The following is a 218,806-nucleotide window of genomic DNA, read 5'->3' on the forward strand; positions in this document are numbered from 1 at the left end:
CGGACGCCGTCGTCCAGGAGCCTGGTACGCACCGTCACCGGTACTGGCCCGGCTGGTAGTGGCCCGGGGTCATCCGGCAGGTCACGCCGAACCGGTTCCAGGCGTTGATCACCGTGATCGCGGCGATCAGCTGGGCCAGCTCCGGCTCCTCGAAGTGCTCGGCGGCCTTCTCGTAGACCGCGTCGGGCACGAAACCGTCGGTCAGGACCGTCACCGCCTCGGTCAGTTCGAGCGCCGCCAGCTCCTTCTCCGTGTAGAAGTGCCGCGACTCCTCCCACGCGTTGAGCTGGACGATCCGTTCCACGCTCTCGCCGGCCGCGAGGGCGTCCTTGGTGTGCATGTCGATGCAGAGAGCGCAGTGGTTGATCTGGGAGGCGCGGATCTTCACCAGTTCGTGGACGGCCGGGTCCAGCCCCCGCCTGGCGGCGGTGTCGAGCCGGATCATCGCCTTGTAGACCTCGGGCGCGTGCTGGGACCAGTTCAGGCGGACGGGCGGTTCGGGGGCGTATCCCGCGGTGTTCGGGTCGTCGGTGTGCGTGGTCATGCCTCGACCCTAGGAAGGAGGCAGCCCAGGGGTATGGTCCATTTCCATGGCGGAATCATGGGCCACTCTGGGCGTCGACCTGCATCTGGAACCCACCGGACCGGGCCTGCGCCGCGGTCTCACCGACGCCCTGCGCGAGGCCGTCCGCACCGGCCGCCTGGCCGCCGGCACCCGGCTGCCCTCCTCCCGCACGCTCGCCGCCGACCTCGGCATCGCCCGCAACACCGTCGCCGACGCCTACGCCGACCTCGTCGCCGAGGGCTGGCTCACCGCGCGCCAGGGCTCGGGCACCCGCGTCGCGGAGCGCGTCGTCGCCCCGTCGGCCGACGCCCCGCCCCGGCGCCCCCGAGAGCGCGCCCGCCCCGCCTACGACCTGCGTCCGGGCACCCCCGACCTGGCCTCCTTCCCGCGCACCGAGTGGCTCAAGGCCGCCCGCCGCGCCGTCACCGCCGCTCCCAACGACGCGTTCGGCTACGGCGACCCCCGCGGCCGGCCCGAGCTGCGCACCGCGCTGGCCGGCTACCTCGCCCGGGCCCGCGGCGTGCGCGCCGGCCCCGGGCACCTGCTGATCTGCGCAGGCGTCGCGCACGGCCTGGTGCTGCTGGCCGCCGTACTGCGGGCACGCGGCGTGCACACCGTGGCCGTCGAGTCGTACGGCCTCCACGTGCACCGCGACCTGCTGGAGGCCGCCGGTCTGCGCACCGTCCCACTGCCCGTCGACGACCGGGGCGCGGACCCGGAGGCGCTCGCGGACGCGGGCGCCGTCCTGCTCACCCCCGCCCACCAGTTCCCGACGGGCGTGCCGCTGCATCCCGACCGCAGGGCGGCCGTCGTGGACTGGGCGCGGCGCACCGGCGGGCTGGTCCTGGAGGACGACTACGACGGCGAGTTCCGCTACGACCGCCAGCCCGTCGGCGCCCTCCAGGGCCTGGCCCCCGACCGCGTCGTCTACCTCGGCACCGCCAGCAAGTCCCTCGCCCCCGGCCTGCGGCTGGCCTGGGCGGTGCTCCCGCCGGGCCTCGCCGACGAGATCGCGACGGCGCGCGGCATCGACACCTGCGGGGTGCTGGAGCAGCTCACGCTGGCCGAGTTCCTCACCTCCGGCGCCTACGACCGCCACGTCCGCTCCGCCCGCCTGCGTTACCGGCGCCGCCGGGACGCCCTGGTCGCCGCGCTCGCCGACCGCGTCCCCGAGGTGCGGATCGCCGGCATCGCGGCCGGCCTGCACGTGGTCCTCGGGCTGCCGCCCGGCACCGAGCGGCAGGTGGTCCGGTCGGCGGCCTGGCAGGGCCTGGGCCTGCACGGCCTGTCCCTCTTCCGCCACCCGCGGGCCGCGACCGGGCCGTTGGACGCGGTGGTCGTCGGCTACGGCACCCCGCCCGACCACGCCTGGGCGGGGGCCCTGGACGCGCTGTGCCGGGCGCTGCCGTAAAGTCCACCCGCGACGGGGCCCGTCACTCGACCGGCCCAACTGCCGTACACGCGCACGGACAACGGGGAGACAAGGAAATGGCGGAGACCCGGCGACGGCTGCGGTCGAGCACCGTGGTGCTCGGTGGCATGGGAGTGCTCGCGGCGGCCCTGAGCGCGTGCGGCTCGGACCCCGACCGCCGCTGCGTGGACCGCGACAGCTACGACTACGTGAACGGCTACAAGGTCGTCGCCGACAAGAACTGCAAGTCGGGCTCGTCCGGCGGTTCGTACGGCAAGGGCGGCAAGGGCGGCAAGAAGAGGTCCGGCTCTTCGAGGGTGTCCGACGCCGACTGGTACTACGACGCCGACGTCAGCAACGGCCGGGCCGACTACGGCACCTTCAGCCGTGACGAGGCCGTCGACCGCGGCGGCTTCGGCTGCTCCGGCTCCGGCAGCGGCGGCGGCTGAGGCCGGCCGTGGACCGCCGCACGACCGAGCCCCGCCCCGGCTGGCAGCAGACCGTGGAGGAGCAGGGCTGCATCTACCCCCTGACCCGCTACCCCGACGACTCCCTGCGCCCCTACTGGGACGAGAGCGCCTACTACGTCTTCTCCCTGCCCGAGGTCGAGGCGCTGGAGGAGGCCGTCGAGGAACTGCACCGCATGTGCCTGGCGGCGGCCGGGCACATCGTCACCGCCGGCCGCTTCGCCGAGCTCGGCATCACCGACCCGCGGGTGGTCCGGGCGGTCACCGAGGCCTGGCACCGCCGCGCCGAACTCCCCTCCGTCTACGCCCGCTTCGACCTGCGCTACGACGGCACGGGACCCGCCAAGCTCCTGGAGTACAACGCGGACACCCCGACCTCCCTCGTCGAGGCCGCGTCCCCGCAGTGGTTCTGGATGGAGGAGAGCTTCCCCGGCGCCGACCAGTGGAACAGCCTCCACGAGCGTCTCGTCGACGCCTGGAGGAAGCAGGCCGCCCTCCTCCCGCCCGGCAGCCCGCTGTACTTCGCGAACTCCGAGGCCGACGAGCTGGGCGAGGACCTGATGACGGTCGCCTACCTCAAGGAGACCGCCGAACAGGCCGGCCTGGAGACCGAGTGGATCTCCATGGAGGAGATCGGCTGGGACCGCCTCTCCGGCCGCTTCGTCGACGGCAGGCTCCGCTTCATCCGCAGCATCTTCAAGCTCTACCCCTGGGAGTGGCTGACCACCGACCGCTTCGCCGGCCACGTCCTGGACACCCTCGACAACGGCGGCGGCACCGGCACCACCCTGTGGATCGAGCCCGCCTGGAAGATGCTGCTCAGCAACAAGGCCCTGCTGGCGATCCTCTGGGAGCTGTACCCCGGCCATCCGAACCTGCTGCCGGCCTACCTGGACGGCCCGCGCGACATGGCCCGTACCACCGGCTACGTCGCCAAGCCCCTGCTGGGCCGCGAGGGTGCCGGCGTCACGGTCCACCGCCCCGGCACGGACGCGCCCCCGCGCACCGAACCGTGCTGCTACCAGGAGCTGGCCCCGCTGCCGGACTTCGACGGCAACCGCGTCGTCCTGGGCGCGTGGGTGGTCGAGAACGAGTCGGCGGGACTGGGCATCAGGGAGTCGAGCGGCCTGGTGACGGACGAGTACGCGAGATTCCTGCCCCACGTGATCCTCTAGAGACGACCACACGGACGCTCCCGCATCGCGGACACCGACGGCACCGGCGAAGCGCACCCGGTAGGCTGAATCCGGGCCGTGACTGGCGCGCTGGGATGGGACCAACCATCGGGGAGCGGCCCGAGCAACGAGAGCCGTGCGCCTGGGCCGTCCGTACCGTGAACGCTGACCGTCAACGTCCGGAGGCCCCCGTGCCCGCAGAAATCTCCCCCGAGTCCACCGCCTACCGAGCCGCCCTCGACGTCATCCGCGCCGTCGAGCCGCGTGTCGCCGACGCCATCGGCCAGGAGGTCGCCGACCAGCGCGAGATGCTCAAGCTGATCGCCTCCGAGAACTACGCCTCGCCGGCCACGCTCCTGACCATGGGCAACTGGTTCAGCGACAAGTACGCCGAGGGCACCATCGGCCGCCGCTTCTACGCCGGCTGCCGCAACGTGGACACCGTCGAGTCGCTGGCCGCCGAGCACGCGCGCGAACTCTTCGGCGCCCGTCACGCCTACGTCCAGCCGCACTCCGGCATCGACGCCAACCTGGTCGCCTTCTGGGCCGTCCTCGGCGCCCGCGTCGAGGTGCCGTTCCTGGAGAAGGCCGGCGCCCGCCAGGTCAACGACCTCACCGACGCCGACTGGGCCGAGCTGCGCCAGGCCTTCGGCAACCAGCGGATGCTCGGCATGTCCCTGGACGCCGGCGGCCACCTCACCCACGGCTTCCGCCCGAACATCAGCGGCAAGATGTTCGACCAGCGCTCCTACGGCACCGACCCGGCCACCGGCCTGATCGACTACGAGGCCCTGCGCGCCTCCGCCCGCGAGTTCAAGCCACTGATCATCGTCGCGGGCTACTCCGCGTACCCGCGCCTGGTGAACTTCCGGATCATGCGTGAGATCGCCGACGAGGTCGGCGCGACCCTGATGGTCGACATGGCGCACTTCGCGGGCCTCGTCGCCGGCAAGGTGCTCACCGGCGACTTCGATCCCGTCCCGCACGCCCAGATCGTGACGACCACCACCCACAAGTCGCTGCGCGGCCCGCGCGGCGGCATGGTCCTGTGCGACGACTCCCTCAAGGACCAGGTCGACCGCGGCTGCCCGATGGTCCTCGGCGGCCCGCTCCCGCACGTCATGGCCGCCAAGGCCGTCGCCCTCGCCGAGGCCCGGCAGCCCGCCTTCCAGGACTACGCCCAGCGCATCGTCGACAACGCCCGCGCCCTCGCCGAGGGCCTGACGCGGCGCGGCGCCACCCTGGTGACCGGCGGCACGGACAACCACCTGAACCTGATCGACGTGGCGTCCTCCTACGGCCTCACCGGCCGCCAGGCCGAGGCCGCCCTCCTCGACTCCGGCATCGTCACCAACCGCAACGCCATCCCGGCCGACCCGAACGGCGCCTGGTACACCTCCGGCATCCGCATCGGCACCCCGGCGCTCACCACGCGCGGCCTGGGCACGGCGGAGATGGACGAGGTGGCGGGCCTCATCGACCGCGTCCTGACCACCACCGAGCCGGGCACCACCAAGTCGGGCGCCCCCTCGAAGGCCGCCCACGTCCTCGACGCCAAGATCGCGGACGAGGTCTCCCGCCGCGCGACGGACCTGGTGGCGGGCTTCCCGCTGTACCCGGAGATCGACCTCGGCTGACAGCTGCCGACCAGGGGAACGACCCTGCGGTGGAACCTGAGACAATGATGCGCATGGCCTCTGACCGACCCCGCGTGCTCTCCGGAATCCAGCCCACCGCAGGCTCGTTCCACCTCGGCAACTACCTGGGCGCCGTCCGCCAGTGGGTGGCCCTGCAGGAGACCCACGACGCGTTCTACATGGTCGTCGACCTGCACGCGATCACGGTTCCGCAGGACCCGAAGGAGCTGCGCGCCAACACCCGGCTCGCCACCGCCCAGCTGCTGGCCGCCGGGCTGGACCCGGACCGCTGCACGCTCTTCGTCCAGAGCCACGTCCCCGAGCACGCCCAGCTGGCCTGGGTCATGAACTGCCTCACCGGCTTCGGCGAGGCCTCCCGCATGACCCAGTTCAAGGACAAGTCCGCGAAGCAGGGCGCCGACCGCGCCTCCGTCGGCCTGTTCACCTACCCGGTACTCCAGGTCGCGGACATCCTGCTCTACCAGGCCGACGAGGTCCCCGTCGGCGAGGACCAGCGCCAGCACATCGAGCTGACCCGCGACCTGGCCGAGCGCTTCAACGGCCGCTTCGGCGAGGCCTTCACCGTCCCCTCCGCGTACATCCTCAAGGAGACGGGCAAGATCTACGACCTCCAGGACCCGTCGATCAAGATGAGCAAGTCGGCGTCCACGCCGAAGGGCCTCATCAACCTCCTGGACGAGCCCAAGGCCACCGCCAAGAAGGTCAAGAGCGCCGTCACCGACACGGACACCGTGATCCGCTTCGACCCGGAGAACAAGCCGGGCGTCAGCAACCTCCTCTCCATCTACTCCACCCTCACGGGGGCGGGTGTCGCCGAGCTGGAGGAGAAGTACGCCGGCAAGGGCTACGGGGCGCTCAAGACGGACCTCGCCGAGGTCATGGTCGAGTTCGTGACCCCCTTCCGGGAGCGCACCCAGCAGTACCTGGACGACCCCGAGACGCTGGACTCGATCCTGGCCAAGGGAGCGGAGAAGGCCCGTGCCGTCGCCGCGGAGACCCTCGCCCGGACGTACGACCTGGTGGGCTTCCTGCCCGCCAAGCACTGACCCGCCGCACCGCCCCGACCACCGGCCCAGCACCCGTCGCGCGCCCCGGCACGCCGCCGTAGCGCTGCACATCACTCCGGTTGCGCCTGCCCCGGGCACGGTCGTGGCCGTACAGTCGATACCGGGTGTCCGACAGAACGACACGTAACGACAGGAGACGACGTGGGGACCGTAACGATCGGCGTGTCGATCGCGGTCCCGGAGCCTCACGGCAGCAAGCTCCAGCAGCTGCGCGCGGGCTTCGGCGACGCCGCTGCTCACGGCATCCCCACGCACGTCACCCTGCTGCCGCCGACCGAGGTCGACGGCGCCGCGCTGCCCGCGATCGAGGCACACCTGGCGGAGGTGGCGGCGCGCGGCCGGCCCTTCCCGATGCGGCTGTCCGGCACCGGGACCTTCCGCCCGCTGTCGCCCGTGGTCTTCGTCCAGGTGGTCGAGGGCGCCGCGGCCTGCTCCTGGCTGCAAAAGCGCGTCCGCGACGCCTCCGGGCCGGTCCCCCGCGAACTGCAGTTCCCGTACCATCCGCACGTCACCGTGGCGCACGGCATCGAGGAAGCGGCGATGGACCGCGCCTTCGACGAGCTGTCCGACTACGAGGCCCAGTGGCCCTGCACCGGCTTCGCGCTCTACGAGCAGGGTGCCGACGGGGTGTGGCGCCAGCTGCGCGAGTTCCCCTTCGGCAGCGCCACGGTGCCCCCGCAGGCGGGACGCGTGGAGAGCGGTTCCCTGCCGACGCGGTAGCAGCCCGCACGTCGGGCGCCCGTCAGGCGGTCCGGCTCACACCGGCAGCCGTCGGAACACCCCGCGCGGCAGATGCCGCAGCGCGGACATCAGCACGCGCAGCGCGCCCGGCACCCACACCGTCTCCGAACGCCGCCGCAGCCCCAGCTCGATGGCCGTGGCGACCGCCTCCGGCGTCGTGGCGAGCGGCGCCTCCTCCATCCCGGCGGTCATCCGCGACCGCACGAACCCGGGCCGTACGACCATGACGTGCACGCCCGTGCCGTGCAGCGCGTCGCCGAGGCCCTGCGCGAAGGCGTCCAGGCCGGCCTTGCTGGAGCCGTAGATGAAGTTGGCGCGACGGGCCCGCTCCCCGGCCACGGAGGAGAGCACCACCAGGGAGCCGTGGCCCTGTGCCTGGAGCGCGCGGGCGCTGACCAGCCCGGCCGAGACCGCGCCGGTGTAGTTGGTCTGCGCGACCCGCACGGCGTTGAGCGGCTCGCGCTCGTCGTGCGCCTGGTCGCCCAGGACGCCGAAGGCCAGCAGCACCAGGTCGATGTCGCCCTCGGCGAAGACCTTGCCGAGCACCGCCTCGTGGGACTCGGGGTCGAGCGCGTCGAAGGTGACGGTGCGCACCTCGGCGCCGAGGCCGCGCAACTGCCCGGCCGCCTCGTCCAGGGCGGGGGAGGGGCGGCCGGCCAGCCACACGGTGCGGGTGCGGCGGGCGACCAGACGGCGCGCGGTGGCGAGCGCGATCTCGGACGTACCGCCGAGGACGAGAAGGGACTGGGGGAGGCCGAAGGCGTCCTTCACGACAGCTCCTGGGGTTCGTAGAGGGGTGCGCCCGGGTGTTCCTAGAGGCCGAGGCGCCGGGACAGGTCCGAGACGAACACCCCGCGCGGGTCCAGCTCCGCACGCAGCGCGCGGAAGTCGTCCAGGCGCGGGTACATCGCGGCGAGCAGCTCGGGCCGCAGCCTGGAGTCCTTGGCGAGGTAGACCCGGCCACCTGCCTTCGCGACCTCCTCGTCGAGGTCGTCGAGGAAGACGCCGAGGCCCGGCAGCCCCGCCGGGATGTCCAGGGCGAGGGTCCAGCCGGGCACGGGGAAGGAGAGCCAGCCCGGGTCCGCGTCGCCGAACCGCTTGAGGACGGCCAGGAACGACGGGCAGCGGTGGGCGCAGATGCGCCGCACGATCCGGCGCAGGGCCTCCTCCTGGCCGTGGCCGACGACGAACTGGTACTGCACGAAGCCACCGCGGCCGTAGATCCGGTTCCAGTGCGGGACGCCGTCCAGCGGGTGGAAGAAGGTGGAGATCCGCTGGAGCCGCCCCCGGCTCTCCCGGGGGGCCTTGCGGTACCAGAGTTCGTTGAACAGGCCCACCGTCGTCCGGCTCAGCAGCCCGTCCGGCACGAGGTCGGGGGCGGCCGGGAGGCGGGAGGTGCGGAAGGCCAGCGGTTCCCGACGCGCCCTCGAGCCCCGCGGCAGCGCGTCCAGCGGGGCGTGGTCGCCGCGGGTGAGCACCGCGCGGCCGGTCGCCGCGCCGCGCGCCAGGAGGTCGATCCAGGCGACCGAGTAGCGGTAGCGGTGGTCGGTGGCCGCCAGGCGGGCCATCAGGTCGTCCAGGTCGGTGGCGCGCTCGGTGTCGACCGACATCAGCGCGGTCTCGACCGGCTGGAGCCGCACGGTCGCGGTGAGGATCACACCCGTCAGGCCCATGCCGCCCGCGGTCGCGTCGAACAGCGGCGTGCCCCGGTCCACGGTGCGGACCCGGCCGTCGGCGGTGAGCAGCTCGAACGACAGCACGTGCCGCGCGAAGGACCCCGACACGTGGTGGTTCTTGCCGTGGATGTCCGCGCCGATCGCCCCGCCGACCGTCACGTAGCGGGTGCCGGGCGTCACCGGCACGAACCAGCCGAGCGGCAGCAGCACCTCCATCAGCCGGTGCAGGGAGACCCCCGCGTCGCAGAGCACGGTGCCGCCGTCGGCGTCGATGGCGTGGACGCGGTCCAGTGCCGTCATGTCGAGCACGGCGCCCCCCGCGTTCTGCGCGGCGTCCCCGTACGCCCGCCCCAGGCCCCTCGGGATGCCACCGCGGGCCCCGCAGTCCCGGACGGCGACGGCGGCCTCCTGGTACGTCCGCGGGCGGATCAGCCGGGCGGCGGTGGGCGCGGTGCGGCCCCAGCCGGTGACGGGGCCCCAGTCGGCGTCGGCGTCGGCGTCGGGGCCGCGGTCGGCGTCGGGAACGGTGTCGGCAGACATGGCGGTGACCGTATCGCCCCCAAGTGAACGATTAGTTCCGAAACAGCCTTCCCATCCCCGAAACGGGTGATTAATGGTATGTCGCTCGATATTGCCGGACTTCCCGCGCAGTCGGCGTGAACAGTGAGTCCACATGGACGACCTCGACGACATGGACCACCGGATCGTCACGGTGCTCAGCGCCCGCGGCACGGACCCGCGCGTGGCCGGTGCCGCGCGTGCCCTGTCCTGGGCCGGGGAGCACGGAGCGCTGTGGCTCGCGGCGGGCCTCGCCGGAGCCGCCGTGGACGGCACCCGGCGCGCGGCCTGGCTGCGCGGCACCGCGCTCACCGCGGGCGCCCACCTCGTCAGCATGGGCGTGAAGCGGGTCGTGCGCCGTCCCCGTCCGGCACACGTCGTGCCCCTGGTGCGCACCGCCGGCCGGCACTCGTTCCCCAGCTCCCACGCCACCTCGGCGGCGGCGGCCGCCGTGGCCTTCGGCGCGCTCGGCGTCCACGCCGCCTGGCCGCTCGCCGCCGCGGTGTGCGTCTCCCGGCTGGTCGTCGGCGTCCACTACCCCTCCGACATCGCGGCGGGCGCCGCCCTGGGCGCGCTCACGGCCCGGCTCGGCGCCGACTGGATGCGCGGAGGCACCCGTGACTGACACCGCCGTCCTGCGGCAACGCGCCCCCGAACAGCAGCAGGAACCCGCGCCGCCCCGCCGGGCGGGCATCCCGGCGGGCCTGCTGCGGACCGCACGACCCCGCCAGTGGATCAAGAACGTCCTGGTCGTCGCCGCTCCGGCCGCCGCCGGTGAACTGCTCTCCTGGCACACCCTGAGCCGGCTCGCCCTGGTCTTCGTCCTGTTCACCGCCTGCGCCGCCGCCGTCTACCTCGTCAACGACGCCCGCGACGCCGAGGCCGACCGCGCCCACCCGGTCAAGCGGCACCGCCCGGTCGCCGCCGGACAGGTCCCGGTGCCGGTCGCCTACGCCGTCGGGGGCGCCCTGGGCGTCCTCGCGCCCGTCGTCGCGGCCTGGCTGTGCCCGCCGGCCGTCGCGGCCCTGCTGACCGCCTACCTCGCCATGCAACTGGCGTACTGCATCAGCCTCAAGCACGTCCTGGTCGTCGACCTCGCCGTCGTCACCACCGGGTTCCTGATGCGGGCGATGGTCGGCGGACTCGCGCTCGGCATCCCCCTGTCCCGCTGGTTCCTCATCACGACCGGCTTCGGCGCCCTGTTCATGGTCTCCGCCAAGCGCTACTCCGAAGCCGTCCAGATGGCCGGAAAGGCGGGCGCCACGCGCGCGTTGCTCACCGAGTACACCACCGGCTACCTGCGCTTCGTCTGGCAGCTCGCGGCCGGCGTCGCCGTCCTCGGCTACTGCCTGTGGGCCATGGAGGAGGGCGGCGTCCCGCACACCAGCGTGCTGCCCTGGCGCCAGCTCTCCATGGTCGCCTTCATCCTCGCCGTCCTGCGCTACGCCGTCTTCGCCGACCGGGGCACCGCCGGCGAACCCGAGGACGTCGTCCTGCGCGACCGGGCGCTCGCGCTGATCGGCTTGGTGTGGGTGGCGATGTACGGCCTGGCGGTGGCCAATTGGTAGGCGGTCACCCGGCGGGGGCCCGGCGCGAACTGCTGGGCTTCGCCGCCGCCGGCCTCCTCGCCTACGCCGTCGACCTCGGCCTCTTCGTCTGGCTGCGCGGCCCGGCCGGCCTCGACCCGCTCACCGCCAAGGCCCTGTCCTTCGTCGCCGGCTGCTCGGTCGCCTACGCGGGCAACGCGCTCGGCACCTACCGGCACGCCCGCCCGCCGGGCCTGCGCCCGTACGCCGTGTTCTTCGCGGTGAACGCCGCCGGGGCCGCCGTACAACTGCTGTGCCTGGCCGTCAGCCACTACGGCCTCGGCCTCACTTCACAGCGTGCCGACACGGTCTCCGGCGCGGGAATCGGCATGGTCCTGGCCACCATCCTGCGTTTCTGGGGCACTAGAACACTGGTCTTCCGCACCGGGGCCGGAACCGGTGACACGACGGGATCATGGACCCGGACGAGCGGGGGCAGAGTCGGATCATGGACTGGCTGAAGAAGCTCCCCGTGGTCGGGCCGTGGCTGGCGCGGCTGATGACCACACACGCGTGGCGCTCGTTCGAGCGGCTGGACCGGGTGAAGTGGACGCGGCTGGCCGCCGCCATGACCTTCACCAGCTTCGTCGCGCTGTTCCCGCTGCTCAGCCTGGCCGCCGCCATCGCCGCCGCCACGCTCAGCAAGGACCAGCAGGACAAGCTCCAGGACAAGATCGCCGAGCAGATCCCCGGCATCTCCGACCAGCTCAACATCCAGAGTCTGATCGACAACGCGGGCACCGTCGGCCTCATCGCCGGTGCCCTGCTGCTCTTCACCGGCATCGGCTGGGTCGACGCCACCCGGGGCTGCCTGCGCGCCGTCTGGGAGCTGCCCGACGAGGAGGAGAACCCCGTCCTGCACCGGGCCAAGGACGCGGGCGTCCTCGTCGGTCTCGGCGGCGCCCTGCTGGTCACCGTCGCCATCTCCACCGTCGCCTCGGCACTGGTCGGCTGGATCATCCGCCAGCTGGGCATCGCCGAGGGCGGCTTCGGCGGGGCGCTGCTCTACGTCGCCGCGTTCGCCGTCGCCGTACTCGCCGACTTCCTCCTGCTGCTGTACGTGCTGACCCTGCTCCCCGGCGTCCAGCCCGCGCGCCGTCGCCTGGTGGTGGCGGCGCTGATCGGCGCGATCGGCTTCGAACTGCTGAAACTGCTGCTGAGCGGCTACATGCAGGGCGTCGCGGCGAAGAGCATGTACGGCGCCTTCGGCGTCCCCGTCGCCCTGCTGCTGTGGATCAACTTCACCTCGAAGCTGGTGCTGTTCTGCGCCTCCTGGACGGCGACGGGAAGCAAGGCGCAGGAGGTGGAGGGGCCGGAAGCCGAGGGACGGGCAGCCGAGGGGCCGGACGGGAAGGCACGGGACGGGAAGGCACGGGACGGGAAGGCACGGGACGGGAAGGCACGGGACGGGAAGGAGCAGGGCGTCAGGGGCGCGTCCGGCGACGGACCAGGTCCGGCAGCGGCCACTTCCGGTTGATCAGGAACGCACCCCCCGCGAGCAGGACCAGCACTCCGGCGGTGATGCCGGCCGCGACGCCGACGCCGCTGGATCCGTCCGCCGCCGGAGCTCCCGCCACCGGCTGCGTGCCGGCGGCGCCCTTCCCGGTGCCGCCCGCCTCCCCGGAGGGCTGAGCGCCCGGCTCGGGGCTCGCCTCCGCGGCCCCCTTGGGCGGCACCAGCTCGCCCACCGGCCGCACCTTGCCGGCCGCCTTGAAGCCCCAGTCGAACAGGCGGGCGGTCTCCTTGTAGACCTCGTTGTGCTCGTCCTTCGCCGGGTTCATGATCGTGACGAGCAGCACCTTGCCGCCGCGTTCGGCCACGCCGGTGAAGGTGGCGCCCGCGTTGGTGGTGCTGCCGTTCTTCACGCCCGCGATGCCCGGGTACACGTCCACGTCCGAGTCGCCGGTCAGCAGCCGGTTGGTGTTCTGGATCTCGAACGGCTTCCGGGACGTCTTGCCCTTCTTGTCCTTCTTCGTCTCGCCCGGGAACTTCGCGCCGACCGTCGAGGCGTACTCCCGGAAGTCCTTCTTCTGCAGCCCCGAGCGGGCGAACAGCGTCAGGTCGTACGCCGAGGAGACCTGCTTCGGCGCGTCGTAGCCGTCGGGGCTGACCACGTGCGTGTCGAGGGCCTGGAGCTCCTCGGCGTGCTCGTTCATCTCCGCCACGGTGTTCTCGACGCCGCCGTTCATCGCGGACAGCACGTGCACGGCGTCGTTGCCGGAGCGCAGGAAGACACCGAGCCACAGGTCGTGGACGGTGTAGGTCTCCTCCTCCTTGATGCCGACCATGCTGGATCCGGCGCCGATGCCCGCGAGGTCGGAGGGCGCGACCTTGTGCTTGGTCGTCTTCGGCCACTTCGGCAGCAGCGTGTCGGCGAACAGCATCTTCAGCGTGCTCGCCGGGGCCAGCCGCCAGTGCGCGTTGTGCGCGGCGAGCACGTCGCCGGACTCGGCGTCGGCCACGATCCACGAACGGGCGGTGAGGTCCTTCGGCAGCACGGGCGCCCCGCCCGCCAGGTCCACCTGCGTCCCGGGCTTCCCGAGCCGCGCGCCGCCCACGGCCGACATCGACGCCGGGGGAGTGGCCGACGGGCTCGCCGACGGACTGGCCGACGGACTGGGGGCGGCGAGCGCGGCGGGCGAGAGGACGAGGAGCGCGGTCAGGGCGGCTGAGGTGACCGTCAGGGATCGCCGGACGGCCTTCTTGGGTGCGGGCACGAGCGAGAACGTACCTCCCGCGACCGGCGCCGTCCCAGCCCCCTCCCCACCCCGCGCACGGATCCGGACAGCGTGCGGCGATACTGAAACCATGAAGCTCAGCCGCCCCGTCTCCTGGTTCCTGCTCGCTTTCGGGGTGTGGAGCTGGATCATCTGGATCACTTTCGTCAAAAATCTGATCAAGGACAGCAGCGGGCTCGCGTTCGAGGACGGCGATCCCACGGCGTACTTCTGGGTGCACCTGTTGCTCGCCGTCGTCTCCTTCGTATTGGGGACGGCCGTCGGGGTCATCGGGTTGCGTGGACTGCGCGCACTGCGCCGAAGGTCATAGGCGTTCCGCGCCGAAGGTCACAGGCGTCGGGGACGCCGCAACCGAGGGGATACGACGGCATGGTGGTCGTCTTCGCGCTTGTCGCGCTGGCGGTGGTGAGCGTCCTCGTGGCGTCCAACTGGTACGTGTGGCGGCGCCTGTTCCGCGACACGACCCGGGGCTCCGGCCCCGTACGCCGCATCGGCGCGGTGGTGGTCGCCGGGGGCTGGGTGCTGGCCGTCGGCGCTCTGGTCGCCGAGCGCGCGGGCGCCCCCTTCTGGCTCCAGCAGGTGCTGGCCTGGCCGGGCTTCCTGTGGCTGGCCCTGTCGATCTACCTGCTGCTGGCGTTGCTGGCCGGTGAGGTCGTACGGCCGCTGCTGCTGTGGTGGCTGGGGCGGCGGGCGGCCGCGCGGCGGACGGAGCCGGAGCCGCTGAGACCCTCGGCCACGGACCCACAGCGCATACCGGCCGGAACGGCCCCGCCCAAGACGGCTCGGACGGCCGAGACGGCTCGGACGGCCGAGACGGCTCGGACGGCCGAGACCCTGACCCCTGAGACCTCGGAGACCCCTGAGGTCGCCGAACACCCCGAACACCCCGAGCACCCCGAGCACCCCGAGCACTCCGAGGCCTCTGGGGCATCTGGGGCATCTGGAACCCCCGAGCCCTCCAGGGCACCCGAGCCCGCCAAGGCCCCCAAGGCCCCCGACCCCGCCGAGGCCGCCAAGGCCCCCGAAGCCCCCGAGACGCCGGCCTCCGGCGCCACGGCCGGCGGTCCGCCCGGCGGTCCTGTCGCGCTCCCCTCCCGCCGCCTCTTCGTCTCCCGCGTCGTCGCGGGTGCCGCCGCGGCGGCGGCCGTCGGGACGGTCGGCTACGGCACGTACGGCGTGCTGAACGGCCCGTCGGTGAAGCGGGTCACCGTGCCGCTGGCCAAGCTCCCGCGCGCGGCACACGGTTTCCGCATCGCCGTGGTCAGCGACATCCACCTCGGCCCGGTGCTCGGACGGGGCTTCGCCCAGAAGGTCGTCGACACCATCAACTCCACGCAGCCCGACCTCATCGCCGTCGTCGGCGACCTGGTGGACGGCAGCGTGAAGGACCTCGGTCCGGCGGCGGCCCCGCTGGCCCAGCTGCGGGCCAGGCACGGCGCGTACTTCGTCACCGGCAACCACGAGTACTTTTCCGGCGCCGAGCAGTGGGTCGCCGAGGTGCGGCGGCTCGGCCTGCTCCCGCTGGAGAACGCCCGCACCGAACTGCCCCACTTCGACCTCGCCGGGGTCAACGACATCTCGGGCGAGGACGACGGCCAGGGCCCCGACTACGCCAAGGCCCTCGGCGACCGGGACCGGGCACGCGCGTGCGTGCTGCTCGCCCACCAGCCGGTGCAGATCCACGACGCCGTCGACCACGGCGTCGACCTCCAGCTCTCCGGCCACACCCACGGCGGCCAGCTCTGGCCGGGCAACCTCATCGCGGGTGCCGCCAACCCGACGCTGGCGGGCCTCGAACGCTACGGCGACACCCAGCTCTACGTCAGCCGCGGCGCGGGCGCCTGGGGACCGCCCACGCGTGTGGGGGCGGAGTCGGACGTCACGGTGATCCAGCTGGCGTCCCGTCAGGCCTGACCGGCGACCTTCCCCTCCGCGCCCGGCTTCTTGGCGGGGTCCGGGAGCGCCTTCGTCATCCCGGGCAGGAAGTCCGTGAACAGCTCGTGCACCTCGCGCACCAGCGGGCGCAGCACCCGGAAGCGGGCCAGCGCGACGCCCCGCGCGGTGAGCCGGGCGCCGCGTTCGGCGAGGCGGTAGCTGCGCTCGCGTCCCTCCGTGCGGTCGAAGATCCAGTACAGGACGAGGCCCATCTGGGAGAGCCACATCAACTCGGGCAGGATGTCCCGCAGTTCCGCCGGCACCTTGGTCTTCGTGCCGGCCAGCACCGAGCGGTGGACGCTGATGGCCTCCACGCGCGCGTGCTCCGACTCCGGGGAGAAGGGGCTGAGCGGACTGTCCGGGTCGGCGGCGTTCTTGAAGAACTGCACCGCGAACTCGTGGTACGGCGTCGCGATGTCCAGCCAGACCTTCAGCACGCCCGCCAGCCGCGCCTCCAGGTCGGTCTCCCGAGCCAGGACCTCCCGGACCGCCGCCTGGTGCTCGGCGGCGATCCGGTCGTAGAAGCCCTGGATCAGGTGCTCCTTGCCGGCGAAGTAGTAGTAGGCGTTGCCGACGGAGACCCCGGCCTCCTGGGCGATGGCCCGCATGGTCGTCCGGTCGTAACCGCGTTCCTGGAACAGCCGCATGGCCGTCTCCAGGATCAGCGCGCGGGTCTGCTCGGACTTGCTGAGGTGGGCTCCGTCATCGGGGCCGTCGTTCTTCGCAGGCACAGGACGAGAGCCTAACGACTGGCGCAGACGTCGTCGTCACAGCCGTGTCCGGGTCCGGTGTACATCCATCCGAGTCCCGGCTCGTAGACCCAGCCGTCGGCCCGGCGGTACCCCTTGCCGCCCCACCGCCGCTGCCCGCCCCGCCACTTGGCGGCGGCCAGGACGGCCCCCCGGGCCAGCCACGCCCCGGTGGGCGTGCCGAGCCGGTGGGCGAGCGCGCGGTGCTCGCGCAGCGCCCACAGGACCACGATCCAGGCGGCGGCGCCCCGGTACACCTGCCCGGCGTCCCCCACGACGGTGACCTCGTCGAGGGTGACGGAGTGGTCGAGGCCGGGAAAACGCCGGCGCGCCTCCGCCGACCCGGCCGGGACCGGTTCCAGCGGCACCAGCCGCGGCTGCCGCAGCAGCCAGTCCCGTACGTGGGTGCACAGGGCGCACTCGGCGTCGTAGAGGACGGTGAGCCGGCGCACCGGGGCGCCGGCCTCCGCGGGAGCGGACGTCATCGGCTCAGGCCCCGGCCGTCGGTGCCACCCAGCCCTGCGGCTGGACCGGCGGCACCTGCTCGCGCTCCATCATCCCGCGCCGCCGGATCTTGTTGAGCACGTACACGTTGCCCAGGTGCATCACCCCGAGTACCAGCAGCACCACACCCAGCTTGGTCGACAGGGCCTCGAAGATCCCGCGCGTGTCGGCGATGGTCTCGTCGTCGCTCAGGTAGAGGGCGACGAAGCCGAGGTTGACCAGGTAGAAACCGACCACCAGGAGGTGGTTGACGGCGTCGGCGAGCTTCTCGTTGCCGTGCAGCACGTCGGCGAGGAAGACCCGGCCGTTGCGGCTGAGTGTGCGGGCCACCCAGATGGTCAGGCCGATGCTGACCAGCAGGTAGATGACGTAGGCGATGACGGTGCGGTCCATGCCCCACCCCTTCTTGAACGCGTTCAAAACGCTGACGGGAGAGACTGTAGACCTGCTTTTGAACGTGTTCAACTCAATGGGGGAGTGGTCCGCGTCACCTCGCCGCGGACCACTACGGGCGGCGGCCGAGCTCCGGACGCTTGGTGTAGTCCGTGAGTCCGACGACGTTCCCCCACGGGTCGGCGAACTCGACGGTCCAGCCGGTGGCGACGGGGAAGGGCTCGTCCAGCGGCGCCACCCCCGCGTCGCGCAGCGCACGGGCCGCCGTGCGGGCGTCCGCCACCTCCAACCACACCCGCGCGGAGGGCCACGGCGGAGGCCGCCGCCCGAACTCCTCCTCCATCCGCAGCAGGATGCCCGGCGTCTCGCCTCCGGCCTTCAGCAGTGCGATCCCCGCCTCGTCGAGCCGGAAGGCGACCGGAAAGCCGGCCCGCTCGTAGAAGTCGACGGCCTCGCCGAGATTCCCGACGGGCAGCAGCACGTTGTCGAACCCGAGCAGTTCGTACGACTCATGATCTGACATGACGTCACATTAGGTGTCCGCGGCGCGAAGCGGGCGGAACCGGCGGGCGGGGCGATGGGGGGTCACTCTCCCGGACGGACGGCCCTCTTCGGGCTCCGACTTCTCTTTGCGCGCCGAGTCCTACAGTATGACCGGCAGTTTCCCGTACCGACCAGGAGTGACACCACCGTGAGCGAGCAGCCGCAGCAGCCGTCCCAGCCGCCCGGTTACGGCTACCCGAACCAGGGTCCCGGCGCGGCCGGCCAGGCCGGCCCCTACGGCTACCCGCAGGGTGGCCACCAGCAGCCCGGCTACCAGCAGCCCCCCGGCGGCTACCAGGCGCCCGGGTACCAGCAGCCCCCCGGCTACTACGCCGGCGACCCCAACGCGCCCTACGGCTACGACCCCTACGGGCGCCCGTACTCCGACAAGTCGAAGATCGTCACCGGCGTACTCCAGCTGTTCCTCGGCAGCTTCGGCATCGGCCGCTTCTACGTGGGCAACGTGGGCATCGGCATAGCCCAGCTGCTCACCTGCGGCGGGCTCGGCTTCTGGGCGCTGATCGACGGCATCATCTACCTCGTCAGCAACGACCGCACGGACGAACAGGGGCGGATCCTGCGTGGCTGACGCGGCCCGTCGCGCGCCGTCCGGAGGGCGGCGCCCGTCGTGGCACCCTGCTGCGGCGCCCCTCGCGGTGCTCGTCGCGGGCGTCGCGGGCGCCGGGTACCTGTGGTCCACCGACCCGCACGAGCCCGGCCACCTCCTGCCCCAGTGCCCGTTCAGGTACGTCACCGGACTGCTCTGCCCGGCGTGCGGCGGCACGCGCATGGCGTACGACCTGATGCACGGTCACTTCGCCGCCGCCTGGCTGGACAACCGTGCCCTGCTGCTCGCCGCGCCGTTCGCCCTGGCGCTGTGGGGCCGCTGGACGGTGGCGGGGCTGCGCGGCCGCTTCTACCGGCCCCGGATCGCCCCGTGGGTCCAGGCCCTGATCCTGCTGACGGCGGTGGCCTGGACGGTGGTTCGCAACCTCGTCTGAGACGCCCCGGCGCCCGTGGTGAGCCGTGGTGCCGATCAAATGATCACGGAATGGGAACGTTCGGCCGAATACACTCCCACAGGTCCCACCAGTCTCTCTATGCTCCCTACGCACAGGGGGGACGGCCACGCCGATGCGTCGTGGGCCGCCGTGCACGGTCAGTGTGCGATCAGCGGTGTTCCTTCCTGGGCCCCCGGGCAATCCGTCCCGGCCCGTCCCACATCTCCCCAGGAGCACCACCGTGACCGTCCCCCCGAACTCCGCCGCCGCTCCCTACGGTTTCGACCCGCAGGGCCGCCCGTACTCCGACAAGTCGAAGATCGTCGCCGGTGTCCTCCAGCTCTTCCTGGGCACCCTGGGCATCGGCCGCTTCTACGTCGGTTCCGTCGGCGTCGGCGTCGCCCAGCTGCTCACCTGCGGTGGCCTGGGCTTCTGGGCGCTGATCGACGGCATCATGTTCCTGGTCAGCAACGACCGCACCGACAAGGAGGGCCGCGTGCTGCGCGGCTGACGCCGCCTCACGGCCTCGTCGCAAGGCAGTACGGCCGAGGGCCCCGATCGATGTGATCGGGGCCCTCGGCCGTACGCTCGGCGCGCGTGGGTCAGTAGCGGCGCGTGATCAGCGCCCGCTTCACCTCGGCGATCGCCTTGGTGACCTCGATACCGCGCGGGCAGGCGTCCGTGCAGTTGAAGGTCGTGCGGCAGCGCCAGACGCCGTCGCGGTCGTTGAGGATCTCCAGCCGCTGCTCGCCGGCCTCGTCACGCGAGTCGAAGATGAAGCGGTGGGCGTTGACGATGGCCGCCGGGCCGAAGTACTGCCCGTCGTTCCAGAACACCGGGCAGGAGGACGTGCAGGCGGCGCACAGGATGCACTTCGTCGTGTCGTCGAAGCGCTCGCGGTCCTCGGCGGTCTGGAAGCGCTCGCGCGTCGGCTCGTTGGTGTCCTTCGTGATCAGGAAGGGCATCACGTCCCGGTACGCCTGGAAGAACGGCTCCATGTCGACGACCAGGTCCTTGAGGACCGTCAGGCCCTTGATGGCCTCGACCGTGATCGGCTTCTCGGGGCTGATGTCCTTGATCAGCGTCTTGCAGGCAAGGCGGTTCTTGCCGTTGATCCGCATGGCGTCCGACCCGCAGATGCCGTGCGCGCAGGAACGGCGGAAGGTCAGGCTTCCGTCGAGGTCCCACTTGATCTTGTGCAGCGCGTCGAGGACGCGCTCCTTCGGGTCGATCTCCAGCTGGAAGTCTTCCCAGGTCGCCTCGGCCGAGACCTCCGGGTTGAACCGGCGGATCCGGAAGGTGACGGTGATGTACGGGGAGTCGGCGAAGCCGGGCTCGGGGGCCGAGTCGCTCTTCTCCATGACAGGGGTAGCCATCAGTACTTACGCTCCATCGGCTGGTAGCGGGTCTGGACGACCGGCTTGTAGTCGAGCCGGATGGACTCGGTGCCGTCGTCGCCCACCTCGCGGTACGCCATGGTGTGGCGCATGAAGTTGACGTCGTCGCGGTTGGGGAAGTCCTCGCGGTAGTGACCGCCCCGCGACTCCTTGCGGGCGAGCGCGGACACCGCCATGACCTCGGCCAGGTCGAGCAGGTTGCCCAGCTCGACGGCCTCCAGCAGGTCGGTGTTGAACCGCTTGCCCTTGTCCTGGATCGCCACGTTCTTGTAGCGGGCGCGCAGCTCGGCGAGCTTCTCGACGGCCGTCTTGATCGTCTGCTCGGTGCGGAACACCATGACGTTGGCGTCCATGGTCTCCTGCAGCTCGCGGCGGAGCGTCGCCACCCGCTCGGTGCCGGTGGAGGAGCGCAGCCGCTCGATCTGCTCGAGGACCAGGGACTCGGGGTTCTCCGGCAGCTCCACGAAGTCCGCCTTCTGCGCGTACTCCGCCGCCGCGATGCCGGCCCGCTTGCCGAAGACGTTGATGTCCAGCAGCGAGTTGGTGCCCAGGCGGTTGGCGCCGTGCACGGACACACAGGCCACCTCGCCGGCCGCGTACAGGCCCGGCACGACGGTGGTGTTGTCCATGAGGACCTCACCCTCGACGTTGGTCGGGATGCCGCCCATCGCGTAGTGGGCCGTGGGCTGGATCGGGATCGGGTCCGTGTAGGGCTCGATGCCGAGGTAGGTCCGCGCGAACTCCGTGATGTCGGGCAGCTTGGCGTCCAGCTGCTCGGGCGGGAGGTGGGTGAGGTCCAGGTAGACGTGGTCGCCCTCGGGACCGCAGCCGCGGCCCTCGCGGATCTCCGTGTAGATGGAGCGGGAGACGACGTCGCGGGAGGCGAGGTCCTTCATGACCGGCGCGTACTTCTCCATGAAGCGCTCGCCGTCCTTGTTGCGGAGGATGCCGCCCTCACCGCGGGCGCCCTCCGTCAGCAGGATGCCCATGCGCCAGATGCCGGTCGGGTGGAACTGGAAGAACTCCATGTCCTCCAGCGGCAGCCCGCGCCGGTACACGGCCGCCTGGCCGTCACCGGTCAGCGTGTGCGCGTTGGACGTCACCTTGAAGAACTTGCCGGTGCCGCCGGACGCGTAGATCACGGACTTCGCCTGGAAGACGTGGATCTCGCCGGTCGCCAGCTCGTAGGCGACCACACCGGCCGACTTCTTGACGCCGTCGACCTCGGTGATCAGCTGGTCCAGGACGTAGAACTCGTTGAAGAACTCCACGCCCTCCTTGACGCAGTTCTGGTACAGCGTCTGGAGGATCATGTGACCGGTGCGGTCGGCCGCGTAGCAGGAGCGGCGGACCGGGGCCTCGCCGTGGTTGCGGCTGTGCCCGCCGAAGCGGCGCTGGTCGATCGTGCCGTTCGGCGTCCGGTTGAACGGCAGGCCCATCTTCTCCAGGTCGAGGACCGAGTCGATGGCCTCCTTCGCCAGGATCTCGGCGGCGTCCTGGTCGACCAGGTAGTCACCGCCCTTGACCGTGTCGAAGGTGTGCCACTCCCAGTTGTCCTCCTCCACGTTGGCCAGCGCGGCGGCCATGCCGCCCTGCGCGGCGCCCGTGTGGGAGCGGGTGGGGTAGAGCTTCGTCAGGACGGCGGTGCGGCTGCGCTTGGTCGACTCGATGGCCGCGCGCATGCCGGCGCCACCGGCGCCGACGATGACGGTGTCGTACTTGTGTACCTTCATGATTTTCGCAGCCCCGTGCCTAGCGGATGTTCGGGTCGAAGGTGAAGATCACCAGCGTGCCCAGCAGGATGGTGAACACCGTGGCGGTGTAGAGCAGGCCCTTGAGCCACAGCCGGGTGTTCGGACGCTCCGCGTAGTCGTTGATGACCGTGCGCAGGCCGTTCGCGCCGTGCAGCATCGCGAGCCACAGCATCAGCAGGTCCCAGACCTGCCAGAACGGCGAGGCCCAGCGGCCGGCCACGAAGGCGAAGCCGATCTTCGAGACGCCGCCGTCCAGCACCAGCTGGATGAGCAGGTGTCCGATGACCAGGACGACCAGCACCACGCCGGACAGACGCATGAAGAGCCAGGCGGCCATCTCGAAGTTGCCGCGCGTGGACTTCGGGGACTTCTTGGTCCGCTTGCGGGGCGGCTCGATCAGCGGCGCCGGGTTGTCCACGGTGTAGACGGAGGCGCCGGCGCCCTCGACGGGGCCGATTCCGGAGGCGGTGGTTTCAGTGGTCGACATGTGCGTCAGCTCCCGAACAGTTCACGAGCGGCGTGGCCGAGGACGGGGTAGATCGCCCCGAGCATCAGCACGACCCACAGGGCGACGACGGTCCAGAGCATCTGCTTCTGGTAGCGGGCGCCCTTGACCCAGAAGTCGACGGCGATGACACGCAGGCCGTTGAGCGCGTGGAAGAGGATGGCGGCGACGAGGCCGTACTCCAGCAGCGCGACGATCGGCGTCTTGTACGTGGCCACGACGGTGTCGTAGGCCTCGGGGGACACACGGACGAGCGCGGTGTCCAGCACGTGAACGAACAGGAAGAAGAAAATGAGGACGCCGGTGACTCGGTGAGCCACCCAGGACCACATTCCTTCCCGGCCGCGGTACAGCGTTCCAGCCGGCACGGAAGTTTCCTCCGGGAGCGGTGATTGGGGCCGCGCCGGCTTTCCTTGTCGGTCGGGCCCGGCCGGGTACGGTCCACCGGCCCCCAGCATCGTAGCGACGGTTGTCCGCGGCGCTTACGGGGGGCCTGCTTGTGTGATCAAAGTTGCACTCAAAGGAGCAGTGGGCTGCCTGCGGGGCGACTCAGGGGGTGCGGGTTTGTCTTGATTGCCGGGTGCGGGCCGTCCGTGGCGGGTCGAGCGGCTCCCCGTTCCCCCGGAGGGCGTCGGTCAGTCTGCCTCTCGCGAGGCGCCGGAGTTCGTCCGCCGCTACCTGGCGTTCCTCGTCGGGATCGTTTGTCAATCGTGACCGGATGCCTGCCAGTGCCCGGTCCAGGGCCTCGCCGGTGCTCAGACCGTTCAGGCAGATGACGAACGTGTGTCCGAAGCGGCGTTCGTAGGCCGCGGTCGCCGCGCTCAGGGCGGTGTGCGCCGCCGCGTACGTGTCCTCCGGGAGGGGAGGCAGCGTCTCCGCCGACAGGGCCTCCGTCAGGTCGTCCGGGGAGAGGTCGTACGCCGCCTCGTCCGCGGCGGCCAGGAGGGACGGCAAGTCCGGGAAGGGGCGGTGGGAGGCGAGGCGCTCGGCCCAGTGACGGCTGTACAGGCAGGTCAGGAGGGTGTGAGTGGCCTCGTCGGTGGGTGCGGCGTTGAAGCGCTCCAGCGAAGAGGGCGTTACCGGTGTGGCGCGGGTTTGCACCGGTACCGGTATGGCCACTCGGCCGGGGAGGTGTGGGAGGCGATGCGCAGGCAGCGTGGGTCCTCGTGGGCGTCACGTGTGTGTCGGCAGGGGATTGTGCAAAAGGTGTGGCGTCACGTTATCGAGTGACGGCATCGCGTGTCCGTCCAGTGCCCGAATTTCACCCGAACGGGAGAGTTTCAGAACATGTGGTGGACGCATGGTGGAGCTCACGGCCGTAGGTTGGCGCTGTGAGCCAGCACGGACGCCGGACGCCGGCGAACCAGGTGAGGCAGCGGGCGGTGATCGCCGGTGCGGTGGTCGCCTCGCTCGGTGTGGGAGTCGGCCTGTGGGCCACGGACGGCGAGGGCGACGGCGGGCCCGCGGGCGCCCGGTCCTCCCCGGAGGCGGCCGCGCCCACCCCCAGCCGCTCCTACGCGCTGTCGGAGGAGCCGCGCACCATACCCGCCGTACGCGACCACACCCCGGCCCGCGGCCCCGGCTGGCAGCCCGAGAAGGGACACCGCGTCGTCGTCGCCGACGCCCGGCTCGCCGACGAGGGGCGCCTGATAGCCGGCGAACTGGGGCTGACGTACGCGGGGGAGAAGGACGACGAACGCGCCGGGGACGTGCGGCTGGACGTCCGGGCGGACGGGGGCGCGGACTCCGAGTCGTACACCATGACCGTGCGCGACGGCCGCGTCACCGTCACCGGACCGGCCGAGGCCGGCGTCTACTACGGCACCCGCACCCTGAAGCAGGCGGTGGACGGCGGCGGCACCGCGCCGGAGGGCGAGGTGAAGGACGAGCCGGCCAAGCCGCGGCGCGGGTTCATGCTCGACATCGCGCGCAAGCACTACGACGCCGACTGGATCAAGGACCGGATACGCGAGCTGGGCGACCTGAAGTTCAACGAGCTGGGCCTGCACTTCTCCGACGACCAGGCCTTCCGCATCGAGTCCGACTCGCACCCGGAGGTCGTCTCCGACGATTACCTGACCAAGGCCGAGGTCAAGGAGATCACCGACCTCGCCGCCTCCCGGCACATCACCGTCGTTCCCGAGATCGACTCGCCCGGCCACCTCGGCGCCGTGCTCGCCGCCCACCCCGACCTCCAGCTGCGCAACGCCCAGGGCACGCCCACGCGCGGCGCGATCGACATCTCCAAGCCGGAGGCCGCCGAGATCGTCGACGACCTGCTGAACGAGTACGCCGGCCTCTTCCCCGGCTCCCAGTTCCACCTGGGCGCCGACGAGTACCAGGCGCTCGTGGTGCCCGACCCCGAGGCGTCCTACCCGGGCCTGGCCGCCGCCGCCCGCGAGGCCTACGGCTCCGGCGGCACCGTCGCCGACCTCACCACCGGCTGGCTCAACGGCCGCGCCGAGACCGTCATGGCGCACGACCGCACGCCGCGCGCCTGGAACGACGGCTTCTTCAGGGACACGTCCGTCGAGCCTCTGAAGGACATCAAGGTCGCCTACTGGACGGGCAAGGAGATCGGCGCCCGCCAGCCCGCGGAGTACCTGAGCGAGGGGCGCGAGGTCCTCAACTACAACGACGAGTTCCTCTACTACGTGCTCGGCGAGCCGCAGACCTTCGTCTACCCGACCGGCGAGCGCATCTACGAGCAGTGGACCCCGCGCGTCCTGCGCGGCACCACGGCGGTCGACGCGAAGTACGACGAACAGATACTCGGCGGCAGCTTCGCGGTCTGGGGCGACATCCCGAACGCCCAGACACAGGCGCAGGTCGCCGACGGCATCCGGCTGCCGCTGGCCGCGACGGTCCAGAAGCTGTGGGACCCGGACAGGCCCGAGCTGTCCTGGGCCGACTTCAGGTCGCTGGCGAACCGGCTCGACTGACCCCGCACGCCCCGGCCCCGCGTGGATTGTCCGATACGGCTGCGAACTCCCGTACGGCTGTGGTGGTCTTTTGGCGAGCCGAACCGACACGCCGGGGGGAGCCGGGACATGGGCTACTGGGGGTATTTCGTCGTGGGCCGCGCCGAGCGGCCGCTCGCGGAGCTGGACGCGCTGCCCGGCGCCACGGACATGACCCTGCGCCTGTCCGCGCCGGACGGCTGGCAGGTGTGGGAGTTCCCGGGCGGCGACGGAGACGTCGGGAACATGAACGACCTGGCCGGGCAGACCGGCGCGCCCGCGCTGTTCGGGTACGTCATGGACAGCGACTGCGTGGTCGTGGAGGCGGCGGCGCCCGAGAGCGGGGCGTGGACGACCTGCCTGGCGCGGTCCGCGATGGCCGGGTACCTCGGCGCGGAGAAGGAGGGGCTCACCCTGGAGGACTACTTCCTGGAACCCCGCGACGCCGCCGAGCGCGCCGTCGCCTGGGCCGCCGAGGCGGGACGCACGGCGGACGCCGGAGAGCTGGCGGAGGTGCTGTCGGCCGACCCCGGTGCCGACCCCGGTGCCGCTCCTGGTGCCGCTCCTGGTGCGGGTCCCGGTCCCGGCGCCGGTGCCGAGGCCGGTCCCCATGCCGGTTACGTGGCTGTCCCCGAGGCCGGCCCGGTGGCCGAAAACCTCTTCTTCCGGTTCCTCGACCGGCTGGGCGTGGTGCCGCTGTGACACTCCCAGGCCGTCGCACGCAGTAAGGGGAAGTGCGGGCTCCGTGGTGGTGAGCGGGCCGAAGCGGTAGAAACAGGGAGGCACCGGATGAGCCTGGTGGAACTGATCGCGCGGGCCGACACACGCGGACTCGCCGGGAGCGGACTGGCTTGTTTGGATCGCTGCGTTCCCCTGCTGGACGGTGACGACGAGGTCCTCAGACCCTTGTGGGCGACCCTCACCGACGACATCGGCGACGGGCCCGGCTGGGCGCGGGGGCTGGCGCGGGTGCGCGACCGGCTCGCCGGTCCCGGCACCGAGGGCGAGGACGAGGCCGTGCTCCTGGCCCGCCGGATGCTGGCCGCGGCGCCGGCCGAGTGCTCCGGCGCCGCGATACGGACGTGGGCCGACGCCTGCTCCGTCGCCTCGCTCCGCGTCCACCGGCTCCTCGACCCCGCGGCGGGCGCCGCCACCGAGGCGGACGTCCACCGGGAAGGCGGTGCGCAGGGCGGTACGGACGGACTGTCGCCGCTCGTCGCCGCCGAACTGCGCCGCCAGGTCACCGTCCTGGAGGTACTCGCCGGCCACGGTCCGGCCGGGCTGCGCCGGGCCCTGGAGGTCTCCACGGAGGGGCGCCGGGTGCTGCGCGCGGTGGTGTCCCGCCGGGCACGGGGACGGGGCTGAGTGCGGCACGCGACTGTGACCGTCGTGCGGACGGTGCGTGACCGCGGTGCGGCGGACGTGGTGGAGGTGGGGCGGTACCGCGCCGGTTGCGGAACGGACGGCGTATCCGTGTGACGAATCTCCGTCCGGCGGCGCTCTAGCCCATGTGACGACTGTGACCAGCGGAGTGACGACCCAGCAGGAGAACCGGCCGTCGGCCGCCACCAAGCCGGTGCGGTGGGCGGCGGACGCGGTGGCCACGATGCGCGAGGGGGCCCGGCTGCGCCTGGACTACTCGGCGCAGAGTCTGTGGCGCGTCGATCGCGTGATCGACGGCATCCGGCGGGAGGGGGCGCCCTACGCCGCGGTGGAGACCGCGCTGCGCGGACTCGGCGCCTACGCAGGCGAGGTGATCGTGCGTCAGGCCGGCGGCGAGTGGTGGGCCGCCGGCGGCGACCACTGGGTCCGCACGCCCGACGGCCGCCTGTGGGACCCGATGGACGAGGCGCGCCGCTGCTTCGCAGGCGACGGGTCGCTCCGGCTGCTGTGCCGGGACGCGGCGGCGGCCCGGTGACGGACGCGCCGGGAGCCGTGCGGAAACGGCCCACGGCCCGGGGACGGCACAGCAGCGGCGCACCGTCCCGGAGGCGGCAGGGAAACGGAGCACCGGCACCGCCCCGGAGACTGTAGGGAAACGATTCACCCCGCCGCGGACCTGTGACAGCCGGGGCGCCCCGTCCGCTGGATCAGCGGGGGAGCCGGGCCGCGGGCGCCGGACTCCCGTCGCCGAGGCGGAGGGTGGGTGGTCCGGGTGGAGCAGCACGGCGAGGTGGGCGGCGGCAGGCCGCGCGCCTGCGAGATGCGGGCGTACGCGACGGCGTTCGTCGCTCGTGTCGCGGCCGGCCACCGGCTGCCGCTGGACTACTCCCCGGCCAGCCTGCGGCTCGTCGACTTCCTGGTCGACGGGTTGCGCAAGGGCGGTGCCGATCACGAGCGGGCGCGCGGAACGCTGCTCGGTCTGGGGGCGTACGTCGGCGAGGTGCTCGTGCGCCGGGCCGGTGCGACCTGGGTGGACTTCGACGCGGACCAGCGGACGTACTTCGGGCAGCCGGTCGGTGTGCGGATGCCGGACGGGCGGGTCTGGAACCCGCTCGGCCGGGTCCACAACCGCCTGGTGGCCGGCGGCGGCCCCGAGGAGTCGCTGCACACCTTCTACCTGACGCTGCACGGGCGGGCCCGGCGCGTGCGGCCCGCCGTGCGCTGAGGGCCGTCCGGGCCGCGCCCTGTGACACTTCCGTGCGCGCCGACGCTGATGACCGTGGGGGCGGGCTCAGCCGAGCGCGCGGAGAACTCGGTACGGACGAGGACGGTTCTTGGGCCAGCGAGGGGAACCCCGCCGCGTACAGGCGTACGACGGGGAACTGGGCGCGGCCGTCGCGCGGGCCCAGCAAGGTGACGAGGCCGCCTTCGCGGTCGCCTACCGGCTGGTGCAGCCCGGCCTGCTGGGCTACCTGCGCGGGCTCGTCGGCGACGAGGCCGAGGACGTCGCGTCGGACGCGTGGCTGGAGATAGCCCGCGACCTGCGACGCTTCCGGGGCGACGGGGCCGGCTTCCGGGGCTGGACGGCGACGATCGCCCGGCACCGGGCCCTGGACCACCTGCGCCGCCAGAAGGTGCGGCCCCGCCCGGCGGCGCTGGAACAGGACGTCCTGGACCTGCCGGGCCCGCACTCCACGCACGACCAGGCACTGGAGACGCTGTCCACCGAGGCGGCCCTGGCCCTGGTCTCGGGACTGCCGCGGGACCAGGCCGAGGCCGTGCTGCTGCGCGTCGTCGTCGGCCTCGACGGTCCGGCCGCCGCGCGCGTCCTCGGCAAGCGGCCGGGCGCGGTGCGCACGTCGACGTACCGGGGACTGAAGCGGCTGGCACGGCAGCTGGGCGTCGACGGTGTGACGGATGACGCGCCCAGGACGCTGGGGGAGTCGACATGAGGGGCACCGACGGCGGCGGCCCGGCGGACCGAACGGGAACGGAAGCGGACATGGGGGCACGGCACGGCGAAGGCGACGACGGCGACCGCGTCGGTTCCCGGCCCGCCCGCCCGGACACCCCCGGCGTGGCAGGGCTGCTCGCCGCCGCCCTGCGCGGGGAGCGCGTCGACGCCGAGGGCGAGCGGCGGGCCGTGGCGGCGTTCCGGGCCGCCCTGGACGCGGAGCCGGGCCGGGCCGCGCGCACCCGCCGGCGGGACGACTGGCGCCCCCGTGAGCGGCGGCGCGCGGGGCGCACGCTGAAGACCGCGCTCTCGGTGCTGCTGGCGAGTCTCACCCTGGGGGGCGTCGCCTACGCGGCGATCGGCGGGGCCGGTTCCGCCACGGACACCGGCCGGCCGCAACCGACGCCTCCGTCCGCCGCGGACGGCACCGCGGTCCGTCCGGTCCCCACCCCGCGCCCCGCCGGCCCGTCCCCGGGCACGTCCCCGGGCACGCCCCCCGGCACGTCCGCCCGGCCCGGCCGTCCGGCCACGGCCCGGGACACCGAGGAGTACTGCCGCGCCTACGAACGGGTGCAGGGCCGCGGCAAGGCGCTGGACGCCACGGCCTGGCAGCGGCTGGTCGCGGCGGCGGGCGGCGAGGAGCGCGTCGCGGCCCACTGCGCCGAGCGGCGCTCCCGGCCGAGCGCGGCGACCGACGGGACCAAGCCGGGCGGCGCGGGCGGCCCGGCCCGGCCGGAACGGCCGAACGCCGACGCGGACGGTGGCGGCGGCGGGAACGGCGAGGGCGGGCCCGCCGAACGGGCGGAACCGGCGGACCGGGCTCCCGGCAAGGACAAGTAGCCTCGCACCAGGGGCGATCGTGGTGGCCGAGGCAACGGCCGGGGCCGCCACCCCCCACAGGAGAGGCCCCGGCCGTCGCGCGGCACGGGCCGCGCGGCGGCCCGTACTCCTTACAGCGCCCGGACTGCGTTTTCTGTCACACCTCACCGCGTCACGGCTTAGTTGCATCTTGTACGGCAATGGGAGGGGGACATGGACGAGCGGCGGTTTCAAGACGTAACGTGCCATTCGCGCCGACCAGCGGGGGCCTCGCTCCCGCGACCGGGTTGCGGTAGGCCACCGCGACCATCAATTGAGACACCACGACGGTGAGGACCATGTCCGCGAGAGCGGCGCCGGTTTAGGCGCAGAAAGGCTTCTCGGTGCTGGGGGACGACGCGGAGCTGACCACCGCGGTGCGTGCGGCACAGGACGGGGACGAGACGGCGTTCCGGACTGTGTACCGTGCCGTGCATCCGCGACTGCTGGGTTACGTGCGGACGCTGGTCGGCGATCCGGACGCCGAGGACGTGGCGTCCGAGGCCTGGCTGCAGATCGCCCGCGACCTGGAACGGTTCGACGGCGACGCCGACCGGTTCCGCGGCTGGGCCGCCCGCATCGCCCGCAACCGCGCGCTGGACCACATCCGCATGCGCGGCCGCAGGCCCGCGATCGGCGGCGACGAGACGGAGCTGACCGGCAAGCCCGCCGAGTCCGACACCGCGGGCGAGGCCATGGAGGCCCTGGCCACCGACAGCACCCTCTCCCTGATCGCCCGGCTGCCCCAGGACCAGGCCGAGGCCGTGGTCCTGCGCGTGGTGGTGGGCCTGGACGCCAAGAGCGCCGCCGAGACGCTGGGCAAGCGGCCCGGTGCCGTCCGCACGGCGGCGCACCGCGGCCTGAAGCGCCTGGCCGAACTCCTCGGCGGCGATCCGGAATCGGGCGGCGGGCTCGATGCCCTCCCGCCCCAGCGAGAACCGCACCGCCGTGCGGTGACGTCCGCGAGTGTGACGCATACGCGTACGCGGACGCAGAAGGACATGTGATGGCCGACGAGCAGGACAGGTGGCTGGACCGCGAAACGGCGGAGCTCTTGCTGCGCGGAGAGCCACTGGAGGCTGTCGACCCCGCGGCCCGCGACCGCGCCGAACGCCTCGCCGGGGCCCTGGACGCCCTCTCCGCCCCGCCCGTGCCGACCAGCGGGGAACTCCCCGGCGAGGCCGCCGCGCTGGCCGCCTTCCGCAAGGTGCGCGCCGAGCGGGCCGACGCGCCGGAGGGGACGTCGGCCACCCCTGGGAACGGCACCGCGGTGCGGCCCTCCGACGCCGGACTGGTCCGCATCGGCCCGCGCGGCGACGGCGTCCGGAGCCGCCGCCGGCGCCGTCCCCTGCGCCTCGGGCTGGCCGCCGCGCTGACCGTCGGCATGATCGGCGGGGTGGCGGTGGCGGCCGGAACCGGAGTCCTCCCGACGCCCTTCGACGGCAGCCGGCCGGATCCCGCCGCCAGCGTCTCGGCCGCCGCGTCCCCCGGCCGGCCGTTGGTCTCGCCCTCGCCGCTGGACGGCGTGCGGGGCGGGGCGGCGTCCGGCGGTACCGCCTCGGGAGCCCCGGACGCCCGGGGCGGCGCGCGGGACGACGCGGACGGCGGCACGGCCGAGGACAGCGGCACCGGCGCCGACGACCGGGCGGCCGACGGGTCCGGCGGCGGGCGGTCGGGCCTCGTCGCGTCCTGCCGCGACGTACGCGCCGGCAAGGGCCTCGACGGCGCCCGCCGACGCGCGCTGAAGGAGGCGGCCGGGGGCTCGTCGCGGGTCGGGAAGTACTGCCGGAACCTCCTCGCCGGGTCCGACGGCACCGCCCAGGGCCGCAACGGTGCCAGGGAGGGCGGCGGGGACTCCGGCGAGTCCGGAGAGGGCACCCGGGAGCGGGAGACGCGGAAGGACTCCGGAGGCTCCGGTGCCAAGGACGGCAAGGACGGCAAAGGCGGCGAGGACGGCAAAGGCGGCAAGGACGGCAAAGGCGGCGAGGGCGGAAAGAAGGGCGGCGGGGACGAGGACGGCAACGGTGGCAAGGACGAGGACGACGACGGCCACCACATAGCCCCGCCCGCCGGGCAGCACCACGGCCCGCACGCCTCCACGGCCTTCACACCCGTGCCGCAGCGCCCGGCCTACCCGCCGCGCACGTCGGCCACCGCCGGTGACACCCGCCTTGACCTGCACGTTCCCGAACGGACAGGGCTTTCCTCACCCGGGGTGTGACACTTTCGGCCGCCCTGGCGCAGTAATGAGTGAGCCGACTGGTCATCGGCTTTCGCACGGAGCCGGGGTTCCCCCCGTACCTACGGCTCGTGCACCTCGGCGCGGGCGGGACACGTTCCCCCGGTCCCGCCCGCGCCCCATTCACCGCCCCGCTCCGGGGCTCACCGCCTCACCGGTACACGACGACCTTGTCGCCGTTCCTCACCTGCGCGTACAGATCCGCGATCGCCGCCTCGTCCCGTACATTCACGCAGCCGTGCGAGGCACCCGCGTAGCCGTCGGCGGCGAAGTCGTACGAGTAGTGCACCGCCTGGCCGCCGCTGAAGAACATCGCGTACGGCATGGCCGAGTCGTAGAGCGTCGAGACGTGGTGGCGGGACTTCCAGTAGACCTGGAACACGCCCTCCCGCGTCGGCGTGTACTGCGAGCCGAACCGCACCGGCATCGTCGACACGGTCCGTCCGTCGACCATCCAGCGCAGCGTCCGGCTCGACTTGCTGACGCACAGCACCCGGCCGGTCAGGCAGCGCGGGTCGGGTGCGGCGGCCGGCTGCCCGCCCATCAGGTACAGGTCCCACTTGCCCGGTTCCCGCGTCATCCCCAGCAGCCGCTGCCAGGTGACGGTGTCGGTCCGGCCCGTCCTGGGCAGGCCGCGCTTGCCCTGGAAGCCGCTCACCGCGCGCTCGGTCAGGTCGTCGTACGTCCCCGTCGGCCCGTCGACGAGCCACTCGACCTGGCGCAGCCGGGCCTGGAGTTCACGGACGTCCCGGCCGGTGTCGCCCCGCCGCCACAGCACCCGGGGTTCGGCGCGGGCGGGCGGCGCGCCCGACGCCCCGTCGCCGGCCGGCGTGTTCCCCGGCTTCTCCGGCGGGGCACCGGTGACGTCTATGCGCACCGGAGCACGCCCCGCGCCGTCGGCGCTCGTGCCCTGCACGGTGCAGCCGCCCGCCGTCAGCACGGCTCCCAGGGCGACGGCGACCGCCCTTCCCATACTCCCCATACCCGTCATACGCATCACGGCCCCCCGCCGTCTCACCGCCCCGCACGGACGTCCCCTGAGATGTTCCCCGCGGATGACGCGCCGTGAACGGCACGGCATCGTTGTGACCGGGACCGCACCGAGGCTGTGAGCAAGGTCCCAGCGTGCGCCCCTCCACCGGGTGGCGCGTACGCCGATACAGTCCGTCGAAGGGTCGGTCTGTACTGGCGAGTATCTGACGGGTAGTTCGAGCACCTCGAACATGTGCTCAGCGGGAGGCATCACACCATGGCGCGCGAGTCTGAGTCCGGACTGCCCATCGAACCGGTCTACGGACCCGACACCCAGGCGGGCTGGGACCCTGCCGAGAAGCTCGGTGAGCCCGGGAAGTACCCCTTCACGCGGGGCGTGTACCCGTCGATGTACACGGGCCGGCCGTGGACGATGCGCCAGTACGCCGGTTTCGGCACGGCGACGGAGTCCAACGCCCGCTACAAGCAGCTGATCGCCAACGGCACGATGGGCCTGTCGGTCGCCTTCGACCTGCCCACCCAGATGGGCCACGACTCCGACGCCCCGATCGCGAGCGGCGAGGTCGGCAAGGTCGGCGTGGCGATCGACTCGATCGACGACATGCGGGTGCTGTTCGGCGGGATCCCGCTCGGCAAGGTCTCGACGTCGATGACCATCAACGCCCCCGCCTCCCTGCTGCTCCTGCTCTACCAACTCGTCGCCGAGGAGCAGGGCGTCGGCGCCGACCAGCTCACCGGCACGATCCAGAACGACGTGCTGAAGGAGTACATCGCGCGCGGGACGTACATCTTCCCGCCCAAGCCCTCCCTGCGCCTGATCGCGGACATCTTCAAGTACTGCAAGGCCGAGATCCCGAAGTGGAACACCATCTCGATCTCCGGCTACCACATGGCCGAGGCCGGCGCCTCGCCCGCGCAGGAGATCGCCTTCACCCTCGCGGACGGCATCGAGTACGTGCGCACGGCGGTCGCGGCCGGCATGGACGTCGACGACTTCGCCCCGCGCCTCTCCTTCTTCTTCGTGGCCCGTACGACGATCCTGGAGGAGGTCGCCAAGTTCCGCGCGGCCCGCCGGATCTGGGCGCGGGTGATGAAGGAGGAGTTCGGCGCGGAGAATCCCAAGTCGCTGATGCTGCGCTTCCACACCCAGACCGCCGGGGTGCAGCTCACCGCCCAGCAGCCCGAGGTCAACCTCGTCCGCGTCGCCGTGCAGGGTCTCGGCGCCGTCCTCGGCGGCACGCAGTCCCTGCACACCAACTCCTTCGACGAGGCCATCGCGCTGCCGACGGACAAGTCCGCGCGCCTGGCCCTGCGCACCCAGCAGGTCCTCGCCTACGAGACGGACGTGACCGCGACCGTCGACCCCTTCGCCGGCTCCTACGTCGTCGAGAAGATGACCGACGACGTCGAGGCGGCGGCCCTGGAGCTGATGCGGAAGGTCGAGGACCTCGGCGGCGCGGTCAACGCCATCGAGCACGGCTTCCAGAAGAACGAGATCGAGCGCAGCGCCTACCGCATCGCCCAGGAGACCGACGCCGGCGAGCGGGTCGTCGTCGGTGTCAACCGCTTCCAGCTCGACGAGGAGGAGCCCTACGAGCCGCTCCGCGTCGACCCGGCCATCGAGGCCCAGCAGGCCGAGCGCCTCGCCAGGCTCCGCGCGGAGCGCGACCAGCAGGCGGTGGACACCGCCCTCGCCGCTCTCAAGAAGGCCGCCGAGGGCGAGGACAACGTCCTCTACCCGATGAAGGACGCCCTGCGCGCGCGGGCGACGGTGGGCGAGGTGTGCAACGCGCTGCGGGAGGTCTGGGGGACGTACGTGCCCTCGGACGCCTTCTGAGCCGGCCGGCCACCTCGTACGGGTGACCAGGGCGGATGCCGTCCGTCCCCGGTCGCTCTCGCGGAGAGTGGGCCCCGCGAGGAGGACGTCACGGCCGTAGTGCGGCAGGAGCCGGCCCTACCGCCTCGACTGAGCCGCGCCGCCCGCCTTCGCCCGCTGAGCCGCCCGGTACCGGCGCACCGCACGGGTGACGACCGGCGGCAGGAGGTCCAGGGCGAGACGGCGGGTGCGGTCCCGCGGCGTCGGCTGCCGTGCCGTGCGCGCCGCCCGGTCCGCCGGACCCGCCTGCCGCGGTCGCCCCGGCACCGGCCCGGCGTCCGGGCGCGGCTCCGCCACCGGCGCCGGGTACCGCGAGGACGGCAGAGCGGGCGGCCGTGTCCGCTTGCCCTTGGCGCGGGTCCGGACCAGCCGGTGCCCGGCGGCCTGTTCCACGGTCACGGCGATGTCGTCGCGCCCGCGCAGCGCGGCGAGCAGCTCCTCCTGGACGGGCCCGGGGTCGCCCCAGGTGCCGTACAGCTTCTGGCTGCTCAGGCAGACGGGCCGCAGCCCCCGGTTGAGCACCGCCTCCCAGGCGGCGACGGCCACGCCCGGGGTGTGCTCGCTGCGGAAGTCGTCGAGGACGACGATGCCGTCGGGCAGCAGCAGGTCCCGGGCCGCGCCGATGTCGCCCTGGACGTGCTCGTACAGGTGCGAGGCGTCGATGTGGGCGAAGCGGCAGGTGCCGGGCGCGACCTCGTCGGTGACCGCGGAGCTGGGGGCCTGGACGATCGTCGGCAGGGTGTCGTGAAAGGAGAGGTAGTTCCGCTCGAAGGCCTGCCGGGTGAGTGAGGAGTACGACTTCGCCGCCTCCGCCCGGTTGGCCGCGTCCGGCGGTTCGGTCTCGAACAGGTCGCAGACGGTGAGCGTCTCGCCGTCCCGCAGGTGGTGCCCCAGCAGGATCGCGCTCTTGCCCAGGTAGGCGCCCAGTTCGAGCAGGTCGCCGCGGGTGCCCCGCCGCTCCTGCCGCTCCAGGAACCAGGAGAACAGCACCTGGTCGAGCGGCCAGAACCAGCCGGGGACGTCGTTCAGCTCACCGGGGTACTTGTGCGTCTCTTGCGCAGTGGCCATGAGGGGAGGATGCCTCCTCGACGGGCGAAAAGGAGCCACCGCGCGCGATGCAATGGACGGAATATCGCACGAATCGCTCAACGTGCCCAGTCCGGCACCTTCCGCGACCGCCGCGCGGGTGACCGTCCCGCCTGTCGGCGCGGCGCCGCGCCGGCGCCCGCCCGGCTGTGCTCAGGACGCCCGCAGATACGCCGAGTGGGCCGCCTTCCCCAGGAAGGTGAGGCGCGTGGGCTCCCTCAGGTGGTCGTCGAGGGCTTCCTCGACGCCCGGCCAGTTGGCGTCGCCGTAGTCGTCCAGGACCACGATCGCGCCGGGCGCGGCGATCTCCTCGGCCCACTGGAGGTCCTGGCGGACGCCCTTCGCCGAGTGGTCGCCGTCGACGACGATCACTCCGTAGGAGCGGTCCGAGACGGCCGCCCGGGTCTCCGGGTCCTCGGAGAAGCCCCGCTGGACACGGGCCGCCGTGCCCGCCGGACCGGCCAGGGCGAGGTTGGTGCGCACGGCGTCCTCGTCGACCGGGGTGCCCGTCGGGTCGGGACGCGGGCTGGTGCCCGGCTGGAGCTGCACGCCGGCGAAGGGATCGACGATGGTCAGGCTCGGGTGGCGGCCGTCGCGCTCCATCATCCGGATCAGCCCGGTCGAGAACATGCCGTACAGCGTGCCTATCTCCAGGATCTCGTCGTTCGGCGGGTCGAGCAGCGGGATGGTGCCGAGCTTGCCGCAGATGTTCATGGTGCCGCCCGCGATCCGGCCCACGCCCAGGGACTCCAGCGCCACGAGCAGGCGGTAGGCGGTGGCGACGTTGCGCACCGCCGCGTCGAGGTCGCCGGACAGGGCGCCCACCTCGGCGTGCAGGCGCTCGAGCGGGCCGTCGGCCACCACGCGGGAGAGGCCGCGCCCGGTGGAGCCGAGGAGCAGCTCGTGGGTCAGCCGGTGCGCGGTGGCCTCCCGGACGGCCGAGCGGACCTGCCGGTCGACCTGCCGGTCGATGCGCTGGTCGACACGCCGGTCGATGCGCTGGTCGATGAGGTCGGCGACGGGACGCAGCAGACGCCGGGAGAGCGGGCTGCGGAGCAGGGAACGGCTGTCCATGGATCAACGACCTCAATCCGTCACGGAGGTGAACGTGTGGGTACGCGGGAACGCCTGCGGGGTGGGTGGGGCCAGACTAGGGAGGCCCCCGGCCGGAAGCGGAGCGCTCGGACGGACCACGAGGCGAACTTCTGCGGAACACCGGACGGCCGGACGGTGGCGGCCCGCGGTGTTCACCGGAAGGTCACGCGTATGTGGCCGATGTTCATCCGGGAGCGGTTCCCGCCGCTCGTGGCGCTCTCATAGCCTGCACCGATGTGCGCCGCGCGGCGCCGCGGCTGCGGGTGCGCGCGGTGCGGGCATTCGATCCCCCGGCCCGGCCGGACACCGCCGGGCCCGCGCGTATTACCCCGGGAGTGACCACCCATCGCCGCCGAGCCCGTGACCGCCGCCGTTTCCGAGCGCCCCCCTGCCCCTGCCCCCGCCACCGCCGGGAGACCGGCCACGCGTCCCCGGGGGGAGTACCGGTACGACATCGACCTCGTCCGGGTCCTGGCCTCGGTCGGGGTCATCGTCTGCCACGCCGCGGGCGAACTCATGAAGGCCGTGGACCGCTCCCCGTCGGGGGGCGGCGGGCCCGGCTACTGGACCGCGCTCGCCGGGGACGCGCTGAGCCGGTGCGCCGTGCCGCTGTTCTTCGCGATCGCCGGCTGGGTCGTGCTCAGCGGGGCGCCGCCCCGCAGCGGCGGGCAGATCCGCAAGCGGCTGACCCGCATCCTCGTGCCGATGGCCCTGTGGACCGCCGCCTACCTGGTGTGGGACTGGGCGCGAGGCGCCAACACCGACCCCACGCGGCAACTCGCGTGGGACGCGGTGTTCGGCTCGGTGCGGCCCGCCTTCCACCTCTGGTACCTGTACGCCTACGTTCCGGTGATCCTGCTGCTGTCGGTGGCCGTCCTGGTCCGGGCCGGCAAGCGGCCCTGGGGCGCGGGCGCCGCCCTCCTCGGCCTCGCGCTCGCCCCGACCCTCCTGGGAGATCTCGGGCGGCTCCTCGACGTCCGCTTCCCGCCCTTCGCCTGGCAGTTCGGCGTCTACCAGATCGTGTACGCGGTCGCCGGTGCCGTCCTGCTGTCGCTGCCGGGCTCCGCGGTCACCGGCCGGCGGCGGCGTCTGCTGTGGCTCGCGGGCGGGCTGTGCGCGTGGGGGGCGGTGGCCGTCTACGAACACCGGGTGCACTTCCCGAGCCCGTACGCGTCGGTCGTGGTGGCACTGCTGGCCGGGACCCTGCTGACGGCCCTCGCCCGGATCAGGGTGCCCGAGCGGTTCCGGCCGCTGCTGGGCAGACTGGCCGGGGCCTCCTTCGGCGCCTACCTGGTCCACCTGATGTTCCTGGAGGTCATCGCACCGCACCTGGTGTCGGCGGACGCTGACTGGCCGGCCGCGGTGGGCGGGCTCGTGGGGCTGACGGGGGCCACGGTCGTACTGTCCTTCGCCGCCGCCCTGCTGTGGACGCGGCTGCGGCTGGGCCGCTGGCTGGGCTGAGCCGGGCGGCGCGCGAACGCCGGAGCCCCCGCCGTCCGGCGGGGGCTCCGGCGTTCCGGTCCGGTCCCGTCACTTCTTCCCGGCGCCGCGCCGCACCGCCCTGCGCACCACGCGCCGGGCCCGCCGCACCTGGAACTTCGCGCGCAGTTGCGGGCGGCTGCCGGGCAGGCCGAGCTCGGTCAGCCGCAGCTCGGGGAAGTAGTAGCCGGGGCTGGTGGCCAGGTTGGCCCGCAGCCAGGTCTCCGTCGGCTCGCGCAGCTCCGCGTACGTCTTGGGCTGCATGCAGAAACCGATCGCCCGGACCAGCGGGGAGAGGGTCTGCGGGGCGGCGCCGACGAGCGCCGGGGGCTGCCCGCGCTCCAGGTCGGGCACCAGGTGGTCGACGACGGCCAGGGGCACGCGGTTGCTGTTCGGGTACGGCTTGAGCCGCTCCATCACCAACGCCGTCCCCACCCGGGCGACGGGCACGTCGTAGTAGGCGGAGGCGGTCACCATCGCCGTGGAGAAGCAGCCGACGACGAGTTCCGGCGCGCAGCGGTCGTACAGCGTCTCGGCGAGCAGGGGCGCGTCCAGCACGGTGAGCCGTACGCCCTCGTCCGCCGCCGCCTTGCTCAGTGCGGCCGTGTACCCGGCGGGGGCGGTCGGGTGGGGCTTGAAGACCACGGAGCGGTGCCCGGCGCGCGCGGCGCCGGTGAGCATGCGGACGTGGAGGTCCTCTTCCTCCTGCGCCGTCAGGATGTTGATCGCCGCCAGGTACTGGCCGAGCAGGACGGCCGTCGGCTTCTCCCGCGCCACGGGTGCCAGCCGGGGGTCGTCCGCCGCGTCGTGGGAGATCTCGTCGAGCACCGCGCGGAACGCCGCGTCCGGGACGACCTCGGGTGCGACGCCGTACTCGGACAGCAGCATCGGCTTCAGACCCGGGATCAGGTCGAGGTGGAGCAGCCGCTGGATGCGGCGGGCGAGGGTCAGCGGGAGCTTCTCGCGGGTCGGGCCGTAGCTCATCAGGCCGTCGGCGTACACGTGCAGGGCGCTCTCGGAGAAGATCGCGGCCAGCGCGCGGGCGGGGTTGACCTGGATCGACTCGACGGCGAGCTCGATCGGGTCCCGCTCACCGATGCCCCAGGCGAGACGGAACGCCTTCTGCCACAGCGACACGTCGTTCCCGCGCGGGCCCCACGCGCTGGGGTGGTGCGGGCGGATCGCCTCGTTCCAGCCGACCACGGAGTCGAACCGGCCGGATATTCGCTCGTAGCCGTGCATCTCGTCGAGGCGCAGCGCGGTCTCGGGTATCGCGGCGTTGTTGGAGACCAGCAGGACGCGCCGGGCGGCGTCGCGCGGCCCGAACAGGCCCGCGTCCAGCGCCGCGGCGAGGGTGGCCGCTCCGTACAGGGTGGAGACCTGGAAGATCTGGGTCTTGTGGGGCATGGATCAGGCAGCCTTCCGCCCGTCGCGCAGGCGGCTGAGCAACCTGCTCCGAGTGCTGTCGATGGTCCTGAGGGTCTCGTCCAGCACGTGCTGGGGCATCCGGTGGAGCGCGTCCCTCGCCTCGCGCCGCAGCCGCTGCGCCGCCGAGGCCTCGTACTCGTTCACCTTGCCGACGTGGAAGGCGATCATGGCGCAGTACGTCCGTACGGCCTTGGGGAGGAAGCGCTCGGCCTCCCGGTCCTTCAGCAGGTCCTGGAGGAGCATGTCGTAGGCCGGGATGAAGTCCAGCTGGCGGGAGTCCTTGATCTGAGTGAGCGAGGTGGCGACGCCCCGCCGGTAGAACACCCCGTGCAGACCGACGGACGCGTACGACTCGGCCTTCAGGTGCAGGCGCCAGATCCACAGCCGGTCCTCGGCGGTGCGCAGTTCGGTCGCGAAGCGCATCCCGCCGTCGTCGAAGAGGTGCCTGCGGTAGATCCCCGCCCAGACGAAGGGGTAGTCGACCATCGTCTCCATGTGGGGCGGCGCTATGCCGTCGCGCGGGTCCATCACGGTGTTGCGCACCGGGGCCGGGGGCCGCCGGATCACCCGCTCGGTGCCGGTGGCCTGGACATGGTCGGTACGGGCGAAGTCGCAGCCCAACTCCTCCACGACGGACACCAGTTCGGCGAGGTAGCCCGGCCCGTACCAGTCGTCCCCGTCGAGGAAGGTGACGAACTCGCCCCGGGCCGCGTCGATACCGCTGTTGCGCGCCTGCGCGATGCCCATGTTCGTCTCGTGCCGGATCACCCTGGTGTCGGAACGCCCCGCCGCCCAGCGGTCGACCGCCCACGAGGTGGCATCCGTGGAGCAGTCGTCGACGAGCAGGAACTCGAAGCCGGGGCCCGCGTTGTTGGCGAGACTTCTCAGAGTGCTCTCTGCGAAGGCTTCCACATTGTGCATGGGAACGACGACGGACAGTTTCGGCACACGGGCCTCACACGCTCGAAGGTCGGGGATTGGAACAGGCTAACCACGCTCCCGGATTCGGCGGTGTCGAAGAAGGCGCGGAGAAGCGAACTCCATTCGCAGGGAAGATGAATTCTCGGTGTCTCAGGCCGGAGTGAAGATGTTCCGCAGTTCCTCGATGTTCACGCGAGTGGTCTTCCACAGGAATTCCTGCGCGGCGTGTACGTCCGCCACCGCCGTCGCGTGGTCGTCGAGGACCGCCGCCGCCCGTTCCGCGAGCCGGGGGCCCAGCTCCCGGTCGTGCACGGACAGCCCCCACTCCCGGCGTCCGATGTCGGACAGGAAGTACGCGAGCTTCGGGTGGGAGACGAGGCTGAGGATCGGCGTCCCGCAGCCGAAGGGGATCATCCCGGCGTGCCCGCGCATCCCGATCACCAGCCGCGAGTGGCGGTACAGGTCGCGGATCGCGTCGTTCGACAGGCCGTAGAGCTGCTCGACGGGCAGGGCGAGGCCGTGCTCCCGGCGCAGGTCGTGCACGAACTTCTCGTCGGCCGGCATGTGGGCCGCGTACCGCACGTCCGCCCGGTCGCGCAGGGTCCGCAGCGCGCCGGCCATCTGGGCGAGGAAGTGGCCGTAGTCGTGCCCGAAGCGCAGGCCCGAGCGGTCGTACGCGCAGTTGACCAGGACGGTGTCGGACCGCTCCGGCGCGGCGGACAGGCGGGGGTCGAGGTGCCGGGCCACCGTGGTCGGGCAGGGCTGGTAGCGCACCCGGTCGCGCAGCTCCGCGGGGAGCAGCTCGCGGACCCGGTCGATCGATCCGTGGTTGCGCAGCCCGAAGAACGCCGACCGTTCGACCAGGACCCGCAGGCTCTCGGCGAACCGGCTCCGGCGGTAGAGCTGCCCGTCGAACACGTTGTAGCCGACCGCGAACACCGCCAGCGGCGCGGTGAGGCGGGCCAGCAGGTCGTCCGGGACGTTCCACTGCCAGTGGCTGTTGCCGTTGGGGGAGGTGTCCGGGAGGAAGAGCCCGCCACCGCCCACGACCACCCCGCGCCGGGCGTTCAGCCGCTCCAGCGCCTCCTCGTCGACCAGCCGGTGCACGGGCTGCCGGTACCAGCGGTGCGGGCCGGTGTCGGTGTCGAAACACATGCGCACGGCCTCGGGCAGGACCTTGTCCCCGGCGTTCTCGTTCCCCTCGGCGAACAGTGCGACGTGCGCGAGCTGTCCGGCGGCCGGAGCGGCCGGCTCCGGTTCGCCGGGGCCGGCCGCACGGGTTCGGACGTACCAGGCGTGGCAGCCGGCGTCGGTGGGGTCGGCGTCCAGGCCGTCGCGGGCGTAGGCGTGCGCGTCCTCCTCCCGCCCGCACAGCCAGGCCAGGCGGGCGAGCTGCGCGAAGGCACGCGGGGCGACGTCGGGGGAGGCCGCCGCGAGCAGCAGGTGCCCCTCGGCCTCGTCGTAGCGCGAGAGCGCCATCAGGCACAGGCCGAGCGTCTCGTGGCAGCGCGGCGCGTCCAGCCGGTCCGCGACGGCCGGGGCGAGGACCTCGACGGCCTCGTCGTAACGCCCCTGCCCGCGCAGCACGTCGGCGACCGTACGGGCGAGGTCGAGGGAGGGGCGGGCCGCCAGCAGGGGCGGCGCGCAGTGCGCCAGCAGGTCGGGGTGTCTTTGGCCGGGCAGTGCGCAGTAGGCGGCCCGGAACTCCTCGTCGCTCATCTCGAAACGGCGCCGCGCCTCGGCGGCGGGGCCGTACCCGGGCGCGTCGAACGGGCCGGTGAACCGCAGGACGGCGACGTCCGCGGGCACCGGCGTGTCGTCGTGCAGGCGGCGGGCGAGGAAGTCGTACCGCGCGTCGAGCGGGGCCAGGACGCCGTCGAGAGCCGGGCCGAGGTCATCGTCGGTGAGGCCGCGAAGCCGCGCCGCCAGGCCGTCGTCCACGTCGGCACGCTGGATGACGAGGAGCCCCTTTGGCAGCACGGCGCGCCGCTCCCCGGCCTCCCCGGCGCACAGCAGCTGGCGTACGGCGCCCACCCCGTGGCGCATCCTCAGCAGCTCGCCGATGTCGCCCAGGACGACCATGGCGGGATCGAGGGCCACGACGGTGTCGTACCCGTCCAGCCGGAAGACGTCCGTACGGTCCCCGGCCCGGCGCGTGACCAGGCGCGGGTGCAGCCGGCGCAGCGCGTCGAACGAGTCGTCGGCCAGACCGGGGTGCAGGACCACGAAGTCCTCGCACACGCCCGGGTTGGTCAGCGCCAGACTGCGCAACAGGACGGGGAGGCCGGGCAGGCCGCCCTCGTCGGTGTGGACGGCGAAGGCGATCCGGCGTCTGCCGGTGACGGTGCTCCGGTCGTCCGCGGAGGAGGCGGAGGAGTGGGTCATCGCAGGGCGATCCTCATCTTGCTGTCGTCGACGTGCGTCGCGCGGTCCATGACCCACTCGGCCTCCCTCGGCCGCAGCCGGCCGGGCAGGGTGAAGCCGATGAGGTCCAGGCGTGGACTCGCGTCCAGGAAGTCCAGGAGCCTGAGCACGGTGAAGGCCGTGGTCGTCGCCGGGCCCCAGCCGTCCTCGCCCAGCAGCGCCGGGTCGCCCAGGGGCCGGCGCAGGGAGGCGTCGCCGACGTGCTCCTGGGCTCCGGGTACGAGCCGCTGCCGGGTGGCGCGGCGCCATCCGGCGGCCGGGTCGCCGAACACCAGCCGGACACCGGCCGGCCGGGTCCAGGCGGGCTCCTCCCACGGGGCGTCGCCCCGCAGCGAGACGGCGTGCAGGTCGGTGCGCTCGCCGGTGCCCCCGGCGCGGATGCGGAACGCGTCGCAGCGCACCACGAGGTCGTAGGCGTCGATCTCGGCGCCCAGCGCGCTGCCGGCCACGTCCCCGGCGTTCGCGACCAGGCACACCGTCCGCCCCGCGACCAGGCCCCGCAGGCCGCCGACGCCGATCGGAGTGCTGCCGCCGAGCAACGGGTCGGGCATCCCGGCCCGTTCGGAGAGCCGGCGGTGGGTGCCGTACAGCTCCAGCAGGCGCCGCACATCGGGGTCGCCCAGGCCGTGCTCGGCCACCCGGGCCCGCACGTACGCGGCCAATCGCGGCGAGACGGCGGCGGTGGTGGTCGCGGGGACCGTGGCGTTCGCGGTGACGGCGCCGGGCGTGGTGGTCGCGCCGGGTGCGGTGGTCGTGGTGGTCGTGGTGCTCGCGGTGGTCGTGTGGGGCTCTCCGAGCAGGTCGCGCAGTGCGGAGCCGGCCTCGGGGAAGAGCGCGACGGCCGCGTCGAGACAGGCCCGCCGGCGCCGCAGGGTGTCCATCCTGCGCGCGATCTCGGGCGCCGGGTTGCCGTCCGGCAGCAGCGTTGTGTACCGCTCGTAGCACTCCAGCGCCTCGACGTCCCGGCCGAGGCCGTCCAGGGCCAGGCCGCGCAGCCGCCACGCCCCCTTGGACCGCCGCCGGATGCGGGCCGACGTCTCGGCGACGCCGAGCGCGAGGCCGAGCCCGTCGTCCCCGCCGGTCTCCAGGGCGCGCTCGCCGACCTGGAGCAGGGCCTCGAAGTGGTCGGCCGACGGGTCGTCGAGGGAGGCCGCGAAGGCACCGATGGCCTGGGTGAGCCGGGCCCGAGGAGGAGTGGCCCCGGCGCCCGACGCCGCGAGGTACTCGCCGCACAGGCGCATGCCCCGGGCGTACAGCGCCGGCCTGGCGGCCTCTTCCCGCCGTGCCTTGAACAATCCCGCCAGGGACTTCGTCATGCGTTCCACCGTTCTGCGATCGGAGGCCGAATGTGCCGCAGCACGACGGGCCGCGGGTGGCTTTCCGGCGCACGGCGGGTGAACACTGCCCCTCCGGCGGGCGGACGGCCGCTCCCCGCTCTCGGGGAGCGGCCGTTCCTCACCGCCCCATCGAGCGCCGGACGGCCCGCGCCCGCCGTACCACCCTGCGTGCCGTGGAGTTGTGCGGCAGGAAGCCCAGCCGTGCCGGGATGCCGCCCGGCAGACCCAGCGAGGTGAGCCGCCGCTTCTTGAAGTACCGCCAGGTGCGCGCGTCCAGGTGCGCGCGCAGATACCGCTCGGCCTCCGGCCGCAGTTCCGGCAGCACCTTCGGCTGCATCGCGAACCCCACGGTCCGCACCAGCGCGGCGAGCGCGTCGGTGTCCATGCCCCGCCGTCCCTCGGCGACGGCGGCGGCGTCGGACAGGTCCGGGAGGAGCGCGTCCACGATGGTGGCCGGGACGCGGTTGCTGTTCTCGTACGGCGTCAGCCGGTCCAGCAGGGTCTCGGTGCCGACGCGGGCGACCGGCAGGCCGTACAGCGCGGACGCGGTGAGCAGGGCGGTGGAGAAGCAGCCGACGACCAGCGCCGGACGCGTCCGCTGGAACAGCACCTCGGCGAGGACCGGTGTCTCCACCACGGTGAGGTCGACGCCGAGCTTTCCGGCCTCCTGCTCCAGGGTGCGGGTGAAGCGGGCCGGGGCCGTGGGGTGCGGTTTGAACACCACGCGGGTGTGCCCGAGCCCGGCGGCGCCCGTCAGCATCCGCACGTGCAGGTCCTCCTCCTCCTCGGCGGAGAGGATGCCCAGCGCCGACAGGTACTGGCCGAGCAGCACCGCGGGCTCCTCGACGTCCGGCAGTCCGGTACCGGTGCCGGCCAGCTCGGCCAGCACCTTGGTGAACGCCGGAGCCGGCACGATCTCGGGCTCGACGCCGAACTCCGTCAGCAGCAGCGGCGCGAGCCCCGGCACCAGGTCGAGGTGGAGCAGCCGCTCCACGCGCGTGCCGACCAGCGGGGCGAGCTTCGTACGGGTGGGCCCGTAGCTCATCAGGCCGTCCGCGTAGACGGTCAGCGGCGCGTCGGTGAAGATCTGCGCCACGCCGAGTGCCGGGTGCACCTGGATCGACTCCACGGCCAGTGCCACGTCGTCGTCGCCGAGCCCCCAGGCCAGCCGCAGATGCCGCTCCCACAGGGGTACGTCCTCCAGCCGCGGCGACCAGCCGCCGGGATGGAAGGGGAAGATCGCCTCGTTCCACGACACGACGTCGTCGAACCGCCCCCGCACCTGCTCGAAGCCGGGCATCGCGTCCACGGACGGGGTCGTCTCGGGCGTCGCCGCGTTGTTGGCGACCAGCAGGATCCGCCGGTCGGCCGCGTCGAAGCAGCCGGTGTCCAGGGCCGCGGCGAGCGTGGCCGTGCCGTACAGCGTCGACGCCAGGAAGATCTGAGTGGTCACGCCGCCGTCCCCTCTTCGGCCCCGCCCGCGGCCGCACGGCGGCGAAGGCGGCGCAGCCGCGTGGCGCGCTCGGCGTCCATCGAGCCGAGCACCTCGTCGAGCGCGTCCTGCGGCATCCGCCGCAGCGCCGCCGCGCTCCTCGCTTTCAGTATCCGGGCCACGGCGGGCTCGAATCCCTCGATGGAACCGAGATGGTGGGAGATGATCGCGCAGTACGTGCGCACCGCCTTCGGCACCAGCCGCGCGGCGTCCGCGTCCCCGGCCGCCCCCGCGAGCACCTCGTCGAACGCGCGGATGAAGTCGAGCCGGCGGACGTCACCGATCTGGGTGAGGGAGGACGCCACCCCGCGCCGGTAGAAGACACCGAGCAGCCCGGTCACCGCGAAGGACTCCGCCTCCCGGTGCAGCTTCCAGATCCACGGCCGGTCCTCGGCCGTGCGCAGCCCGTCGGTGAAGTGCAGCAGGCCGCGCTCGGCCAGCCGGCGGTGGTAGACGCCCGCCCACGCGTAGGGGTAGTCGACGGAGGTGGTGCGGTGGGCGGGCAGGATCGCGTCGCGCGGGCGCAGCGCCACGTTGCGGCGGCCGTGCGGGACACGGTGCAGGGTGCGGTTCCGCCCCGTGCACTGCACGTGGTCGGTGCGCACGAAGTCGACGCCCAGCCGCTCGATCGCGTCCACCAGCCGGCCGTAGTGGCCGGGCGCCAGCCAGTCGTCGCCGTCCAGGAAGGCGAGGTACTCGCCGCGCGCCCGGTCGATGCCGGTGTTGCGGGCGGTCGCCAGGCCACCGTTGCGTTCGTGTATGACCAGCACCGCCCCCGGCAGCTCGCGCTCGGCGCGGGCCAGGAGGTCCGCGGTCCCGTCGGTCGAGCAGTCGTCGACGAGAATGAACTCGAAGTCGTCCCGCGCGTTGGCGCTGAGACTCCGCAGGGTGTCTGGTGTGTACTGCCGCACGTTGTAGAACGGCACGATGACGGAGAGCTTGGGCACGTGAGCGACGTTATGCGGTGGCCCGGCATTCGGCTTTACCTGCGCCTTGATACCGGGTGAACGCGGCGTGGCGAAGCGGTGAAGCGCACCTTTTTCCGTACGCCGGGCGACCCGATTCCCCATACGGCGATGTGCTGTTCACCGTTTGTTGCATTCCGGTTGGGCGGTTCCTAGAAATGGCTTCCTAGCGTCTACGACGTGCCAGCAAGTGCAACGAAGGCCCTGCGAGTCGCCGTCCTGGCGGATTCCGACACCCGGTGGAAATGGGGAGCGCTCACCGCGACCCGCGTCTGTCCCGGGGCCCCCGAGAACACGGACATCCACCTCGACGGCTACCTCCTGCGCGGCCGAGCCACCCCGACCCCCCGCCAGTTGCGGGAAGTCGGCGTTACCGCGGACTCGCTCCGCGAGGTGACCGCCGCCGAGTTCCTGCGTGCCATGGGCGACGCCACCGGCGAGGAGTCCTACGACGTCCTCGTCCTCGCCCTGGTCGGCGGCGGCGTCCAGGCGATGCTGCACGGCCTGGGACGGGTCTGGGCGGACCGCGCCGACCGGCCCGTGGTCGTCACCGGCTACGTCGGCGTCGTCTACGAGAAGCTCGCCGACGGCCTGCTGCTGCGCCACGGCGCCGACCTCGTCCTCGCCAACTCCCGCCAGGACGCGGACCGTTTCCGGGACGTGTACGAGGGGGTCGGCGCCGACGCCTCGGCGGTGACCGAGGTCGCCCTGCCCTTCCTGGGCGGAGCCGCCTACCCCGGCGAGCCGGACGGCGGCAGCGGGGAGGACCGCCCCTACACGGTCGTCTTCGCGGCCCAGCCCTCCGTACCGGACAGCCGCAAGGACCGTACGTACCTCCTCGAACGGCTGATCCGGCACGCCCGCCGGCATCCCGAGCGCGAGGTGCTGCTCAAGCTGCGCTCCAAGCCGGGCGAGCACACCACGCACATCGAGGAGCTGCCCTACCAGAAGCTGGTGCAGCGGGCCGACCCGCCGCCCAACTTCCGCCTGGTCTACGGCCACATGGGCGACGTCCTCGACCGCACCGACCTGCTGGTCACCATCAGCTCCACGGCGGCCCTCGAATCCCTGCACCGCCGCATCCCCACCGTCGTACTGACCGATCTGGGCGTGCGCGAGGCGCTCGGCAACCACCACTTCGTGGGCTCCGGATGCCTCGCCTCCTGGGACCAGCTCGACGAGGGGCACCGCCCGGTGCCCGACCCCTTGTGGGTCGCCCGGCAGGGCGTCGCGGCGGACGGCGGGTACGGCACCGCCTTCGACGAGGCCCGGGGGCGCATCGCGCACCTGCTGGACCGGCCCGGCGGCCTGCCCCCGCTCGCCCCCTACTACACACCGGTCACCGCCCCCGGTTACCTCCCCGGCATCCTCGCCCGCCACCACCTCGGCCCCGACGGCACACCGCTGCCCGGTGCGCCGGCCGCCGACAAGGCACCCGGCCCGGTCCGGCAGGTGGTGCGCCGGGCGGCCCGCGGCGCCTACCGGCACGGCGTCCAGCGGGTCGCCCCGGTGATCCGCCGGATGGGGGAGCTGTGACCGGCCGCCCGACACCCCGGACCCCCGCGGTCGCGCAGACACCTGCGACACCTGCGACACCTGCGCAAGGAGCAGATCACATGTCCAACCCGGAAGCGGGCCAGGGCGCTTCGGTGCGCCGGGTGCTCGCGGTGATTCCCGCGCGCGGCGGCTCCAAGGGAGTGCCCGCGAAGAACCTCGCCCCCGTCGGCGGCGTCCCCCTGGTGGCCCGCGCGGTGCGTGAGTGCCGGGCCACCCGGCTGGTGACGGACGTCGTGGTCTCCACCGACGACCAGACCATCGCCACCGCGGCCCGCGAGGCCGGCGCCGAGGTGGTGCTGCGGCCCGACGCCATCGCCGGGGACACGGCCACCTCCGAGGCCGCCGTACTGCACGCGATGGACGCCCACGAGGCCCTGCACGGCGCGGCCGTCGACGTGGTGCTGCTCGTGCAGTGCACCAGCCCTTTCCTCGTCCGCGAGGACATCGACGGGGTGGCCGGCGCGGTCGCCGAGGACGGCGCGGACACGGCGGTGACCGTGGCCCCGTTCCACGGCTTCGTGTGGCGGGACGGCGCGGACGAGCCGGACCGCCGGGAGGGCGGCCACGGCGTCAACCACGACAAGTCGCACCGCCCCCGCCGCCAGGACCGCCCGCAGGACTTCCTGGAGACCGGCGCCGCCTACGCCATGGCCGCGCCCGGCTTCCGCGAGCACCGGCACCGCTTCTTCGGCCGCACCGAACTGGTCCGCACCGACCCGGCCCGCGTCCTGGAGATCGACGACCCGCACGACCTGGCCCGCGCCCGCGCCCTGGCGCCACTGCTCGACGCCGCGCGCCCCGGGTGGCCGGCCGCCGAGCCTCCCACCCGCCTCCCCGAAGCCGCCGACATCGACGCGGTCGTCCTCGACTTCGACGGCACCCAGACCGACGACCGGGTGCTGATCGACTCCGACGGGCGGGAGTTCGTCTCCGTCCACCGCGGCGACGGACTCGGCATCGCCGCCCTGCGCCGCAGCGGTCTGACGATGCTGATCCTGTCCACGGAAGTGAACCCGGTCGTCGCCGCCCGCGCCCGGAAACTCAAGCTCCCGGTGCTGCACGGGATCGACCGCAAGGACCTCGCACTCAAGCAGTGGTGCGAGGAGCAGGGCATCGCGCCCGAGCGCGTGCTCTACGTCGGCAACGACGTCAACGACCTCCCGTGCTTCGCCCTCGTCGGCTGGCCCGTGGCGGTCGCGAGCGCCCATGACGCCGTGCGCGGCGCGGCCCGTGCGGTCACCACCGTCCCCGGCGGCGAGGGCGCCATCCGGGAGATCGCGAGCTGGCTCCTCGGTCCCTCACTCGACGCCCTCGGCGCCCCCGAACTCCTCCACACTCCCCGGCTCTTCGACACCCCCGACTCCCTCGAATCCCCCACGATCACCCAGAACAAGTAAGGACCCCCTGCCATGAGCACCAACTCCCGCATCCGCGCCTTCGGTTCCCGCGAGGCCGGCCCCGGCCGCCCCGTCTACATCACCGGCGAGATCGGCATCAACCACAACGGCGACCTCGAGAACGCCTTCAAGCTGATCGACGCCGCCGCCGACGCCGGCTGCGACGCGGTCAAGTTCCAGAAGCGCACCCCCGAGATCTGCACCCCGCGCGACCAGTGGGACATCGAGCGCGACACCCCCTGGGGCCGGATGACGTACATCGACTACCGCCACCGCGTGGAGTTCGGCGAGGACGAGTACCGCCAGATCGACGAGTACTGCAAGACCAAGAACATCGACTGGTTCGCCTCCCCGTGGGACACCGAGGCCGTCGCCTTCCTGGAGAAGTTCGACGTCCCCGCCCACAAGGTCGCCTCCGCCTCGCTGACCGACGACGAGCTGCTGCGCGCCCTGCGCGCGACGGGCCGCACGGTCATCCTCTCCACTGGCATGTCGACCCCGAAGCAGATCCGCCACGCGGTCGAGGTCCTCGGCTCGGACAACATCCTGATGTGCCACGCCACGTCGACGTACCCGGCGCAGGCCGAGGAGCTCAACCTCCGCGTCATCAACACCCTCCAGCAGGAGTTCCCGAACGTCCCGATCGGCTACTCCGGTCACGAGACGGGCCTGCAGACGACGCTGGCCGCCGTCGCCCTCGGCGCCACCTTCGTCGAGCGCCACATCACCCTCGACCGCGCCATGTGGGGCTCCGACCAGGCCGCCTCCGTCGAGCCGCAGGGCCTGACCCGCCTCGTCCGCGACATCCGCACCATCGAGGCCTCCCTCGGCGACGGCGTCAAGAAGGTCTACGACTCCGAGCTCGGCCCGATGAAGAAGCTGCGCCGCGTCAACGGCGTCGTCGCCGAGGCGGAGATCGCCGCCGCCGCGGGCGAGCCGGTCACGGTCTGACAGCCGGCCCGACACCTCCACCACACCCCCACCACGGGACGGTCCCACACCGATGAGCCCCCGCGCCGGGAACGCCGGCCCCCGCACTCTCGCCTTCGTCGAGAGCCCGGTACAACTGCTGAACGTGCTGGAGTGGGCGCACACGTGCGCACCCGGCGCGGAGCTCACCCTCGTGGTCCTCTCGCCCGTCGACCCGATGACCCGCGGTCAGCTGCGCCGCATGGCGGAACTGGCCCGCAAGGAGGGCCACGAGATCCGCTGGGAGGAGGCGCGCGGCGGCGCCACGGCCCCCTTCCGCACGGTGGGCGGACTGACGACCGCCCTGCGCCACGCGGAACGGATCGTCATGGGCGACCCCTTCTCCCGCTACGTACAGCTGCTCCTCACCATCACCCGGGCCCACGACCTGGTCGTCGTCGACGACGGCACGGCCACGATGGAGTTCGTCACCCAGCTGGCCCACGGCGAACGCCTGGTGCGCTGGCACCGCAAGGGCAGCCGCCCGGGGCCCCGCGACCTGCTCTTCGCCCCCGTCTCCAGGACCGCCCGGCACCGGCTGACGCCGACCCCGGACCGCCAGGTCTCGGTCTTCTCCTCCATGCCCATCGAGGACACCCCGGACGGCGTCACCGTCACCGCGAACGAGTTCGCCTGGACCCGGTCCCGCTTCGGCCCGCCCCGCATCACCAGGGGCGCCGACATGGTCGGTACGTCGCTGGTGGAGACCGGCGTCGTCGACGGCGACCGCTACGTGGACGCGGTACGCGGCCTGGCGAAGACCCACGGCGCGGCCCGCTACTTCGCCCACCGGCGGGAGAGCGCCGAGAAGCTCCACCGGCTGGCCGTCGAGACGGGCCTGGAGATCGTCCGGCCGGACCTCCCCCTGGAGCTGATCGCCCGGCGGGGGCCGATCGGCCGCACCGTCCTCAGCTTCCCGTCCACGGTCGTCCACACCCTCCCCCTGGCCCTGGCCGGCACCGAGGTCCGCGTCGCCGTCTGCGACATCGACCCCGCCTGGCTCACCCGGCAGGCGTCCCCCCGGGCCCGGGGCTTCCTCTCCGGGGTCACGGGCTCGGCGCGGGACGTGCACCGGCTGTCGGCGGTGGCGAGTGCCGGGTAGGTGGTCCCGGGCACATCACGCGGACGGCTCCGGCGTGGTCCGGTCGTACCGTGGTATGCGTGAAGGGAGCAAGGAAACAGGAAAGACGGAGCCGGGTGCCGAGGCCAAAAACGGGTGAGTGTACCCACCCCCGTTGAGAGCCATGCGCCGCGCGGCCAACTTTTCTTCCCCTAACGGGCTGAACTTTTGTTGATCGTGGGACAGTTGACCGCCCCGGCGTCCTACCCTTCAGAGGGTGAAGCAACTGATGTCCCGAGAGACCGAGGCCGATCCGTCAGGGGAAGCACTGCTTCCCGGTGCCTTGCCGGAGGCGCTCCGCGCGGAACTCGTAGCCTTCCGCCGCGACCTGCACATGCACCCCGAGCTGGGCAACCAGGAGTTCCGCACCACCGCCGCCATCAAGGAACGGCTCGAGCGGGCCGGCCTCAAGCCGCGGGTGCTCCCCGTCGGGACCGGGCTCGTCTGCGACATCGGCACCGGCACCGACTCGGGGGCGTGGTCCGGCGGGCCGCGCATGCTCGCTCTGCGGGCCGACATCGACGCCCTGCCCATCCCGGACACCAAGAGCGAGTGCCCGTACCGCTCGCGCGTGCCGGACCGCGCCCACGCCTGCGGCCACGACGTGCACACCACCGTCGTCCTCGGCACCGGACTGGTCCTCGCCGCCCTGCACGAGCAGGGCCTGCTGCCCCGGCCCGTACGGCTGGTCTTCCAGCCGGCGGAGGAGGTGCTGCCCGGCGGCGCCGCCGACGCCATCGAGGGCGGCGCGCTCGACGGGGTCCGCCGGATCCTCGCCGTGCACTGCGATCCCCGGGTGGACGCCGGACGGATCGGACTGCGGGTCGGACCCATCACCTCCGCCTGCGACCGGCTGGAGATCGCCCTGAACGGGCCCGGGGGCCACACCGCCCGCCCGCATCTGACCACCGATCTGGTCAGCGCCGCCGCCCGTGTGGTCACCGACGTGCCCTCGCTCGTCGCCCGGCGGGTGGACAGCCGCAGCGGACTCGCCCTCACGTGGGGGCGGATCGAGTCCGGCCACGCCCCGAACGTCATCCCGCAGCACGCCGAACTCGCCGGGACCGTGCGCTGCCTCGACCTCGACGCCTGGCGGCAGGCGCCCGACCTCGTGGTCGGCGCCATCGACGAGATCGCCAACCTGTACCGCGCCAAGTCCGAGATCACCTACGTCCGCGGAGTGCCCCCGGTCGTCAACGAGGTGACCAGCACCGAACTGCTCCAGGCCGCCATGGTCGCCCGGTGCGGCACGGAATCCGTCGAGACCACCGAGCAGAGCCTCGGCGGCGAGGACTTCTCCTGGTACCTGGAACACGTGCCCGGCGCCATGGCCCGCCTCGGCGTCCGCCCGCCCGGCGAGCGCACGGTCCGGGACCTGCACCAGGGCGACTTCGACGTGGACGAGCACGCCATCACCGTCGGCGTGGAGATGTTCACCGCGGCCGCGCTGATCGACGCCGTGTAGCGGAGACCGTACAGCCCCCCGCTGCGGTTGCGGCCGCGGCGGGTCGGGGGCAGCCTGATGCACAAGCGCACCAGGTCGCGCGGCATGCCCCGGGCACCCCATTCGCTCCCGTTCGGTCCGGTGGTTCACAAGGCCGTAACCAGCCGGCGGCACGAATGGGTAACGGCCCCGGGGAACCCCGTTCCCAGGAGTTTCTACGCGCGTTAATGTGCGCCGAACCGAGCGCCCGCTGCGGGGCTTTGGAGAATGGGGAACTTCAGATGCGTCGGATATCGAGACTGACCCGCGCCGCGGTGGGGGTCGCGTCGCTCGCACTCGCCGCCACGGCCTGCGGCGGAACCAGCGGCGAGAGCGGCGACGGCGACGGCAAGGACGACAAGGGCCTCGCCATCGCGTACGACATCGGCGGCAAGGGCGACCAGTCCTTCAACGACGCCGCGTACGCGGGCCTCGAGCGGGCCCGGAAGGAGTTCGGCTACAAGACCGCCGACATCGAGCCCACCGAGGGCGAGACCAACGCCGACAAGGAGCAGCGCCTCGCCTCGCTGGCCCGGCAGGGCTACAACCCGGTCATCGGCGTCGGCTTCGCCTACGGCCCGGCGATGAAGGCCGTCGCCTCGAAGTACCCGGACACCACCTTCGGCATCGTGGACTCCGTGGTCGAGGGCAAGAACGTCGCGTCCCTCGTCTTCGCCGAGAACGAGGCCTCCTACCTCGCGGGTGTCGCGGCGGCCAAGGCCACCAAGACCAACACGGTCGGGTTCGTGGGCGGCGTGGACATCCCGCTGATCCACAAGTTCGAGGCCGGCTACGAGCAGGGCGTCAAGGACACCGACCCCAAGGTCGAGGTGATCTCGCAGTACCTGACGCAGACGGCCGAGGAGGGCGGTTTCTCCAGCCCGGACAAGGGCCGCGCCGCCGCCGAGGGCCAGATCGAGAAGAAGGCCGACGTCGTCTACCAGGCGGCCGGCCTGTCCGGCCAGGGCGTGATCGAGGCCGCCGCGAAGGCGAAGGTCTGGGCGATCGGCGTCGACTCCGACCAGTACAAGCAGGAAGCGCTCGCGGCGTACAAGGACCACATCCTGACCTCCGCCCTCAAGGACATCGACGGCGCGGTGTTCGCCCTGGCCGAGTCGGTCGAGGACGGCAAGCCGCTGACCGGCACCCACACCTTCGACCTCGAGTCCGAGGGCGTGGGCCTGTCCGACAGCAACCCGAAGTACGCCGAGGTCCCGGGTCTGACGGACGCGGTGGCCAAGGCCAAGGAGGGCATCCTCTCCGGCGCCATCAAGGTCAGGACGGAGTAGCCCCGGCGGCACCGCACAGAACCGGATGAAGCGGGCGGGCGCCCGGAGGCGCCCGCCCGCTTCGGCGTGCCCGCGACCGGCCGCCCCGGCGTCACCCTCCGTTTGCGTCCGGCAAGCCTCGGGCACCCGCGCGCCGCGCCTTGCTCACGGGCGGATAACAAGGTGGACAGAAGGGGTTTTCAGGCAGGTCTACGCGCGTTAATCTGCGGCGAAAGCCAGCGCCGTACCTGAATCCGTCCCCGGCGCTTGTACGACAGGAGCACCAGACATGCGCCGGATTTCCCGGATCACGGTCGCAGGCGCAGCGACCGCCTCCCTGGCCCTCGCTCTGACCGCCTGCGGCGGCACCTCGACCTCCTCGGGGTCGTCGGAGTCCAAGGGCGACAAGGGTCTCGCCATCGCCTACGACGTCGGCGGCGAGGGCGACCAGTCCTTCAACGACGCCGCCCACGCGGGCCTGCTGAAGGCGGAGAAGGAGTTCGGCTACAAGACCGCCGCCATCGAGCCCACCGACGGCGAGACCAACGCCGACAAGGAGCAGCGCCTGGTCTCCCTGGCCAAGCAGGGCTACAACCCGGTCGTCGGCGTCGGCTACGCGTACGCCGCCGCGCTGAAGAGCGCCGCCGAGAAGTACCCGGACACCACCTTCGGCATCGTGGACGACGCCACGATCGAGGCCGACAACGTGGCCGACCTGGTCTTCAACGAGGAGCAGGCCTCCTACCTCGCCGGTGTCGCCGCCGCCAAGAGCACCAAGACCAACACGGTCGGCTTCGTGGGCGGCGTGGACATCCCGCTGATCCACAAGTTCCAGGCCGGCTACGAGCAGGGCGTCAAGGACACCGACCCCAAGGTCGAGGTGATCTCGCAGTACCTGACGCAGACGGCCGAGGAGGGCGGCTTCTCCAGCCCCGACAAGGGCGAGACCGCCGCCGAGGGCCAGATCGAGAAGAAGGCCGACGTCGTGTTCGCGGCGGCCGGTCTGTCCGGCCAGGGCGTGATCGAGGCCGCCGCCGCCAACAAGGTGTGGGCCATCGGCGTCGACTCCGACCAGTACAAGCAGGACGCCCTCGCGAAGTACAAGGACTCGATCCTCACCTCGGCCACCAAGGACGTCGCCAAGGCGGTCTACAACCTCGCGAAGTCGGTCGAGGACGGCAAGCCCGAGACCGGTATCGTTCGGGGCGATCTGAAGTCCGGCGAGGTCGGCCTTTCGGACTCCAACCCGAAGTTCGCGGACGACGCCGAGCTCCAGGCAGCCATCAAGACGGCCAAGGAGAAGATCATCAGCGGCGAGATCAAGGTCAAGAGCAGCTGAGCAGCACCAGCAACACCTCGAACAGCGTGTAACCGCGCCGGTTGCGCCGCTCGGCGGGGTACGGGGAGGAGCCTCGGGGCCCCTCCCCGTACCCCGTCGTGTCGATGTGCCGCCGCCGCTTTTAGATGCCGTAGGGGCGCTACGCGCGTAGACGGCCCCCGTCCCCAGGAGAGTGCGCCATCAACGCGTCCAGCAGCCCTCCGGCCGGAGCGGCGGTCAACGAATCGGTGACCGCCGTCGAACTCGCCGGGATCACCAAGCGATTCCCGGGTGTCGTGGCCAACCACGACATCCACCTCACCGTCCACAAGGGCACCGTCCACGCCCTCGTCGGCGAGAACGGCGCCGGCAAGTCGACCCTGATGAAGATCCTCTACGGCATGCAGAAGCCGGACGAGGGCACCATCGCGGTCGACGGCGAGCAGGTGAGCTTCTCCTCGCCCGCCGACGCCATCGTCCGCGGCATCGGCATGGTCCACCAGCACTTCATGCTCGCCGACAACCTCACGGTCCTCGAGAACGTGGTCCTCGGCAGCGAGAAGCTGTACGGCATCGGCGGCAAGGCTCGCGGGAAGATCAAGGAACTCTCCGAGCGGTACGGCCTCGGCGTGCGCCCCGACGTCCTCGTCGAAGAGCTCGGCGTCGCCGCCCGCCAGCGCGTGGAGATCCTGAAGGTCCTCTACCGCGGCGCCCGCACGCTGATCCTGGACGAGCCGACCGCCGTCCTGGTGCCGCAGGAGGTGGACGCACTCTTCGACAACCTGCGCGAACTGAAGGCCGAAGGCCTGTCGGTCATCTTCATCTCGCACAAGCTGGGCGAGGTCCTCTCCGTCGCCGACGAGATCACCGTCATCCGCCGCGGCACGACGGTCGGCACCGCCGTGCCCGCCGAGACGACCCCGCGCCAGCTCGCCGAGCTGATGGTCGGCAGCGAGCTGCCCACCCCTGAGACCGCCGAGTCCACCGTCACCGACCGCCCCGTCCTCGCCGTCGACACGCTGCGCCTGGCGGCCCCCGGCGGCAAGGCCCTGCTGGACGACATCTCCTTCACCATCCACGCCGGCGAGGTGCTGGGCATCGCCGGCGTCGAGGGCAACGGCCAGACCGAGCTGGTCGACGCCCTCATCGGCCTGCGCCACGCCGACTCCGGCACCATCCGCTTCCTCGACGAGGACATCACCGCGCTGCCCACCCGCAAGCGCCGCGAGCAGGGCGTCGGCTACATCCCCGAGGACCGCCACCGCCACGGCCTGCTCCTGGAAGCCCCCCTCTGGGAGAACCGCATCCTCGGCCACGTCACCGAGAAGCCCAACAGCAAGGGCGTCTGGCTGGACCCCAAGGGCTCCCAGGAGGACACCCGCCGCATCGTCGAGACGTACGACGTCCGCACCCCCGGCATCGACGTCACCGCCGCCTCCCTCTCCGGCGGCAACCAGCAGAAGCTGATCGTCGGCCGGGAGATGAGCCACAAGCCGCGCTTCCTGATCGCCGCCCACCCCACGCGCGGTGTGGACGTCGGCGCGCAGGCCGCCATCTGGGACCACATCCGCGAGGCGCGCCGCGAGGGACTCGCCGTCCTGCTGATCTCCGCCGACCTGGACGAGCTGATCGGCCTGTCCGACACCCTGAGGGTGATCTACGACGGCAGGCTGGTCGCGGACGCCGACCCGGCCACCATCACCCCCGAGGAGCTGGGCTCGGCGATGACCGGCGCCGCGACCGGCCACCTGGAACACGACGAGACCGACGAGACCCCCGAGGTCCGTGAGTCTCCCAAGTCTCAGTCCCCCGAGGCTCCGGAAGACGAGGCCCGCTGATGAAGAAGTTCGACAAGGAGCGCGTGCTCCTCGCGGTGGCCGGTCCGGTCATCGCGCTCGCCGTGGCCTTCGTGCTGAGCGCGATCGTCCTGATCGCCTCGGGCAAGAACCCGGTCGAACCGTTCGCCCTGATGTTCGAGCAGGCCGGATTCTCCGACATCCAGGTCCTGATCATCAACCAGGCGTCGATGTACTACATCGCGGCCCTCGCGGTGGCCGTCGGCTTCCGGATGAACCTGTTCAACATCGGCGTCGACGGCCAGTACCAGCTCGCCGCCATGATGGCCGCGATCGTCGGCGCCCACGCCAACCTCCCGGCCGCCCTCCAGATCCCGCTGCTCCTGCTGACCGCCGTCCTCACCGGCGCCTTCTGGTCCGGCATCGCCGGTGTCCTCAAGGTGACCCGAGGCGTCAGCGAGGTCGTCGCGACGATCATGCTCAACGCCATCGCCACCTCCGTCATCGGCTACCTGTGGCTGCCGGACGTCTTCGGCGTCAAGATCGGCAACAACAACACCACCGGCGAGATGCACGAGTCCGGCTGGGTCCCCGGCATCGACATGGGCGCGGCCGGCGAGATCTACGGCCTGGTCATCCTCGCCCTGCTGCTCGGCATCGGCTACTGGGTCGTCCTCAACCGCACCCGCTTCGGCTTCGACCTGCGCGCCTCCGGTGCCTCCGAGTCCGCCGCCGCGGCCAGCGGCGTCAACCCCAAGCGCATGGTGCTCACCGCGATGCTCCTCTCCGGCGGCCTCGCCGGTCTCGCGGGCCTGCCCATCCTGCTCGGCGACACCCACACCTACAGCCTCAACTTCCCCACCGGCATCGGCTTCCTCGGTATCGGTATCGCCCTGCTCGGCCGCAACAGCCCGGTCGGCATCGCCTTCGCCGCCCTGCTGTGGGCCTGGCTCGACAAGGCCTCGCCCGAACTGGACTTCCACGGCTACGACAAGGAGATCGCGGTCATCATGCAGGGCCTGATCGTCCTCTCCGTCGTCGTCTCCTACGAGGCCGTCCGCGAGTGGGGCCTGCGCCGCCAGCAGCGCCGCGTCGGCGCGGAGCTGGCCGCCGGTCACGTCCTCGGCGCCACCGACAACACCAAGAAGGAGGTGGCTGGCCGATGACCACCGCAACCGACCTCAACCAGCCCACGCTGGAGCACGGGGCGCCGGCCGGCCGCCGGATCTCGCTGCCCGTCCTGCTGCTGATCATCGCCGGTGCCCTGGCACTGACCTCCATCGTCCGCCTCATCACCGGCGCCAACGGCATCACCAACGTCAGCCAGATGTCCACCGCGCTCCAGCTCGCCGTGCCGATCGGCCTCGCCGGTCTCGGCGGCCTGTGGGCCGAACGCGCGGGCGTCATCAACATCGGCCTCGAGGGCATGCTGATCCTCGGCACCTGGTTCGGCGCCTGGGCCGGCTTCCAGTGGGGCCCGTGGACCGGCGTCCTGATGGGCATCGTCGGCGGCGCGCTCGGCGGCCTGCTGCACGCGATCGTCACGATCACCTTCAACGTCAACCACATCGTCTCCGGCGTGGCCATCAACATCCTCGCCCTCGGCGCCACCCGCTACCTCGCCCCGCTCGCCTTCGAGGGCCACCAGGGCGGCTCCGCCAAGCAGTCCCCGCCGGTCGACTCGCTGGGCCACTTCTCGGTGCCAGGGCTCTCCGACGCCCTGGAGAGCCTCAACGACCGGCACTGGTTCTTCGTCTCGGACATCGCGGGCCTGCTCGGCGGCCTGGTCACCGACGTCTCCTGGCTCACCCTGATCGCGGTCGCCCTGATCCCCGCCAGCTGGTACATCCTGTGGCGCACCCCGTTCGGCCTCCGCCTGCGCTCCTGCGGCGAGAACCCGGTCGCGGCCGAGTCCCTCGGCGTCAACGTCTACAAGTACAAGTACCTCGCCGTCATCATCTCCGGCGGCCTGGCCGGCCTCGGCGGCGTCTTCCTCTCCATCGTGGCCAACCCCTTCTACCTGGAGGGCCAGACCAGCGGCCGCGGCTACATCGGCCTCGCCGCGATGATCTTCGGCAACTGGATGCCGGGCGGCCTCGCCATCGGCGCCGGCCTCTTCGGCTACACCGACAGCCTCAACCTGCGCGGCGGCTCCGCCAACGTGCACGCCCTGCTGCTGCTCGGCGCGCTGCTGCTGGTCGCCGGGGCCATCTGGCTGGTGATCCGCAAGAAGTACGTCAAGGCCGCGATCACCGTGGTGATCGGCGCCCTGGTCTTCGCCTGGTACGCCACCACCGACGACGTCCCCAACCAGGTCGTCTCCGCCACGCCGTACGTCGTCACCCTCGTGGTCCTCGCGCTGTCCGCGCAGCGCCTGCGGATGCCGAAGGCGAACGGCATGCAGTACCGGAAGGGACAGGGCAAATGACCGACGCCGACTGGGGCACGCTGCGTACGGCTGCCCGCGAGGCGATGGACCGGGCCTACGCCCCCTACTCCGGGTACGCCGTCGGCGCCGCCGCCCTGGTCGACGACGGCCGCACCGTCACCGGCTGCAACGTCGAGAACGCCAGCTACGGCATCGGCCTGTGCGCCGAGTGCGGGCTCGTCTCCCAGCTCCAGCTGACCGGCGGCGGCCGGCTGACGCACTTCGTCTGCGTCGACGGCCGCGGGGCGGTCCTCGTCCCGTGCGGCCGCTGCCGGCAGCTGCTGTACGAGTTCGGCGGCCCGGAGCTGCTGCTGGAGACCCCGGAGGGCGTCCTGCCCCTGTCCGAGATGCTCCCGCAGGCCTTCGGCCCCGGGCACCTCACCCAGTAACTCCCGCAATCCCGTCATCCCGTTAGGAAGAGCCAGCCATGGCCATGGACGTCATCTCCGTCATCCGCACCAAGCGGGACCGCGGCGAACTCAGTGCCGAGCAGATCGACTGGGTCATCGACGCCTACACGCGCGGCGAGGTGGCCGACGAGCAGATGTCCTCGCTCGCGATGGCCATCCTGCTCAACGGCATGAACCGCGGCGAGATCGCCCGCTGGACGGCCGCGATGATCGCCTCCGGCGAGCGCATGGACTTCTCGTCCCTGTCCCGCCCGACCGCCGACAAGCACTCCACGGGCGGCGTCGGCGACAAGATCACCCTGCCGCTGGCGCCCCTGGTGGCGGCCTGCGGCGCGGCGGTCCCTCAGCTCTCCGGCCGGGGCCTCGGCCACACCGGCGGCACTCTGGACAAGCTCGAGTCCATCTCCGGCTGGCGTGCCCTCCTCTCCAACGAGGAGATGCTGAACGTCCTGGACACCACCGGCGCGGTGATCTGCGCGGCCGGTGACGGCCTCGCACCCGCCGACAAGAAGCTCTACGCCCTCCGGGACGTCACCGGCACGGTCGAGGCGATTCCGCTCATCGCCTCCTCCATCATGTCCAAGAAGATCGCCGAGGGCACCGGCTCCCTGGTCCTGGACGTGAAGGTGGGCAGCGGCGCCTTCATGAAGACCATCGAGGACGCCCGTGAGCTGGCCTCCACGATGGTCGGCCTCGGCACCGACCACGGCGTGAGGACGGTCGCGCTCCTCACGGACATGGCGACGCCCCTCGGCCGCACCGCGGGCAACGCCCTGGAGGTCCGCGAGTCGGTCGAGGTGCTGGCCGGCGGCGGCCCGTCCGACGTCGTCGAGCTGACCCTCGCCCTGGCCCGCGAGATGCTCGACGCGGCGGGCCTGCCGGACGCCGACCCGGCGAAGGCCCTGGCCGACGGCTCCGCGATGGACGTCTGGCGGCGCATGATCGCGGCCCAGGGCGGCGACCCGGACGCGGCCCTGCCCACGTCGAAGGAGCAGCACGTGATCAAGGCGGGCGCCTCGGGCGTCCTGACCCGCCTCGACGCCTACGACATCGGCGTCGCCGCCTGGCGCCTGGGCGCGGGCCGCGCCCGCAAGGAGGACCCGGTGCAGGCGGGTGCGGGCGTCGAGCTGCACGCCAAGCCCGGCGACACGGTCATCGAGGGCCAGCCCCTCCTGACCCTCCACACGGACACCCCGGACCGCTTCGAGTACGCCCTCGCGGCGGTGGAGGGTTCCTACGACGTCGCCCCGGCGGGCACCGACTTCATGGCGTCGCCGGTGGTGCTGGAACGTATCGCCTGATCAGGCGGTTCCTCGATCGGGTGAACGGGACCGGTAGACCTCTGCCGGTCCCGTTCGGCATGCTGGGTTCGGTGACGCACCGATAGGAGAACCGCCATGAGGGCACTCACCGTGAGCCAGGAGCCCGACCAGAACTGGGACGACCTCGTCCGGTTCTGGGAGGAGATGGAATGGCCCGAGGGCAGCAAGGTGGAGATCATCGAGGGGATCATCACCGTGTCACCAGCTCCGGGACTGCCTCACAACGCCATCGCCGAACGAATTCAGCGCCGCCTGTATTCGGTGATTCCTGGTGAATGGGGGGTCTATCAGACGCTCGCGCTCGCGGTGCCGTCCCGCCTGGGGATGCTGATCCCGGACATCGTTGTGGCACAGTTGCCCGATCACACCGAGTCCGACACCCACATCCCCGCCGCCCTCGCGGAACTCGTCGTCGAGGTGACCTCGAAGTCCAACGCCCGCCACGACCGCGTCAGCAAGCCGGCCGCCTACGCCGCAGCCGGTATCCCGCTGTACCTCCTCGTCGACCGCTGGGCCCCCGGCGGGCCTACCGCGACGCTCTACGGTGAACCGAAGGGTGACGTCTACCGGGTGCTGGGCGCCGCCAAGTTCGGCGATCCCCTCGCACTCCCCGCCCCCTTCGACCTGACCATCGACACCGGCGAGTTCCCCGAGGTTTGACTCACCCCAACACCGCCGCCACCCCCACCAGCACCGGCACCGAAACCAGCGTCGATACGAGAATCGCGTCCCGCGCCAGCCGCTCGCCCACCCCGTAGGTCGACGCGTACGTGTACAGGTTCTGTGCCGCGGGCAGCGCCGACGTCACCACCACGTCGAGGAGTTGCGCGCCGCGCAGTCCGAACACCCCGGACGCCAGCGCCCAGGCCACCGCGGGCTGGCCGATCGCCTTCAACGCCACCGCGAGCAGCACCGGCTGCCGCTCCGCACCCCGCAGGGGCATCGTGGAGCCGCACAGGCCGATGCCGAAGGCCAGCAGGACCGCCGGGACCGACATGTTGCCGATCAGGCTCACCGGGTCCATGACCGCGTCCGGCACCCGTACACCACTCGCGGCGACCGCGACCCCGGCCAGCGAGCCCAGCGCTATCGGATTGCGCACCGGCGTCAGCAGCCGCCGCCACAGCGGGCCCTTCCCGCCGCCGCCCGACAGGTCCAGGATCGTCACCGCCACCGGTGTCACCAGCACCAGCTGGAACAGCAGCACCGGCGCCACCAGCGAGGCGTCGCCCAGGACGTACACGGCGATCGGGATGCCGAGGTTGCCGGAGTTGACGTAGCCGGAGCAGAGCGCGCCGATCGTGGTCCGGCCCGTGCCCCAGCGCCGTACGACTCCCACCGCCACGAAGACCCCGGCCACCGCCACCGTCGACAGCGCCGTGACCAGGAGCCGGCTGGAGAAGACCACCGACAGGTCGGCTGTCGCGAGCGTCGTGAACAGCAGGGCGGGCGAGGCCACGTGGAAGGCGAGCTTGGTCAGGACCTCGCGTCCCTGGGGCCCGAGGTGGCCCCGCAGACCCAGCACGTACCCGACGGCGATGACGACCGCGATGACCGCGAAGCCGGTCAGCACCCCCTGCACGGCACCTCCCCGCCGAGCGGACGGGCCTGGAACGGCATGGGGCGGGGAGTCGATACGTGGGGCATGCAGCAAACCATCCGGGGCCGGGCGAGCGCACGTCAATGTGATCTCTGCCGACGGGCACCGATGACTTCCCGGCACACGCGGGGTCTACCGCACGTGGACGCCGTGACACCCGCCGTACTCGTGCTGCCGGGGCCTGTCTCCCGAGGGGAGACACCCCGGCTCTGCGACGAGGTGCGCGCGCTGATGGAAAGCACCCGGGCCGGGGTGGTCGTCTGCGACGTGGGCGGGCTGGGACCGCCGGGGCTCGCCGTCGTCGACCTGCTGGCCCGCCTGGAGCTCACCGCCCGGCGGGCCGGGGGCCGGATCCGGCTGCGCGACCCCGACCCGGCCCTGCACGCCCTACTGGACCTCGTCGGTCTCCGCTTCGAGACGGAGCGGCAGGTCGAACAGCGGGAACCACCGCTTGGTGTCCAGGAAGCAGTGGAACCCGGTGATGCGGCCGTCTGAGATCTCCAGCACCTGGACCGCCCAGGGTGCGAAGCCGCCCGCCTCCTCGTCCGGCTTGTAGTGCGCGAAGGCCGGCAGCCCGTTGGCCTCGACCGGCACCAGCCGCGAGTTCGCGCACGCGGCGCCGAGGGTCGTCATGAAGCCGGTGATGTCCGCCGAACCGGACAGCCACAGGTCGAACGGCGGCATCGTCATGACGGCGTCCTCGTGCAGCAGCGCCGTCAGCGCCGTCATGTCGTAGCCCTCGAAGGCCGCGACGTAGCGGTCCAGGAGCTTTTGCTGCTCCTCGTCCAGGGGGTCGGACACCGCCGCGCCGTCCCCCTGGTCCGCCCGCTCGGCGAGGGTGGCCCGGGCGCGCTGGAGGGCGCTGTTGACGGAGGCGACCGAGGTGCCGAGCAGCTCGGCGACCTCGCTCGCCTTCCACGCCAGCACCTCGCGCAGGATCAGCACCGCCCGCTGCTTGGGCGGCAACTGCTGCAGCGCGGCCATGAAAGCGAGCCGCACCGACTCCTTGGCGACCGCGGCCTCGGCCGGGTCGGCGGTCGAGGGCAGTACTCGGGCGTCGGGCATCGGCTCCAGCCAGGTGTGGTCCGGGCGGGGGGACAGGGCGGCCTGGGCCAGCGGGGTCGAGTCCGTCAGGTCCATCGGGCGGGCCCGCTTGTTGCCTGCCGTCAGCATGTCCAGGCAGACGTTGGTCGCGATCCGGTAGAGCCAGGAACGGAGGCTGGAGCGGCCCTCGAACTTGTCGTAGCTCCGCCAGGCGCGGACCAGGGTGTCCTGGACCGCGTCCTCGGCCTCGAAGGAGGAGCCGAGCATCCGGTAGCAGTACCCCGTCAGCTCGGTCCGGTGCTTCTCCAGCGCGGAGTCCAGCTCCGTCGTCACGGTGCCGTTGGTCATCGTCCACCCACCCCTGTGGCGTCCCGTCGTGCGCGTCTTCGCGCCTCGCACTTCGGAAGCTACCGCAGGGGACTGACAATGGCCTGTGCAGTCAAGAAAGGCGCAGGTCAGCGAGTGAGGCCGAAGACCCGCACCGGCGTGTTCGCGGCCTGCCGGCGCGCCGCCAGGGACCCGAGCACCGTGATGGCCACGACGCCCGCCACCGCCAGCAGCCCGACACCGACCGTCCCGGCCCAGCCGCCGGAGTGGAAGGCCAGCGCGCCGACCGTGCTGCCCGCGCTGGAGCCGACGTAGTAGGCGGACTGGTACAGCGCCGAGGCCTGGGCCCGGCCGTGCGTGGCCGTCTTGCCGACCGCCGAGGACGCCACCGCGTGCCCGGCGAAGAAGCCCGCCGTGATCAGCACCAGGCCCAGCAGGACCAGCGGGAGGGACGGGGCCAGGGACAGCAGCAGCCCCGCCGCCGTCGTACCACCGCCCAGGTACAGCGCCCCGCGGCGGCCGAGGCGGCCCACCAGACGGCCCGCCGTCGACGCCGAGACCGTGCCCACCAGGTAGACCAGGAAGATCGAGCCGATCAGGCCCTGGGGCAGCGAGAACGGCGCCTCGGCCAGGCGGTAGCCGATCACCGTGTAGACACCGCCGAACACCGTCATGAACAGCGCGCCGATCGCGTACAGGCGGCGCAGCAGCGGGTTGGCGAGATGGTCGCGGACCGTGCGGACCAGGACGCGCGGGCGCAACGAGCCCGGCGTGAAGTGCTTCGGCGCCGGCAGCAGCAGCCGGAAGGCCACCGCGCACGCCACCGCCAGGACCCCGATCACGCCGACGGCGATCCGCCAGCCCCACTCCTGGGCCACCCAGCCGGTGATGACCCGGCCGCTCATGCCGCCCACGCTGTTGCCCGCGACGAACAGGCCGATCGCGGTGACCAGCGCCCGCGGGGTGACCTCCTCCGCGAGGTACGCCGTCGCCGAGGCCGGCAGCCCGGCCAGTGCCGCGCCCTGCACCGCGCGCAGCGCGACGAGCGCCGGGAGCGAGGGGGCGAAGGGGACCAGCAGTCCGACGGTCACCGCGACCGCCAGCGAAGCCGTCATGACCGTACGCCGTCCGAAGCGCTCCGACAGCGCGCTCATCGGCAGCACGAACACCGCGAGGCCACCGGTCGCCGCGGCCACCGTCCAGCTCGCGTCGCTCGCCGTCACGCCCATGTCACCGGAGATCAGCGGGAGCAGGGCCTGGGTGGAGTACAGGAGCGCGAAGGTCGCGACGCCCGCGAGGAACAGGGCGAGGCTCATCCGGCGGTAGCCGGGGCCGCCCGGGGTCATCCGGGAGTCGGCGACGGGGGCGGCGGGCGGAGCGGAGGCGGAGACGGATGCAGCGGCGCCCACGGTGGTGGACGCCCCGGTATCGGCGGGAGTCATGCTGCGAAGGTACGGAGACCGTCACTCATCCGTCCAATGCATGGAATGGCCATAATCGTTCCCATGGTGCATCAGCAGAGCTCACAGGCCCGCCTGTCACCCTCCGGTGACACAGAAGACATCGTCGCGCTGCTCGCGCCCCGCCTCGCGCACTTCGCCGGCGTCGCCCGTACCGAGCACGTCACCCGGGCCGCCCAGGAGATGAACGTTCCTCAGTCGACCCTCTCCCGCGCGCTGGTCCGCCTGGAAGAGGACCTGGGCGTCGACCTGTTCGTGCGCCGCGGACGTACGCTCGCGCTGACCGTCGCCGGACGCACCTTCCTCGGCTCCGTCGAACGCGCCCTCGCGGAGGTCGAGCGCGCCGCCGACGAGGTCAGGGCGGACGCCGACCCGGCCACCGGCAAGGTCGCCTTCGGCTTCCTGCACACCATGGGCGCCGAGACCGTCCCCGGCCTGCTGCACGCCTTCCGCGCCGACCACCCCCGCGTCCGCTTCAGCCTCGTCCAGAACTACGGCGAGGCCATGCTGGAGCGCCTGCGCGCCGGCGAGCTCGACCTCTGCCTGACCTCCCCGGTCCCGGACGCCCCCGATCTGGTCGCGCGCCGCCTCGACGAACAGAAGCTGCGCCTGGTGGTGCCGGCCGACCACTCCCTGGCCGGCCGCAGGCGCATCCGCCTCGCCGAGGCCGCCGACGAGACCTTCGTGACCCTGGAGCCCGGCTACGGCCTGCGCCGCATCACCGACGCCCTGTGCAAGGAGGCCGGCTTCCGGCCCAGGGTGGCCTTCGAGGGGGAGGAGGCGGAGACGCTGCGCGGCCTGGTCGCGGCGGGCCTCGGTGTCGCCCTGCTGCCGCCGCCCGCCGTGCCCCGCCCCGGCGTGGTGGAACTGACGGTCACGGCCCCTCGCGCGGCCCGCGAGATCGGCGTGGCCTGGCTGGCGGGACGTACGGACACGCCACCGGTGGCGGCGTTCAAGAAGTTCCTGCTGTCGAGGAGGGGCCACCTGCTCCCCTCCTGACCCCGGCCGGTCCCGGACGCGGCACCCCTAGCGCCGCAACGACTTCCCGAACCCCACCGCCAGCGGCATCCGCAGCCCCAGCGGCGGGGGAGCGGCCAGCGCGTCCTCCACCGGCCGCGAGAACGCCTGCCCGAACAGCGCGCCCATCACGAAGTCCTCGGCGAGCGCGGCGACTTCCTCGCGGTAGTGCCGCAAACCGTGGCCGTCGGAGTGCACTTCGAACCGGCACACCGCACGGTTCGCCTTCTTCGCCCGGGAGGCCAGCCGGAACGACAGCTCGGGGTCGCTGCGCTCGTCGTTCGTGCCGTGCACGATCAGCACCTGGCGCCCGGCGAGCTGCTTCACCGGTTCGGGCGGTGCGGCCATGTCCTCGTCGGGCAGCCAAGGGGCGACCGCCAGCACCGAGTTGACGGCCTCGTGCCCCGCGGCGCGCAGTGCGGCCCGCCCGCCCATGCCGATGCCGACGAGGCAGACGGGAACGTCGCCGTAGCGCCGGACGGCCTCGTCGGCGGCCCAGTCGGCGTCCCGGGCGAGGTGGGCCTCGGCGCCGTTCCAGCCGCGGTAGCGGTAGTGCACGACGTGCGTGGCCAGGCCCTCGTCCCGTCCCGCGCGCGCGAGCCCGCGCCCCAACGCGCGCACGGACGCGGCCGCCAGCAACGGAGCGGGCTTGCGGCTGGACACCTCGTCGCCGCCGGGGAGCAGCAGCACCACCCCGCTCACCGCCGTCCCCTCCGGACCGAGCGTTCGCCCCAGCCGGGCCTGGCGGACCGGCGTCGCTTGCTGTGCCATGACAGAACATTCTCAGAAGACCGGGTGTACGCCACCCGTCATCGCAGTCACCGTTACATATCGACGAGTCCGTACACCGCGCCCCCGCACCCGGTCCGCATTTCCGCGTCCGTGCGTTCACCCGGTGCTCTACGCGCGTAGGAGTTAGAGTGCGGAAATGACGAGCCAGAGCACCGCGAAGACCACCGCGAAGACTCCGACGCCGGACCGGATCCGCCGGGCGCCGAAGGTTCTGCTGCACGATCATCTCGACGGCGGGCTGCGCCCCGGCACGGTCGTCGAACTCGCCCGTGCGGCCGGCTACTCACAACTCCCCGAGACCGATGCCGACCGGCTCGGCGCCTGGTTCCGGCAGGCCGCCGACTCCGGGTCGCTGGAGCGGTACCTGGAGACCTTCTCGCACACCGTCGGTGTCATGCAGACCCGCGACGCCCTGGTCCGGGTCGCCGCCGAGTGCGCCGAGGACCTCGCCGAGGACGGCGTCGTCTACGCCGAGGTGCGGTACGCCCCCGAGCAGCACCTGGAGGGCGGGCTCAGCCTCGAAGAGGTCGTCGAGGCCGTCAACGAGGGCTTCCGGGAGGGCGAGCGGCGCGCGAGGGACAGCGGCCACCGCATCCGCGTCGGTGCCCTGCTCACCGCCATGCGGCACGCCGCCCGCGCCCTGGAGATCGCCGAGCTCGCCAACCGCTACCGGGACCTGGGCGTCGTCGGCTTCGACATCGCCGGCGCCGAGGCCGGGTACCCGCCCACCCGGCACCTCGACGCCTTCGAGTACCTCAAGCGGGAGAACAACCACTTCACGATCCACGCCGGCGAGGCCTTCGGGCTGCCGTCCATCTGGCAGGCCCTGCAGTGGTGCGGCGCCGACCGGCTCGGGCACGGCGTGCGCATCATCGACGACATCCAGGTCCACGAGGACGGTACGGTCAAGCTCGGGCGGCTCGCCTCCTACGTCCGGGACAAGCGCATCCCGCTGGAGCTGTGCCCCAGCTCCAACCTGCAGACCGGGGCGGCGGACTCGTATGCCGAGCACCCCATCGGGCTGCTGCGCCGGCTGCACTTCCGGGCCACCGTCAACACGGACAACCGGCTGATGTCCCACACCGGCATGAGCCGGGAATTCGAGCATCTTGTCGACGCGTTCGGTTACACGCTCGACGACATGCAGTGGTTCTCCGTCAATGCGATGAAATCAGCGTTCATTCCTTTCGATGAACGACTGGCCATGATCAATGACGTGATCAAGCCCGGATACGCGGAGCTGAAGTCCGAATGGCTGTTCCAGCAGACGGCTTCCACCAGCGCTTTCCCTCAGGCTGAGAGCTGAGCGCGAGCAGACGGTAATACGGAAACGCGGGCGGGCTTTCACAATCCGTCCGCATTTCGATGTTTGCCGGGAGGGGTGCCGCGTGTTTACGTTCAAGGACCGCTCACATCCCCGTCATCCCATTTCGAGGACGCATTTCATGAAGCAGTCTGCTGCCAAGACCCTCGGCGTCGCCGCCCTCGGTGCCGCCTTCGCCGCCGCCGGCGCGGGCGCGGCCACCGCGGCCCCGGAGCTCCCGGACACCGCCCAGACGGTGGACTCGGTCGCCCGGACGCTCCCCGCGGAGACCGTCTCCCAGGTGGTGCCCGGCGCGGGCAACGTGCTGGAGCAGGGCCGCCACGTCTCCGGCGTGGGTCTGACCGCCGCGCAGCCGGTCGTCGAGCAGGTACTCGAACAGCAGCTCTCCGAGGGCCCGACCAAGCCGGTCGCCGGCCTGCTCGGCGGTCTGCCGGCCAAGGGTCTGCCCACCCAGGGCCTGCCGGTCAACGGCCTCCCGATCGGCGGCTGAGCCCGCCTCTCCCCACGCGCCGACGGGGCGCACCCGGTGTTCCGGGTGCGCCCCGTCGGTGTACCAGAGGGGAGGTACGTCCATCGGGCTGTCCTTCACCAGGCCGTACGGGCGGCCTTCTCCTCGGAGGGCAGCAGGATCCACAGGGCCAGGTAGAGCAGGAACTGCGGGCCGGGCAGCAGGCAGGAGACCACGAAGATCACCCGCATCGTGCTGGTGGAGGTGCCGAAGCGCCGGGCCAGCGCGGCGCACACTCCGCCGATCATGCGGCCGTTGGTGGGGCGGGCGAGGCGGGACATCGCGGCTCCTTCGTGAGCGTGTGGTGGGGACTGCCGGTCGGCTTCCCCTTCATCTGCCCTCTACGCTACGGAGACGAACGGAACAAAGCGTCGCTCTACGGGGCGATACCGACCCTGGGAATCGTCGGGGTCCGACCCTGAGCGGGCTCCTCCCGGGGGATGCCCTGCCGTCGCCCCCGCTCGGACCTGCGGCGGAGCCGGGCCCGGCCCGCGGGGACGAGGGCGAGGTGCACGAGGGCCACGCCCGCCGTGTTCAGCAGCAGCGAGTCGATGTCCACGACCTGACCGGGCACCCCGGTCTGCAGCAGTTCGATCCCCAGGGACAGCAGGGCCGCCGCCGCCATGGTGCGCAGCAGGGAGGCCGGCGGCGAGACGGTCAGCCGGCCGCCCGCCATGGGCAGCAGGACGCCCAGCGGCGCCAGCAGCGCGAGCGACCCGCCGATGGCCCGGGCCGCCGCGGGCCAGCCGAGTGCCAGGTCGGCGCGGATCCCGTCCAGCGGACGCAGGTTGGGAGGCAGCACCCAGGGGACGTCGAGTGGCCGCAGCGCGTACCAGGCGACGAACGCGAGATGTGCGACCAGGAGGACACTTCCTGTCACACGGATGCGGAGCGCGGCGCTGCCGCCGAGGAACCCATGACGCTGCACGCCTCTCTAGACGCGGACGCCGTCGCGCTCGGTTCCGGCCTCTCCCTCGCAGGGGTGAGGCTTGCGCCACACGGCCCCCGGAAGCCGCCTCCGCCCCGTCCCAGGCCGCCCACTCGCGGGCGGTCAGCCGTCCGTGACCTCGCTGGACGGCGGTTCGTTGCTGCCCGGCCGGGCGCGGACCTCGTCCGTGCAGACGTAGCGGCGTGCGGACCGGTCGCCGGGGCCCGCCAGTACGACGGAGCCGTCGCCCTCGGCGGCGGCCGAGTCGGAGAAGGTGCAGACGACCTGGGCGAGGGCGTACGACGTGAGGTCGTCGGGGGCGGTGTCCAGGCGCAGCGTGTCCTTCGGGTCGCCGGGGCGCGGGCCGGTCACGGCGATCCCGCGGCGTACGTCCGAGGTGTACCCGGCCTCCTTCTCCGCGGCCGACGGAGGCGCCGCGAGCTCGTTCAGCAGTCCCTGGGCCACCAGGACCCGTCGCCCGGAGTCCGCGCCGTCCGGCGCCGGTACCGTCCGGTCCACGGCCACCAGCGAAGAGCCGCACAGCAGGAACACCCGTACCGGCACCCCGGGCGCGGTCTGTGCCGACACGTCCGGCTCGGCGAGCGAACAGCGCACCCGCGAGGGCGCGGGGCCGTAGTCCGTGGGCACCTCCGTGGCCCGGATGCCGCACCCGGCGAGCAGTACGGCCAGCACGGCCAGCCCGGGGAGTGCCGTCAGGCGGCGTACGGTCATCAGACCTGTCCCTTCGCGTCCTTGCCCTTGCTCTCGCCCCCGGTGCCCCCGGTGCCCCCGGTGCCCCCGGTGCCCCCGGTGTCTCCCGAGTCGTCCTCGGCGTCGTCCTCGTCCGCCGGCGGGTCCTGCGGCAGCCGCAGTGTGAACACCGCTCCCCCGTCGGGGGAGTTGGACGCGGTGATCCCACCGCCGTGGATGTGCGCGTTCTCCAGGGCGATGGACAGGCCGAGCCCGCTGCCCTCGGAGCGCGGCCGGGAGGCGCTCGCCTTGTAGAAGCGGTCGAAGACGTGCGGCAGGACCTCCTCGGGAATGCCGGGCCCGTGGTCCCGTACCCGGATGAGGACCTCGTCGTCCGCCCGCGCCACCGACACCCGCACCGGCGACCCGCCGTGCTTGAGCGCGTTGCCGATCAGGTTGGCCAGGATCACGTCCAGGCGGCGCGGGTCGAGCCGGGCGTGGATGCCGCGCTCGGCGTCCAGGTCGACGGCGTCCAGCCAGGCGCGGGCGTCGACGCAGGCGGTGATCTGGTCGGCGACGTCGACGTCGTCCAGGACCAGCCGGGCGGTGCCCGCGTCGAAGCGGGTGACCTCCATCAGGTTCTCCACGAGGTCGTTCAGCCGCCGCGTCTCGCTGACCACCAGCCGCACGGCCGGCTCGATCATCGGGTCGAAGCCGCCGCCCTCGAACTCCAGCTCCTCCTCCAGTACCTCGGTGACCGCGGTGATCGCCGTCAGCGGGGTACGCAGCTCATGGCTCATGTCCGCCACGAAGCGCCGGGAGGCCTGCTCCCGGCCGGCCATGTCCGCGACCCGTTTCTCCAGCGCCTCGGCGGCGCTGTTGAAGGTCCGGGACAGGTCGGCCAGTTCGTCGGTGCCGGACACCCGCAGCCGGGTGTCCAGCTTCCCCTCACCGAGGCGCCGCGCCGCGACCCCGAGCCGGTGCACCGGCTTCAGCACGGTCGTCGCCAGCGCCTGCGCGAGCAGCGCGGAGCCGAGCAGGGCGAGTGCGGTGGCGATCCCGAGCGACCAGGCGAGCGAGTTGAGGTCCTTGGCCTCCGGTTCCAGCGACTTGAGCATGTAGCCGGTCGGCCCGCCGCCGATCACCTTCGTGCCGGCCACCAGGTAGGGGGTGTCGTCGTCGGTGATCCGCTGCCAGTACAGGTGGTACGGGTGCTTGTTGGCCGGGGTGACCTTCTGCTCCTTGTCCACCGCCGTGCGCAGCGACTCGGGCACGTCGGAGAGCACGAAGCCCCCCAGGCCGCCGGAACTGCCGTACACGGTCGAGCCGGCGGCGTTCTCGGCGACCAGCAGCACGCTGAACCGCTGGCTGCTGTTGGCCATCTGCCCGGCGGTGTGCTGCAACTCGTCCTGGGTGGGGTGTTCGGGCAGCGCGCCCGCCCGGTTCTGCATCTCCTGCTCGAAGTCGCGCAGCACGGCGTCCTGGGTGCGGGTGAGCACCGCCTCCCGGTTCAGCCAGTAGGCGATGCCGGACGCGGACACGGCGGCGGTGAGCGCGACGAGACCGAAGACGAGGACCAGCCGCAGGCGCAGGCTGGTGAAGCGCAGCCAGGACCAGACTCCCTTGCGAGCCGCGGCCCAGCCGCGTGAACCCCCCTGGTGTTCCCGTCTCACTGAGGCGGATCCAGCCGGTAGCCGACACCCCGCACGGTACGGATCAGGGTCGGGGACGACGGCACGTCCTCGACCTTGGCGCGCAGCCGCTGCACGCAGGCGTCCACCAGCCGGGAGTCACCGAGGTAGTCGTGCTCCCACACCAGCCGCAGCAACTGCTGCCGGGACAGCGCCTGTCCCGGCCGCCGGCTCAGTTCGAGCAGCAGCCGCAGCTCGGTCGGCGTCAGCTGGAGATCCTCGCCGTTCTTCGTCACGGTCATCGCCGACCGGTCGATGACCAGGCTGCCGAAGCTCGCCGAGTCGGTGGACTCCCGCTCCCCGCGCCGCAGCACGGCCCGGATACGGGCGTCCAGTACCCGGCCCTGGACGGGTTTGACGACGTAGTCGTCGGCGCCCGACTCGAGACCGACGACCACGTCGATGTCGTCGTTGCGCGCGGTCAGCAGGATGATCGGCAGCTGGTCGGTGCGCCGGATGCGACGGCACACCTCGAAACCGTCGATGCCGGGCAGCATCACGTCCAGCACGATCAGGTCCGGCCGCTGCTCGCGCAGCAGCTTCAGACCGTCCTCACCGCTGGCAGCGGTGGCCACCCGGTGGCCCTGGCGGGTCAGGGAGAGCTCCAGGGCCGTACGGATGGCGTCGTCGTCCTCGATCAGCAACAGGGAAGGCACGCGCTCATTCTGGCCCATGGAGGGGGTGCGGTTCGACCTGCGGGTCCGGATGGGGCCCCGCCACGCCGCCGGACCCTGTGAAGGAACGGTGGCGCAGCGGTGACGGACCCCTGTGACAGCTCTGTGACAGTCGGCGGACACGGCCATGAAGTCGCCGCGGCAGGCTTCTCGTCACAGGCAACACGGCAAGTCGCAGTACCGGCGAGTGCACAGCAAGCCGCAACACAGCAAGCCGCAACACAGCAAGCCGAACACCGGAAGTCCACGACGGGGGGGCGCGAGATGAACACGCTGAAGGGCACCAGCACCAGCGCAGTGGTCACGCGTCTGCACGACGTGCACACGCACCGGGGTTCCGAGAAGTCCGGTGCCGTGAGCGGGCGGGGGTGCGCTCGCGGCACCGGGCGTCAGCACGCCGCCTACATGGCGGTGGTCGACACGCGTCAGGGGGAGACGCGCGGGGGGCCGGCGCAGGGGGGAACGGCGTACGGGGAGGGCCCGGGGGAGCGCGCTTCACTGTCGGAGGCGGAGTTCACCGCCTACGTCCAGGAGCGCCGCGCCTCCCTGTACGCCACCGCCTACCACCTCACCGGCGACCGCTTCGAGGCCGAGGACCTGCTGCAGAGCGCGCTGTTCTCGACGTACCGGGCGTGGGACCGGATCAGTGACAAGGCGGCGGTCGGCGGATACCTCCGCCGCACCATGACCAACCTGCACATCAGCGCCTGGCGGCGCCGCAAGCTCAACGAGTACCCGACCGAGGAGCTGCCGGAGACGGTCGGCGACACGGACGCGATGCGCGGCACCGAGCTGCGCACGGTCCTGTGGCAGGCACTGGCCCGGCTGCCCGAGCTCCAGCGCACCATGCTGGTCCTGCGCTACTACGAGGGCCGCACGGACCCGGAGATCGCGGACATCCTCGACATCAGTGTCGGCACGGTGAAGTCCAGCATCTGGCGGTCGCTCCGCCGGCTGCGCGAGGACGAGGTCCTCAGCTTCGGCCGTGACCGGGAGGACGCCTTCGGCGAGTTGGTCGCCTGAAGGACGGCGGGCCGGGGGGCCCGCGAAAAAAAGTACGAGCCGGGGTGTATCAGGGGGAGGGTACCGGGCTCTTACTCACGGGGAAGCACCACGGGGGATACGGGGGACACGGGGGAACAGCCCCGGGGGGACACGGGGAAACGGGGGAAGCACGGGGGAGCGGAAGGGGAGCGGGACTGGAGGGCCGGGGGGTCCGTCCAGTCCCGCTTCTCCGTGTGCGGGCACGTGTTACACGGCCGTACGCGCCGTGCCGCACCGCCCCGCCGCCGCGGCGGCCAGGCGGCCCATCGCCTCGTCCCGGTCGCAGGCGTGGGCGCCCAGGGCCGTCTGCCGGGCGATGACCGACCGCTCCTGCCGCATCAGCCGCCAGCCGCGGCGCAGCAGGAACGGCACGGACTTGCGGCCCTCCCGCAGGTCCCGCAGGAAGCGGCGGCGGAACGTCGTCGCAGGACCCCGGCTCAGGCACAGCGCGTCGGCCAGGATGCCCAGCTCCCGGCAGCGTCCCACGAGTTCGGCGGCGAAGATGCCCTCCGCGAGGAACAGCGGGGTCCGCCCGATGTCGATCGTCTCCTCGCCGGTGCGGGCGCTGAGCGCGAGGTCGTAGACGGGCACGCGTGTACGGCCGGTGCGGCACAGCTCCGTGATGGCGGCCACGGCCGCGTCCGCGTCCCACGACCCGGGGTGGTCCCAGTCGATGTCGGAGCTCTGCGGCACCAGCGGCAGGGTCGGGTCGGTGCCCTCCTTGTAGAAGTCGTCGAGGCGCAGCACCGGAAGGCCGGAGCGGGCGGCGAGGAGGGACTTGCCGGAGCCGGAGGGGCCGCAGAGCAGCGCGACTCGGGTCGGTATGGGCGGGTGGGAGCTCACGGGACACCAGTCTGAGGCATCGCACGGCCGCCGTACGACCCCGCGGGTCGACTTTGAAGCACGCGCCACATCTCAACTACGCTTCGCGTCGACCCGATTACTCTCCGCGGTACGGTCGGCACACGCCGAACGTACTCCGAAGCAAGAGGTGGCTCACCGATGGCCCGACACGCGAACCCCCGCACCCCGACCGCCCAGCGCGCCCTGGTCGTCCTCGCGACCGCGGGGGTGGCCCTGGGCGCAGGCGCGGTCTCGGCCTCCGCGGAGGGCGGCGAGACGATCGCCGGCCTGGCGCAGACCCGCCCCACCTCGCTTGGCAACATCGATCCGCAGGCGGGCCTCCAGGCGGTGACCGGCATGGTCGGCTACGTGACCGGCCCGCTCGCGGACCTCAAGCCCAACCCGCTGGCCGGTACCGGCGTCGACCCGCTGGACAACGGTGTCGGCACGAAGGTCGCCGACTTCCAGCCGCTCAGCTCGACGGCGCTGACCGGCCCGGTCGCGCAGGCGCGGTCCCTCGGCGGCGTACCGGTGGTGGGGCAGGCGACGGAGCTGCTGCGCTGACGCCCCCCCGCCCGCGGGCACACGAGCGAAGAGCCGCGCCTTCCCCGGACGGTGGGAAGACGCGGCTCGCTCGTGGGCGCGGTGCCCCGGTGTCTCAGTACGACGAGCCGGACGCGCCCAGCGCGCCCGTCGGGTGCCAGACGGTCTTGGTCTCCAGGAACGCCGTCAGGCGGCCGGTGCCCGGCGTCGCCGACCAGTCCGCGTCGTCCACAGGCTGTGGACGAAGGACGCGCTTCAGGTTGTCCGCCGCGGCGACCTCCAGCTCCTTCGCCAGCGTCTCGTCCGCGCCCGCGAGGTCGATCGCGTTGACGTCCTGGTGCGAGGCGAGAGGGGTCGCGATCTCGGCCGTACGGCCGGACAGGATGTTGACCACGCCGCCGGGGAGGTCGGAGGTGGCCAGCACCTCGCCCAGGGAGAGGGCCGGGAGCGGCGACCTCTCGCTCGCGATCACGACCGCCGTGTTGCCGGTCGCGATGACCGGGGCGACGACCGAGACCAGGCCCAGGAACGACGACTCGTGGGGGGCGAGGACGGCCACCACACCCGTCGGCTCCGGGGAGGACAGGTTGAAGAAGGGCCCCGCGACCGGGTTGCCGCCGCCCACCACCTGGGCGATCTTGTCGGTCCAGCCCGCGTACCAGACCCAGCGGTCGATCGCCGCGTTCACCTGGAGGCCCGCCTTGGACTTCGACAGGCCCTCGGCGTCGGCGACCTCCGAGACGTACTGGTCACGGCGGCCCTCCAGCATCTCGGCGACGCGGTAGAGGATCTGGCCGCGGTTGTACGCCGTCGCGCCGGACCAGCCGCCGAAGGCCTTGCGCGCGGCGACCACCGCGTCACGGGCGTCCTTGCGGGAGGAGAGCGGGGCGTTCGCCAGCCACTTGCCCTTTGCGTCGGTCACCTCGTACACCCGGCCGCTCTCGGAACGCGGGAACTTCCCGCCGACGTACAGCTTGTAGGTCTTGAAGACGCTGAGACGGTTCTGATCAGACATCGAGGTACGCCTCCAGGCCGTGGCGGCCGCCCTCGCGGCCGAAGCCCGACTCCTTGTAGCCGCCGAACGGCGAGGTCGGATCGAACTTGTTGAACGTGTTGGACCAGACCACACCCGCACGGAGCTTGTTCGCGACCGCCAGGATGCGCGAGCCCTTCTCCGTCCAGATGCCCGCCGAGAGCCCGTACGGGGTGTTGTTGGCCTTGGCGACCGCCTCGTCGGGCGTACGGAAGGTCAGCACCGACAGAACCGGGCCGAAGATCTCGTCGCGGGCCACGGTGTGTGCCTGGGTGACGTTCGTGAAGAGCGTCGGGGCGAACCAGTAGCCGTTCTCCGGAAGGTCGCAGGCCGGGGACCAGCGCTCGGCGCCCTCCGCCTCGCCCTGGTCGGCCAGCGCGGTGATCCGGGCCAGCTGCTCGGCGGAGTTGATGGCGCCGATGTCGGTGTTCTTGTCCATCGGGTCGCCCAGGCGGAGGGTGGAGAGCCTGCGCTTGAGGGAGTCCAGCAGCTCGTCGTGGATCGACTCCTGGACCAGCAGGCGGGAGCCCGCGCAGCAGACCTGGCCCTGGTTGAAGAAGATGCCGTTGACGATGCCCTCGACGGCCTGGTCGATGGGGGCGTCGTCGAAGACGATGTTGGCGCCCTTGCCGCCGAGTTCGAGCGTCAGCTTCTTGCGGGTGCCCGCCACCGTGCGGGCGATCTGCTTTCCGACGGCCGTGGAGCCGGTGAAGGCGACCTTGTTCACGTCGGGGTGGGCGACCAGCGCGGCGCCCGCGCGGCCGTCACCGGTGATGATGTTGACGACGCCCTTGGGCAGGCCCGCCTGGCGGCAGATGTCCGCGAAGAACAGGGCGGAGAGGGGGGTCGTCTCGGCGGGCTTGAGGACGACCGTGTTGCCGGTCGCGAGCGCCGGAGCGATCTTCCACGCCAGCATCAGGAGCGGGAAGTTCCATGGGATGACCTGGCCGGCCACGCCCAGCGGGCGCGGGTTCGCGCCGTAGCCGGCGTGGTCGAGCTTGTCGGCCCAGCCCGCGTAGTAGAAGAAGTGCGCGGCGACCAGCGGGAGGTCGGCGTCCCTCGTCTCCCTGATCGGCTTGCCGTTGTCGAGGGTTTCGAGGACGGCGAGCTCGCGGCTGCGCTCCTGGATGATGCGGGCGATGCGGAAGAGGTACTTCGCGCGCTCCGGGCCGGGGAGCGCCGACCACTTCTCGAACGCCTTGCGGGCGGCCTTCACCGCGCGGTCGACGTCCGCCTCACCGGCCTCGGCGACCTCGGAGAGGACCTCCTCGGTGGACGGGGAGACCGTCTTGAGGACCTTGCCGTCGGCCGCCTCGGTGAACTCGCCGTCGATGAACAGGCCGTAGGACGCGGCGATGTCGACGACGGCGCGGGACTCGGGCGCCGGTGCGTACTCGAATGCAGATGCCATGGTGATCAGTCCACCGTCACGTAGTCGGGGCCGCTGTAACGGCCCGTGGCCAGCTTCTGGCGCTGCATCAGCAGATCGTTCAGAAGCGAGGAGGCGCCGAAGCGGAACCAGTGGTTGTCCAGCCAGTCCCCGCCCGCGGTCTCGTTGACCAGGACGAGGAACTTGATCGCGTCCTTGGCGGTACGGATGCCGCCGGCCGGCTTCACACCGACCTGGACGCCGGTCTGCGCGCGGAAGTCGCGGACCGCCTCCAGCATGAGGAGGGTGTTGGACGGCGTCGCGTTGACCGCGACCTTGCCGGTGGAGGTCTTGATGAAGTCGGCCCCGGCCAGCATGCCGAGCCAGCTCGCACGGCGGATGTTGTCGTACGTCGACAGCTCGCCGGTCTCGAAGATGACCTTCAGGCGGGCGGACGTCCCGCAGGCCTCCTTCACGGCGACGATCTCGTCGTGGACCTTCATGTAGTCGCCCGCGAGGAACGCCCCGCGGTCGATGACCATGTCGACCTCGTCCGCGCCCGCCGTCACGGCCTCGCGCACGTCGGCCAGCTTGACCGCGAGCGAGGCGCGGCCCGCCGGGAACGCGGTGGCGACCGAGGCGACCTTGACGCCCGAGCCGGCGACGGCCTCCTTGGCGGCGGGCACCATGTCGGGGTAGACGCAGACGGCCGCGGCGGACGGGGCCGTGCGGTCGGTCGGGTCGGGGCGGACCGCCTTCGCGCCGAGCGCCCGGACCTTGCCCGGGGTGTCCGCGCCTTCCAGCGTCGTCAGGTCGACCATCGAGATGGCCAGGTCGAGGGCGTACGCCTTCGCGGTGGTCTTGATGGAACGGGTGCCGAGCGAGGCGGCGCGCGCCTCCAGGCCGACCGTGTCGACGCCGGGCAGCCCGTGGAGGAAGCGGCGCAGCGTGCTGTCGGACGCGGTGACGTCGGCGAGTCCGTGTGCGGGAACAGCGGATGCAGTGGTGGGCATGGTCACCAGGCGAGCATATCTACGCGCGTAGCGGCTGTACAGCCCCGTGTGCTCGTTCCGCGGACCGGCACCGCCCATGAGCGCTCCCCGGGCCGTCGGGCACAATCGGCACCATGACGACCCCGGAGCCCCAGTCACCATCACCGCAGCCGTCGCCACCCGTGTCCAAGGACCGCGTCTACCGCTCGCCCGCGGGCCTCGCCGGCGGCGTGCTGCTGCTCGCGCTCGCCCTGTGGCTCGGCATCGACGCCCTGGCCGCGGGAGAGGGCCGCACTCCCTGGATGGCGCTCGCGGCGCTCCTGTTCCTCGTGCCGCTGATCGCCGCCTACACCGTGCGGCCCGCCGTCTTCGCGGGCGAGGACCGGCTGCGGGTGCGCAATCCCTTCCGTGTGGTCGTGCTGCCCTGGGGGCAGGTCGCCTCGTTCCGGTCCGGTTACTCCAACGAGGTCTTCACGGAGTCCGGCGACAAGTACCAGCTGTGGGCCGTTCCCGTCTCGCTGCGCGGCCGCAAGAAGGCCGTCCGGCAGGAGGCGCGGCGGACCTCCGGGGGCGGCCGGGGGCGCGGTGGCGTGCTCGGTGGCCTGGGCGGCGGTAAGCGGCGCGACGCCGGTGGTTCCGGGGCCGAGGCGGACGGGCCGGTGCGGGCGGAGTTCGACAAGATCATGGACGAACTGCGCGATCTGCTGGAGGCGCGGAAGCAGGCCGACGGCTCGCAGGGCGAGGTGACGGTGCGCTGGGCCTACGAGGTCCTCGCGCCGGCGGTGGCCGGGGCGGTGCTGCTCGCGGTGCTGCTGGGGACGGGCTGACGGCGCGGGTGGTGCCCGGCGGACGGCTCGGGCGGTGCACGGGGACGGTTCGGGTGTGCGCCGTTCCCGGGGGGCGGCTCGGCGTGTGCGGTGCCGGAGTGTGTCCGGCCTGCGGGCGCCGTGGGTTGTCCGGCGGCCGGCGGCGGGTCAGGGCGCGGCCGACCAGACCAGCAGCATGTACGCGCCGCAGTACGTCGAACCCAGCACCGCCGCCGTCAGCACCAGTGCGCGGTGGCGCCGGGAGGCGCGGGACAGGTGCAGGGCCAGCGGCAGGAGCAGGGGGAAGGCCGGGAGCAGGAAGCGGGCCCGGGAGAAGTACACGCCGCCACTGCCCAGCACGATCGCCAGCATGGCGCCCGTGAAGACCAGCAGTACGGCGGGCTGTCGGTCCCACGCCGACAGGCCGAAGAGGACCACCGACGCGATCAGCGTGAGTGTCACCATCACCAGGAACAGCTGCGGTGTCGGGTCGCGCCACAGCAGCCACCGGATCTGGTGCAGCGTGCGCAGGCCGCCGTCCAGCTCGTTGTACCAGAGCCGCTGCACGGCGAAGTAGCCGTCCCAGCGGCCCAGGCGCAGGCCCACCCAGCCGAGGTACGCACACCAGCCGAGCGGCGCGAGGGCCGCGGCCGCGAGGAGGCGCGGGACGGGGGCGCGGTGGCGGGCGAGATGCAGCAGCGCCGTCACGGTGACCGCCGCCGCCACCGCGATGCCGGTCGGGCGGGTCAGGCCCGCCAGCGAGGCGAAGCCCGCCGCGCACAGCCAGCGCCCCGTGAGCACCGCGTACAGCGACCACGCCGCGCACGCCGTGAACAGCGACTCCGTGTAGCCCATCCACTGGACCGCGCCGACCGGGAACGCCGCCCACAGCGTGGCGAGCAGCACGCCGACGCGGCGGCCGTGCAGATGGTCGCCCACCGCGAAGACGCCCCACGCCGCGATGAGCGAGGCGGCGACCGCGAGGCCGAGGCCCGTGGACGCGCGCGTGCCCGGGGTGAGTACCGCCACCGCCTTCACCAGGACCGGGTAGAGCGGGAAGAAGGCCAGGTTGTTGGCGTTGTGGGCGGTGCCGAGCTCGTCGGCGTAGCCGTGGTCGGCGATGGCGAGGTACCAGTCGGAGTCCCACTGCGCGGCGAGGTTCACCCAGAGGTCCTGGTGCCGTCGGGGGGCCCAGACGGCGAGTACCAGCAGACCTGTGAGGCGTACGGCGAGATAGGCGCCGAGGGCGGGGGCGGCGCGGCGCGCGGCGCGCAGGACGCGCTGGGCGTGGGCGCGGGCGGTGCCTCGCGGGGGCGGGGTGGTGGTCGCGGGGGGCTGGGGGCGCCGGGTGCCGGGGATGTGGCCGCTGGTGGTGGTCTTGGGGGCGGTCGAGGACACGGCGGCGGCTCCCTGGTGGCTCGGCGGTGCGTGTGCCGGTGCTGCGTGCCGGCGGTGCGCGGGCCGGCGGCGCGTTTTCCCGGTCCACCGTTGCCCGAGGGGCGGTCCTGGCAGGGGAGGGCGGGTCAATGGGCAGGGGGAAATCACCCGATGGGGTGCCCCCGGGTGGGGGCACCCCATCGGGTTCGCCGGGTTCGGGTGATCAGCCTCGCCTGGTCAGATGCCCGCCGCGGTCGACAGGTCCCGCTTGAGCGCCGTCAGCAGGTCCGTCGCCTTCGCGCGGGCCTCGGGGAGGCCGGCGTGCGCCGCGACCGGGACGACCACCTCCAGGTAGCACTTCAGCTTCGGCTCCGTACCGCTCGGACGGACGACCACCCGGGCGCCGTCGAGGGTGTAGCGCAGGCCGTCCGTGGGCGGCAGCGTGTCCGTGCCCCGGGTGAGGTCCTCGGCCTTCGTGACCGGCAGGCCCGCGAGGCGGCCGGGGGGCTGTTCGCGCAGGCGGTGCATCGCGGCGGCGATGAGGGAGAGGTCCTCGACGCGGACCGAGAGCTGGTCGGTGGCGTGCAGGCCGTGCTCCACCGCGAGGTCGTCGAGGAGGTCGAGCAGGGTACGGCCGGACTCCTTGAGGGCGGAGGCGAGCTCCGTGATCAGGAGGGCCGCGGTGATGCCGTCCTTGTCGCGTACGCCCTCGGGGTCGACGCAGTAGCCGAGGGCCTCCTCGTAGCCGTAGCGCAGGCCCTCGACGCGGGCGATCCACTTGAAGCCGGTGAGGGTCTCCTCGTACGGGAGGTTCGCCTTCTCGGCGATGCGGCCGAGGAGGGAGGAGGAGACGATCGACTCGGCGAACGTGCCGCGCGCGCCGCGGGCGACCAGGTGGGCGGCGAGGAGGGCGCCGACCTCGTCGCCGCGGAGCATGCGCCAGTCGGTGCCGTCGTGGACCGCCACCGCGCAGCGGTCGGCGTCCGGGTCGTTGGCGATGACCAGGTCGGGGCCGGTTTCGCGGGCCTTCGCGAAGGCGAGGTCCATCGCGCCGGGCTCTTCCGGGTTGGGGAAGGCGACGGTGGGGAAGTCCGGGTCGGGGTCGGCCTGCTCGGTGACGAGGGCGGGCTCCGGGAAGCCGGCGCGGGCGAAGGCCGCGAGGAGGGTGTCCTTGCCGACGCCGTGCATCGCCGTGTAGACGGTGCGGGCGGTGCGGGGGGAATCGGCGGAGAGGACCGCGTCCGTGCGGGCGAGGTAGGCGTCGAGGACGGAGCCGTCGAGGGTCTGCCAGCCGGCTTCGGGGCGGGGGACGTCGTCCAGGGAGCGTACGGCGTCGATCTCGGCGGCGATCTCGGCGTCGGCGGGGGGCACGATCTGGGAGCCGTCCCCGAGGTAGACCTTGTAGCCGTTGTCGCGCGGCGGGTTGTGGCTGGCGGTGACCTCCACGCCGGCGACGGCGCCGAGGTGCCGTATGGCGAAGGCGAGGACGGGGGTGGGCAGGGGGCGGGGGAGGACGGCCGCCCTGAGACCGGCGCCGGTCATCACGGCGGCGGTGTCCCGGGCGAAGTCCTGTGACTTGTGACGGGCGTCGTAGCCGATGACGACGAGGCCGGCCGCGCCGTCCCCGTGGGGAGTCCCCTGCTTCTTCAGGTACGCGGCGAGGCCTGCGGCGGCCCGGGTGACGACGGAGCGGTTCATGCGCATGGGGCCGGCGCCGAGTTCGCCCCGCAGGCCGGCGGTGCCGAACTGGAGGGTGCCGGAGAAGCGTGCGGTGAGCTCGGCGTGATCCTCGGCGTCGATGAGCTTGGCGAGTTCCGCGCGGGTGTCCGCGTCGGGGTCCTCGGCCAGCCATGCCCTGGCCCGTGCGAGGAGGTCGTCGTGCACGTCGGTCAGCCTCTCGTGTGTGGTCGTCGTTCGGGGTACGCGGCGCGGGTGCCTGCGGCGGTGGCCTGTGCGGGGTGCGGGGTGCTGCGGTGGCCTGTGCGGGATGCGGGGTGCGGGTGCTGCGGTGGCCTGTGCGGGTCGGGTGCGTGCGGGGGGTGGGGGCGGGCAGCGCGTTCGGTTGTCCTGCGGTCGGGGCGGCGCCGGGGGTCCCGCCGCGGAACGGCGCGGAACCGGTCGGCCACGGAAGTGCCGGCGCCGACGCGCCGCCGCTGCGGGCGGACACCCCCGGACACGTGCCCTGCCCGCCGTACGCGGCTCTCCAAGCCCGGTCGCGGGCCGTCCGCCCCCGCTGCGGGCGGTCGTGCCTCCCTCAGTGCCCGAACGGCCTGGGAGGCGCCCCGCCACGGCATGCCGGTGCCGGCCGCGTGCCGGCACACCGCACGCGCAGGGTCACAACCGTCCCAGCACCTGCGTCAGCAGCGAACCCATCCGGGCGGCCGAGTCGCGGCCCGCCTGGAGGACCTCCTCGTGGTTGAGGGGCTCGCCCGTCATGCCCGCCGCGAGGTTGGTCACCAGGGAGATGCCCAGGACCTCCGCGCCGGCCTCGCGGGCGGCGATGGCCTCCAGGACCGTCGACATGCCCACCAGGTCGGCCCCGATGACGCGGGCCATGCGGATCTCGGCCGGCGTCTCGTAGTGCGGGCCGGGGAACTGGGCGTAGACGCCCTCCTCCAGCGTGGGGTCGACCTCCTTGCACAGCGCGCGCAGGCGGGGGGAGTAGAGGTCGGTGAGGTCGACGAAGTTGGCGCCGACGACGGGGGAGGTGGCGGTGAGGTTGATGTGGTCGCTGATCAGGACCGGCTGGCCGGGGCGCATGCCCTCGCGCAGGCCGCCGCAGCCGTTGGTCAGGATGATCGTCTTGGCGCCGGCGGCGACCGCGGTGCGGACGCCGTGGGAGACGGCGGCCACGCCGTGGCCCTCGTAGTAGTGGGTGCGGCCCAGGAAGACCAGCGCGCGCTTGTCGCCGACGGAGTACGAGCGGATCTTGCCGCCGTGCCCCTCCACCGCGGGCTTGGGGAAGCCCGGCAGGTCGGTGACCTGGAGATCGGCCTCGGGGGCGCCCAGCGCGTCCACGGCCGGTGCCCAGCCGGAGCCCATCACCAGGGCGACGTCGTGGGTCTCGGCGCCGGTGAGTTCGCGCAGGCGGGCCGCGGCGGCGTCGGCGGCGGCCCTCGGGTCTACTGGGGTGGCGCCCTGGATGTCGTCCGGAAGAAGAGATGCGTTCACGCCGAAGAGGGTAGCCGGTTTACGGCTACGCGCGTAGATGACAGAGCTCACGGGATTGGGATTGTTGTTTTGTTGTTTCCGACGAGGGCACCGTGGCTCAGCAGGGGCGCTTGCGGAGTTCCATGACGTAGTCGTGGGGGGCGCCCGCCGATTCGGCCGCGTCCGCCACCTCGCCCAGGTAGCGCGCGGAGGGCAGGCCGCCCTCGTAGGCGTTCAGGACGTACGTCCAGGCGTTCTCCTCACCCTCCAGGGTGTGGACGCGGACGCGGGTGCGGCGGTATATGTCCAGGCCCACGCCCTCCCAGCGGTCGAGGGAGTCCTCGTCCATCGGGGCGATGTCGTACAGGGCCACGAAAACCTGGCTGATCGGGTCCTCGACGAGGGTCGCGAGCGCGCCCTCCCAGCCCATGTGCTCGCCCCCGAAGGTCAGCCGCCACCCGTTCAGCCAGCCGGTGGCGCGCAGCGGCGAATGCGGGGCGCGGCGGGTCATCAACCGCGCGTCGAGGTTGCCGGCATAAGCGGCGTAGAGCGACATGGGGAGAGGGTACGGCAGGCTCCTGAGCGCCGCTCTTGTAACAGACGTGCCCCCGGGCGGCCCCACATTGAGGGGTGCGGGACAATGGAGTACGTGACTCGGATCGTGATCATTGGTGGCGGACCCGGCGGATACGAAGCGGCGCTGGTGGCCGCTCAACTCGGCGCGGAGGTGACCGTCGTCGACTGCGACGGCCTGGGCGGGGCGTCGGTGCTGACCGACTGCGTGCCGTCCAAGACTCTGATCGCCACGGCCGAGGTGATGACCACCTTCGATTCGTCCTACGAAGAGCTGGGGATCATCGTCGCCGACGACACCCCGCCCATGGAACAGGCCGCCCGGGTGGTAGGCGTGGATCTGGGGAAGGTCAACCGGCGGGTGAAGCGGCTCGCGCTGGCCCAGTCGCACGACATCACCGCCTCCGTGACGCGCGCCGGCGCGCGGGTCGTGCGTGGGCGTGCGCGGCTGGAGGGCATGCAGGCGCTCGACGGGTCGCGGAAGGTCGTGGTGCGCGCCGCCGACGGGAGCGAGGAGACGCTCACCGCGGACGCGGTGCTGATCGCGACCGGCGGACATCCGCGTGAGCTGCCCGACGCCCGGCCCGACGGCGAGCGGATCCTGAACTGGACCCAGGTGTACGACCTCGACGAGCTGCCCGAGGAGCTCATCGTGGTGGGGTCGGGTGTGACCGGCGCCGAGTTCGCAGGCGCCTACCAGGCGCTGGGGTCGCGGGTCACGCTCGTGTCGTCGCGGGACCGGGTGCTGCCCGGTGAGGACCCGGACGCCGCCGCCGTGCTGGAGGACGTCTTCCGGCGGCGCGGTATGAACGTCATGTCGCGGTCGCGGGCCCAGTCCGCCAAGCGCGTCGGGGACCGGGTGGAGGTGACGCTCGCCGACGGGCGGGTCATCACCGGGTCGCACTGCCTGGTGGCCGTGGGCGCCATCCCCAACACCGAGGGCATGGGGCTGGAGGAGGCCGGGGTCAAGCTCAAGGACTCCGGGCACATCCGGACCGACCGGGTGTCGCGGACCTCCGCCCCCGGTGTGTACGCCGCCGGTGACGTGACCGGCGTCTTCGCCCTCGCCTCGGTCGCCGCCATGCAGGGGCGCATCGCCATGTACCACTTCCTCGGCGACGCGGTCACCCCGCTGAACCTGAAGACCGTCTCGTCCAACGTCTTCACGGACCCCGAGATCGCCACGGTCGGGTACTCGCAGGCCGACGTCGACGCCGGCAAGATCGACGCCCGCGTGGTGAAGCTGCCGCTGCTGCGCAACCCGCGCGCCAAGATGCAGGGCATCCGGGACGGATTCGTCAAGATCTTCTGCCGGCCGGGCACCGAGATCGTCGTGGGCGGTGTCGTGGTGGCGCCGCGCGCCTCGGAACTCATCCACCCCATCTCGATCGCGGTCGACAACAACCTGACGGTCGAACAGATCGCGAACGCCTTCACCGTGTACCCCTCCCTTTCGGGGTCGATCGCGGAGGTGGCACGGCAGTTGCACACGCGGAAGGCCGGCGGAGAGGGCTAGGGCCCGTCCGGCGGACCGGGGGGCGGGAAGGCGACGGCGCCCCGTCGGGGCGGGCACGGCCCCCGCGTCCGCTGCATGATCCGGCGGCCAGGCCCTTGGGGCAGTCGTTCGGATCAGGCCGGCTCCGGGATACGGTGCCTCGCGACGGAGCCGGGCGGGGCCTGGTGCGCCGGACGCGGCTGGAACCGACTCCCCGCCGGTTACGGGGAGTTGCGGAGCTTGCGGGCGGCATAGGCGGCCGGAGTAGGCGCGTATACCACTTCGGGCCCTGCCATGCGAACAACTTCTGTTATTCGGCGCATACTGCTGAAAGCAGACGGTCGTTGGGGTTACTGTCAGTTTCGTGTTCGCTGCAGAACGTCGCCAATTGATCCTCGAAATGGTGCGAGCGAACGGGGCCGTGTCGCTCCGTGAGCTCGCCCGCGTCGTCCAGACCTCCGAAGTGACCGTACGGCGGGACGTGCGCGCACTGGAGGCAGAAGGACTCCTCGACCGCCGGCACGGCGGTGCGGTATTGCCGGGCGGGTTCACGCGAGAGTCCGGCTTTCCGCAGAAGTCCCATCTCGCGACCGCCGAGAAGACGGCCATCGCCGACCTCGCCGCGGGCTTCGTCGAAGAGGGCGAGGCCATCGTGGTGGGGGCGGGGACCACCACGCAGGAGCTGGCACGCCGGCTCGCGCGGGTGCCCGGGCTGACCGTCGTCACCAACTCGCTGCTGGTGGCCCAGGCCCTCGCCCATGCCAACCGGGTCGAGGTCGTGATGACCGGTGGCACGCTCCGGGGGTCCAACTACGCCCTCGTCGGGTCGGGCGCCGAGCAGTCCCTGCAAGGGCTGCGGGTGTCCAAGGCCTTCCTGTCCGGGAGCGGGCTGACCGCCGAGCGGGGCCTGTCCACGTCCAACATGCTGTCGGCGTCCGTCGACCGCGCGCTGGTGCAGGCCGCCGCCGAGGTCGTCGTCCTCGCCGACCACTCCAAGCTGGGCACGGACACCATGTTCCAGACCGTGCCCACGGACGTCATCACCCGCCTGGTCACCGACGAGCCGCCCGGCCACGACGACCGTGCCGGCACCGAACTCCAGGCTCTGGCCGACCAGGGCGTGCAGATCGCCGTGACCGGGGTGTCGGGGGGTGCGACGACGACCGGTTCCGGGGGGTCCGGGGCCTCGGGGGCCTCGGGCACCTCCGGAAGTGATGCCGTCCCGTCGCGTCAGCAGCGTCGGGACGTGCCGCTTCCGGGGCCACGCCGTCAGGTCCCGGGCGCGGCGGCCGGGCTGCGGTCGGCCACGGCCCTGGGCGAGCCGAACGCCGGGACGGAACGGGCACGCGTCGCGGATCTGCGCCGGCGCTGACCCACCGCACGGTCCGTCGCGGCCCCGGCACCAACGGCGGGGCGCCCGGCGGACCGCTGTGGTCCACCGGGCGCCCCGGACGCCGCGTACGGCCGCTCAGTCCTTGATCTCGCAGATCGGGGCGCCGGAGGTGACGGAGGCGCCGATCTCGGCGCCCAGGCCCTTGACGGTGCCGGACTTGTGGGCGTTGAGGGGCTGCTCCATCTTCATGGCCTCCAGGACGACGATCAGGTCGCCTTCCTGGACCTCCTGGCCTTCCTCGACGGCGATCTTGACGATGGTGCCCTGCATGGGCGAGGCGAGGGTGTCGCCGGAGGCGGCGGGGCCGGACTTCCTGGCCGCGCGGCGCTTGGGCTTGGCACCGGCCGCCAGACCGGTCCGGGCCAGGGACATGCCGAGCGAGACGGGCAGGGAGACCTCCAGGCGCTTGCCGCCGACCTCGACGACGACCGTCTCCCGGCCGGCCTCGTCGTCCGCCTCGGTGTCGGCGGGCGCGGTGAAGGGCTTGATCTCGTTGACGAACTCGGTCTCGATCCAGCGGGTGTGGACCGTGAACGGGTCGGTGGAACCGGTCAGCTCCGGGCCGAAGGCCGGGTCGGTGACGACCGCGCGGTGGAAGGGGATGGCGGTGGCCATGCCCTCGACGGTGAACTCCTCCAGGGCGCGGGCGGCGCGCTGGAGGGCCTCCTTGCGGGTGCGGCCGGTCACGATCAGCTTGGCCAGCAGGGAGTCCCAGGCCGGGCCGATCACGCTGCCGGACTCCACGCCGGCGTCCAGGCGCACGCCGGGGCCGGTGGGCGGGGCGAAGGCGGTGACGGTGCCGGGGGCGGGCAGGAAGCCGCGGCCGGGGTCCTCGCCGTTGATGCGGAACTCGAAGGAGTGGCCGCGCAGGGGCGGGTCGTCGTAGCCGAGTTCCTCGCCGTCGGCGATGCGGAACATCTCCCGGACCAGGTCGACGCCGGCGACCTCCTCGGTGACCGGGTGCTCGACCTGGAGGCGGGTGTTGACCTCCAGGAAGGAGATCGTGCCGTCCACGCCGACGAGGAACTCCACCGTGCCGGCGCCAACGTAGCCGGCCTCCTTCAGGATCGCCTTCGAGGCCGCGTACAGCTCATCGACCTGGGCCTGGGACAGGAACGGGGCGGGGGCCTCCTCGACCAGCTTCTGGTGGCGGCGCTGCAGGGAGCAGTCGCGGGTGGAGACGACGACCACGTTGCCGTGGGTGTCGGCCAGGCACTGGGTCTCCACGTGGCGGGGCTTGTCGAGGTAGCGCTCGACGAAGCACTCGCCGCGGCCGAACGCCGCCACGGCCTCACGGACCGCGGAGTCGTACAGCTCGGGGACCTCTTCCAGGGTGCGGGCGACCTTCAGGCCGCGTCCGCCGCCGCCGAAGGCGGCCTTGATCGCGATCGGCAGGCCGTGCTCCTTCGCGAAGGCCACGACCTCCTCCGCGCCCGAGACCGGGTCGGGGGTGCCGGCGACCAGCGGGGCACCGGCCCGCTGGGCGATGTGCCTCGCCGCGACCTTGTCACCCAGGTCGCGGATGGCCTGCGGGGGCGGCCCGATCCAGATCAGACCCGCGTCCAGGACCGCCTGCGCGAACTCGGCGTTCTCGGAGAGAAATCCGTAGCCGGGATGGATGGCGTCCGCGCCCGACTCACGCGCGGCCTTCAGGACCTTCTCGATGTCCAGATAGCTGGTGCCGGGGGTGTCACCACCCAGGGCGAACGCCTCATCAGCGGCGCGGACATGCAGAGCGTCCCGGTCCGGGTCCGCGTAGACGGCCACGCTCGCGATCCCGGCGTCCCGGCAGGCCCGGGCCACGCGGACAGCGATTTCGCCACGATTGGCGATGAGCACCTTGCGCACGATTGAGGCTCCCTCCTTGAAACAAGCCGATTTTAGGGACTGCCGACACGGCACTTCGACCCGTCCCCAATGGTGAGCTTGCCCACACGGAGCGTGATTCGAGGCTCGCTCGACCCGCGAAATCCCTTGTCGTACAGCGTTACGCAGGACTCCTCGGGGAAACCCTAGCCCCCCGATGTGGGCAAGGTCTCTGTAAGAGGGTGCTGCGGGCCACTCTGTTTCTTTGTGGAGTCCCTACGAATGGCCCAATGATTCTTTGCTCGCCGCAGACCCCTTGTCGTGAGGTTTACCCGTTAGTAGCGTTCCGGATGTCTCGGACGTACTTGGGGTAACAGCTGTCGTGCGGCAGCGGTCGAAAGTGGGTGGGGACCGGTGACAGTGCGCAGGCCGGTGGCGTGGACCGTGACGGTCGTGCTCCTCGCGGAGGCGGTCGGCGTCGCGGCGCTGAACTGGTTCCTGGGGATCGTCGTCGACCGGCAGGACATGTCCCTGGCCGGTCTCGACCCGGACATGATGTCCGTGTCCTCGAAGATCGGCGGCGTCGTCTTCGGGCTCTACTTCGCGGTGTGCGGACTGGTCGCCCTGCTCGTGGCGCTGCGCGACCGGGCGCCCGTCGGCCTCGGCCGGATCCTGCTGATCAGCGCGGCCGTGGTGCACGGGGTGCTCGGCGCCTTCACCTGGGGACTGGTGGGCCCCGGCACCTTCCTCTTCATGATCGTCGTTCTCGGTCTCATCGTGCTGCTGCTGATGACCTACGACAACCGCGAGGAGCCCGCGGCCGGGCCGGCCGGACTCCCCGCGGGCGGCAAGGACGACGACGGCTCCCCGGTCAGCCCTCCGCCGGCGCCCACAACTCCGTGATGCCGACCCCGAGCTCGGCGAGCAGCCGGCGCACGAGGGGCAGGCTGATGCCGATCACGTTCCCGTGGTCGCCCTCGATGCCGTCGATGAACGGCGCCGAACGGCCGTCCAGGGTGAACGCCCCGGCTACGTAGAGGGGCTCGCCGGAGGCCACGTAGGCCGCGATCTCCTCGTCGGTCGGCTCCCCGAAGCGGACGACGGTGGAGGCGGTGGCCGAGACGTGGCGGCCGGAGGCGGTGTCCCAGACGCAGTGGCCGGTCTGCAACGTGCCCGCCCGGCCGCGCATCGCCTTCCAGCGCGCGGTGGCCTCCTCGGCGTCCGCCGGCTTGCCGAGGGCCTGGCCGTCCAGGTCGAGCACCGAGTCGCAGCCGATCACCAGGGCGCCGTGCACCTCGGGCTTCGCGGCCACCACGGAGGCCTTGGCCTCGGCGAGGGCGAGGGCCAGCTCGGCGGGGGTGGGTGCGGTGACGGCGTCCTCGTCGACGCCGCTCACGAGCACCTCGGGGGCGAGCCCGGCCTGGCGGAGCAGGCCCAGCCGGGCCGGGGACTGGGAGGCGAGGACGAGTCGCCTGCGGCGCTGAGCAGTCATGGGGCCAGGTTAGCCACCCGGGCGGGGACGGCTCACCCCAGGCCGATCACGATCATCGCAAGAACCATGGCCAGGGCCAGGAAAACGCTGAGCCGCCGCAGCATGCCCTGCATGTCGCGCAGTTCCTCGGGCGGCTCGTTCTCGGGGTCGGACCACAGCATGGCACCAGGGTGCGGCTTGGCCGGGGGCGGCGCTTGAGTACGGATACCTAGATTGGCGCACGGGAACGCGGTGCCGTGCGCCCACGCGGCGGAGCCGCACCTCGGCCCGCACCTCGGCCCGCGCCTCGCACGGCACGGCCCGCGCCCCCGGGGTCCGGCCGGGTTCGGCCTCAGCCGGGCCAGTAGGTGCGGCCCCATGAGGCCGGGCCCGGGTGGGGCAGGTGCGCGGCTGCGATTCGGGACGGGTCGGACCACGCGTCCCTGGTGCCCGGCGCGCCGGACGGCTCCGCCTCCGCCGCCGCGGCGCGGGCCCTGACCACCGCCAGGGCGGCGGCCAGCTCCTCCGGGGTGGGGTTGCCCCTTACGACCTTGATCACGCCGGGCTCCTTAGAGGGGGATGTTGCCGTGCTTCTTCGGAGGGAGGGATTCCCGCTTGGTGCGCAGCTGACGCAGGCCGCGGACGATGTGGCGGCGGGTGTCGGAAGGCATGATCACCGCATCGACGTAGCCGCGTTCGGCCGCCGTGTAGGGGTTGAGGAGGGCGTCCTCGTACTCCTGCATCAGCCGGGCGCGGGCGGCCTCGGGGTCCTCGGCGTCGGCGATGGCCCGCCGGTGCAGGATGTTGACCGCGCCCTGGGCGCCCATGACGGCGATCTGGGCGGTGGGCCAGGCCAGGTTGAGGTCGGCGCCCAGGTGCTTGGAGCCCATGACGTCGTAGGCGCCGCCGAAGGCCTTGCGGGTGATGACCGTGATGAGGGGGACGGTGGCCTCGGCGTAGGCGAAGATCAGCTTGGCGCCGCGGCGGATGATGCCGTCGTGCTCCTGGTCGACGCCGGGCAGGAAGCCGGGAACGTCCACGAAGGTCAGGACCGGGACGTTGAAGGCGTCGCAGGTGCGGACGAAGCGGGCCGCCTTCTCGGAGGCGGTGATGTCCAGGCAGCCGGCGAACTGCATCGGCTGGTTGGCCACGATGCCGACCGGGCGGCCCTCGACGCGGCCGAAGCCGGTGAGGATGTTCGGCGCGAACAGCGGCTGGGTCTCGAAGAACTCGGCGTCGTCGAGGACGTGCTCGATGACGGTGTGCATGTCGTACGGCTGGTTCGCCGAGTCCGGGACGATGGTGTCCAGCTCGGCGTCCTCGTCCGTGACCGCGAGGTCGGCCTCCTCGGGGAAGGCGGGCGGGTCGGAGAGGTTGTTGGACGGCAGGTACGACAGCAGCTGCTTGACGTACTCGACGGCGTCCTTCTCGTCGCCGGCCATGTGGTGGGCCACGCCCGAGGTGGAGTTGTGGGTGCGGGCGCCGCCCAGTTCCTCGAAGCCGACGTCCTCGCCGGTGACCGTCTTGATGACGTCGGGGCCGGTGATGAACATGTGCGAGGTCTGGTCGACCATCACCGTGAAGTCGGTGATCGCGGGCGAGTAGACCGCGCCGCCCGCGCACGGTCCGACGACCAGGCTGATCTGCGGGATGACGCCGGAGGCATGGGTGTTGCGGCGGAAGATCTCCCCGTACGCCCCGAGCGAGGCCACGCCCTCCTGGATGCGGGCGCCGCCGGAGTCGTTGATGCCGATGACCGGGCAGCCGGTCTTCAGCGCGAAGTCCATGACCTTGACGATCTTCTGGCCGTAGACCTCGCCGAGTGCGCCGCCGAAGACGGTGAAGTCCTGGGAGAAGACGGCGACCGGGCGGCCGTCGACGGTGCCGTAGCCGGTGACGACGCCGTCGCCGTAGGGGCGGTTGGCGTCGAGGCCGAAGTTGGTGGAGCGGTGCCGGGCGAACTCGTCCAGCTCGACGAAGGAGCCCTCGTCGAGGAGGAGGTCGATGCGTTCACGGGCCGTCAGCTTGCCCTTGGCGTGCTGCTTCTCGACGGCGCGTTCCGAACCGGCGTGCGTCGCTTCCTCGATACGGCGCCTCAGGTCCGCGAGCTTGCCCGCGGTCGTGTGGATGTCGGGCTGCTGCTCTTCCGGCTCGGACATCGGGATGCGGCTCCCTGCCTGCTCAAAAGGGTGGGGACGGTTACTCATCCGTAGAGTAGTAGGGGGCCTTCCGATCGGCAGTGCGGTGTTTCCCACACCTAGGGTGGGTTGCATGACGCCCCGAGATGCCTCTGACTCCCCCCGCGGCCGCTGGTCCGACCTGGACCGGCCGCCCCTCAACACCACGGCCCTGCGCCGGGGGCTGGTGCGGGAGGGAGGGCTGTGGCGGCAGGTGGAGGTGGTGCAGCGCACCGGTTCCACCAACTCCGACCTCGTGGCCCTTGCTGCCGAGGGGAAGCAGGCGGAAGGGGTCGTCCTCGTCGCCGAGGAGCAGACCGCCGCGCGGGGCCGTCTGGACCGGCAGTGGACGGCACCGGCCCGCTCCGGGCTCTTCTTCTCCGTACTGCTGCGGCCCGCCGAGGTGCCCGTGTCCCGCTGGGGCTGGCTGCCGCTGCTCACCGGTGTCGCCGTGGCCACCGGACTGTCCCGGGTGGCAGGTGTCGACACGGCCCTGAAGTGGCCCAACGACCTGCTGGTGACCGTCGGCGACGAGGAGCGCAAGGCCGGCGGCATCCTGGCCGAGCGTGCCGGGGACGACGGGGTCGTCATCGGCGTCGGCATCAACGTCAGTCTCCGGGCGGACGAGCTGCCGGTGGCGCGCGCCGGGTCGCTCGCGCTGGCCGGAGCCGTGAACACCGACCGGGACCCCCTGCTGCGGGGAGTACTGCGGTCGCTGGAGGACTGGTACGGGCGGTGGCGGAGGGCCGGGGGTGATCCCGCGGTCAGCGGGCTGCAGGAGACGTACGCGGCGGGGTGCGCGACGCTCGGGCGGATGGTGCGGGCGGAGCTCCCGGGGGAGCGGTCGATCGTGGGGGAGGCGGTGGCCGTGGACGGGGACGGGAGGCTGGTGCTGGCCACCGAGGCGGGTGTGCAGGAGCCGGTGGGGGCGGGGGACATCGTGCACCTGAGACTGGCGTGAGTGCGTGAGTGCGTGAGTGCGTGCGTGGGTGCGTGGGTGCGTGGGTGCGTCGGCCTGTCCGGGGCCGCCGGACCAGTCCGTGGGGTGGTCGCGCACGTGTTCGTCCGGTGGTTGCCAGCCCAGTCCGTCGGGTGATCGCGCACCCGTCCGTCCAGCGGTTGCGGACGAGGCCGTTCAGGGTGGAAACCGGGCGTCTGGGCGAGGAGCCCCGGCGAGGCCCGTACCGACGCCGGGACGCCGCCGCCGGCTCCGGCTGACGGAGTGAGCTGGGGCACACCTGACGTAAAGTTGGGGCCGGTCGAACCTGACCGCAGCAGATCGGAAGGGCAGCAGGCGTGACCGTCGACGACACGGGCTCCGGCGCGGACGGGGACGGCCGGGTGGACCCCGAGCCCGACCCGGACTCCGCCGACTCCGGCGAGGACCCGCTCGCGCTGCGCCTCGAAGGGCTCATTCTGGGCGCCGAGCGCCGCTACACCCCCTTCCAGGCCGCCCGCAGCGCGGGCGTCTCCATGGAGCTGGCCTCCCGCTTCTGGCGGGCCATGGGCTTCGCCGACATCGGCCAGGCCAAGGCGCTCACCGAGGCGGACGTCCTCGCCCTGCGGCGCCTGGCCGGCCTGGTGGAGGCGGGGCTGCTCAGCGAGGCCATGGCCGTGCAGGTGGCGCGGTCCACGGGGCAGACCACCGCCCGGTTGGCCGAGTGGCAGATCGACTCCTTCCTGGAGGGGCTGACCGAGCCCCCGGAGCCCGGGATGACGCGCACCGAGGTGACGTACCCCATCGTCGAGCTGCTCCTGCCCGAGCTTCAGGAGTTCCTCGTCTACGTCTGGCGGCGCCAGCTCGCCGCCTCGGCCGGCCGGGTCGTGCAGGCCGGCGACGACGAGGAGATGGTGGACCGGCGCCTCGCCGTCGGCTTCGCGGACCTGGTCGGCTTCACCCGGCTGACCCGCCGGATGGAGGAGGAGGAACTCGGCGAGCTGGTCGAGGCCTTCGAGACCACCGCCGCCGACCTGGTGGCCGCGCGCGGCGGACGGCTGATCAAGACCCTCGGCGACGAGGTGCTGTACGCCGCCGACGACGCCGGTACGGCCGCCGAGATCGCGCTGCGCCTGATCGAGACGATGGCGAACGACGAGACGATGCCGGAGCTGCGCGTCGGCATCGCCTTCGGCACGGTGACCACCCGGATGGGCGATGTCTTCGGCACGACCGTCAACCTGGCCTCGCGGCTCACCTCGATAGCCCCCAAGGACGCCGTCCTCGTCGACACCGCCTTCGCGGAGGAACTGATCCGTACACGCGACGCCCCGGCCTCGGAGGCGGCGGCCGCCGAGGAGGCCGCCGCGGCGGAGAAGGAGGGCGAGGCGCCGCCGGCGTACCCCTTCGCGCTCCAGCCGATGTGGCAGCGGCCGGTGCGCGGTCTCGGCGTGGTGGAGCCGTGGCTCCTCTCGCGACGGGGTGGCGGCGGCGAGTCGTAGGGCCCGGTGCACCGGGCGGGCGCCGCGCGCCGGCCGCCGGCACCGGCGGGCCGCACCGGGCGGGCGCCAGGCACCGGCGCCCGCCGGGGCCACGGGGCGTCAGCCGTCGTCGTCGAGCAGGCCCACGCAGACTCCGACGATCGGCAGGCACAGACCCGGGCGGTCCGGCTCCGGGCTCGGGGCCGGCGGCGTGCCGCGGTGTGGTGGCGGCGTCGTCGGTGTGGGGCGTGGTGCGGGGGTGTCCGAGGGTGGTGGCTGCGGATTCCGCGGAGACCGCGCCGGCTGTGGAGTGTGCGGGGGCGGTGCGTCCTCGGCGCTCGTGTCCCCGGTGCCCGGGACGGTCGCCGAGGAGGGGAGCGCGGCCGAGGGGCCGTTCGCGGACCGGCCCGGAATGAGGTCCGGTGCCGGGGCCGGGGATCCGTTCAGACCGCCCATGGCCGAGGTGGCCGACGGGCTCACGTCCGGCGAACCGGCGACGTCCGGTGCGGCGGGTGCGGCGGGTGCCGTCGCCCGGTCCGTCCCGGCGCCCCGACCGCCGCCCGTCTCCACGCGTGGCCCGGCCTCCGCGCCGTATCCGTCCACGCCGCCACCGGGCCCGGGCAGCAGGCGTACGAGGCTCATGGTGCCGGCCGCCAGGGCGAGGCCGCCGACGGCGAGGAGTGCCTTGCGGGGGCGTGGCCTGCGGTGTCTGCCGCGGCGGCCCCCCGTGTGCCGCGGCTGCGTCGGTGTACCGGTCGTACCGGTCCTCGTCATGATCCCTCCCCGGTGCGCACGCGCCCCCGCTGCGCCGTGGCGGAGCGAGGCTACGGGCTGCCGCCGACCGGAGTACGGCGGTCCGCCGCATGTCACTCGAACGGGTAAGCGGAGCGGGGCGGACAGGGGTGCGTCCGGCCTTTCCCCGACTGGGTCCGCCTGCGATGATCGGCCCGTCGGATTGTTAACCCGCGTTAACCGGAGGGTGTCATGAGCGAGGAGCGGTTCGGAGAGTTCGTCCTGGTGCGGCGGCACGGGGACGGGCATGTCGCGGAGCTCGCGCTCGACCGGCCGAAGGCAATGAACGCCGTCTCGACCGCGATGGCCCGTTCCGTCGGGGCGGCGTGCGCGGCGCTGGGCGAGGACCGGGGCGTACGGGTGGTCGTGCTGACCTCGACCCACGAGCGCGCGTTCTGCGTCGGGGCCGACCTGAAGGAGCGCAACTCCTTCTCCGACGCCGATCTGCTGCGGCAGCGGCCGGCGACCCGGGCGGCGTACACCGGGGTGCTCGAACTGCCGGTGCCGGCGATCGCGGCCGTGCACGGGTTCGCGCTGGGGGGCGGCTTCGAGCTGGCGCTGTCGTGCGACGTGATCGTGGCCGACTCCACGGCGGTGGTGGGCCTGCCCGAGGTGTCGGTCGGGGTGATCCCGGGCGGCGGCGGTACGCAGTTGCTGCCGCGCCGGGTGGGGGCGGCGCGCGCCGCCGAGCTGGTGTTCACGGGGCGGCGGGTGGAGGCCGCGGAGGCGCGCGAGCTGGGGCTCGTGGACCGGCTCGTGGACGCGGGGCGGGACCGGGAGGAGGCGCTGGACCTCGCCTCCCGCATGGCCGCGAACTCACCGGTGGGGCTGCGGGCGGCCAAGCGGGCGCTGCGCCTCGGGCACGGGCTCGACCTGCGGGCCGGACTCGAGGTCGAGGACGCGGCGTGGCGGGCGGTGGCGTTCTCGGGGGACCGGGCGGAAGGGGTGGCGGCGTTCAACGAGAAGCGGGCGCCGCGGTGGCCGGGGGAGTAGCCCCGCTCCGTCTCCCCCGGCGGCCGGTGTCCGCATCGCAGGTAGGCGCCCCCGTTCGCCCCGCTTGAGTCCCGTTTCGCCCTGAATCTCCCTAGCCTGGAGTGATGGGTGACGACAGGCGGCTCGCGGCCGTGGTGGCACTGGCGCAGGGCATGGCCGCCGCGCACAGCTCGCGTGAGGCGTGGCGGGCGGCGGCCGTCGGAGCGTGCCTGGCGCTGGGCGGCAGCTTCGCCGCGCTGTCGGTGTGGGAGCGCGAGCTGGGCCGGCTCCGGGTCCTGGTGAACGTCGGCCGGCGGGCCGAGGGTGAGGAGGAGTTCCCGGAGGGCGAGTCCTATCCGGTGCACCAGTTCGCGGAGATCACCGAGTTCCTGCACGAGCGCTGGGCCGGCGGCGGTGAGCCCGACGCCTGGGTCGAGACGGCCGAGGGTCCCGCCGCCGGGCGTCCCGGGTACGTCCATCAGCGCGTCGCCGCCCTGCGCCGCCGGGGGCGCGGCTGCTGTGTGGTCGCGCCGATCGTGCTGCACGGCCGCGCCTGGGGCGAGCTGTACGTGGCCCGTCCGGTGGGGGAGAGGGTCTTCGCGCGGCCCGATGCCGACTTCGCCACCGTGCTGGCCTCGGTCGTCGCCGCCGGGATCGCGCAGACCGAGCGGCTGGAGGAGGTCCGGCGTCTCGCCTTCACCGACGCGCTCACCGGGCTGGCCAACCGCCGCGCCGTCGACTCCGCCCTGGACGAGGCCGTCGAACGGCACCGCAGGGAGGATGTCGTCGTCAGTCTCGTCGTATGCGATCTGAACGGCCTCAAGCGGGTGAACGACACGCACGGGCACGCCGTCGGCGACCGGCTGCTGGAGCGGTTCGGGTCGGTGCTGTCGCTGTGCGGGGCGATGCTGCCGGGGGCGCTCGCGGCGCGGCTCGGCGGGGACGAGTTCTGCCTGCTCGCGGTCGGGCCGTCCGCCGACGCGGTGGTCAAGGCCGCCGAGGAGCTGTGCCGCAGAGCCGCCGAGCTGGAGCTCGGTGACGGTGTGGCCTGCGGGGTCGCGTCCACGGAGGACCCGGTCGGACCGGTGCGCTCGGCCCGTCGGCTGTTCCGGCTCGCCGACGCCGCCCAGTACCGCGCCAAGGCCGAACGATCGGCCGGGCCGGTCGTCGCCGGCCGCGAGGGGCCCGACGACCCCGTCGTACGGCTGGCGGACGAGCCGTCCCGGGCGGAGGGCGGGGAGCGCAGGCGGTTCCGGGGGCGGCACTCGCCGCAGGACCGACGCCGGTAAGGGGTGCTACCGGCACGCATCCGTGACGCATCCCCTCGTGACATCATCGAATTCAGTGCGTACGCTCCTGAATATGGATATGCACACTGTGGTGAGCGGAGAAGGCGCGAAGCGCGGCCCTGAAAGGGTGGTGGTGGGTGCCGGGCGGGCGTCCGGGGTCACCGCGTCCGACGTCCTCGCCGTGGCGCGGGCCGGCGCCCGGATCGAGCTCTCCGACGACGCGGTCGCCGCCCTGGCCGCGGCCCGCGGCATCGTGGACGCGCTGGCCGCCAAGCCGGACCCCGTGTACGGCGTGAGCACCGGTTTCGGCGCCCTGGCGACCCGGCACATCAGCCCCGACCTGCGGGCCCAGTTGCAGCGCAACATCGTCCGCTCGCACGCCGCCGGCATGGGGCCGCGCGTCGAGCGCGAGGTGGTCCGGGCGCTGATGTTCCTGCGGCTGAAGACCGTCTGCTCCGGCCACACCGGCGTCCGCCCCGAGGTCGCGCAGACCATGGCCGACGTGCTCAACGCCGGGATCACCCCCGTCGTGCACGAGTACGGCTCCCTCGGCTGCTCCGGCGACCTCGCCCCGCTCTCGCACTGTGCGCTCACCCTCATGGGCGAGGGTGACGCCGAGGGCCCGGACGGCACCGTGCGGCCGGCCGCCGAACTGCTCGCCGAGCACGGGATCGCCCCCGTCGAACTGCGTGAGAAGGAGGGGCTCGCCCTCCTCAACGGCACCGACGGCATGCTCGGCATGCTGATCATGGCCCTCGCCGACCTCGACACCCTCTACAAGTCCGCCGACATCACCGCCGCGCTGACCATGGAGGCCCTGCTCGGCACCGACAAGGTGCTCGCCCCCGAGCTGCACGCCATCCGTCCGCACCCCGGGCAGGCCGCCAGCGCCGCCAACATGGCCGCCGTGCTCAAGGGCTCCGGCCTGACCGGGCACCACCAGGACGACGCCCCCCGCGTCCAGGACGCCTACTCGGTGCGCTGCGCCCCGCAGGTCGCCGGTGCCGGACGCGACACCATGGCGCACGCGGGCCTGGTCGCCGAGCGCGAGCTGGCGGCGGCCGTGGACAACCCCGTGGTCCTCCCCGACGGACGCGTGGAGTCCAACGGCAACTTCCACGGCGCCCCGGTCGCCTACGTGCTCGACTTCCTCGCCGTCGCCGTCGCGGACCTCGGCTCCATCGCCGAGCGGCGCACCGACCGGCTGCTGGACAAGAACCGCAGCCACGGCCTGCCGCCGTTCCTCGCCGACGACGCCGGTGTCGACTCCGGTCTGATGATCGCCCAGTACACGCAGGCCGCCCTGGTCAGCGAGTTGAAGCGGCTCGCCGTACCGGCCTCGGCGGACTCGATCCCGTCCTCCGCGATGCAGGAGGACCACGTGTCGATGGGGTGGTCGGCGGCGCGCAAGCTGCGCACGGCCGTCGACAACCTCACCCGCGTGATCGCCATCGAGCTGTACACCGCCACGCGCGCGATCCAGCTCCGGGAGGGCCTCACCCCCGCACCGGCCTCGCAGGCCGTCATCGACGCCGTACGGGCGGCCGGTGTGGAGGGTCCGGGGCCGGACCGCTTCCTGGCGCCCGATCTCGCCGCGGCGGACGGGTTCGTGCGCGCCGGGCACCTGGTCGCGGCCGCGGAGACGGTCACCGGGCCGCTGCGCTGACCGAGCCGGGGAAGCCGGAGGGGCCCTGTCGGGATGACGGGGCCCCTCGGCGTCGACACCCTTGGCAGAAGGGTCAAGAAATCCAAAAGAACGTCAAGCGCCGTCAAAGTCCGAGGCGTTCGCGGCGTACCGAATAGCCGACGAAGCCGGCGCCGAGACCGAGGCAGAGGGCGCCGCCGACGACGTACGGCGTGCTGTCGAAGCTGCCGGTGTCGGCCAGGCGGGCCGTGCCCCCGCCGACGGCCTCCGTGCCCGTGGACGCGGCTCTCGCCTGCTCGGTGACCTGCGGAGACGGGCTCGCGGAGGCGGACTTGAGTACCGGTGTGTCGGGCGTCGCGTTCGCGGACGGCACGAACCACAGGGCGCACAGCAGGCCGCCCGCGGCGGCGGCGGTCAGCAACGGACGACGAGCGGATGACACGGAATATCGATCCCCTTGTGGTGCTGGCGAATTGGCCGTGTGGGCAGATGTTAGTGAAAGCCGCGGGTCACAGGAAAGTCACGGGAGCGGTCGGCCTTACGCTCCGGGCATGAGTACTCCAGAGACATCACGTTTTGTACGGATTCGCGTCGAGCTCGTTCTCGAGGTCGACGACGAGGAGGCCGTCACCGGGGCCGCGCTGCAGTCGCTCGCCGACGACGCCGACCTGCCCGATCCGGAAAGGGCCCGGGCCGAGCGCGCTGTGACGGAGGACACCGCGGAGGCCCTGGCTCATCTCGTGGACCCGTTCGACCTGGTCAGTGCGGTACCCGGAGTCGAGCTCCAGCAGGCCTCCTGGAGCAGCGAGCAGATCGACTACGACCCCGATTCGCCCGAGTGGGACCTGGGCGAGGAAGATGGCGACGAGAGCGACCCGGAAGACGAAGAAATGACGGTCGGCTGACGCGGTGTGGGGAAATAGGTGACCCCGGGCGGCAACCACCGTCCGGGGTTTCGTCGTCTCAAGGGGCGCACTGACCGATCCCCGCACCGCCCCCGCCCGCGCGGCAAACGTGGTATGCCCCACACCCGCGAGCGATGTGGAACGGGACGAACCGGTCGTAGCGTTGAAAGTTATTGACGGGGAATCTCGGGGTTTCCGGACTCGGCAACGATGGAGAAGCGTGTGATGACGGACGGTAAGCGGCGCAAGGGTCTGGCGGCCGCGTCCGCACTGCTCGGCGGTGTGCTGGTGCTCTCGGCATGTTCCAGTGGCGACGCCGGCACCTCCGGGGGCGGGGACGGCAAGACCTCGCAGGCCGAGGCCGACAAGGCGGCGGCCAAGAAGGCGTCCGAAGCCCAGATCAAGATCACGCCGAAGGACAACTCGGACAACGCCTCCATCAACAACTCCGCCGGCGTCACCGTGAGCAAGGGGACGCTCACCGAGGTGAAGATGACCGCCTCCGACGGCACCGAGGTCAGCGGCGAGATATCCGCGGACAAGACCAGCTGGAAGCCCAGCGGGCAGCTGGAGCGGGCCACCACCTACAAGCTGACGGCGACCGCGACGGACTCCGAGGGCCGCGCCGCCCACGAGAACGCGTCGTTCACCACGGTCTCCCCGAAGAACAGCTTCATCGGCACCTTCACCCCGGACGACGGCAAGACCGTCGGTGTCGGCATGCCGGTGTCGATCAACTTCGACAAGGAGATCACCGACAAGGCCGCCGTCCAGAAGGGCATCACGGTCAACACCACCAGTGGCCAGGAGGTCGCCTGCCACTGGTTCAGCACCCAGCGCATGGACTGCCGCCCCGAGAACTACTGGCAGGAGGGCTCCACCGTCACCCTCAAGCTGGCGCTCGACGGGGTCGAGGGCGCCGAGGGCGTCTACGGCGTCCAGCAGAAGTCGGTCACCTTCAAGATCGGCCGCAACCAGGTCTCGTACGTCGACGCGAAGACCAAGCAGATGAAGGTCACGCAGGACGGCAAGACCGTCAAGACGATCCCGATCTCCGCCGGCTCCCCCGACAACAAGACCTACGAAGGTCGGATGGTGATCTCCGAGAAGTTCAAGGAGACCCGGATGAACGGCGCGACGGTCGGCTTCACCGACGACGACGGCGAGGGCGAGTACGACATCAAGGACGTGCCCCACGCCATGCGGCTGAGCACCTCCGGCACCTTCATCCACGGCAATTACTGGGGCAAGGGAATCTTCGGCAAGGCCAACACCAGCCACGGCTGCGTGGGCCTGGCTGACGCCCAGGGCGCCGACGACCCGAACACTCCGGGCGCCTGGTTCTACGACAACTCCATCGTCGGTGACGTGGTCGTCGTCCAGAACACCGGCGACAAGACCATCGCCCCGGACAACGGCCTCAACGGCTGGAACATGGACTGGGCCCAGTGGAAGGCCGGTTCGGCCCTCTGACCCGGGCGGTTCGGCGATCCGACGCCGAACACCTCGCGGCCGACCGCGACTTTGCACCATCCGGCGCCCGTCGCCCCGCACAGGGGTGGCGGGCGTCCGGCGTTCAACCCCACCCGCGTGTAACGGAGTTCGCGCGCCCACGTAACGCCGGACGGCGATCTTGTAACAGTTGGCAGGCGGTTTGCCGACCGTCCCGGCCGCCGCCCTTTGCGTGCTTGAGCGGCTGATCTCCCCTCGTCATACTCCGAGTTCCGGGGGGAGCACGCGTGTGCGAGACCACCCCCGGCCGGGTGGACGGGGATCCGCCCGGTACTTCCGCAAGGGGGAACGTTGCGCAGACAAGTGAAAAGGGCCGGCGCGGCCACGGTCGCCACGGCGGCGGCCCTGGTCCTCGCGGTGGGCATGACCAGCCCGGCCGCGGCGGACGGGGCACGGGCGGCAGGCGGGGACCGTACGGCGGCCCCGGCCCGCGCCGAAGCCGCACAGCGGGCCGGTGCCACCCGGACCGGCGCCGCACCGGCCGCCTCCGGCACCACCAGGCACCGCGTCACGCTGATCACGGGCGACCGGGTCGCCGTCGACGCCGAGGGCCGCGTCGTCGGCCTGGAGCGGGCCGAGGGCCGCGAGCACATACCCGTCCAGATCCGCAGAGCCGGCGGGCACACCCTGGTCGTCCCCGCCGACGCCGCACGCCTGGTCGCCACCGGCAGACTGGACCAGCGCCTCTTCGACATCACCGAGCTGAACAAGGCGACGACCCGCAAGGCCCAGCGGCACGGCCTGAAGGTCATCGTCGGCTACCGGGGCAGCGCGAAGGCCACCAAGGCCGACGTCCGCGAGGCGGGCACCCTCCGCCGCTCCCTCACCTCCCTGAACGCCGACGCCGTACAGACCCCGCACGAGAACGCGCCCGAGCTGTGGGACGCGGTGACCAACGGCGAGAAGACGGCCTCCGGCGTCGCGCACGTCTGGCTCGACGGCGTCCGCACGGCCAGCCTCGACAAGTCCGTGCCGCAGATCGGCACCCCCAAGGCATGGGCCGCCGGCTACGACGGCAAGGGCGTCAGGATCGCCGTACTGGACACCGGCGTCGACACCACCCACCCCGACCTGAAGAACCAGGTCGTCGCGTCCAAGAACTTCTCCGTCTCACCCGACGCCACCGACAAGTACGGCCACGGCACCCACGTCGCCTCCATCGCCGCCGGCACCGGCGCGAAGGCGGGCGCCACGTACAAGGGCGTGGCCCCCGGCGCCAAGCTGCTCAACGGCAAGGTGCTCAGCGACGAAGGCTTCGGCGACGACTCCGGCATCCTCGCCGGCATGGAGTGGGCGGTCGCGCAGGGCGCCGACATCGTCAACCTGAGCCTCGGCGGCGGCGACACCCCGGAGATCGACCCGCTGGAGGCCGAGGTCAACAGGCTCTCCGAGCAGAAGGGCGTCCTCTTCGCCATCGCCGCCGGCAACGACGGCGAATTCGGCGACCGCACCGTGGGCTCCCCGGGCAGCGCCGCCGCGGCCCTCACCGTGGGCGCGGTCGACGACAAGGACGCGCTCGCCTCCTTCTCCAGCACCGGCCCCGGCCTCGACGGCGCCGTCAAGCCCGACGTGACCGCACCCGGCGTCGACATCACCGCCGCCTCCGCCAAGGGCAGCATCATCGCCCGCGAGGAGGGCGAGAAGCCCGCCGGATACGTCACCATCTCCGGTACGTCGATGGCGACCCCGCACGTCGCGGGCGCCGCGGCCCTCCTCAAGCAGCAGCACCCCGACTGGACGTACGCCGAGCTGAAGGGCGCGCTGACGGGGTCGGCGAAGGGCGGCAAGTACACGCCCTTCCAGCAGGGTTCGGGCCGGATCCAGGTCGACAGGGCGATCGGGCAGACCGTGCTCGCCGACCCGGTGTCGGTCACCTTCGGTACCCAGCAGTGGCCGCACGCCGACGACAAGCCGGTCACCAGGCGGGTGACCTACCGCAACCTCGGCACCAAGGACGTCACGCTGAAGCTGACGTCGACCGCCACCGGCCCGGGGGGCAAGCCGGCCCCCGCAGGCTTCTTCGAGCTGGGTGCCACCTCGGTCACCGTCCCGGCGGGCGGCAAGGCCTCCGTCGCCCTCACCGCGGACACCAGGCTCGGCGGCACGGCCGACGGCGCCTACTCGGCGTACGTCACGGCGGCCGGCGGCGGGCAGACCGTCCGCACGGCCGCCACCGTGCAGCGCGAGGTGGAGTCGTACGACGTCACGCTGAAGGCCGTCGGCCGCGACGGCAGGCCCACCGCGAACTACGAGACCGACCTGACCGGTGTCTCCGGCCTCGCCAAGGACACGTGGTTCACGCCGTACGAGGCCGACGGGAGCGTCACCGTCCGCGTGCCGAGAGGCGGCTACATCCTCAACTCCTCGATCCTCGTCAGCGACGACCCGGAGACGTGGAAGGGCGCCGACTGGATCGCCCAGCCGAAGCTGGACGTCACGAAGAAGACCACCGTCACCCTGGACGCGCGCACCGCGAAGCCGGTGGCCGTCACCGTGCCGGACAAGGCCGCGAAATCCGAGTTCGCCTCGGCGGACTTCACCGTGGAGGCCGGCGGCGACAGCTACAGCTACGGCTGGTGGCTGGACTCCTACCAGGGCCTGCGCACCAAGCACCTCGGCCCGCGGATCACCGACGGTTCGCTCAGCCAGCAGTGGGACGGCCACTGGACCAAGGGCGCCAGGGAGCAGTACGACACCGTCACCGGCGGCAGGACCGAGCAGCTCGCCACCGGCTACACCCGGCACTACAAGGCCGCCGAGCTGGCCACCCTCAAGGTCGGCCTCGGCGCCTCCGCGAGCGGCAAGAAGGGCGCCGTCTCCGCGACCGGCCGGCTGCCCGGCGGCGTCGGCGGCTCCTCGATCGGCATCGAGCAGCCCATGCCCGGCACCCGCACCCTGCACCTGTCCACCGGGAACGGCGTGAAGTGGGAGCTCGGCTTCGAGCAGTACGGCGGCCGGGACGCCGACGGCTTCCCCGTCGTGGAGGCCGGCTACGCGCTCGCCGCCCCCCAGCGCTACCGGGCGGGCAAGAGCTACGCGGCGACCTTCAACACCGCCGTCTTCGGCCCGCGTCTCACCGGCGACTTCGGCCTCCACCGTGACGGCAACACCATCACGGGCATGCTCCCGCTCTTCGCCGACGGCAAGGGCCACGCCGGCTCCTCGGCCTTCACCTCGGTCGCCACCACGCTCTACCGGGGCGGCACCAAGATCGGCTCCCACAAGGACCCGCTGTTCGGCGAGGGCGAGTTCAAGGTCCCCTCCGGTGACGCCCGGTACCGGCTGACGACGTCGGTCAAGCGGTCCGCCAAGGTCGCCGCGGCCTCCAGCCGCATCGACGCGAGCTGGACGTTCCGCTCCAAGAAGACGGCCGACCGCACCAAGCTGCCCGCGTCCACCGCCCGCTTCGCCGCGGCCACGGGCCTGGACAGCAAGGTCACGGCAGGCAGGACGGTCACCGTCCCGGTCACGGTCGAGGGCGCCGCCGCGGGCCGCAACCTCGGGTCCCTGACGGTGCACGTGTCGTACGACCACGGCAGGACCTGGAAGAAGGTCACCGTCAAGAAGGGCAAGATCAGCGTCAAGAACCCGGCGAAGGGGAAGTCCGTCTCCTTCCGCGCCAAGATCGTCGACAAGAAGAAGAACGAGTCGGTGATCACGGTCTACGACGCGTACCACGGCAAGTAGACCGTCCCATGTGAACGGCCTGCCCGGAGCCCGGTGGCGCCGGGCAGGCCGCCATGTCGGACCCGCGCGCGGCACGGTGCCGCGTGTCTCGCCGACCTCGTTTCGAACAGCCCGTTGAAACGGCGGTGACGACGGTCACGGCGGTGACGACCACGGCGGCGGTGACGACCACCGCGGCGGGGCCACCACGGCCGCTGACGGCTCGCGGCCCGTCACCCCGGCAGCGTGGCCGCCGCGTCCGTGCCCCAGCTCGCCAGCAGCCGCAGTGCTTCCGCCGAGGGTGAGCCCGGCTCGGCGTGGTACGTGATGAACGCCTGCTCGTCGTCGTCAATCAGGCGGAACGTCTCGAAGGACAGGGTCATCTCACCGACCAGCGGGTGCCGCATCCGCTTGACGCCGTAGGACTTCTCCTTGACGTCGTGCGTGGCCCACAGACGCCGGAACTCCTCGCTCTTCACGGACAACTCGCCGACCAGGGCGGACAGCCGCGGGTCGTCCGGGTGCCGGCCCGCGTCCATGCGCAGGAAACTGACCATGTCGTGCGCCTTCTGGTCCCAGTCCACGAACAGATCGCGGTAGTCCGGGTTCAGGAAGACCAGCCGCGCCCAGTTCCGCTCCTGGGCGGGCAGCTTGCCCCAGTCGCCGAAGAGGGCCGCGGCCATCCGGTTCCAGGCGAGGATCTCCGACCGCCGGCCGGTCACGTACGCCGGGACCGTGTCGATCGACTCCAGCAGTTGGAGCAGGGCCACCCGCACCGGACGCTGCTGGGTCCGGCTCGCCGACGCCCGCCTGCGCTGCTGCTTCGGCTTCGCCAGGTGCGTCAGGTGGTCCTGCTCCGCGTCGGTCAGCCGCAGCGCCCGGGCGATCGCGTCCAGGACCTCCGCCGACACGTTCTGCCCGTTGCCCTGCTCAAGACGCGTGTAGTACGCCACCGACACTCCGGCCAGCTGCGCCAGCTCCTCGCGCCGCAGCCCCGGCACCCTGCGCTGCCGCCCGAACGACTCCAGGCCCACGTCCTCCGGCTTGAGCCGGGCCCGCCGGGTGCGCAGGAACTCGCTCAGTTCGGCCCGCCGGTCAAGCTGTCCATCCATGCTTCCAGTATCGCCGGACGTATTCCCGGTCGTACGCACACGAGCCTGTCCCCGTCGGTGGTACGCACGCTGGACGTACGCAAAGCCGTGGTCTGGGTGGATCCACAGGTCGCAGGCAGGGTGGAAGCATCACCCAGTCACGCCAAGAGAATCCCGGAGAACCCGGCATGACCACTGTCGCCGCATACGCCGCACCCGCCGCCAAGGCTCCGCTGGAGCGGACCACCATCGAGCGGCGCGAGGTGCGCGAGCACGACGTCCTGATCGACATCAAGTTCGCCGGCATCTGCCACTCCGACATCCACCAGGTCCGTGAGGGCTGGGGCGAGGCCATCTTCCCGATGGTCCCCGGCCACGAGATCGCGGGCATCGTCGAGGCCGTCGGCCCCGGCGTCACCAAGTTCGCCGTCGGCGACCGGGTGGGCGTCGGCTGCATGGTCGACTCCTGCCGCGAGTGCGACAACTGCAAGGCCGGCCGGGAGCAGTACTGCACGGGCGGCAACGTGATGACCTACAACGGCATCGGCAAGGACGGCGAGCCGACCTACGGCGGCTACTCCGAGAAGGTCGTCGTCGACGAGAACTTCGTCCTCGGCATCCCCGAGGGCATCGCGCTGGACGAGGCCGCGCCGCTGCTGTGCGCCGGCATCACCACGTACTCCCCGCTCCGGCGCTGGAACGCCGGCCCCGGCAAGAAGGTCGCCGTCGTCGGCATGGGCGGCCTCGGCCACATGGCCGTCAAGCTCGCGCACGCCCTGGGCGCCGAGGTGACGGTGCTGTCGCAGTCCCTGCGCAAGAAGGACGACGGCCTGAGGCTGGGCGCCGACCACTACTACGCGACCAGTGACCCGGCCACCTTCGAGGAACTGGCCGGCACCTTCGACCTGATCGTCTCGACGGTCTCCGCCCCGCTCGACCTCGGCGCCTACCTGGGGCTGCTGAAGACGGAGGGCGCCCTGGCCAACGTCGGTGCCCCGGAGGAGCCGGTCTCCCTCAACCTGTTCGCGCTGCTCGGCGGCGGCAAGACCCTCGCCGGGTCGATGATCGGCGGTATCCGGGAGACCCAGGAGATGCTGGACTTCTGCGCCGAGCACGGCATCGGCGCCGAGATCGAGCTGATCGCCGCGTCCGAGGTCAACGAGGCGTACGAGCGGGTCCTCGCGAGCGACGTGCGGTACCGCTTCGTGATCGACACCGCGACGATCTGACGGGCCGGAACCATCCTCGGGGGTTCCCTCGGGGATTCCCTCGGGGATTCCCTCGGGGATTTTCCCCGTCCCTGTCACACGGCCGCGCCGCCCCGGGTCATACCGCCGTAGACACACACGGCGGACGCCCGGACGGGGCAGGAACCAGACATCTGTCGACCTGTCCGTCCGGGCGCCAGGACCCTCGGGAGCAGCCATGACGTACCCCTCGTCCCCCACCACCCCCCTCCTGGTCACCGGCGGCACGGGCACCCTCGGCGGCCACGTCGTGCCGCTGCTGCGGGCGGCCGGCCACGAGGTACGGGTCCTCACCCGCCGCCCCCGCCCCGCCGAGGACGGCGTCACCTACGTCACCGGCGACCTCCTCACCGGCGAGGGCGTCGACGCCGCCGTCGCCGGCGTGCACACCGTCCTGCACCTGGCGGGCGGCCCCAAGGGCGACGACAAGGCGACCCGCACCCTCGTGCGTGCCGCGACCGGCGCGGACGTACGGCACCTCGTGTACATCTCGGTCGTGGGCGCGGACAGCGTGCCGCTGGCCTGGCTGCGGACGAAGCTGGAGTCGGAGCGGGCGATCGCCGACTCGGGCATCGGGTGGACGGTGCTGCGGGCGGCCCAGTTCCACGAGCTGACCCTGACGATGATCGAGAAGATGGCCAAGCTGCCGGTCCTTCCCGTCCCGGGCGGCCTGCGCCTCCAGCCGGTCGACTCCCGTGAGGTCGCCGCCCGCCTCGCCGAACTGACCCTCGCGGCACCGTCCGGCCGGGTTTCCGACATGACCGGACCCGAGGTCCACGACCTGGCCGCCCTGGCCCGCCCGTACCTCGCCCTGCACGGGAAGCGCCGCCGTCCGTTCCTGCCGGTCCGCATCCCGGGCAAGGCGGGCCGCGCCTACCGCGCGGGGGCGAACCTCACGCTGGAGGGGGCGCGAGTGGGCCGCCGGACGTGGGAGGAGTTCCTGACGGAGCGCGCTGGACGCGGGGCGGCGACGGTCGCCGCGCGCCGCTCGTGACCCGGCGGCCGGCGGCCCGATGCCCCGGCCGTCAGCGGCGCCGCAGCGACGCGTCCAGCAGCGCGGGCGGGGTGTCGAACTTCTCGTGCGCGGCCAGATCGGTGCCGGGAGCCACGACGGCGTCGACGGCGTCGAGGACGTCGGCGGAGAGCACGGTGTCGGCGGCGGCGAGCTGCGCGTGCAGGTGGTCCAGGGTGCGTGGGCCGATGAGCGCGCTGGTCACGGCGGGGTGCGCGGTCACGAATCCGAGCGCGAGCTGGATCATGGTCAGGCCGGCCTCGTCGGCGACCCGGGCCAGCCGTTCGACGGCGTCGAGCCGGGCCCGGTTGGCGGGCAGGGAGGTGTCGAAGCGCTCCGGCATGAACGCCGAGCGATGGGTGGAGATCTCCCGGCCCGCGCGGACCGCCCCCGTCAGCCAGCCCGAGGCCAGCGGGCTCCAGACCAGCACGCCGAGCCCGTACTCCTCGGCCACGGGCAGCACGTGGCTCTCAATCCCGCGCTGCAGGATCGAGTAGCTGGGCTGCTCGGTGACGTACCGGCTCAGGCGGTGCTCGCGGGCGGCCCACTGGGCCTGGACGATGCGGTAGGCGGGGAAGGTCGAGGAGCCGAAGTGGCGGATCTTCCCCGCGCGCTGGAGGTCGGTCAGGGCCGACAGTGTCTCCTCGTCGCTGGTGGCCGGGTCCCACCGGTGGATCTGGTAGAGGTCGACGTGGTCGACGCCGAGGCGCCGCAGGCTGTTGTCCAGCTCGGTGACCAGCCAGCGGCGCGAGGAGCCCCGGTGGTTGCGCTCCTCGCCCATGGGCATGCCCGCCTTCGTGGCCAGCACGATGTCGTCGCGGCGGCCGGCGATGGCCTTGCCGACCATCTCCTCCGACTCGCCGGCGCTGTACATGTCGGCGGTGTCGATGAGGTTGACCCCGCCCTCCAGGGCGGCGTCGACGATGGCGGTGGCCTCGTCCTGGGTGGTGCGCCCGATGCGGCCGAAGTTCATGGCGCCGAGCGCGAGGGAGCTGACCTGCACGCCGGTGCGGCCCAAGGTGCGGTACTGCATGATCGTGTTCCTCCGTCGAGGGAAGGGAGCGCGGTGCGCGCGGGCGCACGGCGTGGCACGACGGCTCCGGCCTCTGGCATCATGGAGAACCGGAACGCCGTCCCGCTTGACGATACGGAACAGTGTCCCGTTTAGCAACGCCGGTAGGTGGAGGGAACGACGCGATGGTGGACGCCGACGAGGCCGCGGGGCACACCAGCCGCCCCAGACGGGCGGACGCCCGGCGCAACAAGGAGACCCTTCTGGACGCGGCCGCCGCGGTCTTCGTGAGGTCCGGGGTGGAGGCGGCGGTCCGCGACATCGCGGCCGAGGCGGGCGTCGGAACGGCCACGATCTACCGCCACTTCCCGACGCGGGCGGATCTCATCATCGGCGTCTACCGGCACCAGGTGGAGGCCTGCGCCGAGGCCGGCCCGGCCCTGCTGGCGAGCGGCCCGACCCCGTACGCCGCACTCGGGCGCTGGATCGACCTCTTCGTGGACTTCCTGGTCACCAAGCACGGCCTCGCCGCCGTACTGCAGTCCGACAACGCCGGCTTCGAGACGCTGCACGCGTACTTCCTCGACCGCCTCGTGCCCGTGTGCACCCGGCTCCTCGACGCCGCGACCGCCTCCGGCGAGATCCGGTCCGACCTCTCCGCCCTGGAACTCATGCGCGGCGTCGGCAACCTCTGCATCGGCGCGGAGAACGACCCACGCTACGACGCGCGCCGACTGGTGGGGGTGCTGGTGGCGGGGTTGCGCCGGACGGACTGACCGGCGCCCGGCTTCAGGACTCGCCGCCGCGTCGGCCGGTGTCCGTCTCCCGCGTCCACAGTGAGAGGTCGCTGCTCGTGGCCACGGCGATCGTGCGGCCGGAGGGGGAGAAGCCGGCGGTGCGGAACGTGGAGTAGTGCGAGTGGAAGATGTGCCACCACCGCTCTCCGTGCGGTCCGGTGCGAAAGCCGCCGCCTCGGGACAGCAGGACGCGCTCGTGCGGCCAGGCCGGGGTTGCCACGTCCAGGCACCAGCCGTCCTCGGTGGTGGTGTGCAGTCCGCCGCCGAAGAGCCCCGCGATGCGTACGCGGCTCCCGGCGACCGGCCCCAGGCCGGGACACGACAGGTCGGCGACGGCGTCGGGCGTGCTGTCCTCGGGATCGGGGTCGCGGTCCCTGGCGATCTTCTCGCCGGTGACGGCGTCGAAGAGTCCGTGCCCGTCGTGCGAGACGACCATCACCAGATCGCGGCCCGTACCGGGATGCGACGCGAACCCGATCCCGAGCAGACCGCCCACGGGAACGCCGTACCGGTACTCGAAGACGGGCCGCCAGGGCTCGGGCGCGGCCACCACGGGCGCCGCGAGAAGCCGGTCCCGCAGCGACCGCTGGTAGGCCGTGAGTTCCGGCTCCCGCACCGCCTGCCCGACCGGCGTCACGTCCTTCGTCCACTTCGTCACGGGTCCATGATCCATGCCTGGGCGGACGGGCCTGCCTCCGGTCTCCGATGCCCTGTCGCGTCCGGGCGGCGCCGCTCCGCTCTGCCGCCTGTCGAGCGGCGCGGAATCGCTCGGAGCCCTCGCGCGTTGAGGGAAGTGGACGTGGGATGTCGGTGTGCGAGCCGAGTAGCCCGAGTGACCAGACTGACGGAAATTGGAGGGCCTCGATGGCTGCGCAGACGCAGAGGGCCGTGCTTGCGGGCGGATGCTTCTGGGGGATGGAGGAGCTGATCCGCCGGCTCCCGGGCGTGACGGCGACCCGGGTCGGATACACCGGGGGTGACGTGCCGAACGCGACGTACCGCAACCACGGCACGCACGCGGAGGCCATCGAGATCCTCTTCGACCCCGAGAAGACCGACTTCCGCGCGCTCCTGGAGTTCTTCTTCCAGATCCACGACCCGAGCACCAAGAACCGCCAGGGCAACGACATCGGCATGAGCTACCGCTCGGCGATCTACTACGTGGACGACGAGCAGAAGCGGATCGCCGAGGACACGATCGCGGACGTGGACGCCTCCGGGCTGTGGCCGGGCAAGGTCGTCACCGAGGTGGAGCCGGTCGGCCCCTTCTGGGAGGCCGAGCCGGAGCACCAGGACTACCTGCAGCGGTACCCGGACGGTTACACCTGCCACTTCCCGCGTCCGGGCTGGCGGCTGCCCGCCCGGTCCGAGGGCTGAACGCGAGACGGCCCGGCGGGGATCGCGCCGGGCCGTCTCGCGCAGGGGCGTCAGTGCGGGAGCGTCGCCGGGCTGCCGCCGTTCGCCTCGTAGCCCGCGACCGCCAGCGCGCGGTAGACCGCGAACTCCGCCGCCGGGTCGGTGGACAGGGTCCAGGGCAGGGCGCCGACGTGGCCGTCGATGACTATCAGCTGGTTCATCGCCTCGGCCCAGCGCTCGCCGCGGACCAGGAAGAAGACCAGCAGATGGCGGACGTGCGCCTGCATCGGGTCGCCCGGGCGGGCCGAGTGGACCGCGTGCAGGGCGCCGTGGACCGCCTTGGTGACGACCTCGCTCTGGTAGAAGCCGCTGACCAGGTTGACCTCGGGGAGATGCTCGAAGACGGCGAAGAGCGGCATGGCCGCGAGCAGGGAGCCCTGCGGAGCGCGGGCCGCCGCCGCCTCGGCGAAGGAGTACGCCAGTTCACGGGAACCGTGCCACTTCTCGCACCAGTAGTGCAGGGCGGCCAGATGCGCGCCCATGTGGTTCGGGGCGCGGTCCAGGATCTTCAGCCAGAGCTGCTCGAAGTCCTCGCGCGGATAGGCGAGACCTCGGGCGACCGAGAGTTCGATGATGTACGGGATCGGGTCACCGGGGGCGAGCAGTGCCGCCTCGCCGCACGCCGACTTCGCCTCCTCCATGATGATCCGGAACTCGTCCGTGCCCGGTGTCGCCGTCCGCCACGCCTGCTGCACCAGGAACTCGGCGTGCACGGCCGCGCCGCCCGCGTCCTTGGGGGCCTCGGCCCGCCACACCCGCAGCCACTGTCCGCCCGGCGCCTCCCCGGCGCCGCCGGGCCGCTGCCGCAGCTCCAGCGAAGCGGCACCCGCGAAGGCCTGCACGCGCTGCCAGCGCCGCTCGCCCGCCGCCTCCGTGCCGGCGAGGAGCTGCTGGGCCCCCCGGTAGTCCTGCGTGCGCTGCACCAGGTCCAGGACGTCCAGCAGGTCCTGGTCGGGGCCGGGCATGCGGATGTCCAGCTCCTCCTCGCGGGCGAAGCCGTAGTTCGCGGGGTCCGCCGCGTCCGGGTGGCCGGCGGGTACCAGGCCGACCGCGCTCCGTCGGCGCCGCAGAACGGGGAGCAGCACGAAGCCGAGCATGACCAGCGCTATCAGGACCCAGAGAATCTCCATGTCTCAAGCGAACCAGACCGCGCCGACAATTGGCCAACCTGTCCCGCGCCCCTGTGGACAACGCACGCAGCCGTCCGCGCGGCTACCCTCGGTGCCCATGAGCGACAGGCACATCAGTCAGCACTTCGAGACGCTCGCGATTCACGCGGGCAACACCGCCGATCCCCAGACGGGCGCGGTGGTCCCGCCGATCTACCAGGTGTCGACGTACAAGCAGGACGGCGTCGGCGGGTTGCGCGGCGGATACGAGTACAGCCGCAGCGCGAACCCGACCCGTACGGCCCTGGAGGAGAACCTGGCCGCTCTGGAGGGCGGCCGTCGCGGCCTCGCGTTCGCGTCCGGACTGGCGGCCGAGGACTGTCTGTTGCGTACGCTGCTGCGTCCCGGCGACCACGTGGTGATCCCGAACGACGCCTACGGCGGTACGTTCCGGCTCTTCGCCAAGGTCGCCACCCGGTGGGGCGTGGAGTGGTCCGTGGCGGACACGAGCGACGCGGCCGCCGTGCGGGCCGAGCTCACCCCGAAGACCAAGGCCGTGTGGGTGGAGACGCCCTCCAACCCGCTGCTCGGCATCACCGACATCGCCGCCGTGGCCCAGGTCGCCCGGGACGCCGGTGCCCGGCTCGTCGTCGACAACACCTTCGCCACGCCGTATCTCCAGCAGCCGCTGGCGCTCGGTGCGGACGTCGTCGTGCACTCCCTGACCAAGTACATGGGCGGCCACTCCGACGTCGTCGGCGGTGCGCTGATCGTGGGCGACCAGGAGCTGGGGGAGGAGCTGGCGTTCCACCAGAACGCGATGGGCGCGGTCGCCGGGCCCTTCGACTCGTGGCTGGTACTGCGCGGCACCAAGACCCTCGCCGTGCGCATGGACCGGCACAGCGAGAACGCCACCAGGGTCGCCGAGATGCTCTCCCGTCACGCGCGCGTGACGAGCGTGCTGTACCCGGGTCTGCCGGGGCACCCCGGGCACGAGGTCGCCGCCAAGCAGATGAAGGCGTTCGGCGGCATGGTGTCCTTCCGCGTCGAGGGCGGCGAGGAGGCGGCGGTCGAGGTCTGCAACCGCGCGAAGGTGTTCACGCTCGGTGAGTCCCTGGGCGGCGTCGAGTCGCTGATCGAGCACCCGGGCCGCATGACGCACGCCTCCGCGGCGGGCTCGGCCCTGGAGGTGCCCGCCGACCTGGTGCGCCTGTCGGTCGGTATCGAGAACGTCGACGACCTGCTCGCGGACCTTCAGCAGGCGCTGGGCTAGTACGGCCCGTTCACCAGCCCTCCCAGCCCGTCACGGGTGGGGTCGTCTCCGACGGCGGCGCCACCCAGGGCTGGACGGTCAGCGCCCACACCGTGAACGCCACGGCAGCGGTGCACAGCACCAGCCACAGCAGCCGGCGGGCGGCGGTTCTGCGCCGCAGCATGCGGCCGCCGCGGCGCACGGCGTCCGCGTACAGCTCGGGCGGCACCCGGGGCGACGACTGCTCCATGATCCGCCGTGCGGCGGCCTCTCGCTGGGAGCGGTTCACCGGCACCTCCCGGTGCGCCACGCGCGCGTGCCGGACGACGGCGCGCCGGCCGCCGTCCCCGTGCCCGCCGTGTCGGCCGTGTCCGACGTGCCCGACGTGCCCGCCGTGTCCGCCGTGTCCGACGTGCTCGCCGTGCCCGTCATGACGTCGCCGCCTTCGCCGCCTTCGCCGCCTTCGCCTCCGCGACCGGTCGTTCCCGTTCGGAGGGCGGGTTCAGCAGGGTGGCCGTCGCACGGGCGCAGATCGTCCGCACCCGTTCCACGGGCAGTCCCAGCAGGGCGGCCGTCTGTTCCTCGGCGACGCCCTCGTAGAGCCTGAGCACCAGGATCAGGCGTTCCTGCGGAGTGAGCCCGCCCAGGGGGCCTCCGGCGCGCCGCCGGGTCCGGCCGAGGCCGCCGCGGTACCGGTGCCAAGCCTCGCGGGCGAAGCGGGTGGCCAGGTACTGGCGGGCCCGGTCGTACGGGTCCTCCCCATGCAGCCGGTCCCAGTACGCGTACGTGTGGGCGAGCGACAGGGTGAGCAGACGCCGCGCGCGCGGGTTGTCACCCGGCGGCTCGGCCGTGAGCAGGGTGGCGCCATGCAGCAGCCGCCCTGCCGCGCCCGCGACGAACGCCTGGAACTCCCGGGCCCGGCGGGCACTGTGGGATGCCTGCCGTTCTCGCACCGCGCCTCCCGACCAGAGGGCGACGACTCCTGAGTCTCGTGCGACGACCCCCGCGTCTCATATCAGGCCAGGGGCGACCCGCCGGTCAAGAGTCCGGTGCGGAACCGCTCCGGAAAGCCCGCGTAAGCCGGTTCAGGAGGCCGACGGCGACTCGGGGTCCCCGACGCCCGAAGGGGCCATACGGGCGGACAGGGCGCCGTTGAAGCGCGCGAGGAGTGCGCAGAACGCCTCGCGCTCCTCCGGCGCCCAGTCGTGGGTCAGCTCGGCCATGAGCTGACGCCGGGAGGAGCGGACCTCCTCCAGCCGCGACACGCCGCGCGGGGACAGCTGGAGCACCACCGCGCGGCCGTCCTCGGGGTGCGAGGTCCGCTTGACGAGCCCGGTGTCGACGAGCGGGGCCACCTGCCGGGTGACCGTGGAGGAGTCGATTCCCATGCTCGCGGCGAGCGCCTTCACGCCCATCGGGCCCTCTTTGTCGAGGCGGTTGAGCAGCAGGTAGGCGGCGCGGTCCATGGAGTTGCGCACCTGCCCGACGCCGCCGAGCCGGGTCTGTTCGGCACGGCGGGCGAAGAGCGCCACCTCGTGCTGGAGCGTCTCGAGAAGACCGGTGTCACCGGCGGTCGTCATGTCCATCGACATTTCAGGTGTTGTGGGCATGGCCGGGGGCTCACTTCGTGGAGGGCTTCTAATTGGGGGACAGGGTACGCGGCCGGGCGGCAAGCCGTACCGGCGCTCGGCAAAGCGGGTCTCGGAGGTTGGTCACAACGGCCCCGGGCCGCCGTGTACTGCGATGCTGGAGTCATGAGCTACAGCACGGCCGCCCTCGCCGCACCCGTCACCCTCGACGACGTGCGCGGGGCCCAGAAGATGCTCTCGGGCGTGTCGCGGGTGACGGCGATGGAGGGCAGCAGGCACCTGTCCCAGCTGGTCGGCGCGCCGGTGCATCTCAAGTGCGAGAACCTCCAGCGGACGGGTTCGTTCAAGCTGCGCGGCGCGTACGTCCGGATCGCCGGGCTGCTGCCCGAGCAACGGGCCGCCGGCGTGGTCGCGGCGAGTGCGGGCAACCACGCGCAGGGCGTGGCGCTGGCGTCGTCGCTGCTCGGCGTGCGTGCCACGGTGTTCATGCCGAAGGGCGCCCCGCTGCCGAAGATCAGCGCGACCCGGGACTACGGCGCCGAGGTGCGGCTGCACGGCCAGGTGGTCGACGAGACGCTGGCCGCCGCGCAGGAGTACGCGGAACGGACCGGCGCGGTCTTCATCCACCCCTTCGACCATCCCGACGTCATCGCGGGCCAGGGCACGGTCGGTCTCGAGATCCTGGAGCAGTGCCCCGAGGTGCGGACCATCGTGGTCGGCATCGGCGGGGGAGGGCTGGTGGCCGGGATCGCGGTCGCGGTGAAGGCGCTGCGGCCGGACGTGCGGATCGTGGGCGTGCAGGCGGAGGGCGCGGCGGCCTATCCGCCGTCCCTGGCCGCGGGGCGTCCGGTGGCCGTCGAGCATCCGGTGACGATGGCCGACGGCATCAAGGTGGGGCGGCCCGGCGACGTGCCGTTCGGCATCGTCGGCGAGCTGGTGGACGAGGTCCGCACGGTCTCCGAGGACGAGTTGTCCACCGCCCTGCTGCTGTGCCTGGAGCGGGCCAAGCTGGTCGTGGAGCCGGCCGGGGCGAGTCCGGTGGCGGCGCTGCTGAGCGAGCCGGGTGCCTTCCAGGGGCCGGTGGTGGCGGTGCTGTCCGGCGGAAACGTGGACCCGGTGCTGATGCAGGGGGTGCTGCGGCACGGCATGGCCGCGCAGGGCCGCTACCTGGCGGTCCGGCTGCGTCTGACGGACCGGCCCGGCGCCCTCGCCACGCTTCTCGGGGTGTTGTCAGTGGTCGACGCTAACGTCCTCGATGTGAGCCACGTACGGACCGATCCCCGGCTCGGGCTCACGGAGGCGGAGGTCGAGCTGCACCTGGAGACGAAGGGCCCGGAGCACTGTGCCGAGGTCGGCCGCGCGCTGCGTGAGGCGGGTTACCCCGTCATCGGCTGACCCGTCACCGGCTTGGTCACTCGTCCGAGCAACTGCATTGTGAGACGCGATACATCGCGTTATGGTGTGTCATAAATCGCTCGCCGCGCGGAGCGAAACGTACAAACCTAGCTTCCGAAGAATCCCCGACGACGTGGAGACTCATATGCCAGGCGCCATCTATGCCGAAGGCCTGGTGAAAACCTTCGGTGACGTAAGGGCTCTGGACGGCGTCGACCTCGACGTTCCCGAGGGCACGGTCCTGGGCCTGCTCGGTCCGAACGGCGCGGGTAAGACGACCGCCGTCCGCTGCCTCACCACCCTGCTGCGCCCGGACAGCGGCAAGGCGGTCGTCGCGGGCATCGACGTGCTCAAACAGCCCAACGAGGTGCGGCGTTCCATCGGCCTCTCCGGCCAGTTCGCCGCGGTCGACGAATACCTGACCGGCCGGGAGAACCTCCAGATGGTCGGCCAGCTCTACCAGATGAGGTCCAAGGCCGCGAAGGCCCGGGCCGGCGAGCTGCTCGAACAGTTCCACCTCGCGGACGCCGCCGACCGCCCCACGAAGACCTACTCGGGTGGCATGCGCCGCCGGCTCGACCTGGCGGCCGCCCTGGTCGTCTCCCCGCCCGTCATGTTCATGGACGAACCGACGACCGGCCTCGACCCGCGCAACCGGCAGGAGCTGTGGGAGGTCATCAAACAGCTGGTCGCCAGCGGTACGACCCTGCTGCTGACCACGCAGTACCTGGAGGAGGCCGACCACCTGGCGCACGACATCGCGGTCGTCGACCACGGCCGTGTCATCGCCCGCGGCACCTCCGACCAGCTCAAGGCCCGCACCGGCGGAGAGCGCGTCGAGGTCGTGGTCCACGAGCGCGAGCACATGGCGACGGCCGCCGAGGTGCTCGGCGGGTTCGGCAAGGGGGCGACCAGCGTGGAGGAACACACGCGCAAGCTCACCGTTCCCGTCACCGGTGGCGCCAAGCTGCTGGCCGAGGTGATCCGGGAGCTCGACACCCGCGGCATCGAGATCGACGACATCGGCCTGCGCCGCCCCACCCTCGACGACGTCTTCCTCTCCCTCACCGGCCACGTGGCCGAGGGGGACGGCCCGGCGGCCGATGCCGGCCGCGAGGACAAGGACTTGGACAAGAACAAGGACAAGAAGGAGGCAGTCAAGTGAGCGCCGCCACCGACGCCGCTCGAGTCACGGCGCCCGCCAACCCCGTAGGCCAGTCCGTACGGGACTCGCTGGTCATCGCCCGCCGGAACCTCATTCGCATGAGCAGGATCCCCGAGATGCTGTTGTTCGGGGTGATCCAGCCGGTTATGTTCGTCATCCTGTTCACGTACGTCTTCGGCGGCTCGTTGAAGGTCGGGAACACCACGGACCCGGACGTCTACAAGAACTTCCTGATGGCTGGCATCTTCGCGCAGACGGTCACGTTCGCCACGGCCGGGTCAGCCGCCGGTATCGCGGACGACATGCAGAAGGGGCTGGTCGACCGGTTCCGGTCCCTCCCGATGGCGCGCGGTGCCGTCCTGACGGGGCGTACGGTGGCCGACCTCGTCCAGACGTCCATCACCCTGCTTGTCCTGGCGATCGTGGCCCTGATCGTGGGCTGGCGCACAGGTACGGCCGAGTCCACGAACCTGGGCCAGATTCTGGGCGGCTTCGGGCTCCTCCTGCTCCTCGGTTACTCCTTCACGTGGATCGGTGCCCTGATCGGGCTGTCGGTCCGGACCCCCGAGGCCGCAACTTCCGGCGGGATCATCTGGCTGTTCCCGGTGACGTTCGTGTCGAACGCCTTCGTCGACTCCAGCCAGATGACGCCCTGGCTTCAGCATGTGGCCGACTGGAACCCGTTCAGCGCGACCGTGCAGGCGTGCCGTGAGCTGTTCGGCAACCCGGGCGTCGTGCAGTCCGACGCCTGGCCCATGCAGCACCCCGTCTGGGCCTCGGTGATCTGGTCCGTCCTGATCATCGCTGTCTTCCGGACGCTGGCGGTGCGCAAGTACCGGTCGGCGGACGGCTGAAGGCCGATACGCGAACTGAAGGTCCGGAGTGCACCCCGCGCTCCGGACCTTCGCTTTTTGATCGTAAAGTTTATCGCGTTGTTCGAACCTGCGTTCGCCCAGGTTGGAGGGGGCGCCGGTCGGTAGGTGTTCGATCACGTGCAGCTATAAGTGGAATCTGTGATTCCGGTCCAGGCGCCCGATGCGTTCATATGACACCGAGAGAGCTGCGACCACCTGCTACACCTCGGGGACCGCCATGCCTGCACACCGTCGGCACCGCGTTAAGGGGCGAGTCCGGACCAGCGCAGGAGCCGCAACGATGGCTCTGGCTACGAGCTGGCTGACCTTCGTCGGGATCAGGCGCGCCAGAAGACCAAGAGGGCTTGATCTTCGTTCATGCCGTTTGACCGCAGCCCACACCCACACCGATGAGCAAGCAGCCCACGGAGCGAGGTCGTCACCGATAGCGCGTCGGCTCTCAGCGACGGCAGACAAGAAGGCCACCAAGGCAGGTGATCTCGTACGCCCCGTGCTGGGCGATGTGGTCGGCCACCAACGTGCGGGCGCGGTCGATAGTCGCGTCGAAGGGCACGTCGTGCTGGTCCGCCCAGGCACGGTACGAAGCCATGTGGGCAACCACAGGCCCGGGGTCGTGGACAGTGATGGTTCCCGGCAGTTCGACGACCTCCACACGGTTGAACTCCTCGCGGAGGAAGGCGGGCGCCTTCTCAAGGGAGAAGCGAGCGCTGAGCGAGATGCGAGCCGGGCCCCGGTCGATGCCGAGGACGTCGCCGGCGGCCCGCTGCCAGAGGTCGTCGAGTTCGGCCTTGTCGCGGTCGCTGTTGGTGGAGGCGATCATCAGCCCGTCACCGGCCACGATCCTGGCCAGTTCCCTGACCGACTGGGGGATGTCGGGCACGTGGTAGAGCATGTGGAGCGCAAGGGCGGCGTCGACGCTGCCCGCCGCGAGCGGAAGCCTCGTTGCATCCGCCACGGCGACGGGGCCGGGGACGTCGGCGAGGATGCCGGGGGCGATGTCGAGGCCGAGCAAGAACAGGTCCCCACGGTCCTGTCGGAGCCGCTGGATGAACTTGCCGTTGCCGCAACCGATGTCGACGACGCGCCCGCGTACGTCGCCCAACTGCTCGACGACGAGACCCGGCAGGTCGTACTGGGGCGTCTGCCACTGGTAGAGCGACTGCCGGGCGGCCAGGTCCCGGTCTCCGTTGTAGGCACTGCCCGCCAGGCGGGCCCGGTCGGTCACAGCGGCGTCGTGGGCGGCGGACAAGTCGGTCACGTCGGCAACTCCGGAGGATGGGCGGCAGGCAGGGACGCACGGACGACCGTGTGCTGGAGCCGGTCACGCAGGTGCACCGCCTGCGTGGCTCCACCGTACTGTGGCCCTCCCAGCTCCCGCCCGAGAACGGTGAGCCGGCGCACGATACTGGCCGACATGCGTTCCGGTGAGGACTGGAGAACGAAGCCGAGCATCTTTTCCGTGCCGTCCAGGTCGCCCAGGAGCAGATGCCCGCTGGCAAGGTCGAGGTGCGCGGCGAACAGGTCACCAACCGACTGATCATCTCCGTCCGCGCTGCGATAGAGGCGGATCGCCGTCTCCGCGCTGACGATCGCCCGCTGGACGTGCTCCTGCCCGCCTACGGCCAGGAGGGTCGTTCCGGCGTACGCGAACTGCTTGGCCGCAGGAAAGTCGAAGACTCCCAGTGCCTCGTCCCGACCCGAGATCGCCTCACGAGATCGTTCGGCATCCGATAGGGCGGCGAGCGCTCCTGCCGAGTCGCCGACTATCGCCAGCGCCCGCGCCTCCAGGCTCGCCAGCCGTGCCCCAATGCTGCCGCCCTCCCTGTGCTGACGACCGACCTGGGCGAGCTGGGCGGCCCGCTCGTACTGCCCGGTCCAATACGCGATCAGTGACTCCACGGCCCGTACCCAGGCCAGCATCCCCTCAAGTCCGGCCGCCTCGGCACAGGCCCGTGCGGTACGGGCGTGGGTGGCAGCTGAGTCGTAGTCGCCAAGGTCCAGGCAGACGTGAGCGGACAGGCCGCAGAGACGAGAGGCTGAGAGATAGAGGTCGGTAGTCTGCCGGGGGCGTTGCCGTCCGCGCAGCAGGTCGAACACCCCGTCCCGTAGCCGCTTGATCTCGACGTACTGCTCCATCAGCGGGTGGCTGACGTAGATCCGCGCGAGCCGGCCGACATCTGCCTCCAACTGCTCGACGACGAGCTCGTCGACATTGCGCAACGCGATGAACCGAGCGAACTCCGCCGACCGCGCTGCATCCTCCGACAGCGGAGCCCCACAGGCGCGAGAAGCCCCTGGCGACAGCGCAGGCAGCGCGATCTCGACCTCGTCAGCGGCGGCCCCGTCCCTCCTGCCCTTGCTCCTGCCCTTGCTGACTGCCACAGCCCGGTCGAGCTCGGCGACATCGACGTTGAAGACCCGCGCCAGGTGCTTCCGGGCGTACGGAACCGGAATCCGTGCCTCGCGCTCGTACCGTCCGATCTCCTTGCCGGTTTTCGCGGAGCGCCCCTCCATGGCGTTGTACTCGTCGGCGACCCTCTGCTGGCTCCAGCCGCGCGCGGTGCGCAGCCGGACGAGCAAGGCGCCGATCCCGGTGTCGCCCATGCCGTCCCCCAGGAACACGTGACCTCTGGCCCCCATAGTGGCCCCCACTTTGGCCGCCGTGCTGGCTCCCGACCCAAATGAGTTAAGCCGCTTTGCTGTTGACCATGGCAAGCAGACTCACCAACGAGGCAACCGACGCCACACCGGATCTCCTTCCGGCCACGGGCCGGCACCGCACCATGCTCTTCACCCGCCGCAGGACCACACCGCGTACCGCTCGCAACTTCGTCGTCGCCACGCTGACCGAATGGGGCGAGACCAGTCGCCTCGACGACATGCGGCTGTGCGCCTCGGAGCTCGCCACGAATGCCGTGCTTCATGGAGCACCCGTGGGACGCCTCGTCCTCGTGCGTGTCGGCTCCCTCGATGACCAACTGCGCATCGAGGTCCACGACGCCGGCGACGACACCCCGATCCGGCGCGACCCCGGGGAGTCCGCCCCCGACGGCCGTGGCCTGCTGCTCGTCTCGGCTACGGCGGACAGCTGGGGCGTAAAGGAGCGGACAGGTCCCGGAAAGTGCGTCTGGGCCGCATTCGACCGCAACACCGGACCCCAGGGGAACACCTCATGACCACGCACCCTGTCTCGCCGAACACCGTCCTCGCCAACGCCCTCCACCGCGCCGAGGACGTACTGACTCCGCGCATCCTGGCCGCCCCGCCCGAGCGCATCGTGTTGGTCGTCGGCACCCAGATCAACGGCGCCCCGCACGTCGGCACCTCGCTCGTGCAGTCCCTGGCCTTCGCTATGGCCGCCCGCCTGCGCGACCGCTTCGGCCTCCCGACCGAGGTGCTCTTCAGCGCCCTCGACAACGCCCCGTACGAGCTGGCCACCGACCCGATCAGCGGACACCGCTACCAACGCGCCTACGCCCAGGCACTCAGCGAGCAGGCCCTGCTCGACATCGTCACCGCTCTCTACCAACCCCTCTTCACCACCCTGTCCCGAAGCCTGGGCATCCCGCACCACATCGAGACGTACACCCAGCAACAGGCCGGCGAGCACTACCGCCGCACCTGGCTCCGACTCCTTACCCGCATCGGCGCCGCCCGATGGTGGCTCGCCCCCTCCACCGGCACCCCGCACCTCCGTGTCCCCTGCCCGCACCCCGACTGCGGCTGGGCGGAGAAGCACGCCGAACGCACCCAGGGCCGCCTCACCGGTCCCGAGTCGGCGGTGGTCTCCGCCATCTGCCTCCACCACGGCCCGTACGAGGCCGCGATCACGCCCACCGCCGGCGCGTACCTGGACCTGGCCACCCTCTACCGCAACCTGGTCAAGGAACTCGCCCTGACCAGCCCCCAGGGCACGCTGCACGTCATGGTCAAGGGCGGCGACTGGGTCTTCGGCTCCCACCTCGTCGACGGGGCCCTCCAAGCCGTGGGCCTCACCCGCACCCAACTCCCGGCCCGCCTGTTCTGCCCCCAGGTCGTCACCGACACCGGCGCCAAGCTGTCAAAGTCCCTTATACGAGAAGGCCGCGCCCCCTTGCCGGAGGGCGCCGCCCCCTGGATGCTCGACACCCGGCAGTGGCCCGGCACCATCACCGAGTACGCCGACCAACTACTCGCCATGGCCGAGAACCTGCTCTCCGACCCCCGCCACTTCTTCCGCTCGTACTCGGCTGCCGAGATCGGCCGCCGGATCACCGCACCATCCCCCAGGAGCGTTCCCTCTCGATGACCGACCGCACCGCCCGCGTCCGCGAGCTCAACCTCTACCGCCAGTACTTCGAGCTCGTCGCCGCGGGCACCAAGACCATCGAGGTGCGGGTCAAGTACCCGCACCTCGCGGATCTCGCCGCCGACGACACCATCCGCTTCCGCATCAAGAACACCGACGAGACCTGCGACGTCCGGGTCCTCCGCGTCACCGAGTACCCCGACTTTGAAGCCCTCCTCGACGGCGAAGGCCCGTCCAACGTCAACCCGACCGTCACTCGCGACCAGCAGCTGGCCAACATCCGCACCATCTACGGACCCGAGAAGGAAGCCCTCGGAGCCCTCGCCATCGAGATGAAGCGCATGGCCTGACCGATTCCCGCTCTTACAAGATCGGACACTCGGAGCCATCCTCGACCGGAACGGCAAGGCCCATCGAGGCCGCCCCGACGGCATCACTCAGGAGGGGGCGCGGTGACCAGTTCAGTTCCCTGGACAGATCGTCTGTCCACCGGTACAGAAGCGACTCAGGACGACGTGGTGCGCTGGTACCAGAGCACGCGCGAGGGCAAGGCACACGTGCCCACGATGATCTGGGGCACGCTCCATACCGAGGCGTACGCCACCGTAATCCTCGGCCAGGTCGTCGACTTCCTCGGCATCCCGAACGACGTGCCGGCGGGCGTCGCCAAGCGCATGCAACGGCAGCAGGTGTTGTACGACGACAAGCACCATTACGACGTCGTCCTCGGGGAGCAGGCGCTCTACACGAACATCGGTGGGCCCGAGGTCATGCGAGAACAGATCGAGCGCCTCCTGCGAGAGCTCGGCCTGGCCTCGCTCACCCTCGGAATCCTTCCCTCCACCGCACGGGTGGACCTGTTTCCCGTCCACGCGTTCAACATCTACGGCGATGGCGACCGAGCCCACGTCGAACTCGTCTCCTCCTCCGTGGACATCACGGAACAGAGCGAACTCGACCTCTACAACAAAGCCTTCACGGCGCTGAGCCGTGCGACATCGTACGGCGATGCCGCCGAGGAACTTCTGAAGAAGGCCCACTCCTTCTGGACGAACACCCCGCTCCGGCAGTAGGCCCCTCGTCGAGGAGATCGTCAAGAAGCGTCGCACCCTCACTACGGAGATGCGCGAGGTCGGCGCTCACCTGCGCGTATTCGCGTAACTACACTCTGCCAATGCGCTTCTGACGGGCCATCGTCGGAAGTGCATCGGCTTATGTCTGGCCGCTCATCGTTGCGCCTCGTAGCTTCATGGTCATGGACGGCCACGACGTAAGAAGTGGGCCGGGCATCGGCGACCTGGCCAAGGACACCGCAACGGACGAAGTCGGTGTCCTCGTGGACACGGTCGGCGGCAAGCTCCTCCTGCGGTCGGCGAGTGGCGGACGGGAGTGGGAAGCCAACCCGGACGATGTCGAATTCCCCACGGCTCTGGAGGAGATGCGGGCGCGTAACACCGCCGTGTACTCGAGTCCGACCTGCTGGACTGGCGCAAGGACTACTCCGCCCTGTCCTACAGGGTGGTCGACCTGCCCGACCAGGTGAGCAAGGCGCTCCTCGCCTACCTGGATCACTACGGACTGGTCTCCGGGAGCTTCGACTTCGCCGTTGATTCCCACAGGGGTTACTGGTGGCTGGAGCTGAACCCGAACGGCCAGTGGGGATGGCTCGAAGACAGGACCGGGCTGGAGATGTCCGCCGCCTTTGCTGATCTGCTGACACGAGGAGATGCCACATGACCGACATGAAGACCGAGCGACAGGCTCTCGCCAAGCGGCTGGTCGAGGGCGGTGTCGTCATCACGCCACAGTGGCGCGCGGCGGTGGAGGCCGTGCCGCGCGAGATGTTCTTGCACCCCGGCGTGTTCCTCCAAGAGGGAGTGCGGTGGCGTCCGGTCACCGCGATGGGCACCGAGCCGGAGGAGTGGGCGAAGATCGCTTACAGCGACCAGTCGCTGACCACGCAGCTCGACGGCCACCTCACCGCCGACGAGGTGAGCGAGCCGGTGAAGGGTGCGCCCACGTCATCGTCGACCACCCCGCTCACCGTGCTCAGCATGATCGAAAGCCTGGAGATCGAGGACGGGCACCGGGTCCTGGAGATCGGCACCGGGACCGGCTACTCGTCAGCCCTGATGTGTCACCGGCTCGGGGAAGACAACGTGGTGACGGTCGAAGTCGACCCCCAGGTGGCCGGGCGCGCAGACCTTGCGCTGGAAGCGGTCGGCTTCTCGACGTGGACCGTCACGGGTGACGGCCTGCTCGGACACCCCCGAAGGGCTCCGTACGACCGCGTGATCGCCACCTGCGCCGTCCGCCGCATCCCGTACACCTGGGTCCGCCAGACCAAGCCGGGCGGGATCATCCTGAGCACCGTGGGTTCATGGGGCTACGGGACCGGACTCGCCAAGGTCGTCGTGGACGAGGACGGCGAGGCCCGAGGCAGCATCACCGGAGAGTCCTCGTTCATGCAGGCTCGGGCGCAGGCTGTGAAGTCCGTTACCGGTGACCTCTCCGCTCGCACGGCCTACGCGGACAGCGAGCGGGAAACCAAGGTGCCCCCGACGATCCTCGACGAGTGGATGCCGGCCTTCCTCGCCCAGCTCGCAGCACCCGGCGCGCAGTACGTCCGTGCAGCCACGAGCGGCGGCAACCCACTGCTGTACGTGTTCGACCCCGACCGGGAGTCGTTCGCCGAGTTCGCCACAGCCGGGGACGACGGCTGGACGGTGCGCCAGGGAGGCCCCGTCCCGCTGTGGGACGACATCGAAGAGACCCTGACCACCTGGGAGGCCGCGGGGCGCCCTGACATCACCGCCGTGCAACTCCACGTCAGCCAGGAATCACACCTGTACTGGATCGAGGGGTATCCCGCGCTGCGCTGGGAACACCGTCTCGACTGAAGTGCGTGCGCTTCGGTTTTCACCGCACAGGGCAGGCGCCGGTCGCACAGTCCTCGTCCGTCGAGTCCTCGATCGAGGTCAGCTCGTAGGCGGCGAACTGCTCGGCGGTGATCCGCTCGTACGGAGCCTGTGCGCGGGTGCCGTCCGGCATCAGGGTGGTGCCCTTCAGGTCCGGCAGCCAGGACGCCCGCACTCCGATGTGGCCCACGCCCCCACGCGCCGCTCGGGGTGTGTCGAACGCCGTCGTGGGCTCCAGCCAGACGACCCCCTGGCTTCAGCGTGTGGCCGACTGGAACCCGTTCAGCGCGACCGTGCAGGCCTGCCGTGAGCTGTTCGGCAACCCGGGCGTCGTGCAGTCCGACGCCTGGCCCATGCAGCACTCCGTCTGGGCCTCGGTGATCTGGTCCGTACTGATCATCGCGGCCTTCCGGACGCCGGCGGTGCGCAGGTACCGCTCGGCAGCCACCTGACGGCGACGAGACGACGAGCCCCCCGGCGTCACCGGGACGCGGGGGGCTCGTCGACAGGAGACGGCCGGGTGCGGCACCGGCCGGGGGCCCGGTCAGCCGTTGTAGGGCTCGGCCTTGAGGATCTTCACGGACGCCGGCTTGCCGTTGGGCAGCTCGTACTGCGCGTCCTCGCCGACCTTGTGGCCCATGACACCCGAGCCCAGCGGGGACTGCGGCGAGTAGGTCTCGATGTCCGAGCTCGCGTACTCCCGCGAGGCGAGCAGGAAGGTCAGCGTGTCGTCCTCGTCACCGTCGAAGGCGATCGTGACGACCATGCCGGGCGCCACCGCGCCGTCCGCGGCCGGAGCCTCACCGACCTTGGCGCTCTCGAGCAACTGGGTCAGCTGGCGCACGCGGAGCTCCTGCTTGCCCTGCTCCTCCTTCGCCGCGTGGTACCCGCCGTTCTCACGCAGGTCCCCCTCCTCACGGGCCGCGGCGATCTTGGCAGAGATCTCGGTGCGCGCAGGACCAGTAAGGTATTCAAGCTCCTCCTTGAGCTTGTTGTACGCCTCCTGGGTCAGCCAGGTGACGTTCTCGCTGGTCTGGGTCACGGGTGCTCCTCGTTGGTACTGGGAATACAAATCAACGCCCTACCCAGAAGGATGTTCCTTCACGGAAGGGCGAAACCACGAGCCTAACAATTCAGTGGCCAAAGGGGGAGGACATAAGCCACCAGATTCATGTCACCGCAGGTCAGCGCACACGTATTCGCGCCGCCCGGGCTTCGCGGATCAGTCCGCGTGGCAGCCGAGCAGCTCGGCCGTCGTACCGGCGGCCTTGGTCCGCAGGGTGACGACCCTGTCGATGCGCGACTCGTCCCCGTCGAAGCGGAAGTCGGCACGCCCCACCTCGTCGCCGTCCTCCGCCTGGGAGCGCACCGTGCAGTAGCCGGCGACACCGGCGTCCTTGCGGACCTCCAGGTGCACCTGCACCGAGTCCTCGGCGAGCTCGAACCCGATCAGCTCGCCGCTGATCTTGTTCTGTCCGACGTAGTGGTAGCCGAACCAGCCGATCACGGCGAGCAGGACGGCACCGAGCACGGCGCCGACGACCTTGAGCGTGCGGTCGGCCCGTTCGTCCGAGGAGCGGCCGTACCGGCTCTCGGGCGTCTGCGTGCTCGCCGTACTCATGATCGTCCTCTCGGCAGGAGCCGGTCTGGCCGGGCTCCGGAATTATTCCGCTCCCGATTCGGTCACTATAGAAGCCGCCCGCCCGTCACCCGACCGCCGCCCCTCACGGACGTCCACACGGGGCGGCACCCATTGGAATGCGCCTGCGCACACAGGGCGCCGACTGACCGAGGAATGAGTCTTGACTGACCAGCTGCGACTGATGGCCGTCCACGCCCACCCCGACGACGAGTCGAGCAAGGGCGCGGCCACCATGGCGAAGTACGTTTCCGAGGGGGTGGACGTGCTGGTGGTGACCTGCACGGGCGGGGAGCGCGGCTCCATCCTCAACCCCAAGCTCCAGGGAGACGCGTACATCGAGGAGCACATCCACGAGGTACGCAAGAAGGAGATGGACGAGGCCCGGGAGATCCTGGGGGTCAAGCAGGAGTGGCTCGGCTTCGTCGACTCCGGCCTGCCCGAGGGCGACCCGCTGCCGCCGCTGCCGGAGGGCTGCTTCGCCCTCGAGGACGTCGACAAGGCGGCCGGCGAGCTGGTGCGCAGGATCCGCTCCTTCCGTCCCCAGGTGATCACCACCTACGACGAGAACGGCGGCTACCCGCATCCCGACCACATCATGACCCACAAGATCACGATGGTGGCCTTCGAGGGCGCGGCCGACACCGAGAAGTACCCGGAGGCCGAGTACGGGGCGGCCTACCAGCCGCTGAAGGTGTACTACAACCAGGGCTTCAACCGCCCCCGCACCGAGGCGCTGCACAACGCGCTGCTGGAGCGCGGCCTCGAGTCGCCGTACGGGGACTGGCTCAAGCGCTGGTCGGAGTTCGAGCGCAAGGAGCGCACGCTCACCACCCACGTGCCCTGCGCCGACTACTTCGAGATCCGCGACAAGGCGCTGATCGCGCACGCCACGCAGATCGACCCGGACGGGGGCTGGTTCCGGGTGCCGATGGAGCTCCAGCAGGAGGTCTGGCCCACGGAGGAGTACGAGCTCGCGAAGTCCCTCGTGGACACCTCCCTCCCCGAGGACGACCTCTTCGCGGGCATCCGGGACAATGCCTGACATGAGTGCAAGCGCAAGCATGGCAATGACGCACCTCGTCACTCTCGCCGAGCTGGACGAGGACAAGGTCACGCCCGGTGTCCTCGGGTTCATCGTCTTCGCGGTGATGGCCCTGGCGGTGTGGGGGCTGATGCGGTCCATGAGCCGGCACATGGGCAAGGTCGACTTCAAGGAGGCGCCGGAACCGGAAGCCTCCGGCGGGGAGCCGGTGAAGCCGCAGCAGGGTTAGGGACTGCCCGGCGGATCATGCCGTGGACGCGGGGGCCGGCCCGCCCGTCCGCGGCGTTGTCGCCGGTTGCCGACGGGCCGCGTCGACACCCTCCTCCGCCCGTGCGGCCGGACGTCCAGCCCGCGCAGGCCGACCCGGCCGCCGTACCCGTCGAGCCCGCTCCATCCGCCTGGCCCGTCGAGCCCGTCGAGCCCGCTCCATCCGCCTGGCCCGCCGTACCCGTCGAGCCCGCTCCATCCGCCTGGCCCGTCGAGCCCGTCGAGCCCGGTCCGCCCGCCCGGGCCGCCCTGGGGTACCTCCCGGCCCGTTCCGGCACTGGGGGTGGCTTGGGTGGCTGTGACGGCCGCCCCGCAGCTAAGCGGCCGTCACAGCCACCCCCATCACCTCCCGGGCCTGGCGGTTGGGGACCATGCCCAGGTGCCAGGCCTGCCAGCCGGATTCCAGTTGGACGCCGCGCTCCAGGAGCAGCTGGTACGCGTCGATGTAGTCGCCCAGCTTCGCGTCCCGTGCCGGATGGCCGGCCCGGGACAGCTGGGCCAGTTCCTCCTGGGCCACCGCCGTGCCGACCTCCATGCCCCCCGGAGCGGCGTACGGCAGGAGGGTGCAGCGCAGGAAGCGGGCCCAGTCCTCGCCCCTGCGGTCGCCGTAGGCCGCGAACAGCGCCGCCGCCTCGTCGCACAGCGCGAGGGCCTGCGGGGTACGTGCGTTGCCCGCGTCCACCACCGCCAGCTCCAGGCAGGTCCACGCCTCCCCGTGGCCGACGCCGATGCGCTGGAAGTCGGCGCGGGCGTCGACCAGGAGCTGGCGGGCGAAGCCGGAGTTGCGCAGCGAGCCGGTCTGGGCGGCGCGCTGGTCGCGGGTCACGCGGGCCGAGTGGTGCCGGGCACAGGCCAGGCCGTACACGTCCCGCATCCGGGAGAACATCGTGCGGGAGCGTTCCAGCTCGCGGACCGACTGGTCCAGGTCGCCGGTCTCCTCCAGTGCCTGGCCGATGTAGTAGACCGTCCAGGCCTCGCCGCGCGCGTCCTCGTTCTCGCGGTGCCGGGCCGCGGCCCGCCGCAGCTCCTCGACCGCCTCGGAGGCGTCGCCGTCCACCAGGCGCGCCCGCGCCAGCTGGGTCAGCGCCCAGGCCTCGCCGCGCGCGTCCTGGGTGCGGCCGTACAGCTCCAGGGCCGCGCGCAGGTCCGCCTCCGCGCGCGGTACGTCGCCCATGCGCAGACGCAGCTGGCCGAGCTGGAAGTGGGCCCAGGCCTGGCCGTGCACCGACTCACCGGCGCGGTGCAGTACCAGTGACTCGGTGAGCAGGTCCAGGGCCTCCGTCAGCCGGGCGCGGTCCCGCTGCACCGCCGCCAGCGCGTGCAGCGTCCACGCGCGGTCCGTGTCCAGCTCGGGCGAGGCCTGGAGATCCAGCGCCTCCCGCAGCTTCGCCGCCGCCTCGGTCAGGTTGCCCTGGTGGTGCAGCGTGATGCCCAGTGAGCACAGGGCACGCGCCGCCCCCGCGTCGTGATGGGCCTCCATGTACAGGTCGACCACGGAGGTGAGCGTCGTGCGGGCCTTGTCCAGCTCACCGAGCTGCCGGGCCGCGATGCCGGTACGCCACTGCACCGAACGGACCAGCAGCCCCTGGTCCACGGACTGTGCCAGCTCGCTGATCTCGCCCAGCCGGTACAGGTCGCCGCGCAGCAGGCAGTAGTCGCACAGCGCGCCCAGCAGGTTCAGCACCGCGCCCTGGTCGACGCCCTCCGCGTGTCGGAGCGCCGCCGTGATGAAGCTCGACTCGTCGTCCAGCCAGCGCAGCGCCTCGTCCAGGGACGTGAAGCCGTGCTGCCCGAAGCGGTCCGAGCGGGTCGACATGTTGCCGTCGACCAGGCGCAGCACCGAATCGGCCAGCTCGGCGTAGTTGGCGATCAGCCGTTCCTGCGCCGCCGCGCGCTCGGCCGGCTCCTCCTCGTCGGCGAGCCGGGCCCGGGCGAAGGCGCGCACCACGTCGTGCAGCCGGTAGCGGCTGCCGCGGACGTGATCGAGCAGCCCCGCCCGCGACAGTGCCGCCAGCTGCCGCGTCGCCTCGGTCTCGTCCGTGGCCAGCAGCGCGGCGGCGGCAGCGGCCCCCAGTGAGGTGCGGCCCGCCAGCGCCAGCCGGCGCAGCAGCCGCCGGGCCGGCTCCGGCTGGTCGGTGTAGCGCAGCCACAGGGCCCGCTCGACCGGCTCCACCGGCCCGTACGCGCCCAGGTCGGTCGCCAGGGCGCGCGGCGAGCGCGGGCCCAGCGACGACCCCGCGACCCGCAGCGCCAGCGGAAGCCCGCCGCACAGCTGCCGGATCCCGTCGGTGGACTCGGCGTCGTAGGGCCCGGACGCGTCCTGCGCGGCGGCGCCCAGCAGCTCCTCCGCGCCCGCCGCGTCCAGCGCCTCGACGGGGAGGTGGTACACCCGCGCGGGCAGGTCGGGCGGCAGCTCCAGCGCCTTCCGCGCGGTGACCAGCACCAGACTGTCCGACCGCTCCGGCACCAGCGTGCGCACCTGCCCGGCGTCCGAGGCGTCGTCCAGGACGACGGCGACCGGGACGCCCGTCAGGTGCTGGTGGTACAGCTCGCTGAGCCGCTTGACCTGCTGGTCCGCCGAGGACCGCTCGCGGAACAGCAGTTGCTCGCGGGGCGCCCCGAGCCGGTTCAGCAGATGCAGCAGGGCGTCCCGCGTGCTCAGCGGCGACTCGCCGCCCGGCGCGGAACCGTCCTCGCGCGGATCGGCACCGTCCCCGCGCAGGTCGACGACGCACGCCCCGCGGAAGTAGTCCCGCAGCTCATGGGCGGCCCGCACCGCGAGCGTCGTACGGCCGCTGCCGGGCGCTCCGTGCAGCACGACCACCGTCGGCTTCGTCTCCGTGCTCGCGCGGGCCGCCTGCACCCACTGCCGCAGCCGCGCCATCTCCTGCCGCCGGCCCGCGAAGGTGCCCTCCGGCTCGGGGAGCTGCGCGAACGACTGCTCCAGCGCGCTGCGTCCCCGGGCCGCGGCGCTCTTGTCGGCACCCCGCAGCTTCGGTCCGGTCTTCTTCGGCCCGGTGGAGGCGGCGAGCATCCGCTGCTGGTCCAGGAACGGGCGGATGCCGCGTACCTCCAGCGCCGTCAGCCACTGCAGCCGCAGCTGCTCGGGCCCGCCGGGCTGGCCGGCGGCGCCGGCGCGGTGGTGGGCGGCCGGTACGTGGGACCCGACCACCTTCACCACGGTCGCCGCGGCGCCGACGACCCCGACGGCCACTCCCGCGCCCACCGCCGTGCCCGTACCGGTGCCGAGCGCCATGTCCGCCACCACCGCGGCGACCGCCGCCACGGCGGCCACCAGCAGGGGAGTGCCGGCGCCCTCCCGGGCGTAGCGCTGCCGGAAGGTGAGCTGGCCGGCCGCCGCCTCGTCGAGGGCGCGGGTGTAGGCCTCGTACTCCTCGGCGGCCGTGTCCGCCATCGCGTCCAGCGCCCCGCGCGCCCGGGACAGCAGCACGGTCCCGTCCGTGCGCCCGCCCGAGCGCCGCACCTCCTCCTCCACGGCCCGCCTCAGTAGCCGCTCGGCCTCCGGCCGATGACTGTCCCGCATGTCGCGCCCCCTCCGGCGGCACCGGTGCCACCCGGGTTTCCCCAGACCTCGCCGGGGTCCTCCCGGCCCATCCCCGGGTCCTTCCCCGGTTGCGCCTCGGTCAAGTGTCCTGCGATGGGGAGAGCCTGGGGAGAGGGCCGGTGCTCATCGGCCGGGACGGACGGCCGGTCCACCTCTTGACCCCGGTGGCCGCAGCCACTAATTTGCGATGGAAGCAGACTCATGATTATCGAGAACCCAACGACTGGGGAAAGGAGGCGACCGGCGGATGTACACGAACTCTGATCTGGGTCGCCTCGCCCGCCGTACGGTCTGGGTTTCGGGTCGGGTCGCGCACGGCTGCTGAGTACGCCGTTCTGCCGTGCCCGTGAGCAGGGCACATTCCGGGTTTCCCCCTTCACCACTTCACGGCATGCCGCTGTCGCGTGCCGATTTGCGCTCGCTTCTCTTATGCGGCGCGTCTGGACATAGAAAGCTGCCTGAAATTGGCGAACATGATGAATCGACCTGTCCCGAGTCGAAATGAAGGTCTGTCATGGTAGCGGCACGGATCACGGTCAACGGGAAAGAGACACCGATCGCACCGGCCGCTCCGCACACCACGGTGCTGGACTTCCTGCGCGAGCGTGGCCTCACCGGAACCAAGGAGGGCTGCGCCGAGGGTGAGTGTGGCGCCTGTTCGGTCCTGGTGGCCCGCCCGGGGGTGAACAAGCCCACCGACTGGGTGCCGGTCAACGCCTGCCTGGTCCCGGTCGCGGCGCTCGACGGCCAGGAGGTGGTCACCTCCGAGGGGCTCGCCACCGTCGGCGAACCCGGTACGCCGCCCACCCTGCACCCGGTGCAGGAGGAGATGGCGGTCCGCGGCGGCTCCCAGTGCGGTTACTGCACGCCGGGGTTCGTCTGCAGCATGGCCGCCGAGTACTACCGGCCCGACCGCTGCGCGCACGCGGAGCCGGGCCCGGACGCGGCCGGCGGCACCGACGCGTCCGGCGGCACCGACGCGACCGACGCGACCGACGCCGAGCACGGTCCGAACGGGTTCGACCTGCACGCGTTGAGTGGAAACCTGTGCCGCTGCACCGGTTACCGCCCGATTCGCGATGCCGCGTTCGCCGTCGGCGCGCCCACCGACGAGGACCCGCTGGCGCGGCGTCGCGAACAGTCCCCGCCCGCACCGGTCGCCACCGAATACCACCGGGACGACAGCGAGTTCCTGCGGAGGAGCACCCTGGCCGAAACACTGCGGTTGCTGCGCGAGCGGCCCGACGCGGTGGTGGTCGCGGGAAGCACGGACTGGGGCGTCGAGGTGAATATCCGTTCCCGTCGGGCGGATTGTGTGGTCGCCATCGACCGGCTGCCCGAACTGCGGGAACTGCGGGTCGAATCCGACCACGTCGAGATCGGGGCGGCGCTGACGCTCACCGAGATCGAACGCCGCCTCGACGGAACGGTTCCGCTGCTGGCGGAGCTGTTCCCGCAGTTCGCGTCCCGGCTCATCCGCAACGGCGCCACCCTGGGCGGCAACCTGGGAACCGGCTCGCCCATCGGTGACAGTCCGCCGGTGCTGCTCGCGCTGGAGGCGTCGGTGGTGCTCGCCGACGCCGACGGTGAGCGCGCGGTCCCGCTCGCGGACTACTTCACCGGCTACCGGCAGAGCGTGCGCCGTCCCGGCGAGCTGATCCGCGCGGTGCGCGTCCCGCTGCCGCTGTCGCCGGTCGCGGCCTTCCACAAGATCGCCAAGCGGCGCTTCGACGACATCTCCAGCGTGGCGGTCGCCTTCGCGCTGGACATCGAGGCAGGGACCGTCCGCAAGGCGCGCATCGGTCTGGGCGGCGTGGCCGCCACCCCGGTCCGCGCGCTCGCCACCGAGGCGGCCCTGGAGGGCAGGCCGTGGGCGGCGGAGACCGTCGAGGCCGCGGCCGAGGTGCTGCGGGGCGAGGGCACGCCGATGAGCGATCACCGCGCCAGCGCCGACTACCGCTCCGCGATGCTCGGCCAGAGCCTGCTGAAGCTGTACGCACAGACCACCGAGGCGGTGCCGTCATGAGCCAGTTGTCCGAGCGTCCCGAAAAGCCCGTCGTCGGCGTGTCGATGCCGCACGAGAGTGCCGTCCAGCACGTCACCGGCACCGCGCTGTACACCGACGACCTGGTCCAGCGCACCAAGGACGTGCTGCACGCGTACCCGGTCCAGGTCATGAAGGCCCGCGGCCGGGTCACGGCGCTGCGTACCGGGCCCGCGCTCGCCGTACCGGGCGTGGTGCGTGTGCTGACCGGGGCCGACGTGCCCGGCGTCAACGACGCCGGCATGAAGCACGACGAGCCGCTCTTCCCCGACGAGGTCATGTTCCACGGCCACGCGGTCGCCTGGGTGCTCGGCGAGACCCTGGAGGCGGCCCGGCTCGGTGCGGCGGCCGTGGAGGTGGACCTGGAGGAGCTGCCTTCCCTGATCACGCTTCAGGACGCCATCGCGGCGGACAGCTACCACGGTGCCCGGCCCGTCATGGTGCACGGCGACGTCGACGCCGGCTTCGCCGACTCCGCGCACGTGCTCACCGGCGAGTTCCAGTTCTCCGGTCAGGAACACTTCTACCTGGAGACGCACGCGGCGCTGGCCCAGGTCGACGAGAACGGGCAGGTGTTCGTCCAGAGCAGCACCCAGCACCCGTCGGAGACCCAGGAAATCGTCTCCCACGTGCTCGGTGTGCCCTCCCACGAGGTGACCGTGCAGTGCCTGCGGATGGGCGGCGGCTTCGGCGGCAAGGAGATGCAGCCGCACGGGTTCGCGGCCGTCGCCGCGCTCGGCGCCAAGCTGACCGGCCGGCCGGTCCGGTTCCGGCTCAACCGGACCCAGGACCTGACCATGTCCGGCAAGCGGCACGGGTTCCACGCCACCTGGAAGATCGGCTTCGACACCGAGGGCCGTATCCAGGCCCTGGACGCCACGCTGACCGCGGACGGCGGCTGGAGCCTGGACCTGTCCGAGCCGGTGCTGGCCCGGGCGCTGTGCCACATCGACAACACCTACTGGATCCCCAACGCGCGCGTCGCCGGCCGCATCGCCAAGACCAACACGGTCTCCAACACCGCCTTCCGCGGCTTCGGCGGACCGCAGGGCATGCTGGTGATCGAGGACATCCTGGGCCGCTGCGCACCGCGGCTCGGCCTGGCCCCCAGGGAGCTGCGGGAACGCAACTTCTACCGGCCGGGCCAGGGCCAGACGACGCCGTACGGGCAGCCGGTCACGCAGCCCGAGCGGATCTCCGCCGTCTGGCGGCAGGTCCTGGACAACGGCGGCGTCGCCGACCGCGAGCGCGAGATCGCCGCCTTCAACGCCGCGCACCCGCACACCAAGCGGGCCCTCGCGGTCACCGGCGTCAAGTTCGGCATCTCGTTCAACCTCACCGCCTTCAACCAGGGCGGCGCGCTGGTGCTGATCTACAAGGACGGCTCCGTCCTGATCAACCACGGCGGCACCGAGATGGGCCAGGGCCTGCACACCAAGATGCTGCAGGTGGCCGCGACCACGCTGGGCATCCCGCTGCACAAGGTGCGCCTCGCCCCGACGCGGACCGACAAGGTGCCCAACACCTCCGCCACCGCGGCCAGTTCCGGAGCGGACCTCAACGGCGGGGCGGTGAAGAACGCCTGTGAGCAGCTGCGTGAGCGGCTGTTGCAGGTGGCCGCGAGCCAGTTGGGGTCGAACGCCTCGGACGTGCGCATCGTCGAGGGCGTCGCGCGCACCCTGGGCAGCGACAAGGAGCTGGCCTGGGACGACCTCGTGCGCACCGCGTACTTCCAGCGGGTCCAGCTGTCGGCGGCCGGCTACTACCGGACCGAGGGTCTGCACTGGGACGCGAAGACCTTCCAGGGCTCGCCGTTCAAGTACTTCGCCATCGGCGCCGCCGCCGCCGAGGTCGAGGTGGACGGCTTCACCGGCGCGTACCGCCTCCGGCGGGTGGACATCGTGCACGACGTCGGCGACAGCCTCTCGCCGATGATCGACATCGGTCAGGTCGAGGGCGGCTTCGTGCAGGGCGCGGGCTGGCTGACGCTCGAGGACCTGCGCTGGGACACCGGTGACGGGCCGAACCGCGGCCGGCTGCTGACCCAGGCCGCGAGCACCTACAAGCTGCCGAGCTTCTCGGAGATGCCCGAGGAGTTCAACGTCACGCTGCTGGAGAACGCCACCGAAGAGGGCGCGGTGTACGGGTCCAAGGCGGTCGGTGAACCCCCGCTGATGCTGGCGTTCTCGGTGCGGGAGGCGCTGCGGCAGGCCGCCGCCGCCTTCGGGCCCGGCGGGGTCGGCGTCGAGTTGGCCTCGCCGGCGACACCGGAGGCGGTGTACTGGGCGGTCCAGTCGGCTCGCCGGGCCGCTGCCTCGCGCGACGGCCGGGCCCGCGACGGGGCCGCCACCGCCGGTCGCGCCGGGAACGGGCGCGTCGACGGCGCGGTCCGTACCGACGCGGAAGCGCTGAGCGGTGCCTGACATGGCATGGGTCGCCGCGGTCGCGCGGTTGCGGGCACGCCGGGAGTCCGGGGTGCTGGTGACCGTCGCGGCCGTGCGCGGCCACGCCCCGCGCGACGCCGGTGCGAAACTCGTCGTGGGGCGGGCCGAGACGTGGGGTTCCGTCGGCGGCGGCAATGTCGAGGCCGTCGCGATCGACCGGGCCCGGGAGATGATCGCCGCGGCCGATCCGGAACCCGAGCTGATCGACTTCGCGCTCAACGACAAGGTGACCAACCGGCACGGCGTGCAGTGCTGCGGCGGCACGGTCTCGGTGCTGCTGGAGCCACTGCCGGTGGTGCGAGCGGTGGCGATCTTCGGTGTCGGGCACGTCGGGCTGGAGCTGGCGCGCATCCTGGCACGTCAGGACCTCGACCTCCACCTGGTCGACAACCGCTCCGACATGCTCACCGAGGAGCGGCTCGACGTGCTGGCGGACGCGGTGGCGCAGGTGCACGTGCATCACACGCCGCTGCTGCCCGAGGAGGTGCTGGCCCGGCTGCCGCGCGGCACCCACGTCCTGATCATGACGCATGATCACGCCGAGGACGCCGCTCTGTGCGACGCCGCCCTGCGCACCACCGGTCTGGGGTCCGTCGGGCTGATCGGATCGGCCGCCAAGTGGGCGCGGTTCCGCAAACGCCTCGCCACCGAGGGCGGCCACGACGAGGCCGCCATCGACCGGATCAAGACCCCGATCGGGCTGGCCGACATCACCGGCAAGGAACCCGCGACGATCGCCGTGAGCGTCGCGGCCGATCTGCTGCGCACCTTCGAAACCGAGGGCGAAACCGCGAGCGATACCGAGGGCGAAACCGCGAGCGATACCGAGGGCGAAGCCGCGAGCGAAACCGAGCACGACGCCGACAGGCCCGCGCCTTCGCCTTCCTCGCGCCGTCCGGCCGACGAACACGGGTCCGGCCCGTCTTTGTAGGAGTCTACGAAGCGCCGTTCCCAGCCCGCCCGCTGTTCGTGCCTTCGGCCTCTGGCCGGTTGTGATCGGCAGGATGTGTACTCCCCGTACAGGCTGAAATTCCGCGGACGCCCCGAACCGCGCCTAGGGGCGCCCGCGGGCCCACCCACACGCCACTAGGGGACACCCATGACCACCTACACCGTCGAGACCGGCATCCGCGAGTTCGAGCGCGCCTGGATGGACCAGGCCATCGAGCTCGCCACCACCAGCGTCGCGAACGGCGGCGGCCCCTTCGGCGCCCTCGTCGCCAAGGACGGCGAGATCGTCGCGCTCGCCAACAACCGGGTCACCTCCAGCCTCGACCCCACCGCGCACGCCGAGGTCAGCGCCATCCGCGCCGCCTGCCAGAAGCTCGGCACCTTCAGCCTGGAAGGCTGCACCCTCGTCACGTCCTGCGAGCCCTGCCCGATGTGCCTGTCCTCCTCCCTGTGGGCACGCGTCGACCGGCTCATCTTCTCCGCCGACCGCCACGACGCCGCCGTGGCCGGCTTCGACGACCGCAAGTTCTACGACCTGTTCGAGAAGCGGCCCCAGGAGATGTGGCCCATGTCCGTCGAGCACCTGGACCTGCCCCACCGCACCCAGCCGTTCGACGCGTGGCTCGCCAAGACCGACCGCGTCGACTACTGAGGAAGCGCCTGCCGAAGGATTCCCTTCACGGTGCCGGCTGCCCCGTCCGCGCGTCCCTTCCCCGTGGCGTATCGGCGGGGCGGCGGTGCGTGCGCGAGGATGGAGGTATGCCGAACCGACTTGCGCAGGCGACGTCCCCCTACCTCCTCCAGCACGCGGAGAACCCGGTCGACTGGTGGCCGTGGGAGGACGGCGCCTTCCAGGAAGCCAGGCGGCGTGACGTCCCCGTCCTGCTGAGCGTCGGCTACAGCGCGTGCCACTGGTGCCACGTGATGGCCCACGAGTCGTTCGAGGACGGGCCCACGGCCGAATTCCTCAACTCGCACTTCGTGAACGTCAAGGTCGACCGCGAGGAGCGCCCCGACGTAGACGCCGTCTACATGGAGGCCGTGCAGGCGGCGACCGGGCAGGGCGGCTGGCCCATGACCGTGTTCCTCACGCCGGACGCCGAGCCCTTCTACTTCGGCACCTACTACCCGCCGGAGCCCCGGCACGGCATGCCGTCCTTCCGGCAGGTGCTCCAGGGCGTCCACCAGGCCTGGGCCGAGCGGCGGGACGAGGTCACCGAGGTGGCGGGGAAGATCGTGCGGGACCTCGCCGGGCGGGAGATCTCCTACGGCGACGCGCAGCCGCCCGGGGAGGCGGAGCTGGGGCAGGCGCTCCTCGGGCTGACCCGGGAGTACGACCCGCAGCGCGGCGGGTTCGGCGGGGCGCCGAAGTTCCCGCCGTCCATGGTGGTCGAGTTCCTGCTGCGCCACCACGCCCGCACCGGCGCCGACGGCGCGCTGGAGATGGCGCGCGACACCTGCGAGCGGATGGCACGCGGCGGGATCTACGACCAGCTGGGCGGCGGCTTCGCCCGGTACTCCGTCGACCGCGAGTGGGTCGTGCCCCACTTCGAGAAGATGCTCTACGACAACGCCCTGCTGTGCCGCGTCTACGCCCACCTGTGGCGCGCCACCGGCTCGGACCTCGCCCGCCGCGTCGCCCTGGAGACCGCCGACTTCATGGTGCGTGAACTGCGCACCGCCGAGGGCGGCTTCGCCTCCGCGCTGGACGCGGACAGCGACGACGGTACGGGCCGGCACGTCGAGGGCGCGTACTACGTGTGGACGCCCGCGCAGCTCACCGAGGTCCTCGGGGCCGACGACGCCGCACTCGCCGCGCTGTACTTCGGGGTGACCGAGGAGGGCACCTTCGAGCACGGGTCCTCGGTGCTGCAACTGCCGCAGCAGGAGGGCGTGTTCGACGCCGAGCGGATCGCCTCCGTCCGGGAGCGGCTGCTCGCCGCGCGGGACGGGCGCCCCGCCCCGGCCCGGGACGACAAGGTGGTCGCCGCCTGGAACGGCCTCGCGATCGCCGCGCTCGCCGAGACGGGCGCCTACTTCGAGCGCCCCGACCTGGTGGAGGCCGCCGTCGCCGCCGCCGACCTGCTCGTACGGCTGCACCTCGACGAGCACGCCCGGCTCTCCCGCACCAGCAAGGACGGCCGGGCGGGCGCCCACGCCGGGGTGCTGGAGGACTACGCCGACGCGGCGGAGGGCCTCCTCGCGCTGGCGTCGGTCACCGGGGAGGGCGTCTGGCTGGACTTCGCCGGACTGCTCCTCGACCACGTCCTCACCCGCTTCACCGGCGAATCCGGCTCGCTCTACGACACCGCGGCCGACGCCGAGCAACTGATCCGCCGCCCCCAGGACCCCACCGACAACGCCACCCCGTCCGGCTGGACCGCCGCCGCGGGTGCCCTGCTGTCCTACGCCGCCCACACCGGCTCCGAGCCGCACCGCACCGCCGCCGAGCACGCCCTCGGCGTCGTGAAGGCGCTCGGCCCGCGCGTCCCGCGCTTCGTCGGCTGGGGGCTGGCCGCCGCCGAGGCGCTGCTCGACGGTCCGCGTGAAGTCGCCGTCGTCGGCCCGGCGTTGGGCGACGGCGCCACGAAGGGCCTGCACCGCACGGCGCTTCTGGGGACGGCGCCCGGTGCGGTCGTCGCCTTCGGTGCCGAGGGGAGCGACGAGTTCCCGCTGCTCGCCGGCCGGCCGCTGGTGGACGGGGCCCCGGCCGCGTACGTCTGCCGGAACTTCACCTGCGACGCGCCGACGACCGAACCGGAGCGGCTCCGTACCGCGCTGGGTGCCGCCCCGAACAGCTAAAACGACATAAACGGAAGCATCCGGAACGCGACCGGCGGGCGAATTGTTCAGGCCCGGTCCGCATTGTGAGGAAACACGCTCTTCACCCAAACACCTTATGGGTTTCACAGGTTACCCCTAGTCTCTTCACCGTGACGCGGCGGAGCGGACGCCCGATTCGGGTGCTCCGCCGCGCAGGGGGAGTTCAAAGATCTGGGGGGATCTTTCTTGCTTACGTCCGTCTTCATCGCTGCCGTTTCACTGGCACTCTTCTGGATGGCGGCGTTCACGCTCTGGTGGCAGATGCACGCCTGGCGTACGCCGGAGGTACTCGCCTCCACCCGGTTCAGCCGCCCCGACGGCGACGAGCACGTGTCGTTCTCGCTGCTCCTGCCCGCGCGGCACGAGCAGGCCGTGCTCGACCACACCATCCAGCGACTGCTCACCTCGTCCCACACCGACTTCGAGATCATCGTGATCGTCGGACACGACGATCCGGAGACCACCGCCGTCGCCGAGAAGGCCGCCGACCGCGACCCCCGGGTGCGGGTCGTCGTCGACACCCACGAGAAGAAGAACAAACCGAAGGCCATGAACACGGCGCTGCCGCACTGCCGCGGCGACGTCGTCGGGGTCTTCGACGCCGAGGACCAGGTCCATCCCGAACTGCTCGCCCACGTCGACCACGCCTTCCGCACCACCGGCGCCGACGTGGTGCAGGGCGGGGTCCAGCTGATCAACTTCCACTCCAGCTGGTACAGCCTGCGCAACTGCCTGGAGTACTTCTTCTGGTTCCGCTCCCGCCTGCACCTGCACGCCCAGAAGGGGTTCATCCCGCTCGGCGGCAACACCGTCTTCGTGCGTACGGACGTGCTGCGGGCGGCCGACGGCTGGGACCCCGACTGCCTGGCCGAGGACTGCGACCTGGGCGTCCGGCTCTCCAGCTCCGGCAAGAAGGTCGTCGTCGCCTACGACTCCGACATGGTCACCCGGGAGGAGACCCCGGGCACGCTGGTGTCCCTGCTCAAGCAGCGCACCCGCTGGAACCAGGGCTTCCTCCAGGTGTACCGGAAGAAGGACTGGAAACAACTGCCCAGCTTCACTCAGCGGCTGCTGGCCCGCTACACGCTGATGACGCCGTTCCTCCAGGCCTTCACCGGCGTGGTCATCCCGCTCAACGTGGCCATCGCGCTCTTCCTGGACGTGCCCGTCGGGATCGCCTTCGTCACCTTCCTGCCGGCCGTCACCGCCCTGGTCACCTTCGTCTTCGAGGTCGTCGGCCTGCACGACTTCGGCAAGCAGTACGGCCTGCGGGTCCGCTTCACGCAATACCTGAAGCTGATCGTCGGCGGCCCCTTCTACCAGGTCCTCCTCGCCGGGGCCGCGGTCCGCGCCGTATGGCGTGAGCAGCGCGGCCGCAACGACTGGGAGCTGACCAGCCATGTCGGCGCGCACCTCGCGCCCGTGGACCGAGAGGACGTTCCCGCGTGACCTCCACCCTCCCCGCGGCGACCGGCACCAAGGTCCCCGCGCAGCGGCGGCCTGCCCACGACACCGGCCCGGCCCCCGGACCGAAGGCGCCGCCGGGGCGCCTGCGCTCCTCGCGCCCCGACCTGCTGCTGTGCGGCACGCTCCTCGTGGCGATCATGCTCGTGCAGGGCTGGAACATCTCCGACTACCCCACCCTCAGCGACGACGAGGGCACCTACCTCGCCCAGGCCTGGGCCGTCCAGCAGGGCGAGGGCCTGGCCCACTACACCTACTGGTACGACCACCCGCCGCTCGGCTGGATCCAGATAGCCGTGCTGACCTGGATCCCCGCGCTGCTCAGCCCCGAGTCGATGACCGTCGGCGCCATGCGCGGCGTGATGCTGATCGTCAGCGCCGTCTCCGCCGTCCTCGTCTACGTCATCGCCCGCCGGCTCTCCCTGCCGCGCTGGGCGGCCGGGCTCGCCATGGCCCTCTTCGGGCTCTCCCCGCTGTCGGTGGTCCTCCAGCGGGAGATCTTCCTCGACAATCTCGCGGTGATGTGGACGCTGCTGGCGTTCGCGCTCGCCGCCTCCCCGAGCCGCCACCTGTGGCACCACTTCGGCGCGGGCATCGCGGCCGCCACGGCCGTGCTCACCAAGGAGACGATGCTCGTCGTCCTGCCCGCCCTGCTGGTCACCATGTGGCGCCACAGCCACCAGGACACCCGCAAGTTCGCGGTGACCGGCGCCGTGACGGCCTGCGCGCTCATCGGGTTCTCGTATCCGCTCTTCGCCCTGCTCAAGGGCGAGCTGCTGCCGGGCGGCGGACACGTGTCCCTGTGGGAGGGCATCGAGTACCAGCTCACCCGCCCCGGCTCCGGCTTCGTCCTCGACGAGGGCTCCGGTTCCTGGGGCGTCCTCCAGTCCTGGCTGTACTACGACCGCGTCCTGCCGCTCGGCGGCCTCGCCGGGGCGCTGCTCCTGCTGGCCACCTGGCGCTGGTCGGTCACCGCGCGGGCGCTCGCCGGACCGGCCCTGACGGTCGCGATCCTGGCCGGCCTCGCCCTGCGCCCCACCGGCTACCTGCCCGCGATGTACGTCATCCAGGCACTGCCCTTCCTCGCCCTGGTGCTGGCCGGCGGCACGGCGAGCGTCGCCCACGCCGTGCTGCGCAGATGGCGCACCGAGGCCGAGAAACGGGGCGTGACCATCGGCCGGTACGCGCTCGCCGGCGTCCTGGTGCTCGCCGCCGGCGCCTACGTCGTGCCCCGCTGGTACGACGGCGGCCGCACCGCTGTCACCGCCGACGCCAACGCCCCCTACGAGGCCGCCGCCGACTGGCTGGCCAGTGAGGTGGACGACCCCGCCGGCACCCGGGTCCTCGTCGACGACGCGCTCTGGCTGGACCTCGTGCACGCCGGATACGAACCCGGGCTCGGAGTCATCTGGTTCTACAAGGCGGACCTCGACCCGGCGGTGACGAAGACGATGCCGGGCGGCTGGCGCGACATCGACTACGTGGTCGCCTCCCCGACGGTGCGGCGGGACGCGGTCGACCTGCCCAACGTCAGGGCCGCCATGAACCATTCGGCCCCGGTCGCCGTCTTCGGCACCGGTGCGGACCGCATCGAGATCCGCCGTATCCAGCCCTCCGGAGCCGCCCGATGAGCCACGAGTCCACCGTCCCCGGCGAGCTGGGACGTCCGGCCCTGGGCGCCTCGGAGGTGCCCGAGCCGGGCGCCGTCACCATCGTCGTACCGACCTTCAACGAGTCCGGGAACGTACGGCGGCTGCTGCGCCTGATCACCGAGTCCGTGCCCGCCCGGCTGCCCTGCGAGGTCGTCTTCGTGGACGACTCCACGGACGACACCCCGGACGTGATCCGCGAGGCGGCGCTCGACTGCCCCTTCCCGGTCACCGTCCGGCACCGCGAGGAGCCGGCCGGCGGGCTCGGCGGCGCGGTCGTCGAGGGCATGAAGGCGGCCGGCTCGGACTGGATCGTCGTCATGGACGGCGACTGCCAGCACCCGCCCTCCCTGGTGCCGGAACTGGTGGCCACCGGCGAGCGGGCGAACGCCGGGCTCGTCGTCGCCTCCCGCTACATCAAGGGCGGCAGCCGCGCCGGGCTGGCGGGCAGCTACCGGATCGCCGTCTCGCGCGCGGCGACCTGGCTGACCAAGGCGCTCTTCCCGCGCCGGCTGCACGGCATCAGCGACCCGATGAGCGGCTTCTTCGCCATCCGCCGCAGCGAGGTCACCGCCGAGGTCCTCAAACCCCTCGGCTACAAGATCCTCCTCGAACTGGCCGTCCGCAGCCGCCCCCAGGCGGTCACCGAGGTGCCGTTCGTCTTCGAGGAGCGGTTCGCCGGCGAGTCCAAGTCCACGGCGCGGGAGGGGCTGCGCTTCCTGCGCCACCTCGCCGGACTGCGCACCACCTCGCCGCTGGCCCGCATGGTCGCCTTCGGGCTGATCGGGCTGAGCGGCTTCGTGCCGAACCTGGCCGCCCTGTGGGCGCTCACCGAGGCCGGCCTGCACTACCTGCCCGCCGAGATCGTCGCCAACCAGTTCGGCGTGGCCTGGAACTTCCTGCTCCTGGAGCGGCTGCTGTTCCGCGACCGCCGCCGGCACCGGCACTGGGCCGACCGGACCCTGCGGTTCACCCTGATCGCCAACGCCGACCTGGTGCTGCGCATCCCGCTCATCGCCCTGCTGGTCGGGCAGTTCGGGCTGACCGTGCTGCCCGCGACCGCCCTGGCCCTCGTCATCACCTTCGTCCTGCGCTTCGCCGGGACGGAGGCGCTCGTGTACCTCCCGCGCCGACGCCGTACGGCCCGCACAGCAAGGAGTGAGGCATGAGAAGCAGCCCCCGAAGGAGAACCTCCGCCCTCCTGGCGGTGTCCGCCCTCACCGGCGGCCTCCTCCTCACCGCGCCCCAGCCCGCCTCGGCCGCCAACCTGATCAGCAACCCCGGCTTCGAGACCGCCGGCACCGGCGACATGCCGTACTGCTGGTCGAAGTCCGGCTGGGGCGACAACGACTTCACCTTCGAGACGGTCGCCGACGCCCACTCCGGCACCAAGGCCATGAAGGTCGAGCTGACCCGCCGGGCCGACGGCGACCGCAAGGCGCTGATCACCGAGTCCACCGAGTGCGCGCCGGTGGTGACCGCGGGCAAGCAGTACGACCTGTCCCTCTGGTACAAGACCACGACGCCGGACGCCTCCCTCACCCTCTTCCGGCACGACCCCACCGCGGGCTGGCAGTACTGGACCGACCTCAAGACGCTCGACATGGCCGCCGACTGGACACAGGCGAGCGTCCGCACCCCCGAGGTCCCGGCCGGCACCGACCGCATCAGCTGGGGCGTCTCCGTCTACGGCACCGGCTCGGCGACCACCGACGACTACACGATGGAGCAGGTCGCCGAACCGGTGCCGGACCCGGAGTGCACGGGCACCGCCGAGGAGTGCGCGAACGGCCGCTGGGACGTGCTGCCCACCCGGAACCCGGTCCGCTCCATGCACTCCGTCGTCCTCCACAACGGCAAGGTGCTGCTGATCGCGGGCTCCGGCAACGACCCGGAGATGTTCGAGGCGGGCACCTTCACGTCGGCGGTCTACGACCCGGGGACGGGCGAGTACAAGACGATCCCGACGCCCAAGGACATGTTCTGCGCCGGGCACGTGCAGCTCAAGGACGGCCGCGTCCTCGTCATGAGCGGCAACGCCGGCTACCCGTCGGCGGACGGCACGATCGGCTACCAGGGCTACAAGGACTCGTACGTCTTCGACCCGGAGACCGAGACCTACCTCAAGACCAACGACATGAACGACGGACACTGGTACCCGTCGGCGACGATCCTCGGCAACGGCGACGTCATCTCCTTCGGCGGCCTGCGCGAGGACTCCACCGGGTCGGTGACGGCCGACCTGTGGTCCGACGAGCAGCAGAAGTGGCTGCCGACCTGGCAGGTCAACCAGACCTGGTCGTACTGGGGCCTGTACCCGTCGATGATCCTGATGCAGGACGGGCGGCTCTTCTACTCGGGCAGCCACGTCTTCGGCGACAACATCCCCGGCACCGGCTCGGCGGTCTACGACTACGACGCCAACACCATCACCCAGGTGCCGGGCCTCCAGGACAAGGACGAACGCGACCAGTCCGCCAGCGTGCTGCTGCCCCCGGCGCAGGACCAGAAGGTGCTGACCATCGGCGGCGGCAACATCGACTCCAACCCGGACGCCAACCGCCTGACCGACATCATCGACCTCAAGCAGCCCGACCCGGCGTACGTCGCGGGCCCTCCGCTCCCGCAGGGCACGGTCGATCTCGGTGACGGCCCGGTCCCGCAGACCGGTGACCAGGGCAAGATGTACGTCTCCACCGTGCTGCTGCCCGACGGCACCGTGCTGGAGACCGGCGGCGCCCTGCACAACCGGGCCGACCCGGTGTTCGAGACGTCGATCTTCGACCCGGAGACGGAGACCTTCGACCCGGTGGCCGTGGACCCGGAGGCCCGCGGCTACCACTCCTCGGCGTTCCTGCTGCCCGACGGCCGGGTGATGACGACCGGCGACAATCCGGGCAACGGCTCCTGGAACCACGACGTGTCCGTCTACACCCCGCCCTACCTGCTCAAGGGCGAGCGTCCGGCGATCACCTCGGTCATCGACACCGAGTGGAACTACGGCGACACCCAGCGGATCACCGTCGACCGGCCCGTCGCCAAGGCGGAGCTGATCCGCCCCGCCGCGGTCACCCACTCCTCCGACCCGAACCAGCGGTTCGTCGACCTGCCCCTGTCCGTCGACGGGAACAACGTCGACCTCAATGTCACCAGCAACCCCAACCTGGCCCCGCCCGGCTGGTACATGCTCTTCGCGGTCGACGCGAACGGCGTGCCGTCGGTGGCGAAGTGGGTGCACCTGGACGGCCCGCGGGCGCTCAGCACCAAGGACGCCTCCGCGCACGTCCACTCCTTCGCCGACACCCCGTCCGGCGAGACCGCGGGGCCCGGCAGGAAGCGCGCGTCGCATCCGGTCGGCCCCGCCGTCTCCGGCTGCGACCGGCACTACGGCTCCGCCAACGTCTGTGTGCCGACCGCCTTCCCGGCCGACGTGAAGAAGACGACGGCCGCCCGCTGCGACTGGCTGCAGCGCAACGACTACGGACGCCTGCCGGTCAACGGCCGGGACGACCCGCTGCGCCTCGACCCGGACGGGGACGGCACCGCCTGCGGGAAGGGGGACGTCAGGCGCCGCTGAGGACCAGCGCGCCCGGCGTGAGCTGAGCGCCCCGCCGCGGGGCCACGGCCCCGCATCCGGCGGACGTCCACCGGATGCGGGGCCACGCCCGCGCCGGCCGCCCCGGGTGATCGGCCCGCGTACTCGACCGCCGTACTCAACCGCCCTGTGTACTCCGGCGCACCGCAGCCTCCACGATGGCCTCCAACTGCTCGTGGTGCGCGCCTTTCCAGTACGCGCGCCCGCACGAGCGGCACTTCGCGAACACGTCGTACGACCGCTCGGTACCGCCCTTGAGCTGGTCCGCCACCTCCTCCTTGGTGGCCTCCCCGAGCAGTCCGTTGCAGGCGGTGCACCGCGTCCACGGGCGCAGCGCGGGCCGGAACCGGTCCAGGACCTCCTGGAGCTGGTCGCCGGGGCGGGTGCTGTAGACGTAGGCGCCGGCCCACAGCTCGCGGCGGCGCAGCAGGCCGCGGTCGCGGCTGAGCATGACCCGCTTCTCGGCCGCCGACAGGGCGGCGAGCGCCGGGTCGCCGAGGTCTGTCGACTCGTACGCCGTGTCGACACCCAGCAGCCGCAGCCGGCGGGCGAGGGTGCCGAGGTGCACGTCGAGCAGGAAGCGCAGGGGGGCACCCGGGACCTTCTGGGGGTGCTCCACGGGCCGTACGCTCACCGACTCGCCGCCCGTGGGGACGTGTCCGGGCGGCACCTCGCGGCCGTCCACGAGGAGCGTGCCGACCTCGGTCAGCGGGACGCCGAGGGACTCGACGACATGGCCGAGGGTGGAGACGCCGTCGGTGGCCGTGCGGGCGGCGCCGGTGGCGCGGGCCCGGGGGACGAACAGGTGCAGTTCCGGGGCGAACTCGACGCGGATCTCGGGACCGTTCACCCGGTCAGGATGCCACGGTGGACAGGTGCGGCCCCGGCTTTTCCCGGGGCCGCCGGACCGTGCTCCACGATGGCGGCCACCCCGGCGCGGTCGGGGATCCGCCCGAGCGCCGGCCGCGTGCCGGCCATCCGCCGTCGGCACTGCGCCCGGTCCCGAACGGCTAGTACGCGACCAGCGAGATCCCCACGTAGTGGGCGATGAAGGCGGCCAGCGTGAAGGAGTGGAAGACCTCGTGGAAGCCGAACCAGCGCGGTGACGGGTTGGGCCGCTTGAGGCCGTAGATCACGCCGCCCGCGCTGTAGAGCAGCCCGCCCGCGATCACCAGGACGAGGACGGCGATGCCGCCGGCCCGCATGAACTCGGGGAGATAGAAGACGGCCGCCCAGCCCATGGCGAGGTAGCAGGGGGTGTACAGCCAGCGCGGGGCGCCGACCCAGAAGACGCGGAAGAGGATGCCCGCCGCCGCGGCGCCCCAGATGCCCCAGAGCAGCCACTGGCCCTCGGCCTCCGGCAGCAGCAGCATCGTGAGCGGGGTGTAGGTGCCCGCGATGATCAGGAAGATGTTGGCGTGGTCGAGGCGGCGCAGTACGCCGTCCATCCGCGGGCTCCAGTCGCCCCGGTGGTAGAGCGCGCTCACGCCGAACAGCAGACAGGCCGTGAGGACGTAGATCCCGCAGGCGACGCGTGCTTCGGACGACTCGGCGAGGGCGGTGAGGACCAGGCCCGCCACGAGGACGGCCGGAAACATTCCGAGGTGGAGCCAGCCGCGCAGCTTGGGCTTGACCGGATGCGGCAGGGAGAGCGCCACAGGGCCGCGGCCGGCGGCCGGCGTCTCCCTGGGCGCGTCGGAGGCGGACGCAGTCATGGGCACATCGTACCTACGGGACCGTAAGTTACGCATCAGTACGGACGTTCGCGGTCGGTGAGTGGTCATCGTCTCATGGGGGTACCCGGCGACGCACCCCCCGAAAATCCCCGATGTGTGCACGTGGCGATCCTCACGCCGCTCAGGTGTGACGCCCTCTGGACAGATGGGCGCTCGCGTCGGATGATCAAATGAGTGCGGTCGACACCGGATGAGCGCCCAAGAGGTCAACGTCACGCATCCGGGTCGCAGCCCCCACGGGGCCTCCAAACAAAAAACCCCTCATTTAGGAGCAATCGTGGCGCGCGACATCGCTGCTCCCCCCGTCCCCACCAACCACCAGGAGCTGATCTCGTGGGTGAGCGAGATCGCCGAACTGACCCAGCCGGACGAAGTGGTCTGGTGTGACGGATCCGAGGCCGAGTACGAGCGACTGTGCGAGGAGCTCGTGGCGAAGGGCACCTTCCGCAAACTCGACCCGATCAAGCGCCCCAACTCCTACTACGCGGCCTCCGACCCCTCCGACGTCGCGCGCGTCGAGGACCGGACCTTCATCTGCTCCGCCAAGGAGGAGGACGCCGGCCCGACCAACCACTGGAAGGACCCCGCCGAGATGCGGGAGATCTTCCGGGGCACCGGCGGCGAGGGCGGCCTGTTCCGCGGTTCGATGCGCGGCCGGACCATGTACGTCGTGCCCTTCTGCATGGGTCCGCTCGGCTCGCCGCTGTCCGCGCTCGGCGTGGAGATCACCGACTCCGCGTACGTCGCCGTCTCCATGCGCACCATGACCCGCATGGGACAGCCGGTCCTGGACGAGCTCGGCGACGACGGCTTCTTCGTCAAGGCCGTGCACACCCTCGGCGCCCCGCTGGAGCAGGGCCAGGACGACGTCCCGTGGCCGTGCAACAGCACCAAGTACATCTCGCACTTCCCCGAGGACCGCGAGATCTGGTCCTACGGCTCCGGCTACGGCGGCAACGCCCTGCTCGGCAAGAAGTGCTACGCCCTGCGCATCGCCTCCGTCATGGCCCGCGACGAGGGCTGGCTCGCCGAGCACATGCTGGTGCTGAAGCTGACCCCGCCCACCGGGGAGCCCAGGTACGTCGCCGCCGCCTTCCCGTCGGCCTGCGGCAAGACCAACCTCGCCATGCTGGAGCCCACCATCTCCGGCTGGACCGTGGAGACCATCGGCGACGACATCGCCTGGATGCGCTTCGGCGAGGACGGCCGCCTGTACGCCATCAACCCCGAGGCCGGCTTCTTCGGCGTCGCGCCCGGCACCGGTGAGCACACCAACGCCAACGCGATGAAGACCCTGTGGGGCAACTCCGTCTTCACCAACGTCGCCCTCACCGACGACAACGACGTGTGGTGGGAGGGCATGACTGAGGAGACGCCCGCCCACCTCACGGACTGGAAGGGCAACGACTGGACGCCCGAGTCGGGCACCCCGGCCGCGCACCCCAACGCCCGCTTCACCACACCCGCCGCGCAGTGCCCGATCATCGCGCCGGAGTGGGAGGACCCCAAGGGGGTGCCGATCTCGGCGATCCTCTTCGGCGGGCGCCGGGCCACCGCCGTGCCGCTGGTCACCGAGTCCTTCGACTGGAACCACGGCGTCTTCCTCGGCGCCAACGTGGCCTCCGAGAAGACCGCCGCCGCCGAGGGCAAGGTCGGCGAGCTGCGCCGTGACCCGTTTGCCATGCTGCCGTTCTGCGGCTACAACATGGGCGACTACATGGGGCACTGGGTCGACGTGGCCAAGGACAAGGACCAGTCCAAGCTGCCGAAGATCTACTACGTCAACTGGTTCCGCAAGGACGACGAGGGCAAGTTCGTCTGGCCGGGCTTCGGCGAGAACGGCCGCGTCCTGAAGTGGATCGTGGAGCGCCTGGAGGGCAAGGCGGACGGCGTCGAGACCCCGATCGGCGTGCTGCCGACCAAGGAGTCCCTCGACACCGACGGCCTCGACCTGGCCGACGCCGACCTGGACTTCCTGCTCAGCGTCGACAAGGAGGTGTGGCGCGAGGAGGCGGCGCTCGTCCCCGACCACCTGAACACCTTCGGCGACCACACGCCCACCGAGCTGTGGGACCAGTACCGCAACCTGGTGCGGCGCCTGGGCTGACCGGCACCCACCCACCCAGCTCCGCGTCCGGTCCGACTAGCCCTGACCCGCGAAGTCGTCACGAAGGCCGGCCGCGAGGGGGTTCCCCTCCGCTCCAGTAGCTCGCAGTACCCCGGAGCGTGGGGGAGCCCCGCTCGGGCCGGGTCCCCGCACAACGGAGTGCGACGGACCCGGCCCTTCGGCGTCCACGCGGGCGGGGAGGCGCCCTGAGAGGGGCGCGGTGCCGTATCCATGGGCGGCTCCACGGCGTGGGACCGACCAGGCACGTGCGGGGTACCGGGGGGTCGGCCGTACGGGGTGGGAGAGCCGCCCGATCGCAAGCGGCGGCCCCGCGGCGCCGAAGTGAAACGCCGCTCAGGCCGCCGCGGTGAATGGCGCCCGGTCCGCGCGTCGCTGCGGGTGCGCGCGGACCGGGGCCGCTCCGGGGAGCCCCGGGAGGGGGCTCAGTGGGAGGGGGCTCAGTGGGACGGGGCTCAGTGGGACGCGAGTGTGCGCGGCCGCAGGGCCGCGGTGTGCGCGTCCATCCGTTCGGCGGCGAGGATCGCCGCCGCCGTGTCGGCTCGCGACGCGGCGACGACCAGGGCGCGGCCCGCGAGGGCGTGCGCCCGCCCGTGCAGGGCCGCCGTGTCCGGCTCCCGGTCCGTCGTGGCCGCCGACGCGCGGGCCGGCGTACGTCCTCCCCGCAGGCGGGCGATCTGCTCGCACAGCCGCTCTGCCGCGGTGTCCAGATCGGCCGAGGGCGCGCTCACGCGCAGCTCGTCGGTGACGGCGAGCAGTGCGGCGAGATGACCCGCGAGCTGGATGTCCAGCTCTTCCTCGCGGGAACGGTGGGGGAAGTCGTGGGGGGTGCCGGCCATCGTGCTGTGGACCGACTTGGTACGTATCGGCTCGTACATGGATGGCCTCCTGGGTGCTGACAGGAAACCATCCTACATTGGATTCGGTCTAAAGTTGATCCGTTCATAAGTATCGGCCGGTCAGGGCTGGGCGTAGCCGTCCAGGAAGCGGCCGATCCGGCCCATCGCGTCCCGCAGGTCGGTGACCGACGGCAGGGTGACGATCCGGAAGTGGTCCGGATCCGGCCAGTTGAAGCCGGTGCCCTGGACGACCATGATCTTCTCGCGGCGCAGCAGGTCCAGAACCATCCGCCGGTCGTCCTTGACCTTGAAGACGTCCGGGTCGAGGCGCGGGAAGAGGTACAGCGCCCCCTTCGGCTTCACGCAGCTCACGCCCGGGATCCGGGTCAGCAGCTCGTACGCCGCGTCCCGCTGCTCGCGCAGCCGGCCGCCCGGCAGGACGAGGTCGTTGATCGTCTGGCGTCCGCTGAGCGCCGCGACGACGCCGTGCTGGCCCGGCATGTTGGCGCACAGGCGCATGTTCGCCAGGGTCGTCAGGCCCTCGATGTACGAGTCGGCGTGGGCGCGCGGCCCCGAGATCGACATCCAGCCCACCCGGTAGCCGGCCACCCGGTACGCCTTCGACATGCCGTTGAAGGTGAGGGTGAGCAGGTCCGGGGCGACGGAGGCGGTGGGGATGTGCTTCGCGTCGTCGTAGAGGATCTTGTCGTAGATCTCGTCCGAGCAGACCAGCAGGTTGTGGCGGCGGGCGATGTCCGTCAGGCCCTTGACGACCGCCTCGTCGTAGACCGCGCCGGTCGGGTTGTTCGGGTTGATGATGACGATCGCCTTGGTGCGGTCGGTGACCTTGCGCTCCACGTCGGCGAGGTCCGGCATCCAGTCGGACTGCTCGTCGCAGCGGTAGTGCACCGCCGTACCGCCGGAGAGCGCGACGGCCGCCGTCCACAGGGGGTAGTCGGGCGCGGGGACGAGCACCTCGTCGCCGTCGTCCAGCAGGCCCTGCATCGCCATCACGATCAGCTCGGACACGCCGTTGCCGATGAAGACGTGCTCGACGTCGGTCTCGATGCCGAGGGTCTGGTTGTGCATGACGACCGCCCGGCGCGCGGCCAGCAGGCCTTTCGCGTCACCGTAGCCGTGTGCCGTCGAGACGTTGCGGAGGACGTCCTCCAGGATCTCGGGCGGGCACTCGAAGCCGAACGCCGCCGGGTTGCCGGTGTTCAGCTTGAGGATGCGGTGGCCGGCCGCCTCGAGCCGCATGGCCTCCTCGAGCACCGGGCCGCGGATCTCGTAACAGACATTGGCGAGCTTGGTCGACTGGATCACCTGCATGCAGGGAGCTTACGGCCCGGTATCGCCGCTCGGGCCGTGTTTTCCGCCACGTGAGACGCGTCGGTTCGGGTGGTTATGTGCCTCCGGGGTCCCATGAGCCCCCCGGGGCCCTGCAAATCCGCGGCCACGTCCGGGCGCCGTCCCCGCGCGCCGGCGGGGTGAACGGAGTGCCGGAGTCCCCGGGTCCGCCGGGTGACGCCTCCATCACCTTCACACCGACCCTCCCCACGGCGGCCCCCTCCGCCTCCACGGGCGCGGGCCACCCTGGTCCGGCGGGCCCGGCGCCTTCGGGCGGGTCCGTCCGGCGAAGCTACTCGTCGGAAACAAGCCTTGCCCCCTCGTCGTCCACGTGATGACAATGCGCATGACAATCCGTGGGCGGCCGGAGGTTTTCCGGCCGCCCGTCGTCGCAAGAGGGGACCCCCATGAGAAAACCTCTCGTCGTCGCGCTCTGCGCCCTGGCCTTCGCCGGGGTGGGCGTGACTCCCGCGGTCGCCGCCGAGCCTTCCCCCACGGGCACGGACACGACCACGGGCGCGGGCCCGGCCACGTTGCCGGACGCCGTCAACGGCGCGGTCGGGACCGTGGCGGACGCCCTGTCCGCACTCACCGCGCCCAAGGCCGGCGCGGTGAACTTCGCCGGCACCGTCTCGCTCAGCAACTGCTCCGGTTCCGTCGTCCGCATGCCCGGCTCGGCCGACGACGACCCGGCGCTCGTGCTCACCAACGGCCACTGCCTGGAGAGCGGCTTCCCCGCGCCGGGCGAGGTGCTCGTCGACCGGGCGTCCAGCCGCGGCTTCGGCCTGCTGAACTCCTCCGGCTCCCGGGTCGCCACCCTGCGCGCCGACCGGCTCCTGTACGCGACCATGACCGACACGGACGCGGCGATATACCGGCTCGGCACGACGTACGCGCAGATCAGGAGCTCGTACGGCATCGAGGCGCTGACGCTGGGCGATACCCGGCCGGCCGCCGGCACCGCCATCAGCGTCGTCTCCGGCTACTGGAAGCGGATCTACGACTGCTCCGTCGACGGGTTCGCGTACCGCATGAAGGAGGGCGACTGGACCTGGAAGGACTCGGTCCGCTACACCTCCGCCTGCGACACCATCGGCGGCACCTCCGGCTCACCCGTCGTCGACAGCGCCACCGGCACGGTGGTCGCCGTCAACAACACCGGCAACAACGACGGCGAGCGCTGCACGGTCGACAACCCGTGCGAGATCGACGAGAACGGCGAGGTCACGGTCCGCCAGGGCATCAACTACGCCCAGCAGACCTACCTGTTCCCCGCCTGCTTCGGCGTGGACAACAAGCTCGACCTCGACGCGAGCGGCTGCGCGGTGCCCAAGCCGTAACAGGCGGGGCAGGCCGGGCAGGCGGGGCAGGCCGACAGGCCAGGCAGCCCGACGGGCCCGGACGGGGAGCCGACGGGAGCCGACGGGGAGCCGACGGGAGCCGACGGGGAGCCGACGGGAGTCGACGGGGAGCCGACGGAGAGAGGACAGGAGCGGACAGGAGCGGACGGGGGCGGACGGGGGCGGACAGGGGCGGTCGGTCAGCGGGGAGTCCTGCGGACCGACCGCCCTGCCAGTTCGTCCGTCCGCCGCCCGTCCTCGATCACGAACCGCCCGTCGACCAGTACGTGGGGGATGCCCGTCGGAAGCGTCCGCGGCTGCTCGAAGGTGGAGCCCGCGGCCACCGTCTCCGGGTCGAAGAGCACCAGGTCCGCCTTGTGGCCCTCGCGGACCAGCCCCCGGTCCGGCAGCCGCAGCCGGGCGGCCGGGCGCGAGGTGAGGTGGGCGACGCACTCCTCCAGCGACAGCACGCCCAGCTCGCGCACGTAGTGGCCCAGGTAGTGCGGGAACGTGCCGTAGGCGCGCGGGTGCGGTTTGCTGCCCTGGAGGATGCCGTCCGAGCCGCCGGTGTGGACGCGGTGCCGCATGATCGCGCGGACGTTCTCCTCGTGACCGACGTGCTGGAGGATGGTCGGCGCCAGCCGGTCGGCCAGGAGGAGGCTGCGGGCGACCGTCCAGGGGCTCTCGCCGCGCAGCCGCGCCGACTCCAGGACCGTGCGGCCGACGTACTCCGCGAGCGCCGGGTCGCCCGTGCCGGAGATCTCGATCGTCTCCCACTCCACGGGCACGCCGTGGCAGCCGTCGGAGCCGGTCTCCTCCAGGTGGTGCCGGATGCGCTCGGCGGTGTCGTCGTCCGCCAGCCGCTTCAGGATCCGCTCCGGACCGCCCTCGCTCGCCCAGCTCGGCAGCAGTGCGACGAGGGTGGTGCAGCCCGGGGTGTAGGGGTAGGTGTCGAGGGTGATGTCGGCGCCGGCGGCCAGCGCGTCGTCGAGGAGCGTGAGCAGCTCGGGTGCCCTGCCCTTGTTGACGCCGAAGTTCATGGTGGCGTGGGCCAGGTGCAGCGGGCAGTCCGCCTCCCGGGCCAGCTCCACCATCTCCTCGTACGCCCGCAGGGCCCCGGCGCCGTACGAGCGGTGGTGCGGGCAGTAGTAGCCGCCGTACCCCGCCACCACCCGGCACAGCTCGGTCAGCTCCGCGTCCTTGGCGTACATGCCGGGCGTGTACGTCAGCCCGGACGACATGCCGACCGCGCCCTGCTCCATGCCCTCGGCGACCAGCCGCCGCATGTGCTCCAGCTCGGCCCCGGTCGCGTCCCGGTCGTCCCAGCCGACCGCCAGGGCGCGCACCGTGCCCTGCGGGATCAGGTACGCGGCGTTGACCGCGATGCCCCGGTCGAGCCGGTCCAGGTACTCGCCGACCGACCGCCAGCCGAAGTCGATGTCGTCGCCGGGGCCGTTCCACCCGGCGATGGCGCGGCGCACCTCGCCGAGGGTGCGGTCGTCGACCGGCGCGTACGACAGCCCGTCCTGGCCGATCACCTCCAGGGTGACGCCCTGGGCGGCCTTGGCGCTGTGATCGGGGTCCCGCAGCAGCGCCAGGTCGCTGTGGGCGTGCATGTCGATGAAACCGGGGGCCAGGACCAGGCCCTCGGCGTCCAGTTCCCGGCGGGCCCCGGGGCGCTGGCAGCCGGCGGCCGACGCCTCCTTGACGATCGAGACGATCCGGCCGCCGTCGACCACGACGTCGGCGCGGTAGGAGTCGGCGCCGGAGCCGTCCACGACGTCCGCGTCCCGGATGACGAGCTCTTCCATGTCCCGCTCCCTTTGAGAAGACCTTCCAGAAGAACGCACGGACTAGAAGAACGCACGGACTAGAAGAACGTACGGATGTAGTCGACGACCGTCCCGTCCGCCTGGGCGAGGGGGATCAGCTGCCACTTGTCGAAGGACGTGCACGGGTGGGACAGGCCCAGGCCCACCCAGTCGCCGACCTCCAGGTCCGCCTCCGGGGCGGTGCGCAGCCAGGCGTGCTGGTCGGACAGGCCGCTGACCGTGATGCCGGTCGCCGTCCGCTCCGGGCCGCCGTCCGCCGGGCGCACCACCTGGGCGAACGGCAGGTCGAGGTCGTACGCCGCGTCCCGCTTGCCGGCGTTGGCGAAGGCCTGCCCGGGCGCGGGGCGGGAGACCACCTGCGTCCACAGCCGGAACGCCGGCTCCAGCGCGCCCTCGTCCGGGACGCGGTTGAAGGGGGTCACCTCGCGGTAGTGCCCGTCGTCGTGCGAGACGTACGCGCCCGAGCGCAGCAGCTTCAGTACCGGCAGGGAGAGGCCGGGGACCTCGGTGAACACGTCGGCCACCGCGTCGAACCAGGCGCTGCCGCCCGCGCTCAGCACGATCTCGTCGAGGCCGGCCGCCGCGAACCGCCCCGCCTTGTCGAAGTCCACGGCCAGCGCGACCAGCCGCCGCAGCCAGGCGTGCACCCTTTCCGGGTCGGCGCCCGGCACCTCGCCCTCGTACCCGGCGACACCGGCCAGCCGCAGCGTCCGCGCGCCGGCCACCGCGTCGGCGACCGCCGCGCACTCCGCCTCCGTGCGCACGCCGGTCCGGGCGTCCTCACCGGCGCCCAGTTCGACCACGACGTCCACCGGACGGACGGCGCCCGCGGCCGTCAGCGCCGCGTCCATCAGCCGGGCGCCGCGCACCGAGTCGACGTAGCAGACGAAGCGGAAGTCCGGGTCGGCGTCCAGCTCCGAGGCGACCCAGCGCAGGGCGGCGGCGTCGACCAGCTCGTTGGCGAGGAAGATCCGCGGGATGCCGAAGGCACGGGCGACCCGTACCTGATGGGGTACGGCGAGGGTGATGCCCCAGGCGCCGTGTTCGAGCTGGCGGTGGAAGAGCTGCGGGGCCATGGAGGTCTTGCCGTGCGGCGCGAAGGCGAGGCCGTGCCGGGCCGCGTACGTCTCCATCAGCGCGAGGTTGTGCTCCAGGCGCTCGGCGGACAGGGCCAGCACGGGCGTGGCGAAACCGCCGGTGAAGAGGTTGCGGCGCTGACCGGCCAGCTCGGCGACGGTCAGGCCGTCGGCGTCCGGTGGGAGGCCCTTGAAGCGGTGGTCGACGCGCTCCTCGGCCAGACGGGCGAGAGCTTCGGTGCCGGTGTCGAGGGCCATGGAGCCTCCATGAGATGCGGGGGTGCGGCGGGGGTACGGCAGGGGTCGCGCCAGGAGTCGCGCAGGGCCGCGTCGCGTCGCGTCCAGTGTCGCGCCGATGTCGCGTCCTTGGTGTTGCGACATGCGCAACGGTCATTGCGTATGTCGCTTACTGCTGTCTAACATCTCGGCCAACGCGGGGTCAACGGATCCGCCGAGGCCCGCGAGAGCGACGAGGAGCCCCCACCATCGTGACCGCCACCGGACCCACCAGCACCGCCCCCGGCGTCGTGGACGTCGTAGCGCTCGGCGAGTCCATGGTCACCTTCCTCCCCTCAGTGCCCGGCCGCCTCGCCGACGTACCCTCCTTCGACCGGGCCATCGGCGGCGCCGAGTCCAACGTGGCCTGCGTACTCGCCGCCGCCGGACACCGCGCGCGCTGGATCGGCCGGGTCGGCACCGACGGTTTCGGCGACCACCTCGTCGAGGCGATCGGCGCCTACGGCGTGGACGTCTCCGCCGTGCGCCGCGACCCCGACCGCCCGACCGGCGTGTACTTCCGCACCGCCGGCGACCGTGCCACCGACGCGCACGAGGTGGCGTACTACCGGGCGGGCTCCGCGGCCTCCGCGATGTCGGTGCGGAACATGGACCTCGACGCCATCCGCTCCGGACGCGTCCTGCACCTCTCCGGCATCACGCCCGCGCTCTCCGCCGACTGCCTCGGCCTGATGCGCGAACTCACCGCCCGCCGCCCCGGCCGTCCCCTCGTCTCCTTCGACGTCAACCACCGCCCCGGCCTCTGGCGCGGGGACACCGACGGCTCGCGGGTCCTCCTGGAGCTGGCGCGCGGCGCCGACATCGTCTTCGTCGGCGAGGACGAGGCCTGGGGACCGGGCGGCGCCGACGCCGTGCGCGCCGCGCTGCCCGAACCCGAACTGCTCGTCGTCAAGCAGGGCGCGGCCGGCGCCACCGCCTTCCACGGGCCGCACATCACGACCGTGCCCGCCCTCACCGTCGACGTCGTCGCCGCCGTCGGCGCGGGCGACGCCTTCGCCGCCGGGTTCCTCTCCGCCACCCTGCGCGGCCTGCCCGTACGCGAGCGCCTGCGGCACGGCCACCTGATGGCCGCCGCCGCCCTCACCGTCCCCGGCGACCTCGCCGCGCCCCCGGCCCGTGCCCACGCCGACCGTCTGGCCGCCCTCGACGACGACACGTGGGGGACACTTCGACTCGGCCCCGGCTGGACACAGGCCGACGAAGGGGCCGAGGAGGAGGTACGCACCCCATGAGCCAGACCGTCGACCGCGCGCTGAGCATCCTGCCGCTGCTCGCCGAGGGCCCCGCCGACCTGGGCAGGGTCGCCGACCGCCTCGGCGTCCACAAGTCCACGGCGCTGCGCCTCCTGCGGACGCTGCACGAACACGGCTTCGTCTACCGCCAGTCCGACCAGCGCTACCGCCTCGGCGCCCGGCTCATCGCCCTCGCCCAGGAGGCCATGGAGAACCTGGACGTCCGCGAGATCGCCCACCCCCACCTCGTACGCCTCAACGAGCAGTGCGGGCACACCGTCCACCTCGCCGTCTACGAGGAGAACGAGGTCCTCTACATCGACAAGGTGGAGAGCCGCTACCCGGTACGCATGTACTCCCGGATCGGCAAGCCCGTCGCCATCACCGTCGCGGCCGTGGCCAAGCTGCTGCTCGCCGACCTCCCGGAGAACGAGCGCCGGGCCGTGGCCGAGAAGCTCGACTACCCCCTGTACACGGCCCGTTCGACACCGAACGCCGAAGGCTTCCTCAAGGAGCTGGCCAAGGTGCGCGAACAGGGCTGGGCCACCGACCTCGGTGGCCACGAGGAGTCCATCAACTGCGTCGCCGCGCCCATCCGGGGCGCCGACGGCCGGGTGACGGCCGCGATGTCGGTCTCCGCGCCGAACGTCGTCGTCACCGCCGACGAACTCCTCACCCTGCTCCCGCTGGTGCGCCGTACGGCGGACGCGATCAGCGGCGAGTACTCCGGCAGGACCCCAGTCAAGGAAGTCACCGCATGACCGACAAGATCGCTCTCACCCCCGCGACCCACACCGTCCCTCCGGCGAAGTTCAGCCACGGCGTCCGGAAGGGCAACATCCTCCAGGTCGCCGGCCAGGTCGGCTTCCTCCCCCACGAGGAGGGCAAGGCCCCCACCCCGGCCGGCCCGACCCTGCGCGAGCAGACCCTCCAGACCCTCGCCAACGTCAAGGCGATCCTGGAGGAGGGCGGTGCCTCCTGGGACGACGTGATGATGATCCGCGTCTATCTCACGGACGTGGACCACTTCGCCGAGATGAACGAGATCTACAACGCCTACTTCGAGGAGCAGGGCCTCACCCAGCCGCCCGCCGCGCGCACGACCGTCTACGTCGGTCTGCCCGCCGGACTCCTCATCGAGATCGACGCGCTGGCCGTCCTGGGCTGACCCTCTTCTCGGTCCTTCCGCCGGTTCCGTCTGTCTGTCGTCTGTCGCACGGCCCGGCGCCCCTCCCCCCGGGGGGCGCCGTGCCGCGCCCCGCCCTGCCCGAAAGCTTTATGTGGTTACCCAGAGGACCCCCGTATGTCCCCCATATCCCTCCAGCTCGCCGCCTCCGCCCCAGCGGAGACCCCGCCCCACACCGGCGGTCTGCTCCACCTGATCGACGGCACGGCGGGCCTGCTGACCGTCGCCGCGGTCGGCATCGCGCTCCTGCTCTTCCTGATCATCAAGGTCCGGCTCCAGCCGTTCGTCGCGCTGCTCGCCGTCTCCATAGCCGTCGGTCTGCTCGCCGGCCTGTCGGTCACCGAACTCTTCGGCACCGTCCAGAAGTCCGACGCCGTCTCCACCATCGAGTCCGGCATGGGCGGCATCCTCGGGCATGTCGCCATCATCATCGGCCTCGGCACGATGCTCGGCGCCATCCTCGAAGTCAGCGGCGGAGCCCAGGTGCTGGCCTCCCGGCTGCTGGGTCTGTTCGGCGAGAAGCGCGCCCCCCTCGCCATGGGCCTGACCGGCCTGATCTTCGGCGTCCCGGTCTTCTTCGACGTCGGTATCTTCGTCCTCGCGCCCATCGTCTACGCCGCCGCCAGGCGCTCCGGCAAGTCGGTCCTGCTCTACTGCCTGCCCCTGCTGGCCGGTCTGTCGATGACCCACGCCTTCCTGCCGCCGCACCCCGGTCCGGTGGCCGCCGCCGGACTGCTGAAGGTGGACCTCGGCTGGGTGATCCTCATGGGCATCGTCTGCGGCATCCCGGCCGTGCTCGCGGCCTGGGTGTTCTCCGCCTGGATCGGCCGCCGCATCTTCGTGCCCGTACCGCAGGACATGGTCGAGGCGGCCGAAGAGGCCAGGCAGGCCGTCATCGACGAGCAGACCAAGGCAGGCGTCGCGCCGCACGAGAGCCCGGTCGCGCTCGGCACCGTGCTCGGCATCATCGGCACCCCGCTGATCCTGATCCTCGCCGCGACCTTCTCCTCCATCGCCCTGGACGAGTCCACCCTCCGCTCGGTGATCGAGTTCTTCGGCAACCCGTTCGTGGCCCTGACCATCGCGCTGCTCCTCGCCTACTACCTGCTCGGCATCCGGCGCGGCTGGTCCCGCAAGTCCCTGGAGACGGTCTCGACGGCCTCGCTGAAGCCGGTCGGCAACATCCTGCTGGTGGTCGGCGCGGGCGGCGTCTTCGGCGCCGTCCTCAAGGCCAGCGGCGTCGCGCAGGCCCTCTCCGACACCTTCAACGACGTCGGCCTGCCGGTGATCGTCCTCTCCTACCTGATCTCCCTGGTGCTGCGGGTCGCCCAGGGCTCGGCGACGGTGGCGATCGTGACGACGGCGGGCATCGTGGCACCGCTGCTCGCGGAGGGCGACCACTCCCAGGCGTTCGTCGCCCTGGTCATCATGGCCATCTCGGCGGGCTCCATCTTCGCCTCGCACGTCAACGACGGCGGCTTCTGGATGGTCGCCAAGTACTTCGGAATCAGTGAACGGGACACCCTCAAGACGTGGACCGTGCTGGAGAGCGTGCTGTCGGTCGCCGGGTTCGTGGTCGCCGCGGTACTGAGCCTGTTCGTGTAGGCGGTCGTACGTGGGCGTCTTGTGTAGGCGTCTGATAACGAAGTTGGGGCTGGCTGTGTCCGGCACAGGTTCGTCGACCATACTGCCCGCTGTGGAGCAGCGCAGAGGATCGACCAGCCAGCCCCTGGAAGGCGCCGGATTCGACCCGGCCTTCATCCCCGGGCTCACCGCGCCCGTGACCGGTGAGCCGGAGGACGCGAGACCGGCGAAGGAGAAGGCGGAGGCGGAGCCCGGGGACGTCCGCGACGCGGACGGGACCGCGGCCATGGAACCCGCCGGGGAGCCGGTGGAGGAAGAGGAGGCCCCGGACCCCGACGGCCCCGTCTTCGAGGCCGCCGACCGCCGCGCCAGGATCGTCGCCGACCACAAGGGCGTACGTCTCTCCCTCGACGACCAGAGCTGCGAGTTCCGCTGGGACGAGGTCGGCGCCGTGGAGACGGAGACGGGGCGCTTCGGCAAGCGGTTCACCGTCACGGTGCACACGCCGGACCGCCGCTGGTACCCGATCGAGATCGAGGCGTCGTCCCGAAGCCGCTTCCCGGAGTGGGAATCGGCCCTGGACGAGGTCCTGGACGCCTACTTCGAGGACGCCGAGACCGAGGCCGAGGCCGGGAACGAGGCCGAGGCCGAGCCGCGGAACGAGAAGGACGGCGACTCGACGGACGGCCACGCCACGGACCGCGAGCCGAAGGGCGGCGACGCGTCGGACGGGAAGGACGGCGACCCGTCGGACGGGAAGGACGGCGACCCGTCGGACGAGAAGGGCGGCGACCCGTCGGACGGGAAGAAGGCCGGGGGCGCCGAGGGTGACGGGACCCGCGCCGAGTAGGCACATCGCGTGAAGATCCCCGCACGCCCTCTTGTCCCACCGGCCGCGATGGGCTTGGTTGGCCCGCATGGCGGACATCACGGGCAGCACCAGTGACACCGGGGCACCACGCGACTCCGAATCGGCACCCCGTAAATCCAGTTGGCGCTACATCGGCCCCGGCATCGTCGTCGCGGCGACCGGGGTCGGCGCCGGCGATCTCGTGGCCACCCTGATCGCGGGCAGCAACTTCGGTTACACCCTGATGTGGGCGGCGGTCCTCGGCTGCCTGGTCAAGATCTCCCTCGCCGAGGCGGCGGGCCGCTGGCACCTGTCCACCGGCCGCACCCTCTTCGACGGCTGGGCGAGCCTCGGCCGCTGGACCACGTACTTCTTCGCGGTCTACGTCGTGATCTGGGGCTTCTCCTACGGCGCGGCGGCGATGTCGTCGAGCGCCCTGCCGCTGCAGGCCCTGTTCCCCGGCGTGATGGACCTCGAATGGTGGGGCATCGCCTGCGGCGTGGTCGGCCTGGTCTTCGTCTGGTTCAACAAGTACGCCGTCTTCGAGAAGGTCATGACGGTGATGGTGGGCGTCATGTTCGTGGTGACGGTCTACCTGGCGATCCGGGTGGCGCCCAACCTGGGGGACGCCTTCGCCGGCCTCCTCCCGGTCATCCCGGACGGCGAGGACTCCGTCCTCAACACCCTCGGTCTGATCGGCGGCGTCGGCGGCACGATCACGCTCGCCGCCTACGGCTACTGGGTCAACGCCAAGGGCTGGTCCAACACCGGCTGGATGAAGGTCATGCGGCTGGACAACCGGGTCGCCTACATCACGACCGGTGTCTTCGTCGTCGCCATGCTCTTCGTCGGCGCGGAGCTGCTGCACGCCGCGAACATCGCGCTCTCCGGCGGCGGCAAGGGCCTGGTGCAGCTCGGCGACATCCTGGAGGACGAGTACGGCACGGCGACGGCCAAGTTCTTCCTGATCGGCTTCTTCGCCACGTCCTTCACCTCGCTCATCGGCGTGTGGCACGGCGTGAGCCTGATGTTCGCGGACTTCGTGGCCCGGCAGCGCGACAAGACGGCGGGCAAGGGCAAGGAGATCGCCTCCGGTGAGCACGAACGCTCCTGGCCCTTCCGCGCCTACCTGCTGTGGCTGACCTTCCCGCCCATCGTCCTGCTCTTCCAGGGCGAGCCCTTCCGCCTGGTCATCATCTACGGCGTACTGGGCGCCGCCTTCATGCCCTTCCTCGCCCTGACCCTGGTCTGGCTCCTCAACTCCTCCCGCACGCCGCCTGAGTGGCGCAGCGGCTGGCTCAGCAACTCGATGCTCGCGGTCGCGGGCCTGCTGTTCCTGGTGCTGTGTGTGAAGGAGGTCTGGGACCAGCCGTGGGCGGAGTTCTTCTGACCCACCGCGGCCGGCCGGCCCGTCCCCGCCGGCCGGCCCGCCTGTCCCGCCGGCCGGCCCGGTCAGCCGCCGGAGGCCGGTGACTTCTTCGCCGACTCGGGGATCGTCTCGTCCGCCCTGATGGCCTTCCACAGCGTGGCGGCCTGCGGGTCCGCGGCGACGACACGGGCCGGATCGATCTTGTCGTACTCGACCGGGAGCATGAGCGTTTCCATGGTGTCGGGGTTGACGCCCTGCATGCTGCGGCCGAAATCGGCCAGCGAGGTGAGCGAGGAGATCTCGGAGTCGGTGGTGAGCGACTTGGTCGCCGCGTTGGCGATCTTGTAGGCCTTGGTGGGGCTGCCGAGGAGGTCCTGGTTCCGCACCTCGCGCAGCAGAGCGAGCATGAACTCCTGCTGAAGACCGATACGTCCGAGATCGCTTCCGTCGCCGACCCCGTGCCGGGTGCGAACGAACGCCAGGGACTCCCGGCCGTCGAGCTTGTGGGAGCCGGCCGACAGGTCGAGGCCGGTCTTCGCGTCCTTGATCGGCTGGTCCACCTGGACGGTCACTCCGCCGATCGCGTCCACCAGGCTCTGGAAACCGGCGAAGTCGACCTCGATGTAATGGTCGATACGGACACCGGACATCTGCTCCACGGTCTTCAGCACACAGGCCGGCCCTCCGGTCGGGTAGAGCGAGTTGAACATCACCCGCTCCTTGGCCGGGAGCGTGCCTCCGTCCTTCGCCGGGCATTCGGGCCGGGTCACCAGGGTGTCGCGGGGGATGCTGACCGACACGGCCTTGCTCCGGCCCTCGGGTATGTGCACCACCATCGTGGTGTCCGCGAGGCCGCTGCTGTTGCCGCCGGCCAGGTCCCCGTTCTCGCCCGCACGGGAGTCGGAACCGAGGATCAGCAGGTTCTGGCCGCTGGTGGGCAGTTTCTCGGGACGGTCGTCGCCGAGGGCCTTGTTCAGGTCGATACCGTTGCCGAGGTTGGAGTTCAGGTGGCTGTACAGCCACCAGCCGGTACCGCCGGTGACGAGCACCACTGCCAGGAGCGTCCAGCCGATGACACGGCGAACGCGCTGGCCGCGGGTGCGTACCTTGCGACCGCGGCGTCGTCTGGACGGGCGGTCGGTGGGTATCGCGGTGTCGGTGCTCATGCTGCTCAAACACTCCTGGACGTCGGCGAGGCGAGGGGACATCCGAGCTGCGGTGTCCTCGATACCGTCAAAGGAGGTGGCATCCATGGCACTGATCAGTCGGCTGGAGGAGCACTATAGACCGAACACTCGCTCGAGGGCTGGACTTGTCGTACTTTCTGCCCGTTCCGGGCGGGGGCGGGTCGGAGGGCCGGACCCGGCCGCCCACGCGGAACGCCCGGCCGGGAAGCCCCGGCCGAGCGACCGCGTGTATCCGCGCCGAGGCTACGGCAGTGCGTGCACGTGGGCTCCCACCGCGTTCGACCAGGCGTTTGCGGCGGTGGCGTCCCAGTTGGTGGACCAGGTCATGGCACCCCGCAGGTCGGGGTACGTCCTCGACGGCTTGAAGGTGCCGCAGTTGACGGCCTTGGTCAGGCAGTCGAGGGCGTCGTTCACGACGCGCGGCGACACGTAGCCGCCGCCCGCCGCGCGGGTGGAGGCCGGCAGACCCAGGCCCACCTGTGACGGGTCGAGGCCGTTCTCCAGCTGGATGCAGGCCAGGGCGGTGAGGAAGTCGACCGTGCCCTGCGCGTACACCTTGCCGTCGCAGCCCAGCATCGTGCCGCTGTTGTAGTACTGCATGTTGACGACGGTGAGGATGTCCTTCACGTTCAGCGCCGTGCGGAAGTACGAGCCCGACGTCGACTGCATGTCGATCGTCTGCGGCGCCATCGTCAGGATCATGTCCGGGCCCGCCTTCGCCGACAGGGCGCGCAGGGCCTGTGTCATGTAGGTCGCGTTGAGGCCGTTCTCCAGGTCGATGTCGACGCCGTCGAAGCCGTACTCCTGCATCACGGAGTAGACCGAGTCGGCGAAGTTCGTCGCGGAGGCCGAGTCGTTCACCGAGACGGTGCCCTTCTCGCCGCCCACCGAGATGATGACCTTCTTCCCGGCGGCCTGCTTGGCCCGGACGTCCGCCTTGAACTGGTCGACCGTGTAGCCGTCGAGCCCGGCCGTGTCGAGGTTGAAGGACACCGCGCCCGGCGTCGCGGTCGCGTCCGCGAAGGCGACCGCGATGATGTCGTACTGGGCGGAGACGTCCGAGATCCTCTGGACCGCCGCCCCGTTGTCGAAGTTCTGCCAGTAGCCGGTCACCGCGTGCTTGGGCAGGCCGCCGCCCCCGTCACCCCGCTCCGTCGTACGGGCCGTCACCGCTGCCGACTTCACCGACTCACCGGCCGCGTTCGTCGCCGTGACCTGGAAGGAGTACCACGTCGAGGCCGCGAGGCCGGTGATCGTCGCGGACGTGCCGGTCGCCGCCGTCGCCTTCGTACCGTCGCGGTAGACGGTGTAGCCGGTGGCGCCCGGCACCGCGCTCCAGGCCAGCGACGCCGAGGAGGACGTCGTACCGGAGACGCTCAGGCCGGCCGGGGCCGACGGGACCGTGGGCTCGGGCCCGCCGTCGTCACCGCCGCCTCCGTCCGGGCCGAAGACGGACAGGTCGTCGGCGTAGTAGGCGGGCTGCCCGTACCAGCCGTGGGTGTACACGGTCACCGAGGTCGTCGAGGAGCCCGTCCTGAACGTCGTCGACAGCTGCTTCCAGGAGCTCGAGTCCGGCGTCCAGGTCGACACGTCGGTCGTGCCCGTGCCCGTCACGCCCAGGTAGGAGTACCCGCCCTGCACCCAGGCGCTCAGCGTGTACGTCGATCCGGGCTTCACCTTCACCGTCTGGGCGCACCGGGCGTTGTCCTGCCCGCTCGGCGTCGCCTTGAGCGCGGCGGAGCCCGCGTGCGCCGGGGAGGAGACGGTCGTACCGCTGTTCGCGGAACAGGTCCAGTTGCTCAGTCCGGCCTCGAAGCCGGCGTTTCTCGCGTTGTTGACGTCGGCGGCGGCCGCCTGGCCGACCGCCGTGACCGACAGGGCGAGTGCGGCGGTGACGGCTCCCGCCCAGAACTTCGTCCGCCTGCCGAACCGTCTGTGCACGGGCTCCATTGAGGCCTCCGGTGGGGGAGTGGGGGCATTGGGGTACAAGGTGGTCCAGACCAATTGAGGTGTCAAGAGGTAGGTCCGGACCAAGTTCGCCGTCAGGTCCCGGACTTGGTCCGCCCCCGGGGTGGACCGCCGGTCGACTGTCGTCGGACCGCCGGTCGCTGTCGGGCCGCCGGTCGTCGTCGGGCCCGCCGCCCACCGCCCGGCCGACGGCCGAGAAATGCTCAACCTGCCCCGTTTTGCCGCACCTTGTGCAACGCAAGTTGTTCCAGAGCTACAGAAACGCTGTTCTCCGGTCACAGACGCGTGGATACAGTGCTCAGGTAGTCACGCAGTGAAGTCATCCGGGTGTGCCGGAGTAACACCGGCGGACCGACGGGCATGGGGAGACGGGGAGCCGCGCGTGCCAACTGCCATTGCCGTGACCAGTGCCGACATGGCACTGCCGCCGCAGGACGAACGGACACTGCCCGCGGTCGTGCTCCAGGACGTCGACCGACGTCCGCTGGAGCAGGCGCTGGCCGAGCTGCAGTCGCTGGTCGACCAGCACGGGCACGTGATCGTGGTGTGCTCGCCGGCCGCCCCGGCGAGCGTCGAACGACGGCTCCACACCGTCCGCGCCCTCCTGGAGACCGACCGGATCGCCGTGTTCCGGCCGCCCCTGCCCCCGCTCGGACTCGCGGTACTCGCCCGGCAGTTGCGGCAGCTGGCCTCCTGCGACCTCAGCCCCGGCGTCCTCGCCTCGGCCGGCCGGCTGCTGACCCACTACATCCACGCCGGCGCGCTGCTCGGCTCCGTGGCCCGGCTCGACCACGTCCCCGTGGGCCTGAAGTCGCACGCCAGGTCGTGGATGCCGGGCAGCCAGTTCGGCGTCATGGCGCATCCGGTGCCGCAGCTGGTGCGGATCGGCCCCGAAGCGGCCCTCGACGGGCCCGAGTTCGGCACCTGGCTGCTGGTCGCCAAGGGGCAGCTCCCGTCCGACTGGGTCGCCGGCACCCTTGCCCCGTCCTGGCGCGTGCAGGGACTGCGCGAGACACCTCTGCCCGCCGATTCCCCCGGCTGGTGGGGGACCGGACGGCTCACCGAGTTCTGCGCCTACCTGCCCGACCTCTCGGTCCTCTACCAGTTGGTCACTTCGGTGCGGCAGAGCACCTGCCACTGGTGCGGCATCGACGTCATCGGCGACCGGTGCGTGTTCTGCTCCGCGACGCCGCCGGTGTACGACGCCCGCGGTGACGCCGCTCATCGCGGTGACAGGGCGCTCGGTCACCGCCGTGACGCCGCCCTCGGGCACCGCCGTGAGAGACGAGCCCTCACCGGGTAGGCCCGTACCGCGCCGCTCCCCTCGCCCAGCCCGCCAGCCCGCCAGCCCGCCAGCCCGCCATCCGATCCGGTTCGACCGATTCCCCCAATGAGGTTGCACGGCTCATGAACTCCCGTCAGCGCCGCGGCATCATCCTGCTGATCCTGTCGGTCCTCTGCGCCCTCGGCGCGTTCGCCGGCGTGCTGTCCGTCGTCAAAGACGTGAAGTCCAAGGTCGGCCCCGAGGTCACCGCGTACCGGCTCAAGACCGACGTGGAGCCCTACACGCCCCTGGGCGCCGGCCAGTTCGAGAAGATCGAGATGCCTGAGCGCTGGCTGTCGGAGAACGCCGTCACCGATCTCGGCCAGGTCCGCGGCAAGATCGCCGTGACGACGCTGAAGGAGGGCTCATTGCTGCAGAGCGACATGATCGTCGACCAGCCCGCCCTGCGGCCCGGGCAGCAGGAGGTCGCCATCATGATCGACGCGGCGACCGGCGTCGCCGGCAAGATCACACCGGGCTCCGCCGTCAACGTGTACGCCACCTTCGAGGGAGAGCGTGAGGGTGACCCCGCTCAATCCAAGATCATCGTAACAAACGCCAAGGTCATCGACGTAGGCGACCTCACCTCTCTGAAGCCCGACGAGAACAGCCGCGACCGGGAACCCACCGACGCCGTCCCCATCACCTTCGCACTGTCCACCATCGACGCCCAGCGCATCACCTACGCCGAGTCGTTCGCCCAGCGGGTCCGGCTCGCGCTGGTGGCGCCCGGCAGCGACACCACGGTCCCCGACAAGGACCGGACGTACGAACTCGCGAAGGACAAGTGAGAGCCCGTATGCCCACGAGGATCCTCCCGGCAGTCGGCGACCCGGACGCCGTACGGTCCATCACGTCCCTGCTCAGCCAGCTCCCGGACGCCGAACCGATGGCCCCGGTGACCGACTCCACCCAGCTGGTCGACACCCTCGCCCGGCTGGCCGCCGAGTCCGTCGACGAACTGCCCGAGGTCGTCGTCGTCCACGAGCGCATCGGTCCCGTCCCCGCTCTCGAGCTGATCCGCGAGGTCGCCCTCCGCTTCCCGGCCGTCGGCGTCATCCTCGTCACCTCCGACCCGGGTCCTGGCCTCTTCCAGGCCGCCATGGACTACGGCGCCCGCGGCCTGGTCGCCCTGCCACTCGGCTACGAGGAACTCGCCAGCCGCGTCCAGGCGGTCGCCCAGTGGTCGGTGGGCGTACGCCGGCACCTCGGCGGCGGCGTCGAGGTGTTCACCGGCGTCGGCGGCACGGTCGTCACGGTCAGCGGCGCGAAGGGCGGTGTGGGCACCACCCTGACGGCGATCCAGCTGGCCCTCGCCGCCCAGGCGTCGGGGCGTCCGACCGCCCTGGTCGACATGGACCTCCAGGCCGGCGACGTCGCCTCCTACCTGGACGTCCAGTTCCGCCGCTCCGTCGTCGACCTGGCCACCATCACGGACATCTCCCCGCGCGTCCTGGCCGACGCCGTCTTCCGCCACGACACCGGCCTCGCCCTGCTGCTCGCCCCCGGCGAGGGCGAACGCGGCGAGGAGGTCACCGACCGCGCCACCCGCCAGATCGTCAGCGCCCTGCGGTCCCGCTACGAGGTCGTCGTCCTCGACTGCGGCGCCCAGCTCGGCGGCGCCGGCGCCGCGGCCGTGGAGATGGCCGACGCGGCGCTGCTGGTCACCACCCCGGACGTGGTCGCCGTACGGGGCGCCAAGCGGGCGGTGCGGATGTGGGACCGGCTGCAGATCCGCAAGGCGGAGGAGACCACCGTGGTCGTCAACCGGCACACGCGCGCCACCGAGATCCAGCCCCCGCTGATCCGGAAGATCACCGGCACGGCGGTCGCGGGCACCACCGTCCCCGCCAACTTCAAGGAACTCCAGGGCGCCGTGGACGCCGGCCGCGTCCACGAACTGGACGGCAGGGGCACGGTGAAGCAGGCCCTTTGGGCCCTCGCGGGCGAACTGGGCCTGGTCAGGGCCGTCGAGGCGGACCATCGAAAGGGCGGCGGCCGCTTCCGTGGCGACCGGGGATCGGTGAGCTTCCGGCGGCGGAAGGACGGTGCGGGATGAGTGCCTTACGGCGCGGGACCCGGGACGCCCGGCGCACGGGAGGGGACGCGGGCCAGGTCACCATCGAGTTCCTCGGCATGACCCCGGTGATCATCGCGACGCTGGTGGTGCTGTGGCAGCTCGTCCTCGTGGGATACACGTACACGCTCGCGGGTAATGCTGCGGACGAGGCGGTACGGGCGGCGACGGCGGCGGACCGGGGCGCGCGGCAGGGGGCCTGCCAGGAGGCCGGCCGGGACAAGCTGCCCGGCGCGTGGGAGGGGGGCGCCGAGGTGGGCTGCGACACCGCGGGCGGCTACGTCACCGCCGACGTGCGCATCGAGGTGCCCATCCTCTTCCCGGGCACGGTCAGCTTCCCGTTCACCGTGCACGGGCACGCGGGGGCCGTGGAGGAGGAGACCGACTGAGATGCCGTACTCCGTGAGCGGCCGCCCCAGGGACCGTGGCCAGGTGGCCATCGAGTACCTCGGGTTCCTGCCGATCCTGATCATCGTCGCCATGGCCGCCGTACAGCTGGGCCTGATCGCGTACACCGCACAGCAGGCCGGTACGGCGGCCCGCGCCGGGGCCCGCAGCGCCTCGCTCCAGGAGAGCGCGGGCGAGGCGTGCGCGGCGGCGGTCAGCAGTTGGCTCGCGGACGGCACCGACTGCCCACCGTCCTACGGCGGGGACGAGGTGACGGTCACCGCCACCGTCGACATCCCCTCGATCGTCCCCGGCTGGGACTTCGGGGACGCCACCAGGACCGCCACCATGCCGCTGGACCACTGACCGAGGAGCCGATGACGCATGAGCCTGCGCGCACGCATCCACTCCCCCGAGGAGCACGGCAGCCGGGGCGAGGACGGACACCTGGTCGCCTCCTACCGGGCCAAACTCCTGGAGGAGATCGACCTCGCCGAGATGAGCTCGCTGGCGATGGCCGAGCGCCGCGCCCGCCTGGAACGGGTGCTTGGGCACATCATCAGCCGCGAGGGCCCGGTCCTGTCGACGGTCGAGCGCTCCCAGCTGATCCGCCGGGTCGTGGACGAGGCCCTCGGCCTCGGCATCCTGGAGCCGCTGCTGGAGGACGCCTCGATCACGGAGATCATGGTGAACGGACCCGACGCCATCTTCGTCGAACGCGGCGGCCGGGTGGAGCAGCTCCCCCTCCGCTTCGCCTCCGACGACCAGCTGATGCAGACCATCGAGCGCATCGTCTCGACGGTCAACCGCCGCGTGGACGAGTCGAACCCGATGGTCGACGCCCGCCTCCCCTCCGGCGAACGAGTCAACGTCATCATCCCGCCCCTCTCACTGACCGGCGCCACCCTCACCATCCGCCGCTTCCCGCGCTCCTTCACCCTCCAGGAGCTGATCGGCCTCGGCTCGCTCGACGAGCACATGCTGTACCTGCTCGCCGGCCTGGTGCAGGCCCGCTTCAACATCATCGTCTCCGGCGCCACGGGCACCGGCAAGACCACCCTCCTCAACGCCCTGTCCGGCCTCATCCCGGAGACCGAACGCATCATCACCATCGAGGACTCGGCGGAACTCCAGCTCCAGCAGGCGCACGTGATCCGCCTGGAGTCCCGCCCGCCGAACGTCGAGGGCCAGGGCCGTGTCACCATCCGCGACCTGGTCCGCAACTCCCTGCGCATGCGCCCCGACCGCATCGTCGTCGGCGAGGTCCGCGGCGGCGAGTCCCTGGACATGCTCCAGGCCATGTCGACGGGACACGACGGCTCGCTCGCCACGGTCCACGCCAACAGCGCGGAGGACGCCCTCATGCGCCTCCAGACCCTGGCCTCGATGTCGGACGTGGAGATCCCGTTCGTCGCCCTGCACGACCAGATCAACAGCTCCGTCGACGTCATCGTCCAGCTCACCCGCTTCGCCGACGGCGCCCGCCGCATCACCGAGATCGCCCTGCTGGCCAGCCACGGCGGCGAACCGTACCGCCTGGCCACGGCCGCCCGCTTCAACGCCCGGCCGATGACCGCCGACGGCCGCATCTACGGCGCCTTCGAGTACCACCCCCTCCCGCGCCGCACCGCCGAGCGCCTCTACATGGCGAGCCAGCCCGTCCCGCAGGCCTTCGGCGTGGCCGGCACCGTGGACCAGCTCGCCACCCGGGAGGCGAGGTAGGGCAGCGATGGAACCCCGGCCGGAAACCCCGGGCACCGCCCCGGAAGCCCCGCGAACCACCCGCAAGCCCCGGTAGCCCGGGATCGACCCGAGCCCCGGGAAGCACCGGAACCCCGCACCGCGGAACCCGCACACGCCAGAGCCCCACACACCAGAGAGCCCCGCACACCGGAGAGCCCCGCACGACACAGAGCCCCGCAACACAGAGCCCCGCGCGCCCCACAAACAGGAACCCGAGACCCGCCCCGTGGAAGCCAGGTAGGAACCGCCCCATGGAACTGGAAACGCTCGTCACGCTCACCACCGGCATCACGCTGCTGACCTGCGCCCTGGCGGTCACGGGCCTGCACTTCTACGCCGCCGGCAAGGCCCAGCGCGCGGCCCTGGTCGACCGCCTCTCGGCCACCGGCCAGCTCTCTCCCGCCGGCCGCAGCCGCCGCTTCCGCGCTCTCGACCGCCGCCTGCGCCGCACGGAGCTGGGCCGCAAGCTGGAACTGCGCCTGGCGGCAACCGGCCTGGACCTCACCCCCGGCGAGTTCTTCGCCTACATGACGGCCACGGTCGCGGGCCTCTGGCTGATCGGTCAGGCCGCACTGGCACCCTTCTTCGGTCCCCTGGCCGGCCTGCTGGGCATCGGAGGGGCGATCCAGTTCCTCAACTGGCAACGCCAGAAACGCATCGAGAAGTTCATCAACCAGCTCCCCGAACTCGCCCGCATCCTCGCCAACGCCACCCAGGCCGGCCTGGCCCTGCGCACCGCCATCGGCATGGCGGCGGAGGAGCTGGAGGCCCCGGCCGGCGAGGAACTCGGGAAGGTCGCCGACCAGTTGGCCATCGGCGCCTCCATGGACGACGCCCTCGGTGAACTCGCCGACCGCCTCCCCTCCCGCGAACTCGTCGTCCTGGTGACCACCCTCGTCCTGTCCAACCGCGCAGGCGGGCAGGTGGTCAGCGCCCTGCGCAACCTCACGGAGACGCTGGAGGAGCGCAAGGAGACCCGTCGCGAGGTCCGTACCCAGCTCTCCCAGGTCAGCATGACGTCGTACGCCGTCCCCGTACTCGGTGTCGGCTCGTTGTTCCTGATGGACGGGGTGAAGGACGGCGCCCTGGAACGCATGACGGGCTCCTCGGCCGGCCAGGCCGCGGTGATCATCGCCTTCGCGCTCTACGCAGTCGGGTTCGTCCTCATCCGCCGCCTGTCCCGCATCGACGTCTGAGAGGGAGCCGACATGGAACCGGGCCTGCTCCTCGCGCTGCTCGCGGCCCTGAGCGTCTGGGGCGTGTTCGCCGGCATCCGCATGTACCGGGCCGACGCCAAACTCCCCGGCGACCTCGCCCTCGCCCTGGAGGTCGGCTCCACCCGCACCGGGGCCGTCGACTCGCTCATCGACCGCATGGGCATGCGCTACGCCCCCGCCGTACTGCGCCTGATGGGCCCGGCCCTGGTGGCCAAGTACCGCCGCAGGATCGACCTGGCCGGCAACCCCGGCGGCCTGACCATCGACCGCTACGCCGCCCGCCGCGCGGTGTACGGCTTCCTGGGGGCGGTCGGCTTCCTGGTCTTCCTCCTGCGCGGCCAGTACGTGGTGGCCCTGCTCCTGCTCGCCTTCGGCGCCTTCTGGACGGAGGTCGGCATCTGGTCGGCGATCCGGATCCGCAAGGACGTCATCGAGCGCACGCTCCCCGACTTCCTGGACGTCCTCGCGGTCGTGGTCAGCGCCGGCCTCGGCTTCCGCCAGGCCCTGGACCGCGTGGCACTGCGCTACGAGGGTCCGTGGGCGGACGAACTCCGCATCACCCTCCGGCAGATGGACCTCGGCATGAGCCGCCGCCAGGCTTTCGCGGAGCTGCGCCGGCGCAACGACTCCGAACAGGTGGCGATGTTCGTGACGGCACTCCAGCAGGGCGAGGAGCTGGGCGCCCCCATCGTCGACACCCTGGTCTCCCTGGCCAAGGACATGCGGCGCACGGACGCCCAGAACGCCCGCCGCAAGGCGGCACGCGCGGTACCCAAGGCCACGATGATGATCACGACCTTCATGGTCCCGGCCACGATGATCCTCCTCGGCGCCGGCCTGATCCTGGGCTCGGGCACCGACTTCGGCACGATCACGGGCGAGTAGGGGAGGGGGAGGAGCGCCATGTCGATCACGAGGCCGGGGAAGCGGGGCGCCGTAAACAAAAGGAGTGCGACTGCACACGAAGCGATGACGTCAACAAGCGGTGATCCAGAGCCCAGTCGAGCTACTTCTGAGTTACACCTTTCGCACTTGCAATCCGCTGTGGGAGAGTCTTTGTCTGGTGCTCCCGACAGGCCGGGGTCCCAACTGAACGCAGGGGAGGTGGAGATGGTGACCGACGTGCCGTCCGGCATGACCAACCAGCACATCCCCGCCACCCGCCCCCGCGAGGTGGCTGCGTCCAGGGTGACCTCGATGGTCCGACCCACAGCACAGGAGGGGGCCCGCGACGGGTCCCCGGGGCCCTCGGAGCCGAGGGCCCTCTCGCCGTACGTCCCGCACGACGAACGCGGCATCGTCCACCCTGGAGGGGAACACCATGACCAACTGGCTGCACACCACAACCGCCTACCTGCACTCCCGCGCCGCCGCCCGCAACGACAAGGGCCAGACGGCTGTGGAGTACCTGGGAATCATCGCGGTAGTGGTGGCGATCGTGCTGGCGATCACGGGGACGGATATCGGGCAGACGATTTTCGACGCGATCACATCGAAGATCGCCGAAGTAACCGGTGGATGAGCCGACTTCGTGAGTGCAGTGATACAGGGCAGGCTTTTCCCATCTACATCACGGTGGTGGGAGGCCTGCTCTTTCTCGCGCTTGCGTACTTCGCAGTCGGCCAAGCCGCAGCCACGCGCAGCGAGGCGCAGACGGCGGCGGATGCTGCGGCGCTCGCAGCGGCCTTGGAAACGCGGGATCAGCTCGCCGATCAGTGGCTCGAAAACATCTTGGACCCCGACTCGTGGCAGGCCGTCTTCGACGGCAAGGCGCCCGTACCCAGTGCGTGCTGGCGGGCTCATGAGCTCGCTGCGCGCAATGACGCAAGCGTGAAGTGTCATCCGGACGGGCTGCTGGGCTACACCGTCGTTGCGGAGACCAATGGGACTGTCGGAGACAGCATCGTTCCGGGTACGGAGGAGCAGAAGGCCACGGAGTCAGCCACTGCCGTCATCGAGGCTCGTTGCCTGTTCGAATTGCCCGCTGAGGACGCCAGGGAAGATGACTTGCCGAGTCTCTCGTGCAGGGGCGAGGAATGGGATCTGAGCCCAGACGATCTCGTGGATCTACCGAAGCCCGAGGATCTGTTCGACGTCCACCTGGCCGACTGACTGGCGAATGACGAGTGACGAAGGAAACCAAGACATGAGCATCCGGTTCAAGAGGACGGCCCGTCGAGGGACGCTCGCATTGGCTGTAGTGGCCAGCCTGACTTTCGGCGCTGTCGGCTGCGGCGGTGGTGGCGACGATGAGAAGCCGAAATCATCATCGTCGACGTCGAAAGATGACGGGCCCGGGCCGAGTGCTCAGGAAGGCGATGCGGAGGAGCCATTGGCCGAGCTGCGGGGAAGCAATGGTCTGCTCCTGGAGATCATCTCGGCTGAGCGGGATTCGGGTGGCTTCGTGACTGTGAACGGTGAGCTGAAGAACGACGGTGACAAGAGTGTCGCGATTCCATCCGCGTTGAGCGGAAACGAGACGGAGATCATCAGAAACGGCAGGTCGCTCGGTGGTGCGACGCTAGTCGATTCCAAAAGCAAGAAGCGGTATTACGTGCTGCGTGACACGGATGGTCGTCCGCTGACGACCACAGGCTTCTCCACGATCAAGGCCGGTGACCGAGTGGCTGTGTTCATGCAGTTTCCAGCCCCTCCGACAGACACGACCGAAGTCACGTTCCAACTCCCGACCTTCGCCAGTGCGACCATCTCCATCTCCGGGTGAGCCAACCATGACCTCGACCCCACGCCTCACCCGCGTCCTGACCACGGCCAGCCTCATGCTCGCCACGACCATGTACGGCACAACCACCGCTCACGCCGACGGCGACCCCAACGACCCCCCAGGTACCGAGGCCTCCGCCTCCGCCCCCGTCGAAGTGGACCCCAACGACCCGGACCTGAAGATCCCGGACGGCGCCACGCTCGCCCAGGCGAAGGTGCTGGACATCAAGTCGGTCGTGGAGGAGCAGAGCGGTGACGAACGCCGCGAGGACACCAACACGAGCGTGACGCTCGCGCTCCAGGCAGAGGTGCTGTTCGGAAAGGACAGCGCGAAGCTAGGAGCCGAGGCGAAGTCCCGGATCACGGGGATCGCGGAGGAGATCAAGACCCAGAACGCCACCAGGGTCCGAGTCTTCGGCTTCACCGACAACCTGGGCTCCTCCGCCCACGGCGACGTACTCTCCAAGAAGCGCGCCAACGCCGTACACGACGTCCTGTCCCAGGCCCTGAACGACCCGGGTGTCACCTACGAGGTCCGCGGCTACGGCGAGCAGTACCCGATCGCCGACAACTCGACGGAGGCCGGCCGCAAGAAGAACCGCAGGGTCGAGGTCTCGTTCCCGCGCACGGAGGCCTGAGAGACCGATGCCCGGACGAGAGGATCACGGGGTGCGGCGGATGCGACGGCGCTCACTGCCGGTCCGGGGGAGAGGGATGACCCTCACGGTGCTGACGGTGCTCGTGTTGGCTGCCTGCGGCACCCCGGACGAAACGGACTCGGTGCCGTCATCGCCCCCGGAGGGGCCAACGGCATCCCGGTCGACGACGCCGCCTCCCGCCGCGGACCCCAAGCCCTCCATATCGGCGGCGGACGGCAGGGACACCACAGCCTGCGCCGACGGCAACTGCGAGATCGCGGTGTCCAAACCCGTGACAATCCGCTTCAAAGGGCCGGGCGGACCAGCGACGCTGTCCGTGACCGAGGTCGGCCCGAACAAGGTCGAGTACGCGGTGAAGTCGGGCAACGGCCAGTCGAAGGGCGGCGCGAGCGGCCCAGACCAGGGATGCGTCACGGTTCTCCGCGACAACGGCAGCGGCACCTCCTGCGGCGGCCTGCCCCACGCCCGCCCGAGCGCCCAGCCCGGTGCCGTAGTGATCCAGGCGAAAACCGGAGCGAACGGTACGGCACTCCTCCACATCGTGTCGCCGTGATGCCGGAGGAGGTCAGTTGCCGCCTTCGTGTACCCACGTCCAAGCGTCACCGCCGAGTCCGCCGTGCGGGTCGGTAGCCGAAGGCTGTGCCGCCGCCGTTATGCGCGGCCGCGATCTACTCGATGCAGTCGAGCAAGAGTGCCGAACTCGAAGTACACGTCCCCGCATCGCCCCCCCCACGTCCCGACCTGCCCGTCCTGGGGACCGAGGAAGAAGCCGTACCGAGCGGCGGCCCGCAGACAGGGATACAGGGCCCGCCCCCTACCCTTCCGCGGCCTCCATCCGCACCCGCACCCCCACCCGGACTCCCCACCCGGCCATCGCCCCGGCCTCCGCCTCCAGCACATGCCGGGAACGCAACCGAGGCAGCCCCAGTCTCCCTGGCCGCATGGTGCGTACGGCTATGACCCTGAGACGCCGGTCGAGATATGCCACGTCGATGGGCATCCGCATCCGGAAGGTGTGCACGCTGTTGGCAGGGGAGAGGAGAATCGCCCCGTCCAGGAAGTCCCGCCCCAGCAGTCCCTTGCTGCGGGCGCGGAAGGAGCCTGCGATCTCCAGCGGAATGCGGACACTCACGCCGTCGGCCTCCCCTCCGACGACCAACACACCCGACCCGTCCCGCCAACGCCGCAGTCCCATCTCGGTGCCCCTCCCGCAGCCGCTCGCCGTCCCACCGAACGTATCTGCCGTGGAGCAGACGCGGCACAGGCACGCAAACCCGATCTCGGTGTCTGTCATCTGTGCCCAAGAAGCCACGGTACGGCTGATTTGGCGCTGGCGCCCGCGGAGGCCACGAAGGTGAACCTTCCGACGTGGGCGTGGCTGGATGGTGCCGAGTTCAAGCCGGTATCGGTCACCGCGTCCGTGCAGGAGATCGGCATCCAGGCGACGGCCACGGCGGAACCGGTCTCACTGAAGATCGAGCCGGGCACGGAGGACGCTGAGACGCACCCCGCATCCGGTGTGTGACATCAACAATGGTCGTATCGGTGAGGCCTACGCCAAGGGCAAGGCGAAGGAGACCCCGCCCTGCGGTGTGACTTACCTGCGTTCCTCGGGCGACGGTTCGTATCCGCTCCAGGCCACCGTCACTTGGCAGATCCACTGGACCGGCAGCGGAGGAGCCGGCGGGGACCTGCCCGACGGTACGTTCGGTGCTACTCATGACGTCATCGTCCAGGAGATCCAAGCCGTCAACCGCTGACCGGCGGTTCCAGCCCCCAGTGCGTAAGTGAGCCCCCGAAGAGGGGCAGTGTCCGCGCACGCGCCACGAAAACCGCATGTCGTCGTTCCTCTCATCGGTGCGGGTGGACCGGAGAGGGGAACGGACACATGGCGGAGCGGCTCACCGTTGACGGCGACGAACTCGGGCGGTTCATGAAGTCGCTGAGGGAGTCGTCGACTTCGCTCAGAGGCGTCCGAAAGGCGCTGTCGGACGCCATGATCACCGGCCTCGGCACGGACGACCTCGACTCGGCGTGCGAGGCCTTCCAGGAGGACTGGAAGTACGGCTCCGAGGAGATCGGCAAGCAGACCGAGGACCTGGCCGACATCATCGGCAAGAGCAAGGACAGCTACCTCGAAGTCGACAAGGCGCTCGAGGAAGCGGTGCGGAAGTCGCGCGAGGCCAAGAGCGGTGGCAAGAAGTGACCGTTACCGCCGGCAACGACCAGTACGGCGCCGCGCTCGACCCGCAGTCCCGTGCGGACCTGGGCAAGCCGCAGGGGCTCAAGTCCGCCCCTCGCATCCCGAACCCGGGCTACCCGCACCTCGGCTTCAACCCTGTTCCGGGCGACACCGACACCGTACGGGGCCTGCAGAAGAAGCTCAGTGCTTGCGCCAAGGTCCTTCAGGAGGCCCACGACCTGGTCACCAAGCTCCTGGACGGCAGCTATTGGAAGGGCGATGCCGCGGTCGCCTTCCGCGAGCAGCTCGACGGTGGCCCGCTGCCGCTGAACCTCAAGAACGCGGCGCATTCCGTCCGTAAGGCGGCCAAGCAACTGCATCGCTGGGAGGGCGACCTCGACGACTTCCAGCGGCGGGCCAGGAAGCTCGAAGAGGACGCGAAGGAAGCCCAAGCCGCGGTCGACCGCGCACAGGGCCACGCGAACAAGGCCGGCGACGACCCCGGCCTCAAGAAGGACGGGGCCGATCACGACGCCGCGCAGAAGGCCTTGACGCGCGCGAACGCGGACCTGGACGACGCCCAGGCCGAGCTGAAGAAGACCATCGGCAAGGCGAAGAGGCTGGCCGAAGAGCACGAGGAAAAGGCCGGGTACCGGGCGGGCAGGATCCGCGACGCCACGAAGAAGCTGGTGCCGCACGAGCCGGGATGGTTCGACGAGGTCCTGGACTGGCTCGGCGACAACTTGCCGGACATCCTCAGCTTCACGGCGGGGCTCATCGGAGTGGTGGCGCTCCTTCTTTCAGGGCCGCTGGGGTGGGGCATCGCGACGGTTGCAGCGCTCATGCTCACGGCTTCGGGCCTGAGTGCGACTGCGCTCACGTTGCGGCTCATGGATCCCGAGGTGCGAGCGTCTTTGCTGGACGGCTTCACCAAGGGTGAACTCGATGCGGATTTCTGGAGTAGTGCTGTCTCGGTGGGCTCAGATCTCGCAGGGACACTGCCGGGGCTCGGAGCTGTTGTTAAGGGAGGTAAGGAGGCGGTGCATGCTATTCGGACGAGTTCCCAGTCGCTGAATTTCTGGCAAAAGGCCGGCACTTATGGCTCAAAGTCGCTAGATGAAGCCGGGCACATCATTGGGCTGGAGAATTCGCTCGTTGCGCGAGCCGTGCGCGGGTTCAGTGACCCGGAGAAGGCCGCAAAGGTCGTAGCCGCAACCTCGGGCATCACGGGATCCGCAACGGGTGGTTTCGGGCTGTACAACAAGGCAGTTGATGCTGACGATGATGGTATCAAGGATGGTGCTGTGGCAGGAATCGACGGGTCTCGCCTGATTATCGACAACGGTGGAGTCATCGGCCTTGTTCGTCACGTCTTCTGAAGCCGCACTGAAGGAGAGTGGATAGTGAATCCTGCCGCCAGTACCACGGCTTGGGGGCATCTCCCCACGCGATGGGCGTGGGTCTCGCACATGGTCATGAATGTCATCGGGTTATTGGGTTGGGTTGGTGGTTGGATCCTACTGCTGGGAATCTCCACCTACGCGCCCAATTGGGTGGCATTGCTGTTCATGCCGTATTTCATCTACGGTCCCTATAGATTCCTGACTCAGCTGAATTACTTTCCTGCAGCCTTCTTGATGTTGCGCATTCTTCGTACGTATCCCTGGATCGTTATGCGGAATGTTCCTCATGGGTTGACAAAGCGTCCGGAGGTGGTGAGTAAACAGTATGGATGGTTCGAGCTCCCTAATCCGGCCAGCGAGGATCAGCAGTTGCCGCTTGTCTTCTCCCGGCACCAACGCACGGAGTGGTGGGCCCGGCGCATGGCCCCTCGGGCTAAGCCCCATCTGAAGGCGGAGATCGAGACGGTTTGGTTCGCCGGCGATCCGCGATTCATCGGGCTGGTTGCCGCGCCTACCCGAAAGGGCACCGCTCCTCGTCGCCTGCATGTCATCGAGCAGCGGATTGACGCGCAGAGCGGCTGGTGCTTCGCCGACTGGGGCGCTACTCCCGATGACATCGAGCGTGGACGACGTGCAGGTGTCTACCCAGTCCGCCCTTGAACCATGAATGAGGCGTGCCGTGAGTTCGGCTGCGATCATCGTCCACGAATCAGTGCAGGACCCTCATGCAGAGCTCTGGTTTGCCGAGCCCGCAGGCTTCGTGGCTCTGCCGCTGGCCGCCCTGGTCGCCGAGCCGGGCACGGCGGATGCCGACAAACTGTGCGCGGCGGCTGCGCCGTTACTCGAATCGGCGCCCAGTGAAATGGCTCGGCAGCACTTCGTCGCGCTCCTCGCTTCGGCGCAGCAGATGCTGGGAGCCCTGTGCGGGTTCGGTACCGTTCATTGTTCGGTCGGCCTGCACCGCGATGACGTCGGAGGCTTGGCAAGTGGCAGCGCGCGGCCCCTGCTCTCCCTCCTCACAATCTCCTGGCGCCAAACAAACGTCGCACCACGCGGTGTCACAGCGGCCCGCGCGGTCACGTCGGCCCAGGGGCATGCACGCATCGCCTTCCACGAGCTTCCTTGTGGGCCGGCAGCTCTCAGCGAGGTCACGTTGAGAAGTGCCGACGGGAGCGGACTTCCGCCGCAGCCCCTCCTCCAGATCCACGCCCATCTCCCGCACCCCGACTGCAAGCGCCTGGCCGTGCTCACGCTCAGCACCACGGCCACGGCACGTCGGGCGGAGTACCGGGCGATCCTGCGTCAGGTCGTCGAGACGGTCAGTTTTGAGAACCCGCTGGGCAGTGATTCGTAATGCTGTTGTCCGGCGACCCGCGCCGAAGGTAGTAAGAGGGCATGACTGGACTCGGTGCCGTATTCCGTCCTCAGCTCGCCCCAGAGCGGCTGCGTGCCGTTGCGCGTGTCGCCGACGAGGTCGGGTTGGAGGAGCTGTGGTTGTGGGAGGACTGTTTCCGCGAGGGTGGGATCTCCGCGGCCGCCGCCGCGCTCGCCTGGACCGAGAGGGTGCGGGTCGGGGTCGGACTGCTGCCCGTGCCGTTGCGGAACGTGGCCATCACCGCGATGGAGGCCGCCACACTGCACCGGATGTTCCCCGGCCGCGCGATCCTCGGCGTCGGGCACGGGGTTCAGGACTGGATGGGGCAGGTCGGGGCGCGGGCCGAGTCGCCCGTCACCCTGTTGCGGGAACATCTCCTGGCGTTGCGGGCGCTGTTGGGCGGTGAGCGGGTGACGACCGACGGGCGCTACGTACGGCTCGACGACGTCGCGCTCGACTGGCCGCCGAGCCAGGGCGTCGAGGTGCTCGCCGGTGCCACCGGGCCCCGTTCGCTGCGGCTCGCCGGGGAGGCCGCCGACGGGACCGTTCTCACCGCATCCACTCCACCCGACGGGGTGCGTCGGGCCCGGCGGCTCATCGACGAAGGGCGCGCGGCGGCCGGGCGGGCCGAGGCGCACAAGGTCGTGGTGTATCTCCTGGCCGCCACCGGGCCCGGGGCCGGTGAGCGGTTGCGGGCCGAGTTGGTCGCCGAAGGTGTCGGATCGGTGCCGGACCTCGGTGTCGCCGGGGACGCGGGGGCCGTCGCCAATGCAGTGGAGAGACTGGCCGCGGCCGGGGCCGACACCGTGGTCCTCCAGCCGACCGGTGACGAGCCTGACCCGGAGGGATTCGTGCGGTTCGCCGCTGAGGAGGTCCGGCCCTTGGTGGCCTAGGTCGGATACTCGTCTCCTGCGCCTCCTCCTGCGCCTTCTCCTGCGCCTTCGCCCTCTCCTTTTCCTCCGCTTTCCTTCTTCTTCTCCTCCTCCGCCGCCACCCCCGCCGTCGTCGTCCAGCCCTTCCCCGTAACCTCTCCCATCGATCGGCCCCCCATGGCTCAGCCCCACTCCCAGCCCCAGCGCCGGCCCCGCCCCCGTACCTTCGACGACCTCGTGGCCGAAGGTGCCTCCGTGCCCACCGAAGGGTGGGACTTCTCCTGGTTCGAGGGGAGGGCCACCGAGGCGCGGCCGTCCTGGGGGTACGCGCGGTCCGTGGCGCGGCGGCTGGGCGAGGCCACCGCCGTGCTGGACGTGCAGACCGGGGGAGGGGAGGTCCTGGACTTCGCCCTCGGAGCCGCTGCCTCGCACCGCCCTCCACTCGTGGTCGCCACCGAAGGCTGGCCCCCCAACGTCGCCGAGGCCACCGCGCTGCTCCGCCCTCGGGGCGTCCCCGTGGTCGCCTCGTGCGACGACGCGCCCTTGCCCTTCGCGGACGGAGCCTTCGACCTGGTCGTGAGCCGGCATCCCGTCGAGCCGCACTGGGCCGAGATCAGCCGGGTGCTCGCGCCCGGCGGTGCGTACTTCGCCCAGCACGTCGGTCCCGGCAGCGTCTTCGAGCTCATCGAGTACTTCCTCGGGCCCCAGCCGGAGGAGAGCCGGAACCACCGGCACCACGAACGTGAGCGTGCCGACGCCGAGGCCGCCGGTCTGGAGGTCGTCGATCTGCGGGCGGAGCGGCTGCGGATGGAGTTCCACGACATCGGTGCCGTCGTCCACTTCCTGCGCAAGGTGGTGTGGATGGTCCCCGGCTTCACCGTCGAGGCGTACCGGGACCGACTGCGCGACCTGCACGAGCGTATCCAGGCCGGTGGCCCCTTCGTGGCCCACAGCACGCGTCATCTCTTCGACGCGCGCAAGCCACGCCACTAGGTGTGCTGTCCGGCGGATCACGCCGCGGACGCGGGGGCGGACGCGGGGCCGGCCCGCCCGTCTGCGGCGTTGTCGCTGGTTGCCGACGCTCCGTTTCGGCGCCCCCTCCTCCGCGTTGCGACTGGACGCACCAGCCCCCGCTCACCTGCCTTGACGAGGCGCCGTCGCCTTCCTGCGCTCCCGCGGTTGCGCGACGATGAGATACGCGTCGAAGTGCGGCAGCAGCCGCACCCCGTGCAGGAGGTCCTCCTGCACGCGTCCGCCGGGGAGAGTGGTGTCGCCGGTGACCACCCAGGCCGGTGACGCCCGGGTTCCCTCGAAGCCGACCTGCTCGATCTCCCCCGCGGCGACCGGCGTGCCCGTTCGGGCGGACATGGCCAGGAACTGTCGTTCGAGCCGCCGGGTGCTTGCCGCGCCCCAAGTGATCCTCATCGTCTTCGTCATGAAGTGACGTTAGGGGCGGAGTAGGGCAGTTTAGGACAGTTCCTGGCCTTGATTGGGGTGTCGAGGGGAGGGATCTTCGGGGTGTATGTCGCGTACCTTCGCAAATATCGGCACGCCTGGCGAGAGGGTGCGGAATCACCCTTCGATCCTCACAGGGTGTCCACATCGTTATTCATCGTTGCCGTCCCTGGGTCGAATCCGGCCCACCTGATCACGTAGGTTCGGATCAGGTAATTCGCGTGAGCAAAGCTGCGCGTGTGGCACCGCGCAGTGGAGGGGGCTGCGCGGTGCCCGGTCAAGCGGGCGTTCGCCGGTGGCTTCACCCGGTGGAGGGAAGTGGGGGTGGCCCGCCACTCGGGTTGCCGGTGTGCGGCGGGCCCGCTTCGCGGAGGCTTTTTGGTTCGTTCCGCCACTTCAGGCGCCCTGTTCGCCCGTGAATCCGCCGCCTTTTGGCCATGATCCAAGGCGGAATGAGTGCTTCCGGGGCCATCCGGGCGTCGCCGGGCAACTTCGGAGAGTAGTTGTGGCACGCCGATGCACGCAGCATCACTTACAAAGGGTTATGGTGGAAACCCCCCCTCGGGCCGGTCCGTCTCCCCCCCACGGACCGGCCCGTTTTTTCTGGCTCCGACGGCCGCGCTTCTCTTTCTGCCTCGGGTGAGGCCACGGCGCAGCCCCGCAGCGCGGCCTCCCGCCGTAGCTCCGCAGCGCGGCCTCGCCCCGCAGCCCCGGCCGGCGGGACGCCCGTAATGAGGAGTTCACCGGTGCGCCGCCCTGTGTCGTGGCATGGCGGCGCTTGTTCGAGGGCATAAGCCAAGCAGGTCGACGCCCGAACCACGGGTGTCGTATCTCAGCGGACGGCACGGAGCCGTCCGCCCGGGAGGCCCTTTGCACCAGCCCCACCGTGCGGTCACGGCACGGAAGACGCGGCGGAGGGCCGGCTCGCGGCCCGCGCCAGTGCAGGGCGGCCGTCGACCGGTCGGCTCGTTCCCGCTCTCCCGGCCCAGCGTCCACTCCGTCGCTCCCCGACCTCTTCCGAGGGGGTACGTCCTTCCGTGGTGACCAGCACAAAGCGCCACAAGCCAGATAGGCGCACCTACGTTCTCGACACCAGCGTCCTGCTGGCCGACCCGAACGCTCTGCACCGCTTCGACGAGCACGAGGTCGTGCTCCCCATCGTCGTGGTGACGGAGCTGGAGGCCAAGCGGCACCATCCCGAACTCGGCTACTTCGCCAGGCAGGCCCTGCGCCTGCTCGACGAGTTCCGGGTACGGCACGGTCGCCTCGACGCCCCCCTTCCGATCGGGGATCTCGGCGGCACCGTGCGTGTCGAGCTCAACCACTCGGACCCCAGCGTGCTGCCCACCGGCTACCGCCTGGGGGACAACGACTCCCGCATCCTCGCGGTCGCCCGCAATCTGCAGGCGGAGGGGTACGACGTCACCGTCGTGTCCAAGGACCTCCCGCTGCGGATCAAGGCGTCGTCCGTCGGCCTGCTCGCCGAGGAGTACCGTGCCGAGCTCGCCATCACGGACGCTTCCGGCTGGACCGGTATGTCCGAACTGACGCTGCCCGGCGAGCAGGTGGACATCCTCTTCGAGGAGGGGAGGGTCTATGTCCCGGAGGCCGCCGAGCTGCCCGTGCACACCGGTCTGACCATCCAGTCCGAGCGCGGCAAGGCCCTCGGCCGGGTCACGCCCGACGGCAGCGTTCGCGTGGTGCGCGGCGACCGGGAGGCGTTCGGCATAAAGGGCCGCAGCGCCGAGCAGCGGATCGCGCTCGACCTGCTCCTCGACCCGGACGTCGGCATCGTGTCGATGGGCGGCCGGGCCGGCACCGGCAAGTCGGCGCTCGCGCTGTGCGCGGGACTGGAGGCCGTGCTGGAGCGCCGTCAGCACCAGAAGGTGATGGTCTTCCGTCCGCTGTACGCGGTGGGCGGGCAGGAGCTCGGCTATCTGCCGGGCTCCGAGGCCGAGAAGATGAGCCCCTGGGCGCAGGCGGTCTTCGACACGCTGTCCTCGGTCACCAGCCGGGAGGTCATCGAAGAGGTCACGGCGCGCGGGATGCTGGAGGTCCTGCCGCTCACCCACATCCGCGGCCGCTCGCTGCACGACGCGTTCGTGATCGTGGACGAGGCCCAGTCGCTGGAGCGGAACGTCCTGCTGACCGTGCTGTCCCGGATCGGGGCCAATTCACGCGTCGTACTGACCCATGACGTGGCGCAGCGGGACAACCTGCGGGTGGGGCGGTACGACGGAGTCGTCGCCGTCATCGAGAAGCTGAAAGGTCATCCGCTCTTCGCGCACGTCACCCTGACGCGCTCCGAGAGGTCCCAGATCGCGGCACTTGTGACCGAAATGCTGGAGGACGGCCACATCTGACGCTTCCGCGAACTGCGACCCGTGAAGGGTCGGTTACCCGAGAGTCGGCGTCGTCCGGAAAGGCCAAGAGCCTAGCCGGGCGGCGCCTTCGCGTGTGGGGGTTTCCGGGAATCCCCTGGGTCAAACGGGATGTGAGCTTTCACACGCAACGCAGAATTGCCTCACCCCGTCGGGTTACGGCAGAGTCTCACTCCTGTCAGGCCCCGCATACGACACAGCTGTACCCCCAGCGGTACGGCGCCACAGAAGCACCAGATCCAACTCCATAGCAGCGTCGTATGCCGCCCGAGCACCACGCGGCGCTCCCCTCGGGGGAGTTGTCCACCGGGCCCGTGCCTCCCGTGACCCGTAGTTGGGGAGGCCAGCGTCAGGGGCACGATTGCGTCCGCGAGGGTCACCGAAGCGGGCGATGCTGGAAGGAAACCGTGTGAGCCGGATCTCGGTCCGGGGATTCGCAGTGGCCTCGGCCACGGCGGTCACCGCAGTCGGAAGCGTCGTCGGCGTTGCCTCGGGCAGCACCGCGCAGAACAACGACGCGGAGGCGACAGCAGCCGGTACGACGCTGCTCGCGGACATCCCCATGGGCGAGCAGGCGCAGGTGCAGACCGCGTCCCTGACGCAGCAGGCCGACGTACAGGCCATCGCCGCGGACACGAGCGCCAAGAAGGACGCCGAGGAGGCGGCCCGCAAGGCAGCCGCCGAGACCGCCGTGGCCAAGCAGGAGAAGGCCAAGAAGGAAGCCAAGGCGGCCGAGGAGGCCAAGAAGCGCGAGGCGGAGAAGGAAGCGGCCAGCCGCGACGCCAAGCGCGAGTCCACCAGCTTCTCCGTCCAGAGCTCCTACAGCATCAGCCAGATCCAGGCGATGGCGCGTCAGATGGTGCCCAGCGGCCAGTGGCAGTGCTTCAGCAACATCGTGGACCACGAGTCCAGCTGGAACTACAAGGCGGTCAACCCCTCCTCGGGCGCCTACGGTCTCTTCCAGGCGCTGCCGGCGGGCAAGTACTCCTCCGCGGGCGCCGACTGGCGGACCAACCCGGCCACCCAGATCAAGTGGGGTCTCAACTACATGGACAGCCGCTACGGCAGCCCGTGCGAGGCCTGGGGCTTCTGGCAGGCCAACCACTGGTACTGAGCCCGCCCGGCACGGTTCACCGCTCAACTTCGCGCAGCCCCTCACCGTCCTACGGTGAGGGGCTTTCGCGCTCTCGCCATGTACGGTCGGACCGAAGCGACTCCAGGGGGGAGTGGTGGGGAAAGACGGGGGAAGAGGACGGATCATGTCTCGAGTGCCAGGGTGGCTCGGTCGGCTCGGCGCCGGACTGACGCGGATGAGCGGGCGGTTGGAGCAACGCCGCGAGGAGGCCCGGCGGGAGGGCTCCGACGACGAGTCGGCTCCGGCCGCCGGCCACGCACCGCCGCCGGCACCGGAGGACGCGCCCCAGGAGCACACCTCCACCCAGCACCTGCTCGCGGTCCAGACCCGCCCCGACCCGGCCCAGGCCGTGCCCTGGGGTGTGCGCGTCGCCGCCGAGGCGGGATGGCGGCTGCTGGTCCTCGCGGGCACCGTGTGGGTGCTGATGCGGATCATCAGCGCCGTACAGCTGGTGGTGCTGGCGTTCGTGGCCGCGCTGCTGATCACCGCGCTGCTCCAGCCGTCCGTGGCGTGGCTGCGCCGGCACGGGGTGCCGCGGGGGCCGGCGACCGCCCTGACCGCGATCCTCGGGTTCGTGGTGATGGGGCTGATCGGCTGGTTCGTCACCTGGCAGGTCATGGAGAACATCGACAACCTCTCCGACCAGGTCCAGGACGGCATCGACGAGCTGCGCAACTGGCTGCTGAACAGCCCCTTCCACGTCACCGACAAGCAGATCAACGAGATCGCCAAGAACCTGCGCGAGGCGGTCGGCGCCAACACCGACCAGATAACGTCCGCCGGTCTCGAGGGCGTCACGGTCGTCGTCGAGGCGCTCACGGGCATTCTGCTGGCCGCCTTCTCGACGCTCTTCCTGCTCTACGACGGCAAGCGCATCTGGCAGTGGACGCTGAAGCTGGTGCCGGCGGCGGCCCGGCCGGGTGTGGCCGGTGCCGGTCCGCGCGCGTGGCGGACGCTGACGGCGTATGTGCGCGGCACGGTGGTGGTCGCGCTGATCGACGCCATCTTCATCGGCCTCGGCATCTACTTCCTGGACGTGCCGATGGCCGTCCCGCTGGCCGTGTTCATCTTCCTGTTCGCCTTCATCCCGCTCGTCGGCGCCGTGGTGTCGGGCGCGCTCGCGGTCGTGGTGGCGCTGGTCACGCAGGGCATGTTCGCGGCGGTCATGACACTCGTCGTGGTGCTGGTGGTGCAGCAGATCGAGGGACACATCCTGCAGCCGTTCATCCTGGGACGGGCGGTACGGGTCCATCCGCTGGCGGTCGTGCTGGCGGTGGCCACGGGCGGCATGGTGGCCGGCATCGGCGGCGCGGTGGTCGCCGTACCGCTGGTGGCGGTGACGAACACCGTCGTGGGCTATCTGCGGGCGTACTCCCGTGAGGCCGCCGCGCGGCAGGCGCCGAAGCCGCACGGGGCGCTGCCGGCGAACGCCGCGCCGGCGGAGGCGCCGCCCTCTCCGTCCTCGGGCGTCCCGGTGACGAAATCCCCGCCGACGGCACCTGAGCCGGAGCCGCCGGCGGGCGGTTCCCCGGCGTAGCGGCGCGGGGAAAAAAAAAAGGAAAAACCCCCCCCCCCAACGCTGAGGGGGAACCCCCACCTCTCCTCTCCCCCCCCCCCCCCCCCCCCCCCCCCCCCCCCCCCCCCCCCCCCCCCCCCCCCCCCCCCCCCCCCCTCCCCCGCTTCCGCGTCGCGGGACTACTGGCCGGCGAGAACCGCCTCGGCGTCCAGCGTGGCGCCGACGGCCTCGACCACAGCGGCGATCTTGAACGCCTCCTGGATCGTCTCGCGGTCCACACCGGCCTTGCGGAGCACCTGCTCGTGCGAGTCCAGGCACATGCCGCAGCCGTTGATGGCGGACACCGCGAAGGACCACAGCTCGAAGTCGACCTTGTCGACGCCCGGGTTGCCGATGACGTTCATCCGCAGACCGGCGCGCAGGGTGCCGTACTCGTGGTCCGACAGCAGGTGCCGGGTGCGGTAGAAGACGTTGTTCATCGCCATGACGGCGGCGGCCGACTTGGCGGCCGAGTACGCCTCGGGCGTGAGGTTGGCCTTCGCCTCCGGCTCCAGCTCACGCAGCACGATGGGGGAGCGCGAGGCGATGGCGGTCGCCAGCACGGTGCCCCACAGCTGCTGCGCCGGGAGGTCGGAGTTGCCGATGACCGAGCCCAGGTTGAGCTTCAGGTCCTTGGCGTAGTCCGGTACGGCGGACTTCAGGGAATCGAGGGACATGTCAGCTCACTCTCCCGACAGCAGCGCGACGGGGTCGAGGGTCTCGTCGCCCTTGCTCCAGTTGCACGGGCAGAGCTCGTCGGTCTGCAGGGCGTCGAGGACCCGCAGGACCTCCTTGGGGTTACGGCCGACCGAGCCGGCGGTCACCATGGTGAACTGGATCTCGTTGTTCTGGTCCACGATGAACACGGCGCGCTTGGCGAAGCCGTCCTCGCCCTCGATGCCGAGGTCGCGCATCAGCTCGTGCTTGGAGTCCGCCATCATCGGGAACGGCAGGTCGGTCAGGTCCGGGTGGTCCTTGCGCCAGGCGTGGTGCACGAACTCGGAGTCGCCGGAGAAGCCGAGCACCTGGGCGTCGCGGTCGGCGAACTCGTCGTTCAGCTTGCCGAAGGCGGCGATCTCGGTCGGGCACACGAAGGTGAAGTCCTTGGGCCAGGCGAAGACGACCTTCCACTGACCCTCGTAGGTCTTGTGGTTGATCTGCTGGAACTCCTTGCCCTTCTCCAGCGAGACGCAAGCGGTCAGATCGAACTCGGGGAACTTGTCACCGACAGTGAGCACGCGCTCTCCAAAAATGCAGCGAAGAAACACCCATTTTGCGAGTGTTTCCCATGGGTTGGACGTTATTGATGTTGGCACAGGGTGCATTGATTAGTGAAATAGCTACACTCGGTCGAGTTGATCGGAGGTGGCTATTAGTGACAGGTAAGAAGAGGCAGCCGAGCCTCGCCCAGCTGCGGGCCTTCGCCGCGGTCGCCGAGCATCTGCATTTCCGCGATGCCGCCGCCGCGATCGGCATGAGCCAGCCCGCGCTCTCGGGCGCGGTCTCCGCGCTGGAGGAGACACTGGGTGTCACCCTGCTGGAGCGTACGACGCGGAAGGTGCTGCTCTCGCCCGCCGGGGAACGGCTCGCGGTACGGGCGAAGGCGGTACTCGCGGAGGTCGGCGCGCTGCTGGAGGAGGCGGAGGCGGTACGGGCGCCGTTCACCGGGGCGCTGCGGCTCGGGGTCATCCCGACGGTGGCGCCGTATCTGCTGCCGACGGTGCTGCGACTGGTCCACGACCGCTATCCGGACCTGGACCTCCAGGTCCACGAGGAGCAGACCGCGAGCCTGCTGGACGGCCTCGCCTCCGGTCGCCTCGACCTGCTGCTGCTGGCGGTGCCGCTGGGTGTGCCCGGGGTTACGGAACTCCCCCTCTTCGACGAGGACTTCGTGCTCGTCACGCCGCTCGACCACCGGCTCGGCGGCCGGGAGGGCATCGAGCGCGCCGTGCTGCGCGAGCTGAAACTGCTGCTGCTCGACGAGGGGCACTGTCTGCGCGACCAGGCGCTCGACATCTGCCGTGAGGCGGGCCGCGCGGGCGTCCCGGCGACGACGACGGCCGCCGGCCTGTCGACGCTGGTGCAGCTGGTGGCGGGCGGTCTCGGCGTGACGCTGCTGCCGCGTACGGCGGTCCGCGTGGAGACGTCCCGCTCCAGCCAGCTCCTCACCGGCTCCTTCGCGGAGCCCGCCCCGACCCGCCGCATCGCCCTCGCCATGCGCACGGGCGCGGCGCGGGCAGCGGAGTACGGGGAACTGGCGGCGGCCCTGAGGGAGGCGATGGAGGACCTGCCGGTGCGGACGGTCCACGGCTGAGGCGCACCGGGGCGAGGTACGCCGGGCGAGGTACGCCGGCGAGGCGCGCCGGGCAAGGCACGCGACCCCACGGCGTGCCCCGCCCGGCGTACCTCGCCCGGCGCGCGCTGGAACCTATTCCGTCCGCAGCCCCTCCGGCCGCATCAGCCGCAGCAGCGGTGGCAGGCTGAAGAGGGTCACCGCCAGGACGACCGCGGCGCCGATGCCGGTCATGGACAGGACGCCCGCCCAGTCGACGCTGACCGGGGTGTTCGTCATCCTCAGGAGTACCGCGCCCAGCGTCAGGCCCACCACCGAGGCCAGCAGCAGGCCCAGCGCGATGGGGACCGCGGTCTGCCACAGCACCGACAGGCTCAGCGTGCGGCGCCGGGTACCGAAGGCGACCAGCGCCGACAGCAGCTTCTTCCGCTCGCGCAGCTGCTCGAGCTGTGAGACGAGCAGACTGGCACCGATCAGCGCCAGCACACACGCCGCCCCCACGAACAGACCGGTGCGGATCGCGTCGAAACGGCCGGTCCGTTCCGTGGCCGACCACAGCATGGCGTCCGCCAGCGGATCGACGGCCGCGGTGGTGTTGCGGACCCGCTCGTGCACGTCCGTCACGGACTCGTCGAGCTTGAGGTACACGTGCCCGGTCAGGGCCGGTGCGATCGAGTCCGGCGCCGCCATGGGCGTGACCAGGAGGCCGCCCCGGTCGGTCCCGGCCAGCAGGCCGCGCCGCGGCTTCGCCGCCTTGACGTGCTGCGGCACCGTCCAAGGGATCTCCAGGCTGCTCGGACTGCCCTCGTACGACGGGTCGAGGTAGAGCTTCCGCCCCGGCGTCGCCAGCTTCGGCACGTCGACGTCGCCGTCCCACTCGGCGCCGTGGACGGCGAACACGTCCCCGTCACGGCAGGACGGCAGGTCGGCCATCTCCCGTAGCGACGCGCAGTCACCCACGGTCACCACCGAACTGGCGTCGGGGTCCTGGGCCCGGTCACCGACGTAGCCCTCGGAGAAGGCGTGGACCGCGTTGACGCCCTCGGTGTTCCGGAACTTCTCGGCGGCCGGCGCCACCGGCACCTCGCTCGGCAGCGTCACCTCCATCTGCGCCAGCGACACGTCCTGCCCGGTGGACCTGGTGTAGTCGCCCTCCACGCCGGCGAAGAGCATCTGCAGCGCGATCGCCCCGGCGACGGCCACCGCGATGCCGTTGACCATGCGGGCCGCCGTACCGCTGCTCATCTGCAGCCTGCGCACGGCCAGCTGCCAGGCCACGCCCCCCGAGCCGAGCCGGGCGACGACGGTCTCCACGATCCACGGCAGCAGTGCGGTCACGCCGATCAGGAGCAGCACGACACCGCCGGTCACCAGGTACTGGTTGAAGTCGCCGTTCTCGCGCCCGTTGCCGATCATCGGGTAGAGCATGGCCAGTCCGGCCAGTGGCAGCAGCAGCCGCCACCACAGCCGGCGCCGCGCAGGCCGGCCCGCGCGCACCACGCCGAGCGGTTCGATGACCACCCCGCGCAGCGCGAACAGCGTCACCAGCACCGCGGCCGCCGGCACCGCCACCGCGACCAGCAGGGCCAGCAGCGGGGAGGGGTTGAGGTAGCTCGGGAAGACGCTGATGCGGAAGACCTCGGCCGTCCCGGCGAGCTGGCGCCCGATCATGAAGAACCCGGCACCGAAGACCAGGCCGAGCACCGCGCCCGCCAGTGCCTCGCCGGCGGCGATCCGCCGGGTCATCCGGCTGTCGGAACCCACCAGCCGCAGCGCCGCGAGTCGCCGGTCCCGCCGCTCGCCGCCGAACCGTACGGCCGCGGCGATGAAGACCGCGACCGGCATCAGCAGCACCACGAAGACGACGAGGATCAGCAGGAGCAGCACCGGGTCGGACTGCTCGGGCCCCGGATTCGGATCCCCGAACCGGTCGATACGGACGATCCGGCCGCTGTCGATGTGCGGCGCGAGCCCTTCGGCGCCCCGGTAGAAGGCGAGTTCGGCTGAGCCGATCAGTCCGGTCTCCCCGATGGTGCCGACGATCCGGTCCGCCAGCCGCTCGCGCAGCAGCGCCCCGGAGTCCGACTCGAGGAGCTCCTTCAGCGCGGGGGAGACCACCATCTCGCCCACCGCGGGGAACTTCTCGACCCCCGGCGGCAGCGGCGCCCGCGGTCCCTCGGGCTCCAGGGCGCGGCCCCGGACCTCGTCGTCGCGGAAGGTCGTATTCACGTCGGCGACCACGAGGGTGTCGTTCGCCTTCGGCATCTGCTCGGTGGAGAAGGTGATGTCGGTACGCGCGGCCTCCCGCTCGTGGCGGACGGAGAGCGCGTTGGGGATCGCCGTCGTCAGCAGGAGCAGTGCCACCCCGAGCCCGACGCCGACGGCCGTCAGTACGGCCCGTGTCCACCCCTCACGCCCGCCGGTGAAGGCGAAGCGGACGCCCATGGCCAGGTCGGCGGCCCATTGGCGCAGGTTCATACGACCCGCTCCATGTCCCGGGACTTGCCGTCCCGTACGACGATCTCGCGGTCGGAGTAGGCGGCCACCCGCGCCTCGTGCGTGACCAGGACGACGGCGGCGTTGGTGGAGCGGGCGGCGTCGGTGAGGAGTTCCATCACGCGCTCGCCGTTGAGGGAGTCCAGCGCACCGGTCGGCTCGTCGGCGAAGAGCACGCGGGGATTCGTGACCAGCGACCGCGCCACCGCGACCCGCTGCCCCTGGCCGCCGGAGACCTCGCCGGGCCGCTTCTTCCTCAGGTCGTCGACCTCGAGGCGCTCCATCCAGGTCAGCGCGGCCCGTTCGGCCTCCTTGCGGGAGGCGCCGTTCAGCCGCAGCGGAAGGGCGATGTTCTCGACGCAGGTCAGCTCCGGCACGAGCTGCCCGAACTGGAACACGAACCCGAAGTCCGAGCGGCGCAGCGCACTGCGCTGGGCGTCGTTCATGGCGGACAGCTCACGCCCGTTGTACGTGATCGTGCCCGAGTCGGGCGGCACGATGCCGGCCAGGCAGTGCAGCAGCGTCGACTTGCCGGACCCGGAGGGGCCCATCACGGCGACGACCTCGCCGGGGTGGATGGAGAACTCCGCGCCGTCGAGGGCGAGGGTCGGGCCGTAGGCCTTGCGCAGCTGCTCGGCCGAGAGCAGCGAACCTGCGGGAGGAGTCATCGGGCCACCGCCTCACGGAGCTTGTCGAGGCGCGCCGCGGTGAGCTCCAGCCACCGCAGGTCGGCCTCCAGATGGAACAGGGCGTGGTCGCAGATGAGCTGGTCGGCGAGATCGCCCTTGCGCTTGCGGTCGGTGAGGATCCGCATGCTGCGCAGATGCTCCGAGCGCTGCGTGTCGAGGATGTCGGCGGCGTCGCGGTGGGTGAGCAGCGCGAGGACGACCTTGGTGTAGAGCGTCGACTGGAGATACGGCTCGGGCTTCTCGGGCGTGGCGAGCCACTGCTGTACGTCGGTGATCCCCGCGTCGGTGATCGCGTACCGCTTGCGCTCGGGACCGCCGCCCGCCTCGATGCCGTCGACGACGACGAGGCCGTTCTTCAGCAGGCGGGACATCGTCGAGTAGACCTGGCCGTAGTGCAGCGGCCGGTCGTGACCGAACTTCTCGTCGAAGGCGCGCTTGAGGTCGTAACCGTGGCGCGGCCCGGACTCCAGGAGTCCCAGGAGGGTGTGACCGATGGACATGCCGAGCACTCTACACACGGTGTATACGCGCCATGTATACGCCCGGTGCAGAGATCGTGGCGGGGCGTGTGGAAGCGCAGGTCGGGGGTGATTGTCACGGTTCCGTGACGACGGAGGCCGCGCCTTCGCACGTCGCGGCGACGCGGCCCGCTCCGGCTTCGGCCTCGGCTCCGGCTCCGGCTCCGGCTCCGGCTCCGCTACGACGGTGGCGTGGGCCCCGGGCCCGTCCCGGTTCCCGGGCCCGTCCTGGTTCCCGGGCCCGTCCCGGTTCGTGACCCGGGCTCGGTGTCTGAGCCCGTCCCGGTTGCTGACCCCGTCCCGGTGCCTGAGCCCGTCCCCCGGGGCGGGCGTCCCCTGCGCGGCAGTGGTCCGGCGTCCCCGGGCAGCCGGCCCGCCTCCGCCAGTGCCCTGCGGAGCAGGAACTCGATCTGGGCGTTGGCCGAGCGCAGTTCGTCACCCGCCCAGCGGGCCAGCGCCTCGTACACCTGTGGGTCCAGCCGCAGCAGCACCTGCTTGCGCTGCCGGTGCGCCCGACGCGTCGTGGGCGTCCCCTCGGGCTCCGGGGCCGGCCCTTCGGAAGGGGCCGTCACTGGTAGAGGGACCCCGTGTTCAGGACCGGCTGGGCGGCGCGGTCCCCGCAGAGCACGACCATCAGGTTGGACACCATCGCCGCCTTGCGTTCGTCGTCCAGCTCCACGATGCCCTGCTCGCTGATCCGGGCGAGCGCCGCCTCGACCATGCCGACCGCGCCGTCCACGATCTGCCGCCGCGCCGCGACCACCGCGCCGGCCTGCTGCCGCTGGAGCATCGCCGAGGCGATCTCCGGCGCGTACGCGAGGTGGGTGAAGCGGGACTCGATGATCTGCACCCCGGCCGCCTCCACGCGCGCGTGCAGCTCGACGGCGAGCTTCTCGGTGATCTCCTCGGCGTTGCCGCGCAGCGAGAGGCCGTCCTCCTCGTGGGCGTCGTAGGGGTACTCGATGGCGATGTGCCGCACGGCCGCCTCGGTCTGGGTGGAGACGAACTCGATGTAGTCGTCCACCTCGAAGGTGGCCTGCGCGGTGTCCTCCACCCGCCACACCACGACGGCGGCCAGCTCGATGGGGTTGCCGTAGGCGTCGTTCACCTTCAGGACGGCCGTCTCGTGGTTGCGTACCCGCGTCGAGATCTTGGTGCGCGAGGTGAGGGGGTTCACCCAGCGCAGCCCGTCCTGCCGGATCGTCCCCCGGTACCGCCCGAAGAGCTGGACCACGCGGGCCTCGCCCGGCGCCACCATGTTCAGCCCGCACATCGCGAGGAACGCGGCCAGGCCGACCACGATGCCCCCGATGATCAGCGCCGCCTTCGCTCCGGCCGAGTCGGCCGCCGTCGCGGTGGCGATCAGGCCGGCGCCGAGGAGCAGACCGACCAGGCCCAGCAGCAGCGCGAGGCCGCCGCCGATGCTGTGCGCCTGAATCTCGCGCACCCGTGGCGCGGGCATCTCGGGTACGTCGGCGCTGACCTGTGGAGTGTCGTGCGTGGTGGATGCGGACATGGACGGTCCCCCGTTCCGGCCGGGCGTGCTGAGCGCACGCTCGACGCATATCGTCGGTCTAACTAAGTGATATCACTTTACCCTCGAATTGCAACCTTGTACCCCCCTCGTACGTCGGTTCCATAGGAGCGGGTGCTGATTCTCACGTCCGTACAAGGCCGGATCGGTGGCCGTTTGTCACATCTCCCGGTGTTAGCTTTCTGAGCTGACCTGAGCGGCGAACCTGTGTGACGCGTGAGCGAGACGTGATCACAGATGAACGAAGCGGAGCGGATCGGACCCATGGGACGAGCGGAAGAGAGAAGAGCGCGACAGCGCGGTGGCCGCCGCGCGGCGCCGACACGCCGCCGTTCGTCGGGCGCGGGCGGGAGCGGTAAGAGCGGGATACGCCGGCTGTTCACCTGGAAGAAGATCCTCGGGACCTTCTTCGGCCTCTGCCTGCTCGGCATGGGCGCCTTCATCGTCCTGTACATGGTGATCGACATCCCCGAGGGGAACCCCGAGGCGGAGCTGCAGAGCAACGTCTACAAGTACAGCGACGGCAGCATCATGGCCCGCACGGGTGACCGCAACCGCGAGATCGTCGACCTGGCCAAGGTCCCCAAGGAAGTCCAGCGCACCTTCGTCGCCGCCGAGAACAAGACCTTCTACAAGGACGCCGGCGTCGACCTCAAGGGCACCGCGCGCGGTGTGCTCAACACCCTCTCCGGCAAGGGCGCCCAGGGCGGTTCGACCATCACCCAGCAGTACGTCAAGAACTATTACCTGTCCCAGGAGCAGACGGTCTCGCGCAAGCTGAAGGAACTGGTCATCTCCCTGAAGCTGGACCGCGAGAAGTCCAAGGACTACATCCTCGCCGGCTACATCAACACCAGCTACTACGGCCGCGGCGCCTACGGCATCCAGGCCGCCGCCCAGGCCTACTACCGCGTCGACGCGGAGGACCTGACGGTCGAGCAGGGCGCGTACCTCGCGGCGCTGCTCCAGGCGCCCAACCAGTACGACTGGGCGATCGCCAGCGACACCGGCAAGAAGCTGGTCCAGGAGCGCTGGAACTACGTCCTGGACAACATGGTCGAGCAGGAGTGGCTGAGCCGGGCCGACCGGCAGGGCATGAAGTTCCCGGAGCCCCCGGCGCCCAAGCCGGTGCAGGGGATGGAGGGCCAGACCGGGTATCTGGTGGACGCGGCCAACCACGCGCTGAAGAAGCAACTCGTAGCCCAGGGCACCGCCGAGGACATGGAGCAGGCCAAGGCGCTGGTGGACCTCGGCGGCTACACCATCACGCTCAACGTCGACAAGAAGAAGCAGGTGGCGCTGGAGAAGGCGGTCAAGGCCAAGCTCACCAGCAAACTGGACCCCGACAAGCGCGAGGTCGACGCCGACGTCCAGGCCGGCGCCGTCTCCGTCGACCCGAAGACCGGCGCGGTCCTCGCGATGTACGGCGGCGTGGACTACGTGAAGCACTACACGAACAACGCCACCCGCGACGACTACCAGCCCGCCTCCACCTTCAAGCCGCTGATCCTCGCCGCGGCCGTCGACCAGGACGCCGAGACCCAGGACGGTGTGCCGATCACGGCCAACACCATCTACGACGGTACGAGCAAGCGCCCCGTGATGGACGGTGACCGCGAGGTCGGCTTCGCGCCCCCCAACGAGGACGACGTCGACTACGGCGACATCACCGTCCAGGAGGCGATGAACAAGTCGGTCAACTCGGTCTTCGCGCAGATGGGCATCGACGTCGGCATGACCGAGGTGCTGAAGGTGGCGGGCGAACTGGGCATGGACACCGAGGGTCTGGATGCCGTGCCCGCCCAGACCCTGGGCAGCATGGGCGCCAGCCCACTGGAGATGGCCGGCGCATACGCCACTCTCGACAACCACGGCAAGAAGGTCACCCCGGCCGTCGTGAAGTCGGTCGAGCACAAGGACCGCAAGATCGACTTCCCCGAGGCGGTCGGCGAGCGGGTCATCAGCCGCGAGGCCGCCGACACGGTGACCTCCGTGCTGACCGGCGTGGTCGACGACGGTACGGCCAAGCGGTCCGTGCGGGAGAACCCGCTGCGCGACGGCCAGCAGGTCGCCGGCAAGACGGGTACGTCCGACAACAACAAGTCGGCCTGGTTCACCGGCTTCACCCCCGGCCTGGTCACCTCGGTCGGCCTGTTCGGAGAGGACCCGAAGTCCCACGCGCAGGTCCCGATGTACAAGGCCGGCGGCGTCGACTACCGGGTCAACGGCGGTGGCTTCCCCGCGGAGATCTGGGCGGCGTACACCTTCGGCGTCATGGACGAGGTCACCGAGTTCGACCTGGAGACCAAGCAGGGCGCCGCGGTGAAGCCCAGCAAGTCGCCGACGGCACCCGAGTCGCCGACCCAGTCGCCGACGCGGGAGGAGACGACCGAGGCACCCTCCTCCGACGCGCCGACGACGGACGCGCCGACGACCGACGAGCCGACGACCGAGGAGCCGTCGCAGTCGCAGTCGCCGCCGCAGTCGCCTTCGAACAGCCCGTCGACCGAGGAACCGCCGACCGGCGGGGTGACCACGGAACCGGAGAACCCGCTCTTCCCGGACAGGGACCGTCAGGAGCGATAGCCGACGGAACCGGCAGCAGGAACGCGGAAGGGGCGCCCGGACTCACCGGGCGCCCCTTCCGCGTCTTCGAGGTCTTCGCGACCCTCGAGGTCTGCGCGGTCTGTGCGGTCTTCGCGGTCCGGACAACGTGGCCCACCCGGGCCCACGTGGTTCACCCCCGGTTCAGCTCGAACCAGACCACCTTTCCGGTGCTCAGCCGGGTCGCCCCCCAGCGCCGGGCCAGCCGGTTCACCAGGTACAGCCCGCGACCGCCCTCGTCCGTGGCCCGCGCCTGCCGCAGCCGTGGCAGCTGCGGCACGTCGTCGCCGACCTCGCAGCGGAGCACGTCGGTGCGCAGCAGCCGCAGGGTGACCGGTTTCGTGGCGTACCGCACGGCGTTGGTCACGACCTCGCTGACCAGCAGCTCCACGGAGTCCGTGAGGTCCTCCATGCCCCAGCGGGCGAGGGCGCGCCGGGCGAGGCGGCGGGCCCGGCCGGGGGCCGTGTCCTCGGGCTCCAGGAACCAGTACGCCACGTCGCTGGGCGCGATGCCGTCGAAGCGGGCGGCGAGCAGCGCGATGTCGTCGTCCCGGTCGCCGGGGCCGAGCATGTCCAGCACCTCGTCGCACAGGGCTTCCAGGGGCGGCGGATGGTCGGGGCCGGTGAGCTGCGCGGTGGCCGCGAGGCGCTCCCGCAGCTGCTCTATCCCGGTCCACACGTCTCGCAGCCGGGATTCGACCAGCCCGTCCGTGTAGAGGAGCAGGGTCGCACCGGCGGGGGCGTCCAGCTCGACCGCTTCGAAGTCCACGCCGCCCACACCGATCGGGGCGCCCGCGGGCACCCGCAGCACTTCGGCGTGGCCGCCCAGGTGCAGCAGCACGGGCGGCGGATGGCCGGCGTTGGCGACCGTGATGCGGTGCGATACCGGGTCGTACACGGCGTACAGGCAGGTCGCCATGCGGTCGGTGCCCAGACGCTGCGCCTGCTCGTCGAGGTGGTGCAGCACCTCCTGCGGGGGGAGGTCGAGCCCGGCCAGGGTCTGTGCGGTGGTCCGCAGCTGGCCCATGATGGCCGCCGACGTCATGGAGTGGCCCATCACGTCCCCGACCACCAGCGCGACCCGGCTGCCGGGCAGCGGAATGGCGTCGTACCAGTCGCCGCCGACGCGCGCGGTCTCGGCGGCCGGGAGGTAGCGGGAGGCCAGCCGTACGCCGGTGCAGCGCGGCAGGTTCTCCGGGAGCATCGTGCGCTGCAGCTCGTCGGCGATGTACGCCTCACGCCCGTACAGCACCGCCTTGTCGATGCCGAGCGCGCTGTGCGTGGCGAGCTGTGCGGCGACCAGCAGGTCGTCGGCCTCGAAGGCGACGCGCTCCGGGCCGCGCAGGAACAGCGCGGCTCCGATCACCCGGCGCCGGCCGCGCAGCGGCGCGAGGATCGCCCGCCGGCCGTCGGGCACGGCGAACGCTCCGCCGTCACCGAGCAGTTCGGGCAGGGCGGCGCGGGCGGCGGGCGTGTCCGTGAAGACCGGTCGCACCCCGCGCAGCACCTCCGCGAGCGCGCTGCCCGGCCGGACCTCGCACAGCTCGGAGCCGACCGCCTCCAGCTCGGAGGGCTCGGGCTGGGCCGCGGGTGTGAACCCGCTCTCGGCGTCCCGCTCGGCCGGTATCCGGTCGGTGCGGCGCAACCGCAGCACCAGGGGGCCCGTGGGCCGCTCGTCGCCGACCGGCAGTGGCTCGCGCAGATAGACGAGGATCGCGTCCGCGAACGTCGGCACGGTGGCCCGGCACAGACCCATCACGATCTCGTCGAGGTCCATGCCCCGGGCGATCCGCCGGGTCGCGGCTCCCACGAACCGCAGCCGGTCCCCGTCCCGGCGCATGGGCGTGGGCTGTCCCGGCGCGGCCGGCTGCCCGGTCCGGCGCTCCGGTGCCGACGGCGCGCCACGGCGCTCGGCCCCCGCCGGTGTCCCGGACACGGGAAGGGCTCCGGGAACGGATCCCGCGCCGGACTGCGCACCGCCCGGCTGGACCGGGACGCCCTCGGTCGCGGGCCTCGGCCGGTGCGTGTCCGGCTCGGCGGCCTGCTCGGCGCCCGGCTGGGAGTGCTCGAAGGCGCCGGAGGAGTCCGCGCCCGCGGTGGGCGGCGACTCTCCGGTGCGCCCCTGCACCGGTAACCCGGACCCGCCGGCGCGTGGCGGCACGGGGGTACGCAGGAGCGCCCCGCGGGGATCCGTGGGGTCGCCGCCCGTCGGGGGGCGGTCGAAGGAGGTCGGGTGCTCCGTCACGCGTGTCGAATCCATCCGTCCGGGACTGCGCGCGGCGCGTGCAGTTCGTCCCGCAGAAATCCCGATACCCGGAACACGTGCCCCGGGAACGGAATCTCCGCGTGGTCAGAGGCTGTTCCTGTGTCACCGGCGGACCGTCTGCGGCCCGTTTCCGTGTTGCCCTCGTACCTCTCGCTCACGTCCTGCCGCCCCTCGGTGACGATCGGTCAAGCACAGCGCACGCTCCGCCGGTTGCTGCCGCGCTCCCTTGCGGAGGACGATCCTACGTTTCCTGCCCGGGGGCGTATCAAGGGTCTCATGAGGACACGTGCGCGGGTGTGCGGTCCCAGTCCCCCGGCAGTGACGGTACTGCCCAGGACGGATCCGGCCGCCAGTGCTCCCAGCCGTCCGCGAAGGGGGCGCCCCAGGCCCGGATCTCCGCCACCGCGGCACGCCCCGCCTTCCGTACCCGTTCGGCGAGCCGGGCGTCCATCAGCCGGTTCCGCTGGGCCTGCGCGAACTCGTCCTCGTCCCGCCAGTGCCAGGTGCGGTCCGGCTGGACGGAGATGTCCAGGAAGTGGTCCTCCGAGTCGACCCCGCCCTCCCAACGGGCCAGTGGCTCCTCCAGGTTCACGTACCAGTTCTTGAACCGCCAGCCAGGATCCCAGAACAGCCACACCGACCAGGGCTCGCCGGGCCGGGCCAGCTTCAGCACGCCCGTGCCGAACCACCGGTCGCGCTGCACGGTGCGCGGCTTGGTGTAACGCGAGGCCAGTGGTTCCAGGTGCACGGGGGTGCCGTCGGCGAGCACCGGCTTCACGCACTCGGTGCCGGGCGCCAGCCACACGGCGAGCAGGCCGGCGTCGTCCCGTACGACGGTGACGGGGCGCGCGATGTGCAGGTGCGGGCCGCCGTTCTCCCGGTACCGCCACAGGATGTGGCTGCCGGGCGCCCAGTACCCCGCCGGGGCCGGCGGACCGCCCGCGTCCGCCTCCGCTTCCGTCGCCGCGCGCACCGCTTCACCGTCTGCCATGGACAGATATTAGGTGCCCTGGCCACCTGCCGCGCCGGTGATCGCGGCGAGGGCCCGCGATCGCTCCGGTCGCCCGGTCACGGGTGGGTCATCCGCAGCACGTCCAGCGCCTCGTCCAGCTGCTCGTGCGTGAGGTCGCCGCGCTCGACGTACCCGCCCTCCAGCACCACCTGACGGATCGTCTTCCGCTCGGCCAGCGCCTTCTTGGCGACCCTGGCGGCCTCCTCGTACCCGATGTACTTGTTGAGCGGCGTGACCACGGACGGCGAGGACTCGGCGTACTCGCGGGCCCGTTCGCGGTGGGCGACGACGCCGTCTACGGTCCGGTCGGCGAGCAGCCGGGAGACGTTGGCGAGCAGCCGCACCGACTCCAGCACGTTCTTGGCGATGACCGGCAGCATGACGTTGAGCTCGAAGTTGCCGGCCGCTCCGGCGGCGGCGACCGTCGCGTCGTTGCCGGTGACCTGGGCGGCGACCATGAGCACGGCCTCGGGGATCACCGGGTTGACCTTGCCGGGCATGATGGACGACCCGGGCTGGAGGTCGGGCAGGGAGATCTCCGCCAGCCCCGTCCGCGGCCCGGACGCCATCCACCGCAGGTCGTTCGCGATCTTCGTCAGCCCGACGGCGATGGTCCGCAGCTGCCCACTCGTCTCGACGATGCCGTCCCGCGCACCCTGCGCCTCGAAGTGGTCGCGCGCCTCGGTCAGCGGCAGCCCCGTCGCGCGGGCCACCTCCTGGATGACGGCGGCGGAGAAGCCGGGCGGGGTGTTGATGCCGGTGCCGACCGCGGTGCCGCCCAGCGGCAGCTCGGCGAGGCGGGGCAGGGACGCCTCCAGCCGCTCGATGCCGTACCGCACCTGGGCGGCGTACCCGCCGAACTCCTGCCCCAGGGTGACCGGCGTGGCGTCCATCAGGTGCGTCCGCCCGGACTTCACGACGTCGGCGAACTCTCCGGCCTTGCGCTCCAGGGCCCCGGCGAGGTGGTCGAGGGCCGGGATCAGGTCACGGCTGACGGCGGCGGTGGCGGCGATGTGGATGGAGGACGGGAAGACGTCGTTGGACGACTGGGAGGCGTTGACGTGGTCGTTGGGGTGCACGTCCCGCCCGAGCCGCTCGGTGGCGAGGGTGGCGACGACCTCGTTGGTGTTCATGTTGGACGAGGTGCCCGACCCCGTCTGGAACACGTCCACGGGGAAGTGCTCGTCCCACTTCCCCTCCGCGACCTCACCGGCCGCCTCCTGGATCGCGGCGGCGACGTCCTTGTCCAGGACTCCCAGCTCGGCGTTGACCTTGGCCGCCGCGCCCTTGATCCGGGCGAGCGCCTCGATGTGCGCGCGCTCGATGCGCTGCCCGGAGACGGGGAAGTTCTCCACCGCCCGCTGGGTCTGCGCCCGCCACTTGGCGTCCGCGGGGACGCGGACCTCGCCCATGGAGTCGTGCTCGATGCGGTATTCGCTCATACCGGGTACAGCGTGCGAGGGGGTGCGGATGTTCCGGAGGGGCGGGAGGGGCGGGCGTTCCAGCCCCTCCCGCCCCTCCGGCGTTGACGAGCCGTCCCGGCGGGCCCGTCAGTCCAGCCCCGGCCCCCGCACCGGAATGCTCGTGAACGTCGGCGCCGGCGCCGGGTCCTGGAAGAAGTCGTTGCCCTTGTCGTCCACCACGACGAACGCCGGGAAGTCCTCGACCTCGATCTTCCAGACCGCCTCCATGCCGAGCTCCTCGTACTCGACGACCTCGACCTTCTTGATGCAGTCCTGGGCGAGCCGGGCGGCGGGACCGCCGATGGAGCCGAGGTAGAAGCCGCCGTGCGCGTCGCACGCGTCGGTGACCTGCTTGCTCCGGTTGCCCTTCGCCAGCATCACCTTGGAGCCGCCCGCAGCCTGGAACTGCTCGACGTAGGAGTCCATGCGCCCGGCGGTCGTCGGACCGAAGGACCCGGACGCGTACCCCTCCGGGGTCTTCGCCGGACCCGCGTAGTACACCGGGTGGTCCTTCAGGTACTGCGGCATCTCCTCGCCCGCGTCCAGCCGCTCCTTGATCTTGGCGTGCGCGATGTCGCGGGCCACGACCAGCGGGCCGGTCAGGGACAGCCGGGTCTTGACCGGGTGCTTCGTCAGCTCGGCCAGGATGTCGTCCATCGGCCGGTTGAGGTCGATCCTGACGACGTCGCCCTCCTCGGCGAGCTGCTCGTCCGTCGTCTCCGGCAGGAAGCGTGCCGGGTCGGTCTCCAGCTGCTCCAGGAAGACGCCCTCGGCGGTGATCTTCGCGACCGCCTGCCGGTCCGCCGAGCAGGACACCGCGATGGCGACCGGGCAGGAGGCCCCGTGCCGGGGGAGCCGCACCACGCGCACGTCGTGGCAGAAGTACTTGCCGCCGAACTGCGCGCCGATGCCGATCTTCTGCGTCAGCTCGAAGACCTTCTCCTCCAGCTCCTCGTCCCGGAAGCCGTGCCCGAGCTCCGAGCCCTCGGCCGGGATCTCGTCCAGGTAGTGCGCGGAGGCGTACTTCGCGGTCTTCAGCGCGTACTCCGCCGACGTACCGCCGACCACGATCGCCAGGTGGTACGGCGGGCAGGCGGCCGTGCCCAGCGAGCGGATCTTCTCCTCCAGGAACTTCATCATGGAGGCCTCGTTCAGGACGGCCTTCGTCTCCTGGTAGAGGAACGACTTGTTGGCCGACCCGCCGCCCTTGGCCATGAACAGGAACTTGTAGGCGCCGCCGTCGGCCGCGTACAGCTCGATCTGGGCCGGGAGGTTCGAGCCGGTGTTCTTCTCGTCCCACATGGTGAGCGGAGCCATCTGCGAGTAGCGCAGGTTCAGGTTCTTGTAGGCGTCGTAGATGCCCCGGCTGAGGGCCTCCTCGTCGCCGCCCGCCGTCAGGACGTTCTGGCCGCGCTTGCCCATGACGATCGCCGTGCCGGTGTCCTGGCACATGGGCAGCACGCCCGCCGCCGCGATGTTCGCGTTCTTCAGCAGGTCCAGCGCCACGAACTTGTCGTTGCCCGACGCCTCGGGGTCGTCGATGATGCGGCGCAGCTGCGCCAGGTGTGCGGGGCGCAGGTAGTGCTGGATGTCGTGGATGGCCTCCTCGGCCAGCTTGCGCAGCGCCTCGGGCTCCACCTTGAGGAAGGTCCGCCCGTCGGCCTCGAAGGTGGTGACACCCTCGGAGGTCACCAGCCGGTACGGAGTGGTGTCCTCTCCCTGGGGGAGCAGATCGGTGTACGCGAACTCAGGCATCTCGCCCATTCCTCACTCGACAGACGCGCGGCTGGATTCCACCACGACGGCTGGCCTCCATTGGCAGCGTCCACCAGCGTAGAACCTGCCGTCGGGGGCGAGCTTGTGAGGTAAGGCTCAGTAGACCGCGAAGCGGGAACCGCGATCCGCGAACCGCGATCCGCGATCCGCGAACCGGGGACCGGGAACCGCGATCCGCGATCCGCGATCGATGCCGAACCGGGAGCCGCGATCCGTACCGAGCCGCGACAAGGTTGCCCACAGGGGGTAGTCGCGATCTATCGCGTTTCGGTACGCTGCTGCCGTGGACCTTCACAAGCACGCCCAACCGCAGGACGCGGCACCGCGCGGCACCACGGCGCCCGTCTCCGAGATGCGCGCCTCGGACGCCGACCGTGACCGCGTCACCGACATGCTCCGCGAGGCCCTCGCCGAGGGACGGCTCACCGCCGACGAGCACGGCGAGCGCGTCGAGGGCGTGCTGGCCGCCAGGACGGTCGGTGAGCTGGACGTCTTCGTGCAGGACCTGCCGGCCGCGCACGCCGGACGGCACCAGACCGCCGCTCCGGCCCCCAACCGCCCCACCGCCGGCGCCATCCCGGCGGAGCCCGACGAGAACCTGGTGGCGGTGTTCAGCAGTGCCGTCCGCAAGGGACGCTGGCGGGCGAGCCGCCGTATCCACGCGTACGCGGTCTTCGGAAGCGTCGAGATAGACCTCAGCGAGGCCGTCTTCGAGCATCAGCAGGTCGTGATCAAGGCCTTCTCCGTCTTCGGCAGCGTCGAGGTGCGCGTCCCGGAGAACGTGTCGCTGCGCGGCGCGGGCGGCGGTGTGCTCGGCAGCTTCGAGGTCCACAACCTCGACTCGTCCGAGGCCGAGGCCCCCGTCATCTACGTGGACGGCTGGGCCGTGCTCGGCAGCGTCGAGGCGCGCCCCAAGCGCGGCAAGGTCGTCGCGGACATCCTCGACCGGGTGCACCGCAAGGTCGACAAGGGTTTGCGCAAGCACTTGTAGCGCGGCACCGGCGGCGGTTGGAAACCCAGTGCATAGGCACGCGCACAACGGGTAAGCCTTGACGCATCGTCTCTCGCTCGCGAAGCCGTCGTCAGGAGTAGACCGTGCTGCAACCGCCGCATTCGTCCCTGCAGGTAGCCGTCGTTCCGGCCCAGCGGGTGCCCGTGCGGGACAGGGACCAAGACGCTCCCTGGCACACCGAGGCGGTGTGCCGGCGCGACGAGGCCGGACTGTTCTTCGCACCCTCCAAGGAACCCACCGCCGCCCGGCTCTCCCGCGAGGAGGCGGCCAAGCGCGTCTGCGCGCGCTGTCCGGTCATGGTCGAGTGCCGCGAGCACGCCCTCTTGCAGCCCGAGCCCTACGGTGTCTGGGGCGGCCTCACCGCCGCCGAACGCCGCGTGGTCCTGGCCCGGCGCCGCCGCCGCGACGTGGAACTCAACAAGGCCGCCCGCCCGACGGGTCACATAGCGGCGGCCGGTTAGCGCCCAGGCACGCGAAAGGGCACCCTCTCCGCACAGAGGGTGCCCTTCTCAGGCTCGGGCGGGACGAGCCCCCAAGGGCGCGAGGCCGTGCCCGGTCGGCGGCTCAGCCGCGCGGGCGCGCTCGGCCACGACGGACCGGCACCCGTCACAGGACAGGAAGCCCGGCCCCATGGGCGCCCCGCACCGCCGGCGGAGTCACTTCGCCCGGTCGAAATCGATCGCGCTGTACGCCCGCAGCTTGCTCAGCCGGTGCTCGGAGTCGATCCGTCGCACCGTGCCCGACTTGGACCGCATCACGATCGAGTCGGTCGTGGCGGTCTCGGACCGGTACCGGACCCCGCGCAGCAGCTCACCGTCGGTGATGCCGGTCGCGACGAAGAACACGTTGTCCCCGGATACCAGGTCGTCGGTGGTCAGCACCCGGTCCAGGTCGTGCCCGGCATCGACCGCGCGCTGCCGCTCCTCGTCGTCCTTGGGCCACAACTTGCCCTGGATGGTGCCGCCCAGGCACTTCACGGCGCAGGCCGAGATGATGCCCTCCGGCGTGCCGCCGACGCCGAGCAGCAAGTCGATGCCGGTGCCCTCGCGCAGCGCCAGGATCGAGCCGGCCACATCGCCGTCGGAGATCAGCTTGATGCGGGCGCCGGTCTCCCGGACCTCCTTGATGAGGCCCTGGTGCCGGGGCCGGTCGAGGATGACGACGGTGACGTCCTCGGGGGTGCGCCGCTTGGCCTTGGCGATCCGGCGGACGTTCACGGACACGGGCGCGTTGATGTCGACGAAGTCGGCGGCCTCCGGCCCGGTGACCAGCTTGTCCATGTAGAAGACCGCGGACGGGTCGAACATGGAGCCGCGCTCGGCGGCGGCCAGCACCGCGATGGCGTTGGTCATGCCGTTGGCGGTCAGCGTGGTGCCGTCGATCGGGTCGACGGCGATGTCGACCTCGGCACCGGTGCCGTCGCCGACCCGCTCCCCGTTGAAGAGCATCGGGGCCTCGTCCTTCTCGCCCTCACCGATGACGACGACGCCGTTCATCGAGACGGTGTGGACGAGGGTCCGCATGGCGCGCACCGCGGCACCGTCGGCGCCGTTCTTGTCACCGCGGCCGACCCAGCGGCCGGCGGCCATCGCCGCCGCTTCGGTGACCCGCACGAGTTCCATGGCGAGGTTGCGGTCGGGGGCCTCTGAGGGGACGTCCAGTTCGGACGGCAAGTGATGCTCGGTCATCGGAGCGCACCTTTCTGATACGACGACGGCCGGATGAGGGTGTGCGCCGCACTCTATCGTCAGTCCGACAAAATGAGCAGGGGACCCCACGTATGAGCGGACCAGGCACCTGCGACGATAGGGGGCGTGGCAGGTATGCAAGGCAAGCAGAAGTCGGCCCGGGACATGATCCTCTCCCTCGGGCTCATCGTGCTCGCGGCGGGCGTAATCTGGATCTTCATTCCGCACGACGACGGCGAACCGCCCGTCAAGCGGGTCGACTACCGGGTCGAGCTGCTCACCGCGCAGCGCGCGGCGCCGTACCCGGTGGCAGCGCCGGAGGGCCTCTCCGAGGACTGGAAGCCGACCTCCGTCCGCTTCCGGGGTGACGAGTTCGACGCCTGGCACCTGGGCTTCCACGCCCCGGACGGCGAGTACGTGGCGGTCGAGCAGTCCACGCAGAAGCCGGCCACGTTCATCGACGACGCCAGTCAGGGGGCGCGGGCGACCGAGACGACCCAGGAGATCGGCGGCCGGACGTGGACCCGGTACACGGGCGGCCGGTACGACGCGCTGGTGCTGCACGACGCGGACGGCATGAAGGGCGCGACGACGGTCGTGGCGGGCACGGGTTCGTTCGACCAGCTGGGCCGGATGGCGGCGGCGCTGAAGCTGACCTGAGCCCCGGCCGTGTCCCGACGACGTGACGAAGCCCCCGGCACCTCGCCGGGGGCTTCGTCACGTCATCGGGACGTGCGGCTCAGACCGTGGTGACGACCTGGTCGTACGCCAGACGCGGGGAGCGCGGGAACCAGGCGTCCGGGCCCGGGTGGCCGATGTTGACGACCATCAGCGGGGTGTGGTCGTCGTCCAGGAACTCCTTGCGGACGCCCTCGAAGTCGAGGCCGGTCATCGGGCCGGCGGCGAGCCCCGCGGCGCGGACGCCGACGATGAAGTACGCGGCCTGTAGGGCGGCGTTCAGCGTGGCGGCACCCTCGCGCACCGGGCGCTCACTGAAGAAGGCGTCCTTGGCCTGCGGGAAGTGCGGGAAGAGCTCGGGCAGCTCCTCGTGGAACTCGTTGTCCGCCGACAGGATCGCGACCAGCGGGGCGGCGGCCGTCTTGGGCTGGTTGCCCTCGGCCATGTGCCGGACGAGACGCTCGCGGGCCTCGGGGGAGCGGACCAGCGTGATCCGCAGTGGCGACTGGTTGAAGGCGGTCGGGCCGTACTTGACCAGGTCGTAGATCGCCTGCACCTGCTCGTCGGTCACCGGCTCGTCGGTGAACGTGTTCGCGGTGCGGGCCTCGCGGAACAGCAGGTCCTGGGCGGCGGGGTCAAGAACGAGAGACATACGTGATCTTCCTCGGGGTGTGCGTCGGCGCTCCGCGCGAAGGGGCGGGGAGCCGTTGACGGGAACGACGCTACGCGAAAGAAGTTCAAGCTTCAACCAAAGTCGGAGCGCGGTGTTCCGCTTCACCTGGCCGGATGAGTGAAGGGAGCGGCGTGCTGCGGCGTGCTGCGGCGCGCGACGCCTCGTGGCCGCGTTTCGCGCCCCGTGAAGGCGCTGTGCCGCGGATCACATCGGCAGGGCGATCACTTCTTCCGCTCCTTGCGGTCGTACCGGGCGGTACACCGCCACTCGCCCACAGGGAGCTCACCGACATGACCGCCGCCGCGAAGGGGCCCGCCTCCTACTTCCCGCCGATCGAAAAGAAGTACGGCCGCCCGATCGCTGAGTGGAAGGAGCTGATCCGCTCCTCGCCGCTCACCAAGCACATGGAGCTCGTCGCCTGGCTCATGACCGACCACGCGCTGGGCCACGGGCACGCCAACGCACTCGTCGCGCACACCCTGGCCGAGGACAGCGGGAAGTAGTCCGCCCGCCACCGTGCAACCGGGGACTGTCCGGCGCGGGCGCAGTCCGGCGATCAGGGGGCGTGCCCGCCTCCATGCCTGCGACACGGCACACCGGAACAGGGACTGCCGGAACAGGGACTGCCGGAACAGGGGCGGCCGGAACAGCGGACAACAGGGGCTTCCGGAACAGGGGCTTCCGGAACAGGAGCTACCGGAACAGGAGCTACCGGAACGAGGGCTAGCGGTCCTCGTCCTCGTCCTCGTCCTCCTCGGCCAGCGCCGCGTCCAGGCGGGCCCGGGCACCGTCCAGCCAGCGGCGGCAGACCTTCGCCAGCTCCTCGCCCCGCTCCCACAGGGCGAGGGAATCCTCCAGCGTCGTACCGCCGGCCTCGAGCCGCCGTACGACCTCGATCAGCTCGTCCCGCGCCTGCTCGTACCCGAGCGCCTCGGACACGGCCGTCTGCTGCTCCACCTCGCTGGTCATCCACTCACCTTACGCATCGACTCGTACGGAGAAACCGCCCTCCGAGACGCGGGCGCGCAGCGTCTCGCCCGGCTCCACCTCGCCCGGGTCACGGACGGCGTGGCCGTCGGCCCGCTGCAGCACGGCGTACCCCCGCTTCAGGGTCGCGGCGGGGGAGAGGGCCACCACGCGCGCGTGGGTGTGCGTCAGCTCGGAGTCGGCCCGGTCGAGGTGGTGCCGCAGTGAGCGGCGGCCACGGTCCAGCAGGGCCGACACCTGCTCGGCCCGCTCGTCGATCATCCGGTGCGGATCCTGTATCGACGGCCGGGCCAGCGCATGGGCCAGCCCCCGCTCCTCGCGGTCCACGTACGACGCCACACACCGCCGGGCGCGGTCCCGCAGCTGGCGCACCCGCTCGTACTCCTCGCCGACGTCCGGTACGACCTTCTTCGCGGCGTCGGTCGGCGTGGAAGCACGCAGGTCAGCGACATGGTCGAGCAGCGGATTGTCCGGCTCGTGCCCGATCGCGGAGACGACCGGCGTACGGCACTGGGCGACCGCCCGCACCAGCTGCTCGTCGGAGAACGGCAGCAGATCCTCGACGCTGCCCCCGCCGCGCGCGACGACGATCACGTCCACGTCGTCCATCGCGTCCAGCTCCTTCACCGCCTGCACGACCTGCGGCACCGCGTGCACGCCCTGCACGGGGACGTTGCGCACCTCGAAGCGGACGGCGGGCCAGCGGTGCCGGGCGTTCTCCAGGACGTCCCGCTCGGCCGCCGACGCCCGCCCGCACACCAGGCCGATCAGCTGCGGCAGGAACGGCAGCGGCTTCTTGCGCTCCGACGCGAACAGCCCCTCGCGCGCGAGTGCCTTCTTCAGCTGCTCCAGGCGCGCGAGCAGCTCCCCGACGCCCACCGGCTTGATCTCGGCGGCCCGCAGCGACAGCTGCCCGCGCGGTGCGTACCACTCCGGCTTGGCGTGCACGACGACGCGCGCGCCCTCGCCCACCACGTCCGCCACCGCGTCGAACACCTGCCGGTAGCAGGTCACGCTCACGGAGATGTCGTACGACGGGTCGCGCAGCGTCAGGAACACGACACCGGCACCCGGCCGCCGTGACAACTGGGTGATCTGCCCCTCGACCCACACCGCGCCGAGCCGGTCGATCCAGCCCCCGATCAGCCGTGACACCTCGCCCACGGGCAGCGGGGCTTGCGGAGTCGAGTTAACAGCCATGCGCCCGAGCGTAACGGCCGGGTGTGACAACCCGACCCGGCGTCAGCCGCCCCGCGCCGCTCCGGCCCACCGGCCTCACGCCTGCGCGGACCGCCTGCCGCGCGCCTGCGCCACCAGCACCACCAGCCCGACCGCCAGCCAGATCGCCCCCACCGCCTGCGCGGTCTCCGAGGCCTCCACGATCACCGCGACGGTGATCGCCGCCCCGAGCACCGGGATCAGCACGTGCCGCCACCAGCTCACCGGCCCCGAGCGGCGCCGGATCGCGAACCAGCCCACCACGCTCGCGTGGAGCATCGTGAACGCCGTCAGCGCGCCGACGTCGACCACCGAGACCAGATGGTCGAGACCGTCGTCCCGACGCGCCGCCCACACCGCGGCCACCATCGTGATCACGGCCGCGACCAGCAGCGCCACGCGCGGCACCCCGGAGTCCGTCCGCGACAGGGCCTTCGGCAGCCGCCGGTCGCGGCCCATCGCGAACAGCAGCCGCCCGGCCGCCGCCTGCCCGGCCAGCGCCGCGAACGCCGCGCCGATCGCCTTGCTCACCGCCACCAGGTCGTGCAGCCAGGTGCCCACGGAGGCGTCCACGGCGTCGTAGAACGCCGCCCCCTGCCGCTCCGGCCGGGCCGCCAGCTCCGCCGACGTCACCGGCTCCAGCAGCGCCACCAGGTACGTCTGCGCTACGAACAGCACGCCCGCCAGCGCCAGGCAGAACAGCAGCGCCCGCGCGACCTTCGCCGACCCCCCGGTGACCTCCTCCGCGAACGTCGCGATCGCGTCGAAGCCCAGGTACGACAGCACCGCCACCGACACCGCGCCGACCACCGCCGACAGCGCGAACGCTCCCTGCGTGCCGTCCCCGGACAACGGCGACAGCCAGCCGCGCTCGGCCCCGTCGCGCGCGAGAACCACGATCGCCGCCACGACGAACACCAGCAGCACCACGACCTCCATGGCGAGCACCAGGAAGCCCACCCGGGCCGCCGCGCGCACGCCCCACAGGTTCAGCAGGGTCGTGACGACCACCGCGATCGCCGTCCACACCCACCGCGACACCTCCGGAACCAGCGCCTCCATCGCGATGCCGGAGAAGAGATACGCCACCGCGGGGATGAGGACGTAGTCCAGCATCGCCATCCAGCCGGCGATGAAGCCGGCCCCGTTGCCGAGCCCCGCGCGCGCGTACGCGAACACCGACCCCGCCTGCGGGACCACCCGCACCATCTGTGCGTAGCTGAACGCGGTGAACGCCATGGCGATCGTCGCGACCACGTAGACGAGCGCCACGGCACCGTGCGACTTGGCGTCCAGGGTGCCGAAAACCCCGACCGGTGCCATGGGCGCGATGAACAGGAGCCCGTAGACGACCAGGTCCCTGAAGCCCAGGCTGCGCTTCAGCTGGTGCTCCCCACCGGCCCCCTGGGCCGCCGTACCGGTCTCGGACATCGTGCCTCCGCCAGCGCATCGGACTGTGGCTCGGAACGTCCCCGTCGGGGTCCCCGTCTACGTCCCCGATCAGTTTCCCGGGCGACGTCCCACCCACGCGATCTTTGACCCGCCGAACGCGGCCTTACGATGGGTGCCATGACTGCTTCGCCCGGCCGCCGTGTCCTGCTCGCCGCCCCCCGTGGCTACTGCGCGGGTGTGGACCGCGCCGTGATCGCCGTCGAGAAAGCCCTGGAGCAGTACGGGGCTCCCGTCTACGTCCGGCACGAGATCGTGCACAACAAGTACGTCGTCCAGACCCTGGAGAAGAAGGGCGCCATCTTCGTCGAGCAGACGGAGGAGGTTCCCCCGGGGAACATCGTGATGTTCTCCGCGCACGGCGTGGCCCCCGTCGTCCACGAGGAGGCCGAACGCGGCAAGCTCGCCACCATCGACGCCACCTGCCCGCTCGTCACCAAGGTGCACAAGGAAGCCGTCCGCTTCGCGGACGACGACTACGACATCCTCCTGATCGGCCACGAGGGTCACGAGGAGGTCATCGGCACCTCCGGCGAGGCCCCCGACCACATCCAGCTCGTCGACGGCCCCGAGGACGTCGCCAAGGTCGAGGTCCGCGACCCGTCGAAGGTCGTCTGGCTCTCCCAGACCACCCTCTCCGTCGACGAGACCATGGAGACCGTCGACGCGCTGAAGGACAAGTTCCCGCAGCTCATCTCCCCGCCGAGCGACGACATCTGCTACGCCACGCAGAACCGCCAGCTCGCCGTGAAGCAGATGGGCGCCGAGGCCGACCTAGTGATCGTCGTCGGCTCCCGCAACTCCTCCAACTCCAAGCGGCTGGTCGAGGTCGCCAAGCAGGCCGGCGCGCGCGACGCGTACCTCGTGGACTTCGCCGACGAGATCGACGCCTCCTGGCTGGAGGGCGTCACCACGGTCGGCGTCACCTCCGGCGCCTCCGTTCCGGACGTGCTGGTCGAGCAGGTCCTGGAGTGGCTGTCGCGGCGCGGCTTCGAGGACGTGGAGATCGTCAAGGCCGCCGAGGAGTCGATCACCTTCTCGCTGCCCAAGGAGCTCCGCCGCGACCTGCGCGAGGAGGCGACGTCCCTGGTGGCGGAGCGGGGCGGCTCGGGTACGGCCGGGGCGTGACCGTCAGTCGTCCGTCGTAACGTGGTGCCATGCAGATCTTCGGCGTGGACATCGGCGGATCCGGGATCAAGGGCGCCCCTGTGGACCTCGACAGGGGCGACCTGGCCCAGGAGCGCCACAAGGTGCTGACCCCGTACCCGGCGACCCCCGACGGCGTGGCCGACGGGGTGAAGCAGGTCGTCGAGCACTTCGGCTGGACCGGGCCGGTCGGGCTCACCTTTCCGGGCGTGGTCACGGGCGGCGCCATGGTCCGCACGGCGGCCAACGTCGACGAGAGCTGGGTCGACACGGACGCGCGGAGCCTGTTCGGCGAACGGCTGGGCGGGCTCGACGTGACGGTCGTCAACGACGCGGACGCCGCGGGCGTCGCCGAGATGCGCTTCGGCGCCGGCCGCGACCGCAAGGGCACCGTCGTCCTGCTCACCTTCGGCACCGGCATCGGCAGCGCCGTCTTCACCGACGGCGTCCTCGTCCCGAACAGCGAGCTGGGCCACCTGGAGCTGGACGGCCACGACGCGGAGAAGCGCGCCTCCAGCAAGGCCAAGGAGGACCACGACCTGTCCTGGGAGCACTGGGCCCACCGCGTGCAGCGCTACCTCACCCACGTCGAGATGCTGTTCTCACCCGAGCTGTTCGTCATCGGCGGCGGGGTCAGCCGCAAGGCGCACAAGTTCCTGCACTACATCGAGGGCGTCCAGGCGGAGATCGTCCCCGCGCAGCTCCAGAACAACGCGGGCATCGTGGGTGCGGCGATGCGGGCGGCGGAGGGCCCCGGCCGTCCCGCCGCGAGCTGAACCCCTGCGGTCCCTGCGGTCCCTGCGGTCCCTGCGGTCCCTGCGGTCCCTGCGGTCCCTGCGGTCCCTGCGGTCCCTGCGGTCCCTGCGGTCCCTGCGGTCCCTGCGG

General features: G+C 71.6%; 205 protein-coding genes, 3 pseudogenes and 1 riboswitch (1 of these 209 only partly in view). Of the genes and pseudogenes, 122 read left to right on the forward strand and 86 right to left on the reverse strand.

Translation table 11 applies throughout. The features are described from left to right. Both ACZ4V1_RS06160 and ACZ4V1_RS06165 read right to left on the reverse strand, forming a co-directional pair. Positions 1-38, reverse strand: the beginning of a protein-coding gene (locus ACZ4V1_RS06160) for a carboxymuconolactone decarboxylase family protein (RefSeq protein ID WP_468330026.1). Its footprint begins 409 nt before the window's first position; only the first 38 of its 447 coding nucleotides appear in the window; its start codon is at positions 36-38; its stop codon lies off the left edge, out of view. Beyond that, on the reverse strand, positions 35-544 hold the full coding sequence (locus ACZ4V1_RS06165; RefSeq protein ID WP_468330029.1) for a carboxymuconolactone decarboxylase family protein: 510 nt from the start codon (positions 542-544) through the stop codon (positions 35-37). The genes ACZ4V1_RS06160 and ACZ4V1_RS06165 overlap by 4 nt, the downstream gene beginning before the upstream one ends. A 46-nt stretch (positions 545-590) precedes the next feature. Here ACZ4V1_RS06165 and pdxR point away from each other — a divergent pair, with 46 nt between their 5' ends. The 6 genes from pdxR to ACZ4V1_RS06195 all read left to right on the forward strand — a co-directional run bounded on the left by pdxR (position 591) and on the right by ACZ4V1_RS06195 (position 7,063). Beyond that, complete coding sequence (gene pdxR, locus ACZ4V1_RS06170; RefSeq protein WP_468330032.1) at positions 591-1,976, forward strand: MocR-like pyridoxine biosynthesis transcription factor PdxR; 1,386 nt, start codon at positions 591-593, stop codon at positions 1,974-1,976. A gap of 77 nt (positions 1,977-2,053) precedes the next feature. Then, positions 2,054-2,425 carry a hypothetical protein gene (locus ACZ4V1_RS06175; RefSeq protein WP_468330035.1) on the forward strand — a complete coding sequence of 124 codons (372 nt, stop codon included), beginning with the start codon at positions 2,054-2,056 and terminating at the stop codon, positions 2,423-2,425. Between the two features lie 8 nt (positions 2,426-2,433). Then, on the forward strand, positions 2,434-3,618 hold the full coding sequence (locus tag ACZ4V1_RS06180; RefSeq protein WP_468330038.1) for a glutathionylspermidine synthase family protein: 1,185 nt from the start codon (positions 2,434-2,436) through the stop codon (positions 3,616-3,618). A gap of 68 nt (positions 3,619-3,686) precedes the next feature. Continuing rightward, positions 3,687-3,773: riboswitch (ZMP/ZTP riboswitch) on the forward strand. 36 nt (positions 3,774-3,809) lie between these two features. After that, entirely contained in the window at positions 3,810-5,255 is a 1,446-nt protein-coding gene (locus ACZ4V1_RS06185; protein ID WP_468330041.1) for a glycine hydroxymethyltransferase, read from the forward strand. A 53-nt stretch (positions 5,256-5,308) separates the two neighbouring features. Beyond that, positions 5,309-6,322, forward strand: coding sequence for a tryptophan--tRNA ligase (gene trpS, locus ACZ4V1_RS06190; RefSeq protein WP_468330044.1), 1,014 nt, complete (start codon positions 5,309-5,311; stop codon positions 6,320-6,322). Positions 6,323-6,484: 162 nt separating this feature from the next. Then, a complete protein-coding gene (locus ACZ4V1_RS06195; protein WP_468330047.1) occupies positions 6,485-7,063 on the forward strand; it encodes a 2'-5' RNA ligase family protein in 579 nt (192 codons plus the stop codon). Positions 7,064-7,099: 36 nt separating this feature from the next. Here the strand turns inward: ACZ4V1_RS06195 and ACZ4V1_RS06200 are convergent, their stop codons facing one another. Both ACZ4V1_RS06200 and ACZ4V1_RS06205 read right to left on the reverse strand, forming a co-directional pair. After that, complete coding sequence (locus ACZ4V1_RS06200; RefSeq protein ID WP_468330050.1) at positions 7,100-7,855, reverse strand: decaprenylphospho-beta-D-erythro-pentofuranosid-2-ulose 2-reductase; 756 nt, start codon at positions 7,853-7,855, stop codon at positions 7,100-7,102. A 41-nt stretch (positions 7,856-7,896) separates the two neighbouring features. Beyond that, positions 7,897-9,300, reverse strand: a complete 1,404-nt coding sequence (locus ACZ4V1_RS06205; RefSeq protein ID WP_468330053.1) for an FAD-binding oxidoreductase — start codon at positions 9,298-9,300, stop codon at positions 7,897-7,899. Positions 9,301-9,433: 133 nt separating this feature from the next. Here ACZ4V1_RS06205 and ACZ4V1_RS06210 point away from each other — a divergent pair, with 133 nt between their 5' ends. From ACZ4V1_RS06210 to ACZ4V1_RS06225, 4 genes are read left to right on the forward strand one after another with little or no spacing between them, the layout of a single operon-like run. Further along, entirely contained in the window at positions 9,434-9,943 is a 510-nt protein-coding gene (locus ACZ4V1_RS06210; RefSeq protein ID WP_468330056.1) for a phosphatase PAP2 family protein, read from the forward strand. Further along, on the forward strand, positions 9,936-10,886 hold the full coding sequence (locus ACZ4V1_RS06215) for a decaprenyl-phosphate phosphoribosyltransferase (protein ID WP_468330058.1): 951 nt from the start codon (positions 9,936-9,938) through the stop codon (positions 10,884-10,886). The genes ACZ4V1_RS06210 and ACZ4V1_RS06215 overlap by 8 nt, the downstream gene beginning before the upstream one ends. After that, positions 10,880-11,365, forward strand: a complete 486-nt coding sequence (locus ACZ4V1_RS06220; protein WP_468330061.1) for a GtrA family protein — start codon at positions 10,880-10,882, stop codon at positions 11,363-11,365. Before ACZ4V1_RS06215 ends, ACZ4V1_RS06220 begins: the two co-directional genes overlap by 7 nt. After that, entirely contained in the window at positions 11,353-12,381 is a 1,029-nt protein-coding gene (locus tag ACZ4V1_RS06225; protein WP_468330063.1) for a YihY/virulence factor BrkB family protein, read from the forward strand. Before ACZ4V1_RS06220 ends, ACZ4V1_RS06225 begins: the two co-directional genes overlap by 13 nt. Here ACZ4V1_RS06225 and ACZ4V1_RS06230 read toward each other — a convergent pair. After that, entirely contained in the window at positions 12,329-13,723 is a 1,395-nt protein-coding gene (locus ACZ4V1_RS06230) for a D-alanyl-D-alanine carboxypeptidase family protein (protein ID WP_468330927.1), read from the reverse strand. The two genes, ACZ4V1_RS06225 and ACZ4V1_RS06230, sit on opposite strands and share 53 nt — an antisense overlap. On the opposite strand from ACZ4V1_RS06230, the gene ACZ4V1_RS06235 reads away from it, so the two are divergent. Next, positions 13,713-13,952: an SCO4848 family membrane protein gene (locus ACZ4V1_RS06235; protein ID WP_468330066.1), complete on the forward strand. Its 240-nt coding sequence runs from the start codon at positions 13,713-13,715 to the stop codon at positions 13,950-13,952. The genes ACZ4V1_RS06230 and ACZ4V1_RS06235 overlap by 11 nt on opposite strands. Before the next feature lie 59 nt (positions 13,953-14,011). Then, on the forward strand, positions 14,012-15,556 hold the full coding sequence (locus ACZ4V1_RS06240; RefSeq protein ID WP_468330069.1) for a metallophosphoesterase: 1,545 nt from the start codon (positions 14,012-14,014) through the stop codon (positions 15,554-15,556). Here ACZ4V1_RS06240 and ACZ4V1_RS06245 read toward each other — a convergent pair. From ACZ4V1_RS06245 to ACZ4V1_RS06260, 4 genes are all read right to left on the reverse strand, one after another. Next, the gene (locus tag ACZ4V1_RS06245; protein ID WP_468330072.1) at positions 15,547-16,308 is read right to left on the reverse strand and encodes a TetR/AcrR family transcriptional regulator; all 762 of its coding nucleotides are present in this window, start codon (positions 16,306-16,308) and stop codon (positions 15,547-15,549) included. The two genes, ACZ4V1_RS06240 and ACZ4V1_RS06245, sit on opposite strands and share 10 nt — an antisense overlap. An 11-nt stretch (positions 16,309-16,319) precedes the next feature. Then, entirely contained in the window at positions 16,320-16,811 is a 492-nt protein-coding gene (locus ACZ4V1_RS06250) for a thiol-disulfide oxidoreductase DCC family protein (RefSeq protein WP_468330075.1), read from the reverse strand. A gap of 4 nt (positions 16,812-16,815) precedes the next feature. After that, complete coding sequence (locus ACZ4V1_RS06255) at positions 16,816-17,223, reverse strand: hypothetical protein (RefSeq protein WP_468330078.1); 408 nt, start codon at positions 17,221-17,223, stop codon at positions 16,816-16,818. Positions 17,224-17,335: 112 nt separating this feature from the next. After that, positions 17,336-17,746 carry a VOC family protein gene (locus ACZ4V1_RS06260; protein WP_468330081.1) on the reverse strand — a complete coding sequence of 137 codons (411 nt, stop codon included), beginning with the start codon at positions 17,744-17,746 and terminating at the stop codon, positions 17,336-17,338. Between the two features lie 168 nt (positions 17,747-17,914). On the opposite strand from ACZ4V1_RS06260, the gene ACZ4V1_RS06265 reads away from it, so the two are divergent. The 3 genes from ACZ4V1_RS06265 to ACZ4V1_RS06275 all read left to right on the forward strand — a co-directional run bounded on the left by ACZ4V1_RS06265 (position 17,915) and on the right by ACZ4V1_RS06275 (position 19,278). Then, complete coding sequence (locus ACZ4V1_RS06265) at positions 17,915-18,355, forward strand: TM2 domain-containing protein (RefSeq protein WP_468330084.1); 441 nt, start codon at positions 17,915-17,917, stop codon at positions 18,353-18,355. Further along, positions 18,348-18,767, forward strand: coding sequence for a DUF2752 domain-containing protein (locus ACZ4V1_RS06270; protein WP_468330086.1), 420 nt, complete (start codon positions 18,348-18,350; stop codon positions 18,765-18,767). Before ACZ4V1_RS06265 ends, ACZ4V1_RS06270 begins: the two co-directional genes overlap by 8 nt. 241 nt (positions 18,768-19,008) lie before the next feature. Next, positions 19,009-19,278, forward strand: a complete 270-nt coding sequence (locus ACZ4V1_RS06275; protein ID WP_468330089.1) for a TM2 domain-containing protein — start codon at positions 19,009-19,011, stop codon at positions 19,276-19,278. Between the two features lie 91 nt (positions 19,279-19,369). Here ACZ4V1_RS06275 and ACZ4V1_RS06280 read toward each other — a convergent pair whose 3' ends face one another. The 5 genes from ACZ4V1_RS06280 to ACZ4V1_RS06300 all read right to left on the reverse strand — a co-directional run bounded on the left by ACZ4V1_RS06280 (position 19,370) and on the right by ACZ4V1_RS06300 (position 23,578). Continuing rightward, on the reverse strand, positions 19,370-20,143 hold the full coding sequence (locus tag ACZ4V1_RS06280) for a succinate dehydrogenase iron-sulfur subunit (RefSeq protein WP_468330092.1): 774 nt from the start codon (positions 20,141-20,143) through the stop codon (positions 19,370-19,372). Then, positions 20,143-21,897 carry a succinate dehydrogenase flavoprotein subunit gene (gene sdhA / locus ACZ4V1_RS06285; RefSeq protein ID WP_468330095.1) on the reverse strand — a complete coding sequence of 585 codons (1,755 nt, stop codon included), beginning with the start codon at positions 21,895-21,897 and terminating at the stop codon, positions 20,143-20,145. The genes ACZ4V1_RS06280 and sdhA overlap by 1 nt, the downstream gene beginning before the upstream one ends. 19 nt (positions 21,898-21,916) lie before the next feature. Next, entirely contained in the window at positions 21,917-22,405 is a 489-nt protein-coding gene (locus ACZ4V1_RS06290; protein ID WP_019330052.1) for a succinate dehydrogenase hydrophobic membrane anchor subunit, read from the reverse strand. 5 nt (positions 22,406-22,410) lie between these two features. Then, a complete protein-coding gene (gene sdhC, locus ACZ4V1_RS06295) occupies positions 22,411-22,791 on the reverse strand; it encodes a succinate dehydrogenase, cytochrome b556 subunit (protein WP_003974113.1) in 381 nt (126 codons plus the stop codon). A gap of 181 nt (positions 22,792-22,972) precedes the next feature. Beyond that, positions 22,973-23,578, reverse strand: coding sequence for a 2-oxo-4-hydroxy-4-carboxy-5-ureidoimidazoline decarboxylase (locus tag ACZ4V1_RS06300; RefSeq protein ID WP_468330930.1), 606 nt, complete (start codon positions 23,576-23,578; stop codon positions 22,973-22,975). Positions 23,579-23,754: 176 nt separating this feature from the next. On the opposite strand from ACZ4V1_RS06300, the gene ACZ4V1_RS06305 reads away from it, so the two are divergent. From ACZ4V1_RS06305 to ACZ4V1_RS06345, 9 genes and pseudogenes are all read left to right on the forward strand, one after another. After that, positions 23,755-25,365: a beta-N-acetylhexosaminidase gene (locus ACZ4V1_RS06305; RefSeq protein WP_468330099.1), complete on the forward strand. Its 1,611-nt coding sequence runs from the start codon at positions 23,755-23,757 to the stop codon at positions 25,363-25,365. 108 nt (positions 25,366-25,473) lie between these two features. Continuing rightward, positions 25,474-25,914 (forward strand): annotated as a pseudogene (locus ACZ4V1_RS06310) (hypothetical protein); the annotation flags it as partial. A 258-nt stretch (positions 25,915-26,172) separates the two neighbouring features. Then, positions 26,173-26,748: a hypothetical protein gene (locus ACZ4V1_RS06315; protein WP_468330102.1), complete on the forward strand. Its 576-nt coding sequence runs from the start codon at positions 26,173-26,175 to the stop codon at positions 26,746-26,748. A gap of 166 nt (positions 26,749-26,914) precedes the next feature. Beyond that, on the forward strand, positions 26,915-27,301 hold the full coding sequence (locus ACZ4V1_RS06320) for a hypothetical protein (RefSeq protein ID WP_468330933.1): 387 nt from the start codon (positions 26,915-26,917) through the stop codon (positions 27,299-27,301). Positions 27,302-27,586: 285 nt separating this feature from the next. Then, entirely contained in the window at positions 27,587-27,991 is a 405-nt protein-coding gene (locus ACZ4V1_RS06325; RefSeq protein WP_468330936.1) for a hypothetical protein, read from the forward strand. Between the two features lie 109 nt (positions 27,992-28,100). Continuing rightward, positions 28,101-28,718 carry an RNA polymerase sigma factor gene (locus tag ACZ4V1_RS06330; protein WP_468330105.1) on the forward strand — a complete coding sequence of 206 codons (618 nt, stop codon included), beginning with the start codon at positions 28,101-28,103 and terminating at the stop codon, positions 28,716-28,718. Further along, complete coding sequence (locus tag ACZ4V1_RS06335) at positions 28,715-29,560, forward strand: hypothetical protein (protein ID WP_468330108.1); 846 nt, start codon at positions 28,715-28,717, stop codon at positions 29,558-29,560. The genes ACZ4V1_RS06330 and ACZ4V1_RS06335 overlap by 4 nt, the downstream gene beginning before the upstream one ends. A gap of 362 nt (positions 29,561-29,922) precedes the next feature. Beyond that, the gene (locus tag ACZ4V1_RS06340) at positions 29,923-30,585 is read left to right on the forward strand and encodes an RNA polymerase sigma factor (protein ID WP_468330111.1); all 663 of its coding nucleotides are present in this window, start codon (positions 29,923-29,925) and stop codon (positions 30,583-30,585) included. Beyond that, a complete protein-coding gene (locus ACZ4V1_RS06345; RefSeq protein ID WP_468330114.1) occupies positions 30,585-31,799 on the forward strand; it encodes a hypothetical protein in 1,215 nt (404 codons plus the stop codon). The genes ACZ4V1_RS06340 and ACZ4V1_RS06345 overlap by 1 nt, the downstream gene beginning before the upstream one ends. Positions 31,800-31,968: 169 nt before the next feature. Here the strand turns inward: ACZ4V1_RS06345 and ACZ4V1_RS06350 are convergent, their stop codons facing one another. Then, complete coding sequence (locus tag ACZ4V1_RS06350) at positions 31,969-32,814, reverse strand: L,D-transpeptidase family protein (RefSeq protein ID WP_468330117.1); 846 nt, start codon at positions 32,812-32,814, stop codon at positions 31,969-31,971. Between the two features lie 252 nt (positions 32,815-33,066). On the opposite strand from ACZ4V1_RS06350, the gene ACZ4V1_RS06355 reads away from it, so the two are divergent. Then, a complete protein-coding gene (locus ACZ4V1_RS06355) occupies positions 33,067-34,647 on the forward strand; it encodes an acyl-CoA mutase large subunit family protein (protein ID WP_468330120.1) in 1,581 nt (526 codons plus the stop codon). Positions 34,648-34,764: 117 nt separating this feature from the next. Here ACZ4V1_RS06355 and ACZ4V1_RS06360 read toward each other — a convergent pair whose 3' ends face one another. Next, the gene (locus ACZ4V1_RS06360) at positions 34,765-35,754 is read right to left on the reverse strand and encodes a class I SAM-dependent methyltransferase (protein ID WP_468330123.1); all 990 of its coding nucleotides are present in this window, start codon (positions 35,752-35,754) and stop codon (positions 34,765-34,767) included. A gap of 171 nt (positions 35,755-35,925) precedes the next feature. Next, positions 35,926-36,846 (reverse strand): class I SAM-dependent methyltransferase, encoded by a 921-nt coding sequence (locus ACZ4V1_RS06365; RefSeq protein WP_468330126.1) that lies wholly within the window; start codon positions 36,844-36,846, stop codon positions 35,926-35,928. Between the two features lie 381 nt (positions 36,847-37,227). On the opposite strand from ACZ4V1_RS06365, the gene ACZ4V1_RS06370 reads away from it, so the two are divergent. Beyond that, a complete protein-coding gene (locus ACZ4V1_RS06370) occupies positions 37,228-38,328 on the forward strand; it encodes an acyltransferase (protein ID WP_468330129.1) in 1,101 nt (366 codons plus the stop codon). A gap of 69 nt (positions 38,329-38,397) precedes the next feature. Here the strand turns inward: ACZ4V1_RS06370 and ACZ4V1_RS06375 are convergent, their stop codons facing one another. The 6 genes from ACZ4V1_RS06375 to ACZ4V1_RS06400 form a co-directional block, all read right to left on the reverse strand. Continuing rightward, positions 38,398-39,753 carry a polysialyltransferase family glycosyltransferase gene (locus tag ACZ4V1_RS06375; protein WP_468330132.1) on the reverse strand — a complete coding sequence of 452 codons (1,356 nt, stop codon included), beginning with the start codon at positions 39,751-39,753 and terminating at the stop codon, positions 38,398-38,400. 3 nt (positions 39,754-39,756) lie between these two features. Then, on the reverse strand, positions 39,757-40,722 hold the full coding sequence (locus ACZ4V1_RS06380; protein ID WP_468330135.1) for a glycosyltransferase family 2 protein: 966 nt from the start codon (positions 40,720-40,722) through the stop codon (positions 39,757-39,759). Positions 40,723-40,845: 123 nt separating this feature from the next. Next, a complete protein-coding gene (locus ACZ4V1_RS06385; protein ID WP_468330138.1) occupies positions 40,846-43,080 on the reverse strand; it encodes a polysaccharide pyruvyl transferase family protein in 2,235 nt (744 codons plus the stop codon). Continuing rightward, on the reverse strand, positions 43,077-44,435 hold the full coding sequence (locus ACZ4V1_RS06390) for a hypothetical protein (RefSeq protein WP_468330141.1): 1,359 nt from the start codon (positions 44,433-44,435) through the stop codon (positions 43,077-43,079). The genes ACZ4V1_RS06385 and ACZ4V1_RS06390 overlap by 4 nt, the downstream gene beginning before the upstream one ends. 139 nt (positions 44,436-44,574) lie before the next feature. Next, on the reverse strand, positions 44,575-45,909 hold the full coding sequence (locus ACZ4V1_RS06395; protein ID WP_468330144.1) for a polysialyltransferase family glycosyltransferase: 1,335 nt from the start codon (positions 45,907-45,909) through the stop codon (positions 44,575-44,577). After that, a complete protein-coding gene (locus ACZ4V1_RS06400) occupies positions 45,906-46,895 on the reverse strand; it encodes a glycosyltransferase family 2 protein (protein ID WP_468330147.1) in 990 nt (329 codons plus the stop codon). Before ACZ4V1_RS06400 ends, ACZ4V1_RS06395 begins: the two co-directional genes overlap by 4 nt. Before the next feature lie 198 nt (positions 46,896-47,093). Between ACZ4V1_RS06400 and ACZ4V1_RS06405 the strand changes: the two genes are divergently transcribed. From ACZ4V1_RS06405 to ACZ4V1_RS06465, 13 genes are all read left to right on the forward strand, one after another. Then, positions 47,094-48,449 (forward strand): DUF6716 putative glycosyltransferase, encoded by a 1,356-nt coding sequence (locus ACZ4V1_RS06405; protein WP_468330150.1) that lies wholly within the window; start codon positions 47,094-47,096, stop codon positions 48,447-48,449. 80 nt (positions 48,450-48,529) lie between these two features. Beyond that, positions 48,530-49,867 (forward strand): cytidylyltransferase domain-containing protein, encoded by a 1,338-nt coding sequence (locus ACZ4V1_RS06410; protein ID WP_468330153.1) that lies wholly within the window; start codon positions 48,530-48,532, stop codon positions 49,865-49,867. A gap of 12 nt (positions 49,868-49,879) precedes the next feature. Continuing rightward, a complete protein-coding gene (locus ACZ4V1_RS06415) occupies positions 49,880-50,818 on the forward strand; it encodes an N-acetylneuraminate synthase family protein (protein ID WP_468330156.1) in 939 nt (312 codons plus the stop codon). 52 nt (positions 50,819-50,870) lie between these two features. Then, the gene (locus ACZ4V1_RS06420; RefSeq protein ID WP_468330159.1) at positions 50,871-51,938 is read left to right on the forward strand and encodes a hypothetical protein; all 1,068 of its coding nucleotides are present in this window, start codon (positions 50,871-50,873) and stop codon (positions 51,936-51,938) included. A gap of 247 nt (positions 51,939-52,185) precedes the next feature. Further along, positions 52,186-53,421, forward strand: coding sequence for a M20 family metallopeptidase (locus ACZ4V1_RS06425; protein WP_468330939.1), 1,236 nt, complete (start codon positions 52,186-52,188; stop codon positions 53,419-53,421). A gap of 260 nt (positions 53,422-53,681) precedes the next feature. Next, on the forward strand, positions 53,682-54,728 hold the full coding sequence (locus ACZ4V1_RS06430; protein WP_468330162.1) for a BMP family lipoprotein: 1,047 nt from the start codon (positions 53,682-53,684) through the stop codon (positions 54,726-54,728). 268 nt (positions 54,729-54,996) lie between these two features. Beyond that, positions 54,997-56,046, forward strand: a complete 1,050-nt coding sequence (locus ACZ4V1_RS06435) for a BMP family lipoprotein (RefSeq protein WP_468330165.1) — start codon at positions 54,997-54,999, stop codon at positions 56,044-56,046. A gap of 227 nt (positions 56,047-56,273) precedes the next feature. Further along, the gene (locus ACZ4V1_RS06440) at positions 56,274-57,863 is read left to right on the forward strand and encodes an ABC transporter ATP-binding protein (RefSeq protein WP_468330168.1); all 1,590 of its coding nucleotides are present in this window, start codon (positions 56,274-56,276) and stop codon (positions 57,861-57,863) included. Beyond that, complete coding sequence (locus ACZ4V1_RS06445; protein ID WP_055418199.1) at positions 57,863-58,987, forward strand: ABC transporter permease; 1,125 nt, start codon at positions 57,863-57,865, stop codon at positions 58,985-58,987. Before ACZ4V1_RS06440 ends, ACZ4V1_RS06445 begins: the two co-directional genes overlap by 1 nt. Beyond that, entirely contained in the window at positions 58,984-60,249 is a 1,266-nt protein-coding gene (locus tag ACZ4V1_RS06450; RefSeq protein ID WP_468330171.1) for an ABC transporter permease, read from the forward strand. Before ACZ4V1_RS06445 ends, ACZ4V1_RS06450 begins: the two co-directional genes overlap by 4 nt. Further along, positions 60,246-60,638 (forward strand): cytidine deaminase, encoded by a 393-nt coding sequence (locus ACZ4V1_RS06455; RefSeq protein ID WP_468330174.1) that lies wholly within the window; start codon positions 60,246-60,248, stop codon positions 60,636-60,638. Before ACZ4V1_RS06450 ends, ACZ4V1_RS06455 begins: the two co-directional genes overlap by 4 nt. A 44-nt stretch (positions 60,639-60,682) precedes the next feature. Further along, on the forward strand, positions 60,683-61,960 hold the full coding sequence (locus ACZ4V1_RS06460) for a thymidine phosphorylase (protein WP_468330942.1): 1,278 nt from the start codon (positions 60,683-60,685) through the stop codon (positions 61,958-61,960). A gap of 96 nt (positions 61,961-62,056) precedes the next feature. Next, positions 62,057-62,641 carry a Uma2 family endonuclease gene (locus ACZ4V1_RS06465; RefSeq protein ID WP_468330177.1) on the forward strand — a complete coding sequence of 195 codons (585 nt, stop codon included), beginning with the start codon at positions 62,057-62,059 and terminating at the stop codon, positions 62,639-62,641. Between the two features lies 1 nt (position 62,642). Here ACZ4V1_RS06465 and ACZ4V1_RS06470 read toward each other — a convergent pair whose 3' ends face one another. Further along, complete coding sequence (locus ACZ4V1_RS06470) at positions 62,643-63,563, reverse strand: AEC family transporter (RefSeq protein WP_468330180.1); 921 nt, start codon at positions 63,561-63,563, stop codon at positions 62,643-62,645. Between the two features lie 126 nt (positions 63,564-63,689). Between ACZ4V1_RS06470 and ACZ4V1_RS06475 the strand changes: the two genes are divergently transcribed. Next, complete coding sequence (locus ACZ4V1_RS06475) at positions 63,690-64,076, forward strand: STAS domain-containing protein (protein WP_468330183.1); 387 nt, start codon at positions 63,690-63,692, stop codon at positions 64,074-64,076. Here the strand turns inward: ACZ4V1_RS06475 and ACZ4V1_RS06480 are convergent. Both ACZ4V1_RS06480 and ACZ4V1_RS06485 read right to left on the reverse strand, forming a co-directional pair. After that, the gene (locus ACZ4V1_RS06480) at positions 63,969-64,973 is read right to left on the reverse strand and encodes a sigma-70 family RNA polymerase sigma factor (RefSeq protein ID WP_376674260.1); all 1,005 of its coding nucleotides are present in this window, start codon (positions 64,971-64,973) and stop codon (positions 63,969-63,971) included. The genes ACZ4V1_RS06475 and ACZ4V1_RS06480 overlap by 108 nt on opposite strands. 107 nt (positions 64,974-65,080) lie before the next feature. Next, positions 65,081-66,394, reverse strand: a complete 1,314-nt coding sequence (locus ACZ4V1_RS06485; protein ID WP_468330187.1) for an MFS transporter — start codon at positions 66,392-66,394, stop codon at positions 65,081-65,083. 63 nt (positions 66,395-66,457) lie between these two features. Between ACZ4V1_RS06485 and ACZ4V1_RS06490 the strand changes: the two genes are divergently transcribed. Beyond that, positions 66,458-67,411: a LysR family transcriptional regulator gene (locus tag ACZ4V1_RS06490; RefSeq protein ID WP_468330190.1), complete on the forward strand. Its 954-nt coding sequence runs from the start codon at positions 66,458-66,460 to the stop codon at positions 67,409-67,411. 27 nt (positions 67,412-67,438) lie between these two features. Here ACZ4V1_RS06490 and ACZ4V1_RS06495 read toward each other — a convergent pair whose 3' ends face one another. Then, on the reverse strand, positions 67,439-68,200 hold the full coding sequence (locus ACZ4V1_RS06495) for an alpha/beta hydrolase (RefSeq protein WP_468330193.1): 762 nt from the start codon (positions 68,198-68,200) through the stop codon (positions 67,439-67,441). Positions 68,201-68,357: 157 nt separating this feature from the next. Between ACZ4V1_RS06495 and ACZ4V1_RS06500 the strand changes: the two genes are divergently transcribed. Continuing rightward, positions 68,358-69,527 (forward strand): adenosine deaminase, encoded by a 1,170-nt coding sequence (locus ACZ4V1_RS06500; protein WP_468330196.1) that lies wholly within the window; start codon positions 68,358-68,360, stop codon positions 69,525-69,527. A gap of 139 nt (positions 69,528-69,666) precedes the next feature. After that, positions 69,667-70,035 carry an ATP-binding protein gene (locus tag ACZ4V1_RS06505; protein ID WP_468330199.1) on the forward strand — a complete coding sequence of 123 codons (369 nt, stop codon included), beginning with the start codon at positions 69,667-69,669 and terminating at the stop codon, positions 70,033-70,035. A gap of 95 nt (positions 70,036-70,130) precedes the next feature. Here ACZ4V1_RS06505 and ACZ4V1_RS06510 read toward each other — a convergent pair whose 3' ends face one another. The 5 genes from ACZ4V1_RS06510 to afsQ1 all read right to left on the reverse strand — a co-directional run bounded on the left by ACZ4V1_RS06510 (position 70,131) and on the right by afsQ1 (position 74,018). After that, a complete protein-coding gene (locus tag ACZ4V1_RS06510) occupies positions 70,131-70,334 on the reverse strand; it encodes a PspC domain-containing protein (RefSeq protein WP_468330202.1) in 204 nt (67 codons plus the stop codon). A gap of 95 nt (positions 70,335-70,429) precedes the next feature. Beyond that, positions 70,430-70,981 (reverse strand): VanZ family protein, encoded by a 552-nt coding sequence (locus ACZ4V1_RS06515; RefSeq protein ID WP_468330205.1) that lies wholly within the window; start codon positions 70,979-70,981, stop codon positions 70,430-70,432. A gap of 123 nt (positions 70,982-71,104) precedes the next feature. Further along, a complete protein-coding gene (locus ACZ4V1_RS06520) occupies positions 71,105-71,713 on the reverse strand; it encodes a hypothetical protein (protein ID WP_468330208.1) in 609 nt (202 codons plus the stop codon). Beyond that, positions 71,713-73,443 carry an ATP-binding protein gene (locus ACZ4V1_RS06525; protein WP_468330945.1) on the reverse strand — a complete coding sequence of 577 codons (1,731 nt, stop codon included), beginning with the start codon at positions 73,441-73,443 and terminating at the stop codon, positions 71,713-71,715. The genes ACZ4V1_RS06520 and ACZ4V1_RS06525 overlap by 1 nt, the downstream gene beginning before the upstream one ends. After that, positions 73,341-74,018 (reverse strand): two-component system response regulator AfsQ1, encoded by a 678-nt coding sequence (gene afsQ1 / locus ACZ4V1_RS06530; protein ID WP_003974066.1) that lies wholly within the window; start codon positions 74,016-74,018, stop codon positions 73,341-73,343. The genes ACZ4V1_RS06525 and afsQ1 overlap by 103 nt, the downstream gene beginning before the upstream one ends. 282 nt (positions 74,019-74,300) lie before the next feature. On the opposite strand from afsQ1, the gene ACZ4V1_RS06535 reads away from it, so the two are divergent. Then, the gene (locus ACZ4V1_RS06535) at positions 74,301-75,059 is read left to right on the forward strand and encodes a SigE family RNA polymerase sigma factor (protein ID WP_468330211.1); all 759 of its coding nucleotides are present in this window, start codon (positions 74,301-74,303) and stop codon (positions 75,057-75,059) included. Positions 75,060-75,287: 228 nt separating this feature from the next. Here ACZ4V1_RS06535 and ACZ4V1_RS06540 read toward each other — a convergent pair whose 3' ends face one another. Continuing rightward, positions 75,288-75,923 (reverse strand): uridine kinase, encoded by a 636-nt coding sequence (locus tag ACZ4V1_RS06540; RefSeq protein WP_468330214.1) that lies wholly within the window; start codon positions 75,921-75,923, stop codon positions 75,288-75,290. 159 nt (positions 75,924-76,082) lie between these two features. Here ACZ4V1_RS06540 and ACZ4V1_RS06545 point away from each other — a divergent pair, with 159 nt between their 5' ends. Continuing rightward, positions 76,083-76,487, forward strand: coding sequence for a hypothetical protein (locus ACZ4V1_RS06545; protein ID WP_468330217.1), 405 nt, complete (start codon positions 76,083-76,085; stop codon positions 76,485-76,487). 94 nt (positions 76,488-76,581) lie between these two features. On the opposite strand, the gene ACZ4V1_RS06550 is transcribed toward ACZ4V1_RS06545, so the two are convergent. Genes ACZ4V1_RS06550 through deoC form a run of 3 tightly spaced genes read right to left on the reverse strand, consistent with a single transcriptional unit; the run spans position 76,582 to position 79,881 of the window. Then, entirely contained in the window at positions 76,582-77,481 is a 900-nt protein-coding gene (locus ACZ4V1_RS06550) for an aldehyde dehydrogenase family protein (protein WP_468330220.1), read from the reverse strand. Further along, entirely contained in the window at positions 77,474-78,910 is a 1,437-nt protein-coding gene (locus ACZ4V1_RS06555; protein WP_468330223.1) for an aldehyde dehydrogenase family protein, read from the reverse strand. The genes ACZ4V1_RS06550 and ACZ4V1_RS06555 overlap by 8 nt, the downstream gene beginning before the upstream one ends. Positions 78,911-78,915: 5 nt before the next feature. Continuing rightward, complete coding sequence (gene deoC / locus ACZ4V1_RS06560; protein WP_468330226.1) at positions 78,916-79,881, reverse strand: deoxyribose-phosphate aldolase; 966 nt, start codon at positions 79,879-79,881, stop codon at positions 78,916-78,918. A gap of 113 nt (positions 79,882-79,994) precedes the next feature. Here deoC and ACZ4V1_RS06565 point away from each other — a divergent pair, with 113 nt between their 5' ends. Beyond that, positions 79,995-80,687 carry a PH domain-containing protein gene (locus ACZ4V1_RS06565; protein ID WP_468330229.1) on the forward strand — a complete coding sequence of 231 codons (693 nt, stop codon included), beginning with the start codon at positions 79,995-79,997 and terminating at the stop codon, positions 80,685-80,687. Positions 80,688-80,834: 147 nt separating this feature from the next. On the opposite strand, the gene ACZ4V1_RS06570 is transcribed toward ACZ4V1_RS06565, so the two are convergent. From ACZ4V1_RS06570 to ACZ4V1_RS06585, 4 genes are all read right to left on the reverse strand, one after another. After that, complete coding sequence (locus tag ACZ4V1_RS06570; RefSeq protein ID WP_468330232.1) at positions 80,835-82,064, reverse strand: hypothetical protein; 1,230 nt, start codon at positions 82,062-82,064, stop codon at positions 80,835-80,837. 216 nt (positions 82,065-82,280) lie between these two features. Continuing rightward, the gene (locus ACZ4V1_RS06575; RefSeq protein WP_468330235.1) at positions 82,281-83,927 is read right to left on the reverse strand and encodes a phospho-sugar mutase; all 1,647 of its coding nucleotides are present in this window, start codon (positions 83,925-83,927) and stop codon (positions 82,281-82,283) included. 450 nt (positions 83,928-84,377) lie between these two features. Further along, positions 84,378-85,214, reverse strand: a complete 837-nt coding sequence (locus ACZ4V1_RS06580) for a purine-nucleoside phosphorylase (protein WP_468330238.1) — start codon at positions 85,212-85,214, stop codon at positions 84,378-84,380. 97 nt (positions 85,215-85,311) lie between these two features. Next, a complete protein-coding gene (locus ACZ4V1_RS06585) occupies positions 85,312-85,749 on the reverse strand; it encodes a gamma-glutamylcyclotransferase family protein (protein ID WP_310871566.1) in 438 nt (145 codons plus the stop codon). Between the two features lie 84 nt (positions 85,750-85,833). Between ACZ4V1_RS06585 and ACZ4V1_RS06590 the strand changes: the two genes are divergently transcribed. Together ACZ4V1_RS06590 and ACZ4V1_RS06595 are read left to right on the forward strand one after the other, a co-directional pair. Continuing rightward, the gene (locus ACZ4V1_RS06590) at positions 85,834-87,282 is read left to right on the forward strand and encodes an NAD(P)H-quinone dehydrogenase (RefSeq protein ID WP_468330242.1); all 1,449 of its coding nucleotides are present in this window, start codon (positions 85,834-85,836) and stop codon (positions 87,280-87,282) included. Between the two features lie 343 nt (positions 87,283-87,625). Next, positions 87,626-88,633 carry a DeoR/GlpR family DNA-binding transcription regulator gene (locus tag ACZ4V1_RS06595; RefSeq protein WP_468330245.1) on the forward strand — a complete coding sequence of 336 codons (1,008 nt, stop codon included), beginning with the start codon at positions 87,626-87,628 and terminating at the stop codon, positions 88,631-88,633. 96 nt (positions 88,634-88,729) lie between these two features. On the opposite strand, the gene ACZ4V1_RS06600 is transcribed toward ACZ4V1_RS06595, so the two are convergent. Further along, on the reverse strand, positions 88,730-90,502 hold the full coding sequence (locus ACZ4V1_RS06600; RefSeq protein WP_468330248.1) for an acetyl/propionyl/methylcrotonyl-CoA carboxylase subunit alpha: 1,773 nt from the start codon (positions 90,500-90,502) through the stop codon (positions 88,730-88,732). Positions 90,503-90,874: 372 nt separating this feature from the next. Between ACZ4V1_RS06600 and ACZ4V1_RS06605 the strand changes: the two genes are divergently transcribed. Continuing rightward, the gene (locus ACZ4V1_RS06605; RefSeq protein ID WP_468330251.1) at positions 90,875-91,363 is read left to right on the forward strand and encodes a hypothetical protein; all 489 of its coding nucleotides are present in this window, start codon (positions 90,875-90,877) and stop codon (positions 91,361-91,363) included. Here the strand turns inward: ACZ4V1_RS06605 and ACZ4V1_RS06610 are convergent. From ACZ4V1_RS06610 to ACZ4V1_RS06625, 4 genes are all read right to left on the reverse strand, one after another. Next, complete coding sequence (locus tag ACZ4V1_RS06610; RefSeq protein WP_468330254.1) at positions 91,332-91,952, reverse strand: Maf family protein; 621 nt, start codon at positions 91,950-91,952, stop codon at positions 91,332-91,334. The two genes, ACZ4V1_RS06605 and ACZ4V1_RS06610, sit on opposite strands and share 32 nt — an antisense overlap. A 32-nt stretch (positions 91,953-91,984) precedes the next feature. Continuing rightward, complete coding sequence (gene mmpB, locus ACZ4V1_RS06615) at positions 91,985-92,113, reverse strand: morphogenic membrane protein MmpB (RefSeq protein ID WP_468330257.1); 129 nt, start codon at positions 92,111-92,113, stop codon at positions 91,985-91,987. 170 nt (positions 92,114-92,283) lie between these two features. Then, complete coding sequence (locus tag ACZ4V1_RS06620) at positions 92,284-92,490, reverse strand: acyl-CoA carboxylase epsilon subunit (protein ID WP_468330260.1); 207 nt, start codon at positions 92,488-92,490, stop codon at positions 92,284-92,286. A gap of 10 nt (positions 92,491-92,500) precedes the next feature. Then, positions 92,501-94,090 carry an acyl-CoA carboxylase subunit beta gene (locus ACZ4V1_RS06625; RefSeq protein ID WP_468330263.1) on the reverse strand — a complete coding sequence of 530 codons (1,590 nt, stop codon included), beginning with the start codon at positions 94,088-94,090 and terminating at the stop codon, positions 92,501-92,503. A gap of 112 nt (positions 94,091-94,202) precedes the next feature. Between ACZ4V1_RS06625 and ACZ4V1_RS06630 the strand changes: the two genes are divergently transcribed. Beyond that, positions 94,203-95,069, forward strand: coding sequence for a biotin--[acetyl-CoA-carboxylase] ligase (locus ACZ4V1_RS06630; RefSeq protein WP_468330266.1), 867 nt, complete (start codon positions 94,203-94,205; stop codon positions 95,067-95,069). A gap of 335 nt (positions 95,070-95,404) precedes the next feature. Further along, the gene (locus tag ACZ4V1_RS06635) at positions 95,405-96,547 is read left to right on the forward strand and encodes an adenylate/guanylate cyclase domain-containing protein (protein WP_468330269.1); all 1,143 of its coding nucleotides are present in this window, start codon (positions 95,405-95,407) and stop codon (positions 96,545-96,547) included. Positions 96,548-96,646: 99 nt separating this feature from the next. Here ACZ4V1_RS06635 and ACZ4V1_RS06640 read toward each other — a convergent pair whose 3' ends face one another. Then, a complete protein-coding gene (locus tag ACZ4V1_RS06640) occupies positions 96,647-97,300 on the reverse strand; it encodes a hypothetical protein (RefSeq protein ID WP_468330272.1) in 654 nt (217 codons plus the stop codon). A gap of 210 nt (positions 97,301-97,510) precedes the next feature. Here ACZ4V1_RS06640 and ACZ4V1_RS06645 point away from each other — a divergent pair, with 210 nt between their 5' ends. The 3 genes from ACZ4V1_RS06645 to hutH all read left to right on the forward strand — a co-directional run bounded on the left by ACZ4V1_RS06645 (position 97,511) and on the right by hutH (position 101,245). Further along, positions 97,511-98,311 (forward strand): enoyl-CoA hydratase/isomerase family protein, encoded by an 801-nt coding sequence (locus ACZ4V1_RS06645; RefSeq protein WP_468330275.1) that lies wholly within the window; start codon positions 97,511-97,513, stop codon positions 98,309-98,311. 104 nt (positions 98,312-98,415) lie between these two features. After that, positions 98,416-99,579, forward strand: a complete 1,164-nt coding sequence (locus tag ACZ4V1_RS06650) for a GGDEF domain-containing protein (RefSeq protein WP_468330278.1) — start codon at positions 98,416-98,418, stop codon at positions 99,577-99,579. A 79-nt stretch (positions 99,580-99,658) separates the two neighbouring features. Beyond that, the gene (hutH, locus tag ACZ4V1_RS06655) at positions 99,659-101,245 is read left to right on the forward strand and encodes a histidine ammonia-lyase (RefSeq protein ID WP_468330948.1); all 1,587 of its coding nucleotides are present in this window, start codon (positions 99,659-99,661) and stop codon (positions 101,243-101,245) included. Positions 101,246-101,348: 103 nt separating this feature from the next. On the opposite strand, the gene ACZ4V1_RS06660 is transcribed toward hutH, so the two are convergent. After that, a complete protein-coding gene (locus ACZ4V1_RS06660) occupies positions 101,349-101,666 on the reverse strand; it encodes a hypothetical protein (RefSeq protein ID WP_468330281.1) in 318 nt (105 codons plus the stop codon). 109 nt (positions 101,667-101,775) lie between these two features. On the opposite strand from ACZ4V1_RS06660, the gene ACZ4V1_RS06665 reads away from it, so the two are divergent. The 3 genes from ACZ4V1_RS06665 to ACZ4V1_RS06675 all read left to right on the forward strand — a co-directional run bounded on the left by ACZ4V1_RS06665 (position 101,776) and on the right by ACZ4V1_RS06675 (position 107,328). Further along, positions 101,776-102,129, forward strand: a complete 354-nt coding sequence (locus ACZ4V1_RS06665) for a hypothetical protein (RefSeq protein ID WP_468330284.1) — start codon at positions 101,776-101,778, stop codon at positions 102,127-102,129. Positions 102,130-102,354: 225 nt separating this feature from the next. Continuing rightward, entirely contained in the window at positions 102,355-103,602 is a 1,248-nt protein-coding gene (locus ACZ4V1_RS06670; RefSeq protein ID WP_468330287.1) for a L,D-transpeptidase, read from the forward strand. 330 nt (positions 103,603-103,932) lie between these two features. Continuing rightward, positions 103,933-107,328: a S8 family peptidase gene (locus tag ACZ4V1_RS06675; RefSeq protein WP_468330290.1), complete on the forward strand. Its 3,396-nt coding sequence runs from the start codon at positions 103,933-103,935 to the stop codon at positions 107,326-107,328. Positions 107,329-107,540: 212 nt separating this feature from the next. Here the strand turns inward: ACZ4V1_RS06675 and ACZ4V1_RS06680 are convergent, their stop codons facing one another. Next, positions 107,541-108,419 carry a helix-turn-helix transcriptional regulator gene (locus ACZ4V1_RS06680; protein WP_468330293.1) on the reverse strand — a complete coding sequence of 293 codons (879 nt, stop codon included), beginning with the start codon at positions 108,417-108,419 and terminating at the stop codon, positions 107,541-107,543. 167 nt (positions 108,420-108,586) lie between these two features. Here ACZ4V1_RS06680 and ACZ4V1_RS06685 point away from each other — a divergent pair, with 167 nt between their 5' ends. Beyond that, the gene (locus tag ACZ4V1_RS06685; RefSeq protein WP_468330296.1) at positions 108,587-109,627 is read left to right on the forward strand and encodes an NAD(P)-dependent alcohol dehydrogenase; all 1,041 of its coding nucleotides are present in this window, start codon (positions 108,587-108,589) and stop codon (positions 109,625-109,627) included. A 196-nt stretch (positions 109,628-109,823) separates the two neighbouring features. Beyond that, positions 109,824-110,639, forward strand: a complete 816-nt coding sequence (locus tag ACZ4V1_RS06690; RefSeq protein WP_468330299.1) for an SDR family oxidoreductase — start codon at positions 109,824-109,826, stop codon at positions 110,637-110,639. Positions 110,640-110,670: 31 nt separating this feature from the next. Here the strand turns inward: ACZ4V1_RS06690 and ACZ4V1_RS06695 are convergent, their stop codons facing one another. Then, positions 110,671-111,690 (reverse strand): aldo/keto reductase, encoded by a 1,020-nt coding sequence (locus ACZ4V1_RS06695; RefSeq protein ID WP_468330302.1) that lies wholly within the window; start codon positions 111,688-111,690, stop codon positions 110,671-110,673. 164 nt (positions 111,691-111,854) lie between these two features. On the opposite strand from ACZ4V1_RS06695, the gene ACZ4V1_RS06700 reads away from it, so the two are divergent. Continuing rightward, positions 111,855-112,445 (forward strand): TetR/AcrR family transcriptional regulator, encoded by a 591-nt coding sequence (locus ACZ4V1_RS06700; RefSeq protein ID WP_468330305.1) that lies wholly within the window; start codon positions 111,855-111,857, stop codon positions 112,443-112,445. Between the two features lie 13 nt (positions 112,446-112,458). Here ACZ4V1_RS06700 and ACZ4V1_RS06705 read toward each other — a convergent pair whose 3' ends face one another. Next, on the reverse strand, positions 112,459-113,124 hold the full coding sequence (locus ACZ4V1_RS06705; RefSeq protein ID WP_468330308.1) for a hypothetical protein: 666 nt from the start codon (positions 113,122-113,124) through the stop codon (positions 112,459-112,461). Positions 113,125-113,330: 206 nt separating this feature from the next. On the opposite strand from ACZ4V1_RS06705, the gene msrA reads away from it, so the two are divergent. Further along, entirely contained in the window at positions 113,331-113,843 is a 513-nt protein-coding gene (gene msrA / locus ACZ4V1_RS06710; protein ID WP_468330311.1) for a peptide-methionine (S)-S-oxide reductase MsrA, read from the forward strand. 50 nt (positions 113,844-113,893) lie between these two features. On the opposite strand, the gene ACZ4V1_RS06715 is transcribed toward msrA, so the two are convergent. After that, on the reverse strand, positions 113,894-115,012 hold the full coding sequence (locus ACZ4V1_RS06715; protein ID WP_468330314.1) for a hypothetical protein: 1,119 nt from the start codon (positions 115,010-115,012) through the stop codon (positions 113,894-113,896). 97 nt (positions 115,013-115,109) lie between these two features. Here ACZ4V1_RS06715 and ACZ4V1_RS06720 point away from each other — a divergent pair, with 97 nt between their 5' ends. Next, a complete protein-coding gene (locus tag ACZ4V1_RS06720; RefSeq protein ID WP_468330317.1) occupies positions 115,110-116,264 on the forward strand; it encodes a cystathionine gamma-synthase in 1,155 nt (384 codons plus the stop codon). 10 nt (positions 116,265-116,274) lie between these two features. On the opposite strand, the gene ACZ4V1_RS06725 is transcribed toward ACZ4V1_RS06720, so the two are convergent. The 3 genes from ACZ4V1_RS06725 to ACZ4V1_RS06735 all read right to left on the reverse strand — a co-directional run bounded on the left by ACZ4V1_RS06725 (position 116,275) and on the right by ACZ4V1_RS06735 (position 117,835). Continuing rightward, positions 116,275-116,532: a hypothetical protein gene (locus ACZ4V1_RS06725; protein ID WP_468330320.1), complete on the reverse strand. Its 258-nt coding sequence runs from the start codon at positions 116,530-116,532 to the stop codon at positions 116,275-116,277. 139 nt (positions 116,533-116,671) lie between these two features. Beyond that, positions 116,672-117,196 carry a sigma factor-like helix-turn-helix DNA-binding protein gene (locus ACZ4V1_RS06730; protein ID WP_468330323.1) on the reverse strand — a complete coding sequence of 175 codons (525 nt, stop codon included), beginning with the start codon at positions 117,194-117,196 and terminating at the stop codon, positions 116,672-116,674. Between the two features lie 132 nt (positions 117,197-117,328). Continuing rightward, complete coding sequence (locus ACZ4V1_RS06735) at positions 117,329-117,835, reverse strand: MarR family winged helix-turn-helix transcriptional regulator (protein ID WP_468330326.1); 507 nt, start codon at positions 117,833-117,835, stop codon at positions 117,329-117,331. Between the two features lie 162 nt (positions 117,836-117,997). Here ACZ4V1_RS06735 and ilvA point away from each other — a divergent pair, with 162 nt between their 5' ends. The 3 genes from ilvA (at position 117,998) to ACZ4V1_RS06750 (ending at position 121,246) form a co-directional block, all read left to right on the forward strand. Continuing rightward, positions 117,998-119,227 (forward strand): threonine ammonia-lyase, encoded by a 1,230-nt coding sequence (ilvA, locus tag ACZ4V1_RS06740; protein WP_468330329.1) that lies wholly within the window; start codon positions 117,998-118,000, stop codon positions 119,225-119,227. A gap of 145 nt (positions 119,228-119,372) precedes the next feature. After that, a complete protein-coding gene (locus ACZ4V1_RS06745) occupies positions 119,373-120,392 on the forward strand; it encodes an ATP-binding cassette domain-containing protein (RefSeq protein WP_468330332.1) in 1,020 nt (339 codons plus the stop codon). Then, complete coding sequence (locus ACZ4V1_RS06750) at positions 120,389-121,246, forward strand: ABC transporter permease (protein ID WP_468330335.1); 858 nt, start codon at positions 120,389-120,391, stop codon at positions 121,244-121,246. Before ACZ4V1_RS06745 ends, ACZ4V1_RS06750 begins: the two co-directional genes overlap by 4 nt. 460 nt (positions 121,247-121,706) lie before the next feature. On the opposite strand, the gene ACZ4V1_RS06755 is transcribed toward ACZ4V1_RS06750, so the two are convergent. Both ACZ4V1_RS06755 and ACZ4V1_RS06760 read right to left on the reverse strand, forming a co-directional pair. After that, the gene (locus ACZ4V1_RS06755; protein ID WP_468330338.1) at positions 121,707-122,525 is read right to left on the reverse strand and encodes a class I SAM-dependent methyltransferase; all 819 of its coding nucleotides are present in this window, start codon (positions 122,523-122,525) and stop codon (positions 121,707-121,709) included. Beyond that, positions 122,522-123,871: a helix-turn-helix domain-containing protein gene (locus ACZ4V1_RS06760; RefSeq protein WP_468330341.1), complete on the reverse strand. Its 1,350-nt coding sequence runs from the start codon at positions 123,869-123,871 to the stop codon at positions 122,522-122,524. Before ACZ4V1_RS06760 ends, ACZ4V1_RS06755 begins: the two co-directional genes overlap by 4 nt. Before the next feature lie 104 nt (positions 123,872-123,975). Between ACZ4V1_RS06760 and ACZ4V1_RS06765 the strand changes: the two genes are divergently transcribed. From ACZ4V1_RS06765 to tgmC, 6 genes are all read left to right on the forward strand, one after another. Beyond that, on the forward strand, positions 123,976-124,443 hold the full coding sequence (locus ACZ4V1_RS06765) for an ATP-binding protein (RefSeq protein WP_468330344.1): 468 nt from the start codon (positions 123,976-123,978) through the stop codon (positions 124,441-124,443). Continuing rightward, on the forward strand, positions 124,440-125,555 hold the full coding sequence (locus ACZ4V1_RS06770) for a hypothetical protein (RefSeq protein WP_468330347.1): 1,116 nt from the start codon (positions 124,440-124,442) through the stop codon (positions 125,553-125,555). The genes ACZ4V1_RS06765 and ACZ4V1_RS06770 overlap by 4 nt, the downstream gene beginning before the upstream one ends. Further along, positions 125,552-125,905, forward strand: coding sequence for an ASCH domain-containing protein (locus tag ACZ4V1_RS06775; protein WP_468330350.1), 354 nt, complete (start codon positions 125,552-125,554; stop codon positions 125,903-125,905). Before ACZ4V1_RS06770 ends, ACZ4V1_RS06775 begins: the two co-directional genes overlap by 4 nt. Positions 125,906-126,007: 102 nt before the next feature. Continuing rightward, entirely contained in the window at positions 126,008-126,628 is a 621-nt protein-coding gene (locus tag ACZ4V1_RS06780) for a DUF5753 domain-containing protein (RefSeq protein ID WP_468330353.1), read from the forward strand. Positions 126,629-127,073: 445 nt separating this feature from the next. Further along, positions 127,074-127,292 carry a hypothetical protein gene (locus tag ACZ4V1_RS06785; RefSeq protein ID WP_468330356.1) on the forward strand — a complete coding sequence of 73 codons (219 nt, stop codon included), beginning with the start codon at positions 127,074-127,076 and terminating at the stop codon, positions 127,290-127,292. After that, a complete protein-coding gene (gene tgmC / locus ACZ4V1_RS06790) occupies positions 127,289-128,455 on the forward strand; it encodes an ATP-grasp peptide maturase system methyltransferase (RefSeq protein ID WP_468330359.1) in 1,167 nt (388 codons plus the stop codon). The genes ACZ4V1_RS06785 and tgmC overlap by 4 nt, the downstream gene beginning before the upstream one ends. 19 nt (positions 128,456-128,474) lie before the next feature. Here tgmC and ACZ4V1_RS06795 read toward each other — a convergent pair whose 3' ends face one another. After that, positions 128,475-128,663, reverse strand: a complete 189-nt coding sequence (locus ACZ4V1_RS06795; RefSeq protein ID WP_468330362.1) for a hypothetical protein — start codon at positions 128,661-128,663, stop codon at positions 128,475-128,477. A gap of 22 nt (positions 128,664-128,685) precedes the next feature. On the opposite strand from ACZ4V1_RS06795, the pseudogene ACZ4V1_RS06800 reads away from it, so the two are divergent. Continuing rightward, positions 128,686-128,925 (forward strand): annotated as a pseudogene (locus ACZ4V1_RS06800) (ABC transporter permease); the annotation flags it as partial. Between the two features lie 92 nt (positions 128,926-129,017). On the opposite strand, the gene greA reads toward ACZ4V1_RS06800, so the two are convergent. Both greA and ACZ4V1_RS06810 read right to left on the reverse strand, forming a co-directional pair. After that, entirely contained in the window at positions 129,018-129,515 is a 498-nt protein-coding gene (gene greA, locus ACZ4V1_RS06805; RefSeq protein ID WP_055418146.1) for a transcription elongation factor GreA, read from the reverse strand. A 180-nt stretch (positions 129,516-129,695) separates the two neighbouring features. After that, positions 129,696-130,094 carry a DUF4307 domain-containing protein gene (locus ACZ4V1_RS06810; protein WP_468330365.1) on the reverse strand — a complete coding sequence of 133 codons (399 nt, stop codon included), beginning with the start codon at positions 130,092-130,094 and terminating at the stop codon, positions 129,696-129,698. A 181-nt stretch (positions 130,095-130,275) separates the two neighbouring features. Here ACZ4V1_RS06810 and mca point away from each other — a divergent pair, with 181 nt between their 5' ends. After that, positions 130,276-131,157 (forward strand): mycothiol conjugate amidase Mca, encoded by an 882-nt coding sequence (gene mca, locus ACZ4V1_RS06815; RefSeq protein WP_468330368.1) that lies wholly within the window; start codon positions 130,276-130,278, stop codon positions 131,155-131,157. Beyond that, positions 131,150-131,386, forward strand: a complete 237-nt coding sequence (locus ACZ4V1_RS06820) for a hypothetical protein (protein WP_468330371.1) — start codon at positions 131,150-131,152, stop codon at positions 131,384-131,386. Before mca ends, ACZ4V1_RS06820 begins: the two co-directional genes overlap by 8 nt. 354 nt (positions 131,387-131,740) lie before the next feature. Here the strand turns inward: ACZ4V1_RS06820 and ACZ4V1_RS06825 are convergent, their stop codons facing one another. Then, a complete protein-coding gene (locus ACZ4V1_RS06825; RefSeq protein ID WP_468330374.1) occupies positions 131,741-134,968 on the reverse strand; it encodes a tetratricopeptide repeat protein in 3,228 nt (1,075 codons plus the stop codon). 535 nt (positions 134,969-135,503) lie between these two features. Between ACZ4V1_RS06825 and ACZ4V1_RS06830 the strand changes: the two genes are divergently transcribed. From ACZ4V1_RS06830 to ACZ4V1_RS06870, 9 genes are all read left to right on the forward strand, one after another. Next, entirely contained in the window at positions 135,504-137,015 is a 1,512-nt protein-coding gene (locus ACZ4V1_RS06830; protein ID WP_468330377.1) for a xanthine dehydrogenase small subunit, read from the forward strand. Then, positions 137,012-139,456, forward strand: coding sequence for a xanthine dehydrogenase molybdopterin binding subunit (gene xdhB / locus ACZ4V1_RS06835; protein WP_468330380.1), 2,445 nt, complete (start codon positions 137,012-137,014; stop codon positions 139,454-139,456). The genes ACZ4V1_RS06830 and xdhB overlap by 4 nt, the downstream gene beginning before the upstream one ends. Position 139,457: 1 nt before the next feature. Further along, positions 139,458-140,408 (forward strand): xanthine dehydrogenase accessory protein XdhC, encoded by a 951-nt coding sequence (xdhC, locus tag ACZ4V1_RS06840; RefSeq protein WP_468330383.1) that lies wholly within the window; start codon positions 139,458-139,460, stop codon positions 140,406-140,408. 168 nt (positions 140,409-140,576) lie between these two features. After that, on the forward strand, positions 140,577-141,080 hold the full coding sequence (locus tag ACZ4V1_RS06845) for a nucleoside deaminase (RefSeq protein ID WP_468330386.1): 504 nt from the start codon (positions 140,577-140,579) through the stop codon (positions 141,078-141,080). A 107-nt stretch (positions 141,081-141,187) separates the two neighbouring features. Continuing rightward, on the forward strand, positions 141,188-143,230 hold the full coding sequence (locus ACZ4V1_RS06850; protein WP_468330389.1) for a thioredoxin domain-containing protein: 2,043 nt from the start codon (positions 141,188-141,190) through the stop codon (positions 143,228-143,230). A gap of 207 nt (positions 143,231-143,437) precedes the next feature. After that, positions 143,438-144,700 (forward strand): glycosyltransferase, encoded by a 1,263-nt coding sequence (locus ACZ4V1_RS06855; protein ID WP_468330392.1) that lies wholly within the window; start codon positions 143,438-143,440, stop codon positions 144,698-144,700. After that, positions 144,697-146,346 carry an ArnT family glycosyltransferase gene (locus tag ACZ4V1_RS06860; protein ID WP_468330395.1) on the forward strand — a complete coding sequence of 550 codons (1,650 nt, stop codon included), beginning with the start codon at positions 144,697-144,699 and terminating at the stop codon, positions 146,344-146,346. The genes ACZ4V1_RS06855 and ACZ4V1_RS06860 overlap by 4 nt, the downstream gene beginning before the upstream one ends. Then, positions 146,343-147,533 carry a glycosyltransferase gene (locus ACZ4V1_RS06865; RefSeq protein ID WP_468330398.1) on the forward strand — a complete coding sequence of 397 codons (1,191 nt, stop codon included), beginning with the start codon at positions 146,343-146,345 and terminating at the stop codon, positions 147,531-147,533. Before ACZ4V1_RS06860 ends, ACZ4V1_RS06865 begins: the two co-directional genes overlap by 4 nt. Further along, complete coding sequence (locus tag ACZ4V1_RS06870) at positions 147,530-149,941, forward strand: galactose oxidase-like domain-containing protein (RefSeq protein WP_468330401.1); 2,412 nt, start codon at positions 147,530-147,532, stop codon at positions 149,939-149,941. Before ACZ4V1_RS06865 ends, ACZ4V1_RS06870 begins: the two co-directional genes overlap by 4 nt. A gap of 136 nt (positions 149,942-150,077) precedes the next feature. On the opposite strand, the gene ACZ4V1_RS06875 is transcribed toward ACZ4V1_RS06870, so the two are convergent. Both ACZ4V1_RS06875 and trhA read right to left on the reverse strand, forming a co-directional pair. Beyond that, entirely contained in the window at positions 150,078-150,809 is a 732-nt protein-coding gene (locus ACZ4V1_RS06875) for a Mut7-C RNAse domain-containing protein (RefSeq protein WP_468330404.1), read from the reverse strand. Between the two features lie 160 nt (positions 150,810-150,969). Then, positions 150,970-151,674, reverse strand: coding sequence for a PAQR family membrane homeostasis protein TrhA (trhA, locus tag ACZ4V1_RS06880; protein ID WP_468330407.1), 705 nt, complete (start codon positions 151,672-151,674; stop codon positions 150,970-150,972). A gap of 298 nt (positions 151,675-151,972) precedes the next feature. Here trhA and ACZ4V1_RS06885 point away from each other — a divergent pair, with 298 nt between their 5' ends. Then, the gene (locus ACZ4V1_RS06885) at positions 151,973-153,802 is read left to right on the forward strand and encodes a phosphoenolpyruvate carboxykinase (GTP) (RefSeq protein ID WP_468330410.1); all 1,830 of its coding nucleotides are present in this window, start codon (positions 151,973-151,975) and stop codon (positions 153,800-153,802) included. 473 nt (positions 153,803-154,275) lie between these two features. Here the strand turns inward: ACZ4V1_RS06885 and ACZ4V1_RS06890 are convergent, their stop codons facing one another. Both ACZ4V1_RS06890 and ACZ4V1_RS06895 read right to left on the reverse strand, forming a co-directional pair. Then, a complete protein-coding gene (locus ACZ4V1_RS06890; protein WP_468330413.1) occupies positions 154,276-154,698 on the reverse strand; it encodes an SCO4983 family protein in 423 nt (140 codons plus the stop codon). Positions 154,699-154,779: 81 nt separating this feature from the next. Continuing rightward, entirely contained in the window at positions 154,780-155,991 is a 1,212-nt protein-coding gene (locus ACZ4V1_RS06895) for a pyridoxal phosphate-dependent aminotransferase (protein WP_468330416.1), read from the reverse strand. A 425-nt stretch (positions 155,992-156,416) separates the two neighbouring features. On the opposite strand from ACZ4V1_RS06895, the gene ACZ4V1_RS06900 reads away from it, so the two are divergent. After that, complete coding sequence (locus tag ACZ4V1_RS06900; RefSeq protein ID WP_468330419.1) at positions 156,417-157,349, forward strand: trypsin-like peptidase domain-containing protein; 933 nt, start codon at positions 156,417-156,419, stop codon at positions 157,347-157,349. 200 nt (positions 157,350-157,549) lie between these two features. Here the strand turns inward: ACZ4V1_RS06900 and ACZ4V1_RS06905 are convergent, their stop codons facing one another. After that, positions 157,550-159,160 (reverse strand): N-acyl-D-amino-acid deacylase family protein, encoded by a 1,611-nt coding sequence (locus ACZ4V1_RS06905; protein WP_468330422.1) that lies wholly within the window; start codon positions 159,158-159,160, stop codon positions 157,550-157,552. Between the two features lie 59 nt (positions 159,161-159,219). Further along, positions 159,220-160,515 carry an amino acid deaminase gene (locus tag ACZ4V1_RS06910; RefSeq protein ID WP_468330425.1) on the reverse strand — a complete coding sequence of 432 codons (1,296 nt, stop codon included), beginning with the start codon at positions 160,513-160,515 and terminating at the stop codon, positions 159,220-159,222. Between the two features lie 230 nt (positions 160,516-160,745). On the opposite strand from ACZ4V1_RS06910, the gene ACZ4V1_RS06915 reads away from it, so the two are divergent. From ACZ4V1_RS06915 to ACZ4V1_RS06940, 6 genes are all read left to right on the forward strand, one after another. Continuing rightward, complete coding sequence (locus ACZ4V1_RS06915) at positions 160,746-161,786, forward strand: sugar kinase (RefSeq protein ID WP_468330428.1); 1,041 nt, start codon at positions 160,746-160,748, stop codon at positions 161,784-161,786. Further along, positions 161,783-162,547 (forward strand): IclR family transcriptional regulator, encoded by a 765-nt coding sequence (locus ACZ4V1_RS06920; RefSeq protein WP_468330431.1) that lies wholly within the window; start codon positions 161,783-161,785, stop codon positions 162,545-162,547. The genes ACZ4V1_RS06915 and ACZ4V1_RS06920 overlap by 4 nt, the downstream gene beginning before the upstream one ends. Next, entirely contained in the window at positions 162,544-162,954 is a 411-nt protein-coding gene (locus tag ACZ4V1_RS06925) for a RidA family protein (protein ID WP_468330434.1), read from the forward strand. Before ACZ4V1_RS06920 ends, ACZ4V1_RS06925 begins: the two co-directional genes overlap by 4 nt. Before the next feature lie 135 nt (positions 162,955-163,089). After that, positions 163,090-164,577, forward strand: coding sequence for a GntP family permease (locus ACZ4V1_RS06930; protein ID WP_468330437.1), 1,488 nt, complete (start codon positions 163,090-163,092; stop codon positions 164,575-164,577). Positions 164,578-164,668: 91 nt separating this feature from the next. Continuing rightward, positions 164,669-165,406, forward strand: coding sequence for a hypothetical protein (locus ACZ4V1_RS06935; RefSeq protein ID WP_468330440.1), 738 nt, complete (start codon positions 164,669-164,671; stop codon positions 165,404-165,406). A 67-nt stretch (positions 165,407-165,473) separates the two neighbouring features. After that, complete coding sequence (locus ACZ4V1_RS06940) at positions 165,474-166,796, forward strand: Nramp family divalent metal transporter (RefSeq protein WP_468330443.1); 1,323 nt, start codon at positions 165,474-165,476, stop codon at positions 166,794-166,796. 62 nt (positions 166,797-166,858) lie between these two features. Here the strand turns inward: ACZ4V1_RS06940 and ACZ4V1_RS06945 are convergent, their stop codons facing one another. Together ACZ4V1_RS06945 and ACZ4V1_RS06950 are read right to left on the reverse strand one after the other, a co-directional pair. Then, positions 166,859-167,941, reverse strand: a complete 1,083-nt coding sequence (locus ACZ4V1_RS06945) for an LCP family protein (RefSeq protein WP_468330446.1) — start codon at positions 167,939-167,941, stop codon at positions 166,859-166,861. A 264-nt stretch (positions 167,942-168,205) separates the two neighbouring features. Next, entirely contained in the window at positions 168,206-169,912 is a 1,707-nt protein-coding gene (locus ACZ4V1_RS06950) for a chitinase (protein WP_468330449.1), read from the reverse strand. Between the two features lie 433 nt (positions 169,913-170,345). Between ACZ4V1_RS06950 and ACZ4V1_RS06955 the strand changes: the two genes are divergently transcribed. The 13 genes from ACZ4V1_RS06955 (at position 170,346) to ACZ4V1_RS07015 (ending at position 180,614) form a co-directional block, all read left to right on the forward strand. Then, a complete protein-coding gene (locus tag ACZ4V1_RS06955; RefSeq protein WP_468330951.1) occupies positions 170,346-171,233 on the forward strand; it encodes a hypothetical protein in 888 nt (295 codons plus the stop codon). A gap of 104 nt (positions 171,234-171,337) precedes the next feature. Beyond that, a complete protein-coding gene (gene cpaB / locus ACZ4V1_RS06960) occupies positions 171,338-172,045 on the forward strand; it encodes a Flp pilus assembly protein CpaB (RefSeq protein WP_468330452.1) in 708 nt (235 codons plus the stop codon). Between the two features lie 8 nt (positions 172,046-172,053). Next, the gene (locus ACZ4V1_RS06965; protein ID WP_468330455.1) at positions 172,054-173,313 is read left to right on the forward strand and encodes an AAA family ATPase; all 1,260 of its coding nucleotides are present in this window, start codon (positions 172,054-172,056) and stop codon (positions 173,311-173,313) included. Then, a complete protein-coding gene (locus ACZ4V1_RS06970) occupies positions 173,310-173,720 on the forward strand; it encodes a TadE/TadG family type IV pilus assembly protein (protein ID WP_468330458.1) in 411 nt (136 codons plus the stop codon). Before ACZ4V1_RS06965 ends, ACZ4V1_RS06970 begins: the two co-directional genes overlap by 4 nt. 1 nt (position 173,721) lies before the next feature. Next, positions 173,722-174,084: a TadE/TadG family type IV pilus assembly protein gene (locus ACZ4V1_RS06975; protein ID WP_468330461.1), complete on the forward strand. Its 363-nt coding sequence runs from the start codon at positions 173,722-173,724 to the stop codon at positions 174,082-174,084. A gap of 18 nt (positions 174,085-174,102) precedes the next feature. Next, the gene (locus ACZ4V1_RS06980) at positions 174,103-175,440 is read left to right on the forward strand and encodes a CpaF family protein (protein ID WP_468330464.1); all 1,338 of its coding nucleotides are present in this window, start codon (positions 174,103-174,105) and stop codon (positions 175,438-175,440) included. A gap of 272 nt (positions 175,441-175,712) precedes the next feature. Then, positions 175,713-176,657: a type II secretion system F family protein gene (locus ACZ4V1_RS06985; protein WP_468330466.1), complete on the forward strand. Its 945-nt coding sequence runs from the start codon at positions 175,713-175,715 to the stop codon at positions 176,655-176,657. A gap of 12 nt (positions 176,658-176,669) precedes the next feature. Continuing rightward, positions 176,670-177,563, forward strand: coding sequence for a DUF5936 domain-containing protein (locus ACZ4V1_RS06990; RefSeq protein WP_468330469.1), 894 nt, complete (start codon positions 176,670-176,672; stop codon positions 177,561-177,563). Between the two features lie 436 nt (positions 177,564-177,999). Then, positions 178,000-178,200, forward strand: a complete 201-nt coding sequence (locus ACZ4V1_RS06995; protein WP_468330472.1) for a Flp family type IVb pilin — start codon at positions 178,000-178,002, stop codon at positions 178,198-178,200. After that, positions 178,197-178,790, forward strand: coding sequence for a pilus assembly protein TadG-related protein (locus tag ACZ4V1_RS07000; protein ID WP_468330475.1), 594 nt, complete (start codon positions 178,197-178,199; stop codon positions 178,788-178,790). Before ACZ4V1_RS06995 ends, ACZ4V1_RS07000 begins: the two co-directional genes overlap by 4 nt. Before the next feature lie 34 nt (positions 178,791-178,824). Beyond that, positions 178,825-179,403, forward strand: a complete 579-nt coding sequence (locus ACZ4V1_RS07005; protein ID WP_468330477.1) for a hypothetical protein — start codon at positions 178,825-178,827, stop codon at positions 179,401-179,403. 7 nt (positions 179,404-179,410) lie between these two features. Next, positions 179,411-180,040, forward strand: coding sequence for an OmpA family protein (locus ACZ4V1_RS07010; RefSeq protein ID WP_468330480.1), 630 nt, complete (start codon positions 179,411-179,413; stop codon positions 180,038-180,040). Between the two features lie 76 nt (positions 180,041-180,116). Then, positions 180,117-180,614, forward strand: a complete 498-nt coding sequence (locus ACZ4V1_RS07015) for a hypothetical protein (protein WP_468330483.1) — start codon at positions 180,117-180,119, stop codon at positions 180,612-180,614. 261 nt (positions 180,615-180,875) lie between these two features. Here ACZ4V1_RS07015 and ACZ4V1_RS07020 read toward each other — a convergent pair whose 3' ends face one another. Beyond that, positions 180,876-181,256 (reverse strand): DUF192 domain-containing protein, encoded by a 381-nt coding sequence (locus ACZ4V1_RS07020; RefSeq protein ID WP_468330486.1) that lies wholly within the window; start codon positions 181,254-181,256, stop codon positions 180,876-180,878. A gap of 126 nt (positions 181,257-181,382) precedes the next feature. On the opposite strand from ACZ4V1_RS07020, the pseudogene ACZ4V1_RS07025 reads away from it, so the two are divergent. The 7 genes and pseudogenes from ACZ4V1_RS07025 to ACZ4V1_RS07055 all read left to right on the forward strand — a co-directional run. Beyond that, positions 181,383-181,821, forward strand: a pseudogene (locus tag ACZ4V1_RS07025) (hypothetical protein); the annotation flags it as partial. 128 nt (positions 181,822-181,949) lie between these two features. After that, positions 181,950-182,267, forward strand: a complete 318-nt coding sequence (locus ACZ4V1_RS07030) for a hypothetical protein (protein ID WP_468330489.1) — start codon at positions 181,950-181,952, stop codon at positions 182,265-182,267. Beyond that, positions 182,264-183,622 carry a putative T7SS-secreted protein gene (locus ACZ4V1_RS07035; protein ID WP_468330492.1) on the forward strand — a complete coding sequence of 453 codons (1,359 nt, stop codon included), beginning with the start codon at positions 182,264-182,266 and terminating at the stop codon, positions 183,620-183,622. The genes ACZ4V1_RS07030 and ACZ4V1_RS07035 overlap by 4 nt, the downstream gene beginning before the upstream one ends. Positions 183,623-183,712: 90 nt before the next feature. Then, positions 183,713-184,306, forward strand: a complete 594-nt coding sequence (locus ACZ4V1_RS07040; protein ID WP_468330494.1) for a hypothetical protein — start codon at positions 183,713-183,715, stop codon at positions 184,304-184,306. Positions 184,307-184,325: 19 nt separating this feature from the next. Then, positions 184,326-185,000, forward strand: coding sequence for a hypothetical protein (locus ACZ4V1_RS07045; protein WP_468330495.1), 675 nt, complete (start codon positions 184,326-184,328; stop codon positions 184,998-185,000). Positions 185,001-185,041: 41 nt separating this feature from the next. Next, positions 185,042-185,914: an LLM class flavin-dependent oxidoreductase gene (locus ACZ4V1_RS07050; protein ID WP_468330497.1), complete on the forward strand. Its 873-nt coding sequence runs from the start codon at positions 185,042-185,044 to the stop codon at positions 185,912-185,914. A gap of 156 nt (positions 185,915-186,070) precedes the next feature. Beyond that, the gene (locus ACZ4V1_RS07055; RefSeq protein ID WP_468330499.1) at positions 186,071-186,886 is read left to right on the forward strand and encodes a class I SAM-dependent methyltransferase; all 816 of its coding nucleotides are present in this window, start codon (positions 186,071-186,073) and stop codon (positions 186,884-186,886) included. 141 nt (positions 186,887-187,027) lie between these two features. Here ACZ4V1_RS07055 and ACZ4V1_RS07060 read toward each other — a convergent pair whose 3' ends face one another. Continuing rightward, entirely contained in the window at positions 187,028-187,330 is a 303-nt protein-coding gene (locus tag ACZ4V1_RS07060) for a hypothetical protein (RefSeq protein WP_468330501.1), read from the reverse strand. A gap of 1,055 nt (positions 187,331-188,385) precedes the next feature. Here ACZ4V1_RS07060 and ACZ4V1_RS07065 point away from each other — a divergent pair. The 3 genes from ACZ4V1_RS07065 to ACZ4V1_RS07075 all read left to right on the forward strand — a co-directional run bounded on the left by ACZ4V1_RS07065 (position 188,386) and on the right by ACZ4V1_RS07075 (position 192,401). Continuing rightward, positions 188,386-189,711, forward strand: a complete 1,326-nt coding sequence (locus ACZ4V1_RS07065; RefSeq protein ID WP_468330504.1) for a PhoH family protein — start codon at positions 188,386-188,388, stop codon at positions 189,709-189,711. Positions 189,712-190,138: 427 nt separating this feature from the next. Beyond that, a complete protein-coding gene (locus ACZ4V1_RS07070) occupies positions 190,139-190,843 on the forward strand; it encodes an aggregation-promoting factor C-terminal-like domain-containing protein (protein ID WP_468330507.1) in 705 nt (234 codons plus the stop codon). A gap of 145 nt (positions 190,844-190,988) precedes the next feature. Next, positions 190,989-192,401 carry an AI-2E family transporter gene (locus ACZ4V1_RS07075; protein WP_468330510.1) on the forward strand — a complete coding sequence of 471 codons (1,413 nt, stop codon included), beginning with the start codon at positions 190,989-190,991 and terminating at the stop codon, positions 192,399-192,401. A gap of 158 nt (positions 192,402-192,559) precedes the next feature. Here the strand turns inward: ACZ4V1_RS07075 and ACZ4V1_RS07080 are convergent, their stop codons facing one another. Together ACZ4V1_RS07080 and ACZ4V1_RS07085 are read right to left on the reverse strand one after the other, a co-directional pair. Next, positions 192,560-193,096, reverse strand: coding sequence for an alkyl hydroperoxide reductase (locus ACZ4V1_RS07080; protein WP_468330513.1), 537 nt, complete (start codon positions 193,094-193,096; stop codon positions 192,560-192,562). A 6-nt stretch (positions 193,097-193,102) separates the two neighbouring features. Next, positions 193,103-193,657 (reverse strand): peroxiredoxin, encoded by a 555-nt coding sequence (locus ACZ4V1_RS07085; protein ID WP_356604135.1) that lies wholly within the window; start codon positions 193,655-193,657, stop codon positions 193,103-193,105. Between the two features lie 137 nt (positions 193,658-193,794). Here ACZ4V1_RS07085 and ACZ4V1_RS07090 point away from each other — a divergent pair, with 137 nt between their 5' ends. After that, positions 193,795-194,733, forward strand: coding sequence for a LysR substrate-binding domain-containing protein (locus tag ACZ4V1_RS07090; RefSeq protein WP_468330516.1), 939 nt, complete (start codon positions 193,795-193,797; stop codon positions 194,731-194,733). 114 nt (positions 194,734-194,847) lie between these two features. Here ACZ4V1_RS07090 and ACZ4V1_RS07095 read toward each other — a convergent pair whose 3' ends face one another. The 5 genes from ACZ4V1_RS07095 to ACZ4V1_RS07115 all read right to left on the reverse strand — a co-directional run bounded on the left by ACZ4V1_RS07095 (position 194,848) and on the right by ACZ4V1_RS07115 (position 199,931). Next, positions 194,848-197,190, reverse strand: a complete 2,343-nt coding sequence (locus ACZ4V1_RS07095) for an ABC transporter permease (RefSeq protein ID WP_468330519.1) — start codon at positions 197,188-197,190, stop codon at positions 194,848-194,850. Further along, positions 197,187-197,876: an ABC transporter ATP-binding protein gene (locus tag ACZ4V1_RS07100; protein ID WP_468330522.1), complete on the reverse strand. Its 690-nt coding sequence runs from the start codon at positions 197,874-197,876 to the stop codon at positions 197,187-197,189. Before ACZ4V1_RS07100 ends, ACZ4V1_RS07095 begins: the two co-directional genes overlap by 4 nt. Further along, on the reverse strand, positions 197,873-198,397 hold the full coding sequence (locus ACZ4V1_RS07105) for a PadR family transcriptional regulator (protein WP_310871474.1): 525 nt from the start codon (positions 198,395-198,397) through the stop codon (positions 197,873-197,875). Before ACZ4V1_RS07105 ends, ACZ4V1_RS07100 begins: the two co-directional genes overlap by 4 nt. 197 nt (positions 198,398-198,594) lie before the next feature. After that, positions 198,595-199,038, reverse strand: a complete 444-nt coding sequence (locus tag ACZ4V1_RS07110; RefSeq protein WP_468330954.1) for a type II toxin-antitoxin system antitoxin — start codon at positions 199,036-199,038, stop codon at positions 198,595-198,597. Then, entirely contained in the window at positions 198,984-199,931 is a 948-nt protein-coding gene (locus ACZ4V1_RS07115; RefSeq protein WP_468330526.1) for an SPFH domain-containing protein, read from the reverse strand. The genes ACZ4V1_RS07110 and ACZ4V1_RS07115 overlap by 55 nt, the downstream gene beginning before the upstream one ends. Positions 199,932-200,213: 282 nt before the next feature. Here ACZ4V1_RS07115 and ACZ4V1_RS07120 point away from each other — a divergent pair, with 282 nt between their 5' ends. Next, positions 200,214-202,535, forward strand: a complete 2,322-nt coding sequence (locus ACZ4V1_RS07120) for a transglycosylase domain-containing protein (protein WP_468330529.1) — start codon at positions 200,214-200,216, stop codon at positions 202,533-202,535. 151 nt (positions 202,536-202,686) lie between these two features. Here the strand turns inward: ACZ4V1_RS07120 and ACZ4V1_RS07125 are convergent, their stop codons facing one another. The 4 genes from ACZ4V1_RS07125 to ACZ4V1_RS07140 form a co-directional block, all read right to left on the reverse strand. Next, a complete protein-coding gene (locus tag ACZ4V1_RS07125; RefSeq protein WP_468330532.1) occupies positions 202,687-204,813 on the reverse strand; it encodes a SpoIIE family protein phosphatase in 2,127 nt (708 codons plus the stop codon). A gap of 280 nt (positions 204,814-205,093) precedes the next feature. After that, a complete protein-coding gene (gene fomD / locus ACZ4V1_RS07130) occupies positions 205,094-205,810 on the reverse strand; it encodes a cytidylyl-2-hydroxypropylphosphonate hydrolase (RefSeq protein WP_468330535.1) in 717 nt (238 codons plus the stop codon). A 77-nt stretch (positions 205,811-205,887) separates the two neighbouring features. Continuing rightward, complete coding sequence (locus ACZ4V1_RS07135; RefSeq protein ID WP_468330538.1) at positions 205,888-207,273, reverse strand: class II fumarate hydratase; 1,386 nt, start codon at positions 207,271-207,273, stop codon at positions 205,888-205,890. 108 nt (positions 207,274-207,381) lie between these two features. Further along, positions 207,382-209,049, reverse strand: a complete 1,668-nt coding sequence (locus tag ACZ4V1_RS07140) for a fumarate hydratase (RefSeq protein ID WP_468330541.1) — start codon at positions 209,047-209,049, stop codon at positions 207,382-207,384. A gap of 304 nt (positions 209,050-209,353) precedes the next feature. Here ACZ4V1_RS07140 and ACZ4V1_RS07145 point away from each other — a divergent pair, with 304 nt between their 5' ends. Together ACZ4V1_RS07145 and ACZ4V1_RS07150 are read left to right on the forward strand one after the other, a co-directional pair. Further along, a complete protein-coding gene (locus ACZ4V1_RS07145; protein ID WP_468330544.1) occupies positions 209,354-210,061 on the forward strand; it encodes a DUF1707 SHOCT-like domain-containing protein in 708 nt (235 codons plus the stop codon). 104 nt (positions 210,062-210,165) lie between these two features. Then, positions 210,166-210,543 (forward strand): WhiB family transcriptional regulator, encoded by a 378-nt coding sequence (locus ACZ4V1_RS07150; protein ID WP_468330547.1) that lies wholly within the window; start codon positions 210,166-210,168, stop codon positions 210,541-210,543. Between the two features lie 195 nt (positions 210,544-210,738). Here ACZ4V1_RS07150 and glpX read toward each other — a convergent pair whose 3' ends face one another. After that, positions 210,739-211,770 (reverse strand): class II fructose-bisphosphatase, encoded by a 1,032-nt coding sequence (gene glpX / locus ACZ4V1_RS07155; RefSeq protein WP_468330550.1) that lies wholly within the window; start codon positions 211,768-211,770, stop codon positions 210,739-210,741. Between the two features lie 135 nt (positions 211,771-211,905). On the opposite strand from glpX, the gene ACZ4V1_RS07160 reads away from it, so the two are divergent. After that, positions 211,906-212,430 carry a DUF4245 domain-containing protein gene (locus ACZ4V1_RS07160; protein ID WP_468330957.1) on the forward strand — a complete coding sequence of 175 codons (525 nt, stop codon included), beginning with the start codon at positions 211,906-211,908 and terminating at the stop codon, positions 212,428-212,430. 79 nt (positions 212,431-212,509) lie between these two features. On the opposite strand, the gene ACZ4V1_RS07165 is transcribed toward ACZ4V1_RS07160, so the two are convergent. Then, on the reverse strand, positions 212,510-213,100 hold the full coding sequence (locus tag ACZ4V1_RS07165; RefSeq protein WP_468330553.1) for a malonic semialdehyde reductase: 591 nt from the start codon (positions 213,098-213,100) through the stop codon (positions 212,510-212,512). Between the two features lie 311 nt (positions 213,101-213,411). On the opposite strand from ACZ4V1_RS07165, the gene ACZ4V1_RS07170 reads away from it, so the two are divergent. After that, positions 213,412-213,624: a DUF4287 domain-containing protein gene (locus ACZ4V1_RS07170; protein WP_468330556.1), complete on the forward strand. Its 213-nt coding sequence runs from the start codon at positions 213,412-213,414 to the stop codon at positions 213,622-213,624. A gap of 220 nt (positions 213,625-213,844) precedes the next feature. On the opposite strand, the gene ACZ4V1_RS07175 is transcribed toward ACZ4V1_RS07170, so the two are convergent. From ACZ4V1_RS07175 to ACZ4V1_RS07185, 3 genes are all read right to left on the reverse strand, one after another. Next, complete coding sequence (locus ACZ4V1_RS07175; protein ID WP_468330559.1) at positions 213,845-214,090, reverse strand: exodeoxyribonuclease VII small subunit; 246 nt, start codon at positions 214,088-214,090, stop codon at positions 213,845-213,847. A 9-nt stretch (positions 214,091-214,099) separates the two neighbouring features. Next, complete coding sequence (xseA, locus tag ACZ4V1_RS07180; RefSeq protein WP_468330562.1) at positions 214,100-215,308, reverse strand: exodeoxyribonuclease VII large subunit; 1,209 nt, start codon at positions 215,306-215,308, stop codon at positions 214,100-214,102. 75 nt (positions 215,309-215,383) lie between these two features. Then, on the reverse strand, positions 215,384-216,757 hold the full coding sequence (locus tag ACZ4V1_RS07185) for an APC family permease (protein ID WP_468330564.1): 1,374 nt from the start codon (positions 216,755-216,757) through the stop codon (positions 215,384-215,386). A 129-nt stretch (positions 216,758-216,886) separates the two neighbouring features. Here ACZ4V1_RS07185 and ACZ4V1_RS07190 point away from each other — a divergent pair, with 129 nt between their 5' ends. Then, positions 216,887-217,903 carry a 4-hydroxy-3-methylbut-2-enyl diphosphate reductase gene (locus ACZ4V1_RS07190; protein ID WP_468330567.1) on the forward strand — a complete coding sequence of 339 codons (1,017 nt, stop codon included), beginning with the start codon at positions 216,887-216,889 and terminating at the stop codon, positions 217,901-217,903. 29 nt (positions 217,904-217,932) lie between these two features. Continuing rightward, entirely contained in the window at positions 217,933-218,697 is a 765-nt protein-coding gene (gene ppgK / locus ACZ4V1_RS07195; RefSeq protein ID WP_468330570.1) for a polyphosphate--glucose phosphotransferase, read from the forward strand. Positions 218,698-218,806 lie beyond the last annotated feature (109 nt).

Source organism: Streptomyces sp. NPDC028991 (assembly GCF_055564775.1).

Excerpts from the sequence above, each read along its gene's own strand:
- ACZ4V1_RS06420 (WP_468330159.1), top strand. The coding sequence starts at position 50,871 with ATGAGCCCCCGCGCCGGGAACGCCGGCCCCCGCACTCTCGCCTTCGTC.
- tgmC (WP_468330359.1), top strand. The coding sequence starts at position 127,289 with ATGACCGACATGAAGACCGAGCGACAGGCTCTCGCCAAGCGGCTGGTC.
- ACZ4V1_RS06925 (WP_468330434.1), top strand. The coding sequence starts at position 162,544 with ATGACCGACAAGATCGCTCTCACCCCCGCGACCCACACCGTCCCTCCG.
- ACZ4V1_RS06665 (WP_468330284.1), top strand. The coding sequence starts at position 101,776 with ATGAGTACTCCAGAGACATCACGTTTTGTACGGATTCGCGTCGAGCTC.
- ACZ4V1_RS06175 (WP_468330035.1), top strand. The coding sequence starts at position 2,054 with ATGGCGGAGACCCGGCGACGGCTGCGGTCGAGCACCGTGGTGCTCGGT.
- ACZ4V1_RS06240 (WP_468330069.1), top strand. The coding sequence starts at position 14,012 with ATGGTGGTCGTCTTCGCGCTTGTCGCGCTGGCGGTGGTGAGCGTCCTC.
- ACZ4V1_RS06830 (WP_468330377.1), top strand. The coding sequence starts at position 135,504 with ATGGTAGCGGCACGGATCACGGTCAACGGGAAAGAGACACCGATCGCA.
- ACZ4V1_RS07050 (WP_468330497.1), top strand. The coding sequence starts at position 185,042 with ATGACTGGACTCGGTGCCGTATTCCGTCCTCAGCTCGCCCCAGAGCGG.
- ACZ4V1_RS06890 (WP_468330413.1), bottom strand. The coding sequence starts at position 154,698 with ATGTACGAGCCGATACGTACCAAGTCGGTCCACAGCACGATGGCCGGC.
- ACZ4V1_RS06425 (WP_468330939.1), top strand. The coding sequence starts at position 52,186 with ATGTCCCGAGAGACCGAGGCCGATCCGTCAGGGGAAGCACTGCTTCCC.
- ACZ4V1_RS06415 (WP_468330156.1), top strand. The coding sequence starts at position 49,880 with ATGAGCACCAACTCCCGCATCCGCGCCTTCGGTTCCCGCGAGGCCGGC.
- glpX (WP_468330550.1), bottom strand. The coding sequence starts at position 211,770 with ATGACCGAGCATCACTTGCCGTCCGAACTGGACGTCCCCTCAGAGGCC.
- ACZ4V1_RS06610 (WP_468330254.1), bottom strand. The coding sequence starts at position 91,952 with ATGACTGCTCAGCGCCGCAGGCGACTCGTCCTCGCCTCCCAGTCCCCG.
- ACZ4V1_RS06630 (WP_468330266.1), top strand. The coding sequence starts at position 94,203 with ATGACGCCCCGAGATGCCTCTGACTCCCCCCGCGGCCGCTGGTCCGAC.
- ACZ4V1_RS07020 (WP_468330486.1), bottom strand. The coding sequence starts at position 181,256 with ATGGGACTGCGGCGTTGGCGGGACGGGTCGGGTGTGTTGGTCGTCGGA.
- ACZ4V1_RS06500 (WP_468330196.1), top strand. The coding sequence starts at position 68,358 with ATGACGAGCCAGAGCACCGCGAAGACCACCGCGAAGACTCCGACGCCG.
- ACZ4V1_RS07115 (WP_468330526.1), bottom strand. The coding sequence starts at position 199,931 with ATGTCCGCATCCACCACGCACGACACTCCACAGGTCAGCGCCGACGTA.
- ACZ4V1_RS06450 (WP_468330171.1), top strand. The coding sequence starts at position 58,984 with ATGACCACCGCAACCGACCTCAACCAGCCCACGCTGGAGCACGGGGCG.
- ACZ4V1_RS06460 (WP_468330942.1), top strand. The coding sequence starts at position 60,683 with ATGGACGTCATCTCCGTCATCCGCACCAAGCGGGACCGCGGCGAACTC.
- ACZ4V1_RS06940 (WP_468330443.1), top strand. The coding sequence starts at position 165,474 with ATGGCGGACATCACGGGCAGCACCAGTGACACCGGGGCACCACGCGAC.
- ACZ4V1_RS06495 (WP_468330193.1), bottom strand. The coding sequence starts at position 68,200 with ATGGCACAGCAAGCGACGCCGGTCCGCCAGGCCCGGCTGGGGCGAACG.
- ACZ4V1_RS07175 (WP_468330559.1), bottom strand. The coding sequence starts at position 214,090 with ATGACCAGCGAGGTGGAGCAGCAGACGGCCGTGTCCGAGGCGCTCGGG.
- ACZ4V1_RS06445 (WP_055418199.1), top strand. The coding sequence starts at position 57,863 with ATGAAGAAGTTCGACAAGGAGCGCGTGCTCCTCGCGGTGGCCGGTCCG.
- ACZ4V1_RS06695 (WP_468330302.1), bottom strand. The coding sequence starts at position 111,690 with ATGCAGTACCGCACCTTGGGCCGCACCGGCGTGCAGGTCAGCTCCCTC.
- ACZ4V1_RS07005 (WP_468330477.1), top strand. The coding sequence starts at position 178,825 with ATGAGCATCCGGTTCAAGAGGACGGCCCGTCGAGGGACGCTCGCATTG.
- ACZ4V1_RS07030 (WP_468330489.1), top strand. The coding sequence starts at position 181,950 with ATGGCGGAGCGGCTCACCGTTGACGGCGACGAACTCGGGCGGTTCATG.
- msrA (WP_468330311.1), top strand. The coding sequence starts at position 113,331 with ATGGCTGCGCAGACGCAGAGGGCCGTGCTTGCGGGCGGATGCTTCTGG.
- ACZ4V1_RS06820 (WP_468330371.1), top strand. The coding sequence starts at position 131,150 with ATGCCTGACATGAGTGCAAGCGCAAGCATGGCAATGACGCACCTCGTC.
- deoC (WP_468330226.1), bottom strand. The coding sequence starts at position 79,881 with ATGCCCACCACTGCATCCGCTGTTCCCGCACACGGACTCGCCGACGTC.
- ACZ4V1_RS06325 (WP_468330936.1), top strand. The coding sequence starts at position 27,587 with ATGCGGGCGTACGCGACGGCGTTCGTCGCTCGTGTCGCGGCCGGCCAC.
- ACZ4V1_RS07010 (WP_468330480.1), top strand. The coding sequence starts at position 179,411 with ATGACCTCGACCCCACGCCTCACCCGCGTCCTGACCACGGCCAGCCTC.
- sdhA (WP_468330095.1), bottom strand. The coding sequence starts at position 21,897 with ATGAAGGTACACAAGTACGACACCGTCATCGTCGGCGCCGGTGGCGCC.
- ACZ4V1_RS07100 (WP_468330522.1), bottom strand. The coding sequence starts at position 197,876 with ATGACTCCTCCCGCAGGTTCGCTGCTCTCGGCCGAGCAGCTGCGCAAG.
- pdxR (WP_468330032.1), top strand. The coding sequence starts at position 591 with ATGGCGGAATCATGGGCCACTCTGGGCGTCGACCTGCATCTGGAACCC.
- ACZ4V1_RS06345 (WP_468330114.1), top strand. The coding sequence starts at position 30,585 with ATGGCCGACGAGCAGGACAGGTGGCTGGACCGCGAAACGGCGGAGCTC.
- ACZ4V1_RS06390 (WP_468330141.1), bottom strand. The coding sequence starts at position 44,435 with ATGACGAAGTCCCTGGCGGGATTGTTCAAGGCACGGCGGGAAGAGGCC.
- ACZ4V1_RS06765 (WP_468330344.1), top strand. The coding sequence starts at position 123,976 with ATGGCAAGCAGACTCACCAACGAGGCAACCGACGCCACACCGGATCTC.
- ACZ4V1_RS06430 (WP_468330162.1), top strand. The coding sequence starts at position 53,682 with ATGCGTCGGATATCGAGACTGACCCGCGCCGCGGTGGGGGTCGCGTCG.
- ACZ4V1_RS07190 (WP_468330567.1), top strand. The coding sequence starts at position 216,887 with ATGGGTGCCATGACTGCTTCGCCCGGCCGCCGTGTCCTGCTCGCCGCC.
- ACZ4V1_RS06165 (WP_468330029.1), bottom strand. The coding sequence starts at position 544 with ATGACCACGCACACCGACGACCCGAACACCGCGGGATACGCCCCCGAA.
- ACZ4V1_RS06315 (WP_468330102.1), top strand. The coding sequence starts at position 26,173 with ATGAGCCTGGTGGAACTGATCGCGCGGGCCGACACACGCGGACTCGCC.
- ACZ4V1_RS06590 (WP_468330242.1), top strand. The coding sequence starts at position 85,834 with ATGGAGTACGTGACTCGGATCGTGATCATTGGTGGCGGACCCGGCGGA.
- ACZ4V1_RS06520 (WP_468330208.1), bottom strand. The coding sequence starts at position 71,713 with ATGACCGTACGCCGCCTGACGGCACTCCCCGGGCTGGCCGTGCTGGCC.
- ACZ4V1_RS06735 (WP_468330326.1), bottom strand. The coding sequence starts at position 117,835 with ATGTCGATGGACATGACGACCGCCGGTGACACCGGTCTTCTCGAGACG.
- ACZ4V1_RS06950 (WP_468330449.1), bottom strand. The coding sequence starts at position 169,912 with ATGGAGCCCGTGCACAGACGGTTCGGCAGGCGGACGAAGTTCTGGGCG.
- ACZ4V1_RS06825 (WP_468330374.1), bottom strand. The coding sequence starts at position 134,968 with ATGCGGGACAGTCATCGGCCGGAGGCCGAGCGGCTACTGAGGCGGGCC.
- ACZ4V1_RS06990 (WP_468330469.1), top strand. The coding sequence starts at position 176,670 with ATGGAACCGGGCCTGCTCCTCGCGCTGCTCGCGGCCCTGAGCGTCTGG.
- ACZ4V1_RS06475 (WP_468330183.1), top strand. The coding sequence starts at position 63,690 with ATGACTTCCCGGCACACGCGGGGTCTACCGCACGTGGACGCCGTGACA.
- ACZ4V1_RS06355 (WP_468330120.1), top strand. The coding sequence starts at position 33,067 with ATGGCGCGCGAGTCTGAGTCCGGACTGCCCATCGAACCGGTCTACGGA.
- ACZ4V1_RS06280 (WP_468330092.1), bottom strand. The coding sequence starts at position 20,143 with ATGGCTACCCCTGTCATGGAGAAGAGCGACTCGGCCCCCGAGCCCGGC.
- cpaB (WP_468330452.1), top strand. The coding sequence starts at position 171,338 with ATGAACTCCCGTCAGCGCCGCGGCATCATCCTGCTGATCCTGTCGGTC.
- ACZ4V1_RS06685 (WP_468330296.1), top strand. The coding sequence starts at position 108,587 with ATGACCACTGTCGCCGCATACGCCGCACCCGCCGCCAAGGCTCCGCTG.
- ACZ4V1_RS06255 (WP_468330078.1), bottom strand. The coding sequence starts at position 17,223 with ATGGACCGCACCGTCATCGCCTACGTCATCTACCTGCTGGTCAGCATC.
- ACZ4V1_RS06720 (WP_468330317.1), top strand. The coding sequence starts at position 115,110 with ATGAGCGACAGGCACATCAGTCAGCACTTCGAGACGCTCGCGATTCAC.
- ACZ4V1_RS06845 (WP_468330386.1), top strand. The coding sequence starts at position 140,577 with ATGACCACCTACACCGTCGAGACCGGCATCCGCGAGTTCGAGCGCGCC.
- ACZ4V1_RS07135 (WP_468330538.1), bottom strand. The coding sequence starts at position 207,273 with ATGAGCGAATACCGCATCGAGCACGACTCCATGGGCGAGGTCCGCGTC.
- ilvA (WP_468330329.1), top strand. The coding sequence starts at position 117,998 with ATGAGCTACAGCACGGCCGCCCTCGCCGCACCCGTCACCCTCGACGAC.
- ACZ4V1_RS06290 (WP_019330052.1), bottom strand. The coding sequence starts at position 22,405 with ATGTCGACCACTGAAACCACCGCCTCCGGAATCGGCCCCGTCGAGGGC.
- ACZ4V1_RS07170 (WP_468330556.1), top strand. The coding sequence starts at position 213,412 with ATGACCGCCGCCGCGAAGGGGCCCGCCTCCTACTTCCCGCCGATCGAA.
- ACZ4V1_RS06680 (WP_468330293.1), bottom strand. The coding sequence starts at position 108,419 with ATGGATGGACAGCTTGACCGGCGGGCCGAACTGAGCGAGTTCCTGCGC.
- ACZ4V1_RS07125 (WP_468330532.1), bottom strand. The coding sequence starts at position 204,813 with ATGGATTCGACACGCGTGACGGAGCACCCGACCTCCTTCGACCGCCCC.
- ACZ4V1_RS06565 (WP_468330229.1), top strand. The coding sequence starts at position 79,995 with ATGACGACCCCGGAGCCCCAGTCACCATCACCGCAGCCGTCGCCACCC.
- ACZ4V1_RS06375 (WP_468330132.1), bottom strand. The coding sequence starts at position 39,753 with ATGCCCCACAAGACCCAGATCTTCCAGGTCTCCACCCTGTACGGAGCG.
- ACZ4V1_RS06385 (WP_468330138.1), bottom strand. The coding sequence starts at position 43,080 with ATGACCCACTCCTCCGCCTCCTCCGCGGACGACCGGAGCACCGTCACC.
- ACZ4V1_RS06670 (WP_468330287.1), top strand. The coding sequence starts at position 102,355 with ATGACGGACGGTAAGCGGCGCAAGGGTCTGGCGGCCGCGTCCGCACTG.
- ACZ4V1_RS07060 (WP_468330501.1), bottom strand. The coding sequence starts at position 187,330 with ATGACGAAGACGATGAGGATCACTTGGGGCGCGGCAAGCACCCGGCGG.
- ACZ4V1_RS06980 (WP_468330464.1), top strand. The coding sequence starts at position 174,103 with ATGAGCCTGCGCGCACGCATCCACTCCCCCGAGGAGCACGGCAGCCGG.
- ACZ4V1_RS06775 (WP_468330350.1), top strand. The coding sequence starts at position 125,552 with ATGACCGACCGCACCGCCCGCGTCCGCGAGCTCAACCTCTACCGCCAG.
- ACZ4V1_RS06225 (WP_468330063.1), top strand. The coding sequence starts at position 11,353 with ATGGACTGGCTGAAGAAGCTCCCCGTGGTCGGGCCGTGGCTGGCGCGG.
- ACZ4V1_RS06210 (WP_468330056.1), top strand. The coding sequence starts at position 9,434 with ATGGACGACCTCGACGACATGGACCACCGGATCGTCACGGTGCTCAGC.
- ACZ4V1_RS06410 (WP_468330153.1), top strand. The coding sequence starts at position 48,530 with ATGTCCAACCCGGAAGCGGGCCAGGGCGCTTCGGTGCGCCGGGTGCTC.
- ACZ4V1_RS06700 (WP_468330305.1), top strand. The coding sequence starts at position 111,855 with ATGGTGGACGCCGACGAGGCCGCGGGGCACACCAGCCGCCCCAGACGG.
- ACZ4V1_RS07120 (WP_468330529.1), top strand. The coding sequence starts at position 200,214 with ATGGGACGAGCGGAAGAGAGAAGAGCGCGACAGCGCGGTGGCCGCCGC.
- ACZ4V1_RS07055 (WP_468330499.1), top strand. The coding sequence starts at position 186,071 with ATGGCTCAGCCCCACTCCCAGCCCCAGCGCCGGCCCCGCCCCCGTACC.
- ACZ4V1_RS06625 (WP_468330263.1), bottom strand. The coding sequence starts at position 94,090 with ATGTCCGAGCCGGAAGAGCAGCAGCCCGACATCCACACGACCGCGGGC.
- ACZ4V1_RS06480 (WP_376674260.1), bottom strand. The coding sequence starts at position 64,973 with ATGACCAACGGCACCGTGACGACGGAGCTGGACTCCGCGCTGGAGAAG.
- ACZ4V1_RS06920 (WP_468330431.1), top strand. The coding sequence starts at position 161,783 with ATGAGCCAGACCGTCGACCGCGCGCTGAGCATCCTGCCGCTGCTCGCC.
- ACZ4V1_RS07080 (WP_468330513.1), bottom strand. The coding sequence starts at position 193,096 with ATGTCCCTCGATTCCCTGAAGTCCGCCGTACCGGACTACGCCAAGGAC.
- ACZ4V1_RS06970 (WP_468330458.1), top strand. The coding sequence starts at position 173,310 with ATGAGTGCCTTACGGCGCGGGACCCGGGACGCCCGGCGCACGGGAGGG.
- ACZ4V1_RS06640 (WP_468330272.1), bottom strand. The coding sequence starts at position 97,300 with ATGACGAGGACCGGTACGACCGGTACACCGACGCAGCCGCGGCACACG.
- ACZ4V1_RS07000 (WP_468330475.1), top strand. The coding sequence starts at position 178,197 with ATGAGCCGACTTCGTGAGTGCAGTGATACAGGGCAGGCTTTTCCCATC.
- ACZ4V1_RS07185 (WP_468330564.1), bottom strand. The coding sequence starts at position 216,757 with ATGTCCGAGACCGGTACGGCGGCCCAGGGGGCCGGTGGGGAGCACCAG.
- ACZ4V1_RS06505 (WP_468330199.1), top strand. The coding sequence starts at position 69,667 with ATGAAGCAGTCTGCTGCCAAGACCCTCGGCGTCGCCGCCCTCGGTGCC.
- ACZ4V1_RS06650 (WP_468330278.1), top strand. The coding sequence starts at position 98,416 with ATGGGTGACGACAGGCGGCTCGCGGCCGTGGTGGCACTGGCGCAGGGC.
- ppgK (WP_468330570.1), top strand. The coding sequence starts at position 217,933 with ATGCAGATCTTCGGCGTGGACATCGGCGGATCCGGGATCAAGGGCGCC.
- trhA (WP_468330407.1), bottom strand. The coding sequence starts at position 151,674 with ATGACTGCGTCCGCCTCCGACGCGCCCAGGGAGACGCCGGCCGCCGGC.
- ACZ4V1_RS06975 (WP_468330461.1), top strand. The coding sequence starts at position 173,722 with ATGCCGTACTCCGTGAGCGGCCGCCCCAGGGACCGTGGCCAGGTGGCC.
- ACZ4V1_RS07095 (WP_468330519.1), bottom strand. The coding sequence starts at position 197,190 with ATGAACCTGCGCCAATGGGCCGCCGACCTGGCCATGGGCGTCCGCTTC.
- ACZ4V1_RS06900 (WP_468330419.1), top strand. The coding sequence starts at position 156,417 with ATGAGAAAACCTCTCGTCGTCGCGCTCTGCGCCCTGGCCTTCGCCGGG.
- ACZ4V1_RS06945 (WP_468330446.1), bottom strand. The coding sequence starts at position 167,941 with ATGAGCACCGACACCGCGATACCCACCGACCGCCCGTCCAGACGACGC.
- fomD (WP_468330535.1), bottom strand. The coding sequence starts at position 205,810 with ATGGCAGACGGTGAAGCGGTGCGCGCGGCGACGGAAGCGGAGGCGGAC.
- ACZ4V1_RS06535 (WP_468330211.1), top strand. The coding sequence starts at position 74,301 with ATGAACACGCTGAAGGGCACCAGCACCAGCGCAGTGGTCACGCGTCTG.
- ACZ4V1_RS07140 (WP_468330541.1), bottom strand. The coding sequence starts at position 209,049 with ATGCCTGAGTTCGCGTACACCGATCTGCTCCCCCAGGGAGAGGACACC.
- ACZ4V1_RS06985 (WP_468330466.1), top strand. The coding sequence starts at position 175,713 with ATGGAACTGGAAACGCTCGTCACGCTCACCACCGGCATCACGCTGCTG.
- ACZ4V1_RS06435 (WP_468330165.1), top strand. The coding sequence starts at position 54,997 with ATGCGCCGGATTTCCCGGATCACGGTCGCAGGCGCAGCGACCGCCTCC.
- xdhB (WP_468330380.1), top strand. The coding sequence starts at position 137,012 with ATGAGCCAGTTGTCCGAGCGTCCCGAAAAGCCCGTCGTCGGCGTGTCG.
- ACZ4V1_RS06235 (WP_468330066.1), top strand. The coding sequence starts at position 13,713 with ATGAAGCTCAGCCGCCCCGTCTCCTGGTTCCTGCTCGCTTTCGGGGTG.
- mmpB (WP_468330257.1), bottom strand. The coding sequence starts at position 92,113 with ATGCTGTGGTCCGACCCCGAGAACGAGCCGCCCGAGGAACTGCGCGAC.
- ACZ4V1_RS06810 (WP_468330365.1), bottom strand. The coding sequence starts at position 130,094 with ATGAGTACGGCGAGCACGCAGACGCCCGAGAGCCGGTACGGCCGCTCC.
- ACZ4V1_RS06905 (WP_468330422.1), bottom strand. The coding sequence starts at position 159,160 with ATGGAAGAGCTCGTCATCCGGGACGCGGACGTCGTGGACGGCTCCGGC.
- ACZ4V1_RS06360 (WP_468330123.1), bottom strand. The coding sequence starts at position 35,754 with ATGGCCACTGCGCAAGAGACGCACAAGTACCCCGGTGAGCTGAACGAC.
- ACZ4V1_RS06455 (WP_468330174.1), top strand. The coding sequence starts at position 60,246 with ATGACCGACGCCGACTGGGGCACGCTGCGTACGGCTGCCCGCGAGGCG.
- ACZ4V1_RS06850 (WP_468330389.1), top strand. The coding sequence starts at position 141,188 with ATGCCGAACCGACTTGCGCAGGCGACGTCCCCCTACCTCCTCCAGCAC.
- ACZ4V1_RS06205 (WP_468330053.1), bottom strand. The coding sequence starts at position 9,300 with ATGTCTGCCGACACCGTTCCCGACGCCGACCGCGGCCCCGACGCCGAC.
- ACZ4V1_RS07105 (WP_310871474.1), bottom strand. The coding sequence starts at position 198,397 with ATGTCCATCGGTCACACCCTCCTGGGACTCCTGGAGTCCGGGCCGCGC.
- ACZ4V1_RS06995 (WP_468330472.1), top strand. The coding sequence starts at position 178,000 with ATGACCAACTGGCTGCACACCACAACCGCCTACCTGCACTCCCGCGCC.
- ACZ4V1_RS06910 (WP_468330425.1), bottom strand. The coding sequence starts at position 160,515 with ATGGCCCTCGACACCGGCACCGAAGCTCTCGCCCGTCTGGCCGAGGAG.
- ACZ4V1_RS06930 (WP_468330437.1), top strand. The coding sequence starts at position 163,090 with ATGTCCCCCATATCCCTCCAGCTCGCCGCCTCCGCCCCAGCGGAGACC.
- hutH (WP_468330948.1), top strand. The coding sequence starts at position 99,659 with ATGCACACTGTGGTGAGCGGAGAAGGCGCGAAGCGCGGCCCTGAAAGG.
- ACZ4V1_RS06770 (WP_468330347.1), top strand. The coding sequence starts at position 124,440 with ATGACCACGCACCCTGTCTCGCCGAACACCGTCCTCGCCAACGCCCTC.
- ACZ4V1_RS06865 (WP_468330398.1), top strand. The coding sequence starts at position 146,343 with ATGAGCCACGAGTCCACCGTCCCCGGCGAGCTGGGACGTCCGGCCCTG.
- ACZ4V1_RS06555 (WP_468330223.1), bottom strand. The coding sequence starts at position 78,910 with ATGGCATCTGCATTCGAGTACGCACCGGCGCCCGAGTCCCGCGCCGTC.
- ACZ4V1_RS06250 (WP_468330075.1), bottom strand. The coding sequence starts at position 16,811 with ATGACGTCCGCTCCCGCGGAGGCCGGCGCCCCGGTGCGCCGGCTCACC.
- ACZ4V1_RS07075 (WP_468330510.1), top strand. The coding sequence starts at position 190,989 with ATGTCTCGAGTGCCAGGGTGGCTCGGTCGGCTCGGCGCCGGACTGACG.
- ACZ4V1_RS07040 (WP_468330494.1), top strand. The coding sequence starts at position 183,713 with ATGGTCATGAATGTCATCGGGTTATTGGGTTGGGTTGGTGGTTGGATC.
- ACZ4V1_RS06895 (WP_468330416.1), bottom strand. The coding sequence starts at position 155,991 with ATGCAGGTGATCCAGTCGACCAAGCTCGCCAATGTCTGTTACGAGATC.
- ACZ4V1_RS06485 (WP_468330187.1), bottom strand. The coding sequence starts at position 66,394 with ATGACTCCCGCCGATACCGGGGCGTCCACCACCGTGGGCGCCGCTGCA.
- ACZ4V1_RS06260 (WP_468330081.1), bottom strand. The coding sequence starts at position 17,746 with ATGTCAGATCATGAGTCGTACGAACTGCTCGGGTTCGACAACGTGCTG.
- ACZ4V1_RS07160 (WP_468330957.1), top strand. The coding sequence starts at position 211,906 with ATGCAAGGCAAGCAGAAGTCGGCCCGGGACATGATCCTCTCCCTCGGG.
- ACZ4V1_RS06510 (WP_468330202.1), bottom strand. The coding sequence starts at position 70,334 with ATGTCCCGCCTCGCCCGCCCCACCAACGGCCGCATGATCGGCGGAGTG.
- ACZ4V1_RS06965 (WP_468330455.1), top strand. The coding sequence starts at position 172,054 with ATGCCCACGAGGATCCTCCCGGCAGTCGGCGACCCGGACGCCGTACGG.
- ACZ4V1_RS06585 (WP_310871566.1), bottom strand. The coding sequence starts at position 85,749 with ATGTCGCTCTACGCCGCTTATGCCGGCAACCTCGACGCGCGGTTGATG.
- ACZ4V1_RS06715 (WP_468330314.1), bottom strand. The coding sequence starts at position 115,012 with ATGGAGATTCTCTGGGTCCTGATAGCGCTGGTCATGCTCGGCTTCGTG.
- ACZ4V1_RS07015 (WP_468330483.1), top strand. The coding sequence starts at position 180,117 with ATGACCCTCACGGTGCTGACGGTGCTCGTGTTGGCTGCCTGCGGCACC.
- ACZ4V1_RS06645 (WP_468330275.1), top strand. The coding sequence starts at position 97,511 with ATGAGCGAGGAGCGGTTCGGAGAGTTCGTCCTGGTGCGGCGGCACGGG.
- xdhC (WP_468330383.1), top strand. The coding sequence starts at position 139,458 with ATGGCATGGGTCGCCGCGGTCGCGCGGTTGCGGGCACGCCGGGAGTCC.
- ACZ4V1_RS07165 (WP_468330553.1), bottom strand. The coding sequence starts at position 213,100 with ATGTCTCTCGTTCTTGACCCCGCCGCCCAGGACCTGCTGTTCCGCGAG.
- ACZ4V1_RS06365 (WP_468330126.1), bottom strand. The coding sequence starts at position 36,846 with ATGGACAGCCGTTCCCTGCTCCGCAGCCCGCTCTCCCGGCGTCTGCTG.
- ACZ4V1_RS06335 (WP_468330108.1), top strand. The coding sequence starts at position 28,715 with ATGAGGGGCACCGACGGCGGCGGCCCGGCGGACCGAACGGGAACGGAA.
- ACZ4V1_RS06545 (WP_468330217.1), top strand. The coding sequence starts at position 76,083 with ATGGCCCGACACGCGAACCCCCGCACCCCGACCGCCCAGCGCGCCCTG.
- ACZ4V1_RS06955 (WP_468330951.1), top strand. The coding sequence starts at position 170,346 with ATGGCACTGCCGCCGCAGGACGAACGGACACTGCCCGCGGTCGTGCTC.
- ACZ4V1_RS06870 (WP_468330401.1), top strand. The coding sequence starts at position 147,530 with ATGAGAAGCAGCCCCCGAAGGAGAACCTCCGCCCTCCTGGCGGTGTCC.
- ACZ4V1_RS06760 (WP_468330341.1), bottom strand. The coding sequence starts at position 123,871 with ATGGGCGACACCGGGATCGGCGCCTTGCTCGTCCGGCTGCGCACCGCG.
- ACZ4V1_RS06465 (WP_468330177.1), top strand. The coding sequence starts at position 62,057 with ATGAGGGCACTCACCGTGAGCCAGGAGCCCGACCAGAACTGGGACGAC.
- ACZ4V1_RS06550 (WP_468330220.1), bottom strand. The coding sequence starts at position 77,481 with ATGTCTGATCAGAACCGTCTCAGCGTCTTCAAGACCTACAAGCTGTAC.
- ACZ4V1_RS06745 (WP_468330332.1), top strand. The coding sequence starts at position 119,373 with ATGCCAGGCGCCATCTATGCCGAAGGCCTGGTGAAAACCTTCGGTGAC.
- xseA (WP_468330562.1), bottom strand. The coding sequence starts at position 215,308 with ATGGCTGTTAACTCGACTCCGCAAGCCCCGCTGCCCGTGGGCGAGGTG.
- ACZ4V1_RS06690 (WP_468330299.1), top strand. The coding sequence starts at position 109,824 with ATGACGTACCCCTCGTCCCCCACCACCCCCCTCCTGGTCACCGGCGGC.
- trpS (WP_468330044.1), top strand. The coding sequence starts at position 5,309 with ATGGCCTCTGACCGACCCCGCGTGCTCTCCGGAATCCAGCCCACCGCA.
- ACZ4V1_RS06490 (WP_468330190.1), top strand. The coding sequence starts at position 66,458 with ATGGTGCATCAGCAGAGCTCACAGGCCCGCCTGTCACCCTCCGGTGAC.
- ACZ4V1_RS06350 (WP_468330117.1), bottom strand. The coding sequence starts at position 32,814 with ATGCGTATGACGGGTATGGGGAGTATGGGAAGGGCGGTCGCCGTCGCC.